At 60.1% G+C, this 161,764-nt stretch carries 153 protein-coding genes, 1 tRNA gene and 2 pseudogenes; 85 read left to right on the top strand and 71 right to left on the bottom strand.

From position 1 onward, the window contains the following. Positions 1–86: 86 nt before the first annotated feature. Complete coding sequence (gap, locus tag DYL59_RS12785; RefSeq protein WP_135289496.1) at positions 87–1,088, bottom strand: type I glyceraldehyde-3-phosphate dehydrogenase; 1,002 nt, start codon at positions 1,086–1,088, stop codon at positions 87–89. Between the two features lie 221 nt (positions 1,089–1,309). On the opposite strand from gap, the gene edd reads away from it, so the two are divergent. The 4 genes from edd (at position 1,310) to DYL59_RS12765 (ending at position 6,421) form a co-directional block, all read left to right on the top strand. Continuing rightward, entirely contained in the window at positions 1,310–3,136 is a 1,827-nt protein-coding gene (gene edd / locus DYL59_RS12780; RefSeq protein WP_135289495.1) for a phosphogluconate dehydratase, read from the top strand. Further along, entirely contained in the window at positions 3,133–4,092 is a 960-nt protein-coding gene (locus DYL59_RS12775) for a glucokinase (protein WP_135289494.1), read from the top strand. Before edd ends, DYL59_RS12775 begins: the two co-directional genes overlap by 4 nt. Positions 4,093–4,215: 123 nt before the next feature. After that, positions 4,216–4,950 (top strand): response regulator, encoded by a 735-nt coding sequence (locus tag DYL59_RS12770; protein ID WP_135289493.1) that lies wholly within the window; start codon positions 4,216–4,218, stop codon positions 4,948–4,950. After that, positions 4,940–6,421, top strand: a complete 1,482-nt coding sequence (locus DYL59_RS12765) for an ATP-binding protein (RefSeq protein WP_135289492.1) — start codon at positions 4,940–4,942, stop codon at positions 6,419–6,421. The genes DYL59_RS12770 and DYL59_RS12765 overlap by 11 nt, the downstream gene beginning before the upstream one ends. A 60-nt stretch (positions 6,422–6,481) precedes the next feature. Here the strand turns inward: DYL59_RS12765 and DYL59_RS12760 are convergent, their stop codons facing one another. Then, on the bottom strand, positions 6,482–7,411 hold the full coding sequence (locus DYL59_RS12760) for an AraC family transcriptional regulator (protein WP_135289491.1): 930 nt from the start codon (positions 7,409–7,411) through the stop codon (positions 6,482–6,484). 328 nt (positions 7,412–7,739) lie between these two features. On the opposite strand from DYL59_RS12760, the gene DYL59_RS12755 reads away from it, so the two are divergent. Both DYL59_RS12755 and DYL59_RS12750 read left to right on the top strand, forming a co-directional pair. Further along, positions 7,740–8,081 carry an antibiotic biosynthesis monooxygenase family protein gene (locus tag DYL59_RS12755; protein WP_135289490.1) on the top strand — a complete coding sequence of 114 codons (342 nt, stop codon included), beginning with the start codon at positions 7,740–7,742 and terminating at the stop codon, positions 8,079–8,081. A 34-nt stretch (positions 8,082–8,115) separates the two neighbouring features. Next, complete coding sequence (locus DYL59_RS12750; protein ID WP_135289489.1) at positions 8,116–8,361, top strand: hypothetical protein; 246 nt, start codon at positions 8,116–8,118, stop codon at positions 8,359–8,361. A gap of 126 nt (positions 8,362–8,487) precedes the next feature. On the opposite strand, the gene DYL59_RS12745 is transcribed toward DYL59_RS12750, so the two are convergent. After that, the gene (locus tag DYL59_RS12745) at positions 8,488–9,120 is read right to left on the bottom strand and encodes a flavin reductase family protein (protein WP_135289488.1); all 633 of its coding nucleotides are present in this window, start codon (positions 9,118–9,120) and stop codon (positions 8,488–8,490) included. Positions 9,121–9,286: 166 nt separating this feature from the next. Between DYL59_RS12745 and DYL59_RS12740 the strand changes: the two genes are divergently transcribed. Next, the gene (locus DYL59_RS12740; protein WP_135289487.1) at positions 9,287–10,048 is read left to right on the top strand and encodes a COG4705 family protein; all 762 of its coding nucleotides are present in this window, start codon (positions 9,287–9,289) and stop codon (positions 10,046–10,048) included. A gap of 46 nt (positions 10,049–10,094) precedes the next feature. On the opposite strand, the gene DYL59_RS12735 is transcribed toward DYL59_RS12740, so the two are convergent. The 4 genes from DYL59_RS12735 to DYL59_RS12720 all read right to left on the bottom strand — a co-directional run bounded on the left by DYL59_RS12735 (position 10,095) and on the right by DYL59_RS12720 (position 16,471). Continuing rightward, positions 10,095–11,414, bottom strand: coding sequence for an MFS transporter (locus DYL59_RS12735; RefSeq protein WP_135289486.1), 1,320 nt, complete (start codon positions 11,412–11,414; stop codon positions 10,095–10,097). A 297-nt stretch (positions 11,415–11,711) separates the two neighbouring features. Then, positions 11,712–13,037: a sigma-54-dependent transcriptional regulator gene (locus DYL59_RS12730; RefSeq protein WP_135289485.1), complete on the bottom strand. Its 1,326-nt coding sequence runs from the start codon at positions 13,035–13,037 to the stop codon at positions 11,712–11,714. Continuing rightward, complete coding sequence (locus DYL59_RS12725; protein WP_135289484.1) at positions 13,031–14,797, bottom strand: ATP-binding protein; 1,767 nt, start codon at positions 14,795–14,797, stop codon at positions 13,031–13,033. The genes DYL59_RS12730 and DYL59_RS12725 overlap by 7 nt, the downstream gene beginning before the upstream one ends. Before the next feature lie 150 nt (positions 14,798–14,947). Next, positions 14,948–16,471: a fumarate hydratase gene (locus DYL59_RS12720; protein ID WP_135289483.1), complete on the bottom strand. Its 1,524-nt coding sequence runs from the start codon at positions 16,469–16,471 to the stop codon at positions 14,948–14,950. Between the two features lie 219 nt (positions 16,472–16,690). Here DYL59_RS12720 and DYL59_RS12715 point away from each other — a divergent pair, with 219 nt between their 5' ends. Together DYL59_RS12715 and DYL59_RS12710 are read left to right on the top strand one after the other, a co-directional pair. Continuing rightward, the gene (locus DYL59_RS12715) at positions 16,691–17,623 is read left to right on the top strand and encodes an iron-sulfur-binding ferredoxin reductase (protein ID WP_135289482.1); all 933 of its coding nucleotides are present in this window, start codon (positions 16,691–16,693) and stop codon (positions 17,621–17,623) included. 30 nt (positions 17,624–17,653) lie between these two features. Then, positions 17,654–18,403, top strand: coding sequence for an enoyl-CoA hydratase-related protein (locus DYL59_RS12710; RefSeq protein ID WP_135289481.1), 750 nt, complete (start codon positions 17,654–17,656; stop codon positions 18,401–18,403). 87 nt (positions 18,404–18,490) lie between these two features. Here the strand turns inward: DYL59_RS12710 and pyk are convergent, their stop codons facing one another. Next, positions 18,491–19,942, bottom strand: coding sequence for a pyruvate kinase (gene pyk, locus DYL59_RS12705; RefSeq protein WP_135289480.1), 1,452 nt, complete (start codon positions 19,940–19,942; stop codon positions 18,491–18,493). A 173-nt stretch (positions 19,943–20,115) separates the two neighbouring features. Between pyk and DYL59_RS12700 the strand changes: the two genes are divergently transcribed. Both DYL59_RS12700 and DYL59_RS12695 read left to right on the top strand, forming a co-directional pair. Continuing rightward, entirely contained in the window at positions 20,116–20,490 is a 375-nt protein-coding gene (locus DYL59_RS12700; RefSeq protein ID WP_135289479.1) for a tol-pal system YbgF family protein, read from the top strand. Positions 20,491–20,715: 225 nt separating this feature from the next. Then, positions 20,716–21,075 carry a PilZ domain-containing protein gene (locus DYL59_RS12695; protein ID WP_135289478.1) on the top strand — a complete coding sequence of 120 codons (360 nt, stop codon included), beginning with the start codon at positions 20,716–20,718 and terminating at the stop codon, positions 21,073–21,075. Positions 21,076–21,150: 75 nt separating this feature from the next. Here DYL59_RS12695 and DYL59_RS12690 read toward each other — a convergent pair whose 3' ends face one another. The 6 genes from DYL59_RS12690 to DYL59_RS12665 are packed head-to-tail and all read right to left on the bottom strand — an operon-like array spanning position 21,151 to position 27,812. Next, on the bottom strand, positions 21,151–22,482 hold the full coding sequence (locus DYL59_RS12690; protein WP_135289477.1) for a DUF58 domain-containing protein: 1,332 nt from the start codon (positions 22,480–22,482) through the stop codon (positions 21,151–21,153). A gap of 7 nt (positions 22,483–22,489) precedes the next feature. Further along, on the bottom strand, positions 22,490–23,485 hold the full coding sequence (locus DYL59_RS12685) for an AAA family ATPase (protein WP_135289476.1): 996 nt from the start codon (positions 23,483–23,485) through the stop codon (positions 22,490–22,492). Further along, the gene (locus DYL59_RS12680) at positions 23,482–24,639 is read right to left on the bottom strand and encodes a DUF4350 domain-containing protein (protein WP_135289475.1); all 1,158 of its coding nucleotides are present in this window, start codon (positions 24,637–24,639) and stop codon (positions 23,482–23,484) included. Before DYL59_RS12680 ends, DYL59_RS12685 begins: the two co-directional genes overlap by 4 nt. Beyond that, on the bottom strand, positions 24,636–26,156 hold the full coding sequence (locus DYL59_RS12675; RefSeq protein ID WP_135289474.1) for a DUF4129 domain-containing protein: 1,521 nt from the start codon (positions 26,154–26,156) through the stop codon (positions 24,636–24,638). The genes DYL59_RS12680 and DYL59_RS12675 overlap by 4 nt, the downstream gene beginning before the upstream one ends. Next, complete coding sequence (locus tag DYL59_RS12670) at positions 26,143–27,123, bottom strand: stage II sporulation protein M (RefSeq protein WP_135289473.1); 981 nt, start codon at positions 27,121–27,123, stop codon at positions 26,143–26,145. The genes DYL59_RS12675 and DYL59_RS12670 overlap by 14 nt, the downstream gene beginning before the upstream one ends. Then, a complete protein-coding gene (locus DYL59_RS12665; RefSeq protein WP_135289472.1) occupies positions 27,120–27,812 on the bottom strand; it encodes an RDD family protein in 693 nt (230 codons plus the stop codon). Before DYL59_RS12665 ends, DYL59_RS12670 begins: the two co-directional genes overlap by 4 nt. A 167-nt stretch (positions 27,813–27,979) precedes the next feature. Between DYL59_RS12665 and sbcB the strand changes: the two genes are divergently transcribed. Next, entirely contained in the window at positions 27,980–29,407 is a 1,428-nt protein-coding gene (sbcB, locus tag DYL59_RS12660) for an exodeoxyribonuclease I (protein WP_135289471.1), read from the top strand. 90 nt (positions 29,408–29,497) lie between these two features. On the opposite strand, the gene mvaT is transcribed toward sbcB, so the two are convergent. Continuing rightward, positions 29,498–29,872 carry a histone-like nucleoid-structuring protein MvaT gene (mvaT, locus tag DYL59_RS12655; RefSeq protein WP_005790963.1) on the bottom strand — a complete coding sequence of 125 codons (375 nt, stop codon included), beginning with the start codon at positions 29,870–29,872 and terminating at the stop codon, positions 29,498–29,500. Positions 29,873–30,222: 350 nt separating this feature from the next. Here mvaT and purU (DYL59_RS12645) point away from each other — a divergent pair, with 350 nt between their 5' ends. Next, positions 30,223–31,071: a formyltetrahydrofolate deformylase gene (gene purU / locus DYL59_RS12645; RefSeq protein ID WP_135289469.1), complete on the top strand. Its 849-nt coding sequence runs from the start codon at positions 30,223–30,225 to the stop codon at positions 31,069–31,071. Positions 31,072–31,161: 90 nt separating this feature from the next. Continuing rightward, positions 31,162–31,332 carry a hypothetical protein gene (locus DYL59_RS31375; protein ID WP_167496678.1) on the top strand — a complete coding sequence of 57 codons (171 nt, stop codon included), beginning with the start codon at positions 31,162–31,164 and terminating at the stop codon, positions 31,330–31,332. 12 nt (positions 31,333–31,344) lie between these two features. Here DYL59_RS31375 and DYL59_RS32050 read toward each other — a convergent pair whose 3' ends face one another. Together DYL59_RS32050 and DYL59_RS32045 are read right to left on the bottom strand one after the other, a co-directional pair. After that, positions 31,345–32,109, bottom strand: a complete 765-nt coding sequence (locus DYL59_RS32050; protein ID WP_420359281.1) for a methyl-accepting chemotaxis protein — start codon at positions 32,107–32,109, stop codon at positions 31,345–31,347. 93 nt (positions 32,110–32,202) lie between these two features. Continuing rightward, positions 32,203–33,234, bottom strand: a pseudogene (locus tag DYL59_RS32045) (HAMP domain-containing protein); the annotation flags it as partial. A gap of 203 nt (positions 33,235–33,437) precedes the next feature. Here DYL59_RS32045 and DYL59_RS12635 point away from each other — a divergent pair. Beyond that, positions 33,438–34,916 carry a helicase HerA-like domain-containing protein gene (locus DYL59_RS12635; RefSeq protein ID WP_135289504.1) on the top strand — a complete coding sequence of 493 codons (1,479 nt, stop codon included), beginning with the start codon at positions 33,438–33,440 and terminating at the stop codon, positions 34,914–34,916. Between the two features lie 4 nt (positions 34,917–34,920). Here the strand turns inward: DYL59_RS12635 and DYL59_RS12630 are convergent, their stop codons facing one another. After that, positions 34,921–35,376, bottom strand: a complete 456-nt coding sequence (locus DYL59_RS12630; RefSeq protein WP_135289467.1) for a DUF721 domain-containing protein — start codon at positions 35,374–35,376, stop codon at positions 34,921–34,923. A 306-nt stretch (positions 35,377–35,682) separates the two neighbouring features. Here DYL59_RS12630 and secA point away from each other — a divergent pair, with 306 nt between their 5' ends. The 3 genes from secA to DYL59_RS12615 all read left to right on the top strand — a co-directional run bounded on the left by secA (position 35,683) and on the right by DYL59_RS12615 (position 40,847). Then, on the top strand, positions 35,683–38,418 hold the full coding sequence (secA, locus tag DYL59_RS12625; RefSeq protein WP_135289466.1) for a preprotein translocase subunit SecA: 2,736 nt from the start codon (positions 35,683–35,685) through the stop codon (positions 38,416–38,418). 124 nt (positions 38,419–38,542) lie between these two features. Continuing rightward, entirely contained in the window at positions 38,543–39,760 is a 1,218-nt protein-coding gene (gene argJ, locus DYL59_RS12620) for a bifunctional glutamate N-acetyltransferase/amino-acid acetyltransferase ArgJ (protein ID WP_135289465.1), read from the top strand. A gap of 142 nt (positions 39,761–39,902) precedes the next feature. Then, positions 39,903–40,847, top strand: a complete 945-nt coding sequence (locus DYL59_RS12615) for a Nudix family hydrolase (RefSeq protein ID WP_135289464.1) — start codon at positions 39,903–39,905, stop codon at positions 40,845–40,847. Between the two features lie 119 nt (positions 40,848–40,966). On the opposite strand, the gene DYL59_RS12610 is transcribed toward DYL59_RS12615, so the two are convergent. Genes DYL59_RS12610 through DYL59_RS12600 form a run of 3 tightly spaced genes read right to left on the bottom strand, consistent with a single transcriptional unit; the run spans position 40,967 to position 44,548 of the window. Next, positions 40,967–41,545 (bottom strand): cob(I)yrinic acid a,c-diamide adenosyltransferase, encoded by a 579-nt coding sequence (locus DYL59_RS12610; RefSeq protein WP_135289463.1) that lies wholly within the window; start codon positions 41,543–41,545, stop codon positions 40,967–40,969. 2 nt (positions 41,546–41,547) lie between these two features. Next, positions 41,548–43,584: a sensor histidine kinase gene (locus DYL59_RS12605; protein ID WP_135289462.1), complete on the bottom strand. Its 2,037-nt coding sequence runs from the start codon at positions 43,582–43,584 to the stop codon at positions 41,548–41,550. A gap of 46 nt (positions 43,585–43,630) precedes the next feature. Beyond that, positions 43,631–44,548 carry a putative 2-dehydropantoate 2-reductase gene (locus tag DYL59_RS12600; RefSeq protein ID WP_135289461.1) on the bottom strand — a complete coding sequence of 306 codons (918 nt, stop codon included), beginning with the start codon at positions 44,546–44,548 and terminating at the stop codon, positions 43,631–43,633. A 123-nt stretch (positions 44,549–44,671) separates the two neighbouring features. On the opposite strand from DYL59_RS12600, the gene DYL59_RS12595 reads away from it, so the two are divergent. Further along, positions 44,672–45,157: a YajQ family cyclic di-GMP-binding protein gene (locus DYL59_RS12595; protein ID WP_003175814.1), complete on the top strand. Its 486-nt coding sequence runs from the start codon at positions 44,672–44,674 to the stop codon at positions 45,155–45,157. A gap of 125 nt (positions 45,158–45,282) precedes the next feature. Next, positions 45,283–46,125, top strand: a complete 843-nt coding sequence (locus DYL59_RS12590; RefSeq protein WP_135289460.1) for a mechanosensitive ion channel family protein — start codon at positions 45,283–45,285, stop codon at positions 46,123–46,125. A 181-nt stretch (positions 46,126–46,306) separates the two neighbouring features. Here DYL59_RS12590 and DYL59_RS12585 read toward each other — a convergent pair whose 3' ends face one another. After that, positions 46,307–47,608: an OprD family porin gene (locus tag DYL59_RS12585; RefSeq protein WP_135289459.1), complete on the bottom strand. Its 1,302-nt coding sequence runs from the start codon at positions 47,606–47,608 to the stop codon at positions 46,307–46,309. Between the two features lie 872 nt (positions 47,609–48,480). Here DYL59_RS12585 and DYL59_RS12580 point away from each other — a divergent pair. Next, positions 48,481–48,906: an HIT domain-containing protein gene (locus DYL59_RS12580; RefSeq protein ID WP_135289458.1), complete on the top strand. Its 426-nt coding sequence runs from the start codon at positions 48,481–48,483 to the stop codon at positions 48,904–48,906. A 3-nt stretch (positions 48,907–48,909) separates the two neighbouring features. Then, positions 48,910–49,116 carry a SlyX family protein gene (locus tag DYL59_RS12575; RefSeq protein ID WP_027605535.1) on the top strand — a complete coding sequence of 69 codons (207 nt, stop codon included), beginning with the start codon at positions 48,910–48,912 and terminating at the stop codon, positions 49,114–49,116. A gap of 71 nt (positions 49,117–49,187) precedes the next feature. Here DYL59_RS12575 and DYL59_RS31880 read toward each other — a convergent pair whose 3' ends face one another. After that, entirely contained in the window at positions 49,188–49,790 is a 603-nt protein-coding gene (locus DYL59_RS31880; RefSeq protein ID WP_025854767.1) for a cold-shock protein, read from the bottom strand. Between the two features lie 378 nt (positions 49,791–50,168). Here DYL59_RS31880 and DYL59_RS12565 point away from each other — a divergent pair, with 378 nt between their 5' ends. The 30 genes and pseudogenes from DYL59_RS12565 (at position 50,169) to DYL59_RS12425 (ending at position 75,903) form a co-directional block, all read left to right on the top strand. Continuing rightward, positions 50,169–50,642: a Dps family protein gene (locus DYL59_RS12565; protein WP_020302708.1), complete on the top strand. Its 474-nt coding sequence runs from the start codon at positions 50,169–50,171 to the stop codon at positions 50,640–50,642. Between the two features lie 180 nt (positions 50,643–50,822). After that, a complete protein-coding gene (locus DYL59_RS12560; protein WP_135289457.1) occupies positions 50,823–51,152 on the top strand; it encodes a ribbon-helix-helix domain-containing protein in 330 nt (109 codons plus the stop codon). A 171-nt stretch (positions 51,153–51,323) separates the two neighbouring features. Beyond that, positions 51,324–51,545, top strand: coding sequence for an FmdB family zinc ribbon protein (locus tag DYL59_RS12555; protein WP_010208103.1), 222 nt, complete (start codon positions 51,324–51,326; stop codon positions 51,543–51,545). 107 nt (positions 51,546–51,652) lie between these two features. Beyond that, the gene (gene aspS, locus DYL59_RS12550; RefSeq protein ID WP_021491234.1) at positions 51,653–53,428 is read left to right on the top strand and encodes an aspartate--tRNA ligase; all 1,776 of its coding nucleotides are present in this window, start codon (positions 51,653–51,655) and stop codon (positions 53,426–53,428) included. 135 nt (positions 53,429–53,563) lie between these two features. Then, a complete protein-coding gene (locus DYL59_RS12545; protein ID WP_135289456.1) occupies positions 53,564–54,310 on the top strand; it encodes a YebC/PmpR family DNA-binding transcriptional regulator in 747 nt (248 codons plus the stop codon). A gap of 141 nt (positions 54,311–54,451) precedes the next feature. After that, positions 54,452–54,976: a crossover junction endodeoxyribonuclease RuvC gene (ruvC, locus tag DYL59_RS12540; RefSeq protein ID WP_016975450.1), complete on the top strand. Its 525-nt coding sequence runs from the start codon at positions 54,452–54,454 to the stop codon at positions 54,974–54,976. Between the two features lie 68 nt (positions 54,977–55,044). Next, positions 55,045–55,656: a Holliday junction branch migration protein RuvA gene (gene ruvA / locus DYL59_RS12535; protein WP_016973269.1), complete on the top strand. Its 612-nt coding sequence runs from the start codon at positions 55,045–55,047 to the stop codon at positions 55,654–55,656. Next, the gene (gene ruvB / locus DYL59_RS12530) at positions 55,657–56,715 is read left to right on the top strand and encodes a Holliday junction branch migration DNA helicase RuvB (protein WP_135289455.1); all 1,059 of its coding nucleotides are present in this window, start codon (positions 55,657–55,659) and stop codon (positions 56,713–56,715) included. 140 nt (positions 56,716–56,855) lie between these two features. Beyond that, positions 56,856–57,311, top strand: a complete 456-nt coding sequence (ybgC, locus tag DYL59_RS12525; protein WP_135289454.1) for a tol-pal system-associated acyl-CoA thioesterase — start codon at positions 56,856–56,858, stop codon at positions 57,309–57,311. A 1-nt stretch (position 57,312) separates the two neighbouring features. Beyond that, a complete protein-coding gene (gene tolQ / locus DYL59_RS12520; protein ID WP_010208111.1) occupies positions 57,313–58,008 on the top strand; it encodes a protein TolQ in 696 nt (231 codons plus the stop codon). A 23-nt stretch (positions 58,009–58,031) separates the two neighbouring features. Beyond that, positions 58,032–58,484, top strand: a complete 453-nt coding sequence (tolR, locus tag DYL59_RS12515) for a protein TolR (RefSeq protein WP_161634127.1) — start codon at positions 58,032–58,034, stop codon at positions 58,482–58,484. Beyond that, a complete protein-coding gene (gene tolA / locus DYL59_RS12510) occupies positions 58,484–59,557 on the top strand; it encodes a cell envelope integrity protein TolA (protein WP_135289453.1) in 1,074 nt (357 codons plus the stop codon). Before tolR ends, tolA begins: the two co-directional genes overlap by 1 nt. A gap of 17 nt (positions 59,558–59,574) precedes the next feature. Beyond that, positions 59,575–60,855, top strand: a complete 1,281-nt coding sequence (tolB, locus tag DYL59_RS12505; RefSeq protein ID WP_193557548.1) for a Tol-Pal system beta propeller repeat protein TolB — start codon at positions 59,575–59,577, stop codon at positions 60,853–60,855. 55 nt (positions 60,856–60,910) lie between these two features. After that, on the top strand, positions 60,911–61,411 hold the full coding sequence (pal, locus tag DYL59_RS12500; RefSeq protein ID WP_003209827.1) for a peptidoglycan-associated lipoprotein Pal: 501 nt from the start codon (positions 60,911–60,913) through the stop codon (positions 61,409–61,411). A gap of 6 nt (positions 61,412–61,417) precedes the next feature. Then, entirely contained in the window at positions 61,418–62,251 is an 834-nt protein-coding gene (gene ybgF / locus DYL59_RS12495) for a tol-pal system protein YbgF (RefSeq protein ID WP_135289451.1), read from the top strand. Positions 62,252–62,415: 164 nt separating this feature from the next. Beyond that, positions 62,416–63,063 carry a 7-carboxy-7-deazaguanine synthase QueE gene (gene queE, locus DYL59_RS12490; protein WP_135289450.1) on the top strand — a complete coding sequence of 216 codons (648 nt, stop codon included), beginning with the start codon at positions 62,416–62,418 and terminating at the stop codon, positions 63,061–63,063. A gap of 1 nt (position 63,064) precedes the next feature. Further along, positions 63,065–63,754 carry a 7-cyano-7-deazaguanine synthase QueC gene (queC, locus tag DYL59_RS12485; RefSeq protein ID WP_135289449.1) on the top strand — a complete coding sequence of 230 codons (690 nt, stop codon included), beginning with the start codon at positions 63,065–63,067 and terminating at the stop codon, positions 63,752–63,754. Positions 63,755–63,817: 63 nt separating this feature from the next. Beyond that, positions 63,818–63,893: transfer RNA gene (locus DYL59_RS12480), tRNA-Lys, on the top strand. A gap of 233 nt (positions 63,894–64,126) precedes the next feature. Beyond that, a pseudogene (locus DYL59_RS31640) lies at positions 64,127–64,729 on the top strand (histidine phosphatase family protein); the annotation flags it as partial. A 3-nt stretch (positions 64,730–64,732) separates the two neighbouring features. Continuing rightward, a complete protein-coding gene (locus tag DYL59_RS32040; RefSeq protein ID WP_238340675.1) occupies positions 64,733–65,029 on the top strand; it encodes a DUF7693 family protein in 297 nt (98 codons plus the stop codon). A 297-nt stretch (positions 65,030–65,326) separates the two neighbouring features. Next, entirely contained in the window at positions 65,327–66,346 is a 1,020-nt protein-coding gene (locus tag DYL59_RS12470; protein WP_135289448.1) for an ABC transporter substrate-binding protein, read from the top strand. Continuing rightward, a complete protein-coding gene (locus DYL59_RS12465; protein WP_200846218.1) occupies positions 66,343–67,134 on the top strand; it encodes an ABC transporter permease in 792 nt (263 codons plus the stop codon). Before DYL59_RS12470 ends, DYL59_RS12465 begins: the two co-directional genes overlap by 4 nt. Continuing rightward, positions 67,122–67,901, top strand: coding sequence for an ABC transporter ATP-binding protein (locus tag DYL59_RS12460; protein ID WP_202877199.1), 780 nt, complete (start codon positions 67,122–67,124; stop codon positions 67,899–67,901). The genes DYL59_RS12465 and DYL59_RS12460 overlap by 13 nt, the downstream gene beginning before the upstream one ends. A 164-nt stretch (positions 67,902–68,065) precedes the next feature. Then, a complete protein-coding gene (purU, locus tag DYL59_RS12455) occupies positions 68,066–68,932 on the top strand; it encodes a formyltetrahydrofolate deformylase (protein WP_135289447.1) in 867 nt (288 codons plus the stop codon). Further along, positions 68,929–69,816, top strand: coding sequence for a bifunctional methylenetetrahydrofolate dehydrogenase/methenyltetrahydrofolate cyclohydrolase FolD (gene folD / locus DYL59_RS12450; RefSeq protein WP_135289446.1), 888 nt, complete (start codon positions 68,929–68,931; stop codon positions 69,814–69,816). Before purU (DYL59_RS12455) ends, folD begins: the two co-directional genes overlap by 4 nt. Beyond that, positions 69,806–71,047, top strand: a complete 1,242-nt coding sequence (locus DYL59_RS12445) for an FAD-dependent oxidoreductase (RefSeq protein ID WP_135289445.1) — start codon at positions 69,806–69,808, stop codon at positions 71,045–71,047. Before folD ends, DYL59_RS12445 begins: the two co-directional genes overlap by 11 nt. Before the next feature lie 12 nt (positions 71,048–71,059). Next, positions 71,060–71,353, top strand: coding sequence for a sarcosine oxidase subunit delta (locus tag DYL59_RS12440; RefSeq protein ID WP_135289444.1), 294 nt, complete (start codon positions 71,060–71,062; stop codon positions 71,351–71,353). Further along, on the top strand, positions 71,350–74,247 hold the full coding sequence (locus DYL59_RS12435; protein WP_135289443.1) for an FAD-dependent oxidoreductase: 2,898 nt from the start codon (positions 71,350–71,352) through the stop codon (positions 74,245–74,247). The genes DYL59_RS12440 and DYL59_RS12435 overlap by 4 nt, the downstream gene beginning before the upstream one ends. Before the next feature lie 53 nt (positions 74,248–74,300). Continuing rightward, positions 74,301–74,900 (top strand): sarcosine oxidase subunit gamma, encoded by a 600-nt coding sequence (locus DYL59_RS12430; RefSeq protein WP_135289500.1) that lies wholly within the window; start codon positions 74,301–74,303, stop codon positions 74,898–74,900. A 208-nt stretch (positions 74,901–75,108) separates the two neighbouring features. After that, positions 75,109–75,903, top strand: a complete 795-nt coding sequence (locus tag DYL59_RS12425) for an IclR family transcriptional regulator (protein ID WP_105695420.1) — start codon at positions 75,109–75,111, stop codon at positions 75,901–75,903. A 226-nt stretch (positions 75,904–76,129) separates the two neighbouring features. Here the strand turns inward: DYL59_RS12425 and DYL59_RS12420 are convergent, their stop codons facing one another. The 10 genes from DYL59_RS12420 to dapA form a co-directional block, all read right to left on the bottom strand. Continuing rightward, positions 76,130–77,374: an OprD family porin gene (locus DYL59_RS12420; RefSeq protein WP_135289442.1), complete on the bottom strand. Its 1,245-nt coding sequence runs from the start codon at positions 77,372–77,374 to the stop codon at positions 76,130–76,132. 78 nt (positions 77,375–77,452) lie between these two features. After that, positions 77,453–78,049 carry a TetR/AcrR family transcriptional regulator gene (locus tag DYL59_RS12415; protein ID WP_167496677.1) on the bottom strand — a complete coding sequence of 199 codons (597 nt, stop codon included), beginning with the start codon at positions 78,047–78,049 and terminating at the stop codon, positions 77,453–77,455. A gap of 27 nt (positions 78,050–78,076) precedes the next feature. Next, positions 78,077–79,177 carry a malate/lactate/ureidoglycolate dehydrogenase gene (locus DYL59_RS12410; RefSeq protein WP_202877198.1) on the bottom strand — a complete coding sequence of 367 codons (1,101 nt, stop codon included), beginning with the start codon at positions 79,175–79,177 and terminating at the stop codon, positions 78,077–78,079. A gap of 59 nt (positions 79,178–79,236) precedes the next feature. After that, a complete protein-coding gene (gene pruA / locus DYL59_RS12405; protein WP_135289440.1) occupies positions 79,237–80,835 on the bottom strand; it encodes an L-glutamate gamma-semialdehyde dehydrogenase in 1,599 nt (532 codons plus the stop codon). A 15-nt stretch (positions 80,836–80,850) separates the two neighbouring features. Beyond that, entirely contained in the window at positions 80,851–82,293 is a 1,443-nt protein-coding gene (locus tag DYL59_RS12400; protein WP_135289439.1) for an FAD-binding oxidoreductase, read from the bottom strand. Between the two features lie 9 nt (positions 82,294–82,302). After that, positions 82,303–83,400 carry an ABC transporter ATP-binding protein gene (locus tag DYL59_RS12395; protein ID WP_135289438.1) on the bottom strand — a complete coding sequence of 366 codons (1,098 nt, stop codon included), beginning with the start codon at positions 83,398–83,400 and terminating at the stop codon, positions 82,303–82,305. Between the two features lie 22 nt (positions 83,401–83,422). After that, positions 83,423–84,298: an ABC transporter permease gene (locus tag DYL59_RS12390; RefSeq protein ID WP_202877197.1), complete on the bottom strand. Its 876-nt coding sequence runs from the start codon at positions 84,296–84,298 to the stop codon at positions 83,423–83,425. After that, on the bottom strand, positions 84,298–85,134 hold the full coding sequence (locus DYL59_RS12385) for an ABC transporter permease (protein WP_135289437.1): 837 nt from the start codon (positions 85,132–85,134) through the stop codon (positions 84,298–84,300). The genes DYL59_RS12390 and DYL59_RS12385 overlap by 1 nt, the downstream gene beginning before the upstream one ends. 71 nt (positions 85,135–85,205) lie before the next feature. Continuing rightward, entirely contained in the window at positions 85,206–86,279 is a 1,074-nt protein-coding gene (locus DYL59_RS12380; RefSeq protein WP_135289436.1) for an extracellular solute-binding protein, read from the bottom strand. Positions 86,280–86,300: 21 nt separating this feature from the next. Then, a complete protein-coding gene (dapA, locus tag DYL59_RS12375; protein ID WP_135289435.1) occupies positions 86,301–87,209 on the bottom strand; it encodes a 4-hydroxy-tetrahydrodipicolinate synthase in 909 nt (302 codons plus the stop codon). 390 nt (positions 87,210–87,599) lie between these two features. Between dapA and DYL59_RS12370 the strand changes: the two genes are divergently transcribed. Together DYL59_RS12370 and nadA are read left to right on the top strand one after the other, a co-directional pair. After that, a complete protein-coding gene (locus DYL59_RS12370) occupies positions 87,600–88,223 on the top strand; it encodes a helix-turn-helix domain-containing protein (RefSeq protein ID WP_135289434.1) in 624 nt (207 codons plus the stop codon). A gap of 185 nt (positions 88,224–88,408) precedes the next feature. Continuing rightward, entirely contained in the window at positions 88,409–89,467 is a 1,059-nt protein-coding gene (nadA, locus tag DYL59_RS12365) for a quinolinate synthase NadA (protein WP_135289433.1), read from the top strand. A 137-nt stretch (positions 89,468–89,604) separates the two neighbouring features. On the opposite strand, the gene DYL59_RS12360 is transcribed toward nadA, so the two are convergent. The 12 genes from DYL59_RS12360 to arcD (DYL59_RS12300) all read right to left on the bottom strand — a co-directional run bounded on the left by DYL59_RS12360 (position 89,605) and on the right by arcD (DYL59_RS12300) (position 104,133). Further along, a complete protein-coding gene (locus tag DYL59_RS12360; RefSeq protein ID WP_135289432.1) occupies positions 89,605–90,093 on the bottom strand; it encodes an RDD family protein in 489 nt (162 codons plus the stop codon). A gap of 94 nt (positions 90,094–90,187) precedes the next feature. Continuing rightward, positions 90,188–90,400 (bottom strand): cold-shock protein, encoded by a 213-nt coding sequence (locus tag DYL59_RS12355; protein WP_034109143.1) that lies wholly within the window; start codon positions 90,398–90,400, stop codon positions 90,188–90,190. 389 nt (positions 90,401–90,789) lie between these two features. Further along, positions 90,790–91,914, bottom strand: a complete 1,125-nt coding sequence (gene gcvT / locus DYL59_RS12350; RefSeq protein ID WP_135289431.1) for a glycine cleavage system aminomethyltransferase GcvT — start codon at positions 91,912–91,914, stop codon at positions 90,790–90,792. Positions 91,915–91,954: 40 nt separating this feature from the next. After that, positions 91,955–93,331, bottom strand: a complete 1,377-nt coding sequence (locus tag DYL59_RS12345) for an L-serine ammonia-lyase (protein ID WP_135289430.1) — start codon at positions 93,329–93,331, stop codon at positions 91,955–91,957. Between the two features lie 161 nt (positions 93,332–93,492). Then, a complete protein-coding gene (gcvP, locus tag DYL59_RS12340; RefSeq protein ID WP_135289429.1) occupies positions 93,493–96,333 on the bottom strand; it encodes an aminomethyl-transferring glycine dehydrogenase in 2,841 nt (946 codons plus the stop codon). Positions 96,334–96,343: 10 nt separating this feature from the next. Next, positions 96,344–96,727, bottom strand: a complete 384-nt coding sequence (gcvH, locus tag DYL59_RS12335) for a glycine cleavage system protein GcvH (RefSeq protein WP_135289428.1) — start codon at positions 96,725–96,727, stop codon at positions 96,344–96,346. Positions 96,728–97,151: 424 nt separating this feature from the next. Then, positions 97,152–98,660 (bottom strand): sigma-54-dependent transcriptional regulator, encoded by a 1,509-nt coding sequence (locus DYL59_RS12330; protein ID WP_135289427.1) that lies wholly within the window; start codon positions 98,658–98,660, stop codon positions 97,152–97,154. A 213-nt stretch (positions 98,661–98,873) separates the two neighbouring features. Further along, positions 98,874–99,236, bottom strand: a complete 363-nt coding sequence (locus DYL59_RS12320) for a DUF5064 family protein (protein ID WP_135289425.1) — start codon at positions 99,234–99,236, stop codon at positions 98,874–98,876. Positions 99,237–99,254: 18 nt separating this feature from the next. Next, a complete protein-coding gene (arcC, locus tag DYL59_RS12315; RefSeq protein ID WP_135289424.1) occupies positions 99,255–100,184 on the bottom strand; it encodes a carbamate kinase in 930 nt (309 codons plus the stop codon). A gap of 159 nt (positions 100,185–100,343) precedes the next feature. Next, positions 100,344–101,354 (bottom strand): ornithine carbamoyltransferase, encoded by a 1,011-nt coding sequence (locus DYL59_RS12310; protein ID WP_105695440.1) that lies wholly within the window; start codon positions 101,352–101,354, stop codon positions 100,344–100,346. 69 nt (positions 101,355–101,423) lie between these two features. Next, entirely contained in the window at positions 101,424–102,680 is a 1,257-nt protein-coding gene (gene arcA / locus DYL59_RS12305) for an arginine deiminase (RefSeq protein WP_135289423.1), read from the bottom strand. A 25-nt stretch (positions 102,681–102,705) separates the two neighbouring features. Beyond that, positions 102,706–104,133 (bottom strand): arginine-ornithine antiporter, encoded by a 1,428-nt coding sequence (arcD, locus tag DYL59_RS12300; protein ID WP_135289422.1) that lies wholly within the window; start codon positions 104,131–104,133, stop codon positions 102,706–102,708. Between the two features lie 447 nt (positions 104,134–104,580). On the opposite strand from arcD (DYL59_RS12300), the gene arcD (DYL59_RS12295) reads away from it, so the two are divergent. Next, on the top strand, positions 104,581–106,008 hold the full coding sequence (gene arcD, locus DYL59_RS12295) for an arginine-ornithine antiporter (protein WP_135289421.1): 1,428 nt from the start codon (positions 104,581–104,583) through the stop codon (positions 106,006–106,008). Positions 106,009–106,140: 132 nt separating this feature from the next. Here arcD (DYL59_RS12295) and DYL59_RS12290 read toward each other — a convergent pair whose 3' ends face one another. The 7 genes from DYL59_RS12290 to DYL59_RS12260 form a co-directional block, all read right to left on the bottom strand. Then, entirely contained in the window at positions 106,141–107,490 is a 1,350-nt protein-coding gene (locus DYL59_RS12290; protein ID WP_135289420.1) for a CoA transferase, read from the bottom strand. Between the two features lie 40 nt (positions 107,491–107,530). Next, positions 107,531–108,874 carry a sensor histidine kinase gene (locus DYL59_RS12285; RefSeq protein WP_135289419.1) on the bottom strand — a complete coding sequence of 448 codons (1,344 nt, stop codon included), beginning with the start codon at positions 108,872–108,874 and terminating at the stop codon, positions 107,531–107,533. Positions 108,875–108,944: 70 nt separating this feature from the next. Beyond that, entirely contained in the window at positions 108,945–109,409 is a 465-nt protein-coding gene (locus DYL59_RS12280) for an LTXXQ domain protein (protein WP_135289418.1), read from the bottom strand. A gap of 249 nt (positions 109,410–109,658) precedes the next feature. Then, positions 109,659–110,336 (bottom strand): response regulator transcription factor, encoded by a 678-nt coding sequence (locus tag DYL59_RS12275; RefSeq protein ID WP_135289417.1) that lies wholly within the window; start codon positions 110,334–110,336, stop codon positions 109,659–109,661. A 7-nt stretch (positions 110,337–110,343) separates the two neighbouring features. Further along, entirely contained in the window at positions 110,344–110,751 is a 408-nt protein-coding gene (locus DYL59_RS12270; RefSeq protein WP_135289416.1) for an SH3 domain-containing protein, read from the bottom strand. Between the two features lie 107 nt (positions 110,752–110,858). Beyond that, entirely contained in the window at positions 110,859–111,158 is a 300-nt protein-coding gene (locus DYL59_RS12265; protein ID WP_135289415.1) for a YciI family protein, read from the bottom strand. 1 nt (position 111,159) lies between these two features. Then, positions 111,160–111,756 (bottom strand): septation protein A, encoded by a 597-nt coding sequence (locus tag DYL59_RS12260; protein WP_135289414.1) that lies wholly within the window; start codon positions 111,754–111,756, stop codon positions 111,160–111,162. 87 nt (positions 111,757–111,843) lie between these two features. Between DYL59_RS12260 and DYL59_RS12255 the strand changes: the two genes are divergently transcribed. From DYL59_RS12255 to DYL59_RS12225, 6 genes are all read left to right on the top strand, one after another. Next, positions 111,844–112,707, top strand: coding sequence for a PHP domain-containing protein (locus DYL59_RS12255; protein WP_135289413.1), 864 nt, complete (start codon positions 111,844–111,846; stop codon positions 112,705–112,707). 13 nt (positions 112,708–112,720) lie between these two features. Next, positions 112,721–113,350: an L-threonylcarbamoyladenylate synthase gene (locus DYL59_RS12250; RefSeq protein ID WP_135289497.1), complete on the top strand. Its 630-nt coding sequence runs from the start codon at positions 112,721–112,723 to the stop codon at positions 113,348–113,350. Between the two features lie 120 nt (positions 113,351–113,470). Further along, the gene (locus DYL59_RS12245) at positions 113,471–114,169 is read left to right on the top strand and encodes a segregation and condensation protein A (protein ID WP_177053511.1); all 699 of its coding nucleotides are present in this window, start codon (positions 113,471–113,473) and stop codon (positions 114,167–114,169) included. 12 nt (positions 114,170–114,181) lie between these two features. Beyond that, positions 114,182–115,099: an SMC-Scp complex subunit ScpB gene (scpB, locus tag DYL59_RS12240; protein ID WP_135289411.1), complete on the top strand. Its 918-nt coding sequence runs from the start codon at positions 114,182–114,184 to the stop codon at positions 115,097–115,099. A gap of 305 nt (positions 115,100–115,404) precedes the next feature. Further along, positions 115,405–116,616 carry a 23S rRNA pseudouridine(2605) synthase RluB gene (gene rluB, locus DYL59_RS12230; RefSeq protein ID WP_010208149.1) on the top strand — a complete coding sequence of 404 codons (1,212 nt, stop codon included), beginning with the start codon at positions 115,405–115,407 and terminating at the stop codon, positions 116,614–116,616. 582 nt (positions 116,617–117,198) lie between these two features. After that, positions 117,199–118,620 (top strand): amino acid permease, encoded by a 1,422-nt coding sequence (locus tag DYL59_RS12225; RefSeq protein ID WP_135289410.1) that lies wholly within the window; start codon positions 117,199–117,201, stop codon positions 118,618–118,620. A 59-nt stretch (positions 118,621–118,679) separates the two neighbouring features. Here DYL59_RS12225 and DYL59_RS12220 read toward each other — a convergent pair whose 3' ends face one another. Continuing rightward, on the bottom strand, positions 118,680–119,306 hold the full coding sequence (locus DYL59_RS12220; RefSeq protein WP_135289409.1) for an RloB family protein: 627 nt from the start codon (positions 119,304–119,306) through the stop codon (positions 118,680–118,682). A 2-nt stretch (positions 119,307–119,308) separates the two neighbouring features. Next, on the bottom strand, positions 119,309–120,565 hold the full coding sequence (locus DYL59_RS12215; RefSeq protein ID WP_135289408.1) for an AAA family ATPase: 1,257 nt from the start codon (positions 120,563–120,565) through the stop codon (positions 119,309–119,311). A 133-nt stretch (positions 120,566–120,698) separates the two neighbouring features. Between DYL59_RS12215 and DYL59_RS12210 the strand changes: the two genes are divergently transcribed. Both DYL59_RS12210 and arfB read left to right on the top strand, forming a co-directional pair. Continuing rightward, on the top strand, positions 120,699–121,382 hold the full coding sequence (locus DYL59_RS12210; RefSeq protein WP_135289407.1) for a pentapeptide repeat-containing protein: 684 nt from the start codon (positions 120,699–120,701) through the stop codon (positions 121,380–121,382). A gap of 12 nt (positions 121,383–121,394) precedes the next feature. Beyond that, the gene (gene arfB / locus DYL59_RS12205) at positions 121,395–121,808 is read left to right on the top strand and encodes an alternative ribosome rescue aminoacyl-tRNA hydrolase ArfB (protein WP_135289406.1); all 414 of its coding nucleotides are present in this window, start codon (positions 121,395–121,397) and stop codon (positions 121,806–121,808) included. On the opposite strand, the gene DYL59_RS12200 is transcribed toward arfB, so the two are convergent. The 3 genes from DYL59_RS12200 to DYL59_RS12195 form a co-directional block, all read right to left on the bottom strand. Continuing rightward, the gene (locus DYL59_RS12200; protein ID WP_135289405.1) at positions 121,805–123,001 is read right to left on the bottom strand and encodes an MFS transporter; all 1,197 of its coding nucleotides are present in this window, start codon (positions 122,999–123,001) and stop codon (positions 121,805–121,807) included. The two genes, arfB and DYL59_RS12200, sit on opposite strands and share 4 nt — an antisense overlap. Positions 123,002–123,105: 104 nt before the next feature. After that, entirely contained in the window at positions 123,106–123,276 is a 171-nt protein-coding gene (locus DYL59_RS31370) for a hypothetical protein (protein WP_167496676.1), read from the bottom strand. Positions 123,277–123,624: 348 nt separating this feature from the next. After that, positions 123,625–123,936 carry an Mpo1-like protein gene (locus DYL59_RS12195; RefSeq protein WP_135289404.1) on the bottom strand — a complete coding sequence of 104 codons (312 nt, stop codon included), beginning with the start codon at positions 123,934–123,936 and terminating at the stop codon, positions 123,625–123,627. Between the two features lie 162 nt (positions 123,937–124,098). Between DYL59_RS12195 and DYL59_RS12190 the strand changes: the two genes are divergently transcribed. Continuing rightward, a complete protein-coding gene (locus DYL59_RS12190; RefSeq protein WP_135289403.1) occupies positions 124,099–125,157 on the top strand; it encodes an AraC family transcriptional regulator in 1,059 nt (352 codons plus the stop codon). Here DYL59_RS12190 and DYL59_RS12185 read toward each other — a convergent pair. From DYL59_RS12185 to DYL59_RS12160, 5 genes are all read right to left on the bottom strand, one after another. After that, positions 125,114–126,568, bottom strand: coding sequence for a TrkH family potassium uptake protein (locus DYL59_RS12185; RefSeq protein ID WP_135289402.1), 1,455 nt, complete (start codon positions 126,566–126,568; stop codon positions 125,114–125,116). The genes DYL59_RS12190 and DYL59_RS12185 overlap by 44 nt on opposite strands. Positions 126,569–126,828: 260 nt before the next feature. Beyond that, positions 126,829–128,172, bottom strand: a complete 1,344-nt coding sequence (locus DYL59_RS12175) for an imelysin family protein (RefSeq protein WP_135289401.1) — start codon at positions 128,170–128,172, stop codon at positions 126,829–126,831. A 127-nt stretch (positions 128,173–128,299) separates the two neighbouring features. After that, positions 128,300–130,351, bottom strand: coding sequence for a putative bifunctional diguanylate cyclase/phosphodiesterase (locus DYL59_RS12170; RefSeq protein ID WP_135289400.1), 2,052 nt, complete (start codon positions 130,349–130,351; stop codon positions 128,300–128,302). A 183-nt stretch (positions 130,352–130,534) separates the two neighbouring features. Further along, a complete protein-coding gene (locus DYL59_RS12165; protein WP_017125974.1) occupies positions 130,535–131,131 on the bottom strand; it encodes a superoxide dismutase in 597 nt (198 codons plus the stop codon). A 178-nt stretch (positions 131,132–131,309) separates the two neighbouring features. Beyond that, positions 131,310–131,909: a LysE/ArgO family amino acid transporter gene (locus DYL59_RS12160; protein WP_135289399.1), complete on the bottom strand. Its 600-nt coding sequence runs from the start codon at positions 131,907–131,909 to the stop codon at positions 131,310–131,312. Positions 131,910–132,000: 91 nt separating this feature from the next. Here DYL59_RS12160 and DYL59_RS12155 point away from each other — a divergent pair, with 91 nt between their 5' ends. The 10 genes from DYL59_RS12155 to DYL59_RS12110 all read left to right on the top strand — a co-directional run bounded on the left by DYL59_RS12155 (position 132,001) and on the right by DYL59_RS12110 (position 143,390). Then, positions 132,001–132,894, top strand: coding sequence for a LysR family transcriptional regulator ArgP (locus DYL59_RS12155; RefSeq protein ID WP_135289398.1), 894 nt, complete (start codon positions 132,001–132,003; stop codon positions 132,892–132,894). A gap of 52 nt (positions 132,895–132,946) precedes the next feature. After that, positions 132,947–133,945, top strand: coding sequence for an NAD-dependent epimerase/dehydratase family protein (locus tag DYL59_RS12150; RefSeq protein WP_135289397.1), 999 nt, complete (start codon positions 132,947–132,949; stop codon positions 133,943–133,945). Between the two features lie 126 nt (positions 133,946–134,071). Then, positions 134,072–134,917, top strand: a complete 846-nt coding sequence (locus tag DYL59_RS12145) for an ATPase (RefSeq protein WP_135289396.1) — start codon at positions 134,072–134,074, stop codon at positions 134,915–134,917. Between the two features lie 250 nt (positions 134,918–135,167). Next, entirely contained in the window at positions 135,168–136,427 is a 1,260-nt protein-coding gene (locus DYL59_RS12140) for a D-mannose isomerase (protein ID WP_135289395.1), read from the top strand. Positions 136,428–136,531: 104 nt separating this feature from the next. Then, positions 136,532–137,818: an ABC transporter substrate-binding protein gene (locus DYL59_RS12135; RefSeq protein ID WP_135289394.1), complete on the top strand. Its 1,287-nt coding sequence runs from the start codon at positions 136,532–136,534 to the stop codon at positions 137,816–137,818. A gap of 168 nt (positions 137,819–137,986) precedes the next feature. After that, positions 137,987–138,895, top strand: a complete 909-nt coding sequence (locus DYL59_RS12130; RefSeq protein WP_135289393.1) for a carbohydrate ABC transporter permease — start codon at positions 137,987–137,989, stop codon at positions 138,893–138,895. Next, on the top strand, positions 138,888–139,733 hold the full coding sequence (locus tag DYL59_RS12125; protein ID WP_135289392.1) for a carbohydrate ABC transporter permease: 846 nt from the start codon (positions 138,888–138,890) through the stop codon (positions 139,731–139,733). Before DYL59_RS12130 ends, DYL59_RS12125 begins: the two co-directional genes overlap by 8 nt. A 2-nt stretch (positions 139,734–139,735) precedes the next feature. Continuing rightward, on the top strand, positions 139,736–140,896 hold the full coding sequence (locus DYL59_RS12120) for an ABC transporter ATP-binding protein (RefSeq protein WP_135289391.1): 1,161 nt from the start codon (positions 139,736–139,738) through the stop codon (positions 140,894–140,896). 199 nt (positions 140,897–141,095) lie between these two features. Further along, complete coding sequence (locus DYL59_RS12115; RefSeq protein ID WP_135289390.1) at positions 141,096–142,442, top strand: carbohydrate porin; 1,347 nt, start codon at positions 141,096–141,098, stop codon at positions 142,440–142,442. A 102-nt stretch (positions 142,443–142,544) separates the two neighbouring features. After that, positions 142,545–143,390, top strand: coding sequence for a D-hexose-6-phosphate mutarotase (locus DYL59_RS12110; protein WP_135289389.1), 846 nt, complete (start codon positions 142,545–142,547; stop codon positions 143,388–143,390). 132 nt (positions 143,391–143,522) lie between these two features. Here the strand turns inward: DYL59_RS12110 and DYL59_RS12105 are convergent, their stop codons facing one another. Beyond that, positions 143,523–144,383 carry a MurR/RpiR family transcriptional regulator gene (locus tag DYL59_RS12105; protein ID WP_185708207.1) on the bottom strand — a complete coding sequence of 287 codons (861 nt, stop codon included), beginning with the start codon at positions 144,381–144,383 and terminating at the stop codon, positions 143,523–143,525. A gap of 219 nt (positions 144,384–144,602) precedes the next feature. Between DYL59_RS12105 and zwf the strand changes: the two genes are divergently transcribed. Genes zwf through DYL59_RS12090 form a run of 3 tightly spaced genes read left to right on the top strand, consistent with a single transcriptional unit; the run spans position 144,603 to position 147,452 of the window. Next, a complete protein-coding gene (gene zwf / locus DYL59_RS12100; RefSeq protein WP_135289387.1) occupies positions 144,603–146,069 on the top strand; it encodes a glucose-6-phosphate dehydrogenase in 1,467 nt (488 codons plus the stop codon). Further along, a complete protein-coding gene (pgl, locus tag DYL59_RS12095) occupies positions 146,056–146,769 on the top strand; it encodes a 6-phosphogluconolactonase (RefSeq protein ID WP_135289386.1) in 714 nt (237 codons plus the stop codon). The genes zwf and pgl overlap by 14 nt, the downstream gene beginning before the upstream one ends. A gap of 17 nt (positions 146,770–146,786) precedes the next feature. Then, positions 146,787–147,452, top strand: coding sequence for a bifunctional 4-hydroxy-2-oxoglutarate aldolase/2-dehydro-3-deoxy-phosphogluconate aldolase (locus DYL59_RS12090; protein WP_135289385.1), 666 nt, complete (start codon positions 146,787–146,789; stop codon positions 147,450–147,452). Positions 147,453–147,594: 142 nt separating this feature from the next. Here the strand turns inward: DYL59_RS12090 and DYL59_RS12085 are convergent, their stop codons facing one another. Beyond that, positions 147,595–148,770 carry an aminotransferase class V-fold PLP-dependent enzyme gene (locus tag DYL59_RS12085; protein ID WP_135289384.1) on the bottom strand — a complete coding sequence of 392 codons (1,176 nt, stop codon included), beginning with the start codon at positions 148,768–148,770 and terminating at the stop codon, positions 147,595–147,597. Between the two features lie 10 nt (positions 148,771–148,780). Continuing rightward, the gene (locus DYL59_RS12080) at positions 148,781–149,017 is read right to left on the bottom strand and encodes a DUF3820 family protein (RefSeq protein ID WP_135289383.1); all 237 of its coding nucleotides are present in this window, start codon (positions 149,015–149,017) and stop codon (positions 148,781–148,783) included. A gap of 206 nt (positions 149,018–149,223) precedes the next feature. Between DYL59_RS12080 and DYL59_RS12075 the strand changes: the two genes are divergently transcribed. Further along, the gene (locus DYL59_RS12075; protein WP_135289382.1) at positions 149,224–149,691 is read left to right on the top strand and encodes a ferritin-like domain-containing protein; all 468 of its coding nucleotides are present in this window, start codon (positions 149,224–149,226) and stop codon (positions 149,689–149,691) included. 145 nt (positions 149,692–149,836) lie between these two features. Here the strand turns inward: DYL59_RS12075 and DYL59_RS12070 are convergent, their stop codons facing one another. Continuing rightward, complete coding sequence (locus tag DYL59_RS12070; RefSeq protein ID WP_105523957.1) at positions 149,837–150,307, bottom strand: MaoC family dehydratase; 471 nt, start codon at positions 150,305–150,307, stop codon at positions 149,837–149,839. Between the two features lie 54 nt (positions 150,308–150,361). Then, complete coding sequence (locus DYL59_RS12065) at positions 150,362–151,306, bottom strand: alpha/beta hydrolase (protein WP_135289381.1); 945 nt, start codon at positions 151,304–151,306, stop codon at positions 150,362–150,364. A 199-nt stretch (positions 151,307–151,505) separates the two neighbouring features. Here DYL59_RS12065 and fadD2 point away from each other — a divergent pair, with 199 nt between their 5' ends. Together fadD2 and fadD1 are read left to right on the top strand one after the other, a co-directional pair. Next, complete coding sequence (gene fadD2, locus DYL59_RS12060) at positions 151,506–153,194, top strand: long-chain-fatty-acid--CoA ligase FadD2 (RefSeq protein ID WP_135289380.1); 1,689 nt, start codon at positions 151,506–151,508, stop codon at positions 153,192–153,194. Positions 153,195–153,580: 386 nt separating this feature from the next. Continuing rightward, entirely contained in the window at positions 153,581–155,272 is a 1,692-nt protein-coding gene (fadD1, locus tag DYL59_RS12055; RefSeq protein WP_135289379.1) for a long-chain-fatty-acid--CoA ligase FadD1, read from the top strand. Between the two features lie 187 nt (positions 155,273–155,459). Here fadD1 and DYL59_RS12045 read toward each other — a convergent pair whose 3' ends face one another. Beyond that, positions 155,460–155,837, bottom strand: coding sequence for a hypothetical protein (locus tag DYL59_RS12045; RefSeq protein WP_135289378.1), 378 nt, complete (start codon positions 155,835–155,837; stop codon positions 155,460–155,462). A gap of 199 nt (positions 155,838–156,036) precedes the next feature. On the opposite strand from DYL59_RS12045, the gene DYL59_RS12040 reads away from it, so the two are divergent. From DYL59_RS12040 to def, 3 genes are all read left to right on the top strand, one after another. Next, the gene (locus DYL59_RS12040) at positions 156,037–156,222 is read left to right on the top strand and encodes a CsbD family protein (protein ID WP_016973106.1); all 186 of its coding nucleotides are present in this window, start codon (positions 156,037–156,039) and stop codon (positions 156,220–156,222) included. A 169-nt stretch (positions 156,223–156,391) separates the two neighbouring features. After that, positions 156,392–157,342 (top strand): YihY/virulence factor BrkB family protein, encoded by a 951-nt coding sequence (locus DYL59_RS12035; protein WP_135289377.1) that lies wholly within the window; start codon positions 156,392–156,394, stop codon positions 157,340–157,342. 3 nt (positions 157,343–157,345) lie between these two features. Continuing rightward, entirely contained in the window at positions 157,346–157,885 is a 540-nt protein-coding gene (def, locus tag DYL59_RS12030) for a peptide deformylase (protein WP_135289376.1), read from the top strand. Positions 157,886–158,020: 135 nt separating this feature from the next. Here def and DYL59_RS12025 read toward each other — a convergent pair whose 3' ends face one another. The 3 genes from DYL59_RS12025 to gstA form a co-directional block, all read right to left on the bottom strand. Beyond that, positions 158,021–158,839: a class I SAM-dependent methyltransferase gene (locus DYL59_RS12025; RefSeq protein WP_135289375.1), complete on the bottom strand. Its 819-nt coding sequence runs from the start codon at positions 158,837–158,839 to the stop codon at positions 158,021–158,023. Positions 158,840–158,911: 72 nt separating this feature from the next. After that, positions 158,912–159,337 carry a GNAT family N-acetyltransferase gene (locus DYL59_RS12020; protein WP_135289374.1) on the bottom strand — a complete coding sequence of 142 codons (426 nt, stop codon included), beginning with the start codon at positions 159,335–159,337 and terminating at the stop codon, positions 158,912–158,914. Between the two features lie 275 nt (positions 159,338–159,612). Further along, positions 159,613–160,215 (bottom strand): glutathione transferase GstA, encoded by a 603-nt coding sequence (gene gstA, locus DYL59_RS12015; protein WP_135289373.1) that lies wholly within the window; start codon positions 160,213–160,215, stop codon positions 159,613–159,615. 96 nt (positions 160,216–160,311) lie between these two features. On the opposite strand from gstA, the gene DYL59_RS12010 reads away from it, so the two are divergent. After that, positions 160,312–161,181: a LysR family transcriptional regulator gene (locus DYL59_RS12010; RefSeq protein WP_135289372.1), complete on the top strand. Its 870-nt coding sequence runs from the start codon at positions 160,312–160,314 to the stop codon at positions 161,179–161,181. Between the two features lie 143 nt (positions 161,182–161,324). Then, on the top strand, positions 161,325–161,764 hold a 440-nt coding region (locus tag DYL59_RS12005; RefSeq protein ID WP_135289371.1), incomplete at its 3' end, for a PAS domain-containing protein.

The following is a 161,764-nucleotide window of genomic DNA, read 5'->3' as shown; positions in this document are numbered from 1 at the left end:
GCGGTGTGTCAGTCAATTCATGTGTATCTGACACACCGCATTCGCGAGCAAGCCCGCTCCCACACAAGCCCGGTTTTCACACAGGATTATTCAGCGTTGCACAGCGCCAGGCAGTTATCCAGCATGCGGTTGGAGAAGCCCCACTCGTTGTCATACCAAGCGAGCACTTTGAGCAACTTGCCACTGACCTTGGTGTGATTGGCATCGAAAATCGACGACAGCGGGTTGTGGTTGAAGTCACTGGAAACCAGCGGCAGCGTGTTGTAGCCGAGGATCTTCGAGTGCTGGCTGGCGTCCTTGAGCAGCGCGTTGACCTGCTCGGCGCTGGCTTCTTTCTTCAGTTGTACGGTGAGGTCCACCAGCGACACGTTGATCACCGGTACACGCACCGCCATGCCGGTCAGCTTGCCCGCCAGTTCCGGCAGCACCAGGCCTACGGCTTCGGCGGCGCCGGTCTTGCTCGGGATCATGTTCTGGGTGGCCGAGCGCGCGCGGTACGGGTCGGTGTGGTAGACGTCGGTCAGGTTCTGGTCGTTGGTGTAGGCGTGGATGGTGGTCATCAAGCCGCTTTCGATGCCCAGCTCGCGATGCAGCACCTGGGCCACTGGCGCCAGGCAGTTGGTGGTGCACGAGGCGTTGGAGATGATCTGGTGGGATTGGCGCAGAATGTCGTGGTTCACACCGTAGACCACGGTGGCGTCAGCGCCCTTGGCCGGTGCAGAAATGATCACCTTGCGTGCGCCGGCGGTAATATGGGCGGCAGCCTTGTCACGGTCGGTGAACAGACCGGTGCATTCGAACACCACGTCGATCTTGTGCGCAGCCCACGGCAGGTCGGCGGGGTTGCGAATGGCACTGACGGCAATCCGGTCACCATTGACGGTCAGGCTTTCCTGATCGTGGGCGACCTCTGCTTCGAAAGTGCCATGCACGGTATCGTATTTGAGCAGGTGGGCGTTGATCGAGCTGTCGCCCAGATCGTTGATGGCGACGATCTGCAAATCCTGGCGGTAGCCTTGGGTATACAGTGCGCGCAGGACATTACGGCCAATACGGCCAAAACCATTGATTGCGATGCGAAGAGTCATTGGAAAGTGCCTGTCGTCGATTTGTTGTAAGAATTACAAGATTATTCGCATAAAAATAGAAAACAAGCCTTTTTAGTGGCAATATTTTGTTCAATCTACAACGAGTGACCTGAATCAACTGGTCCGATGATCCAAACGACACCCTGCCATCCCATGCGCTGCGGGCGTTTGATCAGCATAGACACTCAGGTCGCCACATCCGTTAGCCTGGAGTTCTACACATGCATCCCCGCGTTCTTGAGGTCACCGAACGGCTTATCGCCCGCAGCCGCGCCACCCGCGAGGCTTACCTTGCGCTCATTCGCGGCGCTGCCAGCGACGGTCCGATGCGCGGTAAGCTGCAATGCGCCAACTTCGCCCATGGCGTGGCCGGTTGCGGCACTGAAGATAAAAATAGCCTGCGCATGATGAATGCCGCCAACGTGGCAATTGTTTCGTCATATAACGACATGCTCTCGGCGCACCAGCCCTACGAACATTTCCCCGAACAGATCAAGAAAGCCCTGCGCGAAGTCGGCTCGGTCGGCCAGTTCGCCGGCGGCACCCCCGCCATGTGCGACGGCGTGACCCAGGGCGAGCCCGGCATGGAACTGAGCCTGCTCAGCCGTGAAGTGATCGCGATGTCCACGGCGGTAGCGCTGTCCCACAACATGTTCGACGCCGCGCTGATGCTGGGCATCTGTGACAAGATCGTCCCCGGCCTGATGATGGGCGCGTTGCGCTACGGTCACCTGCCGATGATCTTCGTGCCCGGCGGCCCCATGCCGTCCGGCATCTCCAACAAGCAGAAAGCCGATGTGCGCCAGCGCTACGCCGAAGGCAAGGCCACCCGCGAAGAGCTGCTGGAATCGGAGATGAAGTCCTACCACAGCCCCGGCACCTGCACTTTCTACGGCACCGCCAACACCAACCAGTTGTTGATGGAAGTGATGGGCCTGCACCTGCCGGGCGCGTCGTTCGTCAACCCGTACACGCCGCTGCGTGATGCGCTGACCCGCGAGGCGGCACACCAGGTCACGCGCTTGACCAAGGCCAATGGCAGCTTCATGCCGATCGGCGAGATCGTCGATGAAAAATCCATCGTCAACTCCATCATTGCCCTCAACGCCACCGGCGGCTCCACCAACCACACCCTGCACATGCCGGCCATCGCCATGTCGGCGGGCATCATTTTGACGTGGGACGACATGGCCGACCTCTCCGAGGTGGTGCCGACCCTGTCCCACGTTTATCCAAACGGCAAGGCCGACATCAACCACTTCCAGGCGGCGGGCGGCATGTCGTTCCTGATCCGCGAGCTGTTGGAGGCCGGCCTGCTCCACGAAGACGTCAATACTGTGGCCGGCAAGGGCCTGAGCCGCTACACCCAGGAGCCGTTCCTGGTGGACGGCGAGCTGATCTGGCGCGACGGGCCTATCGAGAGCCTCGATGAAAGCATCCTGCGCCCCGTGGCCCGTGCGTTCTCCCCCGAAGGCGGCTTGCGCGTGATGGAAGGCAACCTGGGGCGTGGCGTGATGAAGGTTTCTGCCGTGGCCCCTGAGCATCAGATCGTCGAAGCACCGGCGGTGGTGTTCCAGGACCAGCAGGACCTGGCGGACGCATTCAAGGCCGGCCAGTTGGAAAAAGACTTTGTCGCGGTGATGCGCTTCCAGGGGCCGCGCTCCAACGGCATGCCCGAACTGCACAAAATGACCCCATTCCTGGGCGTGTTGCAGGACCGTGGTTTCAAAGTGGCGTTGGTGACAGACGGGCGTATGTCCGGCGCGTCGGGTAAGATTCCCGCCGCGATCCACGTCAACCCCGAAGCCCAGAGCGGCGGGCCGCTGGCGCGGGTGCGCGATGGCGATATCATTCGCGTCGATGGCGTGAAGGGCACCCTGGAGCTTAAGGTGGACGCCGAAGAATTTGCAGCACGCGCGCCTGCCACGGGCCTGTTGGGCAATAACGTGGGGGCCGGTCGCGAGCTGTTTGCATTTATGCGCTTGGCCGCAAGCTCCGCAGAGCAAGGCGCCAGCGCCTTTACCTCTGCCTTGGAGACGCTTAAGTGAAGCTAGCGCTGGTCGGTGACATCGGTGGAACCAACGCCCGTTTTGCGTTGTGGCGGGACCAGGAACTGCATTCGATCCGCGTGCACGCCACGGCGGATCACGCCAGCCCCGAGGAGGCCATCAAGGTCTACCTCAAGGAAGAGGGCCTGGAAATCGGTGCCGTCGGTGCGGTGTGCCTGTCGGTGGCAGGTCCCGTGAGTGGCGATGAATTCAAGTTCACCAACAACCACTGGCGCCTGAGCAAGACCGCGTTTTGCAAAGCCCTGCAGGTGGATGAACTGCTGCTGGTCAATGACTTCTCGGCCATGGCCCTGGGCATGACCCGCCTGAAACCCGACGAATTTCGCGTGGTCTGCGAAGGCACGCCGGAACCGTTGCGCCCCGCCGTGGTGATCGGCCCAGGCACAGGCCTGGGCGTCGGCACCTTGCTGGACCTGGGCGGCGGGCGCTTCGCGGCGTTGCCGGGGGAGGGCGGGCATGTCGACCTGCCCCTTAGCAGCCCGCGTGAAACCCAGTTGTGGCAGCACATCTACTCTGAGATCGGCCATGTCAGCGCTGAAACCGCCTTGAGCGGTGGCGGTTTGCCGCGTCTGTACCGGGCGATCTGCGCGGTGGATGGGCACACCCCGGTACTGGAAACGCCCGAGGCCATCACCGCCGCAGGCCTGGCCGGCGACCCGGTGGCCATGGAAGTATTGGACCAGTTCAGCATCTGGCTGGGCCGGGTGGCGGGCAACAATGTGCTGACCACCGGTGGTCGCGGTGGCGTGTATATCGTGGGCGGGGTGATACCGAGGTTTGCCGACTTCTTTATCACCAGTGGTTTCGCCAAGAGCTTTCGCGACAAGGGCTGCATGAGTGACTACTTCAAGGGCATTCCGGTGTGGTTGGTGACGGCGCCGTATTCCGGGTTGACTGGGGCTGGAGTCGCGCTCGAACAGGCTTTTACGATGTAGGAGCGAGCTTGCTCGCGAAGAGCGCCAACGATAACGCAGCGCATCAGGTGATACGCGCCAGCTTCAGGATTTTCGCGAGCAAGCTCGCTCCTACAGATTGGCCATAACAACAAGGAGGCCCCCGTGAGCGTAATCAGTAAGTCCATTCTCCTCGTCGACGACGACCAGGAAATCCGCGAATTGCTGCAAACCTACCTCAGTCGCGCCGGTTTCCAGGTGCGTGGCGTGCCGGACGGCGCGGGGTTCCGCCAGGCGATGAACGAGGCGCCGTGCGACCTGGTCATCCTCGATGTGATGTTGCCGGACGAAGACGGTTTCAGCCTGTGCCGTTGGATCCGCCAGCACCCGCGCCAGGCGCAGGTGCCGATCATCATGCTCACCGCCAGTTCCGATGAAACCGACCGGGTGATCGGCCTGGAACTGGGCGCCGACGATTACATCGGCAAACCCTTCAGCCCTCGCGAGTTGCAGGCGCGAATCAAGGCCTTGTTGCGCCGCGCCCAATTTGGCCAGGAGCGCAGCGGTAGCAGTGACGTGCTGGTGTTCGATGAGTGGCGCCTGGATATGATCAGCCACCGCTTGTTCCATGTGGATGGCGAAGAAGTGATCCTCTCCGGTGCCGACTTTGCCCTGCTCAAATTGTTCCTCGACCACCCGCAACAGATCCTCGACCGCGACACCATTGGCAACGCCACCCGAGGCCGCGACCTGATGCCGCTGGACCGTATCGTCGACATGGCTGTGAGCCGCCTGCGCCAGCGCCTGCGCGATACCGAAAAGCCACCGAAGCTGATCCGCACCGTGCGCGGCAGCGGTTACCAACTGGCAGCCAGCGTGGTTGCCGGCAATGCGCACTGAGCCACTGGGCGAACACCTGAGCGAACGCCGCCGGCGTTTTCCGGTACCACGCTCGTTGCTGGGGCGCATGCTGCTGCTCACCTTGCTCGCGGTGTTGTTCGCCCAGGCGCTGTCCAGCGTGATCTGGGTTTCGCAACTGCGCGCCACACAGCTTGAAGGGCTGGTCACCAGCGCCCGCAGCCTGGCGCACTCGATGACCGCCAGCGTGAGTTATTTCCGTTCGTTGCCGGTGGCCTATCGCCCGCTGGTCCTTGACCAATTGCGCAGCATGGGCGGCACGCGTTTTGTGGTGACGCTCAACGACCGCCCGCTGGATATGCAGGTGCTGCCCGAAACACCGCGTAAACAGGCGGTACTGGTGGCCGTGGACGAAGTGCTGCGCCAGACGTTGGGCGCCGACGTGCACATCTCGGTAGAGTTCGTCAGTGCCGAAGACCTGCGCATCTTCAACGCCGGTTTGAAACTCGATGAACTGCCACGCTCCTGGGCCCATTACGCGCTGACCCTGGAGCCGGTGAACCCGCCGGTGCTGGTCACGCAGATCCAACTGGCGCCCGGCGAATGGCTGTACATCGCCTCGCTGCTGCCCGAGCCCTACACCAGCCTCGAAGAACAAGGCCTGCCCTCCCAGCAGGTGTGGTTTATCGTGCTGACCAGCGGCTTTCTGCTGCTGTTTATCGGCTTGTTGGTGCACTGGCAGAGTCGGCCGCTCAAGCGCCTGGCGCGGGCGGCGCGGGATATGTCCCTGGGCGCCGACGTAGAACCGGTGGCCGAAGGCGGCGGCAGCGAAGTGGTGGAAGTGGGCCGCGCCTTCAATGCCATGCGCGAGCGCATCAGCCGTTACCTCACCGAACGTAGCCAGTTGTTCAGCGCGATCTCCCATGACCTGCGCACGCCGATCACGCGTTTACGCCTGCGGGTGGAGTTGTTGGAGGACGAAAACCTGCAAACCAAATTCGGTCGCGACCTGGACGAGTTGGAGTTGCTGGTCAAAGGCGCGCTGCAATGCGTGAAAGACACCGATATCCACGAAAACATCGAACCGGTGGATCTGAACCACGTACTCGACTGCCTGGTGGAGCCTTACCTCGCACCCAACGGTAACGGCCGCGTCACCCAGCACGGCCGGGCGCTTACCACTTACCCTGGCAAGCCGCTGGCGCTCAAGCGCTGCATCGGCAACCTGATCGACAATGCCTTGAAGTATGGGCAGAACGCCCATTTGCACATCGAGGACGATGGTGTGCAGTTCATCCTGCATGTGGATGACGAGGGGCCTGGGGTGCCGGAGCAGCGGTTGGAGCAGGTGTTCGAGCCGCACTTCCGCCTGGCCGGGCAGCAGCAGGGTTATGGCTTGGGGTTGGGGATTGCGCGCAATATTGCCCACAGCCATGGCGGTGAAGTGAGTTTGCAGAATTTGCGTGAAGGCGGTTTGCGGGTCACCCTGCAATTACCCCGTGGCCTGGACTAGATATCGGCGCAGAAACAAATGTGGGAGCGGGCCCGCTCCCACATTTTGATCTCTATTGAATCAGAGGGTTTGGCGCAGTCTGGCGAGATCTCTTAGAGGCGGCGCACCGAATAACCGGCTGTATTCCCGGCTGAACTGCGATGGGCTTTCATACCCCACCCGATACCCCGCCGCCGAAGCTTCCAGCCCTTCGGCAATCATCAACCGCCGCGCTTCCTGCAAGCGCAGCTGCTTCTGATACTGCAACGGGCTCATGGCGGTGATCGCCTTGAAGCGATGGTGCAACGTCGAGACGCTCAGGTTCACTTCCTTGGCCAGGTCGTCGATGCGCAGTGGTTGTTCGTAGTTGCCGTTCAACCATTTGATCGCCTGGCTTACACGATGGCTCTGACTGTTTGCCACGGCAATTTCATACAGCCGATAGCCCTGTGGTCCTCGCAACAGGCGGTAAAGAATTTCCTGGTTGATCAGCGGCGCGAGCATGGCGATGTCTTTAGGCGTATCCAGCAGGCGCGCCAGGCGCAGCACCGCGTCCAGCAGTTGGTGGTCGATGCGGTCGACGTACATGCCACGGGAGGTCGGGCGCGACGGGACGCCCATCGGCCCGGCTTCGGCGATCATGGCCGTGAGCTGTGCCGGGTCGATATTGATACGCACCGACAGGTTCGGGTCTTGCGGCGTGGCTTCGATGATCCGTCCGGCCACCGGCATGGCCACCGAGAACACCAGGTAATTGAGTGGGTCGTAGGCAAAGATCTCATCGGCCAGGCGCACTTCCTTGCTGCCGCTGGCGAGGATACACAGGGCCGGCTCCACCAGTACCGGCATGAAGTCGCGTGGCGCATTGTGGCGGTTCAGGTAGAGCGAGGTGATGGCGGTGCCGTAGGAGCCATCTTCCCAGGTGTGCCGTTGCACGATACTGGCCAGTTCGGCACGCTGCTTTTCCATCTCGGCGTCGAGGGGAGTGGACAGATATTCAGGCGACGACATGACGTGTCCTCTGCGGGCTTTTTTGATGAGGCAAGCTTAGCGGCGACTTTTCAAGAAGTGTTACTTCGATCCTGCACAATCCTTGCCTGATCCTGCGGACTATCGCGAATCAGGCAAGCACAAAGCGTGTCATCAGCCTGAAACAAGGCGCTGGGCCATGGAATGAAACCAGTGGTGCAAACGCACTGCCTACGCTTGCGGCAGGATTGTGCAATAAGCCGGCAGGAATCGACTAACTGCGCCAACCCCTGCGCCGTTATCTTTGATCCTGTGGCAACACGCCCTCACAGTGCTTGCCGAGCATCACTTCTCAACGGGAGAGTCGAACATGTCCACCCCCATTCCCGCGAGCCATATGGCCTTTATCCGTGCCCGTACCGGGTGCAGCACCGAACTCGGTGCACGCTTGAGCAGTTTGATCGAACCGGGCCGCCAGGCTAAGGGTTGCCTGCAATTCTCGTTGCAGCATTCCCAGGTTGATCCTGATGTGTGGCTGGTTTCAGGCTTCTGGAGCAGCGAGCAGGCGATGAGCGCCTACTTCAACTCGCCGGCCCTGATGATCTTTACCGAGCTGTTGAACGACATGGTAGTGCGCAGTATGGACTTTCAGACCTACACCGACGCATCTGCTGCCCATGCCTATGGCGAGTACCTGCAACTGGCGGGTTAGAATGGCCGCCTTTCCATTGGCCAGGACCTGCAACATGGCACGTAAAGAATTTACCCACCACGAAGCCGTTTCCGCCGTAGTGCCGGGAGAAGGTGGCTACAGCGCCGCCGTTGCCATCAAGGCACTGGATGGCATGGGCGCACCGCGCTTTCACAAGATCCTTGATGGGCAGACGTTCAAGACGGCTTCTGATGCCGATGATGCGGCTGCGTTGCAGCTTGAGCGCTTGGTTGATGTGGATGAAGAAGGCCAGCTGGCCTGGGCGCCAGCCACTTTCTAAATCTCGCCGCTGATCAAAATGTGGGAGCGGGCTTGCTCGCGAATGCGCAGTGTCAGTTGAAATATTTGTGACTGACACACCGCCTTCGCGAGCAAGCCCGCTCCCACATTTTTGATCGCATTTCAGTCAGGGTCTTGTGGCGCCCGGGCGGTACATCTTGAACAGTGCTTGCGGCCCCAACTGGAAATAATCCGCCGGCCCACCACCGCGCAAGATCGGCTCAGCGGCAGCCGTGTCGTAGATGCCATCCTTTAGCAACCACTTGGCAATATGCACTGCAACCACCTCACCCAGCACCAACCAACTCGGCACCAACTCCTTGTCGGCGCGCTGCAACTGAATGATCTGCGTCACCTTGCATTCAAACGCCACCGGGCTCTCGCCTACGCGTGGCACGCTGATGATTTTGGACGCCACCGGCGTCAGCCCGGACAGTTCGAATTCATTCACCTCAGGCGCTACCGCTGCACAGCTCTGGTTCATTTGCTCGGCCAGCGGACGGGTCGCCAGGTTCCATACAAACTCGCCGGTCTGTTCGATGTTGTTCAGGCTGTCTTTGCGCCCGACACTGGAAAAGCCAATGATCGGAGGGATGTAGTTGAACGCATTGAAGAAGCTGTAGGGCGCCAGGTTCAGGCGGCCTTCGCTGTCGTGGGACGAGATCCAGCCAATGGGCCGCGGGCCGACGATGGCATTGAACGGGTCATGGGGCAGGCCGTGGCCGTTGGCGGGTTCGTAGAAGTGGATATCGTCAGGCATGGCCGGGGTTCCTGCGGTTGAGTTCGGTGAAGCCGCCATACTGCAAGGCATGGCGACGGATTTCCATCAACGATATGGAATTTTCATACAGCGCCCACCTATTTTTCACAGCTCCACGTTCAGTCTGCGGCCAATTGAATGACTGCGCTTCGGAGCACCCCATCCCATGAATAAGCTTCCTCAGATTACCCTTGCGTTCTGGGTCATGAAAATCTGCGCAACCACTCTGGGCGAAACCGCCGGGGATTTGCTGTCGATGACCCTGGATGTCGGCTATGCCCTCAGCTCAATGATCCTGATCAGCGTGTTCCTGGTCACATTGGTGACGCAGCTGTGGTCGAAAACCTACAACCCGGTGCTGTACTGGATCGTGATCCTGTCCACCAGCACCGCCGGCACCACCATGTCGGACTTCATGGACCGCACCCTGGGCCTGGGTTACGCCACAGGCTCGATGATTCTGATCGTGATCCTGATGATCATCTTTGCCATGTGGCACCTCAGCGGTGATTCGCTGAACGTGAACAAGGTGCAGACCTTTCGTGGGGAGTTGTTCTACTGGATGGCGATTCTGTTTTCCAACACCTTGGGTACGGCGTTGGGGGACTTCCTGGCAGACGATTCGGGGCTTGGCTTTGCCGGCGGCGCCTTGCTGATCGGCTCGACCATTGCGGCCGTGGTGGTGCTCAAGTACTTCACGCAGATCTCGTCGGTGCTGTTGTTCTGGGTGGCGTTTGTGTTGACCCGGCCGTTTGGCGCGACCTTGGGTGACTTCCTCACCAAGCCCCATGAAAAGGGCGGGCTGGACTTCGGCACCATTGGCTCGTCGGCGGTGTTGGCGGCGGTGCTGGTGGTGATGATTGGCGGGGCGTCGTATGCGCAGCGGCGGTATAGACCTGACCGCATTAGCCAGGCGACACAAAACTAAAATGTGGGAGCAAGCCCCCTCCCACATTTTTTACCGCGCCAGGCTTTTAATCGGTGGTGATTCGCGAATGCTTGCGGGTGTCCTTCATGGTCACATAAACCAGCAGCGACACCGCGATACACCCGGTCACATACCAGTAATACCCGGTTTCCATGCCAATGCTCTTGAACCACAGCGCAATGTATTCAGCCGTACCGCCGAAGATCGACACGGTCAGCGCATACGGCAGGCCTACGCCCAGTGCGCGGATTTCGGTAGGGAACAGCTCGGCCTTCACCACGGCGTTGATCGAGGTGTAGCCACTGACGATGATCAGCGCCGCCATGATCAGGAAGAACGCACCCCACCACGTCTGGATGGTGTGCAGGGTGGTGAGGATCGGCACGGTGAACAGCGTGCCCAGAATGCCGAAGGCGATCAGGATGGGACGACGGCCGATCTTGTCTGACAGCCCACCGACCAGGGGTTGCAGGCACATGAACAGGAACAGCGTCGCTGCCGAAATGGTGGTGGAGTCGGAAATGCTCATGCCGACAGTATTCACCAGGTATTTCTGCATGTAGGTGGTGTAGGTGTAGAAGGCCAGCGTGCCGCCCATGGTCAGGCCGACCACGGTCAGCAGTTCCTTGGGGTGGCGCATCAGGGTGCGCATGGCGCTTTCCTTGGCCTTTTCCTTCTTGGTGAACGACTCGGTCTCTTCCATGCCGCGACGCAGGTAAAGAGCGACCACCGCGCACAGGGCGCCGATGGCGAACGGGATACGCCAGCCCCAGGCGTACAGTTGTTCGGTGGTGAGCAGTTGTTGCAGCACGATCAGCACCGCCAGGGCGATGAGCTGGCCGGAGATCAGGGTCACGTATTGGAAACTGGAGTAGAAACCGCGACGTTCCTTGGTGGCCATCTCGCTGAGGTAGGTGGCGGAGGTGCCGTATTCGCCGCCCACCGACAGCCCCTGCAGCAAGCGGGCGAATACCAGCAGGATCGGCGCACCGATACCGATGATTTCATAGCCTGGGCTCAAGGCAATCAGCAGCGAGCCGAAGCACATCAGGTACACCGAAGCCATCAGCGCCTTTTTACGTCCGACTTTGTCGGCGTACAACCCCATCAGCCAGCCACCGATCGGGCGCATCAGGAAGCCCACGGCGAAGATCGCGGCGGTGTTGAGTAGTTGGGCGGTGGTGTCGCCCTTCGGGAAGAAGGTCTTGGCGAAATACAGAGAGAAGGCGGCGTACACGTACCAGTCGTACCATTCGACCATGTTGCCGACGGAACCACTGAAAATCGATTTGATGCGGCTGGAAGTGGTGCGCTCTTTCGTCGGCGCGGCCGCCGACCCCAGAGGCAGGGCGTTGGAGTTATCCATTGAAGGATCCTTCATCTAGTTGTTTTTATGGAGCGTGCCGGGGCACAGCCTGGCTGGGGCTATAGCAGGAGCTGTGCCAAGTAGATGAAGGCCCGGTTTAGAGAGGTTGTAGGTTTTTTATAGGCGGAATGTTGCTGATGCTTTGAGGGAGGGTGAGCGGAAATCCGCTTATGGCCGCAGGCCTCATCGGGGGCAAGCCCCCTCCCACATTCGACCCAGTTCCAATGTTGGAATACGGTCAAGTGTGGGAGGGGGCTTGCCCCCGATGGCGGCCTGTCAGGCCATACAAAAATTGGCCTAGAGAAACATCTCTCGCACCAACCCATGCCGCTGCATCTTCTCATTGAAGGTCCGCCGTGGCAGTTGCAACTCCGCCAACACCGCCTTGATATCGCCCTTGTGCCGCGTCAGCGCAGCCTTCAAACAATGCGCTTCAAACGCTTCCTGCTGCGCCGCCAGCGATTGCCCGGCTTCGATTCCTTCCGGCTCCGGATCGCCCAGCCCCAGCACCTGGCGCTCAGCGAAATTGGCCAGCTCACGTACGTTACCCGGCCAGTCATGGCCGAGCAGGCGCCCCAGTTGTGCGCCGCTCAAGGGCTCGACGCTGCGGCCAAGGCGTTCACCCACGCTGTGGGCGAAGTGCTCGTACAGCAGCGGAATATCTTCGCGCCGCTCACGCAGGGGCGGCAGGCGCAGTTGTGCCACGTTCAGCCGGTAGGCCAGGTCTTCGCGAAAACGCCCAGCGCGGGCCTCTTCCAGCAGGTCTGGCTTGGTCGCTGCAATAATGCGCAAGTCCACATGAATGCTTTGATTGGAGCCCAAACGCTCCAGCTTCTGCTCCTGCAACACCCGCAGCAGTTTCACTTGCTGGGCCAGGGGCATGCTTTCGATCTCGTCGAGAAACAGCGTGCCGCCATGGGCATATTCCAATTTGCCGATGCGCTTGCCCTGGGCGCCGGTGAATGCGCCGCTTTCATGGCCGAACAGCTCGGCCTCGAACAGTTGCTCGGGGATCGCAGCACAGTTAAGCGCCACGAAGGGTTTTTTCGCCCGAGGGCCAAAGTCATGCAGGCAGCGCGCGACCAGTTCCTTGCCGCTGCCGGTGTCGCCACGGATCAGCACATTGACCGGCAGGCTCGCCAGGTCCAGCACCTGGCGGCGCAGGGTTTGCAGGCCTCGGGATACGCCCAGCAGGGTCGATTCCAATTGCGTCCGATGGTCGGCTTGCTGATGCAGGCGACGGTTTTCCAGGATCAGGCCGCGCTTGTCCAGGGCGCGGCGCAGGCTGTTGAGCAGTGCGTCGGGGCTGAAGGGTTTTTCCAGAAAATCGTAGGCGCCGTCGCGCATGGCTTCGACGGCCATCGGCACGTCGCCATGGCCGGTGAGCAGGATCACGGGCAAATCCCCATCCCGGCGTTGCACCTCGGCGAGCAATTCCAGGCCGCTGAGTCCGGGCATGCGCACATCGCTCAGGATCACGCCAGGGAAGTCCCTGGGCAGTTGCGCCAGGCATTCCTCGGCTCGACTGAACAGCTGCACGTCAAACCCTGACAGGCTCAACCATTGCTCCACCGCCGTACGGATACTGGCTTCGTCATCGACCACAATCACCGCGTTCAACATAGGTCGGGCGTCTCCAGCGCGATAGGCAAGGTGAGGGTGAATACGGCGCCGTCGCCCTGGTTACCGGCGATCAGGCGCCCACCCAGTTCATGCACGATGGCGTAGGACACCGCCAGCCCCAGCCCAAGCCCATCGCCCACCGGTTTGGTGGTGAAGAACGGGTCGAACACGCTGTTGAGGTGCTCTTGGGCAATGCCGCCGCCGCTGTCGCTGACGGTCAAGCGCCACAGCTGTTGGTCGGCATGCAGGCGGATTTCCAGGCGTTTGCGCGGCTTGTCGGCCATCGCATCCAGGGCATTGCGCAGCAGGTTGATCAATACCTGTTCCAGGCGGATCGCATCGCCGCGTACCCAGGCCGGGCGGGTCAGGTCCAGTACCACGCCGATGCCTTCATCGCGCAGGCGGGCGTCCAGCAGGTGCAGGGATTGGTCCACCACCAGCGCCAAATCCAGGCGCTCGCGCAGGCCGCTGGGGCTTTTGCGTGCGAAGGTTTTGAGATGGCCGGTGAGTGCGGCCATGCGGGTGAGCATTTCGTCCAGTGGGGTGAGGGCCTTGTAGGCATCGCCCACGCGGCCGTGGTCCAGCAACAGGCGCAAGGTGGCCAGTTGCATGCGTTGGGCGGTGAGTGGCTGGTTGATCTCATGGGCCAGGGCGGCCGACATCTGCCCCAGCGCCGCCAGCTTGGCCGATTGCACCAGGCCGTCCTGGGCGGTGCGCAGGGCCTGGGTGCGTTCTTCGACCAATTGTTCAAGTTCTTCGCGGCTGCGTTGGCGCAGGCGGGCCAGGCGCCAGCGTTGAGTAAGGAACAACACCAGGAACACCAGCGCAAACCACGAGCCCGCCGCAGCGAGGCCGGCGTTGCGCTGGTCTTCAAAGGCAAATTGCGGTTTGCGCAGCAGGTGCAGGGTCCAGCCTTCGGCTTTGAGCGGCAGGGACTCCCAGATGTAATTGGCATTGCCGTCGGGGCCGTTGACGCGCATCAGGTGGCTGTTGTCGTCAAAGCGTTGCAGCGACTGGGTCTGCAGCGGTTGCAGTTGTTTCTTGTCGTATTGGCGAGTGGCTTTGAGTTCGGCCAGGTCGTTGTCCGACAACGGTCGCAGGTTACGGTAGCGCCAGCCCGGTTGGTTGGCGATAAACACGATGCCCCGCGCGTCGCTGACCAGCAGCAGGTCGTTGCCCTGGGCCCATTCGCGTTCAAGCTCGGGAAACTCCAGCTTGACCACCATGGCCCCCAGGAACTGCTCTTGTTCATCCACCACGGCGCTGGAAAGGAAGTAACCCGGAACGCCGGTCGTCACCCCCACCGCAAAAAAACGTCCGGTTCCCTGGCTGAGCGTCTGGCTGAAGTAGGGGCGGAACCCGTAGTTGTGCCCCACATAACTGCTGGGCAGGCTCCAGTTGCTGGCGGCCACGGCCAGGCCCGTGCGGTCCATCAGTTCCAGGGTCGAAGATTGTGCGGCACCGTTGATGCGTTCCAGTTTGCGGTTGAGCACATCCTGGGTGGCGGCATCCAGCGGGCCCTTCAATGCGCTGATCATTTCCGAGTCCAGCGCCAGCACGGCGGGCAAGGCACGGTAGCGTTCGATCAGGGTGTGCAAGGAGTTGGCGTACAACGCGAGCTGTTGATTGGCGCGGGCGGCATCGTCCACCAGGGCCTGGCGTTCGGCGTGGCGGGTTGCCAGGGCTGCGGCCAGCAGTGCGCCGGCGATGATCAGCAAGGAATAGAAGGTCAAGCGCAGGGGGCGGGGGATCACGATCATACGGTGATGAACAGGCGCAGTAAGGGGAGTGCACCATACCATTGTGGGAGGGGGCTTGCTCCCGATGGCGGAGTGTCAGTCAACATATTCAGTGACTGACACTCCGCCATCGGGAGCAAGCCCCCTCCCACATGGATTGCAGTTGCCTTTTTACTGCACTTCTACCGCCAGGCTTTCACTGATTTTTTTCTGCCAGATGGCAGGACCGGTGATGTGTACGGATTCGCCCTTGCTGTCCACCGCAACGGTAACCGGCATGTCCTTGACGTCGAACTCGTAGATCGCTTCCATCCCCAGCTCGGCGAACGCGACAACGCGGGACTTCTTGATGGCTTGCGCCACCAGGTAGGCTGCGCCGCCCACGGCCATCAGGTACACGGCCTTGTGGTCCTTGATCGCTTCGATGGCGGTCGGGCCGCGCTCGGATTTGCCGATCATGCCCAACAGGCCGGTTTGCTCCAGGATCTGACGGGTGAACTTGTCCATCCGCGTCGCGGTGGTCGGGCCTGCCGGGCCAACCACTTCTTCGCGCACCGGATCAACCGGGCCGACGTAGTAGATGAAGCGACCCTTGAGGTCCACCGGCAGGGTTTCGCCCTTGTTCAGCATCTCGACCATGCGCTTGTGCGCGGCGTCGCGACCGGTGAGCATCTTGCCGTTGAGCAACACGGTTTCGCCCGGCTGCCAGCTCTGCACTTCTTCCGGGGTCAGGGTGTCGAGGTTGACGCGGCGGGCCGACGGGCCGGCTTCCCAGACGATTTCCGGGTAGGCGTCCAGCGGTGGCGCCTCCAGCGACGCCGGGCCCGAACCGTCGAGCACAAAGTGCGCGTGACGGGTGGCGGCGCAGTTGGGGATCATGCACACCGGCAGGGAGGCGGCGTGGGTTGGGTAGTCCATGATCTTCACGTCGAGCACGGTGGTCAGGCCACCCAGGCCCTGGGCGCCGATGCCCAGTTGGTTGACCTTCTCGAACAGCTCCAGGCGCATCTCTTCGATACGGTTCTGTGGGCCGCGCTTTTTCAGCTCGTGGATGTCGATGGATTCCATCAACACTTCCTTGGCCATCACTGCAGCTTTCTCTGCGGTGCCGCCGATGCCAATGCCAAGCATGCCCGGTGGGCACCAGCCAGCGCCCATGGTCGGAACGGTCTTGAGCACCCAGTCAACGATCGAGTCGGACGGGTTGAGCATGGCCATTTTCGACTTGTTCTCGGAACCGCCGCCCTTGGCCGCCACGTCCACTTCCACGGTGTTGCCCGGGACGATGGAGTAGTGGATGACCGCCGGGGTATTGTCCTTGGTGTTTTTGCGCGCGCCTGCCGGGTCGGCGAGGATGGATGCACGCAGGACGTTTTCCGGCAGGTTGTAGGCGCGACGCACGCCTTCGTTGATCATGTCGTCCAGGCCCATGGTGGCGCCGTCCCAACGTATATCCATGCCCACGCGCACGAACACGGTGACGATACCGGTGTCCTGGCAGATCGGGCGGTGGCCGGTGGCGCACATGCGCGAGTTGATCAGGATCTGGGCGATGGAGTCACGGGCCGCTGGCGATTCTTCGCGCAGGTAGGCTTCGTGCATGGCCTGGATGAAATCAACGGGGTGGTAGTAGGAAATGAATTGCAGGGCGTCGGCAACGCTCTGAATCAGGTCGTCTTGCTTGATCACGGTCATGAGTCGCGCTCCTCTATAAGGGAACATTCAATAAAGGTGGGCTCAGTGGGGTGTATCGGTCGGCTGAGTCCACCTTTCCAAGGCACGCCAAAGTGCTGCAGGCGCGACGCTAAAAAGGCGCGGCAGTATAACCCGGCACGGTGGCCGATACACCCGACTATGGTCAAACTGTCGCAGGCATGATTCCCTGTGGCCATCCCCTGCCATCGAGTCCTTTATATGCCTGAACTGCATGTCGGCGAACGCCACTGGTCGGTCGCCACCGGCAGCAACCTGCTGGATGCACTGAACCAGGCCGGTGTGGCCGTGCCCTACAGTTGCCGTGCCGGCAGTTGTCATGCCTGCCTGGTACGTTGCCAGGGAGCGGTCGAGGACAAGCAACCCGACGCTTTGAGCCCCGCGCAGCGCCAGCAGGGTTGGCGATTGGCGTGCCAGTGCCAGGTCAGCGCAGACCTGCGGGTCGAGGCATTTGACCCCGCCCGCGACGGTGTAGGCGCCCAAGTGGTGGGGGTGGATTGGTTGAGCCCGTACGTGCTGCGCCTGCGCCTGCAACCGGAGCGCGGCCTGCGCTACCGGGCCGGCCAACACTTGGTGTTGTGGGCAGGCAAGGTGGCACGGCCGTATTCCCTGGCGAGCTTGCCTCAGGAAGACCCCTTCCTGGAGTTTCACCTCGACTGCCGGCTGCCCGGCGAATTCAGCGATATGGCCAGGCGGTTGCAGGTTGCAGATGGTTTGCGCCTGGGCGAACTGCGTGGCGGCGCGCTGCAATACGATCCTGACTGGCAGTCGCGGCCGCTGTGGTTGATGGCGTCCGGTACAGGCCTGGGGCCGTTGTGGGGCGTGTTGCGCGAAGCATTGCGCCAGGATCACCAGGGCGCTATTCGCGTTATTCATCAAGCCCATGATGCTCAGGGGCACTACCTGGCCGAGCCCCTGGCCCAGTTGGCCGCGCAGCACTCCAACCTGGTGGTGGAGCTGTGGACGGCGGCGGACGCGGCCCAGGCATTGGCACAACTGCGGCTTGTTTCTCGGCAAACGCTGGCCTTACTCTGCGGGCACCCCGCCCATGTCGAGGCCTTCTCCAAGCGCCTGTTCCTGGCGGGATTGCCGCGCAATCAACTGCTGGCCGATGTGTTCCTGCCGCGCGGTTGAGCGCTGACTTCCACAGCCGCGAGATTTGCCATGACCGACGCCATTTTGCAGCACCGCGAACGTGGGCTGCTGACCTTGCAGCTCAATCGTCCCGATAAAAAGAATGCGCTGACGCGTGCGATGTACACGCAGTTGGCCGAGGCCCTTGAACTCGCAGATGCGGATTCAGCGATTTATGCCGTTCTCATTCAAGGCAGTGCTGACTGTTTTACCGCGGGTAATGACATTGGCGACTTTCTCGAACAACCGCCCAGCGATCTCGACAGCCCGCCATTTCACTTCATGAAGGGCCTGCTCAATTGCCGCAAGCCGGTGATTGCCGCTGTAGCAGGCGCGGCGGTGGGTATCGGCACCACGCTGTTGCTGCATTGCGACCTGGTGTATGTGAGCCGCGATGCGCGTTTGCGCATGCCGTTCGTCAATCTTGGGCTGTGTCCTGAATTTGGCTCAAGTTTGATCCTGCCGCGTTTGTTGGGGCATGCGAAGGCGGCTGAGTTGTTGCTATTGGGCGAAGGCTTTACCGGCGAGCAGGCGGCGGCGTGGGGGATTGCTACCGAGGCGTTGGGCAGTGGTGAGGCGGCGCTGGCCAGGGCGCGGGAAGTGGCTGGGCGTTTTGAAGCGTTGGCGCCGGGGGCGGTGCAGGTGACCAAGCAATTGATGAAGAGCGTGGATCGCGAGCAGTTGCGGCAGGTGATCGAGGAGGAAGGGGCGCTGTTTACCCAACGGTTGAAGTCGCCGGAGGCGGTTGCGGCGTTGTCGGCTTTTATCACTCGGCGGTGAAGGTGTGGTGGCAGGTCGGGCCCCACAAAACTATCAGGCATAAAAAAGCCCCGAACCAGTCGGGGCTTTTTATTTTCAGCGCGTCACTCAGACCTGCGGGTCGCCCACATGCAGGATCTTCATGCCATTGGTGCCACCGGTGGTGTGGTAGCTGTCGCCCTTGGTCAGGATGACCCAGTCGCCTTTTTCCACAACGCCGCGCTTGACCAGCTCGTCGATGGCCGCCTGGCTGACTTCGTTGGGAGCCAGCGAAGCCGGGTCGAACGGCACGGTGTACACGCCACGGAACATCGCCGCACGAGCCTGGGCTTCGCGGTGCGGGGTGAACGCGTAGATGGGCACCGAAGAACGGATACGCGACATGATCAACGGCGTGTAGCCACTTTCGGTCAAGGCAATGATCGCCTTCACGCCAGGGAAGTGGTTGGCGGTGTACATGGCGGCCAGGGCGATGCTCTGGTCGCAGCTTTCGAACTCTTTGCCGATGCGGTGGCTGGAGGTCTTGCTGGTCGGGTGCTTTTCAGCGCCGACGCAGATACGTGCCATCGCTTGCACGGCTTCCAGTGGGTATGGACCGGCTGCACTTTCGGCCGAGAGCATCACGGCGTCGGTGTAATCGAGCACGGCGTTGGCCACGTCAGACACTTCGGCGCGGGTCGGCATCGGGTTCTGGATCATCGACTCCATCATCTGGGTCGCCACGATCACCGCTTTGTTGTGACGGCGTGCGTGCAGGATGATCTTTTTCTGGATACCGATCAGCTCGGCGTCACCGATTTCCACACCCAGGTCACCACGGGCAACCATCACGGCGTCGGACGCCTTGATCAGGCCGTCGAGGGTTTCGTCATCGGCCACGGCTTCGGCGCGCTCGATCTTGGCGACCAGCCAGGCGGTGCCGCCGGCTTCGTCGCGCAGTTTACGGGCGTATTCCATGTCGGCGGCATCGCGCGGGAAGGACACGGCGAGGTAGTCCACTTCCATTTCCGCGGCGAGCTTGATGTCGGCCTTGTCTTTTTCAGTCAGGGCCGGAGCGGTCAGGCCGCCGCCGCGACGGTTGATGCCTTTATGGTCCGACAGTGGGCCGCCGATGATCACGGTGCAGTTCAGTTCAGTCGGGGTCGCGGTGTCGACGCGCATGACCACGCGGCCGTCGTCCAGCAGCAGTTCGTCACCGACGCCGCAGTCCTTGACCAGGTCCGGGTAGTCGATACCCACGACTTGCTGGTTGCCTTCGGTCAGCGGGTGGCTGGTGGAGAAGGTGAACTTGTCACCGATCTTCAGCTCGATACGCTTGTTGGCGAATTTGGCGATACGGATTTTCGGGCCTTGCAGGTCACCCAGCAGTGCCACGAAGCGGCCATGCTTGGCAGCCAGGTCACGCACCAGCTTGGCGCGAGCCTTGTGCTCGTCCGGGGTGCCGTGGGAGAAGTTCAGACGGGCGACGTCCAAACCAGCCAGAATCAGCTGTTCGAGGACTTCCGGCGAGTTGCTGGCCGGGCCAAGGGTGGCGACGATTTTGGTACGACGGACGGACATGCACAGACTCCTGAGTTCAAGCGCTGAGGAAGGCTACTATGCTCTTTCGTTGTAGTCATTGTTCGTTTGCACTACTTATCGACGATTGACTTGTTTTCGTTGTGGCCGATTGCGAACGACCTTGAAGATTTTCGACGAGGGGTCGATACATTGCACAAGACAGGAGAACCCTCATGCGAATTTTGCTCATTGCTGCCCTGGCCGTCAGTGTTGTCGGCTGCACCCGTTGGTCGATGGACCACCATTTGAACAACGCTTATCGCGCCTACAAGGTGGGCGATTGCGAGCGCGTCACCCTGGAATTGTCCCAGGTCGACCGTCAGAGCCGTACCCGACGTTATGTACAGCCAGAGGTTTCGATGTTGCGCGGGCAATGCCTGGAGCGCCAGAAACTGTTTGTGGATGCGGCTCAGACTTACCAGTTCATCATCACGCAGTACCCGTCAAGCGAGTACGCCTACCGTGCCCGTGCGCGGCTCGACACCCTGCAGCAGCTAGGGCATTACCCCGGCGCAAGCGTTGCCCAGCCACGTCCGGCGTCATTGTGATGATATTCGTCATGTCATAACTGGCCGGCTGCCAGTCTTGGGCTATCCTTTGAATGTTCGTTTGTACAAGTTTCTATTCGAACGAATGCAGGGCCCGGACTCGGCAGCGGTTCAGTGACAAAGCGTTGTCTTCTGTCACACCGAGATCCAGGGAGAGCGAGCGGTTCTGCTCGTTCCGAATCACTGGCACGGCCAAAGTAATGGCCACAGGATGGCGATCTCACCATGTTTACCGACCGACGGATCGAGCGGCATCAATTACCTTACTTCCTGCAAGTGTTTAACCGTCTCACCGACAAGCCTATTGGTTTTTTGGGCAACGTCTCTGAAGACGGGCTGATGCTCATCAGCCAGTTGCCCATGATGGTCGATGTGGACTTTGAGTTGCGTTTGAAGATCCCAGGGGCTGACGGCATCCTCCATGCAATAGACCTCACGGCGACTTGCCTGTGGAGCCATGAAGATATCAACCCGCAACATTACGACTCAGGGTTCAGCGTGCTTCAGGCGCCCCAGGAATATGGGCAACTGATCAACGTCTTGATGCACTACTTCAGTTTTGACCCCCTGCAGGCCTCTGCCTAGATACAGCGCGTTGTCGACCCGGCCGGGGTATTGTTGCCCTTGTCGCGGTTGTGCGCTGCTTTCCAGTTTTTTCGTTCAAAACACCCCGGCTTTTTTCCAGCCCAAATAACGAGTGACCAGGGCCGCGCCCAGTTTCGATGGCAGGGTGTCCAGCACCGAAAGGCCGTGGGCGCTCAAGCGGTCGTGCAATTCATCACGAGCATTGAGGTAATCCACGGTGCCGCTGTATGCCAGGGCCTCGGGAAGGGTTTGTACGGGGGATTGACGCAATTGATCGAGCACTTCCTCGCGCAAGCTGGCCACCAACACCCGGTGCTGGCGGCCAAGGCGGTTCACCGCGCTCAGTAATGCCTCATCGTCGTCATCGCGAAGGTTGGTGATCACAACCACCAAGGCCCGACGTTTCTGGCGGGCCAATAGTAGGCTGGCGGCCGCCTGGTAATCGGCGGCTTGGCGGGTGGTGTCCAGGTTGTAGACGGCGTTGAGCAACAGGTTCAGTTGGCCGCTCCCTTTGACGGGCGCCAGGTAGCGCGGCTGTTCGCCGGCGAAGGTGCACAACCCCACCGCATCGCCCTGGCGCAAGGCGACGTAGCTCAGTAGCAGGCAGGCGTTGAGGGCGTGGTCAAAATGTGACAGCTCGTCATCCTGGCTGCGCATTCTCTGGCCGCAATCAAGCATGAATATGATCTGCTGATCACGCTCATCCTGGTATTCCCGGGCGATGGGCGTGCGTTGGCGCGCCGTGGCTTTCCAGTCGATCTGGCGCAGGCTGTCGCCCTCGCGAAATTCGCGCAGTTGGTGAAACTCAAGCCCCAGGCCGCGTCGCTGGCGTTGACGTACCCCCAGTTGGCTCAGCCAGTTATCGACCCCCAACAACTGTGCACCGTACAGGCGGGCAAAGTCCGGGTACACGCGGGTGGCGTCGCGTGCCTCGATATAACGCCGTGCCGACCACAGTGCCAAGGGGCTGGGCAGGTGGATTTCGCAGCGGATGAAACTGAAGTGCCCGCGCCTGACAGGACGTAGTCGGTAGCCCAGTTCGCTACGTTCGCCGGGGCGCAACTCGATGGACTGCGGCAGATTTTCCACGGTCAGTCCGTCGGGAACATGGTCGAACACCTGCACCGTCAGCGGCTGCCGGTAGTCGTGCTCCAGCGTCAGGCGTACGTCGCCCCAGCGTCCCAATGCCAGGCTGCCAGGCATGTGGCGTTGCAACCTGACGGATGGCCGACGGCGCAGGCGCATGGCATCCAGCATGGCCAAGAGCAACAGTGCCAGCAGCAACCCCCATGCCACCGAGTGCAAGGTGTCGGGCACCTTGAACTGCAACGCCGCGGCGGCACCCAGTAGCGTGTTCAAGCCCAGCAGTACGCCAAGCCAGCAGAGCAACAGGCGGGTAGGTTTCATGGGCAGCTCATTGCCGGGGAGCCGGGATTTGGTCCAGCAGTTGCTGGAGCACTTGGTCGACTTCCAGCCCGTCAATGTCCAGCTCTGGCGCGATGCGCACCCGGTGGCGCAGTACGGCGAGCGCGCAACCCTTGATGTCATCCGGGGTGACGAACTCACCCCCGCGTAGCAGTGCACGGGCACGAGCGCCGCTTACCAGGGCGATGGACGCACGGGGGCCTGCGCCGATGGCCAGGCCTGGCCAGCTGCGGGTAGCCCGTGCCAGGCGTACGGCATAGTCGAGCACCTGCTCATCCATTGCCAGCCCGCTGGCAACCTGTTGCAGCTGCAGTACGTCTTGAGCCTTCAATACTGTGCGCAGCGGGTGCACATCCAACATGTCGGCCCGGGACGAGCGGGTCACCTCGCGCACCATATCCAGCTCTTGCTGCGCGTCGGGATAGTCCATGCGCACCTTGAGCATGAACCGATCCAGTTCGGCTTCCGGCAGTGGGTAGGTTCCTTCCTGTTCGATGGGGTTCTGGGTGGCCAGCACCATGAACGGTTGCCCGATGGGCAGTGCCTGGCCTTCGAGTGTTACCTGCCGCTCCTGCATGGCTTCAAGCAGGGCCGCCTGGGTCTTGGCCGGGGCACGGTTGATTTCGTCGGCCAGTAACAGGTGGGTGAACACCGGCCCCTTGCGCAGCTTGAATTGCTCGGTGTGCAGGTCATACACAGCGTGGCCGGTGACATCGCTGGGCATGAGGTCCGGGGTGAACTGGATGCGTGCGAAGTCGCCGTCGAAACACCGTGCCAAGGCACGCACCAGCAAGGTCTTGCCCAGGCCAGGCACACCCTCAAGCAGCACATGGCCGCCGGCGAGCAGGGCAGTAAGCACATCATCGATCACGGGATCCTGGCCAATCACGGCCTTGCGTAGCTCGGCACGCAGGGCCTGAGCTTGTTGGGTGGCGCGTTGCAAGGTCTCGGTGGTCAGGGCAGTAGCCGTTGTCAATTCACTCATAGGGCATTCCTGAGGGTTTGCAGGCACGCCACCTGCCGGCTGAAATCGGCGCTGGAAAGCCGTTTTGCCGGGAGTGGGCCGAGGGCCTGGCGGATGACGTGAGAAGGTTGATGTGTCAGGTGTTCAAGGACCTGCCACTGTTCAGTGTTATCGAGGTGTTCAAAGCCGGGATGTCGGCGGCGGGCCGCGCGCAGTAGGTCGCGCTGCAAGGCGTGCAGCAGCGTGCCCTGGCCATTGCGGCGCAGCAGGAAGTCGGCACTCGCCTTCAAGTGTTCCAGCAACTGCCGGCGGGCCTTGGGGGCCGGGGGCTGGACCGGGCCCTGACGCATGCCGACGTGCCAGAGAGCGAGTCCGATCAAGGCGATGAGCGCCACCAAGGCTTGGGGGAAGTATCGGATCAGCAGGGTGAGCAGGTCATCGACGTCGCTGTTGAACAGCAAGGTTACTGCCGTGCCCTGGCCCAGGTACCACAGCAGCCAGGCGTTATCGTGTTGGCCGATGCTGGGGTTTTTCCATAGGTCGCTGTCGGTGATGACCGTCACGCGGCCATCGCCGATGTTGAGTTGCATCAGGTGGCTTGAGTTGGCGCTGTTGGCGGAAAATTGCGCCAGGTGGCTGGGGTCGGTGAGGTTGAAGCCGGTGTCGAAGCTGAAATAAGCCGGCGCCGTTTCATTGTCGACATAGAGCTTGGTAAGGTCCGGCGTTTTCTTTTTGCGGGCCGGCACGGGCTCGTCGGGCTCATCACTCAACATCTGATGGATATGCAGCCGATCAAGCAATAGATCGCCGCTTTTACCCGTTTCTTCATCCCATAGTGCTTCGGCTACCAACAGCAAATGACCGCCAGCCTTGGCCCATGTCAGTAGTTGTTCGACTTGGCGGGGCGACATGCTGCTACGTTCGCCCAGCAACAAGAGGCTATTCCCCTTGGAGGGCAGGGTGGCCAGCCGTTCTAGGCTTTGGGCATGCTCCACGGCCAGCCCTTGCAAGCGCAGGAAGCGCTCAGCGGCCAAGTACGGATTGGCCAGGGCTTCAGGGGATGGGCCTCGATCTATCACTTCTTCATAGGGAATCGCTTTGTGCCAGGCGTAAAAGGCTCCTGCTCCCATCAGGCACGCCAGCATCAGGCCAACCCACAGCAATGGACGATTCATTGCGGGCCCCCCGAATTGAAAAGGGCACGCCAATCGTTACACAGTTTCAGCTGTGCGCAAGCGGGGGGCAGTTGATGGCCATAGGCAAGGTTTTGCCAGTGTTGGGTCAACTCATTGCTGAAGGCTAGCAATTGAGGTCGCTGCAACTGGTGAACACGTTCGAGGACCTGGCCTTCAGTGTCGGCGCTGGTGAGTGGCAACTGGAAGTCATGCAGCAACCTGCTCAGCAAGCCCCGATACAACAGGCCAAGGGCTTCCCGCGGTTGGGTAGACCACAGGCGCTCGGCGGCACTGGCGATATCGTCGGGCAAGGTGCCCGCATGCAGTTCCAGCCCGAACAGTTGTGCCGGTGTGGGCTTGGTGGCCTTGAGTACCCGTGGCCCGCGCCGACTGACGAAGGCGTGCAACCAATCGCGATAGCGCCACACGAGTAACGCTAAGCCTGCAACCAGCAAGCTCCACAGCAGCACCTCCAAACCATGGGCAACATGCTTGAAGGCGTTGCTGTTGAGGCCGTCCAGCAGCGTCTGTAGCCAGTCTGGAAGTTTTGCATCGCCGTGCACTTTACTTTTAACGGCAGGTTTTTCTTCGGCGAAACGGTAGCGGGTAACGGTCTCCGGATTTTTGAAGGGCGGCTGGTCCAGCAACGACTTGATCGATTGGCTTGAGACTTGGGGGCTCAGCGACTTTGCGTCATCCGCCATGGCGGGAGAGTGAAAAGGCAGCAGTGTCAGCCCGACCACCAGCAGTAGCAGTGGGGCCACGCTGCTCAAGCGTTGGCGCAGGCGGCGGAACACCAGTTCAAGGTCCCAGGCTTCCAGAACAGTGCGGCGATTGAGATAGAGGCTGAACCCGCAGGCAACGTAGATCGGTTCCCAAAACACCAGGATCAAGGCGTAGAACCCATTGCCCAGATGTTCCAGCCACAATCCTTCGGGGCTGGAAGCCAGCGCAAGGCGCTGCCAGTCCCAACCCGTTTCAATCTGCTGCGGGATGAAAAGATAGAACAGCGCCATGCAGCCGAACAACAAACCGATTTCCAGATGGACGCCGATGGTGGTCAGCCAGCGTGCGGCACCGGCATTGCGCTGGAGCAGTACGCCGAGGCGTTTTTGCCGAGCGTCGCCGTCCAGGCCTTCGAGTTGGCTGACCGGCATGGCAAAGCTGCGGCTCAGGCTGAACCTTCGCCAGGTCAGGCTGGCCAGCAATTGGCCCTTGAGCAGGCGTGGCCACTGGCGCACCGCTTGCTTGAGGCTGGGCGTTTCGCCAAACAACGCTTTGGACAGGATATACAGCGGCAAGCGGTCGAACGCCGGCTTGAACCACCAGAACAGGAACATGGCGGTAGACGGATACTTCCACAATAAAACCGTGAGCAGGATAAACACCGGCAATGTCACCAATGCCCAACTGCTCATCAAAAGCACGCGATGTTCCCGGGCCATTAATACGCCAAGGTCCATGGCTTCCCAGGAGGTGCGTGGGCGAATCACCACGCTGGCATCACTGAGGCGCATGGCGAGCCCTCCCGGCGAGGGTCAGGTAAGCGGCTACCAACAACCAGAGCAGCGTACCCACCAGGTATTTGATCCAGGGAGCGACCTGGGTAGTGGACGACCAATAGGCCTCGATGAATGCGGCAATCAGCAGGAACACCATGACACCACACAATATCCGCACGCTTTTAAGTGCCGCCAGCCGCAAGGATTCGCTACGCGCCAACTGGCCGGGCGCGATCAGTGACCAGCCCAGTTGCAGGCCAGCGGCGCCGGCCAGGGCGATGGCGGTCAATTCAAAGGCACCATGCCCGATCACGAACGACCAGAAGGTCTGGCCATAGCCGATCTCGGTCAGGTGCCCGGAAATCGCACCAATGATCAGCCCATTGAAAATCAGGAAAAACACACTGCCCAGGCCAAACAGCAACCCGGCAGCAAAGGTCTGGAAGGCGATGCCGATGTTGTGCATGACGTAGTAGCCAAACATCATCCAGTCTTCACTCGATGCGCGCTCGGCGGCGCGCCCCAGGCGGCTGGCATCGGGGTCGTACATGCCTTGCATCTCGGCCACCTGCTGGGGGCTGACAATGCTGTAGATCAGGTCGGGAAACAGATAGACCAGCAGCGCGATGCCCACCAGGCTGCCAAAAAACAGCAGGCTGGCGATCAGTACAAACCGCCACTGTTCGCGCACCAGTCGAGGGAAACCGGCCAGTAGGAACGCCAGCACGTTTGCCCCCAGTTGGCTGCGATGACGGTACAGCTGTTGATGCCCGCGCAAGGCCAGTTGCTGCAGGGGATCCACCAGGTAACTGCTGTAGCCGCGCGCTTGGGCCAGGGCCAGGTGCTGGCACAGGCGCCGGTATTGATGAGGGAAGTCGGCGACGTCACTGGCCTTGACCTTGCCTTGCTCCAACTGCTTGAGCAGATCGGCGAAGGCTTGCCATTGGGGCTGGTGTCGGCTTTCGAACAGGCTCTGTTTCATGTCGGCCCCAGCAGGCCACGGGCCACGCCATTGAGTTGTTCCACGGCGCGGGCCGGTGAGACTTGCAACGGCGTCGCCAGGATCGAGGCCAGTTCGTGGGCCCGTTCTGCGGACAGTTCGCCCTGACGCTCCGCAAAGCCGAGGATTGCCCGTTGCTCGCTCAACTCAAGGGCAAAGGGCAAGCGCAAGGCGGCGGCCTTGGGCACTTGAGGGCGAGCCAGTGGCTGTTCGCGGTAGATCACCAGAGTACCTGCAGCCAGGTCGCCGAGGCGTTTGAAGTGGGGGTGCTGCAGGCAACTGATGGCACCGAGAAAGTAGCCGAAAGGCAACATATCGACAAAGCGCAGCAGGTTGCGGATCAGCGACGCGGACCAGCCGATAGGCGTGCCGTCGTCCTGCACTACGCGCAACCCCATGACCTGCTTGCCCGGTGAGCAGCCCTGATTGAGTACTTCGAACAGCACCATGTACCACCAACTGACCAGGAACAGCAGCAGCGAGCCCAGGCCGATCCCGATATTGCCCAACAAGGCCAAGGGCACCAGGAATACGCCCATGACCACTGCGCGTGCACCCAGGTCGAAGGCAAAGGCCAGCGCGCGTGGCATCAGGCCTGCCGGGCGCAGGGGCAGGTCGATACCTTCTGGGGTCTCGATCTGGTAGCGGGTGTCCAATGGGGCTGATGGCATCGCGATCCTTGGCAGTGCAGAGTGGCTGGCAGACACGGATGCTAGCAGTGTCGGCAATGGAAGCAACCACTCAAGGTTTTGCTGGATGTTTGTACAGTGTATTTGGTGCTGGTCGCGAGGGCTGTCCAGCGCCTAGACTTTGTTGATCTTCAGTACAGGAACAGCCCGTGACCTCCATTTTCTGGTACGACTATGAAACCACCGGCATCAATCCGCGCAGTGATCGCCCCCTCCAGGTAGCCGGAATCCGCACAGACCTCGAACTCAATGAGATCGGCCCGCCGGTCAATCTCTATTGCCAGCCCAGCGACGATATCCTGCCCCATCCGGCGGCCTGTGCGATTACCGGTATAACCCCTGGGGTACTCGCGGAAAAAGGCCTGGCCGAAGCGGACTTCATGACCCGGGTGCACACCGAGCTTGCGGCCCCTGGTACTTGTGGCGCGGGTTACAACACCTTGCGGTTCGATGACGAAATGACGCGCTACAGCCTGTATCGCAATTTTTTCGACCCCTACGCGCGTGAGTGGCAGGGGGGTAACAGCCGATGGGACTTGATCGATGTAGTGCGTACCGCCTACGCCCTGCGTCCGGAAGGTATCGAGTGGCCGCAGCAGGATGGGCGTGTGACCCTCAAGCTGGAGCGCCTGACCGAAGCCAACGGTATCGACCATGGCCAGGCCCATGATGCGCTGTCCGATGTGCGCGCCACGATTGCTCTGGCCCGACGGGTGCGCGAAAAACAACCCAAGTTGTACGACTGGCTGTTCCAACTGCGCAGCAAGCAGCGGGTAATGGACCAAGTGCGCCTGCTGCAACCGATGGTGCATATCTCTGGGCGTTTCTCGGCCGAGCGTCACTACCTGGGCGTGGTATTGCCCCTGGCCTGGCACCCGCGCAATCGCAATGCATTGATCGTCTGCGACCTGGGGCTCGACCCCCAGGGGTTGCTGGACCTCGATGCAGATACTTTGCGCCAGCGCCTTTATACCCGGCGCGAGGATCTTGCCGCGGGGGAACTGCCGGTACCATTGAAGTTGGTGCATATCAACCGCTGCCCAGTGGTCGCTCCGTTGAATGTTTTGCGGGCCGAAGACCGTCAACGTCTGCAACTGGATATGGACAGTTATCAGGTGCGTGCACTGCGGCTAACCGACGCACAGGAACTTTGGCGTGACAAGTTGGCGGCTATTTACGCCGAAGAGGAATTTGCACCGAATTCAGACCCGGAACAGCAGCTTTACGATGGTTTTATTGGTGACCGGGACCGGCGTTTATGCGAACAAGTCCGCTCGGCCGAGCCGATGCAATTAGCGCGACAGCAGTGGCCATTTGATGATGATCGTTTGCCTGAATTATTGTTTCGCTACCGCGCACGTAACTTCCCCGATACCTTGAACAGCGAGGAGCAACAACGCTGGAAACTTTTCTGTCAGCAACGTTTGTCAAACCCTGAGTGGGGGGCACCCAATACCCTGGATGCATTTAAAAAAGCACGGCTGGAGTTGGCGGTTAGTGCGACGCCATTCCAGCTCGGGGTACTGGACCAGTGGCAGGAATATGCTGACACTTTAGCCGCGCGTGTGAACCTGTAGCCGTTTTCAACAAAACAGACAGGCAATAAAAAACGCCAGCAAGCTGGCGTTTTTCATAGTGTGGCGTTCTAAGCGTGAACCTTGCGAGGCTTAGCCCAGCAGCGTAGCCCAGCCTTCAACCACGTCACCGCCCCACTTGGCTTTCCACTCTTTCAGCGTTTTGTGGTTGCCACCTTTGGTTTCAATGACTTCGCCGTTGTGCGGGTTTTTGTATTGTTTGACCTTGCGAGCACGCTTGGTGCCAGTAGTTTTCACCGCGCCGCGAGGTGCTTTAACTTTCGATTCTGGATCCAGCAGCGCGATGATGTCACGCAGGGATTTGGAGTATTCACCCATCAGGGTGCGCAGTTTGCCTTCGAATTCCAGCTCGGTTTGCAGTTTGTCGTCTTGGGACAGGTTCTTCAAACGGGCTTGCAGCTCTTTGATAGCTTCTTCAGTGGCACGGTATTCGTTGATCAGAGACATGTGGACTACCTTATGTAGAGCGCTGATTGACAGGGAGAGTGGCCCAATAATAGTCAGGCGGTTTCCTCAAGTAAACATTTAAGGGTGCATTTAGGTGAATTACTTTGGATGTTTGTGGCTAACCCCATCGATCGAGTTAATTACTAGGTCGTATGCCTAAAGAGAGTTTCCTTGAAATGTCGGCAGTAGACTGAGCAAGGCGCAGTAGGCCCATATTAAGGTGGTAAATCCTTAGGTTATTAAGGGGCAAGCCGGGGGCTGGCGATCGGAATAAACGATAACGAATAATGCAGTTTTGCTGCGTAATCGCTAGAATGGCGGCCTTTGCGAAGTTCTGGAGTCTCCCCCTAATGCGCACTTTTCGGCTGGTGATTGCTTGCCCGGACCGGGTAGGTATCGTTGCCAAAGTCAGTAACTTTCTGGCGTCCCACAACGGCTGGATCACCGAGGCGAGTCATCACTCGGACAATCTCAGCGGTTGGTTCTTCATGCGTCACGAGATTCGTGCAGATTCGCTGCCGTTTGGCCTCGATGCGTTTCGCGAGGCCTTTGCGCCGATCGCCGAAGAGTTTTCGATGACCTGGCATATCACCGACACCGAGCAGAAAAAACGCGTGGTGTTGATGGCCAGCCGTGAATCCCACTGTTTGGCTGACTTGTTGCACCGCTGGCACAGTGACGAGCTGGATTGCGAAATTGCCTGTGTGATCTCCAACCATGACGACCTGCGCAGCATGGTCGAGTGGCATGGCATTCCGTACTACCACGTACCGGTGAACCCGCAGGACAAGGAACCGGCATTCGCCGAGGTCTCCCGCCTGGTCAAGCAGCATGACGCCGACGTGGTGGTGCTGGCGCGCTACATGCAAATCCTGCCGCCGGAGCTGTGCCGCGAGTACGCAGGCAAGGTGATCAACATTCACCACAGCTTCCTGCCGTCGTTTGTCGGTGCCAAGCCTTATCACCAGGCTTCCTTGCGCGGCGTGAAGTTGATCGGCGCGACCTGCCACTACGTCACCGAAGAGCTGGACGCCGGTCCGATCATCGAGCAGGACGTGGTGCGTGTCAGCCACAGTGACAGTATTGAAGACATGGTGCGTTTCGGCCGTGACGTCGAGAAGATGGTGCTGGCCCGTGGCCTGCGTTATCACTTGGAAGACCGCGTGTTGGTGCACGGCAACAAGACTGTCGTGTTCTGATCGACGGGTTTGAGATTGAAGAAACAGGGGCCTGGGCGTTAAATCGTCCCAGGCCCTTTTTCTTTGCCTGCCTTAGTTGAGGAGTGACCGATGAGCGACCCACTGGACAAAGCCACCTCCAAAGCCCCAGCGACGCTAGGGGAGGGGTGTTTGAGCCGGTATGACCCGGATGACCTGAGCAGTGAAGACGGCACCGATTTTCCAGGTGCCGCCGAGTTGTGGGAGCGCGAGCAGGACAAGGCCGAGCCCAAAGGCGAATAACGGCCTGCGCAATCAGATGCGGAAACTGCCCACTAATTGTTTCAATCGTGCGGCTTGCTGTTCCAGGTCGGCGCAGGCGCGCAGGGTTGATTGCAGGTTTTCCACACCTTCCTGGTTGAGGGTGTTGATCTCGGTAATGTCCATGTTGATCGACTCCACCACCGAGGTTTGCTCCTCGGTAGCGGTGGCGACCGACTGGTTCATCCCATCAATCTCACCAATACGCTGGGTCACACTGCTCAGGCGCTCACCGGCCAGGTTGGCGATCTCCACGCTGTCATGGCTGTGACGCTGGCTTTCACTCATGGTACTGACCGAGTCACGGGCGCCGACTTGCAACTCCTCGATCATCTTTTGCACCTGTTGGGCCGATTCCTGAGTGCGGTGCGCCAGGTTGCGCACCTCATCGGCAACCACCGCAAACCCACGTCCGGCTTCCCCGGCCCGGGCGGCTTCAATGGCGGCATTCAACGCCAGCAAGTTGGTTTGCTGGGAGATGCTGGTGATGACTTCCAGGATCTGCCCGATATTTACCGTCTTGCTATTGAGCGCTTCGATATTGCTGCTCGAAGCGCTGATCATCGCTGACAGCTGGTTCATTGCCTTGATATTGCGCTCAACGACTTGCTGGCCATCTTCGGCCAGATGCCGTGCATCGCTGGCCTGGTGCGAGGCCTGCGCCGCATTCCGTGCGATTTCCTGGGCGGCAGCCCCCAGTTCATTGATGGCAGCGGCAACACTGTTGGTGCGGTTGGCCTGCTCGTCAGAGTTGACCATCGAAGAGTTGGAGGCGCTGACCACCCGCAATGCCACTTCATTGACCTGCTCGGTGGCCGAAGACACTTCACGAATCGATGAGTGAATTCGCTCCACGAAGCGGTTGAACGCGTTCCCCAAGGTGCCGAACTCATCATGATTCTGGATGGCCAGGCGGCGGGAGAGGTCACCCTCACCGTCGGCGATGTCCTGCATGGCACGGGTCATCAGGTGCAAAGGTTGTAGCAGCACACGAATCAACATACCCAGCAGGGTGATGATGATCACCACCGCAATGACCGTGGCGATCACCGCCGAGGTACGGAATTCGCTGAGCATGGCGAAGGATTTGTCTTTATCCACCGAAATGCCGAGGTACCACTTCACCGACGGCAGGCCTTTGATTGGGGTAAAGGTCACGATGTTGTCTTTTCCGTTGGCCTCGACTTCGCTGAAGTCGCTGCTGATCTTCGGCGTATTTTTTGGATACATGTCGGCGAGGGTTTTCATCACCAGGTCTTTATCGGGGTGTACCAGTACCTTGCCGTCGGCGCTGACCAGAAATGCATAGCCCCGGCCGCCGAATTTGAGTGCGCCAATGTTATCCACCAGGGTTTGCAGGCTCAGGTCACCGCCGACCACGCCGATGTTCTGGCCGGCCTTGGCACTTGGGGTGGCGATGGAAATGATCAATTGGCCGGTGGCCGCATCGACATACGGTTCGGTCAGGGTTGAGCCATTACTGCTCTGGGCGTCCTTGTACCAAGGGCGAACACGAGGGTCGAAGCCGTCCGGCATCTTGGTGTCGGGCCGGATAGTGAAGGCGCCTTTGCTGTCACCTACGTAGGTGGCCATGAAAGAAGATGTCAGGGTTTTCTCGTCCAGCAGGCCAGCAACGGTGGAGGGTTCCGGGTGGGTAGCGATGTTCTGCGCGGCGTTTTCTACCAGGGCGATGCGTCCGGTGAGCCAGGTCTGGATATTGCTGGCGGTGACATCGCCCATTTCATGCAAATAGTTGTTCAGGTCGTCACGTATGGCGTTGCGTTGCAGGTAATCGTTGTAGAGGGTGAATAACGCAAAAGCGGCGATGACGATAAGGGAGGCTGCAAGCAGGATTTTGTGGCTGAAGCGCAGATTTTTATTCATGGCTTGTAGGGTCCGCTAAGGTCTTAATGTCAGTGCGCGTCCTTGTGGGAAGCGCAGAATGGCAGCGTTAAAAAAGGTGTGATACTTCTTGTGATAGCTCCTCCTGTTCCTGTAGGAACTATCCGATCTTTTTTTAGACTTCGTGGGTCTCACATCCGTCTGTATCGACCTGGCGCAACCAAAGATTAACCATGGGTGACAAAATGCCTCACGCCTCGCAACTCTTGATCGGCGCCGACCTCGCGGGCCAGCCAATCGCCCAGGCCATGCGCCTGGCCAACCGTCACGGGCTTATCGCCGGAGCGACCGGTACGGGCAAGACCGTCACCCTGCAACGCCTGGCAGAGGCCTTCAGTGATGCGGGGGTGGCGGTGTTCGCCGCCGACATCAAGGGCGACCTGTGCGGCCTGGGTGCCGCCGCCAACCCCCAGGGCAAGGTCGCCGAGCGCATAGCCGGCATGCCTTTTTTGGGGTACACGGCCAAGGCTTATCCGGTGACGTTGTGGGATATCCACGGGCAGTCTGGTCATCCCTTGCGCACCACCATCAGCGAAATGGGCCCGCTGCTGCTCGGTGCTTTGCTCGAACTCACCGACAGCCAACAGTCAGCGCTCTACGCCACGTTCAAGGTGGCCGACCGTGAAGGCCTGCTACTGCTGGACCTCAAAGACCTCAAGGCCCTGCTCAATCACCTGCGTTATCACCCGCAACTGCTGGGCGACGATGCGGCGCTGATGACCACCGGCTCCAGCCAGGCGCTGTTGCGCCGTCTTGCGGTATTGGAGCAGCAGGGGGCCGAAGCCTTGTTTGGCGAACCGGCCCTGCAACTTGAGGATATCTTGCAGCCGGCCAGCGATGGCCGTGGGCGTATCCATCTGCTGGACGCCAGCCGCTTGGTGCACGAGGCGCCAAAGGTGTACGCGACGTTTCTGCTGTGGTTGTTGGCGGAGTTGTTCGAGCAACTGCCCGAGCGCGGTGATGCGGACAAACCGCTGCTGGCACTGTTTTTCGACGAGGCGCACCTGCTGTTTGCCGATACCCCCAAGGCGTTGCAGGAGCGTCTTGAGCAAGTGGTGCGGTTGATCCGTTCCAAGGGCGTTGGCGTGTATTTCGTCACCCAATCCCCCGGCGACCTGCCGGACAGCGTGCTGGCTCAACTGGGCCTGCGTATCCAACATGGCTTGCGGGCGTTTACCACCAAAGAGCAAAAATCCCTGCGGGCCGTGGCGGATGGTTTTCGGCCGAACCCGGCCTTTGACGCCTTGGCGGTGCTGACCGAGCTGGGCACAGGTGAGGCGTTGGTGGGCACCTTGCAGGAAAAAGGCACGCCAGAAGTCGTCCAGCGTGTGCTGGTGGCGCCGCCGCAATCGCGGATCGGGCCGCTCAGTGAGGCTGAACGTGCTGCGCTGATCGCCAGTTCACCCTTGCAGGGGCGTTACGACAAGCCCATCGACCGGGAATCGGCCTATGAAGTGCTGATGGCACGCAAGGAGCTTGGGCCGACCGAGAGCGCCACGCCTGCCGCCGAGGAGCCGAGCTTTACCGACAAGGCCGGTGCGTTCCTGGGGACTGCAGCTGGCAAGGCGCTCAAGTCAGCGATGCAGCAGGCCGCGAATCAGATGGGCCGTCAGTTGGTGCGAGGGTTGCTGGGTTCGCTGCTGGGCGGAAGTAAACGCAAGTAGCGTTTCAGGCCTTGGGCTTGGCGTGGGCGGCCAGCCGCTCAAGCGCCGCGCGCAAGCCAGGATCGCTGATGCCGTCGGCGGTTGCCTGGATGGTTTCAGCGGCGTTGGTCGACAAATCCATGGTATGCCCCACCGCGCCTTGCTGGACGGTGGGCGGCTGCACCTTGAACTGGATACGCATCAGGCTGGCGAACTCATCAAAGGCCATCAATTGCCGCTGCAGGCGTTTTTGCTGGTAGCGCAAGCGAGTCGCCCAATGACCGTCTGTGACAATTAGCAGCAGGTTGCCTTCGCGCCACGACGCCACATGACAATGTTCGCGGGCCGCCGGTTGCAGTTGGCTTTCGACCAGGCGCTGCAGATGGCCCAAGCGTTGCGCATGGCCAAAGATGGCTTTCAACGGCTTGGCTTCGCGAAGCAACACGCTGGGTGCGCGGGCTGTAAGAGGGCGAAATGCCATGATCAGACACCTTAAGTAACAGAGCGGGCATCTTAACAGAAAGCACCTGTGGGCCCCCACGGCAATGCATCGGTGGCTTTTTACCGGTCAAATCAACTGTTAACTTCTGCGCTCCATGGGTTGAAGTTCCAGCAAAAGCCCTTATTTTAAACAAGCCCTCTCACAGCACCATGCCAGCATCGGGGAACAACGCCACTTTCCTCACCCACGAATCCGGGTAGAATGCGCGTTCGCATGCGGCCGTGAGGGCTGCTCGGGCCACTCACGGTGCGCCCTCCATCCCTATGTGTGGAAGAACCTGCCGATATGTTTGCGCCTTTGTTAAAGAAACTTTTTGGAAGCAAGAATGAGCGCGAAGTCAAACGCATGCTCAAGACGGTGCAGCTGGTCAATGCCTTCGAAGAGCAGATGGTTGCCCTGTCGGACGAGCAATTGCGCGCCAAGACCCAAGAGTTCAAGGCCCGCATAGCCAAAGGTGAAACCCTCGACAAGCTGCTGCCTGAAGCCTTTGCGGTCGCCCGTGAAGCCGGTAAGCGCGTCATGGGCATGCGCCACTTCGACGTCCAGTTGATCGGCGGCATGACCTTGCATGAAGGCATGATTGCCGAAATGCGTACCGGTGAAGGCAAGACCCTGGTAGCGACCCTGGGCGTTTACCTCAACGCACTGTCCGGCAAGGGCGTGCACGTTGTGACGGTGAACGACTACCTGGCTCGCCGGGACGCCAACTGGATGCGCCCGCTCTATGAATACCTCGGCCTGACCGTCGGCGTAGTAACGCCGTTCCAGCCGCCGGAAGAGAAGCGTGCTGCCTACGCTGCCGACATCACCTACGGCACCAACAACGAATTCGGTTTCGACTACCTGCGCGACAACATGGCGTTCAGCATGGAAGAAAAATTCCAGCGCGAACTCAACTTTGCCGTGATCGACGAAGTCGACTCCATCCTCATCGACGAAGCCCGTACCCCGCTGATCATCTCCGGCCAGGCCGAAGACAGCTCGCGCCTGTACACCGAGATCAACAAGTTGATCCCGCGCCTGGAGCAGCACATCGAGGAAGTGGAAGGCGTGGTGACCAAAGAAGGTCATTTCACCATCGACGAGAAGACCCGCCAGGTCGAACTCAACGAATCCGGCCACCAGTTCGTTGAAGACATGCTGACCCAGATCGGCCTGCTGGCTGAAGGTGAAAGCCTGTACTCGGCGCATAACCTGGGCCTGTTGACCCACGTATACGCCGGCCTGCGTGCCCACAAGCTGTTCCATCGCAACGTCGAATACATCGTGCAGGACGGCCAGGTGGTCCTGGTCGACGAACACACCGGGCGTACCATGCCGGGTCGTCGCCTGTCCGAAGGCCTGCACCAGGCCATCGAAGCCAAGGAAGTGCTCAACATCCAGGCTGAAAGCCAGACGTTGGCCTCCACCACCTTCCAGAACTACTTCCGTCTGTACAACAAACTGTCCGGCATGACCGGTACGGCCGACACCGAAGCGTTCGAGTTCCACCAGATCTACAGCCTGGCCGTGATGGTGATCCCGCCGAACAAGCCGCTGGCCCGTAAAGACTTCAATGACCTGGTGTTCCTGACGGCCGAAGAGAAGTACGCGGCAATCATCAACGACATCAAGGACGGCATGGCCCAGGGTCGTCCGATCCTGGTGGGTACTGCCACCATCGAGACTTCCGAGCATGTATCCAACCTGCTCAACAAGGAAGGCATCGAGCACAAGGTCCTCAACGCCAAGTTCCACGAAAAAGAAGCCGAGATCATCGCCCAGGCCGGTCGCCCAGGCGCACTGACCATCGCCACCAACATGGCCGGTCGTGGTACCGACATCCTGTTGGGCGGCAACTGGGAAGTGGAAGTCGCGGCCCTGGAAAACCCGAGCCCCGAGCAGATCGCCCAGATCAAGGCCGACTGGCAGAAGCGCCACCAGGCCGTGCTGGAATCCGGTGGCCTGCAGGTCATCGCCTCCGAGCGTCACGAATCGCGCCGTATCGACAACCAGTTGCGTGGCCGTGCCGGTCGCCAGGGTGACGCCGGTTCCAGCCGTTTCTACCTGTCGCTTGAAGACAGCCTGATGCGTATCTTCGCCTCGGACCGTGTGAAGAACTTCATGAAAGCCTTAGGGATGCAGTCCGGCGAGGCGATTGAGCACCGCATGGTGACCAACGCCATCGAGAAGGCTCAGCGCAAGGTTGAAGGCCGCAACTTCGATATCCGTAAGCAACTGCTTGAGTTCGATGACGTCAACAACGAACAGCGTAAAGTGATCTATCACATGCGTAACACGTTGCTGGCCGCCGACAACATTGGCGAGACCATCGCCGATTTCCGTCAGGACGTGCTCAATGCCACCGTCAGCGCCCATATCCCGCCACAATCGCTGCCTGAGCAGTGGGATGTTGCCGGCCTGGAAGCTGCGTTGAAGAGCGACTTCGGTGTGGACCTGCCCGTTCAGCAATGGCTGGACGACGACGACCACCTGTACGAAGAAACCCTGCGCGAAAAACTGATGGCCGAACTGTTGGCCGCGTACAACGAGAAAGAAGAGCAGGCGAGTGCCGAAGCACTGCGCACCTTCGAGAAGCAAATCGTACTGCGCGTGCTGGACGACCTGTGGAAAGACCACCTGTCGACCATGGACCACCTGCGTCACGGCATCCACTTGCGTGGCTACGCCCAGAAGAACCCGAAGCAGGAGTACAAGCGCGAGTCGTTCACGCTGTTCTCCGAGTTGCTGGATTCGATCAAGCGCGATTCGATTCGCGTGCTGTCCCACGTTCAGGTGCGTCGCGAAGACCCGATCGAGGAAGAAGCCCGCCTGCGTCAGGAAGCCGAGGCACTGGCTGCGCGCATGCAGTTCCAGCACGACGAAGCACCGGGTCTTGAGCAGCCAGAAGTACTGGGCGAAGAGGTTGATGTGGCCCTGGCCCAGACGCCGGTTCGCAATGATCAGAAGCTGGGCCGCAACGAACTGTGCTGGTGCGGTTCGGGCAAGAAGTTCAAACACTGCCACGGCGAAATCAACTAAGATTTTTGCCTGACGCTGCAACACCCCGCGCCGCGACCGGCCTTTGCCGTCGCGGCGTTTTGCCATTAATTTCACCGTCGCTCACGACGGCACAGACATCACCTAATTTTTGAGGAGCGCATTCATGGCTGTTGGTCTTGGTCCTTTGCCCACTTTGCACCCGGTTGCCGGTTTTGAACTCGGTATCGCTTCGGCCGGCATCAAGCGCCCGGGGCGCAAGGATGTAGTGGTGATGCGCTGTGCTGAAGGCTCGACCGTTGCTGGTGTGTTCACCCTCAATGCGTTTTGCGCGGCCCCCGTGATCCTGGCCAAGCAACGTGTGGCCGGCACCATCCGTTACCTGCTGACCAACACCGGCAATGCCAACGCCGGCACCGGCGAACCTGGCCTGGTGGCAGCTGCGCGTACCTGCGCCAAGCTGGCCCAACTAGCGGGTGTGGATGCCAGCCAAGTGCTGCCGTACTCCACCGGTGTGATTGGCGAGCCACTGCCGGTCGAGAAGATCGAAGGCGCGCTGCAAGCCGCGCTGGATGACTTGTCTGTGGATAACTGGGCTGCGGCCGCCACCGGCATCATGACCACCGACACCCTGCCAAAAGGCGCGAGCCGCCAGTTCGTGCACGACGGCGTGACCGTCACCGTGACCGGCATCAGCAAGGGCGCGGGCATGATCCGCCCGAACATGGCCACCATGCTCGGCTACATCGCCACCGACGCCAAAGTCTCCCGCGACGTGTTGCACAGCCTGATCCTGGACGGCGCCAACAAGTCGTTCAATCGCATCACCATCGATGGCGACACTTCGACCAACGACTGCTGCATGCTGATCGCGACTGGCCAGGCCAACCTGCCGGAAATCACCGAGGCCAGCGGCCCGTTGTTCGCAGCCTTGAAGCAAGCGGTGTTCGAAGTGTGCATGGAAGTGGCCCAGGCCATCGTGCGTGACGGCGAAGGCGCGACCAAGTTCGTCACCGTTGAAGTCAACGGCGGCGGCAACCATCAGGAATGCCTGGACGTGGGCTACACCGTGGCCCACTCGCCGCTGATCAAGACTGCGCTGTTCGCCTCCGACCCGAACTGGGGCCGTATCCTCGCCGCTGTCGGTCGTGCCGGCGTGCCGGACCTGGACGTGAGCAAGATCGATGTGTTCCTTGGCGACGTGTGCATCGCCAGCCGTGGTGCCCGCGCCGAGAGCTACACCGAAGCCCAGGGCTCGGCGGTGATGCAGCAGGAAGAAATCACCATCCGCATCGAGCTGGGTCGCGGCGAGTGCAGCGAAACCATCTGGACCACAGACCTGTCCCACGAGTACGTGAAGATCAACGCGGAATACCGTACCTGATGTGACCGCACAAACCCTGTAGGAGCGCGCTTGGTCGCGAAGGTCGTCAACGATGACGCAGTGCTTTCAGGCAACCTGCGTCGCCTGCTCGTTTTTCGCGAGCAAGCCCGCTCCTACAGGGGACGACAAGAGGAAATAGGGCGTGAAACGAGTGCATGTAGCAGCAGCGGTGATCCGCGGTGTCGACGGCAGGATCTTGCTGGCACGCCGCGCCGATACCCAGCATCAGGGCGGTCTCTGGGAGTTTCCCGGTGGCAAGGTGGAGGCCGGTGAGTCGGTCGCCACTGCACTGTCCCGCGAATTGCAGGAGGAACTGGGGATCCAGGTCACCACGGCGCGGCCGTTGATCAAGGTGCAGCACGACTACCCGGACAAACAGGTGTTGCTGGACGTCTGGGAGGTTTCGGCCTTTACCGGCGAACCCCATGGCGTTGAAGGGCAGCCGCTGGAATGGGTAGCCCCTCGGGACCTGCTCAACTATGAATTCCCGGCCGCCAATGCACCCATCGTTGCCGCCGCGCGTTTGCCGGCCGAGTACCTGATCACGCCGGGCGAGCTGGAAACACCGACATTGTTGCGCGGCCTCCAGAAAGCCATCGCCGGTGGCATCAAGTTGATTCAGTTGCGTGCACCCAACGGTTACGACCCCAAGTACCGTGACCTGGCCGTGGACGCGGCGGGCCTGTGTGCTGGCAAGGCGCAGTTGATGCTCAAGGGACCGTTTGAATGGCTGGGGGATTTTCCTTCGGCCGGCTGGCACATGACCTCGGCACAATTGCGTAAATACGCGAGCAAAGGTCGACCGTTGCCCAAGGATCGTTGGTTGGCAGCTTCATGCCATAACGCCGAAGAGCTGGCGCTGGCAGAGTTGATGGACGTGGACTTTGTCACGCTGTCGCCGGTGCAGCCGACCCAGACTCACCCCGATGCGCAGCCCTTGGGCTGGGAGCAGGCGGCAGAGTTGATCCGTGGGTTCAGCAAACCGGTGTTTCTGCTGGGTGGGGTTGGGCCGGCTGAACGGGAGAAGGCTTGGGAGGTTGGGGCTCAGGGTGTGGCCGGCATTCGGGCATTCTGGCCAGAGGTTTGATGGTGTTATGACGGGCCTCATCGGGGGCAAGCCCCCTCCCACATTTTGAATGCGTTCACAAATCAAAGTGTGGGAGGGGGCTTGCCCCCGATAGGGCCCGATCAGGCACTACATAAACATCAGTGTGGCTTGGCAGCCGCTTGCCACAACACCTCAGCCACACCTTGGCGCCTGGCAATCACCCGCGCCGCCACAAACAGCAAATCCGACAACCGATTGATATACGCCAACCCCACACCTTCAAGCGGCTCAATCGCATTCAGTTGCTGACACCTGCGCTCCGCACTGCGCGCCAGGCTGCGGCAAACGTGGGCCTGGGCGATCAATGCCGAACCACCGGGCAGAATGAAATTCTCCAGCGGCCCCACTTCTTCATTCCAGCGATCAATCGCCGCTTCCAGGCGATCCACTTCGGCGGCATTCAGCGCCTTGTACACCGGCATTGCCAACTCACCGCCCAGATCAAACAAACGGTGCTGGCAGGGTGTAAGCACTTCAATCACATCTTTCAATTCAGGGTGCTTGCCGCTCTGTTCTTCCAGTGCGGCCAGCAGCAACCCGAGTTGGCTGTTCAGCGTATCGACTTCACCAATGGCCTCCACCCGCGGATGATCCTTGGGCACGCGACGGCCATCACCGAGGCCGGTTTCACCCTTGTCGCCAGTACGGGTGTAGATCTTCGACAGGCGAAAGCCCATGGTCATTGCTCCAGTTGGGTGAGTTCGTAAGGTGGCAGTTGGCTGCCGGCCAAGGGCAGGCGCAGGGTAAAGCATGTGCCTTGGCCTAAGGTGGAGTGCACTTCCATCTGGCCCTTGTGGTTGTTGGTGATGATGAAATACGACACCGACAGCCCAAGCCCGGTGCCCTGGCCGATTTCCTTGGTGGTGAAGAATGGCTCGAAGGTGCGCTTGCGCACGTTTTCGCTCATGCCGATGCCGTTGTCCTCAACCTGGATCTCTGCCCATGGCGGGTTGAGGCGAGTGCGCAGGACGATGCGCCCCGGCTCGCTGTCGTCGCCGCGCAGGTGAATCGCCTGGGCGGCGTTTTTCAGCAGGTTGAGCAGCACCTGTTCCAACTCATTGGCGGTACCTGGCACCGGGCCGAGTCGTGGGTCGAACTGGCGGGTGATCGCCTGGCCTTTGAAGTCGAAGCCAATGGCCAGGTCGAAGTCGTTTCCGGCGATCTCGACCGCCTGGTCGATCAAGGCGGGCAGGTCGCACGGGGCCATCTGCCGATTGCTGCGACGACTGAAACTGAGCATGTGGGTGACGATCTTTGCTGCCCGCGCGCCAGCCTGTTGGATGCCGTCGAGCAGTTGCGGGACTTCGCGGCTTTGCAGGTAGCGGTTGACCATGTCCAGCTCGATGCCCGCCTGTTCGGCGTGCTCCAGGTTTTTCGGCAATTCGGGGGACAGGCGGCGACGGATGTTCTGCACGTTATGCAAGATTGCGCCCAGCGGGTTGTTGATTTCATGGGCCATGCCAGCAGCGAGCCCGCCCACGGAGAGCATTTTCTCTGACTGCACCATCATTTCTTCAAGGGACAGGCGTTGGGTAATGTCGTCGATACGAATCACCACGCCGCGCCCGGCACCGCCCATCAGTGGGTAGAAGGTCAGGGCGTAATGCTTGGGTTCGTCGTCCTTGATCCAGGTGACCCGCTCGATGCGTTCCACCGTGTGTTGCTCGACGGTGGCACGGATTTGCGGCAGGTACGGCTTGAGCGGTTGGAACGCCAGGTAGATCGGCTGGTTAAGCGCTTCGTCCAGGCGCGTGCCGGAGAGCGCGCTGGCTTCCTGGTTCCATTGGGTGACGTAGAGCTGTTCATCCAGGGCGATCAGTGCCGAGGGCATGGAGTCGATGATGCTGTTCAGGTAGTTCTGGAACCCGGTGAGTTTTTTCTCGATCTTGCTGCGTACCTGAACCTCCAGTTCCAGCTTGCGGTTGGTGTGGCGGGTCTCTTCGGCCAGGCCCTGGGCCTGGTCGTAGGCGGCTTGGGAGTCGTCCCGCGCGCGCTTGAGTTGCTGCTCGCGGGCTTCGATGCGTGACAGCATGGTGTTGAAGGCTTCGGCCAGGCTGCCGATTTCATCGTGGTTGCCACGGCCGGCGCGCAGGGCGTAGTTCTCTTCGCGGGTGACCTGGCGCGACAGTTCTTCCAGTTCATGGATGGGGCGGGTGATCAGGCGTTTGATCTGGCGGGCGATGATCAGCCATAGCAGCACGCTGAAAATCAGGATGCCCAGGCTGGCGGTCAACGTGCCGGTATAGAACGCTACTGGCAGTTCGCTGCTGGCTACCAGCAGCAGATGCCCGGATGGTTGGCCAGCGCGGGGCAGGGTGATGATCTGGTTGCTGCGAAACTCGGTGACGCGCCAGGCTTCGATATGTTTATAGGTATCGGGCAGGTGCAGGCGGTCGCCGTGTTGCATCTGCGCCAGACGGTTGCCATCGCCGTCGTACAGGGCGGCGGCGCGTAAGGGGGAATAGCTGGTCAGCTCATTGAGCAAGGCGTCGGCCTTGGCCGGCGACTCAAGGGCCTCGGCGGCGAGAGCCGGGTTGGACACCAGGCGACCGATGGCCTGCAGGGCCTGGGGGGCCATGCTTTCCTGGGAGATCCAGTAGGCGGCACTGATAAAGGTGAGGTTGGCCACCAGCAAGACGGTGGTCAACAGTACCAGCAGGGCGGCCAGCAGTTTCTGCCCTACCGGTAGATTTTCAAGACGCTGGCGCAACGGCATCAGGGCTTTCCCAGGTGATAGACAGGCGGGCAGGGTAGCGCGTGGCTCAGTCGTGGGGCAATCCGCGTGCAAGCAGTTGCTCGACCAAGCGGACTTGCAGTTGTTGCAAATGCGGCAGGTTCAGTTGGTGACGGGTGGCCGCCTGGCAAGCATAGCCCAATAGGTAGCTGATTTCGGTGCGCCGGGCGTTGGCCACATCCTGGTACATGGAGGAGTAATTGGCGGCGGTGGCGTGGATGACCCGTTCCACTTCGTGCTGCAGGTCTGCGGCGGCGGCGGGTTGGCCGCAGTATTCCAGCAGCTGCGCGAGCTCGGCGCACAGGGTGGCCACTTCGCATTGGTGGGCTTGCAGTTCGCCATTGCGGCATTGGTAAAGCACGGTCAGCGGGTTGATCGCGCAATTGAGTGCCAGCTTGCGCCACAGGCGGGTCAGTATGTCGGTGCTCCATTCGTGGGGGATACCGGCGGCCTGCAGGTCGTCCAGCCACAGCGCAGGGGTCGGGTGGCTCGCGTCCCCCAGCCAGGTATAGCCATGGCCGGCGAACACTACGCGCCAATCACCGTCGCGAAAGGCGCCTTCGGTGCTGGAGGCAAAGATGCAGCGGGCTTGCGGCAGTTGCGCAGCTACCGCGTCCTGGCTGCCAAGGCCGTTCTGCAACAAAATCAGCTCGACGTCCGGTGCCAGCCGGTGTTGCAACTGTGCGATCGCGCTTTGAGCGTCGTAGGCTTTGCACGCCACCAGCAGTCGGCGAATGGGTTGCGGGCTATCAGGCGTTTCGCCGATTACCGGGTAGGTATGCGCCACACCCTGTTCCACCAAGGTCAGGCCCGGTGCTGCCTGATAGCTGGCCAGGCGAACCTTGTCGCGCAGGATCAAACGCACGGGCACGCCGGCCCGGGCCAGGCGCGCCGCCCAGAGTGTGCCCAGGCTGCCTGCGCCAAGAATGTGCCAGGTGGTCGACATCTGTTTGTGCTCCTTAGGGTCGCGCGCAGTGAACGCGGCGAAAGAACCGCTATAATGCCCCGGCATTTTAGCTCGGGCGCGCTCCATCTCTACTGAGCCCGCCCCTTATATTGGAGAAATGACATGCCTTCGTTCGACGTGGTATCCGAACTGGACAAACACGAAGTCACCAACGCCGTCGAGAACGCCGTCAAGGAACTGGACCGTCGCTATGACTTGAAAGGCAAGGGCAGCTTCGAATTCAAGGAAAAGGAACTGACCGTCAACCTGACCGCTGAAGCCGATTTCCAGCTGGAAGCGATGATCGAGATCCTCAAGTTGTCGCTGGTCAAGCGCAAGATTGACGCGCAGTGCCTTGAAATCAAGGACGCCTACGCCTCCGGCAAACTGATGAAGCAGGAAGCCGTGCTCAAGGAAGGTATCGACAAGGAGCTGGCGAAGAAAATCGTCGCTCACATCAAGGATGCCAAGCTCAAAGTCCAGGCCGCCATCCAGGGTGAACAGGTTCGCGTCACCGGCAAGAAGCGTGATGATCTGCAAGAGGCCATCGCGGCCCTGCGCGCCAAGACCTTCGACATGCCGCTGCAGTTCAATAACTTCCGCGACTGATGGCCATTTGGGGAACCTGGGGTTTTTTTTGGCGTCCCACGCCCCAGAACCTGCGCCCTCCATTGAGCCCTTCGGGGCTCAATTGCGTTAATGGGTGTTCAATTGCGTTACACAGGAGAAAGTAGATGGATATGAACGCTGAAATGGATCACTTGATCAAGACGTCACAGTCCTGGATTCCGATGATCATGGAGTACGGCAGCCGTTTTTTGCTGGCCGTCCTCACGCTGGTCATCGGCTGGTGGCTGATCAACGTCTTGACTGGTCGAGTGGGGCGTTTGCTGGCTCTGCGCAACGCGGATACGGCGCTGCAACACTTCATCACCAAGCTGGCTAACATCGCGCTGAAAATCATGCTTGTGGTCAACGTGGCCTCGATGATTGGCGTGGCGACCACTTCATTCGTGGCTGCCATTGGTGCTGCTACCCTGGCCATTGGTATGGCTCTGCAAGGCAGCCTGGCGAACTTTGCGGGTGGCGTCCTTATCTTGTTGTTCCGCCCGTTCCGCATTGGTGACTGGATCGAAGCCCAGGGCACTTCCGGCACCGTCGACAGCATCCAGATCTTCCACACCGTGCTGCGCACCGGTGACAACAAGACCGTCATCATTCCCAATGGCAGTCTTTCGAACGGCATCATCACCAACACCAACCGTCAGCCAACCCGCAAAGTCGTGTTTGATGTAGGTGTGGACTATGAAGCGGACCTGCAGAAAGCCCGTGAGGTGTTGTTGGCGCTGGCCAAAGACCCGCGCGTGTTGACGGATCCGGCTGCCGTGGCAGTGGTTTCAACCTTGGGGGACAGTTCTATTACTGTTTCCCTGCGCTGCTGGACCAAGACCTCGGATTATTGGGATGTGGTGTTCATGTTGAACGAACTTGCACGCGACCGTTTGAAAGAGGCGGGTATTGATATTCCGTTTCCACAGCGGGTTATCCGTGTCATGCAGGAAACAGCGGAAAAATAATTGCTTGAGACTTGGCTGACAGGTCAGCTAATGGAAGCTGTTTGCAATCTCGTTAGTTAGCTTGCTAGTTATTTTTTGACAGAAATAATACTGCAATAAAAAAGCCGCCCCTTTGTTTACAAGGGGGCGGCTTTTTATTTAAGGCCGAAACCTTAAGTCATCGTTGTAACCAAATGCTCGATTACAGGATGTTCAGCGGGTATTGCGCGATCAGACGCAGTTCGTCCAAGGACGGAGAGTTGTAGTAGACCGCATCGCTGGAACGGTAAGTGGCTTGACGCAGACGCAGGCTCAGATCCTTCGCAGGACCGGACTGGATCACGTACTTGGCTTCGATGTCGCGTTCCCACTCTTTACCGTTCGAGGTCAGGGCGGTATTTGCGCCGCTACCGTGTACGTAGCGAGTCATGAAGCTCAGGCCTGGGATACCGAAGGTAGCCATGTTGATGTCATAGCGAGCCTGGAACGACTTCTCGCCTTCGGCGAAGAAGTCGGAACGCGCCACGGAGTTGGCGAGGAATACTGTACCGCCGCCGTCTACGCCGTAGCCGTACTGGCCGTCACCGGAGACCTTCTGGGCTGCCAGAGTGAAGGTGTGTGCACCAATGGTGTAAGCACCCTGCAAGCTGAATGCGCGGTTATCGAGCTTGGTGGTGTCGTCTTTGGCGGCACGTACAAGGCCTGCGCCTTCACTTTTGGTGTCGTAGATGTTGAAGTCGAACGCCAGGGATTGGTCATCGCTCAACGCGTGGGTCCAGTTGACGTTGGCGTAGTATTTGCGCCAGTAATCTTCGGTCTTCGCATAGTACAGACTGGTGGTGAACTCAGGAGTCCACGCGTAGACACCGCCGACGAAGTCGGTTTTCTTCAGGCCAAGGCTGTCGTGGTCGGTCTGGTCTTGTGCGACGCTGGAGGTAAAGTGACCGCCTTCGAGCTTGAGGCCTTTGATTTCGGTACTGGTGATCGAAATACCTTGTGGCAGCTCCGGTAGCAGGCGGCTGTCGTCAGAGGCATATACAGGTGCGGTGGTGTATTGGTCGCCGATCTTCAATACCGTATTGGAGATACGGAATTTGATGGCTGCACCGCCTTTGGAGTAATCATCCTGGGAGCGACCGTCGGAGCCTTGAGGGAACAGGCCTGTGCCCGTACGGCCTTTGCCGCTGTCCAGCTTGAGGCCCAACAAACCGATTGCATCGACACCCACACCGATGGTGCCTTGGGTGAAGCCCGATTCGTACAAGGCGTTGAAGCCCAGGCCGGTTTCTTCGGAGCGACTTTGACGTTTGCCGTTGATGATGGTGTAACCGTCACCACCTGGCTCATTGCGATAGTCGCGGCTGAAGTACAGAGCGCGAGTATTGATGCCGAAAGTACTGTCTTCAACAAAGCCTTTGGAATCGTCCTGGGCGGACGCCATTGCGAACTGCGAGGTGCCTGCTGAAACAGCCAGGGCGATCATGCTCCACTTCATCACGCGCATCGTGATTTGCTCCTTTGGTTTTAGGAAGAGTACTGCCGTCCCACCTGTATTTTTGTCTGGGCGGCTCTTTCTTTTTGTGTCGGCGCAAAGTTATATCACGCTGACAATATTGGCGATACTTGACCAACTTTCCTTTCAGCTTCTTTACGAGCCAGTCGTAAATTGCTATGTCCGTGTCGCAATTTCACAGCCTCACTGTAACGAGGCTGACAACTTCAATACTGTTTTAAATCATTAAAAGAACGCCGCCGGCGTCACTTTCAAAGTTTCAAGTCTTCCATGGTGCGTATTGAACCGCTGTTGTTTTTCATCGCGAAACACCTGCTTCCTTGTGGGTGCCGTTGCCGACGATGTGGGGATGAATGCAACAAGCGCGCCCAAACCGGTAACCGAATGTCATTTTTTTGTGAAAAACGTCATGAGTTTGTAAAAACCGCATAAGCACGGGGTTTTTACGCCGATTGGTTTGGCCTTGACGCCTCTTTGCCGTGCCTGTTTGGTGGTCCATAAATACAGCCCGTGGGAAAAACGTTACCCGTTCACCCCGGTCAGTGGGTAATCGGCGGATCTCTTTGAGGCGCAAGTGGGTCATTTTGGTGCAGTCCCTTCGAGCGCCTTGGGGTTCGGTAATGGCGTAATGCCTTATTTGCTGAGGCCTCTGCATCGCGGCTCGCGTGCCTGTTTTTCATTAAGGGTCGGGTGAATGACAGGGGGATTGGTCAATGAGCCTAGTTCAAAAAAACGCTTGTCTCTAAATGGTGCGCTTTTTTTCGTCTTGCCTTGCCCAGGCGCGCGGCGACTGGCGTGAAGCCTCGGCGATTCGCAGGTATGCTGGTGGCCTTGAACCTGACCTGCCGAACGGAGTGCCTGCGGTGTTCGCTTTAGACCAACGCCTTCAACACGACACGCTGGTGCTGGGGGATTTCCCCCTGAGTCGCCTGCTGTTGTCCAATGACTCGAACTACCCCTGGTTCATCCTGGTACCGCGCATCAACGGTATCAGCGAAGTCTTTCAGCTGGATGTCGCCGACCAGCAGCGGCTGTGGCAAGAGACTACGGCCTTGGCGCAATTGCTCAATGAAGGGCTGGCGGCCGACAAGATGAACATCGGTGCCTTGGGCAACGTGGTCAGCCAACTCCATGTGCATGTGATTGTGCGCAAACGTGACGACGCCGCCTGGCCGGCACCTGTGTGGGGCAAGCATCCGGCCAAACCTTATAGCGACGAGCAAGTGAGCGCCCTGCGCGAACGCCTGCGGGAATTGCTGCCCCCCGACTTTATCTTCACCCAGGGCTGAATCATGGATTTGCAAGACCGCGTCACCGACCTGGAAAGCCGTCTGGCCTTCCAGGACGACACCATTGAGACCCTAAATGACATCCTGGTTGCCCAGCAACGGGCCGTCGAGCGCCTGCAGTTGCAGATGACTGCGCTGCTCAAGCGCCAGGAAGAGATGGGCGGCCAGTTCGAAACGTCGGAAGAAGAAGCACCGCCGCCGCACTATTGACCCATGTGCGTGCAATAAAAAAACCGCGATCCAGTCAACGCCGGATCGCGGTTTTTTTTGCGAGGCTGGGATCAGCGACGCGGCAGTGCAGCAATCACGTCTTCGGCCTGCAGGCCTTTGTCGCGATTCATCACGGAGAACTCCACGCGCTGGCCTTCCACCAGGACACGATGGCCTTCGCCGCGAATGGCCCGGAAGTGGACGAAGATATCGTCGCCCGAATCACGGGAAATAAAGCCGAAGCCTTTTGAGGTGTTGAACCACTTGACGGTACCGGTATCCCGATTGGTCATGTCGTAGGTTTGCGACGAGGCCGCAGGGGACGAACGGTAGAAGCTGATGGCCAGGTGAAGAACGATGGCCACTACAGCGATCACCAGGCTGAGCAGGATGGCCGGGTGGCCGCCGACTTCAGGCATGGGTGCCAGGAGGGTGAGGGTTTGTACGACAACAGTCAGCACCAGCAGCGCACTGACCAGGTTTTGCAGTTGATGACGTGTGCCTTTGTTCCAGTAAGGAATGACCGGTGCCAGCGTCAGGTTAAGAAGGCCGAACAAGGCCAGGTACAGAGCGTCGTGTTGTTCCAGGTAGGGAGGGCTTCCCTGTTGCAAGCTCGGTATAAAGGACAGCAGCAAAGCTGCAACGCCCGTTAGCAGGTGGACGATTTTCAACATTTTGATTAACTCACGTTTAGACGGATCACAAGGAAGAGCTGACGGGCACGGTTCGCTTCTGAACAATTGAAGGCGTTGGGCACGTGCACGGGTATCAGCCTATGGCGCTGGCGCGAAAAGTAACGGCAGTGACACGCCGCCTATTTAACAGCAAAGGCTGTGCCTACTCAAATCAAGCATTTACGGGGCTTGCAAGGGGGAGGGCATTTCTATGGCAAACGCTTGTCCTAGACAGGTGCGGGTGCTTTTATTGGTTTTTTGGGGAAAATTCCTACATTACCCACCGCCAGGTCTGTATCCAGCGGCGCGTAACCGGCTCTCTTGCTAGAGTGGTTCTGCACCTGATCAATGAATGCACGTCAATTGAAGGGGAAAAACATGGCAATCGATATTGGTATCAGTGAAGAAGACCGTAAATCCATCGTCGATGGCCTGTCACGGCTGCTGTCCGATACCTATGTGTTGTACCTCAAGACCCACAACTTCCATTGGAACGTCACAGGCCCCATGTTTCGTACGCTGCACTTGATGTTTGAAGAGCAGTACAACGAACTGGCGCTGGCAGTTGACTCCATTGCCGAGCGTATCCGTGCCCTGGGCTTCCCGGCACCGGGTGCCTATTCGATCTACGCGCGTCTTTCGTCCATCAAGGAAGAGGAGGGCGTGCCCAGCGCCGAGGAAATGATCAAGCAACTGGTCGCGGGCCAAGAGGCGGTCACGCGTACCGCGCGGGGTATTTTCCCGTTGCTCGACAAGGTCAGTGACGAGCCCACGGCCGATTTGCTGACCCAGCGCATGCAGATTCACGAGAAAACCGCGTGGATGCTGCGTTCCCTGCTCGAAAACCAATAACCCTCAGCCCGCAGCGGCGCCGTCCTGGCGCCGCTCGCTTGTTTCCGCGCATTTGCTGGCGTTGTCCTACGCCGATCAACGCCCCGTCTTCTGGCTGCGCCTGCTTGCCTGCGGTTTTATAGCGCTATCGTCCAATGGGAGGCCCCATGGACTGCTGTTTGGCAATGGAGTGTCAGGTGTATGTCTCGCGCAGTGGGTAGTGGAGTGATGGAAACCGGTGGTTTTCATAAGTTGAAAGTCGATCCTTTTGTCAAAGGGTTCGATATGGGGTTGGCCAGGCCATTGTCCCGATCGGTCAGGCTCAATGGGTTTTCCACATGTCTGCGGCTGGAGCAGATTTATTGGAATATCCTCACGGAAATCGCCCGGCTCAACGCCTGTTCCGTCAGTGCGTTGCTCTCCTATGTGGATCGGGAAGTGCACCTGCGCTATGGCGGTGTGAAGAACTTCAGCGGGTTGGTGCGGGTGGTCTGTGTTGTTCACCTGCTCAAAGGTCGGGTCGAACCCTGACCCCTCAGGCGGTCCCGGCGCCGGCCCACCGTCCAGGAGGGTAAGGCGCCGGGCAGAAAGCCGGCTGCGCTGCCTCGATTTACCAGATATAATCCCGCGCTTTGCTGCGCATGCCGGGGTTGCCCCGGAACAGGCGTGGCGCAGTAACGTTCTGATCGCCGAGACATCGCCATGCCCATGTACGACTATCAATGTGCTTCCTGTGGTCATCAGTTGGAAGCCATTCAGAAGATCAGCGCAGCGCCGCTGGTCGATTGCCCGGCCTGCCAGGCGCCGGAACTCAAGAAGATGTTGTCCATGCCGGGCTTCCGCCTGAGCGGCAGCGGCTGGTACGAGACCGACTTCAAGACCGGCTCGAAGAAGAATCTGGCGGGCGGCGACAAAGCAGACTGAGTTGAACTCTACGCGCAGGCTCCTGCATTATCCGTCCCCTGCTTTAATGTACGGTGACGAGGCGGGCCTCCACCGAATTTCGAATTACGAGAAGTGAAACCACTACCATGATGCGCAGCCACTATTGCGGCCAACTGAACGAGACCCTGGAAGGTCAGGAAATCACCCTTTGCGGATGGGTTCACCGTCGCCGCGACCACGGCGGGGTGATCTTCCTCGATATCCGTGATCGTGATGGTCTGGCCCAGGTGGTGTTCGACCCGGACCGCGCCGAAAGCTTCGCCGCCGCCGACCGCGTGCGCAGCGAATACGTCGTGAAGATCACCGGCAAGGTGCGCCTGCGTCCGGCCGGTGCCGTGAACAAGAACATGGCCTCCGGCGGCATTGAAGTGCTGGGCTACGAGCTGGAAGTACTGAACGAGTCGGAAACCCCGCCGTTCCCGCTCAACGAATACTCCGACGTAGGTGAAGAAACCCGCCTGCGCTACCGCTTCCTGGACCTGCGTCGACCGGAAATGGCTGAGAAGCTGCGCCTGCGTTCGCGCATGACCACCAGCATCCGCCGCTTCCTCGACGAAAACGGCTTCCTGGACGTAGAAACGCCAATCCTGACCCGGGCTACCCCGGAAGGCGCGCGTGACTACCTGGTGCCGAGCCGTACCCACGCCGGTTCGTTCTTCGCCTTGCCGCAATCGCCGCAGTTGTTCAAGCAACTGCTGATGGTGGCCGGCTTCGACCGTTACTACCAGATCGCCAAGTGCTTCCGTGACGAAGACCTGCGCGCTGACCGCCAGCCTGAATTCACCCAGATCGACATCGAGACCAGCTTCCTCGATGAAAAAGAGATCATGGGCCTGACCGAGCAGATGATCCGCAACCTGTTCAAGGAAGTGCTGGATCTGGAATTCGGCGATTTCCCGCACATGACCTTCGAAGAAGCCATGCGCCGCTACGGTTCCGACAAGCCAGACCTGCGTAACCCGCTGGAACTGGTAGACGTTGCCGACCAGCTCAAGGAAGTCGATTTCAAGGTGTTCAGCGGCCCGGCCAACGACCCTAAATGCCGCATCGCTGCCCTGCGCGTACCGGGTGGCGCGAGCATGCCGCGCAAGCAGATCGACGACTACACCAAGTTCGTCGGCATCTACGGTGCCAAGGGCCTGGCGTACATCAAGGTCAACGAACGCGCCAACGGTGTGGATGGCCTGCAATCGCCAATCGTTAAAAACATCCCGCTGGACAACCTGAACGCGATCCTCGATCGCGTGGGTGCAGTTGATGGTGACATCGTGTTCTTCGGCGCCGACAAGGCCAAGATCGTCAGCGAAGCCCTCGGTGCGCTGCGGATCAAGCTGGGTCACGACCTGAACCTGCTGACCTGTGAATGGGCTCCGATGTGGGTCGTTGACTTCCCGATGTTCGAAGAGAACGACGACGGTAGCTTCAGCGCCCTGCACCACCCGTTTACCGCGCCGAAGTGCTCGCCAGCCGAGCTGGAAGCCAACCCGGCAGGCGCGTTGTCCCGTGCCTACGACATGGTGCTCAACGGTACTGAGTTGGGTGGTGGTTCGATCCGTATCCACCGCAAAGAGATGCAGCAAGCGGTGTTCCGCCTGTTGGGCATCAACGAAGCGGAACAGGAAGAGAAGTTCGGCTTCCTGCTCGACGCCCTGAAGTACGGTGCACCGCCCCACGGTGGCCTGGCCTTTGGCCTGGACCGCCTGGTGATGCTGATGACCGGCGCCCAGTCGATCCGTGAAGTGATTGCCTTCCCGAAAACCCAGAGTGCTGCGGACGTCATGACCCAGGCTCCAGGTGTGGTGGATGCCAAGGCACTGCGCGAGCTGCACATCCGCCTGCGCGAGACGCCGAAGGCTGAGTAAGGCTGCTGCGTGAAAGCGCACTGAGGTTTACGCAGTCTAAAAAGGCGCATCTTCGGATGCGCCTTTGCGTTAAAGGACTACATCCCGCCTGGGGCGGGGTTGATCAAGGTTTCTACAGAATTTCGGAGTTGTGTTATGGCTGGCCATTCCAAGTGGGCGAACATCAAGCACCGCAAAGAGCGTCAGGATGCCAAGAAAGGCAAGATCTTCACCAAGTGGATTCGCGAGCTGACCGTTGCGGCCCGTCAGGGTGGTGGTGACCCCGGCTCCAACCCGCGCCTGCGCCTGGCGCTGGACAAGGCCTTGGGCGCCAACATGAGCCGCGACATCATCGACCGCGCCGTGGCCCGTGGTGCCGGCGCTGCCGATACCGACGACATGGTCGAGCTGACCTACGAAGGCTACGGCCCGGGCGGCGTGGCGGTGATGGTCGAATGCATGACCGACAACCGCAACCGCACCGCAGCGGCCGTGCGCCATGCGTTCAGCAAGTGCGGTGGCAACCTGGGTACTGATGGTTCGGTGGCCTATCTGTTCGAACGCAAGGGGCAGATCACCTTCGCGCCGGGTACCGATGAAGATGCGTTGATGGAGGCCGCGATGGAGGCGGACGCCGACGATGTGGTGACCAATGAAGACGGTTCCATCGATGTATTTACCTCGTTTGCCAGCTTCTACGCTGTGCGTAATGCCCTGGAAGCCGCTGGTTTCAAAGGTACCGACGCCGAAATCGTGATGCTGCCGACCACCAGTGCCGAATTGGACCTGGACGGTGCGCAGAAGGTGTTGAAGCTGCTGGACATGCTCGAAGACCTGGATGATGTGCAGAACGTGTATTCCAATGCTGACATCCCCGAATCCGTTGCCGAACAGCTAACTTAAGCGCGATGAAAATCCAGTGTGGGAGGGGGCTTGCTCCCGATTGCAGTGTGTCAGCCTCACATGAATTGACTGACCCACCGCTATCGGGAGCGAGCCCCCTCCCACATTGGATCTATGTGAATCCATAAAACCGCAGGCGTTATGACTTTAATCCTAGGTATCGACCCCGGTTCGCGCATCACCGGTTTTGGCGTGGTGCAACAGACCCCGCGGGGCTGTGTGTACGTCGCCTCGGGCTGCATCCGCACCGGCGCGGGCGAGTTGGCCGAGCGCCTGCAGATCGTCTATCGCGGCGTGCGTGAAGTGATCCAGACCTACGGGCCTGTGACCATGGGCATCGAAAAGGTGTTTATGGCCAAGAACGCGGACTCGGCGCTGAAGCTTGGCCAGGCCCGTGGCGCTGCCATCGTGGCGGGCGCCGAAGAGGGCATGGAAATCGCCGAATACACCGCGACCCAGGTTAAACAGGCCGTGGTCGGCACCGGTGCCGCCAACAAAGAGCAGGTGCAGATGATGGTCATGCACATGCTCAAGCTCACCTCAAAGCCGCAAATCGACGCCTCCGACGCCCTGGCCATCGCCATTTGCCATGCCCACACGCGGTCCAGCCTGTTGCCCCACGGCCTGGGCACGGCACGCAGTCGTGGCGGGCGGCTGCGTCTCTGATAGCATCAGCGCAATCGTTATTCCCGGTCAGGCCTTGAACTGACCCTCAAGCTTTAAGGATTTGAACCGTGATTGGACGCTTGCGCGGCACCCTGGCTGAGAAACAGCCGCCGCACCTGATTCTGGATGTAAACGGGTTGGGGTATGAGCTGGAAGTGCCCATGACCACCCTGTATCGCCTGCCGTCGGTCGGCGAACCGCTGACCCTGCATACCCATCTGGTGGTACGCGAAGACGCACAGTTACTCTATGGTTTCATTGGCAAGCGCGACCGCGATTTCTTCCGCGAGCTGATTCGCCTCAACGGCGTAGGACCCAAGTTGGCGCTGGCGCTGATGTCGAGCCTGGAAGTGGATGAGCTGGTGCGCGCCGTTTCGGCCCAGGACACCTCAGCGTTGACCAAGGTGCCGGGTGTTGGCAAGAAGACCGCCGAGCGCCTGCTGGTAGAACTCAAGGACCGCTTCAAGGCCTGGGAGGTCGTACCAAGCATGTTTGCCCTGGTGCCGAACCAGCCGGACATGCCGGCGGCTCAAGTCGCCAGCGCCGAAAGCGATGCCGTGAGTGCGCTGATTTCCCTGGGCTACAAGCCTCAGGAGGCCAGCAAGGCCGTGTCGGCCATCAAGGACAAGAACCTGAGCAGTGAAGACATGATCCGCCGAGCCCTGAAGGGAATGATTTAAGTGATTGAAGCTGATCGTCTGATCGCGGCCACCGGCCCGCGCGACCGTGAAGAAGTCCAGGACCGCGCCATTCGCCCGCTGAGCCTGGCCGAATACATCGGCCAGCCCACCGTGCGCGAGCAGATGGAACTGTTCATCCAGGCCGCGCGCGGGCGCAGTGAGTCCCTGGACCACACCTTGATCTTCGGCCCGCCGGGGCTGGGCAAGACCACCCTGGCCAACATCATTGCCCAGGAAATGGGCGTGTCGATCAAGTCCACCTCCGGTCCGGTGCTGGAGCGGCCGGGGGATCTTGCAGCGCTGCTGACCAACCTTGAACCCCACGACGTGCTGTTTATCGACGAGATCCATCGGCTCTCGCCGATCGTCGAGGAAGTACTGTACCCAGCCATGGAAGACTTTCAGCTCGACATCATGATCGGCGAAGGCCCGGCGGCGCGCTCCATCAAGCTCGACCTGCCGCCCTTCACCCTGGTGGGCGCCACCACGCGCGCAGGCATGCTGACCAACCCGCTGCGAGACCGTTTCGGCATTGTTCAACGTCTAGAGTTCTATAGCACTGCAGACTTGGCGACCATCGTCGGCCGTTCGGCCAGCATTCTCGGCCTGCCTCTGGACCCGGAAGGCGCGTTTGAAATCGCCCGCCGCGCCCGTGGCACGCCGCGAATCGCCAATCGCCTGCTGCGCCGTGTGCGCGACTTTGCCGAAGTGCGGGCAAAAGGGCATATCACCAAGGCCGTCGCCGACCTGGCGTTGAACCTGTTGGACGTGGATGAACACGGCTTCGATCATCAGGATCGACGTCTACTCTTGACCATGATTGAAAAGTTCGACGGTGGCCCGGTGGGCGTCGACAGCCTGGCCGCAGCCATCAGCGAGGAGCGCCATACCATTGAAGATGTGCTGGAGCCGTACCTGATCCAGCAGGGTTACATCATGCGCACCCCAAGGGGGAGAGTGGTGACGCGCCATGCCTATCTGCACTTTGGGTTAAACATTCCGTCACGATTGGGCGAGATGCCCGTGGTAGACGAATTCCTCGATGCAGTGGACGATTAAAAGCTTAACGTCTGCTGATTTATTCGAGGTTTGTGCTGTCCTAGTGGCTGGCGTCGTCATTCAGTTACTGGATGTGTTTTTCGAGAATGAAAAAACAGTTGCCCAGCCGGATTGGCAACCTGAGGAGTAAGCACTAGAGTATGCGCGCGCAAAACGGGGATCAGTCGTTCGCACATCGCTGTCGCGTTTATTACGAGGACACCGATGCTGGCGGCATCGTGTATTACGTCAATTACCTCAAGTTCATGGAGCGGGCTCGAACCGAGCGGCTACGGGAGCTGGGCTTTGCCCAGTCCGAGTTGGCACGGGAGGACCTGTTGTTCGTCGTGCATTCCAGCGAGGCGCGCTACCACGCGCCGGCGCGGTTGGATGACGAGTTGTTGGTAAGCGCTGAAGTAATCGAATTGAACCGTGTCAGCCTGCGCTTCAAACAGCAGGTCAGGCGGGCAACGGATGCAACGCTGCTCTGTGAGGGGCAGTTCCTGGTGGCCTGTGTGCGCACCAATAGTTTGAAACCCCGGGCCATTCCCGAAGCTCTACGTGCGGCCTTTGCCGGCGTAAGCGGCGCGGGTAAACAATCAAAGCAGGAGATTTAGCGTGGAACCTACCGTCGTCGACCATTCCTCCATGTGGAGCCTGGTCAGCAATGCCAGTGTTGTGGTTCAACTGGTCATGCTGACCCTGGTAGCCGCATCGGTTACCTCTTGGGTCATGATTTTTCAGCGCAGCAACCTGCTGCGTGCCGGTCGACGTGCCCTGGAGAGCTTTGAAGAGCGCTTCTGGTCGGGTATCGACCTGTCCAAGCTGTACCGCCAGGCGGGCAGCAACCCGGACCCGGATTCGGGCGTCGAGCAGATCTTCCGTGCTGGCTTCAAGGAGTTCTCCCGTCTGCGCCAGCAGCCAGGTGTTGATCCGGAAGCAGTGATGGAAGGCGTGGCCCGTGCCATGCGTGTTGCCATCTCCCGCGAAGAAGAGAAGCTGGAGCAGAGCCTGCCGTTCCTCGCCACCGTAGGCTCCGTGAGCCCGTACATCGGCCTGTTCGGTACCGTATGGGGCATCATGAACTCCTTCCGTGGCCTGGCCCAGGCCCAGCAAGCCACCCTGGCCACCGTGGCCCCGGGTATCGCCGAAGCCCTGATCGCCACCGCGATCGGCCTGTTCGCCGCTATCCCGGCAGTCATCGCCTACAACCGTTTTGCCGCTCGTGGCGAAAACCTGATTGGCCGTTACTACACCTTCGCCGATGAATTCCAGGCGATCCTGCACCGTAAAGTGCACACCAGCGAAGAATAAGCAGGTACTCCCCGATGGCTTTAATCACTCGAGCTCGAACCAAGCGCAAGCCGGTCGCCGAGATGAACGTAGTGCCTTACATCGACGTGATGCTGGTGCTGCTGGTTATCTTCATGGTGACCGCGCCAATGCTCAACCAGGGTGTGAAGGTTGATCTGCCCAAGGTTTCCAGCGAAGCCTTGCCCCAGGACAACAACACCCAGGTGTTGACCATTTCGATCAAGTCCGACAAGACCTATTACTGGAACCTTGGCAGCGAAGTCGACACTCAGAAGCAACAGGACAAGGCCCTGACCCTGCCGGCGATGACCGATGCGGTGACCAAGATCATTCGCTCGGGCAACGAAGGCGGCAAGCACACCCAGGTCTTCATCCGCGGTGACAAGGCGGTCGACTACGGCTCCGTCATGGGTGCCATGGGCGGGCTGCAGAAGGCCGGCGTCGGTAACGTTGGCTTGATTACCGAGGCGCCCTGATGCAGCAACAGCGAGAGCCGTCCGCCTCGGAAAGCTACTTCTGGCCTAGCGTCTGGGCAATTGCCCTGCACGTACTGGTGTTTGGCATGCTGTTCGTCAGCTTTGCCATGACCCCGGAGTTGCCGCCAGCCAAGCCGATCGTGCAGGCGACCCTGTATCAGCTGAAATCGAAAAGTCAGGCCACCACCCAGACCAATCAGAAGATTGCGGGTGAGGCCCAGAAGTCGGCTGCGCGCCAGACTGAAGTCGAACAGATGGAACAGAAGAAGGTCGAGCAGGAAGCGGTGAAGGCTGCTGCGGAACAAAAGAAAGAAGAGGCGGCTCAAAAGGCCGAGGAATCGAAAAAGGCTGACGAAGCCAAGAAGGCTGACGAGGCGAAAAAGGCTGATGAAGCCAAGAAAGCCGAGAAAGCTGCCGAAGCGAAAAAAGCCGAAGAGAAACAATTGGCTGATATAGCCAAGAAGAAATCTGAAGAAGAAGCCAAGAAGGCTGCCGAAGAAGAGGCCAAGAAACAGGCCGCTGAAGACGCCAAGAAAAAGATTGTCGAAGACGCGAAGAAGAAAGCCGCCGAAGACGCCAAGAAAAAAGCTGAAGCAGACGAGGCGAAGAAGAAAATCGCCGACGACGCGAAGAAGAAAGCTGCCGCCGACGCCACCAAGAAAAAGGCCCAGGAAGCAGCACGCAAATCCGCCGAAGAGAAAAAGGCCCAGGCCTTGGCAGATTTGCTCTCCGACACGCCGCAGCGTCAGCAAGCCTTGGCCGATGAACGTGGTGATGAAGTCGCGGGCAGTTTCGACGACCTGATCCGGGCACGGGCAGCAGAAGGCTGGACACGTCCACCTTCGGCACGCAAAGGCATGACCGTCGTACTGCAGATCGGCATGTTGCCGGACGGCACCGTGACTTCCGTCACCGTGGCCAAAGGCAGTGGCGATGGATCGTTTGACAGTTCAGCGGTTGCCGCGGTCAAGAACATTGGCCGGTTGACCGAGATGCAGGGAATGAAACCAAGCGACTTCGCTCCCTATCGTTCATTCAAGATGACATTCACACCTGAGGATCTAGCCTTGTGAGAAACCTTCTTCGAGGAATGCTTGTCGTTATTTGCTGTATGGCAGGGATAGCGGCGGCAGATGAAAAGAACATTCTGGTCACCAGCGGTAGTGATCGGGCCACCCCGATCGCGGTAGTACCGTTCGGCTGGCAGGGCGGTAGCGTGTTGCCGGACGACATGGCCCAGATCGTCAGCGACGACCTGCGCAACTCCGGTTACTACGCGCCGATTCCGAAAGGCAACATGATCAGCCAGCCGAACCAGGCCAGCGAAGTCGTGTTCCGTGACTGGAAAGCCGTAGGCGCGCAGTACCTGATGGTCGGCAATATCGTGCCAGCCGGCGGCCGCCTGCAGATCCAGTACACCTTGTTCAACGTGGCCACCGAGCAGCAGGTTCTGACCGGCAGCGTATCGGGCACGGCTGAACAAATTCGCGACATGGCCCACTACATCTCGGACCAGTCGTTTGAAAAGCTCACCGGTATCAAGGGTGCGTTCTCGACACGCCTGCTGTACGTAACGGCTGAGCGTTTCTCGGTAGACAACACGCGTTATACCTTGCAGCGTTCGGACTACGACGGTGCGCGTGCAGTGACCTTGCTGCAATCGCGTGAGCCAATCCTGTCGCCACGTTTTGCGCCGGACGGCAAGCGTATTGCCTACGTGTCGTTCGAGCAGAAGCGTCCGCGTATCTTTGTCCAGCACATCGATACCGGTCGTCGTGAGCAGATCACCAACTTCGAAGGCCTCAACGGTGCGCCAGCCTGGTCGCCGGATGGTTCGCGCCTGGCATTTGTGCTGTCCAAGGACGGCAACCCGGATATCTACGTGATGAACATGGCTTCCCGTGCAATCACTCGGGTAACCAGTGGTCCAGGTATCAACACCGAACCGTTCTGGGGCAAGGATGGTTCGACCATCTTCTTTACCTCCGACCGCGGCGGCAAACCACAAATCTACAAGGCGAGTGTTGGTGGTGGGGGTGCGGAACGCGTCACCTTTATCGGCAACTACAACGCCAACCCTAAACTTTCGGCTGATGAAAAGACGTTGGTGATGATTCACCGTCAGGATGGTTTCACTAATTTCCGGGTTGCGGCCCAGGATTTGCAGCGTGGAACGGTAAAAATCCTTACAGATACCAACCTTGATGAGTCAGCCACTGTTGCGCCCAACGGCACCATGGTAATCTACGCCACCCGCCAGCAGGGCCGGGGAGTCTTGATGCTCGTATCCATTAATGGACGCGTAAGGCTCCCACTTCCTACCGCTCAAGGCGAAGTCAGAGAACCATCCTGGTCCCCTTACCTGAACTGACGCGGCGCTACAAAAAGAAGTACTTAACACACTGGGGTTCATTAGGAGTTTCACGATGGAAATGCTGAAGTTTGGTAAGTTTGCTGCTCTGGCTCTGGCTCTGTCCGTAGCCGTTGGTTGCTCGTCTAAAGGCGGCGACAATGCCGGTGAAGGCGCAGCTGTTGATCCAAACGCTGGTTACGGCGCTAACACTGGTGCAGTTGACGGCTCCCTGAGCGAAGAAGCTGCTCTGCGCGCTATCACCACTTTCTACTTCGAATACGACAGTTCGGACCTGAAACCAGAAGCCATGCGCGCTCTGGACGTTCACGCGAAGGACCTGAAAGCTAACGGCGCTCGCGTTGTTCTGGAAGGTAACACCGACGAACGTGGTACTCGTGAGTACAACATGGCACTGGGCGAGCGTCGTGCGAAAGCCGTTCAGCGCTACCTGGTACTGCAAGGTGTTGCTCCAGGCCAACTGGAACTGGTTTCCTACGGTAAAGAGCGTCCAGTTGCTACTGGCCACGACGAGCAGTCCTGGGCTCAAAACCGTCGCGTCGAACTGCGTAAGTAATTCGTCATGCGAACGTGCCGTCGTGCTCTAACTGTATTGGCTCTCAGCCTCGCACCGCTTGCGGTGTGGGCTGCGGTTCCTGTGGAAGATAGCAACTCTGGCTATAACAATAGCGGGAGCAGTTATCCGCCAGCGGGTTATGGCACGAACGGCGCCTATGCTGGGGGGGCGGCTACGTCCGCCCCCTCGGCACAGGGCGAACTGTTCAACCAGTTGCAACGCATGCAGGATCAATTGGCGCAGCAACAAGGCACCATTGAAGTTCTGCAGAATCAAGTAAACCAGCTCAAGCAAGAAGGCCTGGAGCGTTACCAGGATCTTGATCGACGCATTGGAGCCGGCGTTCAACCTGCCGCAACTCCTGATAATTCTTCTGCCGGTGGCGCGCCAAGTGCCGCTGCCGGTGGTGCAGCAGCGGGGGCAGCTGCCAGCCAAGCCCCTGCCGCCAGCAGTGAACCGGGTGATCCGGCGAAGGAAAAGCTGTATTACGATGCAGCCTTCGACCTGATCAAGGCCAAGGACTTCGATAAGGCCAGCAAGGCCTTTACCGCATTCCTCGGTCGCTACCCGAACAGCCAGTACGCGGGCAATGCCCAATACTGGTTGGGCGAGGTCAACCTGGCCAAGGGTGATTTACAGGGCGCGGGCCAGGCATTTGCCAAGGTCAGCCAGCTGTACCCCAAGCACGCCAAGGTGCCGGATTCGCTGTACAAACTCGCTGACGTAGAGCGCCGCCTGGGTCATACCGACAAGGTCAAAGGCATTCTGCAGCAAGTCGTGGCCCAGTATCCGGGTACCTCGGCTGCCCAGTTGGCTCAGCGGGATCTGCAGCGCTTGTAAGCAAGGCAGCCCGTTTAGAAGAAACCCGCGCCTGGCGCGGGTTTTTTCGTTAGAATCCACGCCCTTTTATGAAACACGCTTCTTGGGGCCTACGCGTTGGCGGGGTTTCTCGAAGTGCCTGACGGAGGCGGACAGCCTGTTTAGCTGTTACGCCCGTGGCGACTATGCAAGACACATTACGCATCACCGAAGTTTTTTACTCGTTGCAGGGTGAAACGCGCACCGCTGGCCTGCCCACAGTTTTTGTGCGCTTGACCGGTTGCCCGTTGCGCTGCCAGTACTGTGACAGCGCCTACGCCTTCAGCGGCGGCACCGTACGCACTCTCGACGACATCCTGGAACAGGTTGCTGGTTACCGGCCGCGCTACGTCTGTGTGACGGGCGGCGAGCCCCTGGCCCAGCCCAATGCCATCCCTCTGCTCAAGCAGCTGTGTGACGCCGGTTACGAGGTGTCCCTGGAGACCAGTGGCGCCCTGGATATTTCCGCGGTAGACCCGCGGGTAAGCCGGGTGGTGGATCTCAAGACCCCCGACTCCAAGGAGTCGCACCGCAACCGCTACGAGAACATGGACTTGCTGACGTCCAACGATCAGGTCAAGTTCGTGATCTGTTCCCGTGACGACTACGACTGGGCGAACTCCAAACTGATCCAGTACGGTCTGGATCGTCGCGCAGGCGAGGTGTTGTTCTCTCCCAGTCATCACGACCTGAACGCGCGCGATCTTGCTGATTGGGTGGTTGCCGATAACCTGCCGGTGCGCCTGCAACTGCAGCTGCATAAATACCTTTGGAACGACGAGCCGGGACGCTGACATGACCGAACATACGAATGATCAAAAACGCGCAGTCATCCTGCTGTCCGGCGGCCTCGACTCCGCCACCGTGGTGGCCATGGCCCAGGCTGAAGGCTACAGCTGCTACACCATGAGCTTCGACTACGGCCAGCGCCACCGCGCCGAGCTGAATGCTGCCGCCCGCGTCGCCCGCGATATGGGCGTGGTAGAGCACAAGGTGATCGGCCTGAACCTCAACGGCATTGGCGGCTCCGCTCTTACCGACAGCAGCATTGACGTGCCAGAAACCCCAGGTGAAGGCATTCCGGTTACCTATGTGCCTGCCCGCAACACCGTATTCCTGTCCCTGGCCCTCGGCTGGGCAGAAGTACTCAATGCCCGCGACATCTTTATCGGCGTCAACGCCGTGGATTACTCCGGTTACCCGGACTGCCGCCCTGAATTCGTCGAGTCGTTCGAGCGCATGGCCAACCTGGCGACAAAGGCCGGTGTAGAAGGGCAGGGCTTCCGCATCCTGGCGCCACTGCAAAACCTGAGCAAGGCCGATATCGTGAAGGCTGGCGTAGGACTCGGCGTTGACTATTCGCTGACGGTTTCCTGCTATCAGGCGGACGATGATGGCCGTGCTTGTGGCAAATGCGACAGCTGCCGACTGCGTGCAGAAGGCTTCCAAGCGGCCGGTTTTACGGACCCTACGCGTTATTTCTGATTTATTTCAAATAAGGTGTTGAATAATCCTTAGAAATCAGTATTATACGCGCCACCACACAGCGGGTCGTTAGCTCAGTTGGTAGAGCAGTTGGCTTTTAACCAATTGGTCGTAGGTTCGAATCCCACACGACCCACCATTTTTGGCGGTTTAGAAAATCCGGAAGGCCCACGCAAGTGAGGATTTCCGGGTTTTTTTTTGCCTGCGATTTGGCGCTAGGGGGTTTCGCCAGATGCCGATGCTGCCTGCCAGGCAATTGCACGGCTACTTCAGTGATTGCCCGTGGCGGGGGTGTATCCTTGTTTGCTGGCCCTGCTGGTCAAAACGAATCAGGAAGAAGTCAATGCTTGCGGCTGTCCAGGGGGTGGGTGCATGAAGCATGTCAGGCTGATACGCCATGGAGAAAGTGCTGCCAACGCCGGTGGTGCAAGCCTGGATCACGCGAGCATTCCTCTTACGCAAACGGGTGTTGAGCAGGCGCATGAGGTGGCGGTTTCCTTTCGTCAGGCTCCTGATCTGATCGTTGCCTCTTCTTTCTCGCGGGCTCAGGCAACTGCGATGGCTACCGTGGCAAGGTTTGCGGCGGTTCGGTTTGAAACCTGGCCCATTCACGAATTCAGTTACCTGGAGCCGACACGCTGTGCCAACACAACTGTGGCTCAGCGGCGTGCCTGGGTCGAAGAGTATTGGTCCAGATCAGACCCTGCATTCAGGGATGGTGTAGGTGCCGAGTCATTCCTGGATTTTGTATCGAGAGCTCGGTCCTTCCTGGATCGGCTGGCAGTGCATCCTGCCGAGGACATTGCGGTGTTTTCCCATGGGCAATTCATCAATGCTGTCGCCTGGTTGGTCGAGCGCAAGCCGCAGCGCCTTGATGGTCGGGCCATGGCTGACTGGCGGGAATACGAAATCCGCAATCATGTGCCCAATGGTTGTGGGTATGTGCTGTTGAGGTCTGCGGGCGAGGCTGCTTGGGGGATGTGCCCGCCACTCTCTGCCAGAGAGGTGTGCCAGGTGTTGCGTGAGGTCACTTGGGGGCGGCGCGTAATGACCAGGGCGGGGCACGATGACGCTGGCCATGTGACTGTCGACATCGACGGTTGGCGCATATCGATCCATGCCGACGGCGGTGAGCTCGACCATTGCGCCGCGTGCGTCAGTCCGGATGGGCAGCGCTGGTCATTTGGCTCGGGCGACAGGTTTGGGACTGATCCTGTGGCGTTGCTATCCACTTGGGAGCACAGAGCGTTCGGGGAGCTGCTGAAGATGCTCTAGGCGAGTCGCGCCTGCTGGTGCTACGAAAAAATCCGGAAGGTCTGCGCATGTGCGGATTTCCGGATTTTTTTTGCCTGTGTATTGGGCGCGGTTAAGCTGCTGCGGATATCTCGGGTAAATATAGTATTTACTTGGTTTCGCATATGACTTATAAAATAGCCAATAACACAAGGCGATACATAAAATCAATTCACCTGTAAAAATAATATTTCCAAATGAATAATCAGAAGATCCTGCCCTTCATTGAAGGATGGTGTTTACCGTCCTTTTTGCTCCCACTAAGCTCGGGTACCTTGCATGACCATTCTCAAAGCCTTCACCAGAACCCTCCTGTTATCAGCCTCGCTGCTGGTTGGCGGCGTTACCGCCACTGCCGTTCAAGCGGCGACACCGGCGCCAGTCATCTACGGCGGCTCGACCTGGTTCAGCAGCTTTCCAGTCTGGGTGGGCATTGATAAAGGCATCTTCAAAAAGAACGGCCTGGACGTTAAGTGGCAATTGTTCGGTACCTCGTCGAGCCGCATGAGTGCGATGGTGTCCGGCAACCTGGACTTCGCGGCCTCCAGTGCGATCCCCGCATTGTCGTTGATGGCGGCGGGCAGTAAATCGTTCGAGATTGTCTCTGAGCCGGATTCCTTCGTGACCGTGCAAGGCGTGTTCACCAACGGTGAGTTCAAGGACATCGCCAGCCTCAAAGGCAAGAAGATCGGTGTCACCTACGCCTCAAGCGGACACATTCTCATCCTTGACCTGCTCAAACAAGCGCAAATGGACCCGGCCAAGGACGTGATGCTGCTGAACATGCCCACCCAGGAAATGCCAGCCGCCCTCAAGACCGGGCAGATCGACGCCGCCGTGGCCTGGTCGCCTACCTTCAATATCCTGCAACAGCAGGGCAGCACGCTGCTGGCGGACGACACCCAGTTCAGCCTCTACAAGCAATTCAAGATCGGCACCGGGCCGGACATCCTGATCGCCAGCCGCACCTACACCAAAGAGCATCCGAAGGAAGCCCAAGCGTTCGTCGACAGCTACATGGAGGCCATTGCCTTTATCAAGGCGCACCCGGAGGAAGCTGCGCAGTCCATCACTTCGCTGACCAAGCTACCGGTGGATGAGCAGCTCAAGACCATCAACGCCATTGAGTGGCACGACCTGGCCGATCAGAAGCAAACCCTGATCGAGACCCAGAGCTTCCAGCACGGCCTCAAGCAGTTGGCGGCCTTCATGCTGGAGAACAAGCAACTGTCCAAGGTCCCGGCCGTGGATGACTGGTTTAACACCTCGTTCGTCAGCCATGCAGAGATCCGTCCATGAGTAGCGCCATCGCTCGCCCTTACGTGCCAATGGGCACCGGCATCGTGTCGCGGCTGGTCATCGGCTTCGCCACGCTGATCATCATCCTCGCGGTCTGGGAAGCTGCCGTGAAGATGGGCTTTATTGAGGCCCTGTTCTTGCCGGCACCTTCGGATATCTGGCACCGCGCCGTCGATATGACCGGCGACGGCAGCCTGATCGCCAACATTTTTGCCTCCACCCGCCGCGTCATGGTCGGCTTCCTGCTGGCCACCATCGTTGCCGTGCCGCTGGGCATTGCGATGGGGTCGTCGCCACTGTGCATGGCGATCTTCAACCCGCTGCTGTCCTTCCTGCGGCCACTGCCGTCGATGAGCTGGGTGCCGCTTTCGCTGTTGTGGTTCGGCATTTCCGAGTCGCAGAAGTACTCCATCGTGTTCATGGGCTCGTTGGCCCCGGCACTGCTGTACATCATCGACTCCACCCGCAACGTTGACCCGCTGCTGATCCGCGCCGCCAAGAACCTGGGGGCCAAGCGTCACAACATCATGTTCGGCATCATCCTGCCGGCCGCGCTGCCGCAGATCATCACCGGCCTGAAAGTGATGCTCGGCATCGCCTGGACCTGCGTGATCTCGGCCGAGCTGATCGCGGCCCGTGAAGGCCTGGGCTTCATGATCATGAACGGCAAAGAGTACTTCCAGACCGACACCGTGGTGTTGGGCATGGTCATGATCAGCATCACCGTACTGCTCACCGACCTGGTGATGCGCATTATCGAGAGGAGGCTCGTATCGTGGCAGGACTGAACCCAATCATTGAGCTCGAAGGCGTCTCCAAGCGCTACGGCGACATGCTGGCGTTGGATAACGTCAGCCTGCGCATCGAGAAAGGCGAGTTCGTGGTGATTGTCGGCGCGTCAGGTTGCGGCAAGAGCACCACCCTCAACATGATCGCCGGCTTCGACCATCCCAGCGAAGGGCTGGTGAAGGTCGAGGGCCGCCAGGTGGCCGAGGTGAGCCCCAACACCGGCATGGTGTTCCAGCAGTACGCGCTGTTCCCGTGGCTGAGTGTGCTCGACAACATCGCCTACGGCCTGAAGATGAAGGGCATGAAAAAGGCCGAGCGCCGTGCCATTGCCCAGCAGTTTGTCGACATGGTCGGCCTCAAGGGCTTTGAAAACGCCTACCCCAAGCAGTTGTCCGGCGGCATGAAGCAGCGCGTGACCATTGCCCGGGTGTTGGCCAACGACCCGGCGGTGATGCTGTTCGACGAACCCTTCGCCGCGCTGGATGCGATGACGCGCCAAGTGCTGCAGGAAGAACTGGTGCGCATCTACGAGCAAAGCGGCAAGACCATCGTCTTTATCACTCACTCCATTGATGAGGCGCTGATGCTGTCGTCGCGCATCCTGATCATGTCGGCGCGGCCGGGCAAGATCGCCCAGGACATCGTCAACGACCTGCCGCACCCGCGTAACGCCGATGTGCAGTTGTCGGAGCAGTACCTGGCAATGAAGCAGAAGATTTGGAAGACCGTTCAGGGCGAGGTGGCTAAAAGCCTGGCGACGCGCTGACGAAGCCATCGGCGTAGACCTCCCTTTGAAGGTCTGCGCCGGTGTTTCGCTCGTCCATAGCTTTTCAATAAAAACTATATTTGCAAGCGATTTTTATGATGCCTTAAAGCAAGGTTTTATTGATAAATAATTTCACTTACGAACTTAAAATTGTCAGGCGAAAAATGAATACTTTGAACGAGTCTTTTATCCTCACCGTCAGTTGCCCGGCCACCTCCGGCATCGTCGCCGCCGTCACCTCTTATCTGGCGCAGCAGAAATGCTACATCAGCGAGCTGGCGCAGTTCGATGACGAGTTCACCGGGCGCTTCTTCTTGCGGGCGGTGTTCCGCTTCAATGCCGGCGTGGTCGGTGATATCGAAGCGCTCAAGCCAGGCTTTGAGCCGGTGGCCCAGGAATTCGACATGACCTGGCAGATCCACGATCGCAGCCGCCCGATGAAGGTGCTGCTGATGGTCAGCAAGTTCGACCACTGCCTGTCCGACCTGCTGTATCGCCGCCACAAGGGCGAAATGGAGATGGACATCACTGCCATCGTCTCCAACCACAAAGACCTGCGCGCCATGGCCGAGCGTGAAGGCATCCGCTTTATCCACCTGCCGGTGACCAAAGACACCAAGGCCCAGCAGGAACAGGCGCTGCTCGACGTGGTGCGCGAGACCGGCACCGAGTTGGTGGTGCTGGCGCGCTACATGCAGATCCTCTCCGATGACCTGTGCCGCCAGCTCAGTGGTCGGGCGATCAATATCCACCACTCGTTCCTGCCCGGTTTCAAGGGCGCCAAGCCTTACCACCAGGCGTTCGAGCGCGGCGTTAAGTTGATCGGCGCGACCGCCCACTACGTGACTTCGGATTTGGACGAAGGCCCGATCATCGAACAGGAAGTGCAGCGCGTAGACCACGCCTACAAACCCGAAGACCTGGTGGCTATCGGTCGCGATACCGAAACCGTAGCCCTGTCCAAGGCGGTCAAGTATCACCTGGAACACCGCGTGTTCATGAACCACGACCGTACGGTGATCTTCCGATGAACACACCCCGAATCATCGATGGCAAAGCGGCCGCGCGCGAGGTGCTAGCGGCGGTCAAGCACGAGGTTGAAATGCTCTGCGCCGAAGGCCTGCAACCCTGCCTGGCGGTGGTGCTGGTGGGTAACGACCCGGCCAGTCGCGTGTACGTGCGCAACAAGGTCGAACGCTGCGCCGAAGTGGGCATCTGCTCGATAGAGCACCTGCTGCCGGCGGATATCGATCAGGCCACGGTGCTGGCCTTGATTGCCGACCTGAATGCCGACCCGCGGGTCAACGGCATTCTGGTGCAGATGCCATTGCCCAAACAGATCGACGAAGCGGCGGTGATCCAGGCGATTGACCCGCGCAAGGATGTGGATGGTTTCCACCGCGAAAACGTCGGTGCGCTGTCCCTCGGCCAACCGGCGCTGTACCCGTGCACGCCGAGCGGCTGCATGTACCTGCTCAACCAGGTGCTTGGTGATTTGAGCGGTAAGCACGCAGTCGTCGTCGGCCGCTCCAACATTGTCGGCAAGCCGATGGCCGCGCTGCTGTTGCAAGCCAATTGCACGGTCACGGTGCTGCATTCGCGCAGTGTGGATGCGCCGCGCCTGTGCCGCGAAGCCGATATCGTCATCGCCGCCGTGGGCCGCCCGCAGTTGATCAATGCCGATTGGCTGAAGGAGGGCGCGGTGGTCATTGACGTGGGCATCAACCGTATTGCCGAAGCCGACCGAACCCGCCTGGTCGGGGACGTGGACTTCGCCAGCGCCTCGCAAAAAGCCGCCGCTATCACCCCGGTGCCCGGCGGCGTCGGCCCCATGACCATTGCCTTCCTGCTGCAAAACACCGTCCGCGCGCTGCGCCAGCAACTGTCCGTACCTGGAGCTCACCATGCCCTTTAGCCTGCTGAAATACGGCTTGTCATCCGAGTACCCGGTGGAAGTGGATTTGCCGGCGCCCAAGGAACTCAAGTCGGCCTACGACGTAGTCATCATCGGCGCCGGTGGCCACGGCCTCGCTACCGCGTACTACCTGGCCAAGTACCACGGCATCACCAACGTGGCGGTGCTGGAAAAGGCCTACCTGGGCGGCGGCAATACCGCACGCAACACAGCGGTGATTCGCTCCAACTACCTGACCTCCGAAGGCGTGCGCTTCTACATCGAGTCGGTGCGCATGTTCAAGGAGCTGTCCAACGAGTTCGACTTCAACATCATGTATTCCGAGCGCGGACAACTGACGCTGGCCCACACCGATGCCACGGTGCGTGCGTTTCGCCAGCGTGCCGAAGTGAATAAGCACTTCGGCGGGCGCTGCGAAATGATCGACCGCCAGCAGATCCGCGAACTGGTGCCGTCCCTCAACCTCGACCCGGGCCACTTGCCGGTGCTCGCAGGGCTCTGGCACGAAGACGGCGCCACCGCACGCCACGATGCCGTGGCCTGGGGTTACGCCAAGGAGGCGGCCAAGCGCGGTGTCGAGATCCATCAGCTCACCGAAGTGCAGGACCTGGTCATCACCAACGGCCGCATCACAGCGATCAAGACCAACCGCGGCAGCATCCAGTGCGGCTGCGTGGTGCAGGCGGTGGCCGGTTCCAGTTCGATATTGCTGAACAAGGCCGGCATCAAGGCGCCGATCCACACCTACCCGTTGCAGGCGATGGTCACCCAGCCGTTCAAGCCGTTCCTCGACCCGTTGGTGAGTTCGTCCGCGCTGCACTGCTATGTACAGCAGACCAGCCGTGGCGAGATCGTTTTCGGTGGCGGCTCCGACCCGTACCCGCTGTACAACTCGCGTTCCACCCTGGACCTCAAGGAAAGCCTGCTGTCGGCCGCCATCGAGATGTTCCCGTTCATGGCCAACGCCAAGCTGATGCGCCAGTGGGGCGGCATGACCGACATGACCCCCGACTACAGCCCGATCATGGGCCTGTCGCCGGTTGAAAATTACTACCTCGACGCCGGCTGGGGCACCTGGGGCTTCAAGGCCACGCCCATTACCGGCAAGACCATGGCCGAACTGGTGGCCAGCGGCGGCCAGGTCCCGGACCTGATCAAGCCGTTTGCCCTTGACCGGTTCTCCACCTTCCAACAAGTCAACGAGATGGGCGCGACAGCGGCCAGCCACTGACGGAGTGCACGTATGAAAATCATGACCTGCCCCCTCAACGGCGCGCGCAACATCAACGAGTTCACCTACGGCGGCGAAGTCAAAACCATGCCCGACCCGGCCACCTGCACCACGGCCGAGTGGGCCGACTACGTGTTCAACAGCGAGAACATCGCCGGTGTGGTCACCGAATGGTGGATGCATAACGCGTCGAGCTACTGGTTTATCGCCGTGCGCCACACCGTCACCGACCAGATTCTGCGCACCTTCGACCCCAAGGAACTGTTCACCCGGCGAATCGACTTCGCCACGGAGGCTTCCCAATGACGCGCCTGCCTGCCCCGATGGGCCTGCTGATCGACCGCAACAAGCCTGTGAGTTTTTCCTTCGACGGCCGCGAGTTCCAGGGCTTCAACGGCGACACTGTCGCCAGCGCCTTGCTGGGCAGCGACCAGTGGCTGATGTCGCGCTCGTTCAAATACCACCGCGCACGCGGCCCACTGACCATGGCCGCCCAGGACGCCAACACCCTGGTGCAACTGCCGGATGAGCCCAACGTCATTGCCGACCTGCAACCGCTGTTGCCAGGCCTGCAAGTGACCCCGCAAAACATCAGCGGCACCCTGGAGAAAGACAAGGACGCCTACCTGGGCAAGTTCTCCAAATTCATGCCGGTGGGGTTCTACTACCGCGCGTTCTACAAACCCAAGGGCATGTGGAAGCGCTGGGAGCCGTTGATCCGTAAAAAGGCCGGCCTGGGTGTACTCGACCTTGAATTCAAGCCTGAGTACCACGACAAGGCCTTCCTGTTCTTTGATGTGGTGGTCGTCGGCAGTGGCCCGGCCGGCCTGAGCGCGGCGCTGACTGCCGCCGAGGCTGGCGCCAAAGTGCTGCTGGTGGAACAACAACCGGTGCTGGGCGGTGCGTTGACCTACGCGCGCTTTGACCTGGATGCCAACCTGGCCAGCGGCACCCGCGAGCAAATGGTCGGCGCGGTCAGCAACCACCCGAACATCCGCGTGATGACCGACGCCACCTGCAACGCCTGGTTTGCCGACAACTACCTGCCGATTCACCAGGGCAAACGCATGTACAAGGTGCGGGCGCGCCAGTGCATCGTCGCCAGCGGCGCGTTCGACCAGCCGGTGGTGTTTCGCAATAACGACTTGCCGGGCGTGGTGCTCACCAGCGCCGTTCAACGCTTGATGCGGCTGTACGCGGTCAAGCCGGGCCAGCGCGCAGTGGTGCTGACCGGTAACGACGACGGCTACCTCGCCGCGCTGGATCTGCACGAGCAAGGCGTGGCCGTTGCCGCGTTGCTCGACATGCGCCCACAGCCTGCATCGCAAGCCTTGCTGGCGGCGGTGAAGGCCAAGGGCATCGTGGTGCACCTGGAGCACACCGTGTACGAGGCCCTTGCCGACAAGCGCGGCCTGCATGTGACCGGGGTGGATGTGCGCCGCATCGTCGGCCAGGGTCGCGTGGCCGAGCAGGGCCAGGTGCTGGACTGCGACCTGCTGTGCATGTCCGCAGGCTACATGCCGGTGTATCAACTGCTGTGCCAGGCCGGTGGCGCCCTGAGCTACAACGACACCCGCGCGGCGTTCGCCATCAAGGGCCTGCCGGCCAACTTGCAGATCGCCGGTTCTGTGAACGGCCAGCACGCGCTGGGCAATGTGATCGAGGACGGTCGCTATGCCGCCGCCAAGGCGCTGGCCGCCCTGGGCCTGGGGGAAGAGCCCGCGCAAGCGCCAGAGGCCGACAGTGCACGGGTCAACTTCGATTGGCCGATTTTTGCCCACCCCAAGGGCAAGGAATTCGTCGACTACGATGAAGACCTGCAGATCCGCGACATCATCAACGCCACCCGCCATGGCTACCGCGATGTGCAACTGGTCAAGCGCTTCTCCACGGTCGGCATGGGGCCGTCCCAGGGGCGTCACTCCGCTTTGCCGACGGCGCGTTTAGTGGCCGCATCCACCCACCGCAATATCAGCGAAACCGGTGTGACCACTGCACGTCCGCCGTTCACCGAAGAGAAACTCGCGCTGCTGGCCGGGCGTGGCTTCGACCCGTACCGCCGCACCCCGATGCACGAGCGCCACCTGCAAGCCGGCGCGAAAATGATGCCAGCGGGCATCTGGCAGCGCCCGGCGTTTTACGGCCCGGCCCATGAGCGCGAACGCTGCATGCGTGAAGAAGCCGAGTGCGTGCGCAACAACGTCGGCCTGATCGATGTGTCTACCCTTGGTGGCCTGGATGTACGCGGCCCGGACGCGGCTGAACTGCTGGAGCGCATGTACACCTTCGGCTTCAAGAAGCTGGCCGTGGGTCGTACTCGCTATGCGCTGCTGACCAACGAGCAAGGTGTAGTGGGCGACGACGGCGTGGCGTGCCGCCTGGCCGACAACCACTTCTACGTCTCGGCCACCACCAGCGGCGTGGACCGTATCTACCAGCAAATGCTGCAGTGGAATGCGCAATGGCGCCTGGAGGTGGACGTGGCCAACGTCACTGCTGCTTACGCTGCGGTCAACCTGGCCGGGCCGCAATCGCGCAAGGTGCTGGAGAAGGTCTGCACCGACGTGGACCTCAGCGCCGAAGCCTTCCCTTACTTGGGGGTGCGCGAAGGCACCGTGGCCGGTATTCCGGCGCGCATCCTACGGGTCGGTTTCGTTGGCGAGTTGGGCTACGAAATCCACGTCCCGGCACGTTTCGCCGAAGCCCTGTGGGACATCCTGCTGGACACCGGCAAAGCCTTTGGCATTCGCCCATTCGGCGTCGAAACCCAGCGCCTGCTGCGCCTGGAAAAAGGCCACGTGATCATCAGCCAGGACACCGATGGCATGACCCACCCCGGCGAGATCGACATGCAGTGGGCGATTGCCCGCAAGAAGCCGTTCTTTATCGGCAAACGCTCGGTGGAAATCCTCGAAGCCCAGCCCCTCAAGCGCAAGCTGGTGGGCTTCAAACTGGCCAAGACCCAACCGCTGCCGCTGGAAGGGCACTTGGTGCTCGAAGGCGCAGACATCAGCGGCAACGTCACCTCGTGCGAATACTCCAGCACCCTGGACGCAATCATCGGCCTGGCCTATGTCGGCGCCAAACAGGCGGCACCGGGCAGCCAGGTACCGATCCGCGTGGGTGGTGGCCAGATCGTCAGCGCCACGGTGGTCGAACTGCCTTTCTATGACCCTGAAAACAAGCGTCAGGAGCTGTGAACATGAATAACCTTGAGCGAAGCCCGCTGCATTCACTGCACGGCGATGCGGTCATGACCACCTTGGGCGGCAAGCCGTTTGTGGATGCCTACGCCGATCAGGCGCGTGAGTGCGGCCTGGTGGACCTGGCCAACCTGCACCGCGTTGGCTTTCGCGGCGCGCAGGCCGCGGAGTACCTGACGGGCCACGGTTTCAACCTGCCACAAGCGCCCAACACCGCCGTGCGTCAGCCTGGCGGTGAATGGGTCGCACGGTTGTCGATGAACGAATACTTCCTGCTGGGCGCCCTGGGCGACGGCGGGGAGCGCTTGGCGCAACTGGAAGCCGGCTGGACGTTCAGCCAGCAAGCCAACTACTGCCTGCCACGCCAGGACAGCCACACCTGCCTGGCGCTTTTTGGTCCGCGTGTCAGCGAGATCGTGGCCAAGCTCTGCGGTGTCGACCTGAGTGCCTCGGCGTTTGCACCGGGGAGCGTGGCGCAGACCTCGGTGGCGCGGGTCAACGGCATCATCGTCAACACCGGCACCGATGACCGCCCGTGTTTTCACCTGCTGTTCGACCGGGCTTCGGCGCATTACCTCTGGCATGTGCTGATTGATGCGATGCAAGAATTCGACGGCGCCCCGGCAGGCGTTGCAGCCCTGCCGAGATAGCCCTGCCTATGCAGTCCAAATGTGGGAGGGGGCTTGCTCCCGATAGCGGTGTATCAGTCAGCACATCTTCAGCTGACAGACCGCCATCGGGAGCAAGTCGAATCGTCGCACCGCCCCTCCCACATTTTTTGATTTGTGTCGGGCCGGACACTGGTATCTTGTCCGGCATTCGGTAGCCAAAAAAACATTTTGTAGACGAGAGATGCACATGAGCGAGCAGGACCCCTCAGCCAAAGACTTGGACTACATCGTTCCAGCCCTGCAACGCGGCCTGCGGATCCTGGAACTGTTCAACTCCGACCAGCGCAACCTGAACATGAACGAGTTGGCCGAACTCATGGGCGGCAGCGTGTCTTCCATCTACCGCATCGTGCAAACCCTCGCGGCCATGGGCTACCTGCAAAAAGTCGGCAAGAACGGCTACGAACTCGGCCCCCAGCTGATTTCCCGCGGGTTCACTTACCTCGCCAGCCGCGACATCGTCGACGTGGCCTTGCCGCACCTCAACACCCTGCGCGACCGTACCTCGCTGTCGTGCCACCTGAGCATCCGCGAGCAGCACCACACCCTCTACATCTACCGCTCGTTTGCCCAGCAACGGCTGTCGGTGAATATCCCCATCGGCACGCGCATTCCGTGCCACTGCAATGCGATGGGCAAGATGCTGCTCAGCTCCATGAGCGAAGCAGAGCTGGAGTCGCTGTACCAGCACGTGCGCCTGGACGACCACATGACCTCCGGCCCCAGGAACCTGCCGGATCTCAAGCTGGCCATCAGCGAAGCGCGCGAACAGGGCTGGGTGCTTAGCCGTTCTGACTACGCCACCGCCATTGCCACCGCCATCCGTGACCATGAAGGCAATGTGGTTGCCGCGATCAACGTGTCCGGCCCCGACGCCATGATGGCCGCCGAAGGCGTGCTGGAACGCACCCGCGACATGCTGCTCGAATGCGCCCGGCAGATCTCCGCCGAAGCCGGTTATCGGCCTGCCGCACTGACGTAAAAAACACCAGGCTAAGCGCATGTGGTGAGCGGGCAAGCCCTAATGCCAGTCAGTTAAGCTTTTTGTAGGAGCGAGCTCGCTCGCGAAGAACTCGAAGGCAACACGTTCATCCAGGTTTCACGCGTTATCGTTGACGTTTTTCGCGAGCAAGCTCGCTCCTACAGGGGTTGGTAAACGCTTAACTGACTGGCATTAGGGCAAGCCCGCTCACCACAGAAGTCCGCGCTTACCAGTTCAGCGGGTATTCGGTGATCAGGCGCACCTCATCCAGGCTGCCATTGAACGAGTTTCGATAGGTCGCCTGGCGCATCCGAAAGCTCAGGTTTTTCGCCGGGCCGGACTGCACCACATAACCCATCTCGACATCCCGTTCCCACTCGCGGTCGTCCTGGCCCGCGCTGGCGCTGAAGTTATCGCCGCGCACGTAGCGGGTCATAAAGGTCAGGCCGGGTACGCCGATGCTCGCGAAGTTGAAGTCGTAGCGTGCCTGCCACGAACGCTCGTTCTCGCGGGTGAACTCGGCGTACTGGATGTAGTTGGACAGGTAGTCGGTGTTGGTGCCGTCCACATACAGCTGGAACGCACCGCGCCCGTGGATCTGCTGGTTGGCCAGGGAGAACGTGCTGCCGGCGTAGCGATAGGCGCCCTTGAGGCTGAACGACTGGTTATCCAGCTCGCCGGCTTTTTCTTCGCCCTGGCTTTTCAGGTCGTAGGCCCGCAGGTCCAGGGACACGGTTTGCAGGTCGTCCAACGGCTTGACCCAGGCCAGCGCCGCATAGCGCTTCTTCCAGTAATCCTTGACCGACGAGCCGTACAGCGACGCCGTAAGGGTAGGGGTGAGCTTGTAGCTGGCCCCGAGGATATCCGCGCCGGTCAATGCCGACCCTGGGCGCGTGGAGTAGGCCTGCAAGGTCATGGAGGTGAAATGCCCGGCCTCGATGGTGAGGTCCTTGACCTCTTTGCTGGTGAGGAAAAAACCCTCGACGGTTTCCGGCAGCAGGCGCGAGTCGGCCGTGGCGAACACCGGCGTGGCCACGGACTGGCCGCCGTACTTGAGCACGGTGTTGGAGACTTTGATTTTTATCGCGCCGGTGGCTTTGGAGTAGTCATTTTGCGCATGGTCCACCCCCGCAATATGGTTGCCACTGCTGGGCAACAGACCGCTGTTAATGCGGTCCGAGCTGCTGTCCAGTTTCAGGCCATACATGCCCAGCAAATCAATGCCGAAACCCACGGTGCCTTCGGTGAAGCCCGAGTTGAATGTGCCGATCAGCCCCTGGGCCCATTCCTGGCGATAACTTTGTGCCGTGCTGGCGTTATCGCGAAAGTCCCGGTTGAAAAAGAAGTTACGGTTTAATAGTTGGGTTTTACTGTCCTTGAAGAACGCTGAATCGCTCACTTCATCGCCCACAGCCAAAGGTGTAATCGCCAGCATCAACAAGCCGGAGCCCCATACGCTCATACGTTCCATAACGTCTCCAAAGTAATATTTATGGCAGCCATAAATGTGTGTGCATCGTTATTGTTGTTATTCGTGGACGTACCGGAATCAGTCCAGAATTTCTGCTACGGCGGCATTGGCCATTGCGGCAAATACCTTTACTGCTCTTTCCACGGAAAGTGCCTGCTCGGGCAGGTAGAGAAACCCGTCGAGGGTGGTCAGCACACTCTGCGTCATTACCTGTATCGCCGAGGCGGGTGCCTGTAGCGTGCGCAGCTGTGTGCCCAGGGCCTGGTTGAGTAATACCGCCAGTTCCTGGCGCAACTGTTCAATGCAGCGTTGTTGTTCGGGGGATAAGCTGTGGCGCTCCCTGATGCCTAATAACAAGTGCCGCCGTTCGCGACAGGCGTGGCTGATGGCCCCCCGTACAAAACCATCGAGTAAAGACGCGTTTCTTTGCGCTGCGCGTTTTAATTCCCGGCGAATTGAATAATTAAGTGCCTGTTGTGTGCCTTCAATGATTTCAAATAACAACTCCTGCTTACTTTCAATGTGCGCATACAGTGAGCCGGCACTTAATCCCAGTTCGCTGGCAAGTTTCCTTAAACTGACGGCGTGATACCCATGTTGATAAAATAACTTCAAGGCGGCTTCGCGAACTTCCGTGCTCCGGTGTGTTTCTTCGCATTTAACCTGGCGCTGCACAATATCTTCCCGGCCGGATTGCGGCGGTTATACGAAAGAGGGCAACCCGACGCCCACTTGCTGGGCTGCATCGAGGATGGACTGCCAGGTTTCCCGGTCTACCGGAATCCCTTCTAAGGCTCGTTGTTGCGCCACGCTCTGTTCCAACTCGCCCGGCACCAACACCGGCCCCATGCCTTCGCGCGGTGGCGAGGCTTTCACATAGGCGGCTCCGGCTTCGACTTCGCTGCACCAGGAGTCCATGCCGCCCAGGCGTTGCGGGTCGATGATGATCGACAGCATGTTGTTGATGTAGACCTCCTGCTCCATATGCCCCTCATGCAAGGTGCCCGCGCCACTTAACGCGCCCGCCAGCATGTCGCACATGAATCCCAGGCCTGCGCCCTTGTGCTCGCCAAATGGCAACAACGTACCCAGCGGCGAGCGATACACCACCGACGGGTCCACGCTCGGCTGCCCGAATTCATCCAACAGGTAACCGGTCGGTGCCTGCACGCCACGGTTCATGGCGATGCGCATCTTGCCTTGGGCGACGCGGCTGGTGGCGAAGTCGAGGATCATCGGCGGCTTGTCAGCCCGTGGCACGCCGATGGCAAACGGGTTGGTGTTGAGCCGCGCATCGCTGCCGGCATACGGCGCCACCGTGGGCACCGCGTGCAGCACGTTAACGAAGTGGATCGACACCAGCCCCGCCTCGGCGCACAGCTCGGCCCAATGCCCGATGCGCGCCAGGTGGTGACTGTTGCGCAACGCCAGGATCACCGAGCCGTCGCGACGCGCCCGTTCAATGCCGATCTGCATCGCCTCATGCCCCAACGCCTGGCCAAAGCCCCGGCCCGCATCCAGCGTGAGCATGGAACCCGCATCCATTACATTGGCTACGCGTGCATCGAGGTTGATCTTGCCCTCGCGCACCATGCGCACGTACAGCTTGATCAGGCTCACGCCATGGGAGTCGTGGCCCAGCAGGTTGGCCAGCACCAGGTGCTCGGCGATCAGGCTGGCTTCACGTTCGCCACAGCCGGCTGCGCTGAAAATCTCGCGGACATAGCTTTGCAAATCCTCGCGGCAGACGCGCACGTCGTCCGCGCTGCCGCTGGGGTCCAGCGCCATTTTCTGACTGTTCATTTGATGGACTCCTCAAAGGGGAGGGCGACCCCGGCGCTGGGCCGGGGTCGACGTCGCACTTACCAGGTACGCGAAGGGGCGTAGGTTTCCTTGACCACGCGCGAAGAGGTCCAGCGCAGGATGTTCATCCACGAACCTGCCTTGTCGTTGGTACCGCTGCGACGGCCGCCACCGAACGGATGCTGGCCCACCACCGCGCCGGTGGTCTTGTCGTTGAGGTACAGGTTGCCCACCGCGTTCACCAGCACGTTCTGGGCGTGCAGCAAGGCGAAGCGGTCGGTGCTGAAGATCGAGCCGGTGAGGGCGTAGTCGGTGCTGCTGTCGATCAGCGCCAGGGTGTCGTCCCAGGCCTTTTCTTCGTAGACGTACACGGCCAGGATCGGGCCGAACAGCTCGTCACGCATCAACGGGTGCAACGGGTTGCTCACCTCGTACACGGTTGGCTGGATAAACCAGCCCGGCTCGCTCCAGTATTCACCACCGGCTACCAGGATGGCTTGCGGATCGTTCTTGGCGCTGTCGATACGCCCGCTCAGGCGCTGGAACGAGGCCTTGTCGATCACCGCGCCGTTGTAGGTGTCGCGCTCAGCCACGTCGCCAATCTTCAAACCCGCCACCAGTTGCTGCACTCGTGCCTTCACTTGCGGCCACAGGTTTTTCGGGATGTAGGCGCGCGACGCCGCGCTGCACTTCTGCCCGGAATAACCAAACGCGCCTTTCACCAACGCAATCGCCACTTCATCGGCGTTGGCCGAAGCGTGGGCCAGCACGAAGTCCTTGCCGCCGGTTTCGCCGATCAGGCGCGGGAAGGTGCGGTACTTGTCGATGCGCGCACCGGCTTGTTGCCACAGCGAGCGGAACACATCGGAGGAACCGGTGAAGTGCAGGCCGGCAAAATGCGGCGAGTTGAACGCCACGTCGGTCACGGCCGCCGGGTCACCCGGTACAAAGTTGATCACCCCAGCTGGCATGCCGGCCTCCACCAGGGCCTCGTAGAAAATGTAGTTGGCCAGCGCCGATTTGTTCGACGGTTTCCACAGCGCCACGTTGCCCATCACCGCAGGCGCGCAGGCCAGGTTGGCGCCGATGGCCGTGAAGTTGAACGGCGAAACGGCGTACACGAAACCTTCCAGCGGGCGCCAGTCGGCACGGTTCTGGGCGTCGCGGGTGGAGGTCGGTTGTTCACTGTAGATCTTCTGCGCAAACAGGGTGTTGAAGCGCAGGAAGTCGATCAGCTCGCAAGCGCTGTCCGGCTCGGCTTCGCCGATGGTCTTGCTCTGGCCCAGCATGGTCGCGGCGTTGATGCGGTGGCGCATGCGCCCGGCGACGATGGCGGCGGCGCGGTGCATGATCGCTGCGCGGTCGGCAAACGGCACGGCGGCCCATTGCTTGGCCACGGCCATGGAGCTGTCGATGGCTTGCTGGGCATGCTCGGCGGTGGGGCGGTGCAGGCGGGCCAGCAGGCGCGACTGGTCGTGGGGCGCGCGGATTTCTTCGATGTCGCCGGTGTAGATCTTCTCGCCGCCGATTACGGCCGGGATGTCGATCACTTCAGGGTTGGCCAGGTGTTTTTGCAGCTCGGCCCACTCGGTGGACTCGGCCAGGTAGGCCAGTTCAGGTTCGTTATCGGGACGTGGAAAGTGTGGGGTAGCGTTCATACGTGGCTCCTGGAGTTAAAGCGAAGAATTCGTGCCGGGCAAAACGCGACCCGGGTTGAAGCGGTTGGCGGGGTCGAGCAGGGCCTTGATGCTTTGCATCAGGTTCAACTCGGCCTGGGGTTTGTAGAGGCCCATTTCATCGACATGCAGCGAGCCAATGCCGTGCTCGGCGCTGAAGGTGCCGTCGAGCGCTGCGGCGATGTCGTACAGGCGGCAACTGAGGGCGTGCTGGAAGGCTTTCTTGTCGGCCACTTCGGCCCACATCGCGTGGGGGAACATGGCGATGTAATGCAGGTTGCCATCGCCCATATGGCCGACGATCACCGGGCGTGCCTCGGGGTAGTGCTCGGCCAGCGCGGCGCCTGCCTGGTCGACAAAATCCGGGATGCGGTAGATCGGCACGGCGATGTCATGGGTGATGCCCATGCCTTCATGCACGTTGGATTCGGTCACGCTGTGGCGCAGCAACCAGAGGTCCTGGCGCTGTTGTTCGCTGGAGGCGATCACCGCGTCTTCGATCACACCCGCTTCAATCGAGGGCTCCAGGCATTCGGAGAGCGCATCCACCAGCATCTCGCTGGTGCCGGTGGCCGCCGACAGTTCGATCAGCACCACGCACTGCGGCAAACTGGCCAGTGGGCGTTTCACCGTGGGCGAATGCTTGAGGACGATTTCGTATTCGCTGCCGGAGATGAACTCCAGGGCAATCAGTGAGCCGGGGAACGCCTGCTGCAACGTCAGGCCCTGATCGACGGCGGCGTGAATATCCGGCACCGCCAGCATCGCCGTGACCATCGCCTTGGGCTGCGGATACAGCTTGAGCGTGGCGCCGGTGACGATGCCCAGGGTGCCTTCGGCGCCGATGAACAGGTGCTTGAGGTCGTAGCCGCTGTTGTTTTTGCGCAGGGTGCGCAGGCCATTCCAGATGGTGCCATCGGGCAGCACCACTTCCAGGCCGAGGATCAGGTCGCGAGTGTTGCCATAGCGGATCACGTTGACGCCACCGGCGTTGGTGGCGATGCAGCCGCCGATCTGGCACGAGCCTTCGGCACCGAAGCTCAAGGGGAACAATTTGTCTTCGGCAGCGGCGGCGTCGTGGATGTTGGCCAGGATGCAGCCGGCTTCGACGGTCATGGAATTGTCGGCGGCGTTGACGCTAACGATCTTGCTCATGCGCGCCAGGTTGATCACCACATTGCGCCCGTCTTCGGTGGGCACTGAGCCGCCGCACACGCTGGTATTGCCGCCCTGGGGGAAAATCCGCAGGTCGTGTTCGGCGCAAAAACGCACCACGTCCGACACTTGTTGTGTGGACGCTGGAAACACCACGCACAACGCTTGCCCGTGGTGACGCTTGCGCCAGTCCACCAGGTGCGCCTGCATATCGAATGGCTCCTGGACTACACCTGAGCCACCGACGATGGCTTGCAGCCCCTGGATGATGGATTGCTCGTTCATAGAGGCCCCTTACTTCAAGACGATGCTGTCGGCCGCAGACCAATGCACATGCATGGGCTGGCCGATGGCGGTGCGTTCGCTGAGGCGGCTGGAGATGTCCTTGACCAGCAGGTTGCCGCCACCGGGTAGCTCCAGCTCGAAGCGGGTCATGCCGCCCACGAAGGAGATCTGGCGCACCACGCCGCTCACGCTGTTTTGTGCTGCACCCGGCAATACGGCGCCTTGGGTGATGGCGATTTTTTCTGGGCGGATCATCACTTTGGTGCGGGTGCCCACCACGATGTCCTGGGTGCAACCGGGCTTGACCTGGAGCTGCCCGCCGCTGGCGAGGTTCACCCGGTTTGCACTGTCCACGGTGCAGTCCAGCAGGTTGGATTCGCCGACAAAGTCCGCGACGAACTCGCTCTTGGGTTCGAAATACAGCTCATCCGGCGTGCCGTGCTGGGCGATGCGCCCGCCGTTCATCAGGCAGATACGGTCGCTCAGGTTCAGCGCTTCTTCCTGGTCGTGGGTCACGTAGACCAGGGTGGTGCCCAGGTCGCGGTGGATCTTCTTGATCTCGCCTTGCAACTGGTCGCGCAGCTTTTTGTCCAGGGCGCCCAGGGGTTCGTCCATCAGGATGATCGACGGCGAGTAGACGATGCAGCGCGCAATGCCCACCCGTTGCTGCTGGCCGCCGGACATTTCCCGTGGCTTGCGCTTTTCAAAACCCACCAGGCCGACGCGCTCCAGGGCAACGCCGACCTTTTGCTTGATCTCGGCACTGCTGGCGCCGCGAATGCGCAGGGGGAAGGCGATGTTGTCGAACACGTTCAGGTGCGGCAGCAGGGCGTAGTTCTGGAACACCATGCCCAGGCCACGTTCACGGGAGGGTTTGTCGAGCACGTCCTGGCCGTCAATCAACAGGCGACCGCTGCTGGGCTGGATCGCGCCGGCAATGATGTTGAGGATGGTGCTTTTGCCTGAGCCGCTGGGGCCCAACAGGCTGAGGAACTCGCCACGGCGCACATTGATGTCGGTGGTGTGCAGGGCGTCCAGGCCGCCGTAGCTTTTACGGATGCCCTGGAAGGAAATCATGGTGTCGCAGGTATGTTGAGCGTTGAGCATAGGAACTCCGATAATTCTTGAATCAGTGGTTTTCATCGGGCGTACCGGCCCGCAGGTACACCAGCGAGCAACACACCAGCAGCGACATCACGGTAAGCAGGCTCGACACAGCGGCGATCACCGGGGAGATATCCCACTGGATGCTGCTGTACATCTTCACCGGCAAAGTCACCGTGGACGCGCTGGTGAGGAACCAGGCAATGACCACTTCATCGAACGAGATCAAAAACGCAAACAAGGCGCCTGCGGCAATCGATGGCTTGAGCTGCGCCAGCACCACCTTGAAGAACACCGTGCTACGGCTGGCACCCATGATGGTGGCCATGAACTCCAGGTCCGGGTCGAGCTTCTTGACCCCGGCAATCACGGTCATCATCAGGAAGGGCATCACGTAGGCCACATGGCTGGCTACCAACCCGGCGGTGGTGCCGGTCCAGCCCAGGCGGGCGAAGTACAGGTACAGGCCGAGCGATACGATGATCACCGGCACCAGCACCGGCGCCATCAGCAGCATCATCACCAGGCGCTTGCCGGGGAACTCGAAGCGCACCAGCCCGTAGGCGGCGGGCACGCCCAGTACCACGGAAATCACCATGGTGATCACCGCGACTTTTAGGCTCTGGTAGATCGGGTCCATCCAGGTCGAGGAACTGAACAACTGTGCGTACAGTTCCAAGGTCCAGCGCTGTGGCGGGAAGGTGATCTCCCCCGGCCCGCCGAACGAGATCGGAATCACGATCAGGCTTGGGATCAGGATGAACGCATAGATGATCCACGCCAGCGAAGTCATCAACACGCGATAGCCAGTGGCTTGGCGGTCCTTGATGCGCACCGTGGCGTAAGACGCCATCTCGGCACTGTTCAGGCGATTCAAACGGTCTGCTTTGGCGACGCTCATCACACGGCCTCCCGGGGTTTGGCGCCGTAGCGCTGCAAGCGGCTGGCACACAGGCCGGCGACGGCGATGATGATCAGCATGACCACACCGATGGCTGAAGCGGTGTTCCAGTCCAGGGTTTCACGGGTGTAGAAGTCCACCAGGTTGGACATCATCACGTCCTGTGGGCTGCCCAGCAGGGCGGGGATCACGAAGAACCCCATGGACATGATGGTGGTGCTCAGAACGCCTGCGGCAACGCCGGGCAGGCTCAGGGGTACGGTGATCTTGAAGAAGATCCGTGGTGCCTTGGCGCCCATGATTTCTGCCGCTTTATAGAGGGCCGGGTTGATCGCCAGCAGGCTGGCCAGCACCGGGAACACAATGAAGGGCACCAGGTAGTTGGTCATGCCCACCATCACGCCGAAGCGGTTGAACAGCATCGGCAACTGGATCTGGGTGCCGAACAGCATCGACAGCAGGCTGTTGATCAGGCCGGTCTTGCCCAGCAGGATGGTGAACGCAAAGCTTTTGACCAGGATGCTGGTCCAGAACGGCACCAGCACCAGGATCATGTAGACCGCCCGGCGCCGGGCCGGTTGGCGCGCCAGGTGCACGGCCAGTGGATAGCCCAGCAACAGGCTGGCCAGCGATGCCAGCAGGCTGATCTCAAAGGTGGCCCACAGCGTGCGGCGAAACAGCGCGCTGGCGAACAGCTTCTGGTACGCCTCCAGCGAAAACCCATGTTGCCCCGCCAGGCTGGTGTACAGCAGCACACCCAGGGGCACCAGGATAATGGCCAGCAGAAAAACGGTGGCCGGCCCCACGTACAGGGCGGCGTCGTTGCGATTATTCATAACGTGAACTCGATCAAACGTTGTCGACCCGCCCAGGCCGTGTGGTCAGAGCGGACTTCGGCGATGGGCAATCAGCTAAGCGCCCATAATTTGAAACGGCTGGTGAGTTCGTCGTAATGCTCGGCCCACCACGCGTCGCTGATCAGCACGTTGTGCGCGTTGGACGGGTTGGACAGCCACTGGCGGGTTTGCGGGTTCATCAGCGCCACGGCCTTGTTGTTGGCCGGGGTGTTGCCGTGCAGGTCCATCAAGGCCGCCTGGTTTTCCGGGCGCATGGCAAAGCTCAGGAACTTCATGGCATTGGCTTTGTTTGGCGAGTTTTTCAGCACCACCAGGTATTCCAGGCCGATCAGGTTTTGTTCGAACGAGAACTTGATCGGTTGCCCGGCCTCGCTGGCGGCCTTGGCGCGGGTGGCGTAGGTGTAGCTGTAATCGACCTCGCCGGTCTGCACCAGTGACACAGTCTGCGGGGTTTGCTCGATCCACTTGCCGATGTGGGGTTTGATCTTGTCGAGCATCTTGAACGCACGCTCAACGTCCAGCGGGTACATGTCGGCAGGCGCCACGCCGTCGGCCAGCAGCGCCGATTCCAGGGTCTCTACCGCACGGTTGCGCAGGGTGCGGGTGCCGGGGAATTTGTCGACGTCGAAGTATTCGGCGAAGTTCATCGGGTGCTTGCCCGCCGGGTGACGGTCGTCATCCCAGCAGATGCCACCGGTGTAGCCGTAGAACGGCACGGCGAACTTGGATGGCGGGGTGATCAGGTCGGCGGCGTCCACCAGGCCACTGTCCAGCGGTTCCCAGTAGTTGTTCTTTTCGCCGCTGAAGACCATGGGGCCGGTGGCGTCGAAAATGTCCCACTCGATGTTGCCGGTCATCATCTGCGCTTTGACTTTGGCCAGGTCTGGCGTGTCGATCAGCGTGACCTTGATGCCGGTCTCTTTTTCAAACGGGATGGTGAGGGCCTGCTCGACGGCGGTGCGGTAGTTGCCGCCCCAGCTCACCATCACCAATTTGTTCGATGCAGCCTGGACGCTGCCCGATGCGGCCAGCAATGGCGCGCCAATCGCACCGGCCATGGCGGTGACGCCGACGGCCTTGAGGAAGTCGCGGCGCGGTAAAGCGAAATCGGTTTTCTTGTTCATGTCCTGACACCCCTGGAGAATTTAAAGTGCGAGAAGACGCTCACGCTCAATGTAGACGGGCACAAGTTCGGCGATGCTCGCCTGCAGCCCTGGGCTGGCAGACTTCAACGGCGCGAGTACCTCGCCCATCGGGAAACCTTGCTGGGTGAGCGCGGCTTTTATGGGGGCAGGATTGGGTTCGGAAAAAATCAGGTCGATCAGCGGTCGCAGGCTGGTATGCAACTCGATCGACTCTTGCAAATGGCCTTGCAGGGCAAGGTTGAGCACTTTGGCCCAGTGCTTTGGAATCAGGTTGGAGCTGGAAATGATCGCGCCGACTGCGCCCATGGCCACATGCAGCGGCAGCACGTCTTCTTCGCCGGACAGGATCGAGATCTTCTTGCTGGAGCTTTCGGCCACGCGCATCTGTACGGCCAGGTCCGGGTTGCAGGCCTTGATGCCGACCACGCGGGTCTGCTCGGCCAGCTCGGCCACGGTTTCGTGATGCAGCGATACCCCGGTGCGGTAGGGGATTTCGTAGAGGATGATGTCGCTGTCCACTTCATCGGAGAAGCGCTTGTAGTAGTCGAGGATGCCCTGTTGGGTGGGACGGAAGTAATACGGGGTCACTACCATCAGCGCGTCGGCACCCGCCGACATGAAGGCCTTGGCGTTATCCACCGCGTCACCGATACCGGGCGAAAGGATGCCTGGGATGATCGGCAGCTTGCCGCCGCCGGCCGCCACGGAGCATTCGACGACTTGCATGCGTTCTGTGAACGACAGCGAGGTATATTCACCGGTGCCGCCCAACGGAATGATGGCGTCGGTGGGGGTGTCAAGAAGGTAGTGGATGTGCCGGGTCAACGATTCCACGTTGACGCTCAGGTCCGTGTGCAGCGGTGTGGGCACCGCCGTGAGGATGCCGGTGTATTTCTGCTTCTGATTCATAGCCATTCCTGTTGGTCGAGCAACGCGGCAGTTCTGGAAAAGAAATTGTTTGCTCGTAAATTTATTATTCTTTGGCAAATCAATGGTGTCTTCGCACCCTGTTTTGTTCAGGCTACAAAATCACCGGTAAACAGTTTTTTTGTATGTTTCTCGGGCGTGCAAGTCAAGCTCCGCAAGGTGGTTCACGCGGTGGATCTCCCTGTCCGTCATCCTTAATAATGGATGGTTTCCACTATAGTGATATACTTTACTTTTTGTGGATGCAAGCAGTATTTTGCGACACAGCCGTTTGGCATTGCGGTGACGGTTGCATGAATAATCCGCGAACGAATATTTTCTCTTTTTGAATCAATAGTCTGAGCATTACCCAATCGGAGCGTCAGCCGCAGCATGGACACCAATCTAGAGATCAGCCCCTCGGCGTTTGAAGACCACGAAACAGAATCTGCGCGCCCGTCGATAGAAATCGGCCCGCGCCTGCACCGGTTGCGCAAGGAGCGCCAATGGTCACTGGTGCAGACCAGCAAGCACACCGGCCTGTCGTTGTCGGCGCTGTCGAAGATCGAGCGCGGCGAGCTTTCGCCCACCCTCAGTAGCCTTAGCAAGATCGCGGCCGGGTTTGATATGGATGTGGTCAGCCTGCTCAACGACAGTGATGCCTCGCTGACCCAGGGGCGGCGCAGCACTAGTCGTCATTCCAACGGCCTGGCCATCGCCACCAAAACGTGCAAGAACGTGTGGTTCGCCGCTGACTTGCGCAACAAGAACATGCTGCCGGTCAAAACCACTATCGTGGCCCGCAGCACACGGGACTATTCGGAATGGCCGACTCATCCGGGAGAGATCTTCGTGTACGTGCTGTCGGGAGAAATCACGATTTACTCCGAACTGTATGAGCCGTTGGCCTTGGCTCAGGGCGACACCATTTACTACGACGCCAGCAGCGGCCATAAGTGGATCTCCACCAGCCCTGACGATGCCGAAGTGCTGTGGATCTACGCCAGCAATAAGTGACGCCGGCCTCAGTGCCGTTTGCACCAGATTAGGCTTTTGCATCGATTCGATATTCTGTAGCCTTGCGCAGCTTCTGTTTCACCCGTGCTTGATGAACAAAAACACTTCGTCCGGCGGCGCCCGAAGGGCTCCAGAGCCGGTGGTACACTCGACTTTCGCGCAATGCGCCTGCAGGTCTTGCGAACATGACGCAAATTTCCGAACGCCTTCTGGTTCAAGCCCACCTCGACGCCAAGCAGCCCAAGGCCCTCAGCGCCGACGAAGAGGCCAGCCTGCGCGCCGCCATCGCCGCCGAGCTCAAGGCTCAGGACGCGGTGCTGGTTGCCCACTTCTACTGTGACCCGGTGATCCAGGCCCTGGCCGAAGAAACCGGCGGCTGCGTCTCCGACTCCCTGGAAATGGCACGTTTCGGCGCCGCTCATCCGGCCAAGACCGTATTGGTCGCCGGTGTGCGTTTCATGGGGGAGACCGCGAAGATCCTCACCCCTGAAAAACGTATCCTCATGCCTACCCTGGAAGCCACCTGCTCCCTGGACCTGGGGTGCCCGGTGGATGAGTTCTCGGCGTTTTGCGACCAGCATCCGGAGCGCACCGTGGTGGTTTACGCCAACACATCGGCAGCGGTCAAAGCCCGGGCTGATTGGGTGGTTACGTCAAGCTGCGCACTGGAAATCGTCGAAAGCCTGATGGACAACGGCGAGACCATCATTTGGGGCCCGGACAAGCACCTGGGCACCTATATCCAGCGCCAGACCGGTGCCGACATGTTGCTGTGGGACGGTGCGTGCATCGTGCACGAAGAGTTCAAGTCCAAGCAGCTCGAAGACATGAAGGCGCTGTACCCGGATGCCGCGATCCTGGTGCACCCGGAGTCGCCGACTTCGGTGATCGAACTGGCGGACGCCGTGGGCTCCACCAGCCAACTGATTGCCGCTGCGCAACGCTTGCCGAACAAGACATTCATTGTGGCCACCGACCGCGGCATCTTCTACAAGATGCAGCAGCTGTGCCCGGACAAAGTCTTCGTTGAGGCCCCTACCGCCGGCAACGGCGCTGCATGCCGCAGCTGCGCGCATTGCCCGTGGATGGCGATGAACACGCTGGAGCGTACGTTGCAGTGCCTGCGTGAGGGCAGCAATGAGATCTTCGTTGAGCCGTCGGTGATTCCGCAGGCGGTGCGGCCGCTCAAGCGGATGTTGGACTTTACCCAGGCTGCGCGCTTGAAGCTGGCGGGTAACGCTTGACTCAAGGCTGGCTCGGTAAAAAATGTGGGAGGGGGCTTGCTCCCGATTGTAGTGTTTCAGCCAACAAAAATGTTGAATGTACAACTGCTATCGGGAGCAAGCCCCCTCCCACATTTTGATCTCCATGAGTCTTGGAATTACTTCTTTTGCTTCGGGATGCGCACCAGCTGCGTATCCGAATAGATGTCATGCCAACTGCGCTTCTTCTTATCAAACAGCGACCAGACAAACCCCAGTCCCACGCACAACCACGACGCAATCGACACCACAAAACGCAGCAGCGCCTGCCACAGGCTTATGCGTGAGCCGTCGGCGTTTTGCACGCGTACGCCCCACACCTGCATGCCCAGGGTTTGCCCCGAGTGGGTCCAGAATTTGGCGAAGAAACCGAACAGCACGAATAACAGAATCGTTGACAGCAACGGGTCGCCGTCCAGCGCGCCGGATTCGGTGAGGGTGCGCATCCTGGCTTCGCCTACAAAGGCGATCCCTATGAGTTTGTAGATGAACGCGGTGACGATCAGCAGGGCAGTGCACAACAGGAAGTCATAGAACATCGCTGCCAGACGACGGCCCAGGCCGACGGCGGGGAATTCGCCTTGGGGGCTCAGCAAGGGTTTGGACATGGCAGGGGTCTCTGGAGAAAACACCCATAGTACGAAATAACGCGCATAAAAAAGCCCCTGATGTCATATCAGGGGCTTTTTGTCGCAGTCGGGATCAGCCTTCTGCCTGGACTTCGTCAGCCTGCATGCCTTTCTGGCCCTGCACGGCTTTGAAGGTGACCTTCTGGCCTTCTTTCAGGCTCTTGAAGCCATTGCCTTGAATAGCGCGGAAATGCACGAACAGATCCGGACCGCTTTCTGGAGTGATAAAACCAAACCCTTTCTCGTCGTTAAACCACTTGACGGTGCCGCTCTGACGATCTGACATTTTCTTCTTTCCTTTGACGCTAAAAATTAATGACAGTCTCTTTCGCATGAAAGAGTACTGGGCTGGGTTGCAGGAAAGTAAGAGACGTCGAACGGGTTGTAGCTATCGTTGGCTACTGCCCAGGTCCAGGTTCAAAGCGACCCATGCAAACACAGTGGGCAAACTCTACGCCAACTAATGGAGAAAAAACAAGCCCCGACAAAACCCCAGGTTTTGCTGGTCAAGATGATACTTCGATCAACAATCCGGAACTGGCTTATTCGATAGAGTTGTTCACTGGTTATAGGTTGAATCGTTAAACAATAACTATCGTCACTGCACTGTTTTATGGCGGTTGCGTTACAGATTAGTGCACGTAACGCAACCGCGTTACTTATAGAAACAGGCAATCAGCCACGATAGTAACGTTGTGGCACAAATGGCATTTTACTTACACGAAGTGGCACCTTTTTCCCACGCACCATTGCAGACACTTCGGTATCCAGGGCGATAAACGCACTGTCCAGATAACCCATGGCCAGCGGGCCACCCAGGCTCGGACCAAAGCCGCCGCTGCACACGCTGCCGATTACGGTGCCGTGCTCATCCACAATCTCTGCGCCTTCACGCACCGGGGTGCGTTCCTGGGGCAGCAGGCCTACGCGCTTGCGGCTGACACCCGCTTGCTGCTGGGTGAAGATGCGGTCGGCCCCCGGGAAGCCGCCAGCGCGTGCGCCATCGGCACGGCGAGCCTTGGAGATTGCCCACAACAGGCTTGCTTCAATCGGCGTGGTGTCGGTGTTCATATCGTGGCCGTACAGGCACAGGCCGGCTTCCAGGCGCAGGGAGTCGCGGGCGCCCAGGCCGATGGCCTGCACTTCGGTTTCGGCCAGCAGGCTGCGGGCCAGGCTTTCAGCGTTGGCTGCAGGCACGGAGATCTCAAAGCCATCTTCACCGGTGTAGCCCGAACGGCTGACGTAGCAATCCACTCCCAGCAGGCGCAGGGTGGCGAACTGCATGAAGGTCATCTTGGTCACTTCCGGTGCCAGGCGCGCCAGCACCTTCACTGCCGCAGGGCCTTGCAGGGCCAGTAGGGCGCGCTCTTCGAACAGTGGCTCGATGCTGCACTGGTCGCCGATATGCTGGCGCAGGTGCGCCAGGTCCTGGTCCTTGCAGGCGGCGTTGACCACCAGGAACAGCTCGTCATTGCCCAGGTTGGCCACCATCAGGTCGTCGAGGATGCCGCCCTGGTCATTGGTGAACATCGCGTAGCGCTGCATGCCCACCGGCAGGTCGATGATGTCGACTGGCACCAGGGTTTCCAGGGCCTTGGCGGCATTAGCGCCGGTGAGGCGGATCTGGCCCATGTGGGACACGTCGAACAACCCGGCCTGCTCACGGGTGTGCAGGTGTTCCTTCATCACGCCCAGTGGGTATTGCACCGGCATGTCGTAGCCGGCGAAGGGCACCATGCGTGCGCCCAGTTCGAGGTGCAGGGCATGCAGAGGGGTTTTCAACAGGGTTTCGGTGGACATATTCAGCTCCTGGAAAAACGTGCCGGCGCGCCTTTGGGCGTCAGCACTCGATAATGTTGACTGCCAAACCGCCACGGGCGGTCTCTTTGTATTTGCTTTTCATATCGGCGCCGGTCTGGCGCATGGTGCGGATCACCTTGTCGAGGGACACAAAGTGCTGTCCGTCGCCGCGCAAGGCCATGCGCACGGCATTGATGGCTTTGACCGAGCCCATGGCATTGCGCTCGATGCAGGGCACCTGCACCAGCCCGCCAATCGGGTCACAGGTCAGGCCGAGGTTGTGTTCCATGCCGATCTCGGCGGCGTTTTCCACCTGGGACACCGTACCGCCCAAGACCTCGCACAGCGCACCGGCGGCCATGGAGCAGGCCACGCCCACTTCACCCTGGCAGCCCACTTCGGCGCCGGAAATCGAGGCGTTCTCCTTGTACAGAATGCCGATGGCGGCGGCGGTGAGCAGGAAGCGCACCACACCGTCCTCGTTGGCGCCGGGGATAAAGCGCATGTAGTAATGCAGCACCGCCGGCACGATCCCGGCCGCGCCGTTGGTGGGTGCGGTGACCACGCGGCCGCCGTTGGCGTTTTCTTCGTTGACCGCCAGGGCGTACAGGTTGACCCAGTCGAGCACCGACAACGGGTCGCGCAGTGACGACTCGGGGTTCTTGCACAGTTGCCGATGCAGCGCAGCCGCACGGCGCTTGACCTTCAAGCCGCCCGGCAAGATCCCTTCATTGCGACAGCCCGCGTCCACGCAGTCCTGCATCACCTGCCAGATCTTCAGCAGCCCGGCGCGGGTTTCTGCTTCGGGGCGCCAGGCACTTTCGTTGGTCAACATCACCTGGCTGATGGACAGGCCGTAGGTGGTGCAATGGCTGAGCAAGTCCTTGCCGTGCTTGAACGGGAAGGTCAGGGGTGTTGCATCCTCGACAATCCGGTCGGCGCCGGCGGCGTCTTCATCCACCACAAAACCACCGCCCACCGAGTAGTACTCGCGGCTGCGGATCTGGATATTGGCGGCGTCGAAGGCACGAAAGATCATGCCGTTGGGATGGTAGGCGAGGGGTTTGCGAATCATCGCCAGGTGTTCTTTTTCGTTGAACACGATGCTGTGTTCACCGAGCAGATTCAGGCGGCCGTCCTTGCGCATCTGCGCCAGGCGGGTGGCCACGGTTTCGGTATTCACGGTGTCGGGGTGTTCGCCTTCCAGGCCCAGCAACACGGCCTTGTCGCTGCCGTGGCCTTTGCCGGTAGCGCCGAGCGAGCCATAGAGCTCCACCTTGACGCAGGTGGTGGTGCCCAGCAGGTTGTCGCGCTTGAGGCCTTCGACGAATCGGGCGGCGGCGCGCATCGGGCCGACGGTGTGGGAACTGGAGGGGCCGATGCCAATCTTGAACAGGTCGAACACGCTTAAAGACATGAGTGGTTCTCCGGTTTCTTATTATTTTCTGGAAGGCGACTCGGTCAAGTGTGGGAGGGGGCTTGCTCCCGATAGCGGTGTGTCAGTCAACAGAAATGTTGAATGTACAGCCGCTATCGGGAGCAAGCCCCCTCCCACAGGGGACCGAGTTGACCTTTAGGTTATGCGTAGCTCTCGATGGAAGGGCACGCGCACACCAGGTTGCGATCGCCAAACACGTTGTCCACTCGGCCAACCGGCGGCCAGTACTTGCCTTCGATCAACGACGCCACCGGGTACACCGCTTGCTCGCGGCTGTAGGGGTGGCTCCATTCGCCCACCAGTTCCGCCGCCGTGTGCGGCGCGTTTTTCAGTGGGTTGTCGTCCTTGTCCAGGGTGCCGTTTTCCACCGCGCGGATTTCTTCGCGGATCGCGATCATGGCGTTGCAGAAGCGGTCCAGTTCTTCCTTGGATTCACTTTCGGTCGGCTCGATCATCAAGGTGCCGGCCACCGGGAACGACATGGTCGGTGCATGGAAGCCAAAGTCGATCAGGCGCTTGGCCACGTCATCCACGCTGATGCCGCTGCTGTCTTTGAGTGGGCGCAAATCCAGGATGCATTCATGCGCCACCAGGCCGTTGCTGCCGGTGTACAGCACGGGGTAGTGCTCTTCGAGGCGACGGGAGATGTAGTTGGCATTCAAAATCGCCAATTGCGAAGCGCGCTTGAGGCCTGCGCCGCCCATCATGCTGATGTACATCCAGGTGATCGGCAAAATGCTCGCGCTGCCAAACGGCGCTGCGCACACTGCGCCTTCCTTGCGTTCCATGGCCGCGTGGCCTGGCAGGAACGGCGTGAGGTGCGACTTCACGCCAATCGGGCCAACGCCTGGGCCGCCACCGCCGTGGGGGATGCAGAAGGTCTTGTGCAGGTTCAGGTGGGACACGTCGCCGCCGAACTTGCCCGGTGCGCACAGGCCGACCATGGCGTTCATGTTGGCGCCGTCGATGTACACCTGGCCGCCGTTGTCGTGAATGATGCCGCAGATTTCGCGGATACCTTCCTCGAACACGCCGTGGGTGGACGGGTAGGTGATCATCAAGGCGGCGAGGTGATCGCGGTGCTCGATGGCCTTGGCGCGCAGGTCTTCGATGTCCACGTTGCCACGGGCATCGCAGGCGGTGACCACAACACGCATACCCGCCATGTTGGCGGTGGCCGGGTTGGTGCCGTGGGCCGACGAAGGGATCAGGCAGATATCGCGACGCTCATCGCCACGGCTCTGGTGATAGGCGCGGATCGCCAACAGGCCTGCGTATTCACCCTGGGAGCCGGCGTTCGGTTGCAGGGAGATGGCGTCGTAGCCGGTGGCCGCGCAGAGCATGGCTTCCAGGTCGGAGGTCAGCTCCAGGTAACCGGCGCTTTGTTCAGCCGGGGCGAACGGGTGCAGGGCGCCGAACTCGGCCCAGGTCACCGGGATCATCTCGCTGGCGGCGTTGAGCTTCATGGTGCACGAGCCCAGCGGGATCATGGTGCGGTCCAGCGCCAGGTCCTTGTCGGCCAGCTTGCGCAGGTAGCGCATCAGCTCGGTTTCGGAGTGATAGCGGTTGAACACCGGGTGGCTCAGCACGGGGGACTGGCGCAGCAGGGCGGCGGGCAGGGTGGCGTCGACCTTGGCGGTGAAATCCGGCAGGGCTTTGTCGCCTGCGAAGATTGCCCACAGGGTTTCGATATCGGCCTGGGTGGTGGTTTCATCCACCGACACACCAAGACGCTCGCCGTCTACCACACGCAGGTTGATGCGCTGGGCGCGGGCCTTGTCGTGCAGGGCAGCGGTGTTGGCGCCAGTGTTGAGGGTAATGGTGTCGAAGAAGTTGGCTTGCTCGACCTTGAAGCCCAAGGTGGTCAGGCCGTTGGCCAGAATAGCGGTGAGCTGATGCACACGCTTGGCGATCTGGGTCAGGCCTTTAGGGCCGTGGTACACGGCGTACATGCTGGCGATGTTGGCCAGCAGCACCTGGGCGGTGCAGATGTTCGACGTGGCTTTTTCGCGGCGGATATGTTGCTCGCGGGTCTGCATGGCCAGGCGCAGGGCCGGCTTGCCGAAACGGTCAACCGACACACCCACCAGGCGGCCCGGCATGTCGCGCTTGAACGCATCTTTAGTAGAGAAGTACGCCGCGTGCGGGCCACCAAAGCCCAGTGGTACGCCGAAGCGTTGCGCGCTGCCGATGGCCACGTCGGCGCCAAACTCGCCAGGCGGGGTCAGCAGAGTCAGCGCCAGCAGGTCGGCGGCCACGGCCACCAGGGCGTTGGCGGCGTGGAAACGCTCGGTCAGTTCGCGGTAGTCAAACACGTCACCGTTGCTGGCCGGGTATTGCAGCAGGGCGCCGAAGAACGGGCTGACGTCGCTCAGTTCCCGCTCATCGCCGACCACCACTTCAATGCCCAACGGCTCGGCACGGGTACGCAGCACGTCGAGGGTTTGCGGGTGGCTGTGGACGGAGGCGAAGAAGGCGTTGCTGCCTTTGTTCTTGCTCAGGCGCTTGCAGAAGGTCATGGCTTCGGCGGCGGCGGTGGCTTCATCCAGCAGCGAGGCGTTGGCGATTGGCAGGCCGGTGAGGTCGCTGATCAGGGTCTGGAAGTTGAGTAGCGCTTCCAGGCGGCCTTGGGAAATTTCCGGTTGATACGGGGTGTAGGCGGTGTACCAGGCCGGGTTTTCCAGCAGGTTGCGCAGGATCGGCGATGGCGTGTGGCAGTTGTAGTAGCCCTGGCCGATGTAGGTTTTGAACAGTTGGTTCTTGCCGGCGATGGCCTTGATCTTGGCCAGGGCCTCGGCTTCGCTCAGGCCGTCTTCGAGGCCGAGCACGCTGGTGCCCTTGATGCTTTCCGGGATCACGCTGGCGCTCAGGGCTTGCAGGGAGTCAAAACCGAGGCTGGCGAGCATATGCTGCTCATCTTCCTGGCGCGGGCCGATGTGGCGGGCGATGAATTCGTTGGCGGTGGTGATGTTAACGGTCATGGCGCGCTCCTCAGGCTTCGGCGTTGGCTTTGATCAGGCGGTCGTACGCGTCCTGATCCAACAGTTTAGCCAGCGCCTGGGCATCGGCCGGTTTAAAGCGGAAGAACCAGCCTTCGCCCATCGGGTCTTCGTTGACCAGTTCCGGGCTGTCGCTGAGCTTGTCGTTCACTTCCAGCACTTCGCCGGTCAGGGGCATGTACACGCCGCTGGCGGCCTTGACCGATTCCACGGTGGACGCTTCGGCGCCCTTGTCGTAGGCCTGCAACTCCGGCAGTTGCACGAAAACCACATCACCCAGCGCGTTCTGCGCGAAAGCAGTGATACCCACGGTGACGCTGCCGTCAGCTTCGGCGCGCAGCCATTCGTGATCTTCAGTGAAACGCAACTCGCTCATGGAAACTCCTCGGGGCCAGATTCGTCTGGTGGGCAAATAATGGGGAGTTGCTTAGCAAGATCGCGGCCAAGGTTGTTAAACCCTTGTAAATCAATGGTTTGGTGGAAATGGTTATAGGCTTATTCTCAAGAGGTGTAGCGATTTCGCTACAGTTGGGCGCACGAAAAAAAGCCTATGTGGATCAAAGCCTTGCATGGCGCGCAAAAAACAGGGCTGTAGCGATATCGTTACGCTGTAGCGCTATCGGTACAGCCGATGTCGTTTCTGGACCAAAAGGTTGGCATGCATTCAATCATTTGAAATGAGGCCAATGTGGGAGGGGGCTTGCTCCCGATGGGGGGGGGCAGCTACACATCTGGTGACTGACACACCGCCATCGGGAGCAAGCCCCCTCCCACATTTGGATCTCCATTTATTCCGCCAGTTAAGGCTTGTTGGGAATGCCGTACTTGCGCAAGCGATGGGCAATCGCCGTGTGTGAGGTCTGCAACCGGCTGGCCAATTGCCGAGTCGAGGGGTAGTTGGTGTAGAGCTTTTCCAGCAAGCTGCGCTCGAAGTCTTCCACGGCCTGTTCCAGGCTATCGACTTCGTTGTCGCTTTGGCGCGCCACCGAGGTGCCGGCGATGTCCAGGTCGCCGATGTCCACCAGGTTGCTTTCGCAGATGGCGGCGGCGCGGAAGATCACGTTTTGCAACTGGCGCACATTGCCCGGCCACGGGTTGCCCAGCAGGGCCGGGTAGGTGCCGGGCGCCAGGCGGCAGACTGGGCGCTGGATCTGCGCGCAGGCCTGCTGCATGAAGTAGCGCGCCAGCAACAGGATGTCCTGGCCGCGTTGACGCAGGGGCGGCACTTCGACGTTGAGTACATTGAGGCGGTAGAACAGGTCTTCGCGGAAGGTGCCCTCGCTGACCATTTTTTCCAGGTCGCGGTGGGTGGCGCTGAGGATGCGCACGTTGACCTTCACTTCACGGTCGCCACCCACGCGGCGGAAGCTGCCGTCGTTGAGAAAACGCAGCAACTTGGCCTGCAGATACGGCGACATCTCGCCGATCTCATCAAGGAACACCGTGCCCTGGTTGGCCAGTTCCATCAGCCCCGGCTTGCCGCCCCGTTGCGCGCCGGTAAAGGCTCCGGGGGCGTAGCCGAACAGCTCGCTTTCGGCGAGGTTCTCCGGCAACGCCGCGCAGTTGAGCGCCAAAAACGGCGCACTGTGCCGCGCACTGCTGGCATGGCAGGCGCGGGCTACCAGTTCTTTACCGGTGCCGGTTTCGCCCTGGATCAACAGCGGTGCGTCCAACGCCGCCACCCGTTGCGCACGGGCCTTGAGGGTGCGTATCACCGGCGACTCGCCCAGCAGCGCATCAAACCCTTCGGCATGGTCATGGTGCAGCGCCGAGAGTTGTTCGCCGATGCGGTTGGGTGGGTACAGGGTGAGCAGGGCGCCTGCGTCGGTAATCGGCGTGGCGTCCAGCAACAGGGTTTGGCCGTTGACGCTGATCTCCCGCAGCGGCAAACGGAAACCTTGCTCCAGCAAGGTGGCCAGCAATGCAGGGTCGTTGAACAGTTCGCTGATGCTTTCCCCGGCAGGCTCGCGGCCGTACAGGGCGATCAACGCCGGGTTGGCCAGCAGGATCTTGCCCGCGCTGTCCAGGGCCAGTACCGGGTCGGTCATGGCCGCCAGCAGGGCGTCGAGTTGCAGGTGGCGGCGTTGGCCGGGGAGGATGTCCACCACCGTTACCGCCTGTACGCCGTGCACGCTGAACAGGGCGTCGCGCAGCTCTTCGAGCACGTCGGCACTCAAGGTTGGCGCGTCGATGTAGACGTTGGGCGGCACCATCTCCACCGCATCCAGGTTGAGATTGCGCCCACCGAGCAGGGCCAGGACTTCCTGGGTGATGCCGACGCGGTCGATGAAGCTGACGTGGATACGCATGGGGCGATTAGCAATTCTGGAGAGCAGAGGCGGCAAGTATGCCTTGGAGCGCGGGTAGAGGTGAAATCTCACATGGGGTGACGATCCAAATGTGGGAGTGGGCTTGCTCGCGAATGCGGTGGGTCAGCCACTTGATTTATCAACTGACCCACCGCATTCGCGAGCAAGCCCGCTCCCACACAAGCCCGCTCCCACAGGGGATTTGCGGTGTTCTTACTCTAAGTGTTCAGGCTTGATCGGGTCGCCTGGCTTTACGTCCAGTTGGTGCCGCACATCCTCGAACATCAAGTCGTACTGCTTGTGCATCTGGCCGTTCAGCACCGCGATTTTCGGCATGCCGTACTTCTGCGCGATGTTCATTGCATGCCGGGCAAAGTCGTACGCCTGGTCCTTGGGCAAGAAGAATTCTTCCTTGAGGTCCTTGCCCTGTACCGAGCCATGCAGCTTGAACAGCATCCCCTTGCCTTCCTTGGGGTCCTGGCTGACTTCGTAGTCCAGGCACAGGTTGTAGCTGTAATCCTGCGGGTTCAGCGCGTGACGTTCGATGTGCATGTGTCCCGGTTCAAAGGTGGCCATAGGCGTTTCTCCTCTACTTCACAGGTAGGTGATGCCAGGTTTTGCCGTGCTGATGCGTGTGCCGGCACTGCCCTGGACGATGGCTTCGATGTCCGAGAGTGAACCGATGACGGCGGTTTTGCCAGTCTTGCGGGCGAACTCGCAAGCCGCTTGCACCTTGGGCCCCATGGAGCCGGCGGCGAAGCCGAGTTTTTCGATTTCATCCGGGTGGGCCTGGCCGATGGCTTTCTGGGTGGGCTTGCCGAAGTCGATAAAGGCCGCGTTGACGTCGGTGGCAATCACCAGCAAATCGGCCTCCAGCTGCGAAGCCAGCAGCGATGAACAGAGGTCTTTGTCGATCACGGCCTCAATGCCACGCAGCTTGCCGTCTTCGCCATACATGGTCGGGATGCCGCCACCGCCGGCGCAGATCACGATGCTGCTTTTTTCCAGCAGCCACTTGATCGGGCGGATTTCAAAGATGCGTTTGGGGCGCGGGCTTGCGACGACGCGGCGATATTTGTCGCCATCCGGTGCAATCGCCCAGCCTTTTTCGGCGGCGAGTTTTTCCGCTTCAGCCTTGGCATACACCGGGCCGATGGGCTTGGTGGGGTTCTTGAAGGCGGGGTCGTTGGCGTCCACTTCCACTTGGGTGAGCAAGGTGGCGAAGGGCACTTCGAAGTCCAGCAAGTTGCCCAGTTCCTGTTCGATGATGTAGCCGATCATGCCTTCGGTCTCGGCGCCGAGCACGTCCAGCGGGTAGGGCGACACCTGGGTGTAGGCCGCTGCCTGTAGCGACAGCAGGCCGACCTGCGGGCCATTGCCGTGGGCGATCACCAGCTCGTTGCCGGGGTGGATCTTGGCGATCTGTTCGGTGGCGATGCGGATATTGGCGCGTTGGTTGTCCGCCGTCATGGGTTCACCACGGCGGAGCAGGGCGTTGCCGCCCAGGGCTACGACGATGCGCATACAGAGTGTCCTTCTGAAAATTCATCGTTGTGAACACAGGACCAATGTGGGAGCGGGCTTGCTCGCGAAAGCGGTCTGTCAGTCAGCGCATGTATCAACTGATACACCGCTTTCGCGAGCAAGCCCGCTCCCACCTTTGCTCCGTGTTCCGTCAGTTAGTTACAGGTCAGCGAGGGTCGAGACCAAAATCGCCTTGATGGTATGCATGCGGTTCTCCGCCTGCTCAAAGGCAATGCACGCCGGCGACTCAAACACGTCGTCGGTCACTTCAATGCCGTTGGCCAAATGCGGATACTGCTCGGCAATCTGCTTGCCCACCTTGGTATCGCTGTTATGGAACGCCGGCAGGCAGTGCATGAACTTGGTGCGCGCATTGCCGGTGGCTTTCATCAGCTCGGCGTTCACTTGGTACGGCAGCAGTTGCTCGATGCGCTCGGCCCAGGCCTCCACCGGCTCGCCCATGGATACCCACACGTCGGTGTGGATAAAGTCCACGCCTTTTACGGCCGCTTTCGGGTCTTCGGTGAGGGTGATGCGTGCGCCGCTTTCTTCCGCGTATTTTTTGCAGCGGCCCACCAGGTCATCGTGGGGCCACAGGGCTTTTGGCGCGCAGATGCGCACGTCCATGCCCAGCTTGGAGCCCACCAGCAGCAGCGAGTTGCCCATGTTGTTGCGGGCGTCACCCAGGTACGCGTAGCTGATCTCGTGGATCGGCTTGTCGGCGTGTTCACGCATGGTCAGCACGTCGGCGATCATCTGGGTGGGGTGGTACTCATCGGTCAGGCCGTTGAACACCGGCACACCGGCGAACTTGGCCAGTTCTTCGACAATCTCTTGCTTGAAGCCACGGTATTCGATGGCGTCGTACATGCGCCCCAGTACTCGGGCGGTGTCTTTCATGCTTTCTTTGTGGCCGATCTGCGAGGAGCCCGGGTCGATGTAGGTGACGTTGGCGCCTTGGTCGTAGGCCGCCACTTCAAAGGCGCACCGGGTGCGGGTGGAGGTTTTTTCGAAGATCAGCGCAATGTTGTTGCCTTTTAGGTGTTGCTGTTCGGTGCCGGTGTACTTGGCGCGCTTGAGGTCGCGGGACAGGTCCAGCAGGTAGCGCAGCTCGCGCGGGGTGTGGTGTTCCAGGCTGAGCAGGCTGCGGTTGTGGATGTTGAACGCCATGATGATTCTCCTTGGATTCGGTCATCGGCCCGGTCGGCTTCGGGTGGAAGCCGCCGGGTGGAGGGTCGCTTAGTAGTCGATAGGGTCGCGGATGATCGGGCAGGTCATGCAGTGGCCGCCGCCACGGCCGCGGCCCAGTTCACCGGCGCTGATGGTGATCACCTCTACACCGGCCTTGCGCAGCAATGTATTGGTGTAGGTGTTGCGGTCGTAGCCGATCACCACGCCGGGCTCCACGGCCACCACGTTGTTGCCGTCGTCCCACTGCTCGCGCTCGGCGGCGAAGGCGTTGCCGCCGGTTTCCACTACGCGCAGGGCCTTGAGCTTGAGGGCGGTGGCGACTACGTCGAGGAAGCTGGCGTCTTCGCGGCGTACGTCGATGCCGCCGGGCTTGGTTTCATCGGGGCGCAGGCTGAAGGCGACGATCTGGTTGACCACTTCCGGGAAGATGGTCACGAGGTCGCGGTCGCAGAAGCTGAACACGGTGTCCAGGTGCATCGCCGCACGGGATTTGGGCAGGCCGGCAACGATCACGCGTTCCACGGCCTTGTGTTTGAACAGGTTCAGCGCCAGTTGGCCGATGGCTTGGCGCGAAGAGCGTTCGCCCATGCCGATCAACACCACGCCGTTGCCGATGGGCATGACATCGCCGCCTTCGAGGGTGGCGTTGCCGTGTTCCTGGTCGGGGTCGCCGAACCAGATCTGGAAGTCGGCGTTGGTGAACTCAGGGTGGAATTTATAGATGGCGGTGGTCAGCAGGGTTTCCTGACGTCGCGCCGGCCAGTACATGGGGTTGAGCGTTACGCCGCCATAGATCCAGCAGGTGGTGTCACGGGTGAACTGAGTGTTGGGCAGCGGCGGCAGAATAAAGCTCGAATGCCCGAGGAAGTCGCGGAACATCTCGATGGTCTTGCCACCGAAACTGGTGGGCAGGTCATCGGCAGACACGCCACCGATCAGGTATTCGGCGATTTTGCGCGGCTCCAGGCTGCGCAGCCACGAACCCACTTCGTTGACCAGGCCCAGACCGACCTGATTGGCAGTGATCTTGCGCTCCAGGATCCAGTCCAGCGCTTCAGGGATGGCGACGATGTCGGTGAGCAGGTTGTGCATTTCCAGCACATCAATATCCCGCTCGCGCATTTTGGTCACGAAGTCGAAGTGGTCACGCTTGGCCTGGGCCACCCACAACACGTCATCGAACAGCAGTTCATCGCAGTTGTTGGGGGTCAGCCGCTGATGGGCCAAGCCTGGGGAGCACACCATGACTTTGCGCAGTTTGCCGGCTTCGGAATGTACGCCGTACTTCACTTTTTCCGTGGTCATTTCAGATCCTCCAGTGAACAACGAATTACAACGTTAAAAAGCCGTCGTAGAGCCCATAGGCCGCCACCAGGGCGCCAATGACCACTGCGGCGAAAATCAGCTTCTCGACGTTGGTGAAAATCGGTTTGCCCAGTTCACGCTTGGCCTTGGCGAACAAAATCGCACCGGGGGCGTAGAGCAGGGCGGAGAGCAGCAGGTATTTGGTGCCACCGGCGTAGAGCAGCCAGATCGCATAGATCAAGGCGATGGCGCCGATGAACAGGTCTTTCTTGCGTTCGTGCAGCGCGTTTTCGTAGGTCTCGCCGCGCACCGCCAGCAGCAGGGCGTAGGCCGCCGACCACAGGTACGGCACCAGGATCATCGAAGTGGCGAGGTAGATCAGCGACAGGTAGGTGCTGGCGGAAAACAGCGTGATGATCAGGAACAGCTGCACCATCGCGTTGGTCAGCCACAGGGCGTTGACCGGTACGTGGTTGGCGTTTTCCTTACGCAAGAACTCCGGCATGGTGTGGTCCTTGGCGGCAGAGAACATGATCTCCGCACACAGCAGCACCCACGACAGCAGCGCCCCCAGCAACGAGATGATCAAACCGACGCTGATCAACACCGCGCCCCAGTGGCCCACCACATGCTCTAGCACGGCAGCCATCGATGGGTTCTGCAGCTTGGCCAGTTCCGGTTGAGTCATGATCCCCAGGGACAGCACGTTCACCAGCATCAGAAACAACAGCACGGTGATAAAGCCGATCACGGTGGCCTTGCCCACGTCGGAGCGTTTTTCCGCACGGGACGAGAAGATGCTCGCGCCCTCGATGCCGATAAACACCCACACGGTGACCAGCATCATGTTGCGCACCTGGTTCATCACACTGCCCAGTTCCGGGTTTTTCACGCCCCAGATGTCAGCGGTGAAGATGTCCAGCTTGAAGGCGAACAGCGCGATCAACACGAATAGCACCAGTGGCACCACCTTGGCGACGGTGGTCACCAGGTTGATGAATGCCGCTTCCTTGATGCCGCGCAACACCAGGAAATGCACGGCCCACAGCAGCACCGAGGCGCCAATCACGGCCGCCGGGGTGTTGCCTTCGCCGAAGATTGGGAAGAAATAACCGAGGGTGCTGAACAGCAACACGAAGTAACCGACGTTGCCCAGCCAGGCACTGATCCAGTAGCCCCAGGCGGATGAGAACCCCATGTAATCGCCGAAACCGGCTTTGGCATAGGCATACACACCGCCGTCGAGGTCGGGCTTGCGGTTGGCGAGGGTCTGGAACACGAACGCGAGGGTCAACATGCCGATGGCGGTAATCACCCAGCCAATCAATACCGCGCCGACATCGGCGCTGGCCGCCATGTTTTGCGGCAGAGAGAAGATCCCCCCGCCAATCATCGAGCCCACGACAAGTGCAACCAGTGCACCCAGCCTAAGTTTTCCGGGAGTATCAGACATTGCGTGACTCCAATGCAGGAGAAGAGAGACCACAGAATAATTCCGTGCGCTATTCAAACAGCTGACTCAGATCACTTCATTGGCACATTCCATTGTGAATTAATGACTTAGGGTGGAAACTCGTTGGCGATGAAACTCCTTGGAAAGGCACGGCGCAGAGCCGTCTCTCCATTGTGGTTAATCATTTAGTCAGGTCTATGGACGTTTGAAGCTAGACCGTATTTGCGGATGTGCAAACTTTTTGAACGAAGTTTCACCGAAGCGGCATAAAGTTTAAGAAAGGCGCAGTATTTAAAAAACAAATACGCCCAAACATCTAACATTGACATGCCATTAGGTTATGACCCTGTCAGGTTTATCGCCTTCTCTAATAAACGCTACACTCGCTGAATTAATTAGTTGAGTGCACGGTTGTCAGCTCAATAGGTTGTTTCTCCAGGAGTGCTCATGTCCCAGCCGAACCAGAAACTTCGACTCAGTGCGCTGATTGCCTTGGTGGTGGGCTCGATGATTGGCGGGGGGATTTTTTCCTTGCCGCAAAACATGGCCGCCCGCGCCGAGGTGGGCGCGGTGCTGATCGGTTGGGGCATTACGGCGGTCGGCATGCTGACTCTGGCATTTGTGTTCCAGACCCTGGCCAACCGTAAGCCTGATTTGAATTCCGGGGTGTATGCCTATGCCAAGGCCGGGTTTGGCGATTACATGGGGTTTTCCTCGGCCTGGGGCTACTGGATCAGCGCGTGGATGGGCAACGTGGGTTACTTCGTGTTGCTGTTCAGCACCCTGGGCTACTTTTTCCCGGTGTTCGGCCAGGGCAATACGCCGGTAGCCATCGGTTGTGCGTCGTTACTGCTGTGGGCCGTGCATTTTTTGGTGATGCGCGGGATCAAGGAGGCGGCGTTCATCAACCAGGTCACCACGGTGGCCAAGATCGTGCCGCTGGTGATGTTTATCGTGATCGCCGCCGTGGCCTTCGAAGCGGATATTTTTACCCGAGATATCTGGGGCCTGGGCAACCCGCACTTGGGGGATGTGGTCGACCAGGTGCGCAACATGATGCTGGTCACGGTGTTTGTGTTTATCGGGATCGAAGGCGCCAGCGTGTACTCGGCGCGGGCCGAGAAACGCTCGGATGTGGGCCGGGCCACGGTGATTGGTTTTCTCGGTGTGCTGGCGTTGTTGGTGCTGGTGAATGTGTTGTCCCTGGGGGTTATGAGCCAGCCGGAGCTGGCCGGCTTGCAAAACCCTTCTTTGGCAGGGGTGCTGGAACATATCGTCGGCCCTTGGGGCGCGATGGCCATCAGCATCGGCCTGGCGGTGTCGCTGCTCGGTGCGTTGCTGTCCTGGGCGTTGCTGTGCGCCGAAATCCTCTACGCCACCGCCCATGACAAGACCATGCCGGCCTTCCTGAAAAAGGAAAACGCCAACCAGGTGCCGGTCAATGCGTTATGGCTGACCAATGTGATGATCCAGCTGTTTCTGGTGATTACGCTGTTTTCCCACAGCACTTACACCACGTTGATCTACCTGGCCTCATCGATGATTTTGGTGCCGTACCTGTGGTCGGCGGCATACGCGGTGCTGTTGAGCGGGCGTGGCGAAACCTATGCAGGCGCCCAAGGCCGGCGCATGAAGGACCTGTTGGTCGCTTTGGTCGCCCTGGGCTATGCGGTGTGGCTGCTGTATGCCGGTGGCCTCAAGTACCTGTTGCTGTCGGCGCTGCTGTACGCACCCGGCGTGATCCTGTTTGCCCTGGCCAAGCGCGAGCAGGGGCAGGCCTTGTTTACCCACATTGAAAAAGGCATTTTCAGCTGCGTAGTCGCGGGCGCAGGGCTGGCGGCGTATGGGCTGTACAGTGGGTTTTTGACCCTCTGAAGTGGGTGTCTCTGCTGGTCTCTTCGCGAGCAAGTCGAATCGTCGCACCGCCGCTCCCACATTCGACCGCATTCCAATGGATGTACTCGGTCAACTGTGGGAGCGGGCTTGCTCGCGAATACGGACTGAAGGTCACCACTGAGCCCGATGTGAACCCAATTCCCCAGCCGCCAAACCCCACTGCAACGGTGTGCCGCTGATGCTCAACGGTGGCAATAATCGGTGGGCGGGGCCCCAACTGGTCTGCTCCACTACCAAGCCTTGATCACCGGGTTCTTCGGCCCTCAGCGGCGGTTGTTCGGCGACCTGCCCGGCCTCCACCAACAACGCCGCCGTGCGCGCCAACGACAACCGCGCCGAACCCCCGCGACCGGTTTTCAACCGCTCACTCAACGCCTGAATCGCACTGGCCGCCATCAAATATCCGGTGGCGTGATCCAGCGCCTGCAACGGCAGCGGCACTGGTTTGTCCGCCTTTTTCCAGGCCATGCCCGCGTCGGCAATGCCGCTGCTCATCTGCACCAGGCTGTCGAAGCCTCGGCGATTGCGCCACGGGCCACTCCAGCCATAGGCGCTGAGGCTCACATCGATCAGGCCGGGGGCGAGGGTTTGCAGTTTGCTGGGGGTGTAGCCCAAGTGTTCAAGGGCGTCGGCGCGGTAGCCGTGGAACAGGATATCGGCACTTTTGAGTAAATTTTCGAATACCTGGCGGCCTTCGGGGCTTTTCAGGTTGAGGCGGGCGCAGCGTTTGCCCAGGGTCATTTCCGGCACCACGCCGGGTTCGTTCCAGGTGGGGGCGTCGATGCGCAGCACATCGGCGCCCAGGCCCGCAAGAAAGCGGCTGGCCACGGGGCCCGCCAGTACGCGGGTGAGGTCCAGCACCTTGATGCCAGCCAGTGGCCGCGCCACCGAGCCGAGCCAGGGTGTGTCGGTGGTGGTTTCAACGGTGTGGCGTTGCACCAGCGCTTCGGCATTCACCGCCAACCCTTGAGGGTGGGCTTGCCAGGCCTGCCACGAGCGCATCTGCGCGGCGCAACCGCCTGCATCGACAATCGCCTGCTCCAGTTCGGCGGCGTTCCACTTGGCGACGTTGCTGGCCATTTCGCCACGGTCGGCGACCTTGCCCAGCACGCGTTCGGCAGCCGCCCGGTGATGGGGGGCGTTGGTGTGCAGACGAATCCAGCCATCGGCGCTGGCGTAGTCGCCGGCCACCGGGTCCCACAGCGGCGGCATTTGCCAGCCCACTGGGCGGATCGAAGAGGAAAACCAGAAGGCGGCGAGGCGTCGGTCCACGCTGACGCTGGGCAGGCGCCCGGTCTGTTGCGCGATCAACTGGGCCACCGCCTGGCCGGCGGCGCCGACGCTGGCGCTGGCCAGTTCGGTGACGGCGAAGGCTGAGGGCAGGGCGCCGGCTTCGGTTGTGGTGAGCGGAGTGTGCGGTAAATCGAGTGCGGCTTGGATGGGTGTCAGCAGGTCAGTCATCAAAGGCCCTCCGTAAGAGAAGGGCCACTATAAGAGATCGTCAGGCCGGTGTGACAACCCCCGGTTCCAACGGCAGGTCGATGCTGGCGATAAAACCGCCCTCGGGGTGATTGGCCAGGATCAGGCTGCCACCATGGCGTTCGGCAGCGCGCCGGGCAATCGCCAGGCCCAGGCCGTGGCCCTGGGCCGTCTGGCCGGGCGCGCGGTAGAACGGCTCGCCCAATTGGCCCAGGTGCTCGGCTTCAACGCCGGGGCCGTGGTCGCGTACGCTGATCAGGATGCGATCACCCACCCGTTGCGCCTGCAGTTCAATGGGTGGCCCCGGTGGGTTGAAGCGCTGGGCATTGCGCAGCAGGTTATCCACCGCACGCTCGATCATGGTCGGCCAGCCCTTGAGGTGCAGATCGGTTTGAGCGCTCAGTTGCACCTTTTGCTCCGGTGCACCGAGCAGGGCGTCTTTTTGCAAGGTCTTGAGCAGTGGGTTGAGGTCGATGTCTTCGGCGCTGGCGTTGTCGGCATCGACCCGGGCCAGGACCAGGATTTCACTGATCAAGGCTTCCAGGCGGTCGCACTCACGGGTCAGGCGCGGCCAGAGTTTTTCCCGCTCTTGGGGGCTGGCGCGTTCGGCCAGGGCCAGGGCGATGCGCAGGCGGGCCAGCGGGGAGCGCAGCTCGTGGGACACATCGCGCAGCAATTGGCGCTGGCTGCCGATCAGGCTTTGCAAGCGCGCGCCCATGCGGTTGAAGTCGGTGGCGAGTACGCCAAACTCATCACGCCGGTTGGCCAGTTGCGCCAGGCTGTTCTGCTGGTAGGTGGCCTGGCCCAGGTCATGCACCGCACCGCGCAGGCGGCTGAGGGGGCGGGTGATGGACAAGGTCACCAACAGGCTGAACAGGGTCAGCACCACCAGGGCAATGGCCAGCGCGCTCAGGGGCCAGAGCAGGCTGTTGCGGTGCCAGGCGTCGAGTTCCGGGTGTGGGATGCGGTAGATCAGCAGGTAGGTGTCGCCGGTTTTTTCGCTGGTGTATTCAGCGGTGAGGCGCCGCCAGGGCAGGCGGCCGTCCGGGCTGTCATTCTGGCGCGCTTCGAAGGCGGCGGCGCGGCGGGGGAAAGTGCCGCGCACCACCGGCTCGCCGCTTTCGTTGAGCACTTGCACGTCGATGTGGTATTGGCGCTTGCGCTGTTGCAGCAGGTCCTGGGCCGCCTCCTCACCCTGGGTTTCGTAGAGTTGGGTCCACTCTTCGGCCAGGTTGTTGAGGCCGGGGTGACGGCTGAGAATCCAGGCGTCTTGATTGAGCATATGCCCAAGCAGAATCGACAACCCGGCAACCAACGCGATAGCCAGCCAAAAGCTGGCCAGGATCCGCCAGAACAATGAACGCACAGTAAACCCTCAAAACAGGAAAAGCCCAGTGGCGCGAGGCCACTGGGCTGGGAGCGTTAACGCGTGGGCATTATTGCGCTTTTTGCGGCTGTTGCGCTTTCCAGGCCTGGAATTCCTTCCACTCGGCGCGGCGCTGCTCTTGCTTCTTGACGATCTCGTCGAATTTCTTCTGCTGGTCAGGCTTCAATACCGCACGGATATCGGCCTGGGTTTTCTGCTTGCCGGCGGCGATTTCGTCCTGCATGGCTTTCTGGTCAGCGGCTGGCAGCTTGTCCAGGTACTTCTTGGTCAGGTCCTTGCGAGCGTGCCATTGGTCGCCCATCAGTTTGCCGATTTGCTGGCGTTGTTCGCGGCTCAGGTCCAGTTGGCTGAAAGGGCCGCCCTTGCCACGCGGACCGTGTTCACCACCGTGGCCCGGGCCACCCATCATGTGACCTTCCGGGCCGCCCATCGGGCCTTGGCCTTCTGGCATGGCTGCCATGGCAACGGTTGGCAGGGCAGCGGCGAACATCAAAGCGATAAGGGTCTTGCGCATGGTGATTCTCCTGTCTCTATTCCGGTGAGTCCGGATGTGAGTAGATTACGCAGAAGAAGGTCAGCGGCAGTCAGGGGAGCGTAAAGCTTGGGTAAAGACGGTTTTGATCGAGGCTGACAAAAGCCTTGAGGCCCAATCGATCAAATGTGGGAGCGGGCTTGCTCGCGAATGCGGCGTGTCAGTCGATGGATATGCAGCTGGTCCACCGCGTTCGCGAGCAAGCCCGCTCCCACATGGATCGGTGGTGGCTTAGAGGCTGTAGTAGTAACCACGGCTGCGCAACGCGACGATACGTGGCCGACCATCGGGGTGCGGGCCGATCTTTTTGCGCAGGTTGCTGACGTGCATGTCGAGGCTGCGGTCGTATAGGGTCAGCTTGCGACCCAGGGCGATCTGCGCCAGTTCCTGTTTATCCAGAGGCTCGCCAGGTTGGCGCAGCAAGGCTTCCAGCAGGCGGCTTTCGGAAACGGTCAGGGTGAACTCCTGTTCATCGATGCTGACCACCCCGCGCTGCGGGCTGAAGCACAAATCACCCAGCTCAAGCTGTGTCGACACTGCCGCCGGATGGCTGCGGCGCAACACGGCGCGCAGGCGGGCGGTCAGCTCCCGTGGGTCGCAGGGCTTGGCCAGGTAGTCGTCAGCGCCCAGTTCCAGGCCGAGGATACGGTCCAGTGGTTCGCCACGGGCCGACAGCATCAGCACTGGCAGCTCCGGGTGGTCGTTGCGCAGTTGCTTGAGCAGCTCCAGGCCACTGCCGTCGGGCAGCATCACGTCGAGCACCACGGCGGCGGGTGCACTGTCGGCCAGGGCTTTGCGCGCGCTCAAGCCGTCATGGCAGGCGCGCACCTGGAAACCTTCCTGGCTCAACCAACTGGTCAGCAGCTCGCAGAGCTCCTGGTCATCATCTATCAGTAACAGCTCGCTCATGACTCACTCAATTTAGCCATTGTCGACGGCGACGGTGCCCACCGCTGGCGAAGATCCCGCACAGCAAGGCGATCAGTGCGACGGCGCCGCCGGTGACAAACCATTGTTGTTGCTCGGTCAGCCAGCGGGTCAAGGCACCGCCCTGCGTTTCTTTGAGTTGCTGGGCCAGGCGTTGGTTCTCTTGGCGAAGGCGACTCAATTGGGCGCTTTCGCGGCTGGCCTCTGCGCTGTGCAGTTGTTTGCTCAGTTCTTCGCGCTGGCGTTCGCTTTCTTTCAAACGTTGCTGCAATTCTGTGATCTGGCTACCCGCACTCAACGACAGGGGCGTGGAATTGCCGGTGTTCGGGGTTTCTTCAGCGTGGGCCGTAGCCCCGATCGTTAACACTGCCAACAGACACAACTGACGTAAGCGCATCGGAACTCCTGATTCCACACGAATATTCAGATCGTTGTCGGCAGGTTACCGAGAATAATGAGCAATTAGGAGTGTGCCGAACGTAATAGGTTCGACACATCCCAGGGTCAGGGCAGGACTTGCTTGAACGGCTTGATCACGACATCGGCGTAGACGCCGGCCGCTACATACGGATCAGCCTTGGCCCAGGCTTGGGCATCGGCCAGGGAGGCGAACTCGGCGACGATCAGGCTACCGGTGAAACCGGCATCGCCCGGGTCATTGCTCTCCACGGCCGGGAGCGGGCCCGCCAGGACGATACGGCCTTCGGCTTGCAGTTGCTTGAGACGCTCGACGTGGGCCGGGCGCACGCTGAGGCGTTTTTCCAGGGAATTGGCAACGTCGGTGGCATAAATGGCGTAGAGCATGTCAGTCCTCGGTTTTTGGCGTGGTAGGGTCAGTGTCATGCAGGTGGCGCGACAGGTAGATACCCTGGCCGACCAGGAACAATACGGTCATGCCCAGGCTGCCGAACACCTTGAAGTCGACCCAGTAGCTCTGGAACGTGAACGCCACGAACAGGTTGGCGGCGCCGCAGAAGATGAAAAAGATGATCCAGGCCACGTTCAGGCGGGTCCAGACCGGCTCTGGCAGGGTAAGCGCATGGCCCATGATCCGCTTGATCAGCAGGCGGTCGCCGATGAAGTGGCTGCCGATGAACGCCAGGGCGAACAGCCAGTTCACCACCGGGGCCTTCCACTTGAGGAAGGTTTCGCTGTGGAAGGCCAGGGTGAGGCTGCCGAAGACCAGGCACGCGACCAGGGTCAGCCATTGGCTTTTTTCCAGTTTGCGCTGGGAGATGAAGATGGCGCCGTAGACCACCACGGAGCTGATGATAAGCACGGCGGTGGCGCTGTAGATGCCCCCGAACGTCAGCTCATGACCTGCTACATCGATGACCCTGGGGTCGAGTTTATAAACGATGAAAAACAGCAACAGCGGGATGAAGTCGATGAATTGTTTCACAGTAAGAGCCAGAAGCCGGATGTGGCGGCATAATAACAAACATCCTTGGTAGCGAAAGCGCCAGCTGACTTGAGGTTACACACTCCCGTGAATGTTGATTTGCACTGCCACAGCACGGCCTCCGACGGCGCCCTGGCGCCCGCGGTACTGGTTGCGCGTGCGTTTGAAAAAGGCGTGCGAGTCCTGGCGTTGACCGACCACGACACCCTCGAAGGCCTCGATGAAGCCCGCACAGCGGCCCAGGCCCTTGGCATGCAGCTGGTCAACGGTGTGGAATTGTCCTGCACCTGGGGCGGCGCCACCATCCATGTGCTTGGCTACGGTTTCGATCAAACCGCTGCACCGCTGGTGGCGGCCATCGCGGCGTTGCATGACGGCCGCTGGCTGCGCTCTGAAGAAATCAGCCGCAAGCTCAGCCTCAAGGGCATGCCCAACGCCCTCGACGGGGCCCGCGCCATTCAGCAGGAACTGGGCGACAGCGGCAACGCCCCGGCCCGGCCGCACTTTGCCGATTGGATGGTGCGTGAAGGTTTCGTCAAGGATCGCGCCGAAGCCTTCCGCAAATGGCTGGGCGCCGGTAAGTTGGGCGATGTGAAGCAACACTGGCCGACCCTGGAAGACACCGTCGAGACCCTGCGGGCCTCCGGGGCCTGGGTCAGCTTGGCCCACCCCTGGCATTACGATTTCACCCGCAGCAAGCGTCGCAAGCTGATCAGCGACTATATTGGAGCGGGAGGCCACGCAATCGAAGTGGTCAACGGGCACCAGCCCGCCGAACAGGTCGGCAGCCTGGCGATTCTTGCCCGCGAATTTGGTCTGCTGGTCAGCGCCGGCAGTGATTTTCATGGTCCAGGTGGGTGGTCCGAAATCGGCGAATATCGCCAGGTACCTGAAGACCTGCCGCTTTTATCAGGGCGATTCAAGCATGACCCCATTACTGCCACCGTCTGAACAGGTAGAACACGTGAGTCAATTCTTCCAGATTCATCCGGAGAACCCCCAGGCACGCCTGATCAAACAGGCCGTGGAGATTATTCGCGCCGGTGGCGTGGTGATCTACCCAACGGATTCGTCCTACGCCATTGGCTGCCAGATCGGCGACAAGGGAGCGGTGGAGCGTGTAAGACGCCTGCGGGAACTGGACAAGAACCACAACTTCGCCCTGATTTGCAGCGACCTGTCCCAACTGGGGCTGTTCGCCAAGGTCGACACCGGCACCTTCCGCCTGCTCAAGGCCCACACGCCGGGGCCGTATACCTTTATTCTCAACGCCACCCGCGAAGTGCCGCGCCTGTTGCTGCACCCCAAGAAACGCACCATTGGCCTGCGCGTGCCGGAACATCCCATCGCATTGGCGTTGTTGGCCGAGCTGGGTGAGCCGCTGATGAGTGTGTCGCTGATTTTGCCCGGTGAAACCGAGCCGCTCTACGACCCCTATGAAATGCGTCAACTCCTGGAAAAACAGGTCGACCTGATCATTGATGGCGGCTACGGCGGCAACAAAGCCTCCACCGTGATCAACCTGGCCGACGGCGAGCCTGAAGTCATCCGCGTGGGTTGCGGTGACCCGGCCCCGTTCATGGTCGAGGCCTGAATGTCTGCCGTGGAAACCGTCGACAGCCAGGCCGGCGCCCAGCAAGAACTGCCCTTTGCCATGGTGTACGGCCAGGCCGTACTGGAAATGCCCCTGGACTTGTACATCCCGCCGGATGCGCTGGAGGTGTTCCTTGAGGCGTTCGAAGGCCCGCTGGACTTGCTGCTGTACCTGATCCGCAAGCAAAACATCAACATCCTCGACATTCCGGTGGCGGAAATCACCCGCCAGTACATGGGCTACGTGGAGCTGATGCAGTCGGTTCGCCTTGAATTGGCCGCCGAGTACCTGGTGATGGCCGCCATGCTCGCCGAGATCAAGTCACGCATGCTGCTGCCGCGCTCGGAAACGGTTGAAGCCGAAGAGGACGACCCCCGCGCCGAACTGATCCGCCGCCTGCAGGAATACGAACGCTTCAAGGCTGCCGCCGAAGGCATCGACGGCTTGAGCCGCGTGGGGCGTGATGTGGTGGTACCCAAGCTCGATGCCCCTGAGGCCCGTGCGCGCAAGTTGCTGCCGGACGTGAGCCTGGAAGAATTGCTGATGTCCATGGCCGAGGTGCTGCGCCGTGGCGATATGTTTGAAAGCCACCAGGTCAGCCGCGAGGCGCTGTCTACCCGCGAGCGCATGAGCGATGTGCTGGAGCGCCTCAAGGGCGGCGGCTTTGTGCCGTTTGTCGAGCTGTTCACCAAAGAAGAGGGGCGCCTTGGGGTGGTGGTGACCTTTATGGCAATCCTTGAACTGGTCAAGGAGTCCTTGGTCGAGCTGGTCCAGAATGAGCCTTTTGCGGCTATCCATGTGCGGGCGCGAGCCGAATAAAGAGCTGAATCGATGAATCTGACTGAACCTCGCGAACTGGCGCCGCTGCTGGAGGCCTTTCTCCTGGCTTCGGGCAAGCCTCAATCCCTGGAGCGCCTGTTTGAACTCTTTGAAGAAGCCGAGCGCCCTGAGCCGCCGGTGTTCAAGAAGGCCTTGGAGATTTTGCGCAAGTCCTGCGACGGCCGCGCCTTTGAACTGCGGGAAGTGGCGTCGGGTTATCGCCTGCAGATCCGTGAGAAGTTTTCCCCGTGGGTGGGCCGTCTGTGGGAAGAGCGCCCACAGCGTTATTCACGGGCGATGCTGGAAACCATGGCGCTGATTGCCTATCGCCAACCGATCACCCGGGGTGAAATCGAAGACGTGCGCGGCGTGGCGGTCAACAGCCATATCGTCAAGACGCTGCTGGAGCGCGAGTGGATCCGCATCGTCGGCTACCGCGACGTGCCTGGCAAACCGGCGATGTTCGCCACCACCAAGGTGTTCCTCGACCACTTCAACCTGAAAAACCTCGACGATTTGCCGCCGCTGGCGGAACTGCGCGAGATGGAAGCCGAGCCGGTGCTCGACTTCGACGATGCGCCGGTGCCAGCAGGTTTGCAGGAACTCGCCGATGCCAGTGCCGAGCCGGAGGAGCCGAAGGACGAAACCAGCTTCCACACGTTGTTGCTGGAATTGGATGACATGGAGCAGGGCATCAAGACCGATTTTGATGATTTGCTGCGTGATGGTGCTGCCGAACCGGAGCAAACCCAGGAAAACACTGAGCCTGAGCCCGAACCTGAGGAAGACATCCTTGGCGTGGCCGAAGCCCGCGAAAAACTCCTGGCTGCCGTCGCCGCGCTAGAACAGCCTGCCCTGAGCGACGAAGAAGCCGAAGCCCGCGCATTGGCTGAGGCCATCGAAGCTGAACGCCGCGAATTCGAAGACTGACCAAATCCCACAAACACTGCTGAACCCCCCTGTGGGAGCGGGCTTGCTCGCGAAAGCGGAGTGTCAGTCACCGGAGATGGCGACTGATCCACCGCATTCGCGAGCAAGCCCGCTCCCACATTTTGATGTGTGTTGCTGCCGGTCGGCGGAAAAACCAATGACTGCACCTTTATCAACTACTCTCTGATGCGCAACGCGCGCCATGCGCGTATGATTCGCGACCCTTCGCCGACCTCTTCGGCCAAGACCCCGCTTTCAACACTCTTCAGGCCACGCCTGAATCGACCCACCGGGAGGTGCTTAAGATGAACGACAAAGACCAGAACGACAGCCAGGAAATCGGCCCAGCAGGCGAAAAACTGCAAAAGGTGCTGGCGCGTATCGGCGTGGGCTCGCGCCGCGACGTCGAAGCCTGGATCACCCAGAAGCGCATCAAGGTCAACGGCGTCGAGGCTACCCTCGGCCAGCGCGTCGACCTGCACGATGCAATCACCATTGATGGCAAGGTCATCAAGCGTGAAGAGGCCGCCGAATCGGTGCGCCGCGTGATCATGTACAACAAGCCCGATGGCGAGATCTGCACCCGTGACGACCCAGAAGGCCGTCCGACCGTGTTCGACAAGATGCCCAAGCCCAAAGAAGGCCGCTGGATCAACATCGGTCGCCTGGACATCAACACCACCGGCTTGCTGATGTTCACCACCGACGGTGAGCTGGCCAACCGCCTGATGCACCCTTCGTACGAGATGGACCGTGAATACGCGGTACGTGTGCGTGGCGAAGTCGATGACGAAATGATCGAGCGCCTCAAGGCCGGCGTAGTGCTGGAAGACGGCCCGGCCAAGTTCACCGACATCAAACAGGCACCAGGCGGCGAAGGTTTCAACCACTGGTACCACTGCGTGGTGATGGAAGGTCGCAACCGTGAAGTACGTCGCTTGTGGGAGTCCCAGGGCCTGGTGGTCAGCCGTCTGAAGCGCGTGCGTTTCGGCCCGGTGTTCCTCAACTCCGACCTGCCGATGGGCCGCTGGCGTGAAATGAGCCAGTACGAAGTCGACATCCTCAGTGCCGAAGTCGGCCTGACGCCGGTCGCGATGCCGCAGATGAACGCCAAGAGCAAAGACAAGCTTGAGCGTATGCAGCGTAAATCGTCCCGCCCTGTGGCGCGTACCGAGCGGGTTGCCCGCACCCTGCGCCCGGCGCTGAATGCACCGGCAACTGGCGGTCGTATCTCCCGCGAGCCGCAGATCGAAGGCGAGCGCCGCCCAACCGCGCCGTCCCGTCAGGAAGGCGAACGTGCTCCACGCGCGCCACGTCCGGCCCCGGCCGGTGGTCGCAGCAACCGTGGTGAGGCCGACCGCCCGGCTGACAACGCCAGCACCAAGCGTCCAGCCAAGCCAGCGGCCAACAAACGCCCTGGCCCGAAACTGGTCGCGGACGAGCCGTCGGGCAAGCGCCGTGGCGCCCCGGCCGGTTCGGGTCAGCGTCCGGGTTTTGGTCGCAAGAAGCCGCAGTGATTTGTTAAGCGCTGCCTAAAAACGCCAACCTTCGGGTTGGCGTTTTTTTTTGCATTGGAATACGGTCAAAAAATGTGGGAGCGGGCTTGCTCGCGAATGCGGTGTGTCAGTCACCGATATTTCAACTGACCCACCGCATTCGCGAGCAAGCCCGCTCCCACAGTGGATCTCCAGTGTCTGTAAAGCCAATATTCCAGGCTGTAATGAAAAGTTTACGAATGCGTGGCGTGTTTATTGATGTGGGGAAGGCTGTAAGGATTACCTGACAGTTTCATCCCGCGACGACAACGCTCGGCCTTAAGCTTTCCAGCGTGTACAATCCGCCGCGTTTTACTGTGACCCCCCTTGCGTACCCACGCAAAAGGCCAAGACCCAGGGTTTACCTTCCCTGATCACTCCGCCTGGCCACGAGCCTGGCGGGTTCGATTTCGTCACAGATAAAAACAAACAGGTGACGCATGACCCTTAGAAACACGCTGTACTCCTGGTGCCTGCGCTGGGGTTTGAGCGGCGCTGCTTGAGTCTTGATTCGAGCTAGCCACATGCATTCAACATCATCAAACCTTGCGTGAGACCCCTTTCATGAGTGGACCCCAATCCCCTTCAGGCGAGCTGAAACGCGGCCTGAAAAATCGTCATATCCAGTTGATCGCCCTCGGTGGCGCCATCGGTACCGGCCTGTTCCTGGGCTCGGCCGGGGTGCTCAAGTCCGCCGGCCCGTCGATGATCCTGGGTTACGCCATCTGCGGCTTTATCGCCTTCATGATCATGCGCCAGCTTGGCGAAATGATCGTCGAAGAGCCGGTCGCCGGTTCCTTCAGCCACTTTGCCCACAAGTACTGGGGCGGGTTCGCTGGCTTCCTGTCGGGCTGGAACTGCTGGATCCTGTACATCCTGGTGGGCATGTCGGAGCTGACGGCCGTCGGCAAGTACGTGCACTACTGGTGGCCGGAGATCCCGACCTGGGTCTCGGCAGCCGCGTTCTTCGTGCTGATCAACCTGATCAACCTGGCCAACGTCAAAGTGTTCGGCGAGGCCGAGTTCTGGTTTGCCATCATCAAGGTGGTGGCCATCGTCGGCATGATCGCTTTGGGCAGCTACCTGCTGGTCAGCGGCAGCGGCGGCCCGCAAGCCTCGGTGAGCAACCTGTGGGAGCACGGCGGCTTCTTCCCCCACGGCGTGGGCGGCTTGGTGATGGCCATGGCGATCATCATGTTCTCCTTCGGCGGCCTGGAAATGCTCGGTTTTACCGCAGCTGAAGCGGATCAACCGCGCACCGTGATCCCCAAGGCGATCAACCAGGTGATCTACCGCATCCTGATCTTCTACATCGGCGCCCTGGTGGTGCTGCTGTCGTTGACGCCATGGGACAGCCTGCTGGCCACCCTCAACGCTTCCGGCGATGCCTACAGCGGCAGCCCGTTCGTGCAGGTGTTCTCCATGCTGGGCAGCAACACCGCCGCGCACATCCTCAACTTTGTGGTGCTCACCGCCGCGCTGTCGGTGTACAACAGCGGCACCTACTGCAACAGCCGCATGCTGCTGGGCATGGCTGAGCAGGGCGATGCGCCCAAGGCGCTGGCCAAGATCGACAAGCGCGGCGTGCCGGTACGCTCCATCCTCGCTTCGGCCGCTATCACGCTGGTGGCGGTGCTGATGAACTACCTGATCCCGCAACACGCGCTGGAGCTGCTGATGTCCCTGGTGGTGGCCACGCTGGTGATCAACTGGGCAATGATCAGCTTCTCCCACTTCAAATTCCGCCAGCACATGAACCGCACCGGCCAGGTGCCGTTGTTCAAGGCGCTGTGGTACCCCTACGGCAACTATGTGTGCCTGGCGTTCGTGGTGTTTATCTTGGTGATCATGCTGATGATCCCGGGTATCCAGGTGTCGGTGTACGCGATCCCGGTATGGGTGGCGTTCATGGCGGTGTGTTATTGGGTCAAGAACAAGCGCAGGGCACAGCAGGTGTCTGGCGTGGCTGCTTCGGTAGCCGAGTGAGCTAGCTTGCGTTGAACGACAAACCCGACCTTAAGTCGGGTTTGTTTTTTGTCAGGGACCTACAGCTTTGCGGGCTTTGAGATGGCTTCGAATTCATCCATCAGCAGATGAATCTCGGTGCTGGGGTTTCTATCGTTACTCTTGATTGCATCTTGCAAGCTTCTCGGTGCATGCTTTCGTGCGTTTTCGAACCGCTCGCCAGCGAGCATTTTGAAATAACCCTTCAAACCCGACTTGGCGTAGTCCGCCATGCCAGGTTTGGTTCGCAGATCTGCTCCAACGAGATCGCCCGCCGAGTGTTTGCCTGATCGCGAGTAAGGTTTGCGGGTGTAGCCGAAATGCAGCAGTAGCCAATATTCGAAGCAGGGGTACGAGGCAATGATGGTTATTTTGTCGTGTGCTTTGGAGAGTCGGATGGCTTCATCAAATGACTCATGCGTGTCTCGGTCGATGGCGCAGAAGACTTTGTCGAATTTCTTTTGACGCTCAATCGCGTACTCGACAATGCCTTTTGGGTGGGTGACGCCGCAGTGCATTATTTCGATTTTTGCATGGGATCGAAAATGAACGGCGGCGTCCTCCAGATAAACCTTGCTGGATTGCAGGTCTTCGCAAATGACGAGTACGGTTGCTTGTTGCTGAAACCGAGGTTCCCTTCTCCTGAATGAGTCAGCTGTGCGAGCCATGGTTAGCTCCTGCTGAGGATCGGCAAACCGCGATAGCGACCTTCGTAGTAGCGCTTTTCGACGTCCTCACTGTCTCTCCCTTTAAAGTCATGGATGGAAAACATTTGGGTTGCGCCGTTGGTGTCACGTTCGGTGACCCAGAATTGGTCTCTTCTAAGGAGCTTCGTGTTCATTAGGTGGGTGTCGTGAGTTGTAAAAATTAGTTGCGTATTTTTATTTCCGGCAAGATGCTCTTTAATTAGGCTTTCAACGATTTTAGGGTGCAAGCTGCTGTCTAGTTCGTCGATAACGACAACGCTACCTTTGGATGACATATTCAAATTCATCCATGGCAACCAAAACCCAATCAAATTTTGTGTCCCTCCCGATTCCTCGCTGAAGTCGAATTCGACATCACCCAATGCAGTGGTATGAGTCAGCTTCGTATTGGACTCTTTTCCCACAAACATCAAATAGTCATTAAATTCGGTGTGAGGCCCTTTCTTATAGTCAAACTCGGTCTTTTTCTCAAAACGGATATCGGTAATAGGGACGTCTAAGCGTTGCATGAAACTTTGCAGGGAATCCTTGGCGCCAGGGGTTTGCATGACCATCGACCTCGATGCCAATGACCAAGAATTCATACCGTCTTGACCTATACAGAGGTTTGAACTTTCCAACCATTGATAAGGGCTTTTTAGTTGTTGCAATTCCTCGCTACTGTTCAGCACTGCTTGAGCCAAAAATAGGCTTTGAGGGGCTGTAAGTCGCTTCCAAGCTTCATGAACCATACCGCCGCCTTCCAGTGCTTCTCCGAAGACATAGGATTCGCCGGTGTCGGGGCTGAATTTTCTAGAGAAAAGTAGGCTTTCCTTTCCCTTCGGATAGCAGCTAAGCGTTTCCTCAAATATCCTCTCTGAAGTCGCAGCGATCACGTATTGGAAACGAAGATTGTCTTCAATGAAGTGCGCTTCGAAAAGGCTAGGTTTAGCAGCCAATTCTGAGTCAAATCTAAATGGCATAACAGGAATCGAGTAATTCGCGCCCGGGGATCGGCGTAGCAACGCAGGGATTACATCGAATGCTTTTACAAGATTTGACTTGCCTGATGCATTCGGCCCATAAATCGCCGCCACCTTCAAAAGCTTCGGAAAACTCTCACCCTCCAATTCAGGATCAAACACATTTTGCTTCTTTCCCAGTCTAGGTGAAGCGACCATCGACAAGGTCTGCTTCTCGCGAAAGGAACGGAAATTACTGACAGAAAATTCGATTAGCATGCAGAAAACCCGCAATTGATGACACTGATAGACGGACAATATAGCTAAATATGAAAGCAGCTGCATTTTTTCTGCACTTCGTATTGTTGGAGGTTAAACTGCTTGCCCGACTCAGCAACCCACGGTAGTCCCCATGCACCACACCGACATCGACGGCGGCACCCTCCAACGCGATGAGCTGGAAGACCTGATCGCCCAGCACAACGGCCCGTTACGCTTGATCGGCGTGGACCTCAGCGGTGCCGATTTGTCGCGCATGGCCCTGGACCACTGGGTCTTCGAACGCTGCATCCTCATCCAAACCTCCTTCCTCGGCTCGCGCCTGGAGGGCACCCAGTGGAAAAGCTGCCGCGCCAGCCACGCCATCTTCGAAGCGGCCAACCTGCTGGAGGCGCATTTCCACAGTTGCGACCTGAACAACACCCGTTGGCAGCGCAGCAAGCTGTCCCAGGCGGGTTTCGAGCACTGTAAATTAACGGGTGCCAACTTCACCCATTGCGCGTCGCTGGGCCTGAGTTTCAGCGAAACCCGCTTGAACAGTGCGTTTCTGTCCGGGTTGTCGTTTGCCCGCACCGTGCTTACCAACCTGGATTTTTCCGACAGCGATTTGTCGGACGCGGACTTTCGCAAAGCCGAGTTGATCGACTGTAGCCTGGCCCACGCCCGTATCAACGGTGCCAATTTCGCCGGCGCGGACCTTCGGGGTGCGGATTTGAGCGGGTTTCGCCTCAATGATGCCAAACTGTTCAAAGGCGCCGTGATTTCCAAAGCCCAGGCGTCGATGTTGTTGTCCGAGTTGGGCTTGTCCGTTGCTTAAGGTTTTTGATTGATGCTGGAAATTTCCAACAATGTGCACCTGCCGGATGCCGAGATCGAGTTGACCGCCATTCGCGCCCAGGGCGCCGGTGGGCAGAACGTCAACAAGGTGTCGAGTGCGGTGCACCTGCGTTTTGATATTCCGGCGTCGTCGTTGCCGGAGTTCTACAAGGAGCGGCTGCTGGCCCTGCGGGATAGCCGTATCACCAGCGAAGGCGTGCTGGTGCTCAAGGCCCAGCAATACCGGACCCAGGAGCAGAACCGCGCGGATGCGTTGGAGCGTCTGGTGGAGTTGATCCAGAGCGCCACCAAGGTAGAGAAGAAGCGCCGCCCGACCAAACCGACGCTGGGCTCGAAAAAGCGTCGGCTCGAATCCAAGACCAAGCGCGGCAACATCAAGGCCGGGCGCGGCAAGGTGGACTTCTAGTCGCCGCGCGCTTCGCGGGCCTTGGGGGCCTGACGGTACAGGTACACGCTCAGCAACAACCCACCGAGGGCGGCGAGGGCGGCGAACAGAAAGATCGAGGCAAACCCGAACCCTGATGCCACCGCCCCGGCCAATGGCCCGGTGATGCCCAGCGACAGGTCGATAAACAGCGAATAAGCCCCCACCGCCGCGCCTCGGCTGGACGCGGGCACCAGGTTGACCGCTTCCACACCCAGCGCCGGGAACACCAGGGAAAAGCCAAATCCGCTCAATGCCGCGCCTGCCAGGGCCAGGTTGGCATCTGGCGCCAGCCACAGCAGTAGCAGGCCGAGAATCTCCACCGACAAGCAGGCGATCGCAACGCGAAAGCCGCCGATACGGTTGATCAGGTTGCCAAACAGCAGGCGCGCACCGATAAAGCTGGCGCCGAACAGGCTCAGGGCCCACACCGCGTTTTCCCAATGCTGGGTGGTGTAATACAAGGTGATGAAGGTCGCGATGGTGCCAAAGCCGATGGAGCCCAGCGCCAACGCACAGCCATGGGGCAGGACGCGGCCCAGCACATTCATGAACGGCAGTCGCACACCCGCCACAATCGGCGCCGCGACTTTATTCCAGGCCAGAAGCAGGCCCACGACCGCCAGCAGGATGATGCTGACGCCCATGCTCCACAGCCCGAAATTCCTCACCAGCAACACGCCCAGCGGCGCGCCGACGGCCAGTGCGCCATAGCTGGCGATGCCATTCCAGGAAATCACCTTGGCAGTATTTTCCGCACCTACCCGGCCAATGCCCCAGCCGATGGCACCCGAGCCCACCAGGCTTTCTGCACTGCCCAGCACCAGGCGGCCAATCAGCAGGCTCACAAGGCTCACCGCCGGCAGGCTGGAAAACCATGCCGCCAGCAGCATGAACACGCCGCTCAGGCCGCAGCCCGCCAGGCCGATCAACACTGCGCGCTTACTGCCCAGGTTATCGATGATTTTGCCGGCATAGGGGCGGCTCAGCAGGGTGGCCAGGTATTGCACGCTGATCACCAGCCCCGCAACGACCGCGCCGTAGCCCAGCTCACTGTGGACATAGCCCGGCAACACGGCCAGGGGAATGCCGATATTCAGGTAGCCAATAAAGGTGAACAACACGATGGAAACAACTTGCAGCGTGACCGCTAGGGGGCGCTGGGTATCTGGCATGGGAGAGGTCCACTGTCGCAGCAGGTAAAGATAGGCTGCTAATGATACCGGCGCTTTGGCCGGGCAGGGCGGCTAATACTCAAAAAGCGTAGCTCAGAAACGCATCAGGAGTGCGCAGGGTTCAGCAATTGCGTGGTGACCAGCGCGGCCAGGGCGTTTTCCTGGGTGCCGAAGCGCTTGAGCAGCAGGGCTTGCTTGTCTGCGCTGAGGCGGTTCCATACCTCGACCATCTGCAGGGCAGCGTCGAGAACGGCGGAGTCTGGGGTGTCGGTCATGGTGGGTCTCGTTTCATTCAGGCAGTGTGGAAAGCGCTCAAAGCTGCGCTTTCCACACGGTCTGGTACGGCGTCAGTCCTGGCTTTCGCTGTCGACTGGTTTTGCTTCTTTGGCCTCAGGCTGTTTGTCGCTGGCCTGCTGCGGTGTTGGCTGCTCTGTAGGGTGCAGGCTTGGGAAGGGGAGATTAGGTATCTCGTGCATCGTCGTCGCTCCTCGCAAGGTCTGTTTTTTCAATCGCAGGTGATTCCGCGCTCTCAAAAAGCCTTGGCAGGATACAGCACTGCAAATGACAAAAAGATTTTTATCTCGACGGATGTAGGAACTTTCATCGTTAAAACGGTCGTTTGGCTAGAACGGCACCTTGCCCAGGATCATGTCGCGGTACATCACAAAATCGCCCAAAAGGCTGTAGAACGGGTGCTTGAAGGTGGCTGGGCGGTTCTTTTCGAAGAAGAAGTGGCCCACCCAGGCAAAACTGTAACCGGCTATCGGCACGGCCAACAGCAAGCCCAGCGAACCCCGACCAACGGCATAGGCCAGGATGCCGATCACCAGCGTGGTGCCGACAAAATGCAGGCGCCGACAGGTGCTGTCGGCGTGTTCACGCAGGTAATACGGGTAAAACTCGGCGAAGCTGTTGAATTGTCTGACGTTTTCCACGGTGGCCGGCCCTTTGATTGTTTTGCCGCCCTACAGATGTTCGGCGGGGAGCTTATTTGAGTCTAGAGTGATCAGTAGCAACAGCCAGTGACAATAGATGCCACTTTAGTATCCTTGGCTTTCCTGGCTGCCGTTTTAAGCCTGCTTTATTAAGAAGACGCCATGAGCGAACGAACAACTTCTGCAAGCTGGGCAATGGGGATAGTCAAGGCATTGGAAATGGATGGCCTGGACTGCCGGGCGCTGTTCAAGCAACTGGGCCTGGATTACGCCGCCCTCAATGACCCTGATGCACGCTTCCCGCAAGACGCCATGACCCGGCTATGGCAGCGGGCGGTGGAGCTGTCGGGCAACCCGGCCATAGGCCTGAACATGGGCAAGGTGGTGCGTCCGGCGTCGTTTCATGTGGCCGGTTATGCACTGATGTCCAGTAACACCCTGGCCGAAGGTTTTATGCGCCTGGTGCGCTACCAGCGGATCATCGCTGAAAGCGCCGACCTGAGTTTCCGCCTGTTACCCGAAGGTTATGCGCTGATCCTGACGGTGCACGGTGACCATCTGCCACCCACCCGGCAAAGTGCCGAAGCCTCGTTGGCCAGTGCCCTGGCGCTGTGTGGCTGGTTAACCGGGCGCACCTTGCAGCCGCGTAAAGTGGTGCTGCAAGGCGAGCAGCCCGCCGACCTTACGCCCTATAAGCAAGCGTTCCATGCGCCGCTGGAATTCAACGCCCCCTATGACGCGCTGATCTTCGAGCGCGCCGACATGGACGCGCCGCTGCCCACCGCAAACGAGGCGATGGCACTGCTGCATGATCGCTTTGCCGGGGAATACCTGGCGCGCTTTTCGGAAAGCCGCGTGACCCACAAGGCGCGCCAGGTGCTGTGCCGCCTGCTGCCACAGGGCGAGCCCAAGCGTGAAGTGGTGGCCCAGACCCTGCACCTGTCCCAACGCACCCTGCAGCGGCGCTTGCAGGAGGAGGGCACCAGCTTTCAGACCCTGCTCGACGACACCCGCCGTGAACTGGCCGAGCAATACCTGGCGCAGCCGAGCATGACCCTGCTGGAAATTGCCTACCTGTTGGGGTTTGCCGACCCGAGCAACTTCTTTCGCGCGTTTCGTCGCTGGTTCGACACCACGCCCGGTGAATACCGGACGCGGTTGTTGGAAGCGTCGGGCGTCAGTGGCGCCAAAACGCCGGGATGCACAGAACAAACACTGTGATGATCTCCAATCGGCCCAGCAGCATGCCGAACGACAGGATCCACTTGGCCGCGTCCGGCAGGCTGGCGAAGTTGCCGGCCGGGCCGATGGTTTCCCCCAGGCCAGGGCCGACACCCGACACCGTACTGGCGGCGCCGGTCAGCGCGGTCATCCAGTCCAGGCCCAGCAGCGACAAGGCCAGGGCGATGGCGCAGATGGTGATGGCGAAGAAAAACGAGAAGGTCAGAATCGAGCGCACAATCTCTTCGTCGAGGCGGTGGCCGTTGTACTTCTGCTTGATCACCGCGCGTGGGTGAATCAACTGGTTCAAGTTGGCCTTGAGCAGGATATAGGCGACCTGGAAGCGAAAGATCTTGATCCCGCCCGCCGTAGACCCCGAGCAACCGCCGACAAAGCCCAGGTAGAAAAACAGCATCAATGAGAAATTGCCCCAGATGCTGTAGTCCCCCAGGGCAAACCCGGTGGTGGTGACCACGGACGTCACGTTCACCGCTACATGGCGCAGCGCGTCGAGCCACGGCAAATTGGTGGTCCACCAATACCAGGTACCCAGCACCAGCCAGGTCACCAGTAGCAAGCCGAGCAGGCCTTGTACCTGCTGATCCTTGATCAAGGCCTTGCGATTGCCGCGCAACGTGGCGACATACAGGGCAAACGGCAGGCTGCCGAGGATCATCACCACCACCGCCACCCAGTGCACCGCCGGTTGTTTCCAGTGGGCCAGGGATTCATCGGAGGTGGAGAACCCGCCGGTGGAAATCGCCGACATCGCATGGTTGATCGCATCGAACAGACCCATGCCCGCCCACCAGAACGCCAGGCTGCCGAGGATGGTGATGCCCACATACGCCGCCACGATCAGGCGCGCCACCATGTGCGAGCGAGGCATGACCTTTTCCGAGCGGTCCGAGGACTCGGTCTGGAACAGGCGCATGCCACCAATGCGCAGCAGTGGCAGGATCGCCACCGCCATGCCGATAAAGCCGATGCCGCCCAGCCAGTGCAGCAGCGAGCGCCACATCAGGATGCCCGGTGACATGCTGTCCAGCCCGCTCAATACGGTGGAGCCGGTGGCGGTGATGCCGGACATGCTTTCGAAAAACGAGTCGGTGTAGCTGATGTGCTGGGTCAGCAAAAAGGGCAGGGCGGCGAAAATACACACCACTACCCAACTGCTGACGGTGAGCAGGTACATGTCCCGGGGACGCAGGTGCACATGCTCGGGGCGACCGGGGATCACCAGGGCCAGGCCGGCGATAAACGTGATCAGGCTGGCCCACAGGAACGAGGGCAGGTCGCGGGTGCGTTCGAAGATCACCAGGGTGGCCATTGGCACGACCATGGCGATCGCGAGGGTGATCAGGAAGATGCCGATGATGAATCCGATGATGCGTAGGGTCGGCAACGCCATGAGTGAACTCGGGTAGGGGGGAGTGGCGCCATTCTACCTGCGGTGCAGGGCATGTAAACCGGGGCTTGGAAGCGATGCATATCAAATGTGGGAGCAGGCCTGCTCGCGAATGCGCTGGGTCCGCCAGCGGATTGGTTGACCGACACACCGCATTCGCGAGCAAGCCCGCTCCCACATGGGTTTTGTGGTGTTTGTTTGACTGGGGAAAAGCAGGCAAAAAAAAGCGACCCGAAGGTCGCCTTTTTTCAACTCGGCACAGATCAGAACTCGTGATCAGCGCTGTCCGGGTTCAGGTCGCTGATGCCCAGCTTGCCCGCAGCGGCTTCGATCGAACCGGTCTGCTTGACCAGTGCGGCGATGGCGTCACGTACGATTTGGTTGCCTGCATCGTTGCCGGCAGCGATCAACTGGTCGTAGTGCTCGCCTTTGGCGGCGTGATCAACCATGACCTGGATCTTGGCTTCGGTGGCCGCCAGGTCCGCTTTCAGTGCGGTGTCGGCAGCCGGGTCGGCCTTGGCCACCAGGGACGACAGGCTGGCGCCGGTCAGCTGGGTGCCGTCGGTGCGGGTGTACTCGCCCAGGTAGACGTTACGGATGCCCTTGGCGTCGTAGAAGTGCGAGTAGTGGGTGTTGTCGCTGAAGCAGTCTTGCTCGTCTTCCGGCGAGTTGGCTTCCAGGGAAACCTTCATGCGCTCACCGGCCAGCTCGCCCAGGGACAGGCTGCCCATGCCGAACAGCATTTTGCGCAGGCCGTCGGTGGCAGGTTCTGCCTCAAGGGTGGCGCGGTAGTTGTCTTCGACGTTGGGTTTCCAGTTGCCGACCATTTCTTCGAGGTCGCTGACCAGCAGTTGGGTCACGGCGCTCAGGTAGGCGCGGCGACGCTCGTTGTGGCCACCGGTTGCACCGTCGCCGGTGAGGTAGTCCGACGCAGGGCGGTTGCCGGCGCCTGGGCCGGTACCGTTGAGGTCTTGGCCCCACAGCAGGAATTCGATGGCGTGGTAGCCGGTGGCGACGTTGGCTTCGGAACCGCCCAGCTCGTTGAGGCTGGCGAGTTTTTCCGGGGTGATGTCTTTGACGTCCACCTTGTCTTCACCCACCTGGATCTCGGTGTTGGCGATGATGTTGGCGGTAGCGCCTGGGTTACCCAGGGCGTGTTCGTAGGACTTGTCGACGTAGTCGATCAGGCCCTCGTCCAGTGGCCATGCGTTCACCTGGCCTTCCCAGTCGTCGATGATGGTATTGCCGAAGCGGAACACTTCGCTCTGCAGGTACGGAACGCGGGCGGCGATCCAGGCTGTGCGGGCGGCTTTGAGGGTTTCGTCGTTCGGCTTGGCGAGGAACGCGTCAATGGCGGTTTGCAGGGTTTTCGCGGTGGACTCGGCGTCGCTGTAGACCGCGAACACCATGTCTGCGTAATGCGCGACCACAGCCTTGGCGGCGGCTTCGTCAACCTGGCCTGCTGGGGTGGCAGCCGCTGGAGCGGTAGTGCTGGCAGCCGGGGTCGGCGCCTGGTTTGCTGCGGCCTTGTCTTTACCTTCGCCGCAACCGGCGAGAGAAATGGCAATGGCCAGCAGACTGGCGGTGGCCAGGGGCATACGAATCATGGCGAACATCCTGCTTCGGTTGTTGATGGGGCGCGCGGGGGAGCGCAAAAACTGCGACATAATGCGAAAGATTTGCATTTTGTGTAAAGGGTTATACGCGGGAAATATTTAGTATCGTTCGCGGCGATCAGAGAATGACCGCGTTATCGCGCTCCGCCTGCTTCAGGAAAACCGCCAACTCCCGAGCCTGCAAGGGTTTGCTGTAGTGGTAGCCCTGACCCTCATGGCAGCCTTCGGAGATGATGTACGCCTCTTGCTCGGCGGTTTCCACCCCTTCGGCGATCACTTGCATGCCCAGGCTTTTGCCCAGTTGGATGATGGCCCGCACGATGGTGGCATCGTCGTCGTCGTCCAACAGGTCCTGGACGAAGCTCTTGTCGATCTTGATCTTGTCCAGGGGCAGGCTTTTCAGGTAGCTCAACGACGAGTAGCCGGTGCCGAAGTCATCAATCGCAATCAACGCGCCGGAACGACGCAGGCTCAGCAGGTGCTGGGCGGCGGTGCTGATGTCTTCCATCAGGCCGGTTTCGGTGACTTCCAGTTCCAGGCTGCGCGGCGGCAGGCGGTAGATCTGCATCAGGTTGTTGACCACCCGCGGCAGCTCGGTGTGGTGCAACTGCACGGTGGAGAGGTTGACCGCCATGCGCAGGTCGGTGAAGCCCTGGTCGTGCCATTCGCGCAACTGGCGGCAGGCCTGGTCCAGCACCCATTCGCCAATCGCAATGATGGTGCCGTTCTGCTCCGCCAGCGGGATAAACAGGTCTGGGGGCACCAGGCCGTGCTCCGGGTGTTGCCAGCGGATCAACGCTTCAACCCCCACCACGCGATGGTCGCGGTAGCTGATCTGCGGCTGGTACACCAGGTGGAACTGGTTGCGGCTGAGGGCCTCGCGCAGGTCTTTTTCCAGTTCGCGGCGGCGACGCATTTCGCTGTCGACGCTGGCGATATAGAACTGATAGCGGTTGCGCGAGCGGGTCTTGGCCAGGGTCATGGTCTGTTCGGCTTTTTGCAGCAGCTTCTCGGTGCTGTCGCCGTCTTCGGGGAACAGGGTGATGCCAATGGTGGCGCGCAGCCGGATACCTTCGTGTTCGAGGGCGAACTCCGCTTCCAAGTCGTCGAGGATACTTTGCGCCAGCTCGGCGGCTTCGTAAGGCTGGTCGATATCGGCTTGCACCAGCGCGAACTGGTCGCCACCCAGGCGGGCCAGGGCGCCCAGGCGGCCGCTGTGGGCGCGCAGGCGGTCGGCCAGGGCCAGAAGTAGTTTGTCGCCAGCCTGGTAGGTGAACTGTTCGTTGACGCTTTTGAAATCGTCCAGGCCCACACACAACACGGCCACGCGGCGTTGGCGGCGGCCGGCGTCGATCAGGATCTTGTCCAGTTGCTCCTGCAGTTTCTGGCGGTTGGGCAGGCCGGTGAGAAAGTCATATTGGGCCATGCGCAACAGGCTGCTTTCCGCCTCGTGGCGCAGGTGGGTGTTGCGTTCGATGGACTCAAGCAATTGGTTGGCGGTGTTGATCCACAGCCCCAGTTCATTGCGTTCATGGCCCTTGATCTGGGGGATCTTGTGTTCGCTGGGCCGGTCCGGGTTGATCGAGGTCAGGTGCTCGATAATCCGTGACAGCGGCTTGGTCAGCAGCCAGTGATAGACCAGGTACAGCACCAGGCCCATGGCCAGGGCACGTAGCACCCCGGAAATGAAAATGATCACCGAATTGACGATAAACCCCTGGCCATAGGTGGCGGTGTCCAGGGTGATGCTCAGGTCGCCGTAATACTCGCTGTACGGCCCCTTGCCCACCAGCGGGGTGGTAAAGGTGCGTTCCTGGCCAAGAATCAGGTCAGTCAGCCAGCGGCTGGGGGCCTGCTGCAAGGCGCGGCTTTTTTCCGCGAGCATGGTTTCGTTGGGGTGGCCGATGGAGGCCATGCGCACGGCATCGTCCTGGAACAGGCCCTCGATTACCTGCATACCCATCTCGCGGTCCAGGCTGTAGACGGCCTGGGTGGAGGGGTCGCGAAACATGTCGAGAATGCGCTGGGCATCGCCGGCCACAGCCTGGCGCGTCTTGTAGGCATCGAAAACGATCTGCGCCACGCTCAGCGCCACGCCCACGATCAATGCCGATAAAAGCACGACCCGTAGCAACTTCACCGACAAGCTGTTTTTGAGTTCCAGCTTCAAAGGGTCATTCCTTGTTCCATGCGGGTGGCCTCAATATGCCATGAGTATTGGCAATCCCGTGATGGCAGTCAAAGGGACATTACGGTGGACATTTGCTGGAAGTTGGCAGGGTGATCAGCTTTGGTTGAATCGCACCCATGAAAAAGCCCGGCATGGCCGGGCTTTTTCTACTGCAAGCGGTGCTTAGGCAGTGAAGGTCTTGCCTTCGAACTGCTCAGCCACGAACTTCCAGTTGACCAGGTTCCAGAACGCTTCCACATACTTTGGACGCACGTTGCGGTAGTCGATGTAGTAGGCGTGTTCCCACACGTCGCAGGTCAGCAGCGGGGTGTCGCCGCTGGTCAGCGGGTTGCCGGCGCCGATGGTGCTGGCCAGGGCCAGGGAACCGTCAGCCTTTTTCACCAGCCAGCCCCAACCGGAACCGAAGGTGCCGACGGACGTCTTGGTGAATTCTTCCTTGAACTTGTCGAACGAACCGAATGCCGCGTTGATGGCTTCAGCCAGCGCGCCGGTAGGTTGGCCGCCGGCGTTTGGCGCCAGGCAGTTCCAGTAGAAAGTGTGGTTCCAGACCTGAGCGGCGTTGTTGAAGATGCCGCCCGAGGAAGACTTGACGATTTCTTCCAGGGTCTTGCCTTCGAACTCAGTGCCAGGCACCAGGTTGTTCAGGTTCACGACATAGGTGTTGTGGTGCTTGTCGTGGTGGAATTCCAAGGTTTCCTTGGAGATGTGCGGCTGCAGGGCATCGTGTGCGTAGGGCAGCGGCGGCAATTCGAAAGCCATGATGATTCTCCTAATCAGGTCAGTTGCGGTGAGCGCAAGGCCGATCACGGGCGGCCAAACAAGCGCCGGGGAGTTTGTACTCTTTGCGGCGCAGGGGCAGGATCATAGCACCGGGGGTGCGGCAAAACCACGCAACAACTGTGTGGGATAGAGGTTCCAGAGCGTTTTGGAATATTCCCTAAGCGGCAATCAATTGGTAGGCCACGCTGAACATCATCACCGCCACCAACAGGTCCAGCAGGCGCCAGGTGGCCGGACGTGCCAGCCAGGGTGCCAACCATGCTGCACCGAGGGCCAGGGTGGCAAACCACAGGAACGAGGCACTGGCGGCGCCCGCGACATAGGCGCCCGGTTCCGTTTGCTGCGCCCCCAGCGAGCCGATCAACAGCACGGTGTCCAGGTACACATGGGGGTTGAGCAGCGTCACCGCCAATGCACTGAGTAAAACGGCGCGCAGTGAGCGCACCTTGGCGTTGTCGCCCTGGTTCAGGCTCTGATTGGAAAACGCCCGGCGCAGCGCCAAGGTGCCGTACCACAACAGGAACGCCGCGCCGCCCCAGCGTGCAATGCCGAGCAGGATCGGGCTGTGGGCCAATACGGTGGCCAAGCCGAATACACCGGCGGCTACCAGCAGGGCATCACAGATCACGCACAGCGCCGCAACGGGCAGGTGATGCTCACGACGCAGGCTCTGGGCCAGCACGAACGCGTTTTGTGTGCCGATCGCCATGATCAACCCGAGGGCCACCAGTAATCCGTTCATATAGCTTTGCCACATAAATAAACATCCTCTAAACGATGCTGGTCATTCTCGGGGGCTAAGCTGTATAAGAAAAACCAATATTGCTGATCGCTCATTAGAGAAACTGATGTTCGACTATAAATTGCTTTCCGCCCTGGCAGCGGTGGTAGAACAGGCCGGCTTTGAACGTGGTGCCCAAGTGCTGGGCTTGTCGCAGTCGGCGATTTCCCAGCGCATCAAGTTGCTGGAGGCTCGCATCGGCCAGCCGGTGCTGATACGGGCCACGCCGCCGACGCCCACAGATATCGGCCGCCGCCTGCTCAACCATGTGCAGCAAGTGCGCCTGCTGGAGCGTGACCTGCAAAGCCAGGTGCCGGCGCTGGATGAAGAAGGCATGCCCGAGCGCCTGCGTATCGCCCTGAATGCCGATAGCCTGGCCACCTGGTGGGCCGAGGCCGTCAGCGGGTTTTGCGCCGAGCAACACTTGCTGCTGGACCTGGTGGTGGAAGACCAGACCGTCGGCCTCAAGCGTATGCGCGCCGGTGAGGTGGCCGCCTGTATCTGCGCCAGCGAACGGCCTGTGGCCGGTGCCCGCAGCCTGTTGTTGGGCGCCATGCGCTACCGGGCGTTGGCCAGCCCGGCATTTATAGCGCGGCATTTTCCCCAGGGCGTGCGTGCCGATCAGTTGGCTCGCACACCGGCCCTGGTGTTCGGCCCGGATGATTTCCTGCAGCACCGCTACCTGGCGTCCCTCGGTGTGGATGGCGGTTTCGAACACCATTTATGCCCATCATCCGAAGGGTTTATCCGCCTGACCGAAGCCGGTCTCGGTTGGGGGCTGGTGCCGGAATTGCAGGTGCGCGAGCAATTGCAAAAGGGCGTGCTGGTGGAGTTGTTGCCAGATAAGCCCATTGATGTGCCGTTGTACTGGCATCATTGGCGCAGTGGCGGACAACTGTTGGGCCTGTTGACTGACCATCTGGCCCAAGCCTGTGGGCAATGGTTGGTGCCGTTGGAGTGATGGCGGGCGTCAAGGCAACAGCGATGAAAAACGAAAGAACACGGGGTAATACATGAAAATTCTGGTCACCGGCGCAAGCGGCTTCATTGGCGGGCGCTTTGCGCGTTTCGCCCTGGAGCAGGGCCTGGACGTGCGGGTCAACGGGCGGCGCGCCGAAGGTGTGGAGCACCTGGTCAGGCGTGGCGCCGAGTTTATCCAGGGTGACCTCAATGATGCCGACCTGGTGCGCCACCTGTGCCGTGATGTGGAAGCCGTGGTGCATTGCGCGGGCGCCGTCGGGCTGTGGGGCAAGTATCAGGATTTTTACCAGGGCAACGTGCTGGTGACCGAAAACGTCGTCGAAGCCTGTCTCAAGCAGCACGTTGGGCGGCTGGTGCACTTGTCTTCGCCGTCGATCTACTTTGACGGGCGCGACCATTCGGGGCTCACCGAAGAGCAGGTGCCCAAGCGCTTCAAGCACCCTTATGCCGCCACCAAGTACCTGGCCGAGCAGAAGGTGTTCGGCGCCCAGGAGTTCGGCCTGGAAGTCATCGCCCTGCGCCCGCGTTTCGTCACCGGTGCCGGCGATATGAGCATCTTCCCGCGCCTGCTGAAAATGCAGCGCAAGAACCGCCTGGCCATCGTTGGCGACGGCCTCAACAAGGTCGATTTCACCAGCGTGCACAACCTTAACGAAGCGTTGCTCAGCAGCCTGCTCGCCCCAGGCTCGGCGCTGGGCCGGGCCTATAACATCAGCAACGGCACGCCGGTGCCGGTGTGGGATGTGGTGAACTACGTGATGCGCCAGATGGAACTGCCCCAGGTGACCCGTTACCGGTCCTACGGGTTGTCCTACAGCGTGGCGGCACTCAATGAAGCCTTTTGTGCACTGTGGCCGGGGCGCCCGGAACCGGCGTTATCGCGTCTGGGCATGCAGGTAATGAACAAAGATTTCACCCTCGATATCAGCCGGGCCAGGCATTATCTGGACTACGAGCCCAAGGTCAGCCTGTGGACCGCCCTCGACGAGTTCTGCAGTTGGTGGAAAGCCCAAGATCCGGGGTTCAAGTAAGCTCACAACCAGCAACACATCGGGAACCGAATCTGTGGTTCCGGGTCGATCAGTGCGACGGGAACGCGGTTTATACTCCCGCCGCTCGGCTTTCCAGCCAGCCATTCACCGATTCAGGGTTGATTCATGCGCAACGATGCCAAAGACGACTTCGACAACATTCCCAGCCTGCGGGCCGACCTCGGGGATGACGATGATTTCGAGCCTACTCCTGCCACTTCGGTGCGATCGCGCACCACGCCTGTGGTCAAGGTCAAGAGCGCCAGCACCGGCCCGTTGTGGGCCTTGATCGGCGCACTGCTGATCGCCTTTGCCGGCCTTGCGTGGTGGAGCTTTCAGCAGATCTCCCTGATGGGCCAGCAATTGGTCGCCACCCAGGAAAGCTTTGCGCGCATCAGCGAAGAAGCGGCGGGGCGGCTGCAGGATATTTCCGGCAAGGTCGTGGCCAGTGAAGCCAGTGTGAACAACGGCAGCGAGGCGCTGAAACTGCAGATCAAGCAGCTGGAAAGCCAGCTGCTGGAGCAGGGCAAGCAGCAGGTCGGCGTGGCGGGCCAGGCCACCGAGCTGGACAAGCGCCTGGCGCAGATGACTGCCAGCACCACTGAACTGTCCAGCGCCAACAGCAAGCTACAAGGCCAGGTGCAAGCCCTGACCGACGCCGTGGCCACCCTCAAGGCGGCGCAAGGCGATGCGGGCAAGCGTGATACCGAACTCAAGGACTTGGCCGCCGACGTGGCTGCGTTGAAGAAACAGGGCAACCCAAGCGCCGCCATCGCCCGGCTGGAGCAGGACCTGGTGGTGCTCAAAAGCGAGCAGGACAACAAGCCAGCCAACACCGACGCTCCGACCAACAAAGAGTTCGACGTGTTCCGCATCCAGACCACGCGCAATATCACCACCTTGCAGAGCCAGGTGCAGAATTTGCAGCAGCAGCTCAATTCCCCGGCGCGGGCGACACCGCTCGGTCAGTGACCGACACGGGCCCAAATGTGGGAGCGGGCTTGCTCGCGAATACGGTCTGTCAGTCACAGATGAGTTGACGGATACACCGCATTCGCGAGCAAGCCCGCTCCCACATTTTAGTCTGCGGCAAAGAGTTGAATAATGCTTGCCTGCACTAATGTCACCGCTCGGTGACATTTCCCTTGCCCTTCGTGACTTACCCCCCACCCCGCCCTTGTTTAGACTCCGGTCACCCCACAAACAATAATAAGGGCTACCCATGACCACCCACCCACTGCCCGCCAGCAGTTGGCTGAACGCACCTGCCCATCACGCCTGGCTCGCCGCCGAAGGCCAGCGCCTGCTGTCATTCGCCAAGGCTTCCCGCCTGCCCGACGGCTTCGGCAACCTGGACGATAAAGGCCAGCTGCCGGCCACTGCCCACGCCGAAACCATGAACACCGCGCGCATGACCCACAGCTTCGCCATGGCCCATGCCATGGGGTTGCCCGGTTATGCCGACTTGGTTGCCCACGGCGTCGCGGCACTGAGCGGGCCGCTGAAGGATGCTGAACATGGCGGCTGGTTCGCCACTGCCCACGCCCTGGATGGCAACCGTGGCAAGGCCGCCTACCTGCATGCCTTCGTGGCCCTGGCCGCCAGTTCCGCGGTAGTGGCTGGCGCACCCGGTGCGCAAACGCTGTTGAACGACTCCACCCATATCATCGACCAGTTTTTCTGGAGCGAAGAGGAGGGCGTGATGCTCGAATCCTTCGCCCAGGACTGGAGCGGCGTCGAAGCCTATCGCGGTGCCAACAGCAACATGCACGCCACCGAAGCCTTCCTCGCCCTGGCCGACGTGACCGGCGACACCCGCTGGCTGGACCGTGCGTTACGCATTGTCGAGCGGGTGATCCACACCCATGCTGGCGCCAACCAGTTCATGGTGATCGAGCATTTTGACAGCCACTGGCAACCGCTGCTCGGATACAACCAGGACAACCCCGCCGATGGCTTCCGCCCCTATGGCATCACCCCTGGCCACGGCTTCGAGTGGGCGCGGTTGGTGCTGCACCTGGAAGCCGCTCGCCAGCGCGCCGGGTTGCTCACGCCGGACTGGCTGCTGGCCGACGCCAAAGGCTTGTTCGCCAGCGCCTGCGAGTACGCCTGGGCCGTGGATGGCGCTCCCGGCATCGTCTACACCCTGGATTGGAACCAACGCCCGGTGGTCCGCGAACGCCTGCACTGGACCCACGCCGAAGCCAGCGCTGCTGCCCAAGCCTTGCTCAAACGCACCGGTGAGTTGCACTACGAAACCTGGTACCGACGTTTCTGGGAATTCTGCGAAACCCATTTCATCGACCGCACCCACGGCAGCTGGCACCACGAACTCAACGCGCACAACCAACCCAGCAGCACCATCTGGGGCGGTAAGCCAGACCTGTACCATGCCTGGCAAGCGGTTCTGCTGCCTGCGCTGCCGTTAGCACCAAGCATGGCCAGTGCATTGGGGGCTGGCGCTTATGTCACCAGATGGTGACATTTGTGCGTCCCTTTGTTACCTGCGCCGTAAAAAACCATGTTTAAACTCCGTGCAGCGCAAGCTCTAGACTTGCATGCATAACAACAAAAAAAGGTACTCAGATGAACGCGATTAATCGCCTCGCCGTCGCTATTTCCATTGCCTCGTTGTTTCCCCTCACTGCATTTGCCGCCGACTCCAAGGGTACGGTTGAAGTTGTGCACTGGTGGACCTCGGGCGGTGAGAAAGCGGCTGTAGATGTCCTGAAGGCCCAAGTTGAGAAAGACGGCTTCACCTGGAAAGACGGCGCCGTCGCAGGCGGCGGTGGTGCTACCGCGATGACCGTGCTCAAAAGCCGCGCAGTCGCCGGCAACCCTCCAGGCGTTGCCCAGATCAAAGGTCCCGACATTCAAGAGTGGGCGTCCACTGGCTTGCTCGACACCGACGTGCTCAAGCAAGTGTCCAAGGACGAGAAGTGGGACTCCCTGCTCGACAAGAAAGTCTCCGATACCGTGAAGTTCGACGGTGACTACGTCGCCGTGCCGGTCAACATCCACCGCGTCAACTGGCTGTGGATCAACCCGGAAGTCTTCAAGAAAGCCGGTATCACCAAGAACCCCACCACCCTCGAAGAATTCTACGCCGCCGGCGACAAGCTCAAGGCCGCAGGCTTCATCCCACTCGCCCACGGTGGCCAGCCTTGGCAGGACAGCACCGTGTTCGAAGCCGTGGTTCTGTCGGTGATGGGTGCCGATGGCTACAAGAAAGCCCTGGTAGACCTGGACAACGCTGCGCTGACCGGCCCGGAAATGGTCAAGTCGCTCACCGAGTTGAAGAAAGTCGCGACCTATATGGACGTCGACGGCAAGGGCCAGGACTGGAACCTCGAAGCGGGCAAGGTCATCAATGGCAAGGCCGGCATGCAGATCATGGGTGACTGGGCCAAGTCCGAGTGGACCGCCGCCAAGAAAGTCGCCGGTAAAGACTACGAGTGCGTAGCCTTCCCAGGCACCGACAAAGCCTTCACCTACAACATCGACTCCCTGGCGGTGTTCAAGCAGAAAGACAAAGGCACTGCTGCCGGCCAGCAGGACATCGCCAAAGTCGTGCTGGGTGAAAACTTCCAGAAAGTGTTCAGCATCAACAAGGGTTCGATCCCTGTGCGCAACGACATGCTGAACAAAATGGACTCGTATGGCTTCGACTCCTGCGCGCAAACCGCAGCCAAAGACTTCCTGGCAGACGCCAAGACCGGCGGCCTGCAGCCAAGCATGGCGCACAACATGGCCACCACCCTGGCCGTGCAAGGTGCGTTCTTTGACGTCGTGACCAACTTCATCAACGACCCGAAAGCCGACCCGGCCGACACCGCCAAGAAGTTGGGCGCTGCGATCAAGTCTGCCAAGTAACCTGAAACCTAAAGGCTGTCTTCTGTAGGAGCGAGCTTGCTCGCGAAAAACTCAAGGTCAGTGCGTTCATCCTGGATGCCCGCATTATCGTTGAAGACCTTCGCGAGCAAGCCCGCTCCTACAGTAAAAGCGCCAGGCTAGTCCTTTTTCCCTGTATTGGATTTCCCCATGAGTTCTGTTGCTGTGTTCAGCAAAGCCTCGCCGTTCGATGCACTGCAGCGCTGGCTACCCAAGTTGGTGCTGGCGCCCAGCATGTTCATCGTGTTGGTGGGCTTCTACGGCTACATCCTGTGGACGTTTGTGCTGTCGTTCACCACGTCCACTTTCCTGCCCAGCTACAAATGGGCGGGCCTTGCGCAATACGCGCGGTTGTTCGACAACGACCGTTGGTGGGTTGCCAGCAAGAACTTGGCGCTGTTTGGCGGGATGTTTATCGGTATCACCTTGGTGATCGGCGTGACGCTGGCGATCTTCCTCGACCAGAAAATCCGTCGCGAAGGCTTTATCCGCACCATTTACCTGTACCCGATGGCGCTCTCGATGATCGTCACCGGTACGGCCTGGAAATGGCTGCTCAACCCGGGCATGGGCCTGGACAAACTCCTGCGGGACTGGGGCTGGGAAGGCTTCCGTCTCGACTGGCTGATCGACCCCGACCGCGTGGTCTACTGCCTGGTGATCGCTGCTGTATGGCAAGCCTCGGGTTTCATCATGGCGATGTTCCTGGCTGGCCTGCGCGGCGTTGATCAGTCGATCATCCGTGCCGCACAAATCGACGGCGCCAGCCTGCCGCGCATCTACTGGAGCGTGGTGTTGCCCAGCCTGCGCCCGGTGTTCTTCAGTGCGGTGATGATTTTGGCGCACATTGCGATCAAGAGCTTTGACCTGGTGGCGGCGATGACCGCTGGGGGGCCGGGCTACTCGTCCGATCTGCCGGCGATGTTCATGTACTCGTTCACCTTCAGCCGTGGCCAGATGGGCATGGGCTCGGCCAGTGCCATCCTGATGCTCGGTGCGATCCTCGCGATCATCGTGCCTTACCTCTACTCCGAGCTGAGGACCAAGCGTAATGACTAGTCTTGCTGCCAAACCTTCCATCAGCCTGAGCCGCATCGCGATCTACGCGGTGCTGATCCTTGCTGTGCTGCTGTACCTGGTGCCGTTGGTGGTGATGCTGCTCACCAGCTTCAAGACCCCGGAAGACATCAGCACCGGCAACCTGCTGAGCTGGCCCACCGTGGTTACCGGCATCGGCTGGGTCAAGGCCTGGGGCACGGTGGATGGTTACTTCTGGAACTCGATCAAAATCACCGTGCCTGCGGTGCTGATCTCCACCGCCATCGGTGCGTTGAACGGCTATGTGCTGTCGTTCTGGCGCTTTCGCGGTTCGCAGTTGTTCTTCGGTTTGCTCTTGTTCGGCTGCTTTTTGCCGTTCCAGACCGTGCTGCTGCCGGCTTCGTTCACCCTCGGCAAGATGGGCCTGGCCAGCACCACCACTGGCCTGGTGTTTGTGCATGTGGTCTACGGCCTGGCGTTTACTACGCTGTTCTTCCGTAACTACTACGTGAGCATCCCGGACGCGCTGATCAAGGCGGCACGCCTGGACGGTGCTGGGTTCTTCACCATCTTCCGTCAGATCATCCTGCCGATGTCCACACCGATCATCATGGTCTGTCTGATCTGGCAGTTCACCCAGATCTGGAACGACTTCCTGTTCGGCGTGGTGTTCTCCAGCGGCGACTCCCAGCCCATCACGGTGGCGCTGAACAACCTGGTCAACACCAGCACCGGGGCCAAGGAATATAACGTGGATATGGCAGCGGCGATGATCGCCGGGCTGCCGACCCTGCTGGTCTATGTGATCGCAGGCAAGTATTTCGTGCGCGGCCTCACGGCCGGCGCGGTCAAGGGGTAATCATGGCTACGCTTGAACTTCGCAATGTAAACAAGACCTATGGCGCCGGCCTGCCCGACACCTTGAAGAACATCGAACTGTCGATCAAGGAAGGCGAATTCCTGATCCTGGTCGGCCCTTCGGGTTGCGGCAAATCCACGCTGATGAACTGCATCGCGGGCCTTGAGACCATCACCGGCGGCGCGATCATGATCGGCGACCAGGATGTGAGCGGCATGAGCCCCAAGGACCGTGACATCGCCATGGTGTTCCAGTCCTACGCGCTGTACCCGACCATGAGCGTGCGCGAGAACATCGAGTTCGGCCTCAAGATCCGCAAGATGCCCCAGGCAGACATCGACGCTGAAGTGGCGCGGGTGGCCAAGCTGCTGCAGATCGAGCACCTGCTCAACCGCAAGCCGGGCCAGCTCTCCGGTGGCCAGCAACAGCGCGTGGCTATGGGCCGTGCGTTGGCCCGCCGGCCGAAGATCTACCTGTTCGATGAACCGCTGTCCAACCTCGACGCCAAGTTGCGCGTCGAGATGCGCACCGAAATGAAACTGATGCACCAGCGCCTCAAGACCACCACGGTCTACGTGACCCACGACCAGATCGAAGCGATGACCCTGGGCGACAAAGTGGCGGTGATGAAGGACGGTATCATCCAGCAGTTCGGCACGCCCAAAGAGATCTACAACAACCCGGCCAACCAGTTTGTGGCGAGCTTTATCGGCTCGCCGCCGATGAACTTCGTACCCCTGCGCCTGCAGCGCAAGGACGGTCGCCTGGTGGCCCTGCTCGACAGCGGCCAGGCCCGTTGCGAATTGGCGCTGAACGTGGCGGACGCCGGCCTGGAAGACCGCGACGTGATCCTGGGCCTGCGCCCGGAGCAGATCATGCTGGCGGCGGGCGAAGGCGACAGTGCATCGAGCATTCGTGCCGAAGTGCAGGTCACCGAACCGACCGGCCCGGACACCCTGGTGTTCGTGCAACTCAATGACACCAAGGTCTGCTGCCGCCTGGCACCCGACGTGGCGCCGCAGGTGGGCGAGACCCTCACCCTGCAATTTGATCCAGCCAAGGTTTTGTTGTTCGACGCCAATACCGGCGAGCGTCTGGGCACTGCTTCTTCATTGCCCGCACAGGGGCATGCCGACAATGTGGCCCAATTCAAAGGCCGCTGAAGCAGGTAGGAGCGAGCTTGCTCGCGAAGGTCTTTAACGATGACGCGGGCATTCAGGATGAACGCTGTGACCTTCGGTTTTTCGCGAGCAAGCTCGCTCCTACAGGTTGTGATTTGGATTTAAGTAGTTGTTTTAGATAAAAAAAGTAAACCGCGTTAGATAAAAACAGTTTAATAACAATAAAGACGAGGATGTAGGGATGAAAAAGCAACACAACAACACCCGGCTGATCTGCCAACTGTCAGCAGCAGCAGCCCTGGTATTGTCCGCCAATGCGATGGCGGCCGATGCGTTCAGCGCCGATTCCAAGTGGATGACCGGCGATTGGGGCGGGGAGCGTACCAAGCTGATCGAGCAAGGTATCGACATCAAGGCCGACTACGTAGGGGAGATGGGTTACAACGCCCATGGCGGCTACAACAACGACAAGACCGGTCGCTATGCTGACCAGTTCGGTCTTGGCGTAGCGCTGGACCTACAAAAGCTGTGGGGCTGGGACAACACCCAGGCCAAGATCCAACTGACCAACCGTAATGGCCAGAACATCTCCAACGACCGTATCGGCGACCCGCGTGCCGGCACCCTGAGTTCATCCCAGGAAGTGTACGGTCGTGGCCATATGGTGCGTCTGACCCAATTCTGGATTCAGCACCAGATGTTCGACAACAAGCTGGACGTTAAACTGGGCTACTTCGGTGAAGGCGAAGACTTCAACACCTTCCCATGCGACTTCCAGAACCTGTCGTTCTGCGGCTCGCAGGTCGGTAACTATGTGAACACCTGGTACAACTGGCCAGTCAGCCAGGCCGCGATCCGCGTGAAGTACAACATCACGCCAGAGCTGTATGCCCAGATCGGTGCATACAACCAGAACCCATCGCAGTTGGAGCACGGCAACGGCTTCAAGCTCAGCGGCAGCGGCACCAAGGGCACCGTGATTCCAGTTGAGTTGGTCTGGTCGCCGAAGGTCAACAACCTGCCGGGCGAATACCGTGTGGGTTACTACAAAAGTGCCGCCGACGCCTCTGACGTTCGTGAAGACGTCAACGGCAACGATGCAGCGACCACTGGCGCGGCTTACCGTACCCGCAGCAGCAAGAAAGGCTACTGGTTCGTTGCCCAACAGCAACTCACCACCCATAACGGCGACGCTTCCCGCGGCCTGAACATCGCTGCCAACGCCACCTTCCACGACAAGGAAACCAACCTGGTCGACAACTATCAATCGATCATGCTGGTGTACAAAGGTCCATTCGATGCGCGTCCAAAAGACGACGTTGGTATCGGTGTCGCTCGCCTGCACGTCAACGATGACGTGAAGAAGAACTCTGAGCTGCTCAACGCCGCCAACGGTGTGAGCGACTACGACAATCCGCTGTACACGCCGATCCGTGAGACTGAGTACAACGTGGAGCTCAACTACGGTTTCCACGTCACCAACTGGCTGACCGTGCGTCCCAACCTGCAATACGTCGTGCAACCTGGCGGCGTAGATAAAGTCGACAACGCGTTGGTCGCGGGCCTGAAAATTCAGTCTACGTTCTAACGCTGTTGCGATAAGCTCCTTCTCTCTGTGCGCATTTTGCGGGTAGCCATGGCTACCCGCTTTTTTTGGGCAGCACCGTGAAGACATTCAGGACTGTGGCACATGCATGAGCAACCGCTGCAACGCTTTTTCAAATCCCTGCGCGAACGCCCGGTGTTCGCCTGGGAACGCTTTCAGATGCGCGATGTGTTGGTGATCGACCATCCGCTGTGCCAGGCGGTGTTCAGCCGCCAGGGCGCGCAACTGTTGCACTTTCAGCCCAAGGGTCAAAAGCCCTGGTTGTGGTGTGCCGCCAAATGGCCGCAGGTCGGTGCCATTCGGGGGGGGATTCCGGTGTGCTGGCCGTGGTATGGCCGTCATCCCAGTGAAAACGCCTGGCCCTCCCATGGTTGGGCGCGCCTGATCGACTGGAAACTGCTGGACAGCAGCACCGACGACGACGGCGTGCGCCTGCACTGGCAATTGCAGCTGTGCGACTGGCAGGTAGACCTGCACGCGCACCTGGGTGAAACCCTGGAACTGCGCCTGAGCACCGAGCATCAAGACGAATTGCCCTGCCAATTGAGCCATGCTTTGCATGCCTACTGGCGTATTGGTCATGTTGACGAGATAGCGCTGTCTGGGCTCGATGGCGCCCAAGGTTACGACCAACTCAGCCGCCAGGCCTGCCAGCAGGAAGGTGAGCTACGGGTGGACGGTGGCTGTCAGCGGGTGTTCCAGCATGAGGGGGAACTGCAACTCAAGGATCACGCCTGGCAGCGCGAGTTGTGCATCGATACGGGCGACAGTGCCGACACCGTGGTGTGGCATCCGGGCAGCCGGCCGTTGTTGGGTGTCAGCTTCAACGAGGCGTCGGGGTTTGTGTGCGTGGAGTCGGCGATGGCCGGGGCCAGTTTGGCGCCGGGGGAGAGGGCGCACCTTAGTTTGCAGGCCAGGGCTGGGGTTTAGCGGTGTGGCTGATGGCCCCTTCGCGAGCAAGCCCGCTCCCACATTCGACCGAGTTCCAACATGAGAATGCGGTCAAATGTGGGAGGGGGCTTGCTCCCGATGAGGCCAGTACAGCCAACCCACATCCTGGCCCTAGTTGAACTCGTCGCCCACCGGATACCGGCTGTCATTCAAGCTCTCCTTGATCTTGCGCAGATGCGGCTGGAAATCCACCCCGCGACGCAAGGTCATGCCCGTCGCCAATACATCCAGCACCGTCAACTGAATGATCCGCGAGGTCATCGGCATGTAGATATCGGTGTCTTCCGGCAATGGAATGTTCAAGCTCACCGTACTGGCCTTGGCCAATGGCGAATTCTCGGCGGTCACGCCCAGCACCGAGGCGCCGTTGCTGCGGGCGATACGGGCCACTTCCACCAACTCGCGGGTACGCCCGGTGTAGGAAATGATCACGAACAGCTCGCCGGTATGGGCCACCGAGGCGATCATGCGTTGCATCAGCACGTCAGCGTGGGCGGTGACCGCCAGGTTGAAGCGGAAGAACTTGTGCAGCGCATCCATGGCCACGGGGGCCGACGCGCCCAGGCCGAAGAAGTGGATCTGGCGCGCCTGGATCAACAGGTCCACGGCCTTGCTGATCAGGGCCGGGTCCAGGGCCTGGCAGGCGCTGTCCAGGGATGCGATGGCACTGCCAAAAATCTTCTGGGTGTAGGCCTCGGGGTTATCATCGGCTTCCACGGCGCGGCTGACGTACGCCGCGCCACTGGCCAGGCTTTGCGCTAGCTGCAATTTCAGTTCAGGGTAGCCGCTCACGCCGAACGAACGGCAGAAACGGTTGACCGTCGGTTCACTGACCGAGGCGGCCTGGGCGAGGGCGGCGATGGAGAAGCGGGTCGCCTGCTGTGGGTTGAGCAGGATGACCTCGGCGACTTTTTTCTCAGCCTTGTTCAATTCTTCGAGGCGGTTCTGGATCTGTTCCAGAAGATTTCGCACGCGGTCCATTCAGTCTTTCCTTCGGGCGACGATGCAAATAAAGGGTGGCAACCAATCGACCAGTGGTCTTTTGCGGTGGCCTATCCTACTGAGGGTAGCTGAACACCACCACTCGGAATGCGTATTTCGGGAAAATGTTGTGGTTATTACTACATTTTTCCTTGAGTGATGCCTTGAAAAAAGGTATTTGTAGCTTAACTTGATAAAAGAACAAACATCATGCCTTTGATAACCGTAGAACCCTGCACCTTTGCCCTATTTGGCGCCTTGGGTGATCTGGCGCTGCGCAAGTTATTTCCTGCCCTCTATCAACTCGATGGTGCGGGCCTGCTGCACGACGACACCCGCATCCTGGCCCTGGCCCGCGAAGCCGGGTCCGCGCAGGACCACGTAGCGCATATTGAAAAAGAACTGCGCAAGTACGTTGGCAAAGAGCTCGACGAAACCATCGCCCAGCGTTTCCTGGGCCGTCTGACCTACGTACACGTCGACTTCAAGAATGCCGGTGACTATGTTGCCCTGGCGGAAATTGCCGGTACTGCGCAGACCCTGATCGCCTATTTCGCTACACCGGCGGCGGTGTATGGCGCGATCTGCGAGAACCTGTCCAAGGTCGGCCTGGCGGAAAACACCCGCGTCGTGCTGGAAAAACCCATAGGCTCGGACCTGGAGTCCTCGCGCAAGGTTAACGACGCCGTGGCGCAGTTCTTCCCGGAGAACCGCACCTACCGCATCGACCACTACCTGGGCAAAGAAACCGTCCAGAACCTGATCGCCCTGCGTTTCGCCAACAGCCTGTTCGAAACCCAGTGGAACCAGAACTACATCTCCCACGTAGAAATCACCGTGGCCGAGCAAGTTGGCATCGAAGGCCGCTGGGGCTATTTCGACAAGGCTGGCCAACTGCGGGACATGATCCAGAACCACCTGCTGCAACTGCTTTGCCTGATCGCCATGGACCCCCCGGCTGACCTCTCGGCCGACAGCATCCGTGATGAGAAGGTCAAGGTGCTCAAGGCCCTGGCGCCCATCAGCCCGGAAGGCCTGACCACCCAAGTGGTGCGCGGCCAGTACATCGCTGGCTACAGCGCCGGCAAGCCGGTGCCGGGGTACCTGGAAGAAGAGAACTCCAACACTCAGAGCGACACCGAAACCTTCGTCGCCCTGCGTGCCGATATCCGTAACTGGCGTTGGGCCGGCGTGCCGTTCTACCTGCGCACCGGCAAACGCATGCCGCAAAAGCTGTCGCAGATCGTCATCCATTTCAAGGAACCGTCCCACTACATCTTCGCCCCCGAGCAGCGCCTGCAGATCAGCAACAAGCTGATCATCCGCCTGCAACCGGACGAAGGGATTTCCTTGCGCGTGATGACCAAGGAGCAGGGCCTGGACAAGGGCATGCAACTGCGCAGTGGCCCGCTGCAACTGAATTTTTCCGACACCTATCGCAGCGCGCGGATTCCCGATGCCTACGAGCGGTTGTTGCTGGAAGTGATGCGCGGCAATCAGAACCTGTTTGTGCGCAAAGATGAAATCGAAGCCGCGTGGAAGTGGTGTGACCAGTTGATCGCCGGGTGGAAAAAATCCGGTGATGCACCCAAACCGTATGCGGCGGGTTCCTGGGGGCCGATGAGCTCCATTGCACTGATCACGCGGGATGGGAGGTCGTGGTATGGCGATATCTGATTTGAAACTGCCTCAGGGCGTAACACCCCATGAGTACCGCACGCCGGTGCTGCTGGCCGAAGGCCTGGCCAATGACGTGGCCGAGCAATTGCGCGCGGCCATCAGTGCCCGTGGCGAAGCGACGTTGGTGGTGTCCGGTGGCCGCAGCCCCGTGGCATTTTTCCAGCACCTGGCCAAGCAAGGGCTGGATTGGTCCAAGGTGACGATCACCCTGGCCGACGAGCGTTGGGTGCCGGTGGAGCACGCCGACAGCAATGCTGGCCTGTTGAAGCAGCACTTGCTGCAAGGCCCGGCGGCGAAGGCCAAGTTCCTCAGCCTCTACAGCGCCGCAGCCAATCTTGAAGATGCAGCCGAGCAGGCCGATCGCCTGCTGGCCGAATTGCCAGCCATTGATGTGCTGGTGCTGGGCATGGGCGATGACGGTCACACCGCGTCGCTGTTCCCCAACAGCCCGAACCTGACTGAAGCCCTGCAGCCCGACGGTACTCGCCGTTGCTGGCCGATGCTGGCGCCAACCGTGCCACACCAGCGCCTGACCATGAGTCGCGCACTGCTGGCCACGGCCAATTACACCGTGCTGTCGATTTCCGGCAGCTCGAAATTGACCACCTTGAGCGCCGCGCTGGCCAGTGATGACGTCGCTGCCATGCCGATTCGCGCGTTTTTGCAACCTACATTAGAGATTTACTGGTGCCCATGAGCCAAGGATCAGCCGCTATGAACAGCCCTCAATCGACCGTGTCCATGGCGGACAAAGTTGCCCTGATCGACAGCCTCTGCGCCAAAGCGCGGATTCTGCCGGTGATCACCATCGCCCGTGAACAGGACATCCTGCCGCTGGCCGATGCCCTGGCCGCTGGTGGCCTGACGGCGTTGGAAGTGACCCTGCGTTCGCAGTTCGGCCTCAAGGCCATTCAGGTACTGCGCGAGCAACGCCCTGAATTGTGCACGGGCGCTGGCACTGTGCTGGACCGCCATATGCTCGAAGCGGCAGAAGTGGCCGGTTCGCAATTTATCGTCACCCCCGGCATTACCCGCGACTTGCTTGAGGCCTCGGTGCACAGCCCGATCCCGCTGCTGCCGGGCATCAGCAATGCCTCGGGCATCATGGAAGGCTATGGCCTGGGTTATCGCCGCTTCAAGCTGTTCCCGGCCGAAGTCAGCGGCGGCGTGGCGGCGATCAAGGCCCTGGGTGGTCCGTTTGGCGAAGTGAAATTCTGCCCCACCGGCGGCGTCGGCCCGGCCAACATCAAGAGCTACATGGCGTTGAAAAACGTGATGTGCGTAGGCGGCAGCTGGATGCTGGACCCTGAGTGGATCAAGAACGGCGATTGGGGCCGCATCCAGGAAGTCACCGCCGAGGCGCTGGCGCTGCTGGACTGATCTGATTTAACGAATCGTTGTTGCTGTGCTTAACGGCATTTTTGCGGCGCACTTGGTCGGTGTGCCGCTTTTTTTTGCCTGTAGAAAATGTTGAATTCAACGCCGATCAAATGTGGGGGCGAGCAAGCCCGCTCCCACATTTTTAATCTTCGCTCAGCTCGGTAATGGCGTTTACCAAGACATTGATATCCGCCGCCGAAGTCACCAACCCCGGCGTCACCCGAATACAGGTGCCAAACGCCGCGCCCACTCGGGTCGTGGTGAACAGGTTGTAATCCCTGAGCAATCGATCTGCCATCACCTGCTGATCCCTGCCCACAAACTTGAACGCCGTAATCCCACAATAAAGGCGCGAATCATCCGACGTCAGCACCTCAATCCCCGCCAACGGCCTGACCTGGCTCACCCACAAGTCCCGCAGGTAATTCACCCGCGCACCCTTGGCCGCCGAGCCCCCCAAGGCGCGGTGTTCTTCAAACACCAGCGGCAAGGTCATCAGCGCCGGAAAGTTTGGCGTGCTGTAGGACGTACGTGCCCGAACATCGGTGGTGGGGTAATGAAACTCGCCCATGTCCGGGTCGATATCGGCCAGGCGTTCTGGCGCGATATACAGAAAACCCAGGGTCAACGGTGCGCCAATCCATTTGTGCAGGTTGAAGCCGGCGAATTGGATGCCCAGTTCAGCAAGGTTGAACTCGATCTGGCCCAAGGCGTGGGCGCCATCGAGGATTACGTCCACGTTGTGTTCACGCGCCAGTCTGGCAATCGCCTCGATGGGCATCACCAGGCCAGTGCGATGGGTGACGTGGGTGAGCGCCATGAGCTTTAAACGTGGGTACTGCACGAACGCATCGCGATAAGTCTGCACCAAGCTGTCGAAACTGGCCGGATGTGCGTGGGACAGTTCGATCACCTGCACGCCACGTACCCCCGCCAACCAGCGCATGGCGCCCTTGACCGTGTCGTACTCCAGGTCACTGATCAGCACCTGGTCGCCCGGTTGCAGGCGGTTGTAGTTGCGGATCAGTGACTGCAAGGCTTCCGTTGCATTGCGCGTGAAGGCAACCGACTCCGGATCGACGCAGATCAACTCGGCCAGTTGGCGACGGATCTCGAGGTTTTCTCCCTGCTCGAAACGCTGGCGCACATACACCGAGTTGCTGCGGTTGATAAACGCAACGTGCTCCAGGTATTGCGCCTGCACTGCGCGGCTCATGCGCCCGAAGTAACCGTTTTCCAGGTTGATCGGCCCGGGCTGCAGCTCATAGCGCTGGGCGATGGTGTGCCAGTGGTGTTCGTTGTCGGCATTGCTTGGCATGGCAGGGCTCTTAATGGCGAGGGGCGGGTTTGCCGTGTTTTACACGCAACGGTTCAAGCAGTTCGGCCAGGCCGTTGCTGTCGATTTCCTGCATCAACGCCAGCAAACCGCCCAACTCGCCGTGGGGAAAACCTTCACGAGCGAACCAGTTCAAGTAGGGGCCCGGCAGGTCGGCGATGATTCGACCCTTGTATTTGCCGAAGGGCATCTGGCGGGTAATCAGCAGTTCGAGTTTTTCCGGGTTCATGGCACTTCAGACGATGGAGTCGAGACTTCGGAAAATACAGGCATTCTGCATGAAGGCCAAATGACAGATCATGCAAATAGCGTACATACAGATGGTTCAATAATTCATAAGGCATTGAAATATAACGTAAAAATAGTTTTCAAAAACCTGGCACGGGCGCTGCAATCATTAAGACAACCTTCTTAACCCGCACAAGGAAATGGAAAATGACTGACATCAATAAAGAATCGATCTCCGTACTCAACGACCTGATCGAGACCAGCAAAGACGGCCAGAAAGGTTTTGCCACTTGTGCCGAAGACATCAAGCACCCCGAGCTCAAAGCGCTCTTCGTAAAGCGCTCCGCTGATTGCGCAGCCGCCGCTGCCGAACTGCAAACGGCCGTGCGTGCACTGGGTGGCGATCCGGAAGAATCCGGTAGCGTCGCTGGCGCCCTGCACCGTGGCTGGGTGGACGTGAAGTCGCTGGTCACCGGTAAAGATGAAGAGGCGGTGCTGAACGAAGCCGAGCGCGGTGAAGACCACGCACTGAAGGCTTACAAGGAAGCGATCGAGAAGATCAACAAGCACAACCTGCTGGGTATCCGTGACCTGGTGGAGCGCCAGTTCCACGGTGCGCAACGTAATCACGACCAGGTCAAAGCCCTGCGTAACCAGGCTCGCGCTCAGTCGTAAGCCCTGCGTTGTAAATGCTGTAAGAAATGTGGGAGGGGGCTTGCCCCCGATGGCGGAGTGACAGTCAAAATATCTATGACTGACCCACCGCTATCGGGAGCAAGCCCCCTCCCACATTCGTGCTGTGTGAAACTTTAGATTGGGATCAGCCGATGGTAATCGGCGGCAGCTCGGTCAACGTCACTTCCTGCTGCTTACGCGGCGCCAGAATCTCCGCTTCACCATCCACCACCAACTCATCACGCTGGTTAAACACACGAGTGGCAATGCGCACGCGAAACTTCGGCAGTTTCTCCAGGATTTCCAGGCGCACGGTCAGGGTGTCGCCGATCTTCACCGGCTTCTGAAAGCTCATCTGCTGGCCGATATAGATAGTGCCCGGCCCAGGCAGTTCACAGGCTACGGCCGCGCTGATCAAGGCGCCGCTGAACATGCCGTGGGCGATACGCTCCTTGAACATGGTGGCCTTGGCGTACTCGGCATCCAGGTGCACCGGGTTGTGGTCGCCGGACATCGCGGCGAACAGCTGGATATCGCGCTCTTCCACCAATTTGCTGTAGCTGGCGGTCTGGCCGACTTCGAGGGCTTCGTACGGGGTGTTGGTTACCTGGGTCATCTAAAGGTGCATCCTGTGGCTAATCGGTAATTTAATCGGCTGATTTTAAACGAATTATTCGCAGCGAACCGGCCTGCGCAAGGTCAGGGCCCCGTCGAGCCATGCCAGTACGTGCGCGGTCACTTCATCGCGATTGGTTTCGTTGAACACTTCATGGCGCGCCTGCGGGTAGATCGTCAGTTGAACCTGCTTGCCGCCGGCTTCGCGCAGTGCGTTGGCCAGGCCGGTGAGACGCTTGCCTTCACTCACCGGATCACATTCGCCGCCGATCACCAGGATCGGCAGGCCTGGATCGATCTGGGCGAGATTGGACGCTTTACTGATTTGCTGCAAGCCGCCCAGCAGGTCGATCCACAGCTGGTTGGTGCAGCGAAAGCCACAGAGCGGGTCGTTGATGTACTTGTCCACCTCCATCGGGTCACGGCTGAGCCAGTCGAACGCAGTGCGGTTGGGCTTGAACGCCTTGTTGAAGGAGCCAAACGACAGGAACTCGATCAACGCACTGCGCCCCCGCACACCCTGGCGCGCGCGCTCGATACGCGCGATCACCCGCGCGGCACGGTACAACGCTACCGGCTGAAAATTCGAACCGCTGAGAATCGCCCCATCCAGGCTGGCGCTGTGGTGCAGCAGGTAGGCCTGAGCGATGTAGCTGCCCATGCTGTGGCCCAGCAGGATGATCGGCAGCCCCGGCTGCTGCTGGCCGATATGCTGGTTGAGGCTGGCCAAGTCACCCACCACCTTGTTCCAGCCATCGTGCTCGGCGAACAGGCCCAGGGTGCCTTCGTCGGCGGTGCGGCCGTGGCCACGCTGGTCCAGCGCATACAGGCCGTAACCCGCTGCGCACAGGGCTTGGGCCAGGCGCGCATAGCGCCCACTGTGTTCGGCCATGCCATGGGACAGCATCACCAGCGCCTTGGGCTGGCCTTGCGGCACCCATTGATTGACGTACAGGCGGCTGCGGTCATTGGCCGTCAGCCAGAAGGTGCTGTGGTTCATGGCGCTTTCCTTTGCTCGGGGTCGTTGCAGTGTATAGCCCATCTCCAGGAAAGCGCCTGATCAGCGTAGGGCCTTGTAGGAAGATTCACGCAATCAATGACGCACTTTCCAGTATTTGCCTGTTTAGTCATAGCTGCTAACGTCCCCAAAGCTCCGCTTTCTATGCGGCCGGACACACTCAGGTAAGAGGACAAGAATAATGCAACCTGATTTCTGGAATGACAAACGCGCGGCGGGCGTTCCAAGCGACATCGACCTTGCGGCCTACAAGTCGGTGATCGAAGTCTTCGAGCGTTCCTGCAAGGCCTTTGCCGACCGTCCGGCATTCAGCAACATGGGCATCACCCTGACCTACGCCGAGCTTGAGCGCCAAAGTGCGGCGTTCGCCGGCTACCTGCAGCAGCACACCGACCTCAAGCCCGGCGAGCGCATCGCCGTACAGATGCCCAACGTGCTGCATTACCCGATTGCCGTATTCGGCGCCTTGCGTGCCGGGCTCATCGTGGTCAACACCAACCCGCTGTACACCCCACGCGAAATGCGCCACCAGTTCAAGGACGCCGGCGTGCGTGCCCTGGTGTACCTCAACCTGTTCGGCTCGCGGGTCCAGGAAGTGTGCACCGACACCGAGATCGACTACCTGATCGAAGCCAAGATGGGCGACTTCATGCCCGCCGCCAAAGGCTGGCTGGTCAATACCCTGGTCGACAAGGTCAAAAAGATGGTCCCGGCCTACAGCCTGCCCCGGGCCGTCTCGTTCAAGCGCGCGCTGCGCATGGGCGCCGGCCTGGGCGTGACCCGCCATCCGGTGACCCTGGATGACATCGCCGTGCTGCAATACACCGGCGGCACCACCGGCCTGGCCAAGGGCGCGATGCTCACCCACGGCAACCTGGTGGCCAACATGCAGCAGGTGCGTGCGTGCATGTCCCAAACCGGCGAAGACGGCCACCCGCTGATCAAGGAAGGCCAGGAGGTGATGGTGGCGCCGCTGCCGCTGTACCACATCTATGCTTTTACCGCGAACTGCATGTGCATGATGGTTTCCGGCAATCACAACGTGCTGATCACCAACCCGCGGGACATCGGCGGCTTTATCAAGGAGCTGAAAAAGTGGCGGTTTACCGGGCTGCTGGGCCTCAACACCCTGTTTGTGGCATTGATGGATCACCCAGATTTCAAGACCCTGGATTTCTCCCACCTCAAGCTCACCAACTCCGGCGGCACGGCGCTGATCAAGGCCACTGCCGAGCGCTGGGAGCAACTCACCGGCTGTGCGATAGGCGAGGGCTACGGGTTGACGGAAACCTCACCGGTGGCCAGTACCAACCCTTACGGCAGCCATTCCCGGCTGGGTACCGTGGGCATCCCGGTGCCGGGCACGGCAATGAAGGTGATCGATGACCAGGGAGTGGAATTGCCATTGGGCGAACGTGGCGAACTGTGCATCAAGGGCCCGCAAGTGATGAAGGGCTACTGGCAGCAACCGGCGGCTACGGCCGACACCCTGGATGCCGAAGGCTGGCTCAAGACCGGTGACATTGCGGTGATCGACGAGGATGGGTTTATCCGCATCGTCGACCGTAAGAAAGATCTGATCATCGTGTCGGGTTTCAATGTGTACCCCAATGAGATCGAAGACGTGGTGATGGCGCACCCGGCCGTGGCCAACTGCGCGGTCATCGGCGTGCCGGACGAGCGCACAGGGGAGGCGGTGAAGTTGTTCGTGGTGGCGCGCGCCGAAGGGGTGAGCCTTGAAGAATTGAAGGCGTATTGCAAGACCAACTTCACGGGGTACAAGGTGCCCAAGCATATTGTGTTGAGGGAGTCGCTGCCGATGACGCCGGTGGGCAAGATTCTGCGGCGCGAGCTGCGCGACATAGCTTGATTTGAAATAGGTTCAAAAGGTGGGAGGGGGCTTGCTCCCGATTGAGGTGTAACAGTCACCAGATGTATCGACTGATTCACCGCTATCGGGAGCAAGCCCCCTCCCACATTTGTTTTGTATTGCCTTGGAGGCCTTGTTCCAGAGCCGTTTCTTGGAGGATTTAAACTGTGACCAGAAATTGTCCTACAGTCGTGTTTATGACTGCAGGGCCCCCTTTTGGCTCTAGTCGGCCCTTGGCAAAGCTGCTACTCTCGGCGCGCTTTGTGACATCTCGGCCTGCTTGAAAGCGCCAGACTCACCTAAAAAAACATACACCAATAATAATCGCATCAAATGCGATGATGAATTCGCGTCGCTGAATTCGTGTCGCTGAGGAGTGGGCTTCCATGAACGAAGACTTTTGGAAGGATAAGTACCCCGCCGGGATTGCTCCAGAGATCAATCCAGACGAGTATCCAAATATTCAGGCGGTACTGAAACAGTCCTGCCAGCGCTTCGCCAACAAACCGGCTTTCAGCAACCTGGGCAAGACAATCACCTACGGTGAATTGTATGAATTGTCCGGCGCCTTCGCCGCGTACCTGCAACAGCACACCGACCTCAAGCCCGGCGATCGCATCGCCGTGCAATTGCCCAACGTCCTGCAATACCCGGTCGCCGTATTTGGCGCGATCCGGGCTGGCTTGATCGTGGTCAACACCAACCCGCTGTACACCGCGCGGGAAATGGAGCACCAATTCAACGACTCCGGCGCCAAGGCCCTGGTCTGCCTGGCCAACATGGCCCATCTGGCGGAAAAGGTCGTGCCCAAGACCGCCGTCAAGCATGTGATCGTCACCGAAGTCGCCGACCTGCTGTCGCCGTTCAAGCGCCTGCTGATCAACAGCGTGATCAAGTACGTGAAGAAAATGGTCCCGGCCTATCACTTGCCCAAGGCGATCAAGTTCAACGACGTGCTGGCCAAGGGGCATGGCCAACCGGTCAGCGATGCCAGCCCTGCCAGCAGTGATGTCGCGGTGCTGCAATACACCGGCGGCACCACCGGCGTGGCCAAGGGCGCGATGCTCACCCACCGCAACCTGGTCGCCAACATGCTGCAGTGCAAGGCGCTGATGGGCTCCAACCTCAACGAAGGTTGCGAGATCCTGATCACACCGCTGCCGCTGTACCACATCTATGCGTTCACCTTTCATTGCATGGCGATGATGCTGATCGGCAACCACAACATCCTGATCAGCAACCCGCGTGACCTGCCGGCCATGGTCAAGGAACTGTCGAAGTGGAAGTTCAGTGGCTTTGTCGGCCTGAACACCTTGTTCGTGGCGTTGTGCAATAACGAAGCCTTCCGCAGGCTGGACTTCTCTGCGCTGAAAGTGACCCTGTCGGGCGGCATGGCCCTGCAACTCGCCGCTGCCGAGCGCTGGAAGGCGGTGACTGGCTGTGGCATCTGCGAAGGCTACGGCATGACCGAAACCAGCCCGGTGGCCACGGTGAACCCCATCCAGCACATCCAGATCGGCACCATCGGTATTCCGGTGCCATCCACCGTCTGCAAGGTGATTGCCGACGATGGCACCGAGCTGCCCCTGGGTGAAACCGGTGAGCTGTGCGTCAAGGGCCCGCAGGTGATGAAGGGCTACTGGCAGCGCCAGGACGCCACCGACGAAATGCTCGACAGCGAAGGCTGGCTCAAGACCGGCGACATCGCGATTATCCAGCCAGATGGCTACATGCGTATTGTCGACCGCAAGAAGGACATGATCCTGGTCTCGGGCTTCAACGTGTACCCCAACGAGCTCGAAGACGTGCTGGCAGGCCTGCCGGGCGTGCTGCAATGTGCGGCCATTGGTGTGCCGGACGAGAAGTCCGGGGAGATCATCAAGATCTTCATCGTGGTCAAGCCGGGCGCTACCCTGACCAAGGACCAGGTGATGGAGCACATGCGTGCCAATGTCACGGCCTACAAGGTGCCCAAAGCCGTGGAGTTCCGCGATGCGTTGCCGACCACCAACGTGGGCAAGATCCTGCGGCGTGAATTGCGCGATGAAGAACTGAAGAAGCTGGGCCTGAAAAAGTGATCCCATAAAAAACCCCGCGAATGCAGGGTTTTTTATGCTTGCTGATGAGCTGGCCTTGAAATGCAATCGAATGTGGGAGCGGGCTTGCTCGCGAATGCGGTGGGTCAGTCACCAAAGATATTGACTGACCTACCGCATTCGCGAGCAAGCCCGCTCCCACACAAGCCACACAGTTTTGACCGCGTTCTTACAGGGCGAAGTGCGCAAAGCCCACGCCTGCGCCGGCAGGCCGCACATCCTTCAAGAACGAATCCTTGTCCGCACTCAGCTCCAGCGTGATCTCCGGCTTGCGCTTGCCCGCATTGCGCACCACCAGCCCCTCGATGTGCTCACGCAGGAATGCCGTTGGCACCTTCAGGTGCAGCAATTGGTCAGTCTCGGCGTTGTGCATCAACAAATGAATCCACTCGTACTGGCCCACGGCAATACGGCCCACCGGCAGGTCGAACCACCAGATGTTGCGCTTGCGGTCCAGGTCGGTGAAGTGGCAGTTGTTGACGCCGAGTACGGCACCGCCCAGTTCGGTGTTTCTGCGGGCGATAGCCTGTGCTTTATTGAGTTTCATAACCTTCCTACGGGATCTGTTATCCAGCGTTATAGCCTGAATGTGCCGGGCATTCTCGTGGGTTGGCCGCAAAACATAAAGCCAAACCTGCCGCTGGCGATGAAATGCCCGTGGAAAATAATTGAAACTCTGCCGAACCGCGCCGGGTCAATCTCTAGGTAATGACCAAAACCCTTGATTGTTCTTCTGGAGAAATACCATGGGCAGCACAGCGGATAAGGCAAAAGGTTTGAAAGACGAAGCCGTCGGCAACATCAAGCAAGGCGTCGGCAAAGTCACCGGCAACGACAAACTGCGCGCCGAAGGCGTGGTACAGGAAAAGAAAGGCCAGGTTGAAAAGGCCGTGGGCGACACCAAGGATGCGGTAAAGAAAGCCACCAAATAAGGCTGCTTTCACGTATCCAGACGGCCATCCACGGATGGCCGTTTTTGTGTCATCTGGCGCAGTTAAAGTTTCGAAATTGTTTCAGGGTCGTCAAATAGGCTACCTTGATGTAGAAAACGGCCCCTGAGTCGCCCATGAACCAGACCTTTTTGCGGCGAAAGGAGACGCTATGATTTTTCCGGTCCTCGATGGCCTCAAGCTTCACAAAGTGTTGGTGCGCACTGTCAAGGAATTCGTCGACGACGAGATGCCCACCTACGCCTCGGCACTGGCCTACCAGATGCTGTTTTCCCTGTTTCCCTTCCTGCTGTTCCTGATTGCCCTGATCGGTTTCCTGCACCTGCCGGACTTCTTTACCTGGCTACGTATGCAATCGGAACTGGTGTTGCCGCCCCAGGCCCTGGAGCAGGTCAACCCGGTGATCGACCAACTGCAGCAATCCAAAGGTGGCCTGCTCTCCGTGGGTATCGTGATCGCGCTGTGGACCGCTTCAGCCGGTGTGCGCCTGATGATGAGCGCAATGAACGCCGCCTACGACGTGGTGGAAGGCCGGCCGATCTGGAAGCGTTTTCCGCTGTCGATTTTCTACACCGTCGGCATCGCCGGCATGTTGCTGGCTGCCGCCGCGCTGATGGTGCTCGGGCCGCAAGTGATGGAGTGGCTGGCTGGGCAGATCGGCATGCAGGAGTTCGTGGTGACGCTGTGGACCATCGTCCGCTGGCCGTTGATCGTGATCCTGCTGATGTTCGCCGTGGCCCTCATGTACTACGTGATGCCCGACGTGGAGCAGAAATTTCGCTTTATCACCCCAGGTTCCGTACTGGCGGTGGTGGTATGGATCGTCGCGTCCCTGGGCTTTGGCTACTACGTCAAGACCTTCGCCGACTACAACGCCATGTATGGCAGTATCGGTGCAATCATCGTGCTGCTCCTGTACTTCTACATTTCCGCCGCCGTGCTGCTGCTGGGGGCAGAGATGAATGCGGTGATCGAACACATGTCGGCCGAGGGCAAGGACCCCGGCGAAAAAGAGTTCGACGAGCCTGGCCACACCGATGAAAAACAGCATGTCTCAGGCCTTGGCCGGGACCATTCCAAGCCCACTGTCGATGAAGTCTGATCAATGATCCGTGAAATCCTGAAAATGGGCGACGAGCGCCTCCTGCGCATCGCGCCACCGGTTCCGCCAGAAATGTTCGACAGCCCTGAGCTGTGGCAGTTGATCGATGACATGTTCCAGACCATGGAACACGTGGGTGGCGTAGGCCTGGCGGCACCGCAGATCGGCGTCGACCTGCAGCTGGTGATCTTTGGTTTCGAGGCCAGTGAACGCTACCCGGAGGCACCGCCGGTGCCACAGACTATCCTGATCAACCCGCTGATTACTCCGCTGAGCCCAGTGCTGGAGGAGGGCTACGAAGGTTGCCTGTCGGTGCCGGGGTTGCGCGGTGCTGTGAACCGTTACCAACAGATTCGCTATGAAGGGTTTGATCCGAAGGGCGAGCCGATTGTGCGGGTTGCCGACGGTTTCCATGCGCGGGTGGTGCAGCATGAATGCGACCACTTGATTGGGCGGTTGTACCCTTCGCGGATTACGGATTTCACCAAGTTCGGGTTTATCGAAGTGATGTTCCCCGACATGGACCCCACGGCCGACGAGTAACTTTCAGACCTAATGAGGTCAAAATGTGGGAGCGGGCTTGCTCGCGAATGCGGTGGACCAGTCAACATATACGTCGACTGATCCACCGCATTCGCGAGCAAGCCCGCACACATTGGGGTTGCATTTCAATTGGGACTATTTTGTGGGCTTGACGAACCGCAACGTCATCCGGTCCGACTCCCCAATCGCCACATACCTGGCCTTATCCTGCTCCCCCAACTTCAAGGTCGGCGGCAAGGTCCACACACCCGCCGGATAATCCTTGGTGTCCTTGGGGTTGGCATTCACCTCACTTTGCCCCGCCAGCTTGAAACCGGCATCAGTCGCCAACTTCACCACCTGGGCGGTGGTCAGGTAGCCGGTGTCCTTGATTGCCTCAAGATCAGCACCGTCTTTGGCGCGATGGTCTTCCACCCCCAGCACGCCCCCCGGTTTCAGCACGGTATAAAACGCGCTGAATGTCGCCGCTGCGGTATCGGCCGCAACCCAGTTATGCACATTGCGGAACGTGAGCACAGCATCCGCCGACGCGGGTTTGCCGAACACCGGTGCCTTGGGGTCGAACTCCACCACTTGGGCTTTGGCATAACGCGTAGGGTCGGCGGCGAATTTCTTTTTCAGGTTCTCTTCGGAGGTGCGCGCATAAGCACTGCTGCTGGCAGCCTGCACGGTGGCGATGTACTGCCCGTGATCCTTGAGCAGCGGCGCCAGCACTTCGCTGTACCAACCACCGCCGGGGGTGATCTCGATCACCGTCTGCTTGGCGCCCAGGCCAAAAAATTCCAGGGTCTGCTGCGGGTGGCGGTAACCGTCGCGGGCGCTGTTGGCCGGGTCGCGCCAGCTGCCGGCCAGTACGCTTTGGTACTGCTTGGCGCTGATGGGCGCGTCGGCGGCCTGGCTGAATGTGGGGAGGAGGAGGGCGGTAAGGGACAGCGCTGCAAACGTCGTTTTCATGATCATCCGATAAGTGGGCCACTGTGCCGCCGAGGCTAGCATGGGCCTGCTATGGGCTGATCACACATTATCTTAGGACGACCTCACCAATGGTTCTAAGCCCATGGCGATCATCGGTTTGTTGCGCTTGTAACGCACCAACCGCTCACTGAGGGACTGGGGCAGCAGCGTGTCTTGGGTAAACCCCATGCGCTGGTACAACCCTTCCAGGTCCGGGTGGCACAGCAGCCATACCGTGCCTTCCACTGAGGCCACTGCCTCAAGAATCAACTTCGCTGCCAACCCTTGGCCGCGATAGGCCGGGTCTACAAACACACCGGTCAACCACTGCCCGCCCACCACCGGCGTGAGGCACAACCCGCCAACAATTTCGCCATCGCGCGCCACCCACAACTGTCCACCCTTAAGCGCCTTCATCGACGAGTTGTGGTTGCGGTAAAACTTGTTCAGCAGCGGCCACAAGGGCTCTGCCAGCAGATCGATGGTCAACTCGGGCATGGTGTTCAGGCAGCGTTATGAAGGGGCGGGGATTATAAGCGCCTTCTGCCAGGCAATAGGTGGTATACCCAGTGCTACATCCCCTTACAGTGGAGTACGCAGCATGGCCAAAGGTATGGATTCAAAGAAAGCCGCGAAGAAAAAACCGGCAAAGACCGCCGATGAAAAACGCGCCGACAAGAAGGCCAAGAAATCCGAGAGCGGTTTGTTCGGCCATTGAGTTTCCAGCCTGATGTGGGAGCGGCTTGGCTCCCACATTCTCATCGCAGTTCAGGTCATTGGGCTTCTGCCGCCAGTGCCGCAATCACTGCCGGCCGCTGCCCCACCCTTTGTTGAAACGCATCAAGGGCCGGCCATTCCCGCAGATCAATCCCGTGGAAACCCGCCCAGCGCAGCACCACGAATAAATACGCATCCGCCACCGAATACTGCGCGCCCAGCAGGTAATCCTGACGTTCCAACGTCTGCACCAGCACCGCAAACCGCTTGAACAGGGTGGCCTGGAACATCGCCCGTACCTCGCCCTGGATCGCGTCGTTGAAGAACACCGCCAAGCCGCCATGAATCTCGGTAGCAATGAAGTTCAGCCATTCTTGCAAGCGCACCCGCTCCCAGCTGCCATTGGCCGGGGCCAGACCTGCTTCGGGCTTCAGGTCGGTCAGGTATTGCAGGATCGCGCTGGCTTCGGTCAGCACCTGGCCGTTGTCCAGTTGCAGCGCTGCCACGTAGCCCTTGGGGTTGATCGCTAGGAAGTCTTCGCCGTTGGCCGTGGTTTTGGCCTGGTTGTTCACCAGCACCAGCTCGAACGGCAGCGCCAATTCCCGCAGCACGATATGGGGGGCGAGGGAACAGGCGTGGGGGAAGTAATACAGTTTCATCTGGGGCAACTCCGTTGAATTTGCGCCAGTCTCGCGGGCATGGCACCGTGCGTAAAATTAAACCTTCAGCCCCCTGCCATAAGGACAGCTACTGTCATGATGAACCTGATGCACTGGCGTTTGCTGGTGGCCGTGGCCGATCACGGCAGCATCACCGCCGCCGCCGAGCGGGTGGGCATGACCCAATCCGCCGCCAGCCAGGCCATGGCCGGCATGGAGGCGACGCTGGGTGCGCAGTTGTTCACCCGTGAGCCGCGCAAGACCTTGCCCACCGCATTGGGGCTGAGTGTGATCGAGCAGGCGCGGGTAATGCTCGGGGCCCTGCAGGTAATTCGCAGCACCGTGGACGACGCCAGGCCGACCCTGCGCGGGACCCTCCGCATCGCCAGTTTCCCGATGGTGCTGGCGACGTTCCTGACTCCGCTTTTGCAGCGGTTCGCGCAGCTGTATCCCGGTATCGAAGTCACCACCCTGGATGTCAGCGACAATGAAGTGCACACCTTGCTCAGCGCCGATTTGATCGACCTGGGTGTGGTGCTCAACCCCAAGCCTGAACAAAACGCCACGGTGCTAGGCCGCGATTTCTGGATGGCGGTGCTGCCGACGAGCCACTTTCTGGCCCAGCGACCTGCGGATGCCACGGTGACGCTGGCGGAACTGCTCGACCAACCCTTCGTGCTCGCAACCGGCGGTTGTGTTGCCAATGCCCGCAGTCTGGGCGCCGCAGCCGGGCTGACCCTGCGCGATATACGCGTGGAAGTGCGTGAATGGAGCAGTGCCTTCAGCCTGGTGCGCGAGGGCGTCGGCGTGACGCTGGTACCGGAGATGGCCCTGCCGGTCCAGCGCAACGGCCTGCGGGTGATGCCGTTGACGGTGCCGCTGCACCGCGAATTTGCGCTGGTCGGCACGCCCAGCCGAGCGCCGTCGGCAGCGACCTGCGCATTGTTAAAAATGCTGGCTGACTAGTGACCTTGCATAGCGCCAAGCCCTGTCTATGCTCACCCAGAACCGTTGATGACGCTTGGCCTATAAAGCGATTCGGATGGTTGTTTCCCCATAAATGAATGGAATGCGCCTTCCTGGCGCCGGGAATCAAGGGTGATCTGACTATGTTCAACCGCCATCACAAATCCGATCTGCAACAAATCGAACGTTTCTCCTGCGCCCTTACCGAAGCCAACGCCAAACTCGCCGCCATCAGCCGTTCCATGGCGATGATCGAGTTTGACCGCAACGGCGTGATCCTCGACGCCAATGACAACTTCTGCAAAACCATGGGCTACAGCGCCGAGGAGATTCGTGGCAAACACCACCGCCTTTTTTGCGAGGAGGCCTACACCCACACGGAGGCCTACACCAAGCTGTGGCGCGACCTGGCGCGGGGCGAGGCCATCAGTGGCACCTTCATGCGCCTGAACAAGCGCGGCCAGGAGGTGTGGCTTGAAGCCAGCTACATGCCGGTGCTGGACAGCGACAAGCAGGTGCAAAGCGTGATCAAGGTGGCATCGGATATCTCGGCGCGGGTGCACCACGAACATGAAAACCAAAG

The sequence above is a fragment of the Pseudomonas kairouanensis genome, assembly GCF_004682055.1.
In the GTDB taxonomy this organism is placed as follows: domain Bacteria; phylum Pseudomonadota; class Gammaproteobacteria; order Pseudomonadales; family Pseudomonadaceae; genus Aquipseudomonas; species Aquipseudomonas kairouanensis.
Note: the sequence above shows the minus strand (reverse complement) of the source record. Positions and strands in the feature narration are given on the sequence as shown.

Excerpts from the sequence above, each read along its gene's own strand:
- DYL59_RS12140 (WP_135289395.1), top strand. The coding sequence starts at position 135,168 with ATGACCACCCACCCACTGCCCGCCAGCAGTTGGCTGAACGCACCTGCC.
- DYL59_RS12355 (WP_034109143.1), bottom strand. The coding sequence starts at position 90,400 with ATGTCAGATCGTCAGAGCGGCACCGTCAAGTGGTTTAACGACGAGAAA.
- DYL59_RS32040 (WP_238340675.1), top strand. The coding sequence starts at position 64,733 with ATGTGCCCGCCACTCTCTGCCAGAGAGGTGTGCCAGGTGTTGCGTGAG.
- DYL59_RS12565 (WP_020302708.1), top strand. The coding sequence starts at position 50,169 with ATGGCAATCGATATTGGTATCAGTGAAGAAGACCGTAAATCCATCGTC.
- DYL59_RS12590 (WP_135289460.1), top strand. The coding sequence starts at position 45,283 with ATGGATATGAACGCTGAAATGGATCACTTGATCAAGACGTCACAGTCC.
- DYL59_RS12430 (WP_135289500.1), top strand. The coding sequence starts at position 74,301 with ATGACCACCTTGGGCGGCAAGCCGTTTGTGGATGCCTACGCCGATCAG.
- DYL59_RS12425 (WP_105695420.1), top strand. The coding sequence starts at position 75,109 with ATGAGCGAGCAGGACCCCTCAGCCAAAGACTTGGACTACATCGTTCCA.
- DYL59_RS12360 (WP_135289432.1), bottom strand. The coding sequence starts at position 90,093 with ATGTCCAAACCCTTGCTGAGCCCCCAAGGCGAATTCCCCGCCGTCGGC.
- DYL59_RS12720 (WP_135289483.1), bottom strand. The coding sequence starts at position 16,471 with ATGACCGTGATCAAGCAAGACGACCTGATTCAGAGCGTTGCCGACGCC.
- rluB (WP_010208149.1), top strand. The coding sequence starts at position 115,405 with ATGAACGACAAAGACCAGAACGACAGCCAGGAAATCGGCCCAGCAGGC.
- arcC (WP_135289424.1), bottom strand. The coding sequence starts at position 100,184 with ATGCGCATCGTCGTAGCCCTGGGCGGCAACGCCCTGCTCCGCCGTGGT.
- ruvC (WP_016975450.1), top strand. The coding sequence starts at position 54,452 with ATGACTTTAATCCTAGGTATCGACCCCGGTTCGCGCATCACCGGTTTT.
- DYL59_RS12120 (WP_135289391.1), top strand. The coding sequence starts at position 139,736 with ATGGCTACGCTTGAACTTCGCAATGTAAACAAGACCTATGGCGCCGGC.
- DYL59_RS12025 (WP_135289375.1), bottom strand. The coding sequence starts at position 158,839 with ATGAAAACGACGTTTGCAGCGCTGTCCCTTACCGCCCTCCTCCTCCCC.
- DYL59_RS12585 (WP_135289459.1), bottom strand. The coding sequence starts at position 47,608 with ATGCGCGTGATGAAGTGGAGCATGATCGCCCTGGCTGTTTCAGCAGGC.
- gcvT (WP_135289431.1), bottom strand. The coding sequence starts at position 91,914 with ATGTCCACCGAAACCCTGTTGAAAACCCCTCTGCATGCCCTGCACCTC.
- dapA (WP_135289435.1), bottom strand. The coding sequence starts at position 87,209 with ATGAATCAGAAGCAGAAATACACCGGCATCCTCACGGCGGTGCCCACA.
- DYL59_RS12635 (WP_135289504.1), top strand. The coding sequence starts at position 33,438 with ATGCCTCACGCCTCGCAACTCTTGATCGGCGCCGACCTCGCGGGCCAG.
- DYL59_RS12390 (WP_202877197.1), bottom strand. The coding sequence starts at position 84,298 with ATGAGCGTCGCCAAAGCAGACCGTTTGAATCGCCTGAACAGTGCCGAG.
- folD (WP_135289446.1), top strand. The coding sequence starts at position 68,929 with ATGAACACACCCCGAATCATCGATGGCAAAGCGGCCGCGCGCGAGGTG.
- DYL59_RS12145 (WP_135289396.1), top strand. The coding sequence starts at position 134,072 with ATGCGCAACGATGCCAAAGACGACTTCGACAACATTCCCAGCCTGCGG.
- DYL59_RS12685 (WP_135289476.1), bottom strand. The coding sequence starts at position 23,485 with ATGAGTGAATTGACAACGGCTACTGCCCTGACCACCGAGACCTTGCAA.
- DYL59_RS12610 (WP_135289463.1), bottom strand. The coding sequence starts at position 41,545 with ATGGGCTTTCGCCTGTCGAAGATCTACACCCGTACTGGCGACAAGGGT.
- fadD1 (WP_135289379.1), top strand. The coding sequence starts at position 153,581 with ATGAACGAAGACTTTTGGAAGGATAAGTACCCCGCCGGGATTGCTCCA.
- DYL59_RS12600 (WP_135289461.1), bottom strand. The coding sequence starts at position 44,548 with ATGTCGACCACCTGGCACATTCTTGGCGCAGGCAGCCTGGGCACACTC.
- DYL59_RS12435 (WP_135289443.1), top strand. The coding sequence starts at position 71,350 with ATGACGCGCCTGCCTGCCCCGATGGGCCTGCTGATCGACCGCAACAAG.
- DYL59_RS12440 (WP_135289444.1), top strand. The coding sequence starts at position 71,060 with ATGAAAATCATGACCTGCCCCCTCAACGGCGCGCGCAACATCAACGAG.
- DYL59_RS12115 (WP_135289390.1), top strand. The coding sequence starts at position 141,096 with ATGAAAAAGCAACACAACAACACCCGGCTGATCTGCCAACTGTCAGCA.
- DYL59_RS12760 (WP_135289491.1), bottom strand. The coding sequence starts at position 7,411 with ATGTCGTCGCCTGAATATCTGTCCACTCCCCTCGACGCCGAGATGGAA.
- DYL59_RS12270 (WP_135289416.1), bottom strand. The coding sequence starts at position 110,751 with ATGCGCTTACGTCAGTTGTGTCTGTTGGCAGTGTTAACGATCGGGGCT.
- DYL59_RS12730 (WP_135289485.1), bottom strand. The coding sequence starts at position 13,037 with ATGTTGAACGCGGTGATTGTGGTCGATGACGAAGCCAGTATCCGTACG.
- DYL59_RS31375 (WP_167496678.1), top strand. The coding sequence starts at position 31,162 with ATGAGCGACCCACTGGACAAAGCCACCTCCAAAGCCCCAGCGACGCTA.
- pruA (WP_135289440.1), bottom strand. The coding sequence starts at position 80,835 with ATGAACGCTACCCCACACTTTCCACGTCCCGATAACGAACCTGAACTG.
- gap (WP_135289496.1), bottom strand. The coding sequence starts at position 1,088 with ATGACTCTTCGCATCGCAATCAATGGTTTTGGCCGTATTGGCCGTAAT.
- aspS (WP_021491234.1), top strand. The coding sequence starts at position 51,653 with ATGATGCGCAGCCACTATTGCGGCCAACTGAACGAGACCCTGGAAGGT.
- nadA (WP_135289433.1), top strand. The coding sequence starts at position 88,409 with ATGACGCAAATTTCCGAACGCCTTCTGGTTCAAGCCCACCTCGACGCC.
- zwf (WP_135289387.1), top strand. The coding sequence starts at position 144,603 with ATGCCTTTGATAACCGTAGAACCCTGCACCTTTGCCCTATTTGGCGCC.
- DYL59_RS12690 (WP_135289477.1), bottom strand. The coding sequence starts at position 22,482 with ATGAAACCTACCCGCCTGTTGCTCTGCTGGCTTGGCGTACTGCTGGGC.
- DYL59_RS12710 (WP_135289481.1), top strand. The coding sequence starts at position 17,654 with ATGACCGACGCCATTTTGCAGCACCGCGAACGTGGGCTGCTGACCTTG.
- queC (WP_135289449.1), top strand. The coding sequence starts at position 63,065 with ATGACCGAACATACGAATGATCAAAAACGCGCAGTCATCCTGCTGTCC.
- arcD (WP_135289422.1), bottom strand. The coding sequence starts at position 104,133 with ATGTCTGATACTCCCGGAAAACTTAGGCTGGGTGCACTGGTTGCACTT.
- DYL59_RS12275 (WP_135289417.1), bottom strand. The coding sequence starts at position 110,336 with ATGAGCGAGCTGTTACTGATAGATGATGACCAGGAGCTCTGCGAGCTG.
- queE (WP_135289450.1), top strand. The coding sequence starts at position 62,416 with ATGCAAGACACATTACGCATCACCGAAGTTTTTTACTCGTTGCAGGGT.
- DYL59_RS12595 (WP_003175814.1), top strand. The coding sequence starts at position 44,672 with ATGCCTTCGTTCGACGTGGTATCCGAACTGGACAAACACGAAGTCACC.
- DYL59_RS12745 (WP_135289488.1), bottom strand. The coding sequence starts at position 9,120 with ATGCCTGACGATATCCACTTCTACGAACCCGCCAACGGCCACGGCCTG.
- arcD (WP_135289421.1), top strand. The coding sequence starts at position 104,581 with ATGTCCCAGCCGAACCAGAAACTTCGACTCAGTGCGCTGATTGCCTTG.
- scpB (WP_135289411.1), top strand. The coding sequence starts at position 114,182 with ATGAATCTGACTGAACCTCGCGAACTGGCGCCGCTGCTGGAGGCCTTT.
- ybgF (WP_135289451.1), top strand. The coding sequence starts at position 61,418 with ATGCGAACGTGCCGTCGTGCTCTAACTGTATTGGCTCTCAGCCTCGCA.
- DYL59_RS12410 (WP_202877198.1), bottom strand. The coding sequence starts at position 79,177 with ATGAACAGTCAGAAAATGGCGCTGGACCCCAGCGGCAGCGCGGACGAC.
- DYL59_RS12695 (WP_135289478.1), top strand. The coding sequence starts at position 20,716 with ATGTTTACCGACCGACGGATCGAGCGGCATCAATTACCTTACTTCCTG.
- DYL59_RS12370 (WP_135289434.1), top strand. The coding sequence starts at position 87,600 with ATGGACACCAATCTAGAGATCAGCCCCTCGGCGTTTGAAGACCACGAA.
- DYL59_RS12110 (WP_135289389.1), top strand. The coding sequence starts at position 142,545 with ATGCATGAGCAACCGCTGCAACGCTTTTTCAAATCCCTGCGCGAACGC.
- DYL59_RS12575 (WP_027605535.1), top strand. The coding sequence starts at position 48,910 with ATGGATTTGCAAGACCGCGTCACCGACCTGGAAAGCCGTCTGGCCTTC.
- DYL59_RS12155 (WP_135289398.1), top strand. The coding sequence starts at position 132,001 with ATGTTCGACTATAAATTGCTTTCCGCCCTGGCAGCGGTGGTAGAACAG.
- DYL59_RS12215 (WP_135289408.1), bottom strand. The coding sequence starts at position 120,565 with ATGCTAATCGAATTTTCTGTCAGTAATTTCCGTTCCTTTCGCGAGAAG.
- DYL59_RS12125 (WP_135289392.1), top strand. The coding sequence starts at position 138,888 with ATGACTAGTCTTGCTGCCAAACCTTCCATCAGCCTGAGCCGCATCGCG.
- DYL59_RS12345 (WP_135289430.1), bottom strand. The coding sequence starts at position 93,331 with ATGTCTTTAAGCGTGTTCGACCTGTTCAAGATTGGCATCGGCCCCTCC.
- DYL59_RS12010 (WP_135289372.1), top strand. The coding sequence starts at position 160,312 with ATGATGAACCTGATGCACTGGCGTTTGCTGGTGGCCGTGGCCGATCAC.
- DYL59_RS12175 (WP_135289401.1), bottom strand. The coding sequence starts at position 128,172 with ATGATTCGTATGCCCCTGGCCACCGCCAGTCTGCTGGCCATTGCCATT.
- DYL59_RS12135 (WP_135289394.1), top strand. The coding sequence starts at position 136,532 with ATGAACGCGATTAATCGCCTCGCCGTCGCTATTTCCATTGCCTCGTTG.
- DYL59_RS12630 (WP_135289467.1), bottom strand. The coding sequence starts at position 35,376 with ATGGCATTTCGCCCTCTTACAGCCCGCGCACCCAGCGTGTTGCTTCGC.
- DYL59_RS12380 (WP_135289436.1), bottom strand. The coding sequence starts at position 86,279 with ATGAACAAGAAAACCGATTTCGCTTTACCGCGCCGCGACTTCCTCAAG.
- DYL59_RS12385 (WP_135289437.1), bottom strand. The coding sequence starts at position 85,134 with ATGAATAATCGCAACGACGCCGCCCTGTACGTGGGGCCGGCCACCGTT.
- gcvP (WP_135289429.1), bottom strand. The coding sequence starts at position 96,333 with ATGACCGTTAACATCACCACCGCCAACGAATTCATCGCCCGCCACATC.
- tolB (WP_193557548.1), top strand. The coding sequence starts at position 59,575 with ATGCTTGTCGTTATTTGCTGTATGGCAGGGATAGCGGCGGCAGATGAA.
- DYL59_RS12225 (WP_135289410.1), top strand. The coding sequence starts at position 117,199 with ATGAGTGGACCCCAATCCCCTTCAGGCGAGCTGAAACGCGGCCTGAAA.
- DYL59_RS12290 (WP_135289420.1), bottom strand. The coding sequence starts at position 107,490 with ATGACTGACCTGCTGACACCCATCCAAGCCGCACTCGATTTACCGCAC.
- DYL59_RS12310 (WP_105695440.1), bottom strand. The coding sequence starts at position 101,354 with ATGGCGTTCAACATCCACAACCGCAGCCTGCTCAGCCTGGAACACCAC.
- DYL59_RS12075 (WP_135289382.1), top strand. The coding sequence starts at position 149,224 with ATGACTGACATCAATAAAGAATCGATCTCCGTACTCAACGACCTGATC.
- DYL59_RS12680 (WP_135289475.1), bottom strand. The coding sequence starts at position 24,639 with ATGAATCGTCCATTGCTGTGGGTTGGCCTGATGCTGGCGTGCCTGATG.
- DYL59_RS12330 (WP_135289427.1), bottom strand. The coding sequence starts at position 98,660 with ATGCGTATCCACGTCAGCTTCATCGACCGCGTCGGCATCACCCAGGAA.
- DYL59_RS12665 (WP_135289472.1), bottom strand. The coding sequence starts at position 27,812 with ATGCCATCAGCCCCATTGGACACCCGCTACCAGATCGAGACCCCAGAA.
- DYL59_RS12725 (WP_135289484.1), bottom strand. The coding sequence starts at position 14,797 with ATGATCGTGATCCCCCGCCCCCTGCGCTTGACCTTCTATTCCTTGCTG.
- DYL59_RS12320 (WP_135289425.1), bottom strand. The coding sequence starts at position 99,236 with ATGGCCACCTTTGAACCGGGACACATGCACATCGAACGTCACGCGCTG.
- DYL59_RS31880 (WP_025854767.1), bottom strand. The coding sequence starts at position 49,790 with ATGTTGAAAATCGTCCACCTGCTAACGGGCGTTGCAGCTTTGCTGCTG.
- DYL59_RS12700 (WP_135289479.1), top strand. The coding sequence starts at position 20,116 with ATGCGAATTTTGCTCATTGCTGCCCTGGCCGTCAGTGTTGTCGGCTGC.
- DYL59_RS12085 (WP_135289384.1), bottom strand. The coding sequence starts at position 148,770 with ATGCCAAGCAATGCCGACAACGAACACCACTGGCACACCATCGCCCAG.
- DYL59_RS12150 (WP_135289397.1), top strand. The coding sequence starts at position 132,947 with ATGAAAATTCTGGTCACCGGCGCAAGCGGCTTCATTGGCGGGCGCTTT.
- DYL59_RS12400 (WP_135289439.1), bottom strand. The coding sequence starts at position 82,293 with ATGAACGAGCAATCCATCATCCAGGGGCTGCAAGCCATCGTCGGTGGC.
- DYL59_RS12675 (WP_135289474.1), bottom strand. The coding sequence starts at position 26,156 with ATGCGCCTCAGTGATGCCAGCGTGGTGATTCGCCCACGCACCTCCTGG.
- DYL59_RS12420 (WP_135289442.1), bottom strand. The coding sequence starts at position 77,374 with ATGGAACGTATGAGCGTATGGGGCTCCGGCTTGTTGATGCTGGCGATT.
- gstA (WP_135289373.1), bottom strand. The coding sequence starts at position 160,215 with ATGAAACTGTATTACTTCCCCCACGCCTGTTCCCTCGCCCCCCATATC.
- DYL59_RS12185 (WP_135289402.1), bottom strand. The coding sequence starts at position 126,568 with ATGGCGTTGCCGACCCTACGCATCATCGGATTCATCATCGGCATCTTC.
- DYL59_RS12045 (WP_135289378.1), bottom strand. The coding sequence starts at position 155,837 with ATGAAACTCAATAAAGCACAGGCTATCGCCCGCAGAAACACCGAACTG.
- DYL59_RS12080 (WP_135289383.1), bottom strand. The coding sequence starts at position 149,017 with ATGAACCCGGAAAAACTCGAACTGCTGATTACCCGCCAGATGCCCTTC.
- DYL59_RS32050 (WP_420359281.1), bottom strand. The coding sequence starts at position 32,109 with ATGGTCAACTCTGACGAGCAGGCCAACCGCACCAACAGTGTTGCCGCT.
- DYL59_RS12740 (WP_135289487.1), top strand. The coding sequence starts at position 9,287 with ATGAATAAGCTTCCTCAGATTACCCTTGCGTTCTGGGTCATGAAAATC.
- DYL59_RS12750 (WP_135289489.1), top strand. The coding sequence starts at position 8,116 with ATGGCACGTAAAGAATTTACCCACCACGAAGCCGTTTCCGCCGTAGTG.
- tolA (WP_135289453.1), top strand. The coding sequence starts at position 58,484 with ATGCAGCAACAGCGAGAGCCGTCCGCCTCGGAAAGCTACTTCTGGCCT.
- DYL59_RS12670 (WP_135289473.1), bottom strand. The coding sequence starts at position 27,123 with ATGAAACAGAGCCTGTTCGAAAGCCGACACCAGCCCCAATGGCAAGCC.
- ybgC (WP_135289454.1), top strand. The coding sequence starts at position 56,856 with ATGCGCGCGCAAAACGGGGATCAGTCGTTCGCACATCGCTGTCGCGTT.
- DYL59_RS12265 (WP_135289415.1), bottom strand. The coding sequence starts at position 111,158 with ATGCTCTACGCCATTTATGCCACCGACGTTGCCAATTCCCTGGAAAAA.
- DYL59_RS12470 (WP_135289448.1), top strand. The coding sequence starts at position 65,327 with ATGACCATTCTCAAAGCCTTCACCAGAACCCTCCTGTTATCAGCCTCG.
- DYL59_RS12210 (WP_135289407.1), top strand. The coding sequence starts at position 120,699 with ATGCACCACACCGACATCGACGGCGGCACCCTCCAACGCGATGAGCTG.
- DYL59_RS12555 (WP_010208103.1), top strand. The coding sequence starts at position 51,324 with ATGCCCATGTACGACTATCAATGTGCTTCCTGTGGTCATCAGTTGGAA.
- DYL59_RS12545 (WP_135289456.1), top strand. The coding sequence starts at position 53,564 with ATGGCTGGCCATTCCAAGTGGGCGAACATCAAGCACCGCAAAGAGCGT.
- mvaT (WP_005790963.1), bottom strand. The coding sequence starts at position 29,872 with ATGTCTCTGATCAACGAATACCGTGCCACTGAAGAAGCTATCAAAGAG.
- purU (WP_135289469.1), top strand. The coding sequence starts at position 30,223 with ATGCGCACTTTTCGGCTGGTGATTGCTTGCCCGGACCGGGTAGGTATC.
- DYL59_RS12020 (WP_135289374.1), bottom strand. The coding sequence starts at position 159,337 with ATGCCCGAGTTGACCATCGATCTGCTGGCAGAGCCCTTGTGGCCGCTG.
- edd (WP_135289495.1), top strand. The coding sequence starts at position 1,310 with ATGCATCCCCGCGTTCTTGAGGTCACCGAACGGCTTATCGCCCGCAGC.
- DYL59_RS12040 (WP_016973106.1), top strand. The coding sequence starts at position 156,037 with ATGGGCAGCACAGCGGATAAGGCAAAAGGTTTGAAAGACGAAGCCGTC.
- fadD2 (WP_135289380.1), top strand. The coding sequence starts at position 151,506 with ATGCAACCTGATTTCTGGAATGACAAACGCGCGGCGGGCGTTCCAAGC.
- DYL59_RS12220 (WP_135289409.1), bottom strand. The coding sequence starts at position 119,306 with ATGGCTCGCACAGCTGACTCATTCAGGAGAAGGGAACCTCGGTTTCAG.
- DYL59_RS12280 (WP_135289418.1), bottom strand. The coding sequence starts at position 109,409 with ATGCGCAAGACCCTTATCGCTTTGATGTTCGCCGCTGCCCTGCCAACC.
- secA (WP_135289466.1), top strand. The coding sequence starts at position 35,683 with ATGTTTGCGCCTTTGTTAAAGAAACTTTTTGGAAGCAAGAATGAGCGC.
- DYL59_RS12715 (WP_135289482.1), top strand. The coding sequence starts at position 16,691 with ATGCCTGAACTGCATGTCGGCGAACGCCACTGGTCGGTCGCCACCGGC.
- argJ (WP_135289465.1), top strand. The coding sequence starts at position 38,543 with ATGGCTGTTGGTCTTGGTCCTTTGCCCACTTTGCACCCGGTTGCCGGT.
- purU (WP_135289447.1), top strand. The coding sequence starts at position 68,066 with ATGAATACTTTGAACGAGTCTTTTATCCTCACCGTCAGTTGCCCGGCC.
- DYL59_RS12165 (WP_017125974.1), bottom strand. The coding sequence starts at position 131,131 with ATGGCTTTCGAATTGCCGCCGCTGCCCTACGCACACGATGCCCTGCAG.
- pgl (WP_135289386.1), top strand. The coding sequence starts at position 146,056 with ATGGCGATATCTGATTTGAAACTGCCTCAGGGCGTAACACCCCATGAG.
- def (WP_135289376.1), top strand. The coding sequence starts at position 157,346 with ATGATCCGTGAAATCCTGAAAATGGGCGACGAGCGCCTCCTGCGCATC.
- DYL59_RS12560 (WP_135289457.1), top strand. The coding sequence starts at position 50,823 with ATGTCTCGCGCAGTGGGTAGTGGAGTGATGGAAACCGGTGGTTTTCAT.
- DYL59_RS12765 (WP_135289492.1), top strand. The coding sequence starts at position 4,940 with ATGCGCACTGAGCCACTGGGCGAACACCTGAGCGAACGCCGCCGGCGT.
- DYL59_RS12035 (WP_135289377.1), top strand. The coding sequence starts at position 156,392 with ATGATTTTTCCGGTCCTCGATGGCCTCAAGCTTCACAAAGTGTTGGTG.
- arfB (WP_135289406.1), top strand. The coding sequence starts at position 121,395 with ATGCTGGAAATTTCCAACAATGTGCACCTGCCGGATGCCGAGATCGAG.
- arcA (WP_135289423.1), bottom strand. The coding sequence starts at position 102,680 with ATGACCACGGAAAAAGTGAAGTACGGCGTACATTCCGAAGCCGGCAAA.
- DYL59_RS12465 (WP_200846218.1), top strand. The coding sequence starts at position 66,343 with ATGAGTAGCGCCATCGCTCGCCCTTACGTGCCAATGGGCACCGGCATC.
- DYL59_RS12735 (WP_135289486.1), bottom strand. The coding sequence starts at position 11,414 with ATGGATAACTCCAACGCCCTGCCTCTGGGGTCGGCGGCCGCGCCGACG.
- DYL59_RS12200 (WP_135289405.1), bottom strand. The coding sequence starts at position 123,001 with ATGCCAGATACCCAGCGCCCCCTAGCGGTCACGCTGCAAGTTGTTTCC.
- DYL59_RS12070 (WP_105523957.1), bottom strand. The coding sequence starts at position 150,307 with ATGACCCAGGTAACCAACACCCCGTACGAAGCCCTCGAAGTCGGCCAG.
- DYL59_RS12605 (WP_135289462.1), bottom strand. The coding sequence starts at position 43,584 with ATGCCGTTGCGCCAGCGTCTTGAAAATCTACCGGTAGGGCAGAAACTG.
- DYL59_RS12160 (WP_135289399.1), bottom strand. The coding sequence starts at position 131,909 with ATGTGGCAAAGCTATATGAACGGATTACTGGTGGCCCTCGGGTTGATC.
- DYL59_RS12395 (WP_135289438.1), bottom strand. The coding sequence starts at position 83,400 with ATGCTCAACGCTCAACATACCTGCGACACCATGATTTCCTTCCAGGGC.
- DYL59_RS12090 (WP_135289385.1), top strand. The coding sequence starts at position 146,787 with ATGAACAGCCCTCAATCGACCGTGTCCATGGCGGACAAAGTTGCCCTG.
- DYL59_RS12130 (WP_135289393.1), top strand. The coding sequence starts at position 137,987 with ATGAGTTCTGTTGCTGTGTTCAGCAAAGCCTCGCCGTTCGATGCACTG.
- gcvH (WP_135289428.1), bottom strand. The coding sequence starts at position 96,727 with ATGAGCGAGTTGCGTTTCACTGAAGATCACGAATGGCTGCGCGCCGAA.
- pal (WP_003209827.1), top strand. The coding sequence starts at position 60,911 with ATGGAAATGCTGAAGTTTGGTAAGTTTGCTGCTCTGGCTCTGGCTCTG.
- pyk (WP_135289480.1), bottom strand. The coding sequence starts at position 19,942 with ATGTCCGTCCGTCGTACCAAAATCGTCGCCACCCTTGGCCCGGCCAGC.
- DYL59_RS12065 (WP_135289381.1), bottom strand. The coding sequence starts at position 151,306 with ATGAACCACAGCACCTTCTGGCTGACGGCCAATGACCGCAGCCGCCTG.
- DYL59_RS31370 (WP_167496676.1), bottom strand. The coding sequence starts at position 123,276 with ATGACCGACACCCCAGACTCCGCCGTTCTCGACGCTGCCCTGCAGATG.
- DYL59_RS12190 (WP_135289403.1), top strand. The coding sequence starts at position 124,099 with ATGAGCGAACGAACAACTTCTGCAAGCTGGGCAATGGGGATAGTCAAG.
- DYL59_RS12755 (WP_135289490.1), top strand. The coding sequence starts at position 7,740 with ATGTCCACCCCCATTCCCGCGAGCCATATGGCCTTTATCCGTGCCCGT.
- DYL59_RS12445 (WP_135289445.1), top strand. The coding sequence starts at position 69,806 with ATGCCCTTTAGCCTGCTGAAATACGGCTTGTCATCCGAGTACCCGGTG.